This window comes from Bacillus sp. FSL K6-0069, from assembly GCF_038007785.1.
Taxonomy (GTDB): domain Bacteria; phylum Bacillota; class Bacilli; order Bacillales; family Bacillaceae_G; genus Bacillus_A; species Bacillus_A mobilis.
Genome location: NZ_JBBOXN010000001.1, coordinates 1,457,059 through 1,687,744 on the forward strand (window position 1 = coordinate 1,457,059; position 230,686 = coordinate 1,687,744).

The 230,686-nt window shown below is 35.5% G+C and carries 242 protein-coding genes, 3 other RNA genes, 2 pseudogenes and 4 riboswitches (2 of these 251 running past the window's edge); of the genes and pseudogenes, 192 read left to right on the forward strand and 55 right to left on the reverse strand.

Going from position 1 to position 230,686, the window contains the following annotated elements; translation table 11 throughout:
* Positions 1-640, reverse strand: the 5' portion of a protein-coding gene (locus MHB74_RS07570; protein WP_061680306.1) for an inorganic phosphate transporter. The gene continues 359 nt to the left of window position 1, outside the view; the window shows 640 of its 999 coding nt (coding positions 1-640); it begins with the start codon at positions 638-640; its stop codon lies beyond the left edge, outside the window.
* Between the two features lie 11 nt (positions 641-651).
* Positions 652-1,272, reverse strand: coding sequence for a DUF47 domain-containing protein (locus MHB74_RS07575; protein ID WP_061680305.1), 621 nt, complete (start codon positions 1,270-1,272; stop codon positions 652-654).
* A gap of 312 nt (positions 1,273-1,584) precedes the next feature.
* Between MHB74_RS07575 and MHB74_RS07580 the strand changes: the two genes are divergently transcribed.
* Positions 1,585-3,627 (forward strand): transglycosylase domain-containing protein, encoded by a 2,043-nt coding sequence (locus tag MHB74_RS07580; RefSeq protein WP_061680304.1) that lies wholly within the window; start codon positions 1,585-1,587, stop codon positions 3,625-3,627.
* Between the two features lie 95 nt (positions 3,628-3,722).
* Here MHB74_RS07580 and MHB74_RS07585 read toward each other — a convergent pair whose 3' ends face one another.
* From MHB74_RS07585 to MHB74_RS07595, 3 genes are all read right to left on the reverse strand, one after another.
* A complete protein-coding gene (locus MHB74_RS07585; protein WP_061680303.1) occupies positions 3,723-4,151 on the reverse strand; it encodes a hypothetical protein in 429 nt (142 codons plus the stop codon).
* 212 nt (positions 4,152-4,363) lie between these two features.
* Positions 4,364-6,328 (reverse strand): Gly-Xaa-Xaa repeat protein, encoded by a 1,965-nt coding sequence (locus tag MHB74_RS07590; RefSeq protein ID WP_340843964.1) that lies wholly within the window; start codon positions 6,326-6,328, stop codon positions 4,364-4,366.
* A 241-nt stretch (positions 6,329-6,569) separates the two neighbouring features.
* The gene (locus MHB74_RS07595; protein ID WP_061677834.1) at positions 6,570-7,841 is read right to left on the reverse strand and encodes an ATP-binding protein; all 1,272 of its coding nucleotides are present in this window, start codon (positions 7,839-7,841) and stop codon (positions 6,570-6,572) included.
* Positions 7,842-8,001: 160 nt separating this feature from the next.
* Between MHB74_RS07595 and MHB74_RS07600 the strand changes: the two genes are divergently transcribed.
* Complete coding sequence (locus MHB74_RS07600; RefSeq protein WP_061677833.1) at positions 8,002-8,847, forward strand: DUF72 domain-containing protein; 846 nt, start codon at positions 8,002-8,004, stop codon at positions 8,845-8,847.
* A 294-nt stretch (positions 8,848-9,141) separates the two neighbouring features.
* On the opposite strand, the gene MHB74_RS07605 is transcribed toward MHB74_RS07600, so the two are convergent.
* The 4 genes from MHB74_RS07605 to deoD all read right to left on the reverse strand — a co-directional run bounded on the left by MHB74_RS07605 (position 9,142) and on the right by deoD (position 12,775).
* The gene (locus MHB74_RS07605) at positions 9,142-9,336 is read right to left on the reverse strand and encodes a DUF3924 domain-containing protein (RefSeq protein ID WP_001094861.1); all 195 of its coding nucleotides are present in this window, start codon (positions 9,334-9,336) and stop codon (positions 9,142-9,144) included.
* A gap of 125 nt (positions 9,337-9,461) precedes the next feature.
* Positions 9,462-9,992 carry a tyrosine-type recombinase/integrase gene (locus tag MHB74_RS07610; RefSeq protein ID WP_000806236.1) on the reverse strand — a complete coding sequence of 177 codons (531 nt, stop codon included), beginning with the start codon at positions 9,990-9,992 and terminating at the stop codon, positions 9,462-9,464.
* Between the two features lie 107 nt (positions 9,993-10,099).
* Entirely contained in the window at positions 10,100-11,911 is a 1,812-nt protein-coding gene (locus tag MHB74_RS07615; protein ID WP_061677832.1) for a sensor histidine kinase, read from the reverse strand.
* A 156-nt stretch (positions 11,912-12,067) separates the two neighbouring features.
* Positions 12,068-12,775 carry a purine-nucleoside phosphorylase gene (deoD, locus tag MHB74_RS07620; RefSeq protein ID WP_000110707.1) on the reverse strand — a complete coding sequence of 236 codons (708 nt, stop codon included), beginning with the start codon at positions 12,773-12,775 and terminating at the stop codon, positions 12,068-12,070.
* 175 nt (positions 12,776-12,950) lie between these two features.
* Between deoD and MHB74_RS07625 the strand changes: the two genes are divergently transcribed.
* On the forward strand, positions 12,951-13,739 hold the full coding sequence (locus MHB74_RS07625; protein ID WP_061677831.1) for a hypothetical protein: 789 nt from the start codon (positions 12,951-12,953) through the stop codon (positions 13,737-13,739).
* A gap of 4 nt (positions 13,740-13,743) precedes the next feature.
* Here MHB74_RS07625 and mprF read toward each other — a convergent pair whose 3' ends face one another.
* Entirely contained in the window at positions 13,744-16,326 is a 2,583-nt protein-coding gene (gene mprF / locus MHB74_RS07630) for a bifunctional lysylphosphatidylglycerol flippase/synthetase MprF (RefSeq protein ID WP_061677830.1), read from the reverse strand.
* Positions 16,327-16,512: 186 nt separating this feature from the next.
* Here mprF and MHB74_RS07635 point away from each other — a divergent pair, with 186 nt between their 5' ends.
* The 14 genes from MHB74_RS07635 (at position 16,513) to MHB74_RS07700 (ending at position 29,552) form a co-directional block, all read left to right on the forward strand.
* On the forward strand, positions 16,513-16,902 hold the full coding sequence (locus MHB74_RS07635; RefSeq protein ID WP_061677829.1) for a hypothetical protein: 390 nt from the start codon (positions 16,513-16,515) through the stop codon (positions 16,900-16,902).
* 21 nt (positions 16,903-16,923) lie between these two features.
* Positions 16,924-17,415, forward strand: coding sequence for a YpuI family protein (locus tag MHB74_RS07640; protein ID WP_061677828.1), 492 nt, complete (start codon positions 16,924-16,926; stop codon positions 17,413-17,415).
* 105 nt (positions 17,416-17,520) lie between these two features.
* A complete protein-coding gene (locus MHB74_RS07645) occupies positions 17,521-18,435 on the forward strand; it encodes a superoxide dismutase (protein WP_000082672.1) in 915 nt (304 codons plus the stop codon).
* A gap of 111 nt (positions 18,436-18,546) precedes the next feature.
* Positions 18,547-19,671, forward strand: coding sequence for a D-alanyl-D-alanine carboxypeptidase DacB (dacB, locus tag MHB74_RS07650; protein WP_061677827.1), 1,125 nt, complete (start codon positions 18,547-18,549; stop codon positions 19,669-19,671).
* The gene (gene spmA / locus MHB74_RS07655; protein WP_046955232.1) at positions 19,664-20,260 is read left to right on the forward strand and encodes a spore maturation protein SpmA; all 597 of its coding nucleotides are present in this window, start codon (positions 19,664-19,666) and stop codon (positions 20,258-20,260) included. The genes dacB and spmA overlap by 8 nt, the downstream gene beginning before the upstream one ends.
* Entirely contained in the window at positions 20,257-20,787 is a 531-nt protein-coding gene (gene spmB, locus MHB74_RS07660; RefSeq protein WP_000029511.1) for a spore maturation protein SpmB, read from the forward strand. Before spmA ends, spmB begins: the two co-directional genes overlap by 4 nt.
* Before the next feature lie 289 nt (positions 20,788-21,076).
* On the forward strand, positions 21,077-21,805 hold the full coding sequence (gene rluB / locus MHB74_RS07665; RefSeq protein WP_000440552.1) for a 23S rRNA pseudouridine(2605) synthase RluB: 729 nt from the start codon (positions 21,077-21,079) through the stop codon (positions 21,803-21,805).
* A gap of 94 nt (positions 21,806-21,899) precedes the next feature.
* A complete protein-coding gene (gene resA / locus MHB74_RS07670) occupies positions 21,900-22,421 on the forward strand; it encodes a thiol-disulfide oxidoreductase ResA (protein ID WP_000742201.1) in 522 nt (173 codons plus the stop codon).
* Positions 22,422-22,542: 121 nt separating this feature from the next.
* Positions 22,543-24,168: a cytochrome c biogenesis protein ResB gene (gene resB / locus MHB74_RS07675; protein WP_061677826.1), complete on the forward strand. Its 1,626-nt coding sequence runs from the start codon at positions 22,543-22,545 to the stop codon at positions 24,166-24,168.
* Between the two features lie 14 nt (positions 24,169-24,182).
* Positions 24,183-25,340 (forward strand): cytochrome c biogenesis protein ResC, encoded by a 1,158-nt coding sequence (resC, locus tag MHB74_RS07680; protein WP_061677825.1) that lies wholly within the window; start codon positions 24,183-24,185, stop codon positions 25,338-25,340.
* Positions 25,341-25,642: 302 nt separating this feature from the next.
* Positions 25,643-26,359 (forward strand): DNA-binding response regulator ResD, encoded by a 717-nt coding sequence (gene resD, locus MHB74_RS07685; RefSeq protein ID WP_000426862.1) that lies wholly within the window; start codon positions 25,643-25,645, stop codon positions 26,357-26,359.
* Positions 26,359-28,134 (forward strand): sensor histidine kinase ResE, encoded by a 1,776-nt coding sequence (resE, locus tag MHB74_RS07690; protein ID WP_080467683.1) that lies wholly within the window; start codon positions 26,359-26,361, stop codon positions 28,132-28,134. The genes resD and resE overlap by 1 nt, the downstream gene beginning before the upstream one ends.
* 137 nt (positions 28,135-28,271) lie before the next feature.
* On the forward strand, positions 28,272-28,853 hold the full coding sequence (locus MHB74_RS07695; protein WP_061677824.1) for a cob(I)yrinic acid a,c-diamide adenosyltransferase: 582 nt from the start codon (positions 28,272-28,274) through the stop codon (positions 28,851-28,853).
* A gap of 84 nt (positions 28,854-28,937) precedes the next feature.
* Complete coding sequence (locus tag MHB74_RS07700) at positions 28,938-29,552, forward strand: peptidoglycan DD-metalloendopeptidase family protein (RefSeq protein ID WP_061677823.1); 615 nt, start codon at positions 28,938-28,940, stop codon at positions 29,550-29,552.
* Positions 29,553-29,580: 28 nt separating this feature from the next.
* Here MHB74_RS07700 and MHB74_RS07705 read toward each other — a convergent pair whose 3' ends face one another.
* A complete protein-coding gene (locus MHB74_RS07705; protein WP_061677822.1) occupies positions 29,581-30,267 on the reverse strand; it encodes a hypothetical protein in 687 nt (228 codons plus the stop codon).
* A gap of 245 nt (positions 30,268-30,512) precedes the next feature.
* A riboswitch (FMN riboswitch) is annotated at positions 30,513-30,652 on the forward strand.
* Positions 30,653-30,814: 162 nt separating this feature from the next.
* Here MHB74_RS07705 and MHB74_RS07710 point away from each other — a divergent pair.
* The gene (locus MHB74_RS07710; RefSeq protein WP_000810851.1) at positions 30,815-31,393 is read left to right on the forward strand and encodes an ECF transporter S component; all 579 of its coding nucleotides are present in this window, start codon (positions 30,815-30,817) and stop codon (positions 31,391-31,393) included.
* A 123-nt stretch (positions 31,394-31,516) separates the two neighbouring features.
* Here MHB74_RS07710 and MHB74_RS07715 read toward each other — a convergent pair whose 3' ends face one another.
* On the reverse strand, positions 31,517-31,765 hold the full coding sequence (locus MHB74_RS07715) for a ferredoxin (RefSeq protein WP_001151994.1): 249 nt from the start codon (positions 31,763-31,765) through the stop codon (positions 31,517-31,519).
* Between the two features lie 284 nt (positions 31,766-32,049).
* Here MHB74_RS07715 and MHB74_RS07720 point away from each other — a divergent pair, with 284 nt between their 5' ends.
* The 12 genes from MHB74_RS07720 (at position 32,050) to MHB74_RS07775 (ending at position 42,042) form a co-directional block, all read left to right on the forward strand.
* Positions 32,050-33,111 (forward strand): helix-turn-helix domain-containing protein, encoded by a 1,062-nt coding sequence (locus MHB74_RS07720; protein WP_061677821.1) that lies wholly within the window; start codon positions 32,050-32,052, stop codon positions 33,109-33,111.
* Positions 33,101-34,630: a RecQ family ATP-dependent DNA helicase gene (locus tag MHB74_RS07725; protein WP_061677820.1), complete on the forward strand. Its 1,530-nt coding sequence runs from the start codon at positions 33,101-33,103 to the stop codon at positions 34,628-34,630. Before MHB74_RS07720 ends, MHB74_RS07725 begins: the two co-directional genes overlap by 11 nt.
* Positions 34,630-35,193, forward strand: a complete 564-nt coding sequence (locus tag MHB74_RS07730; protein WP_061677819.1) for a CPBP family intramembrane glutamic endopeptidase — start codon at positions 34,630-34,632, stop codon at positions 35,191-35,193. The genes MHB74_RS07725 and MHB74_RS07730 overlap by 1 nt, the downstream gene beginning before the upstream one ends.
* A gap of 22 nt (positions 35,194-35,215) precedes the next feature.
* Positions 35,216-35,695 carry a LysM peptidoglycan-binding domain-containing protein gene (locus tag MHB74_RS07735; protein WP_061677818.1) on the forward strand — a complete coding sequence of 160 codons (480 nt, stop codon included), beginning with the start codon at positions 35,216-35,218 and terminating at the stop codon, positions 35,693-35,695.
* 58 nt (positions 35,696-35,753) lie between these two features.
* Positions 35,754-36,530 (forward strand): metallophosphoesterase, encoded by a 777-nt coding sequence (locus tag MHB74_RS07740; protein ID WP_061677817.1) that lies wholly within the window; start codon positions 35,754-35,756, stop codon positions 36,528-36,530.
* Complete coding sequence (locus MHB74_RS07745) at positions 36,530-37,405, forward strand: MerR family transcriptional regulator (RefSeq protein ID WP_061677816.1); 876 nt, start codon at positions 36,530-36,532, stop codon at positions 37,403-37,405. The genes MHB74_RS07740 and MHB74_RS07745 overlap by 1 nt, the downstream gene beginning before the upstream one ends.
* Before the next feature lie 77 nt (positions 37,406-37,482).
* Positions 37,483-38,091: a genetic competence negative regulator gene (locus MHB74_RS07750; protein ID WP_001235391.1), complete on the forward strand. Its 609-nt coding sequence runs from the start codon at positions 37,483-37,485 to the stop codon at positions 38,089-38,091.
* Between the two features lie 346 nt (positions 38,092-38,437).
* Positions 38,438-39,724 carry an NAD-specific glutamate dehydrogenase gene (gene gudB / locus MHB74_RS07755; protein ID WP_000225171.1) on the forward strand — a complete coding sequence of 429 codons (1,287 nt, stop codon included), beginning with the start codon at positions 38,438-38,440 and terminating at the stop codon, positions 39,722-39,724.
* Between the two features lie 78 nt (positions 39,725-39,802).
* A complete protein-coding gene (locus MHB74_RS07760) occupies positions 39,803-40,012 on the forward strand; it encodes a hypothetical protein (protein ID WP_061677815.1) in 210 nt (69 codons plus the stop codon).
* A 93-nt stretch (positions 40,013-40,105) separates the two neighbouring features.
* Positions 40,106-40,342: a DUF3961 domain-containing protein gene (locus MHB74_RS07765; protein WP_001983018.1), complete on the forward strand. Its 237-nt coding sequence runs from the start codon at positions 40,106-40,108 to the stop codon at positions 40,340-40,342.
* 79 nt (positions 40,343-40,421) lie between these two features.
* Positions 40,422-40,952, forward strand: a complete 531-nt coding sequence (locus MHB74_RS07770) for a peptidoglycan recognition protein family protein (protein WP_001240648.1) — start codon at positions 40,422-40,424, stop codon at positions 40,950-40,952.
* A gap of 109 nt (positions 40,953-41,061) precedes the next feature.
* Entirely contained in the window at positions 41,062-42,042 is a 981-nt protein-coding gene (locus MHB74_RS07775; RefSeq protein WP_061677814.1) for a YpdA family putative bacillithiol disulfide reductase, read from the forward strand.
* Positions 42,043-42,079: 37 nt separating this feature from the next.
* On the opposite strand, the gene ansA is transcribed toward MHB74_RS07775, so the two are convergent.
* Complete coding sequence (ansA, locus tag MHB74_RS07780) at positions 42,080-43,054, reverse strand: asparaginase (RefSeq protein ID WP_081110212.1); 975 nt, start codon at positions 43,052-43,054, stop codon at positions 42,080-42,082.
* Positions 43,055-43,234: 180 nt separating this feature from the next.
* Here ansA and MHB74_RS07785 point away from each other — a divergent pair, with 180 nt between their 5' ends.
* The 4 genes from MHB74_RS07785 to MHB74_RS07800 all read left to right on the forward strand — a co-directional run bounded on the left by MHB74_RS07785 (position 43,235) and on the right by MHB74_RS07800 (position 46,759).
* Positions 43,235-43,408, forward strand: coding sequence for a YpfB family protein (locus MHB74_RS07785; protein WP_081110211.1), 174 nt, complete (start codon positions 43,235-43,237; stop codon positions 43,406-43,408).
* Positions 43,409-43,536: 128 nt separating this feature from the next.
* Positions 43,537-44,214: a (d)CMP kinase gene (gene cmk, locus MHB74_RS07790; RefSeq protein WP_000361261.1), complete on the forward strand. Its 678-nt coding sequence runs from the start codon at positions 43,537-43,539 to the stop codon at positions 44,212-44,214.
* A 334-nt stretch (positions 44,215-44,548) separates the two neighbouring features.
* Positions 44,549-45,697, forward strand: a complete 1,149-nt coding sequence (gene rpsA / locus MHB74_RS07795) for a 30S ribosomal protein S1 (protein ID WP_061677813.1) — start codon at positions 44,549-44,551, stop codon at positions 45,695-45,697.
* A 12-nt stretch (positions 45,698-45,709) separates the two neighbouring features.
* On the forward strand, positions 45,710-46,759 hold the full coding sequence (locus tag MHB74_RS07800) for a type 2 isopentenyl-diphosphate Delta-isomerase (protein WP_061677812.1): 1,050 nt from the start codon (positions 45,710-45,712) through the stop codon (positions 46,757-46,759).
* Positions 46,760-47,082: 323 nt separating this feature from the next.
* Here MHB74_RS07800 and MHB74_RS07805 read toward each other — a convergent pair whose 3' ends face one another.
* Entirely contained in the window at positions 47,083-47,217 is a 135-nt protein-coding gene (locus MHB74_RS07805) for a YpzI family protein (protein WP_000513900.1), read from the reverse strand.
* A 116-nt stretch (positions 47,218-47,333) separates the two neighbouring features.
* Here MHB74_RS07805 and MHB74_RS07810 point away from each other — a divergent pair, with 116 nt between their 5' ends.
* The 29 genes from MHB74_RS07810 (at position 47,334) to MHB74_RS07950 (ending at position 71,948) form a co-directional block, all read left to right on the forward strand.
* Positions 47,334-47,945: a YphA family membrane protein gene (locus MHB74_RS07810; protein WP_061677811.1), complete on the forward strand. Its 612-nt coding sequence runs from the start codon at positions 47,334-47,336 to the stop codon at positions 47,943-47,945.
* Positions 47,938-48,831 carry a YIEGIA family protein gene (locus tag MHB74_RS07815; RefSeq protein WP_061677810.1) on the forward strand — a complete coding sequence of 298 codons (894 nt, stop codon included), beginning with the start codon at positions 47,938-47,940 and terminating at the stop codon, positions 48,829-48,831. Before MHB74_RS07810 ends, MHB74_RS07815 begins: the two co-directional genes overlap by 8 nt.
* Positions 48,828-49,013 (forward strand): capping complex subunit for YIEGIA, encoded by a 186-nt coding sequence (locus MHB74_RS07820; protein WP_061677809.1) that lies wholly within the window; start codon positions 48,828-48,830, stop codon positions 49,011-49,013. Before MHB74_RS07815 ends, MHB74_RS07820 begins: the two co-directional genes overlap by 4 nt.
* A gap of 124 nt (positions 49,014-49,137) precedes the next feature.
* Positions 49,138-50,448 (forward strand): ribosome biogenesis GTPase Der, encoded by a 1,311-nt coding sequence (gene der, locus MHB74_RS07825; protein WP_001125888.1) that lies wholly within the window; start codon positions 49,138-49,140, stop codon positions 50,446-50,448.
* A gap of 18 nt (positions 50,449-50,466) precedes the next feature.
* A complete protein-coding gene (locus tag MHB74_RS07830) occupies positions 50,467-51,489 on the forward strand; it encodes an NAD(P)H-dependent glycerol-3-phosphate dehydrogenase (protein WP_000161774.1) in 1,023 nt (340 codons plus the stop codon).
* 115 nt (positions 51,490-51,604) lie between these two features.
* A complete protein-coding gene (locus MHB74_RS07835; protein ID WP_000369753.1) occupies positions 51,605-51,856 on the forward strand; it encodes a stage VI sporulation protein F in 252 nt (83 codons plus the stop codon).
* Positions 51,857-52,124: 268 nt separating this feature from the next.
* The gene (locus MHB74_RS07840) at positions 52,125-52,328 is read left to right on the forward strand and encodes a DUF2768 domain-containing protein (RefSeq protein WP_061677808.1); all 204 of its coding nucleotides are present in this window, start codon (positions 52,125-52,127) and stop codon (positions 52,326-52,328) included.
* A 64-nt stretch (positions 52,329-52,392) separates the two neighbouring features.
* The gene (locus MHB74_RS07845) at positions 52,393-53,106 is read left to right on the forward strand and encodes a hypothetical protein (protein WP_061677807.1); all 714 of its coding nucleotides are present in this window, start codon (positions 52,393-52,395) and stop codon (positions 53,104-53,106) included.
* A 242-nt stretch (positions 53,107-53,348) separates the two neighbouring features.
* Positions 53,349-54,827 (forward strand): stage IV sporulation protein A, encoded by a 1,479-nt coding sequence (gene spoIVA, locus MHB74_RS07850; protein WP_000416522.1) that lies wholly within the window; start codon positions 53,349-53,351, stop codon positions 54,825-54,827.
* A gap of 299 nt (positions 54,828-55,126) precedes the next feature.
* Positions 55,127-55,399, forward strand: a complete 273-nt coding sequence (locus MHB74_RS07855) for an HU family DNA-binding protein (RefSeq protein ID WP_001043860.1) — start codon at positions 55,127-55,129, stop codon at positions 55,397-55,399.
* Between the two features lie 120 nt (positions 55,400-55,519).
* Positions 55,520-56,089: a GTP cyclohydrolase I FolE gene (gene folE, locus MHB74_RS07860; protein ID WP_001151477.1), complete on the forward strand. Its 570-nt coding sequence runs from the start codon at positions 55,520-55,522 to the stop codon at positions 56,087-56,089.
* Between the two features lie 212 nt (positions 56,090-56,301).
* Positions 56,302-57,051, forward strand: a complete 750-nt coding sequence (locus MHB74_RS07865; RefSeq protein WP_061677806.1) for a heptaprenyl diphosphate synthase component 1 — start codon at positions 56,302-56,304, stop codon at positions 57,049-57,051.
* A 29-nt stretch (positions 57,052-57,080) separates the two neighbouring features.
* Positions 57,081-57,794 (forward strand): 2-heptaprenyl-1,4-naphthoquinone methyltransferase, encoded by a 714-nt coding sequence (gene menG, locus MHB74_RS07870; protein WP_061677805.1) that lies wholly within the window; start codon positions 57,081-57,083, stop codon positions 57,792-57,794.
* Positions 57,795-57,825: 31 nt separating this feature from the next.
* On the forward strand, positions 57,826-58,788 hold the full coding sequence (gene hepT / locus MHB74_RS07875) for a heptaprenyl diphosphate synthase component II (RefSeq protein ID WP_061677804.1): 963 nt from the start codon (positions 57,826-57,828) through the stop codon (positions 58,786-58,788).
* Between the two features lie 124 nt (positions 58,789-58,912).
* Positions 58,913-59,359 (forward strand): nucleoside-diphosphate kinase, encoded by a 447-nt coding sequence (gene ndk, locus MHB74_RS07880; RefSeq protein ID WP_061677803.1) that lies wholly within the window; start codon positions 58,913-58,915, stop codon positions 59,357-59,359.
* A 273-nt stretch (positions 59,360-59,632) separates the two neighbouring features.
* The gene (gene aroC / locus MHB74_RS07885) at positions 59,633-60,805 is read left to right on the forward strand and encodes a chorismate synthase (protein WP_061677802.1); all 1,173 of its coding nucleotides are present in this window, start codon (positions 59,633-59,635) and stop codon (positions 60,803-60,805) included.
* The gene (gene aroB, locus MHB74_RS07890; RefSeq protein ID WP_061677801.1) at positions 60,805-61,890 is read left to right on the forward strand and encodes a 3-dehydroquinate synthase; all 1,086 of its coding nucleotides are present in this window, start codon (positions 60,805-60,807) and stop codon (positions 61,888-61,890) included. Before aroC ends, aroB begins: the two co-directional genes overlap by 1 nt.
* 120 nt (positions 61,891-62,010) lie before the next feature.
* Positions 62,011-63,123, forward strand: coding sequence for a histidinol-phosphate transaminase (hisC, locus tag MHB74_RS07895; RefSeq protein WP_061677800.1), 1,113 nt, complete (start codon positions 62,011-62,013; stop codon positions 63,121-63,123).
* A 352-nt stretch (positions 63,124-63,475) separates the two neighbouring features.
* Positions 63,476-64,738, forward strand: a complete 1,263-nt coding sequence (locus MHB74_RS07900) for a tetratricopeptide repeat protein (protein WP_061677798.1) — start codon at positions 63,476-63,478, stop codon at positions 64,736-64,738.
* Between the two features lie 73 nt (positions 64,739-64,811).
* Positions 64,812-65,348 (forward strand): ReoY family proteolytic degradation factor, encoded by a 537-nt coding sequence (locus tag MHB74_RS07905; RefSeq protein ID WP_001095929.1) that lies wholly within the window; start codon positions 64,812-64,814, stop codon positions 65,346-65,348.
* Positions 65,349-65,502: 154 nt separating this feature from the next.
* Positions 65,503-65,958, forward strand: a complete 456-nt coding sequence (locus MHB74_RS07910) for a YpiF family protein (protein WP_061677797.1) — start codon at positions 65,503-65,505, stop codon at positions 65,956-65,958.
* Between the two features lie 143 nt (positions 65,959-66,101).
* Entirely contained in the window at positions 66,102-66,614 is a 513-nt protein-coding gene (gene qcrA, locus MHB74_RS07915; RefSeq protein ID WP_001290420.1) for a menaquinol-cytochrome c reductase iron-sulfur subunit, read from the forward strand.
* A complete protein-coding gene (qcrB, locus tag MHB74_RS07920) occupies positions 66,615-67,289 on the forward strand; it encodes a menaquinol-cytochrome c reductase cytochrome b subunit (protein ID WP_000932700.1) in 675 nt (224 codons plus the stop codon). It begins immediately after the preceding gene.
* Between the two features lie 43 nt (positions 67,290-67,332).
* Positions 67,333-68,100 carry a menaquinol-cytochrome c reductase cytochrome b/c subunit gene (gene qcrC, locus MHB74_RS07925; protein ID WP_000554603.1) on the forward strand — a complete coding sequence of 256 codons (768 nt, stop codon included), beginning with the start codon at positions 67,333-67,335 and terminating at the stop codon, positions 68,098-68,100.
* 89 nt (positions 68,101-68,189) lie between these two features.
* Positions 68,190-68,813: a DUF1405 domain-containing protein gene (locus tag MHB74_RS07930; RefSeq protein ID WP_179885505.1), complete on the forward strand. Its 624-nt coding sequence runs from the start codon at positions 68,190-68,192 to the stop codon at positions 68,811-68,813.
* A gap of 25 nt (positions 68,814-68,838) precedes the next feature.
* Complete coding sequence (lit, locus tag MHB74_RS07935; RefSeq protein ID WP_061677796.1) at positions 68,839-69,525, forward strand: lipoprotein intramolecular transacylase Lit; 687 nt, start codon at positions 68,839-68,841, stop codon at positions 69,523-69,525.
* 107 nt (positions 69,526-69,632) lie between these two features.
* The gene (ypjB, locus tag MHB74_RS07940; RefSeq protein ID WP_061677795.1) at positions 69,633-70,421 is read left to right on the forward strand and encodes a sporulation protein YpjB; all 789 of its coding nucleotides are present in this window, start codon (positions 69,633-69,635) and stop codon (positions 70,419-70,421) included.
* 101 nt (positions 70,422-70,522) lie between these two features.
* The gene (locus MHB74_RS07945) at positions 70,523-71,206 is read left to right on the forward strand and encodes a zinc metallopeptidase (protein ID WP_073517780.1); all 684 of its coding nucleotides are present in this window, start codon (positions 70,523-70,525) and stop codon (positions 71,204-71,206) included.
* Between the two features lie 100 nt (positions 71,207-71,306).
* Complete coding sequence (locus MHB74_RS07950; RefSeq protein WP_061677794.1) at positions 71,307-71,948, forward strand: uracil-DNA glycosylase; 642 nt, start codon at positions 71,307-71,309, stop codon at positions 71,946-71,948.
* A gap of 28 nt (positions 71,949-71,976) precedes the next feature.
* On the opposite strand, the gene MHB74_RS07955 is transcribed toward MHB74_RS07950, so the two are convergent.
* On the reverse strand, positions 71,977-72,858 hold the full coding sequence (locus MHB74_RS07955; protein WP_061677793.1) for a YitT family protein: 882 nt from the start codon (positions 72,856-72,858) through the stop codon (positions 71,977-71,979).
* 353 nt (positions 72,859-73,211) lie between these two features.
* On the opposite strand from MHB74_RS07955, the gene MHB74_RS07960 reads away from it, so the two are divergent.
* Genes MHB74_RS07960 through MHB74_RS07990 form a run of 7 tightly spaced genes read left to right on the forward strand, consistent with a single transcriptional unit; the run spans position 73,212 to position 78,766 of the window.
* Positions 73,212-73,553: a nucleotide pyrophosphohydrolase gene (locus MHB74_RS07960; protein WP_002108639.1), complete on the forward strand. Its 342-nt coding sequence runs from the start codon at positions 73,212-73,214 to the stop codon at positions 73,551-73,553.
* On the forward strand, positions 73,553-74,353 hold the full coding sequence (dapB, locus tag MHB74_RS07965) for a dihydrodipicolinate reductase (RefSeq protein WP_061677792.1): 801 nt from the start codon (positions 73,553-73,555) through the stop codon (positions 74,351-74,353). The genes MHB74_RS07960 and dapB overlap by 1 nt, the downstream gene beginning before the upstream one ends.
* Positions 74,354-74,367: 14 nt before the next feature.
* Positions 74,368-74,763 carry a methylglyoxal synthase gene (locus MHB74_RS07970; RefSeq protein ID WP_000684763.1) on the forward strand — a complete coding sequence of 132 codons (396 nt, stop codon included), beginning with the start codon at positions 74,368-74,370 and terminating at the stop codon, positions 74,761-74,763.
* A gap of 11 nt (positions 74,764-74,774) precedes the next feature.
* Complete coding sequence (gene bshB1 / locus MHB74_RS07975; protein WP_061677791.1) at positions 74,775-75,479, forward strand: bacillithiol biosynthesis deacetylase BshB1; 705 nt, start codon at positions 74,775-74,777, stop codon at positions 75,477-75,479.
* A complete protein-coding gene (bshA, locus tag MHB74_RS07980) occupies positions 75,476-76,621 on the forward strand; it encodes an N-acetyl-alpha-D-glucosaminyl L-malate synthase BshA (RefSeq protein ID WP_061677790.1) in 1,146 nt (381 codons plus the stop codon). The genes bshB1 and bshA overlap by 4 nt, the downstream gene beginning before the upstream one ends.
* Positions 76,608-77,801, forward strand: coding sequence for a CCA tRNA nucleotidyltransferase (locus MHB74_RS07985; RefSeq protein ID WP_061677789.1), 1,194 nt, complete (start codon positions 76,608-76,610; stop codon positions 77,799-77,801). Before bshA ends, MHB74_RS07985 begins: the two co-directional genes overlap by 14 nt.
* Positions 77,786-78,766 (forward strand): biotin--[acetyl-CoA-carboxylase] ligase, encoded by a 981-nt coding sequence (locus MHB74_RS07990; protein WP_001192030.1) that lies wholly within the window; start codon positions 77,786-77,788, stop codon positions 78,764-78,766. Before MHB74_RS07985 ends, MHB74_RS07990 begins: the two co-directional genes overlap by 16 nt.
* A 179-nt stretch (positions 78,767-78,945) precedes the next feature.
* On the opposite strand, the gene MHB74_RS07995 is transcribed toward MHB74_RS07990, so the two are convergent.
* A complete protein-coding gene (locus tag MHB74_RS07995; protein WP_061679515.1) occupies positions 78,946-79,335 on the reverse strand; it encodes a cupredoxin domain-containing protein in 390 nt (129 codons plus the stop codon).
* Positions 79,336-79,744: 409 nt separating this feature from the next.
* On the opposite strand from MHB74_RS07995, the gene panB reads away from it, so the two are divergent.
* The 10 genes from panB to MHB74_RS08045 all read left to right on the forward strand — a co-directional run bounded on the left by panB (position 79,745) and on the right by MHB74_RS08045 (position 88,910).
* Positions 79,745-80,581, forward strand: coding sequence for a 3-methyl-2-oxobutanoate hydroxymethyltransferase (panB, locus tag MHB74_RS08000; RefSeq protein WP_000853116.1), 837 nt, complete (start codon positions 79,745-79,747; stop codon positions 80,579-80,581).
* Complete coding sequence (panC, locus tag MHB74_RS08005) at positions 80,581-81,429, forward strand: pantoate--beta-alanine ligase (protein WP_061679514.1); 849 nt, start codon at positions 80,581-80,583, stop codon at positions 81,427-81,429. Before panB ends, panC begins: the two co-directional genes overlap by 1 nt.
* A gap of 12 nt (positions 81,430-81,441) precedes the next feature.
* The gene (gene panD, locus MHB74_RS08010; RefSeq protein WP_061679513.1) at positions 81,442-81,825 is read left to right on the forward strand and encodes an aspartate 1-decarboxylase; all 384 of its coding nucleotides are present in this window, start codon (positions 81,442-81,444) and stop codon (positions 81,823-81,825) included.
* Positions 81,826-81,953: 128 nt separating this feature from the next.
* Complete coding sequence (gene dinG, locus MHB74_RS08015) at positions 81,954-84,758, forward strand: ATP-dependent DNA helicase DinG (RefSeq protein WP_061679512.1); 2,805 nt, start codon at positions 81,954-81,956, stop codon at positions 84,756-84,758.
* Positions 84,759-85,008: 250 nt separating this feature from the next.
* Positions 85,009-85,179 carry a YpmA family protein gene (locus MHB74_RS08020; protein WP_061679511.1) on the forward strand — a complete coding sequence of 57 codons (171 nt, stop codon included), beginning with the start codon at positions 85,009-85,011 and terminating at the stop codon, positions 85,177-85,179.
* Positions 85,180-85,186: 7 nt separating this feature from the next.
* Complete coding sequence (locus tag MHB74_RS08025; RefSeq protein ID WP_061679510.1) at positions 85,187-85,690, forward strand: cell wall elongation regulator TseB-like domain-containing protein; 504 nt, start codon at positions 85,187-85,189, stop codon at positions 85,688-85,690.
* A gap of 18 nt (positions 85,691-85,708) precedes the next feature.
* The gene (gene aspB / locus MHB74_RS08030; protein ID WP_000761547.1) at positions 85,709-86,896 is read left to right on the forward strand and encodes an aspartate transaminase AspB; all 1,188 of its coding nucleotides are present in this window, start codon (positions 85,709-85,711) and stop codon (positions 86,894-86,896) included.
* Positions 86,897-87,017: 121 nt separating this feature from the next.
* Positions 87,018-87,725, forward strand: a complete 708-nt coding sequence (gene dnaD, locus MHB74_RS08035) for a DNA replication protein DnaD (RefSeq protein WP_061679509.1) — start codon at positions 87,018-87,020, stop codon at positions 87,723-87,725.
* 15 nt (positions 87,726-87,740) lie between these two features.
* Positions 87,741-88,388: an endonuclease III gene (gene nth, locus MHB74_RS08040; protein WP_000933021.1), complete on the forward strand. Its 648-nt coding sequence runs from the start codon at positions 87,741-87,743 to the stop codon at positions 88,386-88,388.
* Positions 88,389-88,391: 3 nt separating this feature from the next.
* Positions 88,392-88,910 (forward strand): YpoC family protein, encoded by a 519-nt coding sequence (locus MHB74_RS08045; RefSeq protein WP_061679508.1) that lies wholly within the window; start codon positions 88,392-88,394, stop codon positions 88,908-88,910.
* Positions 88,911-88,932: 22 nt separating this feature from the next.
* On the opposite strand, the gene MHB74_RS08050 is transcribed toward MHB74_RS08045, so the two are convergent.
* Complete coding sequence (locus MHB74_RS08050; protein WP_061679507.1) at positions 88,933-91,617, reverse strand: PBP1A family penicillin-binding protein; 2,685 nt, start codon at positions 91,615-91,617, stop codon at positions 88,933-88,935.
* A 66-nt stretch (positions 91,618-91,683) separates the two neighbouring features.
* The gene (gene recU, locus MHB74_RS08055; RefSeq protein WP_061679506.1) at positions 91,684-92,286 is read right to left on the reverse strand and encodes a Holliday junction resolvase RecU; all 603 of its coding nucleotides are present in this window, start codon (positions 92,284-92,286) and stop codon (positions 91,684-91,686) included.
* Positions 92,287-92,389: 103 nt separating this feature from the next.
* Between recU and MHB74_RS08060 the strand changes: the two genes are divergently transcribed.
* Positions 92,390-93,415 carry a DUF2515 domain-containing protein gene (locus tag MHB74_RS08060; protein WP_061679505.1) on the forward strand — a complete coding sequence of 342 codons (1,026 nt, stop codon included), beginning with the start codon at positions 92,390-92,392 and terminating at the stop codon, positions 93,413-93,415.
* Between the two features lie 157 nt (positions 93,416-93,572).
* Here the strand turns inward: MHB74_RS08060 and MHB74_RS08065 are convergent, their stop codons facing one another.
* Positions 93,573-93,749, reverse strand: a complete 177-nt coding sequence (locus MHB74_RS08065) for a phage portal protein (protein ID WP_080467831.1) — start codon at positions 93,747-93,749, stop codon at positions 93,573-93,575.
* An 85-nt stretch (positions 93,750-93,834) separates the two neighbouring features.
* Between MHB74_RS08065 and MHB74_RS08070 the strand changes: the two genes are divergently transcribed.
* Positions 93,835-94,077, forward strand: coding sequence for a hypothetical protein (locus MHB74_RS08070; protein ID WP_001252039.1), 243 nt, complete (start codon positions 93,835-93,837; stop codon positions 94,075-94,077).
* Between the two features lie 15 nt (positions 94,078-94,092).
* Complete coding sequence (locus MHB74_RS08075) at positions 94,093-94,437, forward strand: YppE family protein (protein WP_061679504.1); 345 nt, start codon at positions 94,093-94,095, stop codon at positions 94,435-94,437.
* 24 nt (positions 94,438-94,461) lie between these two features.
* On the opposite strand, the gene MHB74_RS08080 is transcribed toward MHB74_RS08075, so the two are convergent.
* A complete protein-coding gene (locus MHB74_RS08080; RefSeq protein ID WP_000242661.1) occupies positions 94,462-94,653 on the reverse strand; it encodes a YppF family protein in 192 nt (63 codons plus the stop codon).
* 177 nt (positions 94,654-94,830) lie between these two features.
* Here MHB74_RS08080 and MHB74_RS08085 point away from each other — a divergent pair, with 177 nt between their 5' ends.
* The 13 genes from MHB74_RS08085 to pbuX all read left to right on the forward strand — a co-directional run bounded on the left by MHB74_RS08085 (position 94,831) and on the right by pbuX (position 106,376).
* The gene (locus tag MHB74_RS08085; protein ID WP_061679503.1) at positions 94,831-95,334 is read left to right on the forward strand and encodes a YppG family protein; all 504 of its coding nucleotides are present in this window, start codon (positions 94,831-94,833) and stop codon (positions 95,332-95,334) included.
* Positions 95,335-95,489: 155 nt separating this feature from the next.
* Positions 95,490-95,930 carry a CotD family spore coat protein gene (locus MHB74_RS08090; protein WP_061679502.1) on the forward strand — a complete coding sequence of 147 codons (441 nt, stop codon included), beginning with the start codon at positions 95,490-95,492 and terminating at the stop codon, positions 95,928-95,930.
* A 56-nt stretch (positions 95,931-95,986) separates the two neighbouring features.
* Positions 95,987-96,541, forward strand: a complete 555-nt coding sequence (locus tag MHB74_RS08095; RefSeq protein WP_061679501.1) for a DUF1273 domain-containing protein — start codon at positions 95,987-95,989, stop codon at positions 96,539-96,541.
* Between the two features lie 97 nt (positions 96,542-96,638).
* Entirely contained in the window at positions 96,639-96,977 is a 339-nt protein-coding gene (gpsB, locus tag MHB74_RS08100) for a cell division regulator GpsB (protein ID WP_000622425.1), read from the forward strand.
* 87 nt (positions 96,978-97,064) lie between these two features.
* Positions 97,065-97,455, forward strand: an RNA gene (gene rnpB, locus MHB74_RS08105) — RNase P RNA component class B.
* A 180-nt stretch (positions 97,456-97,635) separates the two neighbouring features.
* Positions 97,636-98,775 carry a THUMP domain-containing class I SAM-dependent RNA methyltransferase gene (locus MHB74_RS08110; protein ID WP_000521229.1) on the forward strand — a complete coding sequence of 380 codons (1,140 nt, stop codon included), beginning with the start codon at positions 97,636-97,638 and terminating at the stop codon, positions 98,773-98,775.
* Between the two features lie 61 nt (positions 98,776-98,836).
* Positions 98,837-99,019: a DUF3921 domain-containing protein gene (locus MHB74_RS08115; RefSeq protein ID WP_000376898.1), complete on the forward strand. Its 183-nt coding sequence runs from the start codon at positions 98,837-98,839 to the stop codon at positions 99,017-99,019.
* 138 nt (positions 99,020-99,157) lie between these two features.
* Positions 99,158-101,095 (forward strand): ATP-dependent DNA helicase, encoded by a 1,938-nt coding sequence (locus tag MHB74_RS08120; RefSeq protein ID WP_000493698.1) that lies wholly within the window; start codon positions 99,158-99,160, stop codon positions 101,093-101,095.
* Positions 101,096-101,195: 100 nt separating this feature from the next.
* A complete protein-coding gene (gene ypwA, locus MHB74_RS08125; protein WP_061679500.1) occupies positions 101,196-102,713 on the forward strand; it encodes a carboxypeptidase in 1,518 nt (505 codons plus the stop codon).
* 45 nt (positions 102,714-102,758) lie between these two features.
* A complete protein-coding gene (locus MHB74_RS08130) occupies positions 102,759-103,232 on the forward strand; it encodes a GNAT family N-acetyltransferase (protein ID WP_061679499.1) in 474 nt (157 codons plus the stop codon).
* 154 nt (positions 103,233-103,386) lie between these two features.
* A complete protein-coding gene (locus MHB74_RS08135) occupies positions 103,387-104,133 on the forward strand; it encodes a type I methionyl aminopeptidase (RefSeq protein WP_061679498.1) in 747 nt (248 codons plus the stop codon).
* Positions 104,134-104,249: 116 nt separating this feature from the next.
* Positions 104,250-104,351: riboswitch (purine riboswitch) on the forward strand.
* Positions 104,352-104,456: 105 nt separating this feature from the next.
* Complete coding sequence (locus MHB74_RS08140) at positions 104,457-105,050, forward strand: xanthine phosphoribosyltransferase (RefSeq protein WP_061679497.1); 594 nt, start codon at positions 104,457-104,459, stop codon at positions 105,048-105,050.
* A 3-nt stretch (positions 105,051-105,053) separates the two neighbouring features.
* On the forward strand, positions 105,054-106,376 hold the full coding sequence (gene pbuX / locus MHB74_RS08145; RefSeq protein WP_061679496.1) for a xanthine permease PbuX: 1,323 nt from the start codon (positions 105,054-105,056) through the stop codon (positions 106,374-106,376).
* A gap of 15 nt (positions 106,377-106,391) precedes the next feature.
* On the opposite strand, the gene MHB74_RS08150 is transcribed toward pbuX, so the two are convergent.
* Positions 106,392-107,555, reverse strand: coding sequence for a DUF418 domain-containing protein (locus MHB74_RS08150; protein ID WP_061679495.1), 1,164 nt, complete (start codon positions 107,553-107,555; stop codon positions 106,392-106,394).
* A 550-nt stretch (positions 107,556-108,105) separates the two neighbouring features.
* Here MHB74_RS08150 and MHB74_RS08155 point away from each other — a divergent pair.
* The gene (locus tag MHB74_RS08155) at positions 108,106-111,765 is read left to right on the forward strand and encodes a dynamin family protein (protein ID WP_061679494.1); all 3,660 of its coding nucleotides are present in this window, start codon (positions 108,106-108,108) and stop codon (positions 111,763-111,765) included.
* A 3-nt stretch (positions 111,766-111,768) separates the two neighbouring features.
* Here the strand turns inward: MHB74_RS08155 and MHB74_RS08160 are convergent, their stop codons facing one another.
* Positions 111,769-112,023: a DUF3931 domain-containing protein gene (locus MHB74_RS08160; protein WP_000369740.1), complete on the reverse strand. Its 255-nt coding sequence runs from the start codon at positions 112,021-112,023 to the stop codon at positions 111,769-111,771.
* 72 nt (positions 112,024-112,095) lie between these two features.
* Here MHB74_RS08160 and MHB74_RS08165 point away from each other — a divergent pair, with 72 nt between their 5' ends.
* From MHB74_RS08165 to MHB74_RS08190, 6 genes are all read left to right on the forward strand, one after another.
* On the forward strand, positions 112,096-112,563 hold the full coding sequence (locus tag MHB74_RS08165; RefSeq protein ID WP_061679493.1) for a GNAT family N-acetyltransferase: 468 nt from the start codon (positions 112,096-112,098) through the stop codon (positions 112,561-112,563).
* Positions 112,564-112,584: 21 nt separating this feature from the next.
* Positions 112,585-112,857 carry a YpbS family protein gene (locus MHB74_RS08170; RefSeq protein WP_000451820.1) on the forward strand — a complete coding sequence of 91 codons (273 nt, stop codon included), beginning with the start codon at positions 112,585-112,587 and terminating at the stop codon, positions 112,855-112,857.
* A gap of 2 nt (positions 112,858-112,859) precedes the next feature.
* The gene (locus MHB74_RS08175) at positions 112,860-113,693 is read left to right on the forward strand and encodes a sulfurtransferase (protein WP_061679492.1); all 834 of its coding nucleotides are present in this window, start codon (positions 112,860-112,862) and stop codon (positions 113,691-113,693) included.
* A 116-nt stretch (positions 113,694-113,809) separates the two neighbouring features.
* Positions 113,810-113,992: non-coding RNA, 6S RNA (gene ssrS / locus MHB74_RS08180), on the forward strand.
* Between the two features lie 21 nt (positions 113,993-114,013).
* Positions 114,014-114,197: non-coding RNA, 6S RNA (ssrS, locus tag MHB74_RS08185), on the forward strand.
* A gap of 107 nt (positions 114,198-114,304) precedes the next feature.
* Positions 114,305-115,461 (forward strand): IS3 family transposase gene (locus tag MHB74_RS08190; RefSeq protein ID WP_340843965.1). Its coding sequence is split into 2 segments (ribosomal slippage): positions 114,305-114,557 and positions 114,557-115,461, totalling 1,158 coding nucleotides; the frame shifts between segments, so codons are not numbered across the junction.
* A 76-nt stretch (positions 115,462-115,537) separates the two neighbouring features.
* Here the strand turns inward: MHB74_RS08190 and MHB74_RS08195 are convergent.
* The gene (locus MHB74_RS08195; RefSeq protein ID WP_061676403.1) at positions 115,538-115,987 is read right to left on the reverse strand and encodes a hypothetical protein; all 450 of its coding nucleotides are present in this window, start codon (positions 115,985-115,987) and stop codon (positions 115,538-115,540) included.
* Positions 115,988-116,135: 148 nt separating this feature from the next.
* Positions 116,136-117,266, reverse strand: coding sequence for an RNA-guided endonuclease InsQ/TnpB family protein (locus tag MHB74_RS08200; RefSeq protein ID WP_270421804.1), 1,131 nt, complete (start codon positions 117,264-117,266; stop codon positions 116,136-116,138).
* 719 nt (positions 117,267-117,985) lie between these two features.
* Between MHB74_RS08200 and MHB74_RS08205 the strand changes: the two genes are divergently transcribed.
* From MHB74_RS08205 to MHB74_RS08230, 6 genes are all read left to right on the forward strand, one after another.
* Positions 117,986-118,297 (forward strand): hypothetical protein, encoded by a 312-nt coding sequence (locus MHB74_RS08205; RefSeq protein WP_061680505.1) that lies wholly within the window; start codon positions 117,986-117,988, stop codon positions 118,295-118,297.
* Between the two features lie 3 nt (positions 118,298-118,300).
* Positions 118,301-119,539 (forward strand): glutathionylspermidine synthase family protein, encoded by a 1,239-nt coding sequence (locus tag MHB74_RS08210; protein ID WP_061680506.1) that lies wholly within the window; start codon positions 118,301-118,303, stop codon positions 119,537-119,539.
* A complete protein-coding gene (locus tag MHB74_RS08215; RefSeq protein WP_000606861.1) occupies positions 119,532-119,918 on the forward strand; it encodes a DUF350 domain-containing protein in 387 nt (128 codons plus the stop codon). The genes MHB74_RS08210 and MHB74_RS08215 overlap by 8 nt, the downstream gene beginning before the upstream one ends.
* Positions 119,919-120,045: 127 nt before the next feature.
* Positions 120,046-120,211: riboswitch (M-box (ykoK) riboswitch) on the forward strand.
* Between the two features lie 343 nt (positions 120,212-120,554).
* Positions 120,555-121,280 carry a P-type ATPase gene (locus MHB74_RS08220; protein ID WP_061680507.1) on the forward strand — a complete coding sequence of 242 codons (726 nt, stop codon included), beginning with the start codon at positions 120,555-120,557 and terminating at the stop codon, positions 121,278-121,280.
* 131 nt (positions 121,281-121,411) lie between these two features.
* The gene (locus MHB74_RS08225) at positions 121,412-122,278 is read left to right on the forward strand and encodes a 5'-3' exonuclease (RefSeq protein ID WP_061680508.1); all 867 of its coding nucleotides are present in this window, start codon (positions 121,412-121,414) and stop codon (positions 122,276-122,278) included.
* 189 nt (positions 122,279-122,467) lie between these two features.
* Entirely contained in the window at positions 122,468-122,608 is a 141-nt protein-coding gene (locus tag MHB74_RS08230) for an FbpB family small basic protein (RefSeq protein ID WP_001228045.1), read from the forward strand.
* 72 nt (positions 122,609-122,680) lie between these two features.
* Here MHB74_RS08230 and MHB74_RS08235 read toward each other — a convergent pair whose 3' ends face one another.
* Positions 122,681-137,713 (reverse strand): DUF11 domain-containing protein, encoded by a 15,033-nt coding sequence (locus MHB74_RS08235; RefSeq protein WP_061680509.1) that lies wholly within the window; start codon positions 137,711-137,713, stop codon positions 122,681-122,683.
* 122 nt (positions 137,714-137,835) lie between these two features.
* Between MHB74_RS08235 and MHB74_RS08240 the strand changes: the two genes are divergently transcribed.
* Complete coding sequence (locus tag MHB74_RS08240) at positions 137,836-138,696, forward strand: GNAT family N-acetyltransferase (RefSeq protein ID WP_061680510.1); 861 nt, start codon at positions 137,836-137,838, stop codon at positions 138,694-138,696.
* A gap of 33 nt (positions 138,697-138,729) precedes the next feature.
* Here MHB74_RS08240 and MHB74_RS08245 read toward each other — a convergent pair whose 3' ends face one another.
* Positions 138,730-139,290, reverse strand: a complete 561-nt coding sequence (locus MHB74_RS08245; RefSeq protein ID WP_061680511.1) for a cysteine hydrolase family protein — start codon at positions 139,288-139,290, stop codon at positions 138,730-138,732.
* A gap of 182 nt (positions 139,291-139,472) precedes the next feature.
* Between MHB74_RS08245 and MHB74_RS08250 the strand changes: the two genes are divergently transcribed.
* A complete protein-coding gene (locus MHB74_RS08250) occupies positions 139,473-139,733 on the forward strand; it encodes a DUF6123 family protein (RefSeq protein WP_001195212.1) in 261 nt (86 codons plus the stop codon).
* A 2-nt stretch (positions 139,734-139,735) separates the two neighbouring features.
* Here the strand turns inward: MHB74_RS08250 and MHB74_RS08255 are convergent, their stop codons facing one another.
* The 3 genes from MHB74_RS08255 to MHB74_RS08265 all read right to left on the reverse strand — a co-directional run bounded on the left by MHB74_RS08255 (position 139,736) and on the right by MHB74_RS08265 (position 141,985).
* Positions 139,736-140,641, reverse strand: a complete 906-nt coding sequence (locus MHB74_RS08255; protein WP_061680512.1) for a DMT family transporter — start codon at positions 140,639-140,641, stop codon at positions 139,736-139,738.
* Between the two features lie 13 nt (positions 140,642-140,654).
* Positions 140,655-141,041, reverse strand: a complete 387-nt coding sequence (locus tag MHB74_RS08260; RefSeq protein WP_061680513.1) for a reverse transcriptase-like protein — start codon at positions 141,039-141,041, stop codon at positions 140,655-140,657.
* A gap of 71 nt (positions 141,042-141,112) precedes the next feature.
* A complete protein-coding gene (locus MHB74_RS08265; RefSeq protein WP_061680514.1) occupies positions 141,113-141,985 on the reverse strand; it encodes an aldose 1-epimerase family protein in 873 nt (290 codons plus the stop codon).
* Positions 141,986-142,117: 132 nt separating this feature from the next.
* A riboswitch (PreQ1 riboswitch) is annotated at positions 142,118-142,162 on the forward strand.
* 6 nt (positions 142,163-142,168) lie between these two features.
* On the opposite strand from MHB74_RS08265, the gene MHB74_RS08270 reads away from it, so the two are divergent.
* The 3 genes from MHB74_RS08270 (at position 142,169) to MHB74_RS08280 (ending at position 143,654) form a co-directional block, all read left to right on the forward strand.
* On the forward strand, positions 142,169-142,654 hold the full coding sequence (locus MHB74_RS08270) for a QueT transporter family protein (protein WP_001026467.1): 486 nt from the start codon (positions 142,169-142,171) through the stop codon (positions 142,652-142,654).
* Between the two features lie 151 nt (positions 142,655-142,805).
* Positions 142,806-143,465 (forward strand): ribonuclease H family protein, encoded by a 660-nt coding sequence (locus tag MHB74_RS08275; protein WP_061680515.1) that lies wholly within the window; start codon positions 142,806-142,808, stop codon positions 143,463-143,465.
* 12 nt (positions 143,466-143,477) lie between these two features.
* A complete protein-coding gene (locus MHB74_RS08280; protein WP_000358801.1) occupies positions 143,478-143,654 on the forward strand; it encodes a zinc-finger domain-containing protein in 177 nt (58 codons plus the stop codon).
* Between the two features lie 33 nt (positions 143,655-143,687).
* On the opposite strand, the gene MHB74_RS08285 is transcribed toward MHB74_RS08280, so the two are convergent.
* The gene (locus MHB74_RS08285; RefSeq protein ID WP_000534395.1) at positions 143,688-143,936 is read right to left on the reverse strand and encodes a DUF2564 family protein; all 249 of its coding nucleotides are present in this window, start codon (positions 143,934-143,936) and stop codon (positions 143,688-143,690) included.
* Between the two features lie 119 nt (positions 143,937-144,055).
* A complete protein-coding gene (gene cspB / locus MHB74_RS08290) occupies positions 144,056-144,253 on the reverse strand; it encodes a cold shock-like protein CspB (RefSeq protein ID WP_001161731.1) in 198 nt (65 codons plus the stop codon).
* Positions 144,254-144,520: 267 nt separating this feature from the next.
* On the opposite strand from cspB, the gene MHB74_RS08295 reads away from it, so the two are divergent.
* The 8 genes from MHB74_RS08295 to MHB74_RS08330 all read left to right on the forward strand — a co-directional run bounded on the left by MHB74_RS08295 (position 144,521) and on the right by MHB74_RS08330 (position 151,054).
* Entirely contained in the window at positions 144,521-145,249 is a 729-nt protein-coding gene (locus MHB74_RS08295; protein ID WP_001005945.1) for a YqcI/YcgG family protein, read from the forward strand.
* Positions 145,250-145,387: 138 nt separating this feature from the next.
* Positions 145,388-146,020: a LysE family transporter gene (locus tag MHB74_RS08300; protein ID WP_000466561.1), complete on the forward strand. Its 633-nt coding sequence runs from the start codon at positions 145,388-145,390 to the stop codon at positions 146,018-146,020.
* A gap of 19 nt (positions 146,021-146,039) precedes the next feature.
* Entirely contained in the window at positions 146,040-146,333 is a 294-nt protein-coding gene (locus MHB74_RS08305) for a hypothetical protein (RefSeq protein ID WP_000286363.1), read from the forward strand.
* An 83-nt stretch (positions 146,334-146,416) separates the two neighbouring features.
* Positions 146,417-147,046 carry a sterol desaturase family protein gene (locus MHB74_RS08310; RefSeq protein ID WP_061680516.1) on the forward strand — a complete coding sequence of 210 codons (630 nt, stop codon included), beginning with the start codon at positions 146,417-146,419 and terminating at the stop codon, positions 147,044-147,046.
* Between the two features lie 247 nt (positions 147,047-147,293).
* Positions 147,294-147,635: a DUF485 domain-containing protein gene (locus tag MHB74_RS08315; protein WP_000817376.1), complete on the forward strand. Its 342-nt coding sequence runs from the start codon at positions 147,294-147,296 to the stop codon at positions 147,633-147,635.
* A gap of 2 nt (positions 147,636-147,637) precedes the next feature.
* The gene (locus MHB74_RS08320; RefSeq protein WP_061680517.1) at positions 147,638-149,188 is read left to right on the forward strand and encodes a solute symporter family protein; all 1,551 of its coding nucleotides are present in this window, start codon (positions 147,638-147,640) and stop codon (positions 149,186-149,188) included.
* 180 nt (positions 149,189-149,368) lie between these two features.
* Complete coding sequence (locus tag MHB74_RS08325; protein ID WP_141658109.1) at positions 149,369-150,718, forward strand: aspartate aminotransferase family protein; 1,350 nt, start codon at positions 149,369-149,371, stop codon at positions 150,716-150,718.
* Between the two features lie 57 nt (positions 150,719-150,775).
* A complete protein-coding gene (locus MHB74_RS08330) occupies positions 150,776-151,054 on the forward strand; it encodes a DUF3986 family protein (RefSeq protein ID WP_061680519.1) in 279 nt (92 codons plus the stop codon).
* 63 nt (positions 151,055-151,117) lie between these two features.
* Here the strand turns inward: MHB74_RS08330 and MHB74_RS08335 are convergent, their stop codons facing one another.
* Positions 151,118-152,281 (reverse strand): cation:proton antiporter, encoded by a 1,164-nt coding sequence (locus MHB74_RS08335; RefSeq protein WP_061680520.1) that lies wholly within the window; start codon positions 152,279-152,281, stop codon positions 151,118-151,120.
* 268 nt (positions 152,282-152,549) lie between these two features.
* Here MHB74_RS08335 and MHB74_RS08340 point away from each other — a divergent pair, with 268 nt between their 5' ends.
* Complete coding sequence (locus MHB74_RS08340; RefSeq protein ID WP_061680521.1) at positions 152,550-153,380, forward strand: MerR family transcriptional regulator; 831 nt, start codon at positions 152,550-152,552, stop codon at positions 153,378-153,380.
* Between the two features lie 145 nt (positions 153,381-153,525).
* Positions 153,526-154,881, forward strand: coding sequence for an MATE family efflux transporter (locus tag MHB74_RS08345; protein WP_061680597.1), 1,356 nt, complete (start codon positions 153,526-153,528; stop codon positions 154,879-154,881).
* 37 nt (positions 154,882-154,918) lie between these two features.
* On the opposite strand, the gene MHB74_RS08350 is transcribed toward MHB74_RS08345, so the two are convergent.
* On the reverse strand, positions 154,919-155,584 hold the full coding sequence (locus MHB74_RS08350; RefSeq protein ID WP_061680522.1) for a DUF421 domain-containing protein: 666 nt from the start codon (positions 155,582-155,584) through the stop codon (positions 154,919-154,921).
* Between the two features lie 160 nt (positions 155,585-155,744).
* Here MHB74_RS08350 and MHB74_RS08355 point away from each other — a divergent pair, with 160 nt between their 5' ends.
* The 6 genes from MHB74_RS08355 (at position 155,745) to MHB74_RS08380 (ending at position 159,770) form a co-directional block, all read left to right on the forward strand.
* On the forward strand, positions 155,745-156,323 hold the full coding sequence (locus MHB74_RS08355) for a YdcF family protein (RefSeq protein ID WP_061680523.1): 579 nt from the start codon (positions 155,745-155,747) through the stop codon (positions 156,321-156,323).
* Positions 156,324-156,469: 146 nt separating this feature from the next.
* Positions 156,470-156,787 (forward strand): DUF4870 domain-containing protein, encoded by a 318-nt coding sequence (locus tag MHB74_RS08360; protein ID WP_000678044.1) that lies wholly within the window; start codon positions 156,470-156,472, stop codon positions 156,785-156,787.
* Between the two features lie 231 nt (positions 156,788-157,018).
* Positions 157,019-157,753, forward strand: coding sequence for an oxygen-insensitive NADPH nitroreductase (gene nfsA / locus MHB74_RS08365; protein WP_061680524.1), 735 nt, complete (start codon positions 157,019-157,021; stop codon positions 157,751-157,753).
* An 86-nt stretch (positions 157,754-157,839) separates the two neighbouring features.
* Entirely contained in the window at positions 157,840-158,424 is a 585-nt protein-coding gene (locus MHB74_RS08370) for a type 1 glutamine amidotransferase family protein (RefSeq protein ID WP_061680525.1), read from the forward strand.
* A 187-nt stretch (positions 158,425-158,611) separates the two neighbouring features.
* On the forward strand, positions 158,612-159,157 hold the full coding sequence (locus MHB74_RS08375; RefSeq protein ID WP_061680526.1) for a sigma-70 family RNA polymerase sigma factor: 546 nt from the start codon (positions 158,612-158,614) through the stop codon (positions 159,155-159,157).
* A 1-nt stretch (position 159,158) separates the two neighbouring features.
* Complete coding sequence (locus tag MHB74_RS08380; RefSeq protein ID WP_061680527.1) at positions 159,159-159,770, forward strand: flagellar motor switch protein FliG; 612 nt, start codon at positions 159,159-159,161, stop codon at positions 159,768-159,770.
* A 90-nt stretch (positions 159,771-159,860) separates the two neighbouring features.
* Here the strand turns inward: MHB74_RS08380 and MHB74_RS08385 are convergent, their stop codons facing one another.
* The 6 genes and pseudogenes from MHB74_RS08385 to MHB74_RS08410 form a co-directional block, all read right to left on the reverse strand.
* Entirely contained in the window at positions 159,861-160,586 is a 726-nt protein-coding gene (locus tag MHB74_RS08385; protein ID WP_061680528.1) for a sulfite exporter TauE/SafE family protein, read from the reverse strand.
* Between the two features lie 124 nt (positions 160,587-160,710).
* Entirely contained in the window at positions 160,711-161,931 is a 1,221-nt protein-coding gene (locus MHB74_RS08390) for an MFS transporter (protein WP_061680529.1), read from the reverse strand.
* 19 nt (positions 161,932-161,950) lie between these two features.
* Entirely contained in the window at positions 161,951-162,400 is a 450-nt protein-coding gene (locus MHB74_RS08395; protein WP_000459092.1) for an ArsR/SmtB family transcription factor, read from the reverse strand.
* A 128-nt stretch (positions 162,401-162,528) separates the two neighbouring features.
* A pseudogene (locus tag MHB74_RS08400) lies at positions 162,529-163,743 on the reverse strand (MFS transporter).
* A 7-nt stretch (positions 163,744-163,750) separates the two neighbouring features.
* A complete protein-coding gene (locus MHB74_RS08405; RefSeq protein ID WP_061680530.1) occupies positions 163,751-164,218 on the reverse strand; it encodes a VOC family protein in 468 nt (155 codons plus the stop codon).
* A gap of 166 nt (positions 164,219-164,384) precedes the next feature.
* Positions 164,385-164,504 (reverse strand): YjcZ family sporulation protein, encoded by a 120-nt coding sequence (locus MHB74_RS08410; protein WP_000007804.1) that lies wholly within the window; start codon positions 164,502-164,504, stop codon positions 164,385-164,387.
* A 238-nt stretch (positions 164,505-164,742) separates the two neighbouring features.
* Between MHB74_RS08410 and MHB74_RS08415 the strand changes: the two genes are divergently transcribed.
* Together MHB74_RS08415 and hfq are read left to right on the forward strand one after the other, a co-directional pair.
* The gene (locus MHB74_RS08415) at positions 164,743-164,961 is read left to right on the forward strand and encodes an aspartyl-phosphate phosphatase Spo0E family protein (protein ID WP_061680531.1); all 219 of its coding nucleotides are present in this window, start codon (positions 164,743-164,745) and stop codon (positions 164,959-164,961) included.
* Between the two features lie 49 nt (positions 164,962-165,010).
* The gene (hfq, locus tag MHB74_RS08420) at positions 165,011-165,199 is read left to right on the forward strand and encodes an RNA chaperone Hfq (RefSeq protein ID WP_061680532.1); all 189 of its coding nucleotides are present in this window, start codon (positions 165,011-165,013) and stop codon (positions 165,197-165,199) included.
* 25 nt (positions 165,200-165,224) lie between these two features.
* Here the strand turns inward: hfq and MHB74_RS08425 are convergent, their stop codons facing one another.
* The gene (locus MHB74_RS08425; RefSeq protein ID WP_061680533.1) at positions 165,225-165,827 is read right to left on the reverse strand and encodes an HD domain-containing protein; all 603 of its coding nucleotides are present in this window, start codon (positions 165,825-165,827) and stop codon (positions 165,225-165,227) included.
* 172 nt (positions 165,828-165,999) lie between these two features.
* Here MHB74_RS08425 and MHB74_RS08430 point away from each other — a divergent pair, with 172 nt between their 5' ends.
* From MHB74_RS08430 to MHB74_RS08460, 7 genes are all read left to right on the forward strand, one after another.
* Positions 166,000-166,833 carry a flagellar motor protein MotP gene (locus tag MHB74_RS08430; RefSeq protein WP_000502146.1) on the forward strand — a complete coding sequence of 278 codons (834 nt, stop codon included), beginning with the start codon at positions 166,000-166,002 and terminating at the stop codon, positions 166,831-166,833.
* Between the two features lie 22 nt (positions 166,834-166,855).
* Positions 166,856-167,533 carry an OmpA family protein gene (locus tag MHB74_RS08435; protein WP_061680534.1) on the forward strand — a complete coding sequence of 226 codons (678 nt, stop codon included), beginning with the start codon at positions 166,856-166,858 and terminating at the stop codon, positions 167,531-167,533.
* 150 nt (positions 167,534-167,683) lie between these two features.
* The gene (locus MHB74_RS08440) at positions 167,684-168,052 is read left to right on the forward strand and encodes a response regulator (RefSeq protein WP_061680535.1); all 369 of its coding nucleotides are present in this window, start codon (positions 167,684-167,686) and stop codon (positions 168,050-168,052) included.
* Positions 168,053-168,181: 129 nt separating this feature from the next.
* A complete protein-coding gene (locus MHB74_RS08445; protein WP_061680536.1) occupies positions 168,182-170,182 on the forward strand; it encodes a chemotaxis protein CheA in 2,001 nt (666 codons plus the stop codon).
* 173 nt (positions 170,183-170,355) lie between these two features.
* Entirely contained in the window at positions 170,356-171,996 is a 1,641-nt protein-coding gene (locus tag MHB74_RS08450; protein WP_061680537.1) for a flagellar motor switch protein, read from the forward strand.
* Between the two features lie 16 nt (positions 171,997-172,012).
* Positions 172,013-173,353: a hypothetical protein gene (locus MHB74_RS08455; protein ID WP_061680538.1), complete on the forward strand. Its 1,341-nt coding sequence runs from the start codon at positions 172,013-172,015 to the stop codon at positions 173,351-173,353.
* Positions 173,354-173,380: 27 nt separating this feature from the next.
* Positions 173,381-174,097, forward strand: coding sequence for a hypothetical protein (locus tag MHB74_RS08460; RefSeq protein ID WP_000403983.1), 717 nt, complete (start codon positions 173,381-173,383; stop codon positions 174,095-174,097).
* A gap of 33 nt (positions 174,098-174,130) precedes the next feature.
* On the opposite strand, the gene cheR is transcribed toward MHB74_RS08460, so the two are convergent.
* Positions 174,131-174,913, reverse strand: a complete 783-nt coding sequence (gene cheR / locus MHB74_RS08465; RefSeq protein WP_061680539.1) for a protein-glutamate O-methyltransferase CheR — start codon at positions 174,911-174,913, stop codon at positions 174,131-174,133.
* A 39-nt stretch (positions 174,914-174,952) separates the two neighbouring features.
* Complete coding sequence (locus MHB74_RS08470) at positions 174,953-175,450, reverse strand: hypothetical protein (protein WP_061680540.1); 498 nt, start codon at positions 175,448-175,450, stop codon at positions 174,953-174,955.
* A gap of 143 nt (positions 175,451-175,593) precedes the next feature.
* Here MHB74_RS08470 and MHB74_RS08475 point away from each other — a divergent pair, with 143 nt between their 5' ends.
* From MHB74_RS08475 to MHB74_RS08580, 22 genes are all read left to right on the forward strand, one after another.
* Entirely contained in the window at positions 175,594-176,058 is a 465-nt protein-coding gene (locus tag MHB74_RS08475) for a YaaR family protein (protein ID WP_000946323.1), read from the forward strand.
* 16 nt (positions 176,059-176,074) lie between these two features.
* Complete coding sequence (locus MHB74_RS08480) at positions 176,075-176,527, forward strand: hypothetical protein (RefSeq protein WP_061680541.1); 453 nt, start codon at positions 176,075-176,077, stop codon at positions 176,525-176,527.
* Between the two features lie 17 nt (positions 176,528-176,544).
* Entirely contained in the window at positions 176,545-177,843 is a 1,299-nt protein-coding gene (flgK, locus tag MHB74_RS08485; RefSeq protein ID WP_061680542.1) for a flagellar hook-associated protein FlgK, read from the forward strand.
* Positions 177,844-178,048: 205 nt separating this feature from the next.
* Entirely contained in the window at positions 178,049-178,912 is an 864-nt protein-coding gene (locus MHB74_RS08490; RefSeq protein ID WP_061680543.1) for a flagellar hook-associated protein 3, read from the forward strand.
* Positions 178,913-178,932: 20 nt separating this feature from the next.
* Entirely contained in the window at positions 178,933-180,333 is a 1,401-nt protein-coding gene (locus MHB74_RS08495) for a flagellar hook-associated protein 2 (protein WP_061680544.1), read from the forward strand.
* A gap of 22 nt (positions 180,334-180,355) precedes the next feature.
* A complete protein-coding gene (locus MHB74_RS08500; protein WP_061680545.1) occupies positions 180,356-180,724 on the forward strand; it encodes a flagellar export chaperone FliS in 369 nt (122 codons plus the stop codon).
* Complete coding sequence (locus MHB74_RS08505) at positions 180,714-180,986, forward strand: hypothetical protein (protein ID WP_001058080.1); 273 nt, start codon at positions 180,714-180,716, stop codon at positions 180,984-180,986. Before MHB74_RS08500 ends, MHB74_RS08505 begins: the two co-directional genes overlap by 11 nt.
* A gap of 368 nt (positions 180,987-181,354) precedes the next feature.
* Positions 181,355-181,762 carry a flagellar basal body rod protein FlgB gene (gene flgB, locus MHB74_RS08510; protein ID WP_061680598.1) on the forward strand — a complete coding sequence of 136 codons (408 nt, stop codon included), beginning with the start codon at positions 181,355-181,357 and terminating at the stop codon, positions 181,760-181,762.
* A gap of 20 nt (positions 181,763-181,782) precedes the next feature.
* Positions 181,783-182,196: a flagellar basal body rod protein FlgC gene (flgC, locus tag MHB74_RS08515; RefSeq protein ID WP_000484671.1), complete on the forward strand. Its 414-nt coding sequence runs from the start codon at positions 181,783-181,785 to the stop codon at positions 182,194-182,196.
* Positions 182,197-182,212: 16 nt separating this feature from the next.
* Positions 182,213-182,512: a flagellar hook-basal body complex protein FliE gene (gene fliE, locus MHB74_RS08520; RefSeq protein WP_048551712.1), complete on the forward strand. Its 300-nt coding sequence runs from the start codon at positions 182,213-182,215 to the stop codon at positions 182,510-182,512.
* 22 nt (positions 182,513-182,534) lie between these two features.
* Complete coding sequence (locus MHB74_RS08525) at positions 182,535-184,109, forward strand: flagellar M-ring protein FliF C-terminal domain-containing protein (protein WP_061680546.1); 1,575 nt, start codon at positions 182,535-182,537, stop codon at positions 184,107-184,109.
* A 13-nt stretch (positions 184,110-184,122) separates the two neighbouring features.
* On the forward strand, positions 184,123-185,127 hold the full coding sequence (locus tag MHB74_RS08530; protein ID WP_000883361.1) for a flagellar motor switch protein FliG: 1,005 nt from the start codon (positions 184,123-184,125) through the stop codon (positions 185,125-185,127).
* Positions 185,114-185,800, forward strand: coding sequence for a FliH/SctL family protein (locus tag MHB74_RS08535; RefSeq protein ID WP_061680547.1), 687 nt, complete (start codon positions 185,114-185,116; stop codon positions 185,798-185,800). Before MHB74_RS08530 ends, MHB74_RS08535 begins: the two co-directional genes overlap by 14 nt.
* Entirely contained in the window at positions 185,797-187,101 is a 1,305-nt protein-coding gene (gene fliI, locus MHB74_RS08540) for a flagellar protein export ATPase FliI (protein ID WP_061680548.1), read from the forward strand. Before MHB74_RS08535 ends, fliI begins: the two co-directional genes overlap by 4 nt.
* A gap of 116 nt (positions 187,102-187,217) precedes the next feature.
* Positions 187,218-187,628, forward strand: coding sequence for a hypothetical protein (locus MHB74_RS08545; protein ID WP_061680549.1), 411 nt, complete (start codon positions 187,218-187,220; stop codon positions 187,626-187,628).
* A gap of 10 nt (positions 187,629-187,638) precedes the next feature.
* Positions 187,639-188,754 carry a flagellar hook-length control protein FliK gene (locus MHB74_RS08550; protein ID WP_061680599.1) on the forward strand — a complete coding sequence of 372 codons (1,116 nt, stop codon included), beginning with the start codon at positions 187,639-187,641 and terminating at the stop codon, positions 188,752-188,754.
* Positions 188,755-188,757: 3 nt separating this feature from the next.
* Complete coding sequence (locus tag MHB74_RS08555) at positions 188,758-189,330, forward strand: flagellar hook assembly protein FlgD (RefSeq protein ID WP_001143481.1); 573 nt, start codon at positions 188,758-188,760, stop codon at positions 189,328-189,330.
* Positions 189,331-189,351: 21 nt separating this feature from the next.
* Positions 189,352-190,665 carry a flagellar hook protein FlgE gene (gene flgE, locus MHB74_RS08560; RefSeq protein WP_061680550.1) on the forward strand — a complete coding sequence of 438 codons (1,314 nt, stop codon included), beginning with the start codon at positions 189,352-189,354 and terminating at the stop codon, positions 190,663-190,665.
* Between the two features lie 49 nt (positions 190,666-190,714).
* Entirely contained in the window at positions 190,715-191,050 is a 336-nt protein-coding gene (locus MHB74_RS08565; RefSeq protein ID WP_061680551.1) for a DUF3964 family protein, read from the forward strand.
* A gap of 226 nt (positions 191,051-191,276) precedes the next feature.
* Positions 191,277-191,762, forward strand: coding sequence for a hypothetical protein (locus tag MHB74_RS08570; protein WP_061680552.1), 486 nt, complete (start codon positions 191,277-191,279; stop codon positions 191,760-191,762).
* A 120-nt stretch (positions 191,763-191,882) separates the two neighbouring features.
* A complete protein-coding gene (locus MHB74_RS08575) occupies positions 191,883-192,791 on the forward strand; it encodes a chemotaxis protein (RefSeq protein ID WP_061680553.1) in 909 nt (302 codons plus the stop codon).
* A gap of 610 nt (positions 192,792-193,401) precedes the next feature.
* Positions 193,402-194,349, forward strand: coding sequence for a DNA-binding domain-containing protein (locus tag MHB74_RS08580; protein ID WP_061680554.1), 948 nt, complete (start codon positions 193,402-193,404; stop codon positions 194,347-194,349).
* Between the two features lie 95 nt (positions 194,350-194,444).
* Here MHB74_RS08580 and MHB74_RS08585 read toward each other — a convergent pair whose 3' ends face one another.
* Together MHB74_RS08585 and MHB74_RS08590 are read right to left on the reverse strand one after the other, a co-directional pair.
* A complete protein-coding gene (locus tag MHB74_RS08585; RefSeq protein ID WP_061680555.1) occupies positions 194,445-195,245 on the reverse strand; it encodes a flagellin N-terminal helical domain-containing protein in 801 nt (266 codons plus the stop codon).
* 241 nt (positions 195,246-195,486) lie between these two features.
* Positions 195,487-196,881, reverse strand: a complete 1,395-nt coding sequence (locus MHB74_RS08590; protein WP_061680556.1) for a flagellin N-terminal helical domain-containing protein — start codon at positions 196,879-196,881, stop codon at positions 195,487-195,489.
* A 256-nt stretch (positions 196,882-197,137) separates the two neighbouring features.
* On the opposite strand from MHB74_RS08590, the gene MHB74_RS08595 reads away from it, so the two are divergent.
* The 17 genes from MHB74_RS08595 to MHB74_RS08675 all read left to right on the forward strand — a co-directional run bounded on the left by MHB74_RS08595 (position 197,138) and on the right by MHB74_RS08675 (position 210,777).
* Positions 197,138-197,923, forward strand: a complete 786-nt coding sequence (locus MHB74_RS08595; RefSeq protein ID WP_061680557.1) for a lytic transglycosylase domain-containing protein — start codon at positions 197,138-197,140, stop codon at positions 197,921-197,923.
* 62 nt (positions 197,924-197,985) lie between these two features.
* Complete coding sequence (locus tag MHB74_RS08600) at positions 197,986-198,210, forward strand: flagellar motor switch protein FliN (protein WP_000775712.1); 225 nt, start codon at positions 197,986-197,988, stop codon at positions 198,208-198,210.
* Between the two features lie 14 nt (positions 198,211-198,224).
* Positions 198,225-199,211: a flagellar motor switch protein FliM gene (gene fliM, locus MHB74_RS08605; RefSeq protein ID WP_061680558.1), complete on the forward strand. Its 987-nt coding sequence runs from the start codon at positions 198,225-198,227 to the stop codon at positions 199,209-199,211.
* 10 nt (positions 199,212-199,221) lie between these two features.
* On the forward strand, positions 199,222-199,581 hold the full coding sequence (gene fliN / locus MHB74_RS08610) for a flagellar motor switch protein FliN (protein WP_000680013.1): 360 nt from the start codon (positions 199,222-199,224) through the stop codon (positions 199,579-199,581).
* A 12-nt stretch (positions 199,582-199,593) separates the two neighbouring features.
* Positions 199,594-199,914 carry a hypothetical protein gene (locus tag MHB74_RS08615; RefSeq protein ID WP_000121176.1) on the forward strand — a complete coding sequence of 107 codons (321 nt, stop codon included), beginning with the start codon at positions 199,594-199,596 and terminating at the stop codon, positions 199,912-199,914.
* Positions 199,911-200,669, forward strand: a complete 759-nt coding sequence (locus tag MHB74_RS08620) for a flagellar type III secretion system pore protein FliP (RefSeq protein WP_061680559.1) — start codon at positions 199,911-199,913, stop codon at positions 200,667-200,669. Before MHB74_RS08615 ends, MHB74_RS08620 begins: the two co-directional genes overlap by 4 nt.
* A gap of 33 nt (positions 200,670-200,702) precedes the next feature.
* A complete protein-coding gene (locus MHB74_RS08625) occupies positions 200,703-200,978 on the forward strand; it encodes a flagellar biosynthetic protein FliQ (protein WP_001098082.1) in 276 nt (91 codons plus the stop codon).
* 15 nt (positions 200,979-200,993) lie between these two features.
* A complete protein-coding gene (locus MHB74_RS08630) occupies positions 200,994-201,755 on the forward strand; it encodes a flagellar biosynthetic protein FliR (protein ID WP_001055715.1) in 762 nt (253 codons plus the stop codon).
* Between the two features lie 10 nt (positions 201,756-201,765).
* Positions 201,766-202,812: a flagellar type III secretion system protein FlhB gene (gene flhB, locus MHB74_RS08635; RefSeq protein WP_001040116.1), complete on the forward strand. Its 1,047-nt coding sequence runs from the start codon at positions 201,766-201,768 to the stop codon at positions 202,810-202,812.
* Positions 202,813-202,836: 24 nt separating this feature from the next.
* Positions 202,837-204,903 (forward strand): flagellar biosynthesis protein FlhA, encoded by a 2,067-nt coding sequence (flhA, locus tag MHB74_RS08640; RefSeq protein ID WP_061680560.1) that lies wholly within the window; start codon positions 202,837-202,839, stop codon positions 204,901-204,903.
* A gap of 14 nt (positions 204,904-204,917) precedes the next feature.
* Entirely contained in the window at positions 204,918-206,228 is a 1,311-nt protein-coding gene (gene flhF, locus MHB74_RS08645) for a flagellar biosynthesis protein FlhF (protein ID WP_061680561.1), read from the forward strand.
* Between the two features lie 42 nt (positions 206,229-206,270).
* The gene (locus MHB74_RS08650) at positions 206,271-207,044 is read left to right on the forward strand and encodes a flagellar basal-body rod protein FlgG (RefSeq protein ID WP_081110462.1); all 774 of its coding nucleotides are present in this window, start codon (positions 206,271-206,273) and stop codon (positions 207,042-207,044) included.
* Between the two features lie 167 nt (positions 207,045-207,211).
* Positions 207,212-208,510 (forward strand): NtaA/DmoA family FMN-dependent monooxygenase, encoded by a 1,299-nt coding sequence (locus MHB74_RS08655; RefSeq protein WP_061680562.1) that lies wholly within the window; start codon positions 207,212-207,214, stop codon positions 208,508-208,510.
* Between the two features lie 177 nt (positions 208,511-208,687).
* On the forward strand, positions 208,688-209,524 hold the full coding sequence (locus MHB74_RS08660; RefSeq protein WP_061680563.1) for a TrmB family transcriptional regulator: 837 nt from the start codon (positions 208,688-208,690) through the stop codon (positions 209,522-209,524).
* Complete coding sequence (locus tag MHB74_RS08665; protein ID WP_061680564.1) at positions 209,517-210,242, forward strand: AzlC family ABC transporter permease; 726 nt, start codon at positions 209,517-209,519, stop codon at positions 210,240-210,242. The genes MHB74_RS08660 and MHB74_RS08665 overlap by 8 nt, the downstream gene beginning before the upstream one ends.
* Complete coding sequence (locus MHB74_RS08670) at positions 210,233-210,544, forward strand: AzlD domain-containing protein (RefSeq protein ID WP_000425942.1); 312 nt, start codon at positions 210,233-210,235, stop codon at positions 210,542-210,544. The genes MHB74_RS08665 and MHB74_RS08670 overlap by 10 nt, the downstream gene beginning before the upstream one ends.
* 62 nt (positions 210,545-210,606) lie before the next feature.
* Positions 210,607-210,777, forward strand: coding sequence for a DUF3951 domain-containing protein (locus MHB74_RS08675; protein ID WP_061680565.1), 171 nt, complete (start codon positions 210,607-210,609; stop codon positions 210,775-210,777).
* Between the two features lie 24 nt (positions 210,778-210,801).
* Here MHB74_RS08675 and MHB74_RS08680 read toward each other — a convergent pair whose 3' ends face one another.
* The 6 genes from MHB74_RS08680 to MHB74_RS08705 form a co-directional block, all read right to left on the reverse strand.
* Positions 210,802-211,161 carry a hypothetical protein gene (locus MHB74_RS08680; protein WP_061680566.1) on the reverse strand — a complete coding sequence of 120 codons (360 nt, stop codon included), beginning with the start codon at positions 211,159-211,161 and terminating at the stop codon, positions 210,802-210,804.
* A 14-nt stretch (positions 211,162-211,175) separates the two neighbouring features.
* Positions 211,176-211,766: a dienelactone hydrolase family protein gene (locus MHB74_RS08685; RefSeq protein WP_061680567.1), complete on the reverse strand. Its 591-nt coding sequence runs from the start codon at positions 211,764-211,766 to the stop codon at positions 211,176-211,178.
* 2 nt (positions 211,767-211,768) lie between these two features.
* A complete protein-coding gene (locus MHB74_RS08690) occupies positions 211,769-212,104 on the reverse strand; it encodes an antibiotic biosynthesis monooxygenase family protein (RefSeq protein WP_061680568.1) in 336 nt (111 codons plus the stop codon).
* A gap of 69 nt (positions 212,105-212,173) precedes the next feature.
* The gene (locus MHB74_RS08695) at positions 212,174-214,399 is read right to left on the reverse strand and encodes a glycosyltransferase (protein ID WP_061680569.1); all 2,226 of its coding nucleotides are present in this window, start codon (positions 214,397-214,399) and stop codon (positions 212,174-212,176) included.
* Between the two features lie 214 nt (positions 214,400-214,613).
* Positions 214,614-214,793, reverse strand: a complete 180-nt coding sequence (locus MHB74_RS08700; protein ID WP_016088502.1) for an H-type small acid-soluble spore protein — start codon at positions 214,791-214,793, stop codon at positions 214,614-214,616.
* Positions 214,794-214,859: 66 nt separating this feature from the next.
* Positions 214,860-216,074 carry a helix-turn-helix domain-containing protein gene (locus MHB74_RS08705; RefSeq protein ID WP_061680570.1) on the reverse strand — a complete coding sequence of 405 codons (1,215 nt, stop codon included), beginning with the start codon at positions 216,072-216,074 and terminating at the stop codon, positions 214,860-214,862.
* A 119-nt stretch (positions 216,075-216,193) separates the two neighbouring features.
* Between MHB74_RS08705 and MHB74_RS08710 the strand changes: the two genes are divergently transcribed.
* Together MHB74_RS08710 and MHB74_RS08715 are read left to right on the forward strand one after the other, a co-directional pair.
* Positions 216,194-217,462 carry an MFS transporter gene (locus MHB74_RS08710; protein WP_061680571.1) on the forward strand — a complete coding sequence of 423 codons (1,269 nt, stop codon included), beginning with the start codon at positions 216,194-216,196 and terminating at the stop codon, positions 217,460-217,462.
* 126 nt (positions 217,463-217,588) lie between these two features.
* Complete coding sequence (locus MHB74_RS08715) at positions 217,589-218,113, forward strand: DUF4398 domain-containing protein (RefSeq protein WP_061680572.1); 525 nt, start codon at positions 217,589-217,591, stop codon at positions 218,111-218,113.
* A gap of 40 nt (positions 218,114-218,153) precedes the next feature.
* On the opposite strand, the gene MHB74_RS08720 is transcribed toward MHB74_RS08715, so the two are convergent.
* The gene (locus MHB74_RS08720; RefSeq protein WP_061680573.1) at positions 218,154-219,047 is read right to left on the reverse strand and encodes a LysR family transcriptional regulator; all 894 of its coding nucleotides are present in this window, start codon (positions 219,045-219,047) and stop codon (positions 218,154-218,156) included.
* 162 nt (positions 219,048-219,209) lie between these two features.
* Here MHB74_RS08720 and MHB74_RS08725 point away from each other — a divergent pair, with 162 nt between their 5' ends.
* The 5 genes from MHB74_RS08725 to MHB74_RS08745 are packed head-to-tail and all read left to right on the forward strand — an operon-like array spanning position 219,210 to position 225,001.
* Positions 219,210-220,202 carry an ABC transporter ATP-binding protein gene (locus MHB74_RS08725; RefSeq protein ID WP_061680574.1) on the forward strand — a complete coding sequence of 331 codons (993 nt, stop codon included), beginning with the start codon at positions 219,210-219,212 and terminating at the stop codon, positions 220,200-220,202.
* Positions 220,180-221,205 (forward strand): ABC transporter substrate-binding protein, encoded by a 1,026-nt coding sequence (locus tag MHB74_RS08730; RefSeq protein WP_061680575.1) that lies wholly within the window; start codon positions 220,180-220,182, stop codon positions 221,203-221,205. Before MHB74_RS08725 ends, MHB74_RS08730 begins: the two co-directional genes overlap by 23 nt.
* A 12-nt stretch (positions 221,206-221,217) precedes the next feature.
* Positions 221,218-222,888 carry an ABC transporter permease gene (locus MHB74_RS08735; protein ID WP_061680576.1) on the forward strand — a complete coding sequence of 557 codons (1,671 nt, stop codon included), beginning with the start codon at positions 221,218-221,220 and terminating at the stop codon, positions 222,886-222,888.
* Positions 222,885-224,147 carry an MBL fold metallo-hydrolase gene (locus MHB74_RS08740; protein WP_061680577.1) on the forward strand — a complete coding sequence of 421 codons (1,263 nt, stop codon included), beginning with the start codon at positions 222,885-222,887 and terminating at the stop codon, positions 224,145-224,147. The genes MHB74_RS08735 and MHB74_RS08740 overlap by 4 nt, the downstream gene beginning before the upstream one ends.
* 20 nt (positions 224,148-224,167) lie before the next feature.
* Positions 224,168-225,001, forward strand: a complete 834-nt coding sequence (locus MHB74_RS08745) for a hypothetical protein (RefSeq protein ID WP_061680578.1) — start codon at positions 224,168-224,170, stop codon at positions 224,999-225,001.
* 53 nt (positions 225,002-225,054) lie between these two features.
* Here MHB74_RS08745 and MHB74_RS08750 read toward each other — a convergent pair whose 3' ends face one another.
* Positions 225,055-225,477, reverse strand: coding sequence for a YfmQ family protein (locus tag MHB74_RS08750; protein ID WP_061680579.1), 423 nt, complete (start codon positions 225,475-225,477; stop codon positions 225,055-225,057).
* Positions 225,478-225,518: 41 nt separating this feature from the next.
* On the opposite strand from MHB74_RS08750, the gene MHB74_RS08755 reads away from it, so the two are divergent.
* The 6 genes and pseudogenes from MHB74_RS08755 to MHB74_RS08780 all read left to right on the forward strand — a co-directional run bounded on the left by MHB74_RS08755 (position 225,519) and on the right by MHB74_RS08780 (position 228,219).
* A complete protein-coding gene (locus MHB74_RS08755; RefSeq protein WP_080685354.1) occupies positions 225,519-225,635 on the forward strand; it encodes a multidrug transporter MatE in 117 nt (38 codons plus the stop codon).
* Between the two features lie 65 nt (positions 225,636-225,700).
* Positions 225,701-225,862, forward strand: coding sequence for a hypothetical protein (locus tag MHB74_RS08760; protein ID WP_061680580.1), 162 nt, complete (start codon positions 225,701-225,703; stop codon positions 225,860-225,862).
* A gap of 150 nt (positions 225,863-226,012) precedes the next feature.
* On the forward strand, positions 226,013-226,648 hold the full coding sequence (locus tag MHB74_RS08765; protein WP_061680581.1) for a cupin domain-containing protein: 636 nt from the start codon (positions 226,013-226,015) through the stop codon (positions 226,646-226,648).
* Between the two features lie 111 nt (positions 226,649-226,759).
* Positions 226,760-226,909: pseudogene (locus MHB74_RS08770) on the forward strand (serine hydrolase); the annotation flags it as partial.
* A gap of 121 nt (positions 226,910-227,030) precedes the next feature.
* Positions 227,031-227,600, forward strand: a complete 570-nt coding sequence (locus MHB74_RS08775; protein WP_061680582.1) for a histidine phosphatase family protein — start codon at positions 227,031-227,033, stop codon at positions 227,598-227,600.
* 247 nt (positions 227,601-227,847) lie between these two features.
* The gene (locus MHB74_RS08780; RefSeq protein ID WP_000461767.1) at positions 227,848-228,219 is read left to right on the forward strand and encodes a hypothetical protein; all 372 of its coding nucleotides are present in this window, start codon (positions 227,848-227,850) and stop codon (positions 228,217-228,219) included.
* An 18-nt stretch (positions 228,220-228,237) separates the two neighbouring features.
* On the opposite strand, the gene MHB74_RS08785 is transcribed toward MHB74_RS08780, so the two are convergent.
* From MHB74_RS08785 to MHB74_RS08795, 3 genes are read right to left on the reverse strand one after another with little or no spacing between them, the layout of a single operon-like run.
* Positions 228,238-229,098 carry an alpha/beta hydrolase gene (locus tag MHB74_RS08785; RefSeq protein WP_061680583.1) on the reverse strand — a complete coding sequence of 287 codons (861 nt, stop codon included), beginning with the start codon at positions 229,096-229,098 and terminating at the stop codon, positions 228,238-228,240.
* Between the two features lie 36 nt (positions 229,099-229,134).
* Positions 229,135-229,464, reverse strand: coding sequence for a DUF3147 family protein (locus MHB74_RS08790; protein ID WP_061680584.1), 330 nt, complete (start codon positions 229,462-229,464; stop codon positions 229,135-229,137).
* Positions 229,448-229,858 carry a MarR family winged helix-turn-helix transcriptional regulator gene (locus MHB74_RS08795; protein ID WP_061680585.1) on the reverse strand — a complete coding sequence of 137 codons (411 nt, stop codon included), beginning with the start codon at positions 229,856-229,858 and terminating at the stop codon, positions 229,448-229,450. The genes MHB74_RS08790 and MHB74_RS08795 overlap by 17 nt, the downstream gene beginning before the upstream one ends.
* 125 nt (positions 229,859-229,983) lie before the next feature.
* Here MHB74_RS08795 and MHB74_RS08800 point away from each other — a divergent pair, with 125 nt between their 5' ends.
* A protein-coding gene (locus MHB74_RS08800) for a protein phosphatase 2C domain-containing protein (RefSeq protein ID WP_061680586.1) crosses the window boundary here: on the forward strand, positions 229,984-230,686 show its 5' portion. The gene runs 125 nt beyond the window's last position; the window shows 703 of its 828 coding nt (coding positions 1-703); its start codon is at positions 229,984-229,986; the stop codon falls past the right edge of the window.

Genomic DNA, 230,686 nt, shown 5'->3' on the forward strand with positions numbered 1-230,686 from the left:
TAGAAGTATGATAGCTATTAGCCATAAGAGCCATCGTAATGATTCCCATTGCTTTTTGCGCATCATTTGTACCATGTGTATAAGCTTGTAATGCAGCAGTGAAAATCTGGAATATACGGAAGTTTTTGTTCGTCTTCGTTAAATTAAAGTTTTTAAAGACTACTTTAAATATACTGTATACGATATAACCAATAACAAAAGCGATAATTGGCGAAATGATTAAAGCTTCAAGAATTTTTATGAATCCTTTAAGATTTAATGAGCTAATACCGGCCGCAGCGATAGCTGCACCTGCGATTGAGCCAATGATTGCATGCGAAGAACTACTTGGAATACCGTAGTACCAAGTGATCAAATTCCATGCTATTGCCGCAAGTAAAGCAGCTAAAATTACAAGAGAACCATTTTGCAAGGCAAATGGATCAACGATATCTTTTGTAATCGTTTTTGCTACACCTGTAAATGTCATCGCACCTAAAAAATTCATAATAGCTGCCATAATAATTGCATGTCTAGGCTTTAGAGCTTTCGTTGAAACAGCCGTTGCAATAGCATTTGCTGTATCGTGAAATCCATTAATAAAGTCAAAAGCTAAAGCGCAAATGACTACTAAAACGGTCAGTAACAAGAGTGTATCCATGATCAAACTCCTTACGCGTTCTTCATAATAATTGTTTCTAATACGTTTGCAACGCTTTGGCAGCTATCCGCTACTTCTTCAAGCTCTTCGTAAATCTCTTTGTATTGAATAATTTTAATCGGATCTTTCTCACGAGAGAATAAGTGCTTAATCGCATGACGGCGAATATCATCACATTGTGATTCGTAGTCCTTAATCTTAATCGCGTTCGTACGAATGTCGACTAACTTCTTTTTAGACAGTAGTTCAACAGAATTTGCAATCTCAATCGCACATTGATTAATTGCTTCAACGAATTTAATCATGTATTCATCAGCTTCTGTAATAGAATACATTTCGAATAGACCAGCACTATGATCTAATCCGTCTAATACATCATCCATACTCATTGCAAGTTGTAGGATGTCCTCACGTTCAATTGGAGTAATAAACGCTTTGTTTAGCTCCATAATGATTTCGTGAATAAATGAGTCACCTGTTGACTCATACTCTTTCATGCGCATAGAAAACTCTTTTAAATCGCTAGCATTTTTAATTTTATACTCCACGAAAAACTGCGCGCCTTCTTTTAAATTTTCGGAAACATTCATTAACATTTCAGAAAATTTATCTTTTTTTGATTTAAATACCATTATTAGTTACCCCCACAAAAGTAATATATGTAAAATATATTGGCTAATCAATTCTAACAAAAAACTGTCGTTTTTTAAAACATTTTATCGAAAAGTTTACAAAAACTTAACATAACTCTCATTGTTGTATTAATAATATTAATAATCAATATTGAATATCTTACTTGTAGAATGTCCTTTTCCTGCAAAAAGTATGAATGTGAAAGAAAAGCTTTACACTACAGGAAAGACTACGTTATTATAATAAATTTAAAAGGAGGTATATTCTTCCTTTTGAAAAGAAGAGTGTAAACAAACGAAGGAAGTGAACGAATGAAATTGAAGAACACTCACTTAAAAAAAATGCAGGAGTGGTTCAATAAGAGGAAGAAACTTCGTAATTCATTAATTGTATTAGGAAGTTTACTTGCTACTCTATTTATTGCTATAAATATAATAATTTCCATTCAAGACATATCTGAATTAAAACAAGCTGTTCCGCAACCGACCTTAATTTATGATGCAAATAATGAAGTTGCGACTAAATTAGCTTCCTCTAAAACAGAAGGTGTTAAAAGGAAAGATATTCCTGACATTATGGTTCAGGCAATTGTTGCAGTAGAAGATAAGGAATTTTTTAACCATCACGGTATTTACTATAGTGGAATTATAAGTGCAGTTTTTAAAAATATTACAGCAGGAGAAGTTGTAGCAGGGGGAAGTACGATTACACAACAACTTGCGAAAAACGTATTTCTGACACAAGACCGCACATACTCTCGAAAAATAAAGGAATATTTTTTAACAAAAAAAATAGAGCGTACGTATACGAAAGATGAAATTATTGAAATGTATATGAATCAAATTTATTTTGGTGAAGGAGCTTGGGGGATAAAAAGGGCAGCTAAATCTTATTTTGATAAAGATGTAAAAGATTTAACAGCTTCAGAAGCTGCAACGATTGCTGGATTGATTAAAGCACCGTCTGCCTATTCGCCTTATAAAAACTTTAACAAGTCAATTGAAAGACGTAACGTCGTCTTAAGCTTAATGAAAGAGCAAGGATACATTTCTGACGAACAGCATAATAAAGAAAAAGAGAGCGGTCTTGTGTTAAAACGTGGTGTGGATGATAAATACAAGGGGAAATACTCTCAATATGTAGATTATATTGTTAGAGAAGCGATGGACAAGTACGAATTAACACAAAATGAAATTTTAGCGGGTGGTTATCGTATTTATACAGAGCTTGATCCGAAAAAACAACAGGCTGTGGAAGATGTTGTGAATAATGATAGTTATTTCAAAGATAGTGGCTCAGATCAGCTTATGCAAACGGGTGTAGTTCTTATGAATCCCAAAACAGGTGGTGTACCAGCTTTAGTTGGAGGCAGAGGGCCGTATCAGTTTTTACAGTTTAACCATGCAACCCAATTGAAAAGACAACCGGGCTCAACGCTAAAGCCTTTGGCTGTATATGTACCAGCGTTAGAGCAAGGGTATGAAGTATACGATATATTAAAAGATGAACCATTTAATATTAAAGAATATAAACCACAAAATAGCGATCATACTTTTCACGGTGATGTGACGATGTATGAAGCTGTGGCAAAGTCGTACAATGTTTCCGCTGTTTGGTTATTAGAGCAAATTGGATTGGATAAAGGATTGAAATCTTTAGAGCGTTTTGGTATTCCATTAGTGCCAGAAGATCGTACATATCCGATTGCTTTAGGCGGGATGCATGTTGGGACCTCGCCATTTGTAATGGCTCAAGCGTATAGTACATTTGCAAATGACGGTGTTCAAGTGGAAGCTCATGCGATTAGGGAGATACAAAATGCTGAAGGTGAAACGATTGGAAAGTGGTATAAGAAAGAGACACGGGTGACGAGCGAGAAAATTGCTCAAAAGATGACATATTTATTAAAAGGTGTTGTCGAAAAGGGCACGGGCGAAAAGGCGAAAGTTAATAATGTTGATACGGCAGGTAAGACAGGAACGACTCAAATTGTAAATGGACCAAGCACCGGTGCAAAGGATTCATGGTTTGTTGGATACACACCAGATTTAGTAGGTGCGATTTGGGTAGGGTATGATAAAACAGATAGTGATCATTATGTTCCGGGGGGAAGTCAAATTACGACGACAATGTTCCGGGATATTATGAAAAAAGCGAATACCAATCCAGCTCAAAAAGCATTCCAGTTATCACTCATATCTGAGGCTGATTATAAAAAACAATTGACTACAATAGAAGAGGAAAAACGAAGGAAAGAAGAAGAGAAGAGAAGGAAAGAAGAGGAACAACAAAGAAAAAAAGAGCAACAAGAGTGGATTGATAAAGTGAAAGAATGGATCCCTTCATTTTGGTAAAAGAAAGAGGCGAATAACAAAATTCGCCTCTTTTTCGTATGAAAAACAAAATGAAACTTTAAACGGTTGAAATTCTCCTTTCTCCTTACTAGTTACTATTCGTTAAGTATAATGTTCGTACTGCCAAAGGATTCGGAATCGTATGTGACGGTTATTTTTCCTTTACTAATAGGTTCGTAAGGTAATTCTTCTTCGTAATTACCATTATTTTCATTGTGGATAGAAAGTGTAATTTCATCGATTTTTTTATTTGTATATTGATCTTTAATCGTTTCAGCAATTTGAAGTAATGCTTCGGAACTAGAAGCTTTCGTAATAAGCATTCCTGTTATAACTTTTTTTTCATTATGTGTTGCATTGGAATAAGGGATGTTGCTTTGTTTTGCATACAAAAGTTTGTATGGAACGGTTTTTCTCTCTGCTTTTGATATAGTGGAATATTTTAGAGTTAAAAAAAATCCTACACATAAAATAATGCATACCATAAGAGCAAACCAAATGCGTATTAGTGACATAACTCTCATTTTCATCCCTCTTTCATATCTTTGACTTCACTATTTATCATACAAAATGAGGATTAAGGTAGAGTAAATTTGAGGTAAAGAAACGTAAAGAAGGAGCACTTATCCTCCCAAATAAGTGCTCCTTTTTATTAAAAGAGAGATTTAATAGACAGTCAAAAACCTATTACTTATAAATTTGCTTAGTCATTCCGAAATATTATTGAAAATTGTGGTTAGTAAATTCGGAAGACCGAAAGTATAGCAGTTGTTTCGCCTGTGTTAGGAATAGAAATAGTATTTGCTGTAGGTTGTACAGAAATTGTTGTACCAGCTTGTAAAGTAATGATTGTAGAGAAAGAAACTGCACTACCGATAACGTTAGTTGAAAAATTACGACTAGGTGGTTGGCCGTTAAATGAAAGACCAAAGCCAAATGGTGAAGAACCTGGGAAAGTTGTAGATGCAGAGAAACTAATATCATATACACCAGTTTCTAAAACCGTTAGAGTATCAGAACCATTAAAGGAGATGTTTGTTAATTCAAATGTTTCATTGAATTGTACATTGCTTCCCGGTGAGACTGTTTGTGCAATTGTGTTTCCTAATACAGCTGTAGTTACAGGAACTGGAGTACCCGATGCACCTGTCGCGCCAGTAGCACCAGTAGCACCTTGAGCGCCAGCCGGTCCTTGAGCACCAGTAGCACCTTGAGCACCAGTAGCACCTTGAGGGCCAGCTGGTCCTTGAGCACCAGTAGCACCAGTAGCACCAGTAGCACCTTGAGCGCCAGCCGGTCCTTGAGCACCAGTAGCACCTTGAGCACCCGCTGGCCCTTGAATACCTTGAGGTCCTTGAGCACCAGTAGCGCCAGTAGCACCTTGAGCGCCGGCTGGTCCTTGAGCACCAGTAGCACCTTGAGCGCCGGCTGGCCCTTGAGCACCAGTAGCACCTTGAGCACCCGCCGGTCCTTGAGCACCAGTAGCACCTTGAGCACCCGCTGGTCCTTGAGCACCAGTAGCACCTTGAGCACCAGCTGGTCCTTGAATACCTTGAGGTCCTTGAGCACCAGTAGCACCTTGAGCGCCGGCTGGTCCTTGAGCACCTTGAGGTCCAGTAGCACCTTGAGCACCTGCCGGTCCTTGAATACCTTGAGGTCCTTGAGCACCAGTAGCACCTTGAGCGCCAGCTGGTCCTTGAGCACCGGTAGCACCTTGAGCACCAGCTGGTCCTTGAGCACCAGTAGCACCTTGAGCGCCAGCCGGTCCTTGAGCACCAGTAGCACCTTGAGCGCCAGCCGGTCCTTGAGCACCAGTAGCACCTTGAGCACCCGCTGGTCCTTGAGCACCAGTAGCACCTTGAGCGCCAACTGGTCCTTGAGCACCAGTAGCACCTTGAACGCCGGCTGGTCCTTGAGCACCAGTAGCACCTTGAGCGCCAGCTGGTCCTTGAGCACCAGTAGCACCTTGAGCGCCAGCTGGTCCTTGAGTACCGGTAGCGCCAGTAGCACCTTGAGCACCCGCCGGTCCTTGAATACCTTGAGGTCCTTGAGGTCCAGTAGCGCCCTGAGCACCCGCTGGTCCTTGAGCACCCGCCGGTCCTTGAGGTCCAGTAGCACCTTGAGCACCCGCCGGTCCTTGAGGCCCAGTAGCACCTTGAGCGCCCGCTGGTCCTTGAGGTCCAGTAGCACCTTGAGGCCCGGTAGCTCCCGTAGCACCAGTAGCACCTGTTGCTCCTCCTCCTCCAAGGCAGCCTGATCCGTATTGAACTAAGATAGCTTGGATTTCTGAAATGAGTTTAACTAGTTTGTCGATCGTACAGCAATCTACTTTGAATAATTTAGCAATATACAATAAATAATTAAGCAGGCTTTGTAACTCAACATACAATGCTCCGCATGAAAAAGGTTTTGTCGTTAAAATAGTTAATAGATTAGCGATAATAGAATTTCCAATTTGTTTTTGTGCTGGAGATAAATCTAAGCAATTGAGGAATTTTTGTAGGTTATTTAGGGCAACAATCAAGTTATCGATATTATGTTGCGAAGGGTTTTGAAAGACAGTTTGAATAGCTTGGCCAAGAGCTTGAAGAAGTCTAACGAATTCTGTAAGTTCGGACTTAGAGATGTTAATATAACTACAAGCTCTGACTTCGCAACAATCATTACCATAAAATACTTTTCCTTTATTTTTATTGTTCATCTTTTCATTCCTTTCTTTCATAGAATCAATAGTCGTTACTATATATTAAAATGAAATTTAAACTAAATTCGTGATGGACAAACTACTATTTCTAAAAAAATAAGAAGTTTGCCTACTAAGCGAAAACAATTAAGTTATGGAGAAAGATTTATAGAACTTAAAAAAGATTAGTTCAACATAAAAAAGCATGCCAATTGCTAGGAGTATATAACAATTGGCATGCAGTTTGTGGAGGCGTACCTCATTTGTATTCATTTAATCTTTCAAGGGTCGTTTTAGGTAGAATTGGAATTGAAATAGTGAAAGTTGTACCATCTTCATTACTGGTCATTTTTAATGTACCGTTATGATTTTGAATAATTTTCTTCGTTACTGACAAGCCCAGTCCTGTGCCCGAATCTTTTGTTGAGAAGAATGGATCAAAGATATATTCCTGAATGGCTGGTGAAATACCAATTCCATTATCAGTGAAAGTAATACGAACAAAATTATCTAGGCGATAACTAGTAATTTGGATAGAAAGTTTTTCTTCGCCTTGAGCATCGACAGCATTCTGAAATAGGTTTAAAAAAACTTGCACAAGTTCATGACGATCAATATTGACTAATACATCATCCAATTCGGTAGAAAAATTATAATCAATTGAAATGTTATGTAAAAAGACTTCACTAGCTAGTAACTGTTGAATATATTCACGTAAAAATGTGTTAATAGGAAACGGTTCTCTTGTAAATTCGCGCGTTTTTGAAATAGCTAAAAATTTTGTAATAATACTATTTGCGCGGTCTAATTCAGGAATGAGTAAGTTTTCAAATAATTCTTTATTAGATGGAGAAACACTTTCTTGTAAAAATTGTAAGTAACCCCGTACGGTTGTAAGAGGATTACGTACTTCATGTGCAATCCCAGCTGCAATTCGCCCTGCTAACGAAAATTTCTCTGCATCACGTTCTGTGTTTAAATAATGAAAGACACTAATAATTCTAAATATCTCTCCGTTATAATCACGAATAATTCGGTTATTTAATATGCCGTAGTTTTTGTCTAAAACTTCCTCATTATATAATTCTGTTCCCGTTCTTAATGTTTCAAGAGCTTTAATTTTTTCTTCTGGCAATTTTAATAATTGTTGAATTGGTTTTCCGATTATTTCATTTCGTACTACACCAAAATCATCTGCTGCAGCTTGATTACATAAAGTTATATTTCCTTTACTATCAACAAAGGTGACATGATGTGAAAAAGCATCGAAAATATGAACAAAGTATGTTTCAAGTTGCTCAAATAAAAATAATGAATCGCAGGTAAGCTGAAACTCAGCTTCTTTATTCTCTTTTTGTATGTTTTGTATAGAATGAGTCGTTCTCGTTTTCTTTATTTGTAAACCAATATGTGGATTTTTGTATGTGAAATGATGTGGTAATTGATTCACAAGTTCTTCATAAAAACGTACTTTATTTTCTAATTCTTCTATTCGTTTTTCATGAGATACAATATCATCGTTTGGAAGCATAAATAAATAACCCCTCAATTTAAAAATTCTTCCATCTAGTATATCATATTTTTATACGGATACTCTTAAAGAAGGAGCTACTTAATGAAATTGATTAGTCGAGGTGTTCGGGAATTGAGTAAAATGGATAGAAGGTGAAGTTAAAAAGGGAGGGATATATTTGCTTTTCATTGGAGTGACAGGATGGGGAGATCATGATTCTTTATATATAGATCCCTATGAAAATAGAAATAAATTACGAACATATAGTGAGCATTTTCCTATTGTGGAAGTGGATAGTTCATTTTATGCGATGCAACCTGCGCGAAACTATACAAAATGGGCAACGGAGACACCGAAAGATTTTTCTTTTGTCGTAAAAGCATATCAAGGGATGACGGGACATATGAAAGGTGAAATTCCGTTTTCTACGTTCGACGAGATGTTTGATGTGTATAAACAATCTATTCTTCCTTTAATAGAAGCTAATAAATTAAAAACGATTTTATTTCAATATCCACCATGGTTTGATTGTAAAAAGAAAAATGTAGATTTTCTTCGATATACGAAAGAGAAAATGGAAGGTTTGCCGTGTGCCATAGAATTTCGAAATCAAACATGGTTTTATCCAGAAATGAGAGATAAGACTTTACGGTTTTTGGAACAGGAGAAATGGATTCATACAATTTGTGACGAGCCACAGGCGGGGATAGGTTCGGTACCGCTCGTTTTAGAAGTAACGAATGCAGAGATGGTGTTAATACGTTTTCATGGTCGAAATGTTCATGGCTGGCTGGATAAAGGGGAAAATTGGAGAGCGGTTCGTTGCTTATATCGCTACAACAATAAAGAATTAGAAGAATGGGTAGAAAGACTAGAGCAATTGAAAAAGAAGACAAAGGGCATATATGTACTATTTAACAATAATTCGGGCGGAGATGCAGCCGATAATGCGAAACAGCTTATGAAAATGATGAATATTACATATGGTGAGCCGAAGCCCGAGCAATTAAATTTGTTTGAATGATAATAAACAAGAAAGGCACTGTACAAACAGGGGGAATGTACAGTGCCTTTCTATATGAAAAAGAGGGGTAACAATGTTACTGAGCGTTTGGTTGATTCATCAATTGTTGGCTTCGTAATAAATGATAATGGTTATCATTATCAATGTCAATAGTTTTCGGAAAAATAAATAAAAAACTTTTTATGAGACAGTAATAGTAGGGAGATTCCTAATAAAAAGCTTGGCTGAAGCAAAGAAGTTTTTCGGGGAGAATGCTAGTAAACCCCTGATAAAGTATCAAAAAAAGAACAGCAATTAATGCTGTTCTTTTCCAGTAACGAATTGTTGTAAATCAAAAGGAGTTATCGCTTGGATAAACTCTTTTGAGATAAGTGTTTGAACAAGAGTACTCTCAGAAATGGAAGCACCTGTTTTCTTTTCGTAAGCTTGCTTTAATAAATCAAGTTTTTCAGCCGTTTCTTTCGGTAATTCAATTGTTAATGTGTTCATAATTTCTCCCCCTTATTATTAGAGTACCACTACAATATAGGAGAGACAAGAAAAGAAAAGAGAGTGTGAAACATAAAAAAGGTTACCATTTATAAAATGGTAACCTTTTTTATGTATAAGAGTTATTAAGCAATACCGATATACTTTAAAGTTTTTGACGGAGTACTATGATCAAAGAAGTGTTGTAAAAATGCGATATCAACACCTGATTTGTATGCACAATATCCCCAAGTTTTTCGAAGTGTATGTGAGCTAATCCCTTCTAATCCAACTTCTTTTGCAGCTTTGTTTAAAATGTACCATGCATGTTGTCTCGTAATAGATTTTGTTCCTTTTTGAGACTTTAATAATGGTTCATTACGTTTCCAAGTTTTACGTTCTTTCATGTAGTCTTCGATCGCGTGCTGTAAGTCTTCATTTACAGCAAACCATTTATGTTTCTTTACTTTTTCATTGTAAAATAAAATGGAATGGCGAACATTTTCATTTTCATCGATTACATCACTAACTTTTAATTGTAAGATTTCACTTACTTTTAAGCCAGAATTTACAGCTAATACGAATAATAAGCCATCACGTTTCGAAGATTGTAAAAGTATATTTTTGATAGTTTCTAATTGTTTTTCATTTTGAATAGGTTGTCCTGCTTGTTTCATTTCACGCACTCTCCTCTTTTATGTGTGTAAAGGAAAGGATTAACTTGTTTCTTACTATAAAGGGAGAGTGTGAATTTCATGTGAACTCCTAGTGAAATTAAGACAAATTATTTGACTTCTTTTACTTTTTGTAAATTAAAGTAGAATACAACACTATTCGTCGTGTTATATACACCGTACTCGGCATGGTGGAGGTCTAAAATGTTTTTTACAATAGATAATCCGAGACCAGTACCACCAGTATGACGGCTACGAGATGCATCTAAACGGTAGAAACGATCCCAAATTTTTTCAAGACTGTCTTCTGGGATAGGGTTTCCTGTGTTTTCGATTTCGACTTTTACTGTATCTTCCATTGCTATAACAGAGACTTGTATTTTTTCTCCATCTGGCGTATATCGAATTGCGTTGCTAAGTAAGTTCACAACCACTTGCTCAATACGACTACGATTCGCTTTCACAAAAATAGAGGAATCTACATCTATGCTCACTTGTAAATGTTTTTCTTCCATGCTAAATAATAACTTTGTATAGACTTGTTGAATTAATTCACCGATTGAGAATGTCGTCATATCTAGTTTGTACGTACCTGATTCTAATTTTGCTAATTCTAACATTTCAACAATAAGTCTGTTCATGTTTTCTGTTTCTTCTAAAATAACATCTGTGTAATACGTCGTATCTTTACTAACGCCATCTTTAATTCCTTCCGCGAAACTTCTAATTACACTGAGTGGTGTTTTTAATTCGTGTGATACACCAGAAATGAATTCTTTTCGCGTTTTCTCTAATTGACGTTCCCGTTCAATATCTTGTTGTAATTTTGTATTGGCAACATTTAATCGATCGATTCGGTCTTTTAAGTTTACAGATAGCGTATTAATACTGCCGGAAAGCCCACCAATTTCATCGTCTGCTGTCACAGGTAATTTTTCGCTAAAATCAAAATTGGCCATTTTTTTTGTAACACGATTCATTTTAATTAATGGTTTCACAATGATTTTTGAGTAGTAGAAGGATAACAAAATAATTACGAGAAATACGATGATTAAGGCATAGACATAATAATCCTTTAAAACAAGCATTGCTTCATTAACAGGTTGCAAGGATGCTACCGCAAAAGCGTATTCTTTAATCTTTCCATCTTCCATAATAGGTTGTACAAAGATACTATTCTTTATATTTTCTCCGCTATCTAGTAGAAAATGGCTCAATTGCTGTGGGCTAGTAGTGCCGTCTCTAATAATTTCTGCAAAATATTGAACGGCTTGTAATGTTTCAAGATCATTTGCAAGACGAACATCAGCTTTGGATGGAAGCTGTAACTTAGATACAATACCAGTAAACTCAATTTGAGTTACAGTTTTGGATCGACTTGTAAGTCTATTTTTAGCAGGGTTACCATTAATGGATTGAAAATCTGAGTTGATATATTCGTTTTGCCATCGATTATAGTTTGTCGTCAATTCTATTGGTGTTATGGTGGAATCTTGTACAAAACCGACGACGTTTATCATCCCATCTTTTTTCAATCCTAAGTTTTCGAATTTATTATATTCTTCGGGCGTTAAAAGATTATTGAGTGGAATGGAATATGCTTTGTTATTTTTAGGGTTAATTACATCAATGTAAAAATTATTGTCGCTTTTAATAATGCCGTTCGTATTTAAAAACTGCATTTCGGCATTTGTTTTATCATGAAATTCTTGTTTTAGTTTTCGAATTTCTTCATAAGTTTTACCACTTTTTTCGTAATTATCTACGAACTTCTCGAAAGCAGTTTGAACGGTTTTTACCTTTTTATTAATATAAAATTTCTCTAAAAATAGAGATTGTCCTAGGAAAAAAAGGAGGAATATGATTGTAAATAATGTTGATGTTAATAAAAATAGTTTAAAGACGATACTTCTGTTTTTCACTGCGTCACCTCTTGTGAGAAATACTGTAAATGATTTCTTTATTATAACAAACGTTACAAAAAAGTAGAGGAGAAAATCTGTCTCTTCCGAAAGTAGTTTTTTATAAAAGGTCACATAAAAAGAACTCGACAGACGTATGACGAGTTCTTTAATGTATTATTGTTGAATTGCTGCATCTAAAGCGATTTCAATCATTTCGTTAAATGTAGTTTGACGCTCTTCAGATGTTGTTTCTTCACCAGTGAAGATGTGGTCACTTACTGTTAATACAGATAACGCATTTACACCGTATTTCGCTGCTAATGTGTAAAGAGCAGTTGTTTCCATTTCTACTGCTAGTACACCGTAATCTCCAAGTTTTTTAACCATGTCCATGCTTTCGCGGTAAAATACATCTGCTGTTAAAACGTTACCAACACGAACGTGTAAGCCTTTTTCAGTTCCAGCATCGTAAGCTTTCTTTAAAAGGTCAAAGTTTGCAGCTGGTGCAAAATCAAAACCTGGGAATGTTAAACGGTTCATATTAGAATCCGTACAAGCTGTCATTGCAATAATAACGTCACGTACTTTTACGTCTTTTTGAATCGCACCGCAAGTTCCAACGCGAATTAAATTTTTAACTCCGTAGCTTTGGATTAATTCGTTTACATAAATAGAAATAGAAGGAACACCCATACCTGTACCTTGAACAGATACGCGTTTTCCTTTATAAGTTCCAGTGAAACCTAACATACCACGCACGTTATTATAGCAAGTAACGTCCTCTAGAAATGTTTCAGCGATATATTTTGCACGTAATGGATCACCAGGTAATAGAATAGATTCAGCAATTTCGCCTTGTTTTGCTTCAATATGTACACTCATGAAAAGTCCTCCTTATAATGTATTGATAGAAATCAATATCATTTGCATTATACACTATCAATCCTTTCAATTAAAATCTTTTAATTATTTGTAATATGTGTAAAGCAGGAGGATTTCATAAATCATAATCTAGAATATATATGTAAGAAGTTTTGTATGAACAGAGACAATAAAAATGGTAGGTGATGTTTTGAAAAATCTTGTCATTGGACTTGTTGCTTTGCTTTTTATTGTAGTAGGCGGATTTTACATAAAGAAGTATCAGGAAACTACAGAGACTGTAGGTGATGTTCAGGAAGTAAAATGGGATGTGTCAAATGGAAAAGGAAATGAGAAAGTAGATATTTCGTTTCAATTACTAAATAATAAAAATAACGAAGTTCGTGGTGTGAATGATCAAATTCAGGCAGTTATTGTAGACGGACAATTAAAACATGTACAACAAATGAAACCTACATTTGCAGGGAATGGATCATATAAGGTTTCTTCCAAAATAGTGAAAGATGAAGGATATACAATATTTTTATATGAAGACAAAAATAAGTCTGTGGAATCATTTGCGAAGAAAGATTTTGGGAGAGAAGTAGAGGAGAAAAATAAGAAAAAAGTAAAATTTCCAATCGATAGTGTGCTTACAAAAAAAATAGGGGAGTATGAAGTTTCTTTATTATTTGGTGCCTTGCATCCGAATGAACCAGCGACGTTAACATTTCAATTCCAAGCGAAAAAGGGGGGGGAATTGAAATTACATTCCGAGAGAGGAGAAGTAGAGGCACTCTATATCGTGGACGAAACGAGAGAAAACTTTTTATATGCAATACCTGTTGATACAGATGAGCAATTACAATATCGTATTACATTTCCTGTAGAAGGAACGTATAAAATATGGGGAGATTTCTATATAAATGGTAAGAAATATGAAAAAGAATTTATTGTACAAGTTCAAAAACGAAAAAACAGCTAAATGTTTAGCTGTTTTTTCGTTTTCCTATTAATTTTGTTACAGAGAGCATTGTAATTGGTAAAGAATGATTCTTTCTAAATGCTAAATATTTACCGCTCCATGCTGGTTTATATTTTTCTTTAAAATGACGTAGTCCGCTGAAACTATACGTATAACGAACATTATTAAAGATGGCAGCAGCAACCCGTTCAGACCAGAAAGATTGTGTCGATAAACCGACATTTGAAAGTGGTGCCATACCAATATTAAAGGAATGGTATTCATTTTCTTTGGCCCACTGGAATAGGTGAATGAAAATTGCATCCATAATGCCGCTAGGTGCATCTGGATAATAGCGCATTAAATCAACAGACAATGATCCGTCTTGATATACCGGCATAAAGGTTGTAAATGCGATGATTTTTCCATCCGCATCAGATAATGTAGCGATAGGTGCTCGGCTAATATATTCACGATCAAAGTATCCGAGTGAAAAGCCTTTCTCTTTTTTACCGCCGAGCCATGCCTCTGAAACTTTTTTTAACTCTTCATAAAGTTCATCTGAGAATGGTGGCTGGTGAATAGAGAATGTATAGCCTTCTCTTTCAAAACGGTTGAAAGTCGCGCGCATACCGGCACGTTTTTTTCCTGTTATTGTAAATGTGTTTAAATCAACGACAGCTTCTTCACCAAGCTTAAAGAAGTTATAACCAAAATCATGATATAAACTCATCCATTTACTTTCGATTTGGTAGAATACACAAATGTATCCAAATCGATCAGCCTCAGCTAAAAACTCTTGTAAAACAGTACGATAAGAGGAAGGATCCCCAATTGGATCACCTAGCACAACAAGGCGCTTTCCCGTTATAGAGAAGAGAAGGAGCGCTTTCCCATCACTACTGAAGAAGAATTGTTTATCTCCTAAAAATCCTAAATGACTAAGTACATTTCCATTATGTTCATCTAAGAAGTTTTTCAATCTTTTATCATTCGCTGGTTGCCCGGGAAATTCATTTCGATAACGGTTGGCAATGAGTGAGCCAATCAGTAAAAAAGTAGGAACGAAAAAGGCAGCTGCTAATGCACTTCGTTTCACTTGTGTAATATTACGAACGACAAAATCAGGTTTAAAGGCTTCTTTTGCACCTGCAAATAAAATACCTAAGTTTTTATATAAATATAAAGTTATAAGTAGGAATATAAAAACTTTTACCATATCAGAAAGTGAGACTTCCATTTTCTCGCGTACAAATCTTTTACGAAGCATATATAATACAGCGAGTACAATTAATAAAATAAACGTTTCTTCAATATCAATTCCTTTTAGCGTATTAAAGATTGCTGCTCCGATTAAAGAAATAATCGTCATATAGTAAGAACGTTTTGTTCCATAATATATGCCTCGTGAAAGGATTAGCAGGAGAATACCAAATGTTAGTGATAAACTAAAAGAAAATTGAATAAGAGGTTTTGGAGCTAGAATATGTAAGGCGTGTGCTCTGTTTATACTTGTTGGTAGAATGGTCGATAAAATAACCATTAGTCCAGCAAATACTGTTAAGGCAGCAGATGCCCATGAACCTAATTTTCCTAGAAAATCACGCTGCAAAGTCCATATAACACCAGTTGTTTCTAATGCAGGCGCAATAAAAGGTTTATCTTCAAACTTTTTAATGGCCACGCCTGTCATTTCAAAAGCTGCAAAAATAAGACCAAGGCAGAAAGGTAAAATGTAATAGACGAGGCGATACAATAACATAGCAGGTAGTAATACACCTGTATCAATGCCATACTGTCCGAGTCCAGTTAAAAAGACAAGATCAAATGAACCAAGGCCACCAGGCACAAGACTCACAACGCCAGCTAAAGCAGCAATTACATACACACCTAAGAACTTTTGAAATTCGATATCGATGCCAAATAATATTAATATGACATACATAACAATACCCGCAGATACCCACTCGACTAATGAAACTAATGAGTATAAAACAGTTGGGTTTTTCTCTTCTGCTTCTTCTTGTCCTTCGGTTTGGTTTGTTTTTCTATTTTTAAGTTTAGAAAAGCCGATATATATAGGGACGAAAAGAGCGAAAAAGATAAGAACAGGCCATAGCCACGGTTTTTCATGCAAAATAAAACTTGTGTCTAATATTCCAATAAGACCGAGGAATGAAAGAATGGCTAATCCGTTAATAAAAGCAGTTGTCATCCAGGCGATACTTTTAATAAGTTTGCCATTTTCTTTTATGTATGGACGATAAAGCATTGTGCGTACACCAGCCCCAACGAGACCACCAAATCCAATAAATCCATTTAAAGTATTAGCAATCCATGAGATACGGAAAATCTTTTGGACTGGTATATCAGCTTTTAAATAACGAAGCATAACATAGTCATAAAAGAACATTGTTGATACGGCAAATGCACCAAGTGTAATTGCTAAAAAGACTCCGCCGGTTGGAATGTTTTTAATTGAATTGATTGCTTCTAAAAAAGAAATGCCTGCTAATTCTTTTTTTGCTTGAAAGAATACAATTGTTAATACAACAAATGGGAAGATAAATTTCCCGATTTGTAAGAAACGTTTCCATGAAAACGACATAAATACAACTCTCCTTGTATAAGAAAACTGAGACAATAATATTATTATGACAAACTTCAAGAAAAATAAAAAGGTAAATTCCTGTATAGGGAAGCTATTTTTTGTAAGGGTTATATTTAAAAGAGTATTTCGTTTGTCAGAAAATTAAGTTAAAATAAATTGAAAGAAGGAAGAGAGGGGAAGTAGATGATTATAATAGGTTATGCGGGATATGAGTTAGAGAAAGCAAAACCAAATACATCAGAAGATTTCTTTAATAGATCTGAAGTGACATATATATTAAATAATAAAGAGAGAACTTTTTCCGTTTTATACGTTCGATATTTTGAAGAAGTTTTACAAGAAATTACTCCTTTTGAAGGAAATCCAGTATGTAAAGTAGAAGAACAAGACATATATTTACGGGATATTGTAGCGATATGTTGTTTACTGAAAGAGAATGAGCTTCGCATGCAAAAACGTTTATATTTAAATAATATAGAAGAATTCCAACAATATTTTGATGAGGGAACAGTGGTGAAAGTACAAGAAATATTGGCTGAATTACATAAAAATAAAAGAGTAGAAATAGCGTGAAATGGCAAAGGAGAGGGAAAAATGTCTAATCTGATGGTTGAAAATCAAACAGAACAAGTTTCTATGTTTTTAGAAGATGTTATTACACTGATAACCGATTATGTAAATTATCATACGTTACCTTCTTTATTAGAAGAAACACCAGCAGGGAACGAGCGATATTATAAAGGGTTATTAGCATCAATGAGACGTCTTCTCGTTTTTTGTGAAGAAGGACATGATGCATGTTTTGTTTTGTTAAATAGCCAGCCATTTCGAAAAACAGCAGCTGAAAAAATTTTATATAAAATTTATCATCAAGTAATTGCAGAGTTTTTCTCACCAAAGAGTGATCATTGGTATGAAAATAGTCGGTCTGCCTATACAGGGAAAAACTCCATCGTTTTTCAACAAACGCCACCAGCGTCTGTAGAGCAAGTGATGAAGAGTTTAGAAGGTAAATTTCAATTGATGCGTGAAGAACTAGAATATTATGAGACGGATTACCAAACAAAGATGTTACACAAATATTAATTGCGAAAAAGAAGCTAAGGGGACTTAGCTTCTTTTCCTTTTGTAAAGTTATATAAGGGATTTCCTTTGAATATATTTATGGGGATAGCATTAGGGAGGTGTAACATGAGTCAGCAAGGTGTATTTACAGATTACTTTCATGAAGTAGAAAGCTGGTGTGAAAGTGTTCTTCACGTATTAGATAGCCGTGCAATGGAAGTGTATGATGTCCATATGCTTGCTTATAAAATTCAAACGTTATTAGATCGTATGAAAGAGCATGAGTATGATACAGATGCAGAGTTTATGTATGAGATAAGTGATGATGTAGAACATATTCAGCATCATTTGCAGGAAGTATTCGTGCAAGGAGAAGAGGAATATGAACTATATGAAAGAGGGGATAGTGAACGAGCTGTTCCAATTGGAGGGCATACACTTCCACCATTACCTTATCCGTATAATGCGTTAGAACCTTATATTTCTAGAGAAATTATGATGTTACACCATGATAAACATCATCGCAGTTACGTGGAAGGATTAAATAAGGCAGAGAAGATGATGGAAGAAGCGAGAAAAACGAATCAATTTGATTTAATTAAGCATTGGGAGAGAGAAGCGGCTTTTCATGGATCAGGTCATTACTTACACACGATATTTTGGAATAACATGAAAAAAGATGGTGGCGGAAGTCCAAGAGGGGCTCTTTCACAACAGATTGAGCAAGATTTTGGAAGTTTTTTACGTTTTCAAAAACATTTCACAGAAGCAGCTTCTAAAGTGGAAGGATCAGGATGGGCGATTCTCGTCTGGGTGCCACGATCTGGAAGATTAGAAATTTTGCAGAGTACACTTCATCAATTATTTACACAATGGGATACCATACCGCTCCTCGTACTAGACGTGTGGGAACATGCGTATTATTTACAATACCAAAATCGAAAAGATGAATATATTAAAAACTGGTGGAATGTTGTAAATTGGCCTGATGTCGAAAAAAGATTTGAAAGTGCGAAACAAATTGAATGGACACCGTATTAGACGCAGGTTTTCTGCGTCTTTTTTATTGGGAGGGGCCAGAGATTTCGTTCATATTTTAAAAGGCCAAGCATACACTTGTACAAAAAGTGCCAAAAGGACGTGGGGGGAAATATGAGACGAATTTGTGTAATAATCACGCTTTTTATTATGTACGCAAGCGTTATGCCAATTCCTACATATGCAAAGATGAACAGTAATGTCAGTGCTCGAAATGCTGTATTAATGGAACAACAGTCAGGTCGTGTATTATACGGGAAAGCAGAGCATGAGTCACAAAAAATTGCTAGTATAACAAAAATTATGACAGCGTTGTTAGCTGCTGAATCAGGAAAAATGAAAGAAATGGTACCAGTTAGTAATGAAGCGGTGAGAGTAGAAGGCTCAGCAATTTATTTAAAACCTGGACAGAAAGTGAAGTTAGAGGATTTAGTATACGGACTCATGCTTAGATCTGGTAATGATGCAGCACAAGTAATTGCTGAAAATGTAGGAGGGAGTATAGAAGGGTTCGTATATTTAATGAATGAAAAGGCGAAACAAATTGGAATGAAAGATACTCACTTTTCAAACCCACATGGTTTGGATGGAGATGGATCCCATTATTCGTCGGCCTATGATATGGCACTTTTAACGAAGTATGCAATGGGGAATGAAACCTTTAAGAAGATTTTTGGGACAAAAACGTATAAATCAGATTCGTGGGATTATCCGTGGAAAAACAAACATAAACTCGTGACGTCTTATTATGAATTTGCGACAGGAGGAAAAACAGGTTTTACGAAGAAAGCAGGACGGACACTTGTTACAACAGCATCAAAAGATGGACTAGATCTAATTGTCGTAACTTTGAGCGCTTCTAGCGATTGGGATGATCATATGAATTTATTTGATAAAGGTTTTGAACGTTTCAAGCAAACGAACGTTGTAGGACAAGGAGCTCTTGCTGAAATAACTGAAAAGAAATATGCCAATCATGTTTATACGAAAAATAGTTTTGCGGTGCCATTAACTGAGCAAGAAAGAAAGGATGTCGTATTAAAAGTTGAACTCGATAAAAGTGCAAAACTTAAGGATGGCGTAAAGGTTGGGAAGACAGAAATTTATGTCGGCAATGAGAAAGTTGGAGAACGGAATTTATTTTATAGTAAACGAAAGTTAGTAGCTACAACGGGAATGTACTGGAATAATGTGAAAGAAATTTTTTCTCATATGATAGGTGTTGGGAGCGATGGTTAATCTCGTATGGGTAGCGATGGCAGTCATAGGGATCGTATATGCCATGATAAATGGAACGATGGAAGCAATAAATAAAGCTGTATTTGACGGAGCAAAAGACGCAGTAACAATTTGTATAGGACTCATTAGTGTTTTAGTATTTTGGCTTGGTTTAATGAAAATTGCAGAGGAAGCAGGGTTGTTAAAAAAGTTAGTGACACTTTTTATGCCGATCGTAAAAAGATTATTTCCAGAAATACCGAAAGATCATCCGTCAATGGGATTTATTTTATCGAATATGATGGCAAACTTTTTTGGATTAGGGAATGCAGCGACCCCTCTTGGTATTAAAGCGATGGAACAATTGAAAGAATTAAATGGAGGGAAGGATTCGGCGAGCCGTTCTATGGTAACGTTTCTCGCGTTAAATACATCAGCGATTACTTTAATTCCTACTACTGTCATTTCGATTCGAATGACGTATGAATCAGCGAATCCTACTGAAATTGTAGGGGTAACTTTCATTGCACAAGTACTCTCTATGATCGGAGCAATTTGGATTGACCGCTATTTTTACCGAAGAAGGAGTAGGAAGGGGCGGAAGAAATGAGTATTGTCAATACGATATCATTATGGGTAATCCCTTGTGTAATTGGTTTTATCCTTTTATATGGCACGATAAAGAAAGTGCCAACCTATGAATCGTTCGTTGAGGGAGGAAAAGAAGGAATTCAAATTGCAATCTCCATTTTACCATTTATGGTTGGGATGCTCGTATCTATTTCAATATTTCGAGCTTCAGGTGCATTAGATGCAATGATATCAGTAATGAAGCCGATGTTAGATTTAATTCATGTCCCAGCAGAAATCGTTCCACTAGCACTTATACGCCCTATTTCGGGCTCTGCTGGTTTAAGTATTACGACCGATTTAATTGCCACATATGGGCCAGACTCGTTTATTGGAAGATTGGCTTCTACGATGCAAGGGAGTACAGATACGACTTTTTATATTTTAACAGTATACTTCGGTGCTGTTGGAATTAGAAAAATGGGAGATGCATTAAAAGTAGGACTTTTTGCCGATTTAATCGGAATTATATGTTCAATTGTGTTTGTTTCTTTAATGTTTAAGTAAGGCTATTCATTTTTTATGCTATTTCGCTTATAATACGTATACGACCACTATTAAGGTGTTGCTTAATAGTGGTTTTTTTATGCGGTATTTTTGACAAAATGATGAACTTTTATTGTGAGCAATATGAAGAATATGGACAATAATAAAAGGTAAAAACATGATTTGCCCTTTATATGTTTATTATCATCGCTATGTTGTTTAAGTAAGATGAAGCGAAAAGCCGTCAAGTGTATGCGGTTGCCAAGTCTTTCTAATGTAAGGTAAGATAAATTCGAGGTGAAAAAAAGAAATGGAACGATTACAAAAAGTGATTGCGCAAGCAGGTATTGCATCGAGAAGAAAGGCTGAGGAATTAATTCAGCAAGGAAAAGTGAAAGTTAACGGAAAAATAGTGAAGGAGTTAGGAACGAAAGTCACTCCTCAAGATAAAGTAGAAGTAAATAACATCCCTCTTGAAAAAGAAGAACCTGTTTATTTTTTACTATATAAACCAACTGGCGTAATTTCAAGTGTATCAGATGATAAAGGAAGAAGTGTTGTAACAGACTTTTTCCCTGAAATTAGACAACGTTTATTCCCAATCGGCCGCTTAGATTATGATACGTCTGGCGTATTATTGATGACAAATGATGGGGAATTTGCAAATGTATTAATGCATCCGAGATATAAAGTTGAAAAAACGTATGTTGCAAAAATTAAAGGGCCATTAACAGGTGAGAAAATTCGCATGTTAGAACGAGGTGTTGCATTAGAAGATGGAAAAACAGCACCAGCACAAGTGAAAATTATTTCTTGGGACAAGCGTAAAGAGACTGCGATTGTACAATTAACGATTCATGAAGGACGTAATCGTCAAGTACGCCGCATGTTTGAAGCGTTAGATTGTAAAGTAGTGAAACTAAAGCGTGAACGCTACGCCTTTTTAGAAGTGGGTAGCTTGCGCCCTGGTGATGCTAGAGAATTGTCACCACATGAGGTGAAACAATTACGTGCATTGGCTTCTACAAAGCCACGCTAATCAATAGTGTGAAACTTTCACCAGTGGAATGCTCCGCTGGTGATTTATTAAAAAATACATATATTCATCACTCGTCGAAGAGAGGGGAGACAATATGAAGAAAAATCGCTTATTATTTCGTGTTATTATTCTACTCATTTTATGCGGTGCTGTAGGATTTACACTTTATCAAGGGTATTTCACTAAAGAAGAGAAAATGCAAATCGGAAAAGAAGCACCTAATTTTGTTGTGACAGATTTAGAAGGAAAAAAAATTGAACTAAAAGATTTAAAGGGAAAAGGTGTATTTTTAAACTTTTGGGGCACTTGGTGTAAACCGTGTGAGAAAGAAATGCCTTATATGAACGAATTATATCCAAAGTATAAAGAAAAAGGCGTTGAAATTATTGCGTTAGATGCAGATGAAACGGATATTGCTGTTAAGAATTTTGTGAAACAATACGATCTTAAGTTCCCAGTCGCAATTGATAAAGGTGGAGAAATTATAAAAACGTATGGAGTAATACCGTTACCAACAAGCTTCTTGATTGATAAGGATGGTAAGGTGATTCAAGAGATTAAAGGTGAACAAACGATAGAACAATTGGAAGAGTATTTAAAGAAAATTACTCCGTAATAAAGAAAGCCTTTACATACGAGGCGCTTACCTATAGCGCCTTCGGTTTAAAAATTCTGAGTATTGCGGTAACTCGAGGTTAGAATATACAATAGTACATATAGATACAGGGGCGGTGAGAGTGTTGAAAGAAATTAAGTGTGAATGTGGACATGTTAATCCAATAGGAACTGTTTTTTGTGAGGCTTGTGGGAAACCATTTGAAAGCAATGAAAATATAAAACTATTGGATATGCGCTATGAGGGGAGTGCTCGGAGATCTCTCACGCAAACAAAAACGATAGTCGATAAAATTTGGAGCTTTTTCTCTTCTGTAAAAGTGGGGGTATGGCTCATTGTAATCACTTTAGCTGCATCAGCGATAGGAACTATTTTTCCGCAAGAAATGTACATAACTCCAGGGATTGCACCAGCTGAATATTATAAGCAAGAATACGGATTTTTAGGGCAATTATACTATCAATTAGGATTTAATAATTTATACGGTTCATGGTGGTATATGATTTTAATTGCTTCAATTGGTATTTCACTTGTGATATGCAGTTTAGATCGTGTTATTCCGCTTTATAAAGCCTTAAAGAAGCAAGGGGTGAAAAGACACCCTAGCTTTTTAAAGAGACAAAGATTATACGGCACTGGTACACCGCAAGATGGTGATTTGGAAAAAATCCAAATGAATTTAAAGAAAACGAACTATAACGTGAAAGTGGAAGACGGTAACATTTTAGCTGAAAAAGGACGGTTTTCACGCTGGGGTCCATATGTGAATCATATCGGTCTCATTATATTTTTATTCGGTGCAATGCTCCGTTTTTTACCGAGTATGTACGTAGATGAAGCGCTTTGGTTACGTGATGGTGAAACGAAAGAAATACCTGGAACGGATGGGCAATACTACTTAAAAAACGAGAAGTTTATAAAGGAAGTTTATGATAAAAGTAAGGACAAGGAAGTTTTTGATGAAGCGATTGATCGTGTAGGCGATAAGATGATTGCAAAAAACTTCCAAACGAATGCTGTATTGTATAAAGTGGTCGGCGAAAATATAGCAGGACAAAAACCAAAATTAGAAAAAGTAAAAGAAGCGGAAATTCGAGTAAATGAGCCAATGAAATTTGATCAATTTGCTGTTTATCAAGTGGATTACAAAGAAAGTGAATTTAAAAGTATGTCCTTTAACTTGCAAAACAAAGAAAATAATCAAAAGTGGGGACCGATTAAAGTTGATTTAACGAATCCTACAGAAAAATATGATTTAGGAAACGGTTATTCTTTAGAACTATTAAGCTATTTCCCTGATTTTTATTTTGATGAGAGTGGAAGACCAAATACAAAAACGAAATTACCAAACAACCCTGCATTTGTGTTTAAAATGTTTACGCCTGAAACACCAGATGGTGAAGTGAGTTTTGTTGGTATTCAGCAAAATATAGAACCTGATGGAAATAATAAATATAAAATGTCGTTTGCAGGTGTGGAAATGCAAAATGCAACAGCACTTACTGTAAGGAAAGATTTAACGCTTTGGATTCTCGGTATTGGAGGATTTATATTTATGGTTGGTGTCATTCAAGGGATGTATTGGAATCATCGCCGTATTTGGATACAACGCGTTAATGATGAATGGTGGATTGCAGGACATACGAATAAAAATTGGTTCGGTTTAAAGAAAGATATTGAAAGAGTACTAGAAGGTACAACAATTCCGCAGCCAAGCGATAAAGTAGTGGATAAAAAAATTAGTTAAGGTGGGGAAACGATATGGTGCAAATAAGTAGTAACTTTCTCTTTACCGCATTTATTTTATATTTAATTGCAACTTTATTTTTCGGAGGAGCAATTAAAGAAAAAGGTCATAAATGGGCAAATATAGGAATAACGATTACAATCTTAGGGTTTATTGCACAAACAGTATATTTTGTTACGAGGTGGATTGCATCAGGACATGCACCGGTTAGTAACTTTTTTGAATTCGGTACATTTTTCGGTATGATGCTTGTCGGAGCATTTATTGTCATGTATTTTATGTATCGCGTAAGCATAATCGGACTCTTTGCATTACCAGTTGCACTTTTATTAATTGCCTATGCAAGTATGTTTCCGAGGGAAATATCTCCGCTTATTCCTTCTTTAAAAAGTAATTGGTTACATATTCACGTAACGACTGCAGCAGCAGGACAAGCAATTTTAGCAATTAGTTTTATTACGGGCGTTATGTATTTATTGAAGAATGTAGATCAATCAACGAGAAGTAAACGAACATTTTGGTTAGAAGCGGTCGTGTTCACACTTGTTTGTACAGTTGGATTTATTGGAGTAACAACAGTATTTTCTAGTATGAAATATGAAGCGAAGTTTCAATGGGTTGATAAAAATGAACAACAAGTGGAAATGAAGTACAACCTTCCGGCTTTAGTGGGACCACACGAAGGAAAGTTATTGACAGAAAATAAATTCGAGCCGACAGTTGAAGTTCCAGCGATTGTAAATGCGAAAAAATTAAATACTGTAATTTGGTCTGTGTTAATAGGAACTTTACTTTATATCGTATTAAGACTTGTTTTACGGAAACGAGTCTCAGCGGCGCTTCAGCCGTTAGTGAAAAATACGAATAGTGATTTGTTAGATGAAATTGGATATCGATCTATTGCAATTGGATTCCCAGTTTTCACATTAGGTGCATTAATTTTCGCCATGATTTGGGCTCAAATAGCGTGGACACGTTTTTGGGGCTGGGATCCAAAAGAAGTTTGGGCGCTTATTACTTGGCTCTTTTATGCGGCGGTATTACATTTACGTTTATCAAAAGGGTGGCATGGAGAGAAGTCAGCGTGGTTAGCGGTAATTGGTTTTGCAATCATTATGTTTAACTTTATTGTAGTAAACTTAATTATCGCGGGTTTACATTCATACGCATAGAGAAATAAAATAGGAGAGTGAATGTCACTTTCCTATTTTATTTTTGTCAACTTTTCTTCTTTTTTGAGAAAAACATGACAAAGTAGCGGTTGATTTTGTAAAATGATGTCGAGGACATTATATACTGTTCAAAAAAAATACATAGTTTTGGAAAAAAATTGAACAAACTTTATTATTCTTGTGAAGCATAATATGGAAAGTGAAACATTTAGAAGATTGCTTAAATAAACGAGAATAGCGCAACATACTAGTGTAGAAGGGTAGGTGTAAACCGTTGTAGTAAAAATACGCAACGGGTAGAAATGGAAAATGAATCAAGAATTTTAATTGTAGACGATGAGGATCGTATTCGTCGTTTGTTGAAAATGTATTTAGAAAGAGAACAATACACAATTGAAGAAGCAGACAATGGCGATACAGCTTTAGAAATGGCGTTACAAAATGATTACGATTTGATCCTATTAGATCTTATGATGCCTGGTAAAGATGGTATTGAAGTGTGTAAAGGGGTTCGTGAGAAGAAAGCGACGCCAATTATTATGCTGACAGCAAAGGGTGAAGAGGTAAATCGAGTACAAGGGTTTGAGGTAGGAACTGATGATTATATTGTGAAACCATTTAGCCCACGTGAAGTAGTGCTTCGTGTGAAAGCGGTCTTACGACGTTCTGTACCAACAACATTCTTTACACAAGATACAACGACAAAAGACGTTACTGTGTTCCCTCATTTAACAATTGATAATGATGCACACCGTGTTACAGCAGATGGTAATGAAGTGAACTTAACACCGAAAGAGTATGAATTACTATTATTCTTAGCGAAAGCGCCTGATAAAGTATTTGATCGTGAGCAATTGCTAAAAGAAGTATGGCAATATGAATTCTTCGGAGATTTACGTACAGTTGATACGCATGTAAAGCGTTTACGTGAGAAGTTAAGCAAAAAATCACCAGATGCTGCAAAGATGATTGTTACCGTTTGGGGCGTAGGTTACAAGTTTGAGGTTGTGAACGACTGATGCTTTGGAGAAGTGTAGTAGGGAAGTTATGGATGACCATATTACTTCTCGTTTCGTTTGTGCTTGGATTTGTTGCGATTTTACTTTCACAGTTTTTTAGAACATATTATGTTGATATGAGTGAAGCTAGGCTTCAAAAGGTTGCAACAAGTGTTTCAGAGTTAATTGAAGAAGGCGCCGATGTAAAAACGATTGAGAATATCGCGTACAAATTCTCTGATCCTCTTTCAAGGATTATTATTGTAGAAGATGGTAAAGAAATCTCTTCTTCGCCGAAACAAGAAGGGTTAGTTACTCTTACAATGGATGATTTGAAAGAAGATAAAGAATTAGCGGCTGTTTTTACAGACAAAAAAGAAATTAAGAATAACATTAGAAAAGCCTCTAATAGTAGAAAGAATAAAAACACTGAAAATGATATTATGATTGTCGGAAAACCAGTGCAGTCGAAAAATCAAAGTGCAGTGTTCGTATACGAATCTTTAAAAGTTCCGATACAAGGTATGGAGAGAACGACTGATTTTATATTCTTATCAGCAGGGATTGCGATTATATTAACAACTTTCTTTGCATTCTTCTTATCTACTCGAATTACAGCACCACTCCGAAAAATGCGTGAGGTTGCTTTTGAGGTGGCGCGTGGGAAGTTTGATGCGAAAGCTCCTATGGTATCCCAGGACGAGATTGGTGAGCTTGCAACAGCCTTAAATCAAATGGGAAAACAGTTGAAGTTTAATATGAATGCTCTGCAGCAAGAAAAAGAACAGTTAGCTAGTATTTTAAGTAGTATGGCAGATGGGGTTATTACGTTAAATCAAGAAGGTGAAGTCGTTGTAATCAATCCACCGGCTGAACATTTCTTACAAGTTTGGCAAGAAGAAAAAGAAATAGAGCTAAGTAAAAAGCTACCTTCTGAACTTGTTGAACTATTCCATCTCGTTGTAGAAAGTGAACAACAACAAGTAGTTGAAATTAACTTACAAAAAGGGAACTATGTAGTTCTTATGACGCCGCTTTACAACCAAACGAAAATTCGCGGGGCGGTAGCTGTATTGCGTGATATGACGGAAGAACGTCGTCTTGAGAAAATGCGTCAAGACTTTATTGCGAACGTATCACATGAACTCCGTACACCGATGGTAATGCTTCAAGGATATAGTGAAGCGATTTTAGATGATATTGTGCAAACGAAAGAAGAAATTAATGAGTTTGTTCAAATCATTTATGATGAATCCGTTCGTTTAGGTAAACTTGTAAATGAATTATTAGATTTAGCGCGTATGGAAAGTGGTAATGTAGAGTTACATATAGGTGAGGTTGATATTCATCCTTTCGTTGAAAAAATAGGCCGTAAATTCCAAGGAATTGCAAAGGATAAAGAAGTCGCATTAACGGTTGATTTCCAAAATCCAATTGAGCAATACCCGTTTGATGCAGATCGTATGGAACAAGTATTGACGAATTTAATTGATAACGCAATTCGTCATACGAATGCAGGTGGACATGTAACGCTTGTAATTGATATGAAAAATAATGGTCTTATTTTTGAAGTACAAGATTCGGGTGCTGGCATTCCAGAAGAAGATATTCCATTTTTATTCGATCGTTTCTACAAAGCTGATAAAGCAAGAACACGTGGGAAAAAAGTTGGAACCGGACTCGGGCTTGCGATTGCAAAAAATATTGTACAAGGCCATGATGGCAAAATTGCTGTTTCAAGTGTTGTTGGAGAGGGAACTACATTCTCTGTATATTTACCCAATCGTATAATTTAGATATACGTTTTTAAAGTTGATAATGAATAAAGTTCTACTGTTTTTTATTTTTTTGTAAAATCAATTAAATAAATAATAGTAGAACTTTTTTTCTATCTTAGTCGAATGAAGAATAATAAGAGGGGTGTCGTGAAGCGATGAAATTATACACGAAAACAGGAGATAAAGGGACAACAAGTGTAATAGGCGGCAGAGTGGATAAAGATAATATCAGAGTTGAAGCATATGGCACGATAGATGAGGCGAATTCTCATATTGGATATGCAATGACGAAGCTACAAGGCGGGTCTTTCGGAGAAATTTACAATGAACTTGAAAATATTCAACATGAACTATTTGATTGTGGGGGAGATTTGGCGGTAGTAGAGAGGAAAAATCCTTATAAAGTAACGATTGAAATGGTCGAAAGCTTAGAAAGAAGGATTGATTCGTATATAGAAGAAGCCCCGCCGTTAGAGCGCTTTATTTTACCAGGTGGAAGCGAAGCGGCAGCTGCTATTCATATGGCACGTACAGTTGTAAGGCGAGCAGAACGCTGTATAGTATCCTTGCAAAAAGAAGGGGAAATAAATGAAGTTGTTCTAAAGTATGTAAATAGATTATCTGATTATTTGTTTGCGGTAGCTAGAATAGTAAACGCTCGATTACAAGTAAAAGATGTGGAGTATAATCGCAGTGCAATCGTTTTTCGTGATAAAAAAGAGAAGGAAGTGGAGTGATTCACTTTCTTTTTTTGTATACTTTTTTCTGTAATATACCAAAATAGAGAAGGTATGGTGTTAATTAGAAAACGGAGGATGTATATGAAAGTGTTAAAATATGGTGTCATGTTATTGATAGTACTGTTTTTATCTCAATTACATGTGTACGCAGAGGGAAATCAATGGACATGGCCTGTTGAAGGGCAGATAAGTGATTATTTTGGGACAAGGCACGGAAAACACTACGGTATAGATATAGCGGCACCGATTGGCGCGCCTGTGGCAGCTATTCAAGATGGTAAGGTAACAAAGTCTTATTATTCAAGTAGTTATGGAAACGTTGTATTTATTAAACATGGAGAATATGAGGCCGTGTATGCACATTTAAATAAGAGATATGTAGTTCAAGGGGATTATATTTCAAAAGGAGAAATAATTGGAGAAGTAGGAAATACAGGAGAATCGAGAGGTGCACACTTACATTTAGAAGTTCATCAAGGGAGATGGACGATGGCGAAAAAGAATGCGATGAATCCATTGCTTGTTTTACATGAACAGAGAAATGAAGTCGTTTCCTCATCCTTATATGTCGTCCAAAAAGGGGACACTTTAGTTAGTATTGCACGGAAATTTAGTATGTCAGTTAAGGAAGTTAAAGAAAAAAATGGACTGCAGCAAGATCGGATTTATCCAAATCAACAATTATACGTAAAGTAAAGAAGAGCTAGTTTAACTAGCTCTTCTTTTACCAAAAAATAAAGACACATATAAATCCAGAAATAGCTAAGTAGCTATATAAGTAAAATACTTTTGTTCTTGTTTTTTCGTTTGTCCGAAACAGTACAATTGTTGGTTCAATTAAACCGATTGTCAAACAAAGTAGACCAAGAAGCATACAACCGATTGAAATGGAGTACAGGGCAATTTGTGGTGCTTGAAATGGAATCATCCATTTTAATAAAAATGCAATAAGTGCAGTGTAGCAAATGCTGCCGATGTATTTATTCAACGGTGCATTAGAACGGAACCCTGGAAGTTTTTTTAAGAAAGAGCGGGAAACAACTTCAGTTTGTAAAGATGTATGCTCTTCAATTATTTTTTGAGCTTCTTTTCCTTTTTGGAAAAGGGATAATATCCAGTTTCGCTCCCCTTGAAAAATAAATTGTGAAGTTGTCAAGTAGTGATCAATCTTCACTTTATTCCAACTCTTCCACGGATGACGCTCACACAATTTTAATTTACTCTCTGTTTTTTTATCATACTGATAAATACTGATGCCATCTTCATCGAAAGCAGCATAGTATGTCTCGCTTGAGAATGTGCCTAAATCAATTGGACAGTGGAAAAGTAATTCTTTTTTTAAGTAAAAGTATTCTTTTCTTAAGTTTTTTTTCATTGCTTCTCGAATAGAGTGTCTCTTTTCTTTCTTCATGACATTTCCTCCATAATCCAGAAAATGTTCTTATCTTAACAATTCAACATCTTATCACTTTTAACTATATATGACTAGTGGATTCATAGGAGAAATGCCTAATACTAAAAAATATGGGGTGTATTGTAAAGTATAGTGATTGGTTTCGATTATATAAAATTAATAACTTATTTTTAATAAGTTACACTTTTTTTGTTCACAACACGATCATGTTGTTGTATAATGAAGTGGAAAATAGAATATCGGTCTATCTTCGGGGCAGGGTGAAAATCCCGACCGGCGGTGATGAACTATATGTGATTTTGTTCTAAGCCCGCGAGCCGTTAAGGCAGGATTTGGTGTGATTCCAAAGCCGACAGTATAGTCTGGATGGGAGAAGATGGAGGTTCAAGCGTTCAAAAAAGATATCGATTTGAACGTCTGTTTGATGTGCCTTAAATTCTCCCTTTGTGTAAAACACAAAGGGTTTTTTCGTTCTATGAAAAAGTAGGCATAGCAGAACCTTTCCACTTTCCATGAGAAGATCGATGGAAAAGGAGAGAGAAAGATGAAACAAAAAAACAGTGTAGTGCAGATGGTGAGTGTAGCGATGCTAAGTAGTATTGCATATTTACTGATGATGTTGGATTTCCCGTTTCCAGGGCTTCCGCCATTTTTAAAAATTGATTTTAGTGATGTACCAGCTTTAATTGCTGCGATTATTTTTGGACCAGTTGCAGGGATAATTGTAGAGGCGATAAAGAATATTTTACATTACGGGATTCAAGGGAGTTTAACGGGAGTACCAGTTGGAGAAATTGCCAACTTTATTGCAGGATGTTTATTTATTGGACCGGCAGCTTTCTTATTTAGAAAGTATCGTACTGTTAAGAGTTTAACGACAGGATTAATGCTAGGGACAATTACAATGGCGCTCATCATGAGTGTATTAAATTACATCATTATATTCCCAGCTTACACTTGGTTTTTAAATTCACCAGCTATGTCTAGCGAGGCTATAAGAACAACGGTTGTAACGGCAATCTTACCATTTAATTTGATTAAAGGAATTGTTGTGACAATTGTATTTGTAGCGTTATTCTCACGCCTGAAAGTATGGGTGTTTGCAAAAATGAAAAATGCATAAAATATAAAATAAAACCATTAGTAGTATGGAACTACTAATGGTTTTTTATTAAATAGAATGAAAATAGAAAACAAAAAATATCCCTCATATTAATGAGGGATATTTTTTGAAGTTAATAAAAAACTATTCGAATTTTAAAGAGTCGCCGTCGAATGATTCGTCAGCAACTTTAATTGAGTCAGTTGGACAACCTTCGAATGCATCCATCATATCTTCAATTAATACATCTGGAATTTCAACGATACCTTGGTTATCGTCTAACGTTACAAATGCAATACCTTCATCATCATAATCATAAATGTCTGGTGCAGCAGCGCCGCAAGCACCACATGCGATACAAGTATCTTTATCAACGATTGTATATTTTGCCATCTTTTTTCCCTCCTGATAATATGTATGTGAAAAGCTCGCCATAAAAATTATAACCTTATTGTAAAACGGTTTTTAAAACTTTTCAACATAAAATTATAATGATAATCCTTATCAATTAGAGTGTCAACTAATTTTTGCATTATGTCACAAGATTTTCAAAATACGTAAATGTTATTTCGTTTGGTACAATATACTATATACAAGTACATAGTGCCGATATGATAAGTTTAATCGTGCAATCATATTAAAAAGTAACTAAGTTAGATTGAAAGGTGGAAGCGGTAATGCAACTACAATATACTGTATTGTATTGTTTAAAACAATTGAATGGTGAAAGGACCGTTTCTTCTATTTATTATTTATTAAAAGGAAAACGATCTTCACAAACGTTACAAGATGGAAATATGTTCCGAATTTCTTTTTTGTTTGGAATATATAAATCGTTAAATAGAACAGATTATGATCGTGAAGTTGCAAAGTTGTTGCAAGCAGATTTGATTCAAGAAATACATGAAAATACATATTTGTTAACATCTAAAGGTAAAATGCAGTTACAAACATGGGAGGAAGTGTATGCTTTTCCCGCGCATTTACATGGTTTGCACTATGGAGAATTAGGTGAAACATTTTGGAAAAGAGTATCATTAATTATTCAAACTATATCTAATTTACAACAGAATAATACAAAGTTTATTCCTATTCAACAAGATACAGAAATAACGGTGTGGGTGAAACGCTTTTTAACAGGTATACCGTATAGGAGAAATGAATTGGCTAAAAGATTATGGAAAGAAATACATAATCTTTTAGGAAAAGGTGATGTGGTAGAAGCGACAATTGTAACATATCGATTAACAGGATATGAACGTATCGGTTGTACATTGCAGCAATTAGCGGAAATTACGAAACAAGATATATTTCGGGTGTATTTTTTATTTTGGGGTACAATTCACTTCTTTATACAAGAAGTTCGCGATAAAGAAAATGAATTTCCGCTGTTAGCGGAAATTATATCTTACCCAAATGAGAGAGCTGAATTATTTAGTTTATCAACGAAAAAAACATATAATTTTTGGAGACAAGGACGTTCTTTAGAAGAAATAGCGACAATTAGAAATTTAAAGGTAGCAACGATAGAAGATCATTTTGTTGAAATTGCGTTGCGGGAAAAAGAGTTTTCAATCGAGATGTTTATGGAAAAAGATAAAATAGATAAAGTAACAAAAGTAATTGAAGCATTACAAACACGTAAGTTGCGTGAGTTGAAACAAGCGGTTGGAGAGGGGATTTCTTATTTTGAGGTCCGTCTTGTATTGGCGCGGATGGAGGGTATAAATGAAGCTTGAGGAATATTTATATAGATGGTTTGGATATTCTGAATTTCGACCAGGGCAAAAAGGGGTAATTACAGATTTATTAGAAGGAAAAGATGTTATAGCAATGCTCCCGACTGGAAGAGGGAAGTCTATGTGCTATCAACTTCCAGGGCTAATGCAAGAAGGAACAGTACTGGTTGTATCACCATTATTATCTTTGATGGAGGATCAGGTTACACAATTAAAATATGTTGTGAAAAACCGAGTAATAGCATTTAATAGTTTTCGGACATTACATGAAAAAAGAGAAGCGATGAAAAAATTAGCTTCATATAAATTTATTTTTGTATCACCAGAGATGTTGCAGTCGGAAGTGTTAATAAGAGAATTGAAGAAAGTTCATATTTCATTATTTGTTGTGGATGAGGCTCATTGTATTTCACAATGGGGTTATGATTTTAGACCGGATTATAAAAAACTAAATGTAGTCATTGAGAATATCGGGTCTCCTACGGTGCTAGCATTAACGGCAACAGCGACGAAAGATGTGCTACGAGATATAGCGGAGAGTTTAGATTTGAAGAAAGTGACGCAGCATGTATACTCTATTGATCGTCCAAATATTGCAATGGAAGTACAATTTGTGGAGACGATAGAGGAGAAGAAAGAAGCGCTTTTGGATCAGGTGATGTATTTACAAGGGCCAGGAATTGTATATTGTTCAAGTAGAGCGTGGACAGAACGTTTAACGGAATATTTAAGAGGAAAAGGCGTGACTGGTGTCGCTTTTTATCATGGTGGTATGGAACATGAAGAGCGTATGTTAATTCAACAACAGTTTATGAATGACCAGTTGCAGCTTGTAATATGTACAAGTGCTTTTGGTATGGGAGTAAATAAGTCGAATACGAGCTATATTATTCATTTCCATTATCCGACTAATATAGCTTCCTATTTACAAGAAATCGGAAGAGCTGGAAGAGATGGTGAACCGAGTATAGCTATCTTACTATGTAGTCCGTTAGATCATGATTTGCCAATTTCAATAATTGAAGATGAATTGCCAAGTCAGTCGCAAATACAATTTTTATTTTCTTTACTACAAGAAAGAATGTTTCAAACGAAAGAATTACCAATAGAAGAGGTAGAAGAAATTTGTTATAATGCAGCAAGATTTAATGAACAATATTGGCGTTTCATCCGCTATCATCTTGAGAAACTTGGAATCATACAACAGCGAAAATTAAAATTAAAGAGCTTGTCAGATGAAATTATGAACAGATTAATAGCTGAAGTAGAAATAAGGCTGCGTAATAAATATAGTGAGCTAGAAAACATGAAATCATGGATGCAAGTGAAAGGATGTAGACGTGAATATTTGCTGCAACAGTTCGGTTATAGAAAAGAGAACGAGTTAAAAAATTGCTGTGACTATTGTGGTATTACAAAAACAGATTATAAAAAAAGACAAGCGCAACAATCGGATTTCGACTATAATTGGGAAACAGAGTTACAAAAGCTTTTCGGTCTAGAAAAGATGGGGGAATGATGAACATTCAAAGGCATAATATTGAAGATATGAGTCCGAAAGAAATAAGGCTGAACCTGTATATCACACAGTTCATTATTATCGGTATCGGTTGTTTACTAGCATATATATTATTCCGAGATATAAAATCGGTGTATAGTCTGTGGAAATGGGAACCGGTGTCTATACTTATAATAGGTGGCTTATTAGCGATTGGTATTGTGTTATTAGATTATGTTGCAATGCGAGTATTTCCAGAGTCTTGGTTTGATGATGGTGGTATTAACGATAGAATGTTTCAAGGAATGTCAGTTATGCATCTACTCGTTATTACGTTCATTATCGGTTTTGCAGAAGAATTTCTATTTAGAGGTGTAGTGCAGACTCACTTTGGAATTGTAATAGCGAGTTTAGTATTTGCAGTATTACATATTCGGTATATAAAAAAGCCATTTTTGTTTTGTTTCGTCTGTTTCATTAGTTTTGTCTTTGGTTATGTATTTGAATGGACAGGAAATTTGTTTATAACAATCTTTGCACACTTTCTTGTTGATTTTATAATGGGACTCCAATTAAGAAAATAAATGGAAGGTGGTGGTGAACAACATGAGAAAACGAATTCCTGATTTTGAAGAGGAATTAGAAGTTGAGCGAGTGGAAGAAAAAGAAAGTTTACCGCCGCGTAGTGAAATTCATAGAAATAAAGAGAAAAAAGAAAAGTTTAAAATGAATCATATTTTCGTCCGAGTTTTAACATTTCTATTCATATTACTACCAATTAGTATCTTATGGTATACAGATAAATATATTCAGGTGAAAAGTGATGGTAATAACGCTGGGAAAAGTGCGTTTGAGGTCATTTTCTTTGATTCAGCTAAATCTGAATCCGGGGCACCATCTGAGAAAGTAGTAACGCATACGGTGAAAGAGGGAGAAACTTTAGAAAGTATAGCGAAGCAATATTTTTCAGATGAAACTGGGATCGAAGTGATTAAAAAGTATAATGATTTACAAGAAGATGAAGTGAATATAGGTCAAGAATTAAAAATTCCGATAAAAGATAATTCCGCAAAGCAGGATAGCTAGTAACATACCTACTATATAAATTGAGGATTCTCTTTATGAGGAGGGGAGTAAAAAATATATGATATGGATTATCTTATTAAGTACTCTCATATGTATTGGTATTATATTTCTTCTTGTAATGTATACAGAAGCGATGCGTAATACTGTGTTAGAACATACTTTAATATTTGAAGAATTTCCGGAAAGTTTTCAAGAAGTAAAGGTGTTTTTTATTTCTGATATTCATAGAAGGGTCATTTCAAGTTCGTTAATTGAACAAGTAAAAGGAAAAGTAGACCTTGTAATTATTGGTGGTGATTTAGCGGAAAGAGGCGTCCCTTTATCAAAAATCTCCGCAAATATACAAAAGTTAAGAGAGATAGCTCCTGTATATTTTGTATGGGGAAATAATGATTATGAGATTGAATATCATGAATTAGATGCTTTGTTATTAGAAAATAATGTGAAAGTTTTAGATAATACAAGAGTTGTATTTGAGTCTGAACGAGGAGAAAAAATTTGTTTACTTGGTGTAGATGATGTTGGTTTAAAACGTGATCGTTTAGATTTGGCTTTGGCTGATTGCAAAGAAGATGGTTTTCGCATATTAATTAGCCATAACCCTGATATAATAAATAAAATGTCTGGAGAAGAACAAATTTCACTTGTTTTAAGTGGACATACACATGGGGGACAGATTCGATTATTCCCATCTAAAAAACATTTAAAAGGTGGCGTATATAAGCATTCAAATATGACTCTTTTTGTTAGTAATGGGTATGGAACAACGTTGATTCCACTTCGCTTCCGAGCACCTGCTCAAACACATATTATTACGTTATGCGGAGGGAAATGATGCCAACTCTAAACGGGAAATATAACATAAAAGCTGTTTCGAATATAATTGGAATTCAGCCGAGTACGCTTCGTGCATGGGAGAGACGATATCAAATTGTTGCCCCAAAGCGGAATCATGCGGGACATCGATTATATACAGAAGAGCATATTGAAGTTTTGAAATGGTTAATGGACAAGGTTTCTTCTGGCATGATGATTGGACAAGCAGTTCAATTATTAGAAGGGAATCGTTTGCAGCGTAGTGTTCAAAAAGAAATACATTTCGATAGAGAAGTTGTTTTAGTGGACGACTTACTACAAGCTTTGTTAAAATTTGATGAAATTACAACTTCTGCATTGTTAAACGAGGCTTTTAGTATTTATGCAACAGAAAAAGTTATAGCAAGTATTGTTCTTCAAGTGTCAAATAAATTGTTAACGTTAAAAAATAATAATGAAGTTACATTGATGCAATTTCAATATGTCGCATCATTTTTACAAACTCGACTAGGAATGGTGTATCATAATGCATCATCATTTTCTTCTATACACAAAGTTGTCGTGTTAGAAAATAATATGTTGAAAGGGTTTGTTTTCTCAACGTATTTACGCTTAAAGGGATATGAGGTGATATATATTAGGTCAAGCTTAGCGGAAGATGGTATTTTGTTAGCTGCTGAGCAAATACAACCTACATATGTAGTAGTCTCTTTTGCTGACGGACGAGAACTTAAGAACGTGATGGACGACATGAATTTGTTGCAAGAAAAAAATGAGAACCTTTCGGTTGGGTTTATAGGAGAAATAAGTGCTCAAGATCAGTTGAACATTCAAACACGCCTAATTGGTGATACGAAAGAAGAATGGGATGATTGGTTAAAAATGTTAGAATAGTTGTTCGAAAAGAACCATCTATTTTCTATTTCATATAATAAAAATTATATTCATTGGTTACGTAGGGAGGGTATGAGATGAGGCTGGAACGATTAAATTACAATAAGATAAAAATTTTCTTAACATTTGATGATTTATCTGAACGAGGATTAACGAAAGAAGATTTGTGGAGAAATGCACCGAAAGTACAGCAATTATTTCGTGATATGATGCAGGAAGCAAATAAGGAACTAGGATTTGAAGCGGATGGTCCGATTGCAGTTGAAGTATTTTCTCTACAAGCGCAAGGAATGGTCGTAATTGTAACGAAAGAACATCAAGATGTGGATACAGATGATGAGTTCCGTGACGAGTTTATTGAAATGCAAGTGACTCTAGATGAAAGCGAGCATATACTTTATGAGTTTGCTACACTAGATGATGTAATTAACCTGTCGAATCGTTTATATAACCTTGATGTAACTGGCGGAAAACTATATACGTGGGATGGTCGTTTCTATCTTTGGATGGAAGAAGAGGAGCAAGTTCAATTACTGAAGGCAGATTTTATAGCTATTTTAGCGGAATATGGTAATCCGTCTACAGCAACTATTTATCGTCTAATGGAGTATGGTAAAGAATTAATGGCTTCTCAAGCAATTGAACAAATACACAATTACTTTGTGAAAAAACAAAACCTCAGCTAATATAACAAAGCTAAGGTTTTGTTTTTTATTTGGAAAAATCTAAAATATTGGTCTGAAAATGTCAAAACGATCAATGGTAAAGTGGGAATCATAAATACCGGGGCGTTTTTTGCTTAAAAGTATCTTCTTAAGGTGTTGTATATAAGTAAAATAAAAAATATTTAAATATTTAAGTATTTTACTTTTCTAAAAGTGATAAAAGGACTATAATGATAGTGAAAACGCTTGCAACAGAAAATAGTTTGTATATATTTGTTAGCGTTTTCTATTGCATTCCAAATTTAACGGTGTATACTAGGCAATGAAGGTTTACTAAACAAGTGAAATTACAGGGGGTTTACTTACTATGGTAGCCGAAAAGGGAACTCAAACAAAAACACAACAACAAAGGGAACAACATTTTGAATTATTGAATTCGACACAAATTGTTATTAGTGAAGCATTAGAAAAATTGGGTTATCCAAACGAAGTATATGAATTATTAAAAGAACCAATTCGTATGATGACAGTGAAAATACCAGTTCGTATGGATGACGGGACTGTTAAAATATTTACAGGATATCGTGCACAACATAATGATGCTGTTGGTCCAACGAAAGGTGGAATTCGCTTCCATCCTAATGTAACAGAAAATGAAGTGAAAGCACTTTCAATCTGGATGAGTTTAAAGTGTGGTATTGTTGATTTACCATACGGTGGAGGTAAAGGTGGAATTATTTGTGACCCACGTGAAATGTCATTCCGTGAGTTAGAAAGATTAAGCCGCGGTTATGTACGAGCAATTAGCCAAATCGTAGGACCGACAAAAGACATTCCAGCTCCAGATGTATTCACAAACTCTCAGATTATGGCATGGATGATGGATGAGTATAGCCGTATCGATGAATTTAATTCACCAGGATTTATTACAGGTAAGCCACTTGTATTAGGTGGATCACATGGACGTGAAACAGCAACGGCGAAAGGTGTAACAATTTGTATTCGTGAAGCTGCGAAAAAACGCGACATTGATATTAAAGGTGCACGCGTTGTTGTTCAAGGATTCGGTAACGCTGGAAGCTTCTTAGCTAAATTTATGCATGATGCAGGCGCGAAAGTTATTGCAATCTCGGATGCTTACGGTGCATTGCATGATCCAAACGGATTAGATATTGATTATTTATTGGACCGTCGTGATAGCTTCGGTACAGTAACAAAACTATTTAATAATACAATTTCAAACAAAGAATTGTTAGAGCTTGATTGCGACATTTTAGTTCCGGCTGCAATTGAGAACCAAATTACAGAAGAAAATGCTAACAATATTAAAGCGAAAATCGTTGTTGAAGCTGCAAATGGTCCAACAACATTAGAAGCAACTAAAATTTTAACAGATCGCGGCATTTTACTTGTTCCAGACGTATTAGCAAGTGCTGGTGGTGTAACAGTATCTTACTTTGAGTGGGTACAAAATAACCAAGGTTACTACTGGACTGAAGAAGAAGTAGAACAACGTTTAGAAAAAGTAATGGTAAGATCATTTGATTCTATTTATGAAACAGCACAAGTTCGTAAAGTGAACATGCGCTTAGCGGCGTATATGGTTGGTGTTCGTAAAATGGCTGAAGCAAGTCGCTTCAGAGGTTGGGTATAATATTATATTATGAGAAAACGTGATTCCTTTCGAGGGAATCACGTTTTTTTGTTGAAATATAAGAATGAGGTGGTGTATATGGAAAATGAAATGATGGAACGAGTAGAACAATTAGAAGAAAAAGTTAAGAGGTTAGAGGGAGAACTCGCGAGAACGACGAAAGCCCCAAAAACAAGTATCGTTCGGGTGTTCGGGGAAGGACTGCTGTTTTTAATATTTGGTGCAGTTATAGTAGGACCAATTATCGCTGTTATATTGGTAATTATTAATTGGTTTGTTGAAAAATAAAATAAAAATAAAAAAGAACGCTTGTTCTACACGAACAAATGTGCTATACTTTCCTTAGATAAACAAAACGGAAATGATTTTAAGGAGAGATAAATGATGAAAATGACAGTAGACCAAAGATTTATGATGCCAGCAGATGTTGTAGAACGAGTGGAAGTATTAAGAAACAAACAAAGTAAGCGTGGCACATTATTACAATCAGTAAATAAATTTTTCGGTTTAGATACGAAAGAAGATTGTGTTTGGTTTTACGGTTTTTATGGAGTTGCTGTAAGTATTTTATTATTTATGGTATTCACATCAAATATTTTCGATTTTCTCTTCGCGTAAGAAATATGCGATAAGGACATTGCTACCGAATACATATATAAAGAAGTAAGGTAATCTTCTGAATTGGGAGTTGGTAGTAATGGCGATGTTTCCTATAGAGCGTAACTATATTGGGTATGGAAGTTCACGACCGGGAATTCCTCTTTCTAAAGTAAGATTTATTGTAAGTCATGATACGGGGAACCCTGGTAGCAATGCGATAGGGAATCGGGATTACTTTAATGAAATACAACCGAAAGCTTCGGCACATACATTTATAGATGATAAAACAATATTGGAAATTGTTCCTATAAATGAAGTAGCCTATCATGTTCGATATGGTGTGCCGACAGATAATGACTTATATGGTTATGATGCCAATAAGGCTGCCATTGGAGTGGAACTTTGTTATGGCGGTGATGTTAACTTTTGGGAAGCATATACCCGTTTTACGTGGTATCATGCGTATTTATGTCAAAACTTCGGCTTGAATCCGAAAAAAGATATCGTATCACATAAAACACTTGACCCAGCTAGAAAGATTGATCCTGAAAATGTATTAGGGAAACAAGGTATTAAATTTCAGCAGTTTTTAGCAGATGTCTATCGGATGTACGTTTCGTTTAGATGACAAATATATGAAAAATGAATACAATAAAGATAGGTGCCTACTGCTGTAAGTAGGTTTTTTCTTGTTTTTATAAATAGCGTATTGGTAGAAGACTAGGAGTGAGCTGAGTATGCAGAAAGAAACAGCTATCATAATTGGAGGCGGTCCGTGCGGATTAGCAGCAGCAATTTCGTTGCAAAAGGTAGGGATAAACCCGTTAGTAATTGAAAAAGGAAACATTGTAAATGCGATTTATAATTATCCAACTCATCAAACATTTTTCTCTTCTAGTGAAAAATTAGAAATTGGTGATGTAGCTTTTATTACAGAAAATCGTAAGCCTGTTCGAAATCAAGCGCTTGCGTATTATCGTGAAGTAGTAAAGCGTAAATCTGTACGTGTAAATGCTTTTGAACGAGTGGAGAAAGTTCAAAAGGATGGAGACGTTTTTCAAGTTGAAACGACAAAGCGTGACGGAAGTAAAGAAATATATATAGCGAAATATATTGTTGTAGCAACTGGATATTATGACAATCCAAATTATATGAATGTTCCAGGTGAGGAATTGAAGAAAGTAGCTCACTATTTTAAAGAGGGACATCCTTATTTTGATCGAGATGTAGTAGTTATAGGTGGGAAAAACTCGAGTGTAGATGCGGCGTTAGAACTTGTTAAAGCCGGTGCGCGTGTAACAGTTTTATATCGCGGAAGTGAGTACTCTCCGAGCATTAAGCCTTGGATTTTGCCGGAGTTTGAGGCATTAGTACGAAGCGGCACAATTCAAATGCATTTCGGGGCTCACGTGAAAGAAGTTACTGAACATACATTAACGTTTACAGTTGATGATGAGGCAAATACAATCCAAAATGATTTTGTATTTGCGATGACTGGTTACCATCCTGATCATAGTTTCTTAACGAAGATGGGGGTTCGGATTGATGAGGAAACAGGACGCCCGATTTATACAGAAGATACAATGGAAACGAACGCTGAAAATATTTTCATTGCAGGTGTAATTGCTGCTGGAAATAATGCAAATGAAATATTTATTGAGAACGGTCGATTTCATGGAGATGCGATTGCGCAAACCATTGCAATGAGAGAAATGTAAAAAGAAGCTGTCGAAATAAATTTCGACAGCTTCTTTTTTAATCGTGCATAAACATATTTTGGATTGATTCATGAGAATTTGTATTCTCTAATGCAACTAATAATTTAATGCGTGCTTTTTGAGCATTTAAACCGTATGTGAATACAATACCCATATCTTTTAATTGTTTGCCGCCACCTTCATATGAATATACATCTTGAACGATGCCGTTGAAACAACGAGAAACTAATACGACAGGAATTCCTTTGTTTATTAATCGTTCTAGACTAGGAAGTGTTCTTGGAGGTAAATTACCTTGTCCAAGTGCTTCAATAACAATCCCGTCTACTGGAAGGTTTTCGATTGCTGCTAATAATGTATCGTCCATACCAGCGTATGCTTTTAGAACAACTACGTTTTTAGAAACTTTATTTACTGAATATGTTTCGTGATGTACTAAAGCGTGATGGAATACAACGCCGCGCTTTGTTACCATACCAATTGGTCCATACTGTGGACTCTGGAATGTTGCCACGTTACTTGTATGTGTTTTCGTTACATTTGTAGCGCAATGAATTTCGTCGTTTAATACGACTAGAACACCTTTTTCAGCTGCTTCACTACAGCTAGCGACTTTTACAGCCGATAAGAAGTTATATAGACCATCAGCACCTAATTCATTACTAGAACGCATTGCGCCTGTTACAACGATTGGAATAGTGGCCTGTACTGTTAAATCTAAGAAATAGGCTGTTTCTTCTAATGTATCCGTACCATGCGTAATGACTACGCCATGAATGTTGTCTTGTTTTACTCTTTCATCGATGATGACTTGTAATTGTAACATTTCGCTCGGTGTCATATGAGGAGATGGTAGATGGAACACGTCTTCAACGATTAAATCAACATCGCCTTCTAAATCAGGAATAAATTTTAAAAGAGGATTTTTTTCACCTGGTTGTACGACCCCAGTTTCTTTATCTTCCTCCATTGCAATTGTTCCACCTGTGTGTAAAACTAGGATTCTTTTCAATGCTTATACCCCTTTCAAGTAAAAAAATACATTTAGAACATAACATGTTTTGAGTAAATTCGACAATGGAAATGTATAAAAGTATGCCTCGAAAATGACAATAAAGTTAGCTGCTATATGTACGATGTGTAAAACCACGAAACGGAAAGTGTAAATATAGGATAGGAGGGAGCAATTACGTTGAAAAAGGTGGAGCAAATTATTATTCGTATATTAGTAATACAATTCATTTGTCTTTCGGTTGTGCAATTGTTATTTATACATAAGTCATCAGTGAAATATTTATCTAAAATTGTTTATTATGAAGGTGTCATGGTAAAAGACAAAGTAGAAACCTTACAGGTGAATAGGTAGTTTTCATTTTCTTCTATGAAGGATTATGCTACAATAATTGAGGATTTAATGACGTGAAGCAAATGAGAAGAAGCAGGAGAATGCCTGCTTTTCGTTTTGTTTTATAAGTGAAAAAATGAGGTGTTACAATGGATAAACGAATTTCAATTGCTATAGATGGTCCAGCAGCTGCTGGAAAAAGTACAGTTGCGAAAGTAGTAGCGAAGAAACTTTCTTACGTTTATATTGATACAGGCGCAATGTATCGTGCGATTACATATGCAGCCCTTGAGCAAAAAGTGGACATTGAAAATGAAGAGCAGTTAATGGAAGTTGTAAAAAATGTGAATATTGAGTTTCAACAAGGAGAAAATACACAACTTGTATTTTTAAATGGACAAGATGTTTCTGAAGTAATTCGTACACCTGATGTGACGAATCGAGTATCTATTGTAGCGAAACATCGCCTTGTTCGTGAAGAAATGGTACGTCGTCAACAAGAGTTAGCGGAAAAAGGCGGCGTTGTAATGGATGGCCGTGATATTGGTACACATGTGTTACCAGATGCTGAAGTGAAGATCTTTATGCTTGCTTCTGTTGAAGAAAGAGCAGAAAGAAGACATTTAGAAAATATGAATAAAGGTTTCGATTCTAATTTAGAGCAGTTAAAAGAAGAAATTGCTCAGCGTGATAAATTAGATTCAGAACGCGAAGTTTCTCCTCTAAAAAAAGCTGATGATGCATTGGAATTAGATACAACTTCTTTATCAATTGAAGAAGTTGTCCAAAAAATTATGAGTATTGTTTCAGGAGTGTTTGCGAAATAAAGAAAGGGGATAGCCTCTTTCTTTTTTTGTTTGTATAGAAATGTAAAGGATACGTGAATTGTGAACCTCTTTCCTTGACAAATGATCGGATTTGTAAGAAGTTAGTAAAAGAGGGATAAAACTTTCAGAATATATTCGCTATTATATTTCAAAACATACTTTCTTCAAGATGATTTTGCTGTATACTATTTATATAGGTTTAATATATTTTCTAGTGAAAAGTATGAAAACTGAGTATGTGATGATAAATTCTTAAACATGCAAATGAAAACATTCGTTTTCATTTCGTATATACATAAAAAATGCTTTGTCAATTCTGTAGGGAGGTATTTCCATGGTAGAGAAAATGAATGAAGAAGTTATGGATTCAAAAGAATTACAAGTTGGTGACGTTGTTACAGGTTCTGTAACAAAGGTTGAAGAGAAACAAGTGCTTGTAAATGTTGGATACAAAACAGATGGCGTAATTCCAATTAGTGAATTAGCTAACGTTCATATTGAAAAAGCAAGCGATGTAGTAGAATTAGATCAAACACTAGAATTAAAGGTTATTAAATTAGAAGAGAATGATCTTGTCTTATCTAAACGTGCTGTTGATGCAGAAAAGGCATGGGTAGAATTACAAGAGAAATTTACTTCTGGGCATGTATTTGATGTGACTGTAAAAGATATCGTGAATGGTGGATTAGTTGTGGACCTTGGTGTTCGTGGTTTTATCCCAGCTTCACTTGTAGAAGTACATTATGTAGAAGATTTTACTGACTATAAAGGCAAAACATTAGCCGTGAAAATTGTTGAATTAGACCGCGAAAAAAATCGTGTAATCCTTTCGCATAAAGCAGTGGTAGAATTGGAGCTAGATTCTAAGAAAAAAGAAGCAATCTCTTCATTAAAAGAAGGCGACGTTGTTGAAGGAACGGTACAACGATTAACTGATTTTGGTGCTTTCGTAAATGTTGGTGGTGTGGACGGTTTAGTTCATATTTCACAAATTTCACACGAACGTGTAGAGCAACCTTCTGAAGTATTAGAGCAAGGGCAAAAGGTAAAGGTAAAGGTGTTATCTGTTGATGCTGATACACAACGTATTTCTTTATCAATTAAAGCAGCTCAACCAGGACCTTGGGAAAATGTGGCTGGCGAACTAAAAGCTGGAGATATTTGTGAGGGAGTAGTAAAACGTCTTGTTACATTCGGTGCATTCGTTGAAGTTTTACCTGGCGTTGAAGGTCTTGTGCACGTATCTCAAATTGCAAATCGTCACGTGAAAAATCCAAGTGAAGTATTGGAAATGGGACAAGAAGTAAAAGTGAAAGTGCTTGAAGTCCATGTAGCAGAGAAACGTATTTCTTTAAGTATAAAAGAAGCGCTTGAGGAAAATAATGTAATTGAAGATTACAGTCAGTATGAACCGAATGCTGATTCTGCTACTTTCCAATTAAGTGATATTATTGGTGAACAACTGAAAAAATTAAAGAAATAAAGAGGGGTACAAGTGGTAAGGGCAAAACGTAAATTAGATCATATTGAATACGCTCTTTCTACTGGTCAGTCTCGTACGCATGGCTTTCATGATATTGATTTTGTGCATCAAGGTTTGCCAAATTCAAGTTATGACACAATAACATGTGAAACAAAAATCGGCGAACTTTCACTAAGTTCGCCGATTTTTATCAATGCGATGACTGGTGGTGGAGGAGAGAAAACGTTACATATTAATGAGCAATTAGCATATGTAGCGAAACATCATAATCTTGCTATGGCTGTAGGTTCGCAAATGGCGGCGTTAAAAGATGAAAGTGAGGCTGCTTCTTATAAGATTATTAGAAAAGTAAACCCAAAAGGTATTTTCTTTGCTAATTTAGGTAGTGAGGCAACTATCGAACAGGCAGAGCGTGCCGTTGATATGATTGAAGCGAATGCATTGCAAATTCATTTAAATGTCATACAAGAGTTAACGATGCCAGAAGGAGACCGTGACTTTACTGGTGTACTTCAGCGCATTGAGAAAATTGTTTTAAATAGTAAAGTTCCTGTCATTGTAAAAGAAGTTGGATTTGGGATGAGTAAGGAAACCGTGCAGCAGTTAGCGAGCGTAGGTGTAACGGCAATTGATATTGGCGGACAAGGTGGTACGAATTTTGCTGCTGTTGAAAATGAAAGAAGACAGCGAATGCTTTCTTATTTTAATAACTGGGGCATACAAACAGCAACCTCGATTATTGAAGCAACCTCTACAAATAATAACCTCTCTTTTATTGCATCTGGGGGTATACAAACAGCGCTTGACGTAGCGAAAGCAATCGCATTAGGGGCGAATACAACTGCGTTTGCTGGTTACTTTTTACGTATTTTAATGCAAGATGGTATTGAGAAGTTAGTGGATGAAATTGATCTTTTACATACAGATTTGAAATTTATTATGACAGCTCTTGGTGCGAAGACGATAGAAGAGTTACAGGCTGTACCTCTTGTTGTAAAGGGCGAAACATATCATTGGTTAACGCAGCGTGGTATTGATACGGCGCATTATAGTAGAAGATAAAAAATCAACCGTTTGGTTGATTTTTTTGTTTTCTGTTCTTTTTAGTAATGTAAAGTGAGAGAAAAAAATAATATTCTATAAAAATAAAAAATAAAATTATTATTATGTATATAAACATTGGTTTGTGAAAATTGCGACTGAAATAGAGGCTGGAAAATGTAGATATTGTAAGGCTGAATGATTGAGGGTGGTTTGATTTTGTCAAAGGAAATAGGTGGAGGTAAAAATAAACCTAGAAAGATTTATATATGAAATATTATTTCGATATAAGTAAAATGTAAAAGACGGTTTCGTACAATATCGAAACCGTCTTTTTGTATTCATTAGTGCTGATTTTGTTTTCGAGCTTGCTCTGGTGTATCTAGTCCAGTTGCACCTGGATATTGTAGTGATTGGTCACGATCAGATTCAACGCGGCGTGACTCTCTTAGTTTTCGTTCTTGACGATCTTTACCCATAATGAATAGCACCTCCTTATTAAAAGTGTTGCTGTTATATGAAAAAACTATGCGCGAAGAAAGTGGATTAACTTTCATAAAAAGTTCCCATAATGGAAAACATAGGAGGTGAAATGATGGAAGGAAGTACTTTTTATTTTATTGCTTGGATAGGGTGGGTTGTCGTAACTTTTTTTATGAAAAAGGATTCTATTCGGTGGAAGCTAAGCGCCTGTATATTGATTTTTATTATTTGCTCTCCGTTGCATGTAACGATTGCTTCATTCACGGTATCAGTAAATGCACTTTTGCTTTGTATTGTTGCTTTTATAGGAATCACGCTCTATTCTATTTGGAAAAAATTATATACCTTACTTTCGGCACTTATTATTGCAATGTTATATACAAGTTTTCATTTGTTAGAAGTATATGATCCAATTTGGATTGTGGTGGATAGGCTGTTTTTGTTAAGTAGTGCTCTTGTGTATGCATCGGTTTTATTACACGAAGATCGCATATTACGATTATGTTCTCTTTATGTAGGAATGTTACAGGGAGAATTGTTTGTGACACTTATTTTTCGAAAACTACACTTCCCTTACGATTACGGTAGCTTAGCGTTTTTTGATATCGTCGCCGTTTCTACATTGTTTATGGCAATTTTGTTTTGGATTGCAAAAGCATCAGTATATATGGAACAGTTCAAAGGGAAAACACGTAAAAGAAAGGCGAGGGTAATACATGACTGAATATACACCGGCCATTTTATGTGGCGTAATAGCGGGGACAGTAACGAGAGTGCTAATGCTCCGGACAGATACGCGTCAATATCCGACGAGACTCCACGGGAAAATTATTCACGTTGCGATGGGATTAATTGCAGCGGCTTTAGGAGCAATTGCGATTCCGTCAATTTTGAAAAAAGATTTTTCTGCTATTACGTTTCTTACATTGGCAGCAACACAGTTTCGTGATGTGCGTAATATGGAAAGAAATACACTTCAACAATTAGATGGATATGAGCTCGTACCGCGTGGAAATACATATATTGAAGGGATTGCATTAGTTTTTGAAAGTCGGAACTATTTGGCGATGTTAACGTCGTTTGCAACGACGTTTGCATATATAGGGTTCCGTTCATGGATCGCTGGAGTAATTATGGCTATCATCGCATTTATTATCGCGAAAAAATTAATGTCGGGCAAAAGGTTACATGATCTTGTTGATATCGAGCATGTTCCACTTCGTTTTGAAGGAGCAGGGCTGTATATTGATAATATTTACATTATGAATATTGGATTGCCAGCAAGGCAAGAGGAAATTATGAAATATGGAATGGGCTTTATTTTAAGGCCGAAATCAATTGATGCGATGGTGACAATCTCAAACTTAGGACAACGACAAGCTATTTTACATGATGTTTCTGTCGCTTTAGGGATTTATAGAGATTCTGGCACGCCGGCGCTTGTGCCATTAGCAAAGCGTGATTTAGAAGATGGTAGGGTTGGGATTTTTGTCTTGCCACAAGATCAAGATGCAGAGAAAGCGATAGGTGTCATAGGGAATGTGCCGACGTTAGAAAGTGCTGTTCATATGTCATCGGAAGCCCCGAAAGGAAGGGGAGATAAGGGATGATGTTAGAAAGTGTAATTCTCGCAGTTATTACAACAGCGCCGGAGAAATTTGCTGGTGGTGCCCCTTTGTTTACTTGTGAATCGACAGAGGAACTAGAATTTGTTGCAAATAATTTAGAGGCAATTTTAGATGGTATTGCGCATCGCTTACAAGAGAATGTATATATTATTGTGAAACATTAGCAACGTGTGGTATAATGTGAGGTGTTTTGATACGCTGAGAAATATTCTGGAATGCAAATCCCTTCTTGCACAAAGAAGGGTTTTTTACATAATAAACAGAAGCAAGTTGAAAGGATGAAAGTATATGCCGAAACCAGTAATAGCAATAGTAGGCCGCCCGAACGTAGGAAAATCTACTATTTTCAATAGAATTGTTGGAGAAAGAGTTTCAATCGTAGAAGATATACCAGGTATAACGCGAGACCGTATTTATAGTGCGGGAGAATGGTTAAATCATGAGTTTAACATTATTGACACAGGTGGAATTGATATTGGAGACGAGCCGTTCTTGACACAAATTCGTCAACAAGCGGAAGTAGCGATTGATGAAGCAGATGTTATCATTTTTATGACGAATGGTCGCGATGGTGTAACTGCAGCAGATGAAGAAGTTGCTAAAATTTTATATCGTTCTAAAAAACCAATTGTACTTGCGGTAAATAAGGTTGATAATCCAGAAATGCGTAGTGATATTTATGATTTTTATGCATTAGGATTTGGCGAGCCATTCCCGATTTCAGGTACACACGGTTTAGGACTTGGTGATTTGTTAGATGAAGCTGCAAATCATTTTCCGAAGATTGAAGAAGAAGCGTATGACGATGAAACAATCCGTTTCTCTTTAATTGGACGTCCAAATGTAGGGAAATCATCACTTGTAAATGCACTTCTTGGTCAAGAACGTGTAATTGTAAGTAATATAGCGGGAACGACACGTGATGCTGTTGATACGCCATATAGTAAAGATGGTCAAGATTATGTAATCATCGATACAGCTGGTATGCGTAAAAAAGGGAAAGTATACGAAAGCACAGAAAAGTATAGTGTACTTCGTGCACTTAGAGCGATTGAACGTTCTGACGTTGTTTTAGTCGTTTTAGACGGAGAAGAAGGAATTATTGAACAGGATAAAAAAATTGCTGGATATGCTCATGATTCAGGACGTGCTGTTATTATCGTCGTAAACAAATGGGATGCAGTGAAAAAAGATGAAAAAACAATGAAAGCATTTGAAGAAAACATCCGTGCTCATTTCCAATTTTTAGAGTACGCACCGATTGTGTTCTTATCTGCAAAAACGAAAAAACGTACACAAACATTATTACCAGTTATTAATGAAGTAAATGAAAGCCATAGCATTCGTATTCAAACGAACGTATTAAATGATGTAATTATGGATGCGGTAGCAATGAATCCAACGCCAACTCATAATGGTAGCCGTCTGAAAATCTTCTATGCGACACAGGTTGCGGTAAAACCACCAACATTTGTTATATTTGTAAACGATACAGAGTTAATGCACTTCTCATATGAGCGCTTCTTAAAGAATCGTTTACGTGAAGCGTTCGGCTTTGTAGGAACGCCGATTCACATTATCGCTAGAGCAAGAGACTAATGGAGAGGATGTGATTTTATGACAAAAATCACAGTAGTAGGAGCAGGTAGCTGGGGAACAGCGTTAGCGATGGTATTGGCTGACAATGGACATGATGTACGAATTTGGGGAAATCGATCTGAACTTATGGATGAGATTAATACGAAACATGAGAATAGTCGATACCTTCCAGGAATTACATTGCCAAGCACAATCGTAGCCTACTCTTCTTTAGAAGAAGCATTAGTAGATGTAAATGTAGTACTTCTTGTAGTACCAACGAAAGCGTATAGAGAAGTATTGCAAGATATGAAGAAATATGTAGCGGGTCCGATTACTTGGGTTCATGCAAGTAAAGGAATTGAACCTGGTACGTCAAAACGTATTTCGGAAGTGATCGAGGAAGAAATTCCAGAGAACTTGATTAAAGACGTTGTTGTGCTGTCTGGACCGAGTCATGCTGAAGAAGTCGGTTTACGTCAAGAGACGACGGTTACGTCTGCAGCAAAGCGTATGGAAGCGGCTGAGGAAGTACAAGACTTGTTTATGAATAGCTACTTCCGTGTATACACAAATCCAGATATCGTTGGAGTTGAGCTTGGTGGTGCGTTAAAAAATATTATTGCATTAGCTGCTGGAATAACTGATGGTCTTGGATTAGGTGATAATGCGAAAGCAGCATTAATGACACGTGGTTTAACAGAGATTGCTCGTTTAGGTAGAAAAATGGGCGGAAATCCGTTAACGTTTGCTGGTCTAACTGGAATGGGAGACTTAATCGTAACTTGTACAAGCGTTCATAGCCGAAATTGGCGCGCTGGAAATATGCTTGGAAAAGGGCACTCTTTAGAAGAAGTGTTAGAAAGTATGGGTATGGTTGTAGAAGGTGTGAGAACAACGAAAGCTGCTCACGAATTAGCTGAGAAAATGGAAGTTGAAATGCCGATTACAGCTGCTTTATATGATGTGCTATTCAATGGGAATAATGTGAAAGATGCAGTAGGCTCATTGATGGGGCGTGTTCGAAAACATGAAGTGGAAGCTATACCAGACTTACTTTAAAGAAAAGCGACAGAAGTACATTTGTACTTCTGTCGCTTTTTATTTTTATGGGTCTTTTCACCATTTTTTTAATTTTGCATAGGATGAAGAGTAACTTGAGGAGAGGGTGAAAAGAATGGATAATAACATTTTTAATAACATTGAAAAAGAAGCGAAAGTGAATAAAGAAGATATTTTTAAATTAGCATCATCTGTACAAAACGCGAATTTACGTGATGAGACTGTGCTACGTCAATTGATTCATCAAGTGGCTCTTATGGCAGGACGTGAAGTGCCGAAAGAACAAGAGGATCAAATTGTAAAAGCGATCATTAACAATAATATGCCCGCAGATTTTGGTTCGTTAAGCAAAATGTTTAAAAAATAAAATATATGAGAAACAAAGAGTTTGTAGATTGCATATGATAGCCATGAAAGTATGGGAATAGAGCTGTTTTGGGCATATTTGGTCAACCGAAGCGAGAGATACACTCGCTTCGGTTTTATTTTTATCTAGATTAGTGGAAGATGCGGAAAAGGCTGTTGATTAAAGTTATATATTCGTAATTTGTAGTAAAATATTCTTTTTGTATTTGTTTAAAGATTTTAATTTGTTAAAATAGTATAAAAATAGATTAATAAAAAGGGGTGTGTATATGTCAGAAGGGCTTTTAAAAATGTGGTTTGCTTTAGGAGCAATTGGATTTATGTTTTTTGCAGTAAGTTTTATTTTACTAAGTAGATACAAAATAAAGAATAAAATTTTGAAAGGGATTACAGCGTTAGTAGCGTACACCCTTATGATTGTGTCAGGAATTGTTATTTTTCTTGTTGTATTTAGTGGACCAGTACAGCAGTAAAGGGAATGGTCTCGAAAATGCTACATACGGAGCAAGTTATATTAGTATGAAAAGGTGATTGCTAGTGAAAAAAGTCCATATTATTTTAATATTTTGTTGTATGAGCCTTTTAACGGGGTGTCTGTATCCGAAAGAAAATATGAAGCAAAATGCTGTTCCTTATGAAGATCAACTACAGGTTGTTCAAAAAGCTGTAGCGACATTTAAGGAGCAAAATGATGGGATATTACCAATTAAGACGCGGGATATGAGTACGCCTATTTATCAAAAGTATCCAATCGATTTTCAAAAGATTGCTCCGCGTTACATACAAGAAGCGCCGGGAAATGCGTATGAAAGTGGAGGAGTGTACCAATACGTATTAATAGACGTTGAAACAAACCCGACAGTAAAATTAATTGATGTTAGGATGGCTGAACAAATCCAGGAATTATCATTAAAGCTTAGGATGTATCGGGATGAACATCAATATCCACCTTTTAAAAAGGTAATTTCAGATGGTGTGTATGAATTAGATTTCAAAAAACTAGGATATAAAGATGTGCCGCAAGTGACAAGTCCGTATTCTGGTAAAGGGCTTCCTTTTGTAATCAATGAAAAGGGAGAAATTTATGTTGATTATCGAATCGATTTATATGAAGCGTTGAAAAAAAATGAAGGTCAATTTAAGGAGGGGGAAGATATTCGGAATATACTTTCGAACGATTCTCCATTTGTACCTGCGTATTCTTTACCGTATACGGTAAAGAATGGAGAACCAATTTTTTTAAAATCATAAGTCATGAACCTTTCTTTTAGTGAATAAGTTCTAGAAGAAAGGTTTTTTATGTTACACAACTTGCGATGCAAACAAAAGGTATTTTTTAATAGTCATATGAAATTGGACAAAATTATATGATATATTGTCCGAACTTCTAGAATACCATTATATTATATCAGATATTATAGGCAACGTTAGAGAAGGTATTAGTTGACTATAAACGTGGAATTATTCCCAAAAATATTGAGGGAGGGAATCACTTGGAAAAGGTAGATATTTTTAAAGATATTGCGGAACGCACAGGCGGTGATATTTATTTTGGAGTTGTAGGAGCTGTTCGAACAGGGAAATCAACATTCATTAAAAAATTTATGGAACTTGTAGTTATTCCTAATATTGAGAATGAGTCTGACCGTCAAAGGGCGCAAGATGAACTGCCTCAAAGTGCTGCTGGTCGTACAATTATGACGACGGAACCGAAGTTTGTTCCAAACCAAGCGGTTTCTATCGAAGTAGATGAAGGTCTTGAAGTGAATATTCGATTAGTAGATTGCGTTGGATATACGGTTCCAGGAGCAAAAGGCTATGAAGATGAGAATGGCCCGCGCATGATTAATACTCCTTGGTATGAAGAGCCTATTCCATTCCATGAAGCTGCAGAAATCGGCACACGTAAAGTAATTCAAGAGCATTCCACAATTGGTGTTGTAATTACAACAGATGGAACGATTGGTGAAATTCCAAGAAGAGATTATATAGAGGCAGAAGAACGCGTAGTAAATGAGTTAAAAGAAGTCGGAAAACCTTTCATTATGATCATCAACACTGTACAGCCGTATCATCCAGATACAGAGCAATTGCGCCAAAGTTTATCTGAAGAATATGATATCCCAGTCATTGCGATGAGTGTAGAGAGTTTAAGGGAAACAGATGTGTACAATGTGCTTCGAGAAGCGTTATTTGAGTTCCCGGTTTTAGAAGTGAATGTTAACCTTCCGAGCTGGGTGATGGTGTTAAATGAAGGGCATTGGTTACGCCAAAGCTATCAAGAAGCTGTTCAAGAGACTGTAAAGGATATAAAACGTCTTCGTGATGTGGACCGCGTCGTTTGGCAGTTTAGTCAGTATGAATTTATTGATCGAGCGAGCCTAGCTGGCATTGATATGGGGCAAGGTGTAGCAGAGATTGATTTATATGCACCAGATGAATTATATGATCAAATTTTAAAAGAAGTAGTAGGAGTGGAAATTAGAGGGAAAGATCATTTATTGAAGCTTATGCTCGATTTATCTCATGCGAAAGTAGAATACGATCAAGTAGCGGATGCCCTGCGTATGGTAAAGCAAACAGGATATGGTGTAGCGGCGCCTGCGTTAGCTGACATGAGCTTAGATGAGCCAGAAATTATTCGTCACGGTTCAAGGTTTGGTGTGAAATTAAAAGCTGTAGCGCCATCTATTCATATGATTAAAGTAGATGTGGAGTCAACGTTTGAGCCAATCATTGGTACTGAAAAGCAAAGTGAAGAATTAGTTCGTTATTTAATGCAGGATTTTGAAGATGACCCATTATCAATTTGGAATTCTGATATATTCGGACGTTCGCTTAGCTCTATTGTTCGAGAAGGCATTCAAGCGAAACTATCTTTAATGCCAGAAAATGCGAGATATAAATTAAAAGAAACGCTAGAAAGAATTATTAATGAAGGATCTGGCGGATTAATTGCGATTATATTATAAGAAAAAATCCCTCTCATCGTAGAGGGATTTTTTTGATTTTCACGTATAGAAATAGAAAAATAAACAGTCATTATCTAATATATTGTTGTAAATTGTCAAGTTTCATCAGATTTTCACATTTTAAGAGTAACAATTTCCTTAAAAATATTGAATTATAAAGGAGAATCGTATAATATAGGCGTTGATAATGATTTATCTACATCTTTGTAGTATAGAATTTGCAAAAATTGCCTACAAATGAAAGTAAGACTCATTTTATGATCATTATACAGTCTTATCTTTGGGAGGAGGTGAATGGCATGAACAAGACAGATTTAATCAATGCTGTTGCAGAAGCAAGTTCCCTTTCTAAAAAGGACGCAACAAAAGCAGTAGACGCTGTTTTTGATTCTATCTTAGAAGCTTTAAAACAAGGTGATAAAGTACAACTGATCGGATTCGGTAACTTCGAAGTTCGTGAGCGTGCGGCTCGTAAAGGTCGTAACCCACAAACAGGTGAGGAGATTGAAATCGCTGCAAGTAAAGTACCTGCATTCAAACCTGGTAAAGCGTTAAAAGATGCGGTTAAATAATCCTTACATATTAACAGGGAAGAAGAGTTTCCTTTTTGGGAACTCTTCTTTTTGCTTTTAAAAACATAAATATGCTAGAATGTGTTCGTATCACTTTTAGGTTTTCGGGAGGGCTAGCGGATGGCAAAAGTTAATTTAGAACAAATTGAACATGCAGTACGCCTTATTTTAGAGGCAATCGGAGATGACCCAAATCGTGAGGGAGTGCTTGATACACCAAAGCGTGTTGCAAAAATGTACGCAGAAGTGTTCGCAGGAATGCATGAAGATCCGAAAGAACATTTGCATAAAGTGTTCGGAGAAGATCACGAGGAGCTTGTACTAGTAAAAGATATACCGTTTTATTCGATGTGTGAGCATCATTTAGTTCCATTCTATGGAGTTGCTCACGTTGCATATATTCCGCAAGGCGGAAAAGTGACAGGGTTAAGTAAATTAGCTCGTACTGTAGATACAATTGCACGTCGTCCACAACTGCAAGAACGTATTACATCAACAGTAGCGAACTCTATTATGGAAGTACTAGAGCCGCATGGTGTAATGGTAGTAGTAGAAGCGGAACATATGTGCATGACGATGCGCGGTGTGAAAAAGCCAGGCGCGAAAACAGTAACAACAGCAGTACGTGGTGTGCTAGAAAATGATGCTGCAGCACGCAGTGAAATTTTATCTTTTATTAAATCGAAGTAAAGAAAAGTAGGAAACTGCTTTTCTTTTTTTTTTATGTAAATAAATGATATAGTTTTAGTAAGGCAGAGTGAGAATAGAAAGACTACTAAAAAGAGTGGAAGATGTTATTTCGTTCGGTGGAAGTTTGGAAAGAGTAGCCAAGTTTTGGTTATAGAAAATAGTATGTATGTGTTATAATAAGTTTTATGAATTAGAAAACAAGGGTGATTTTTGTGTGTGACATCTACGGAGGGTATGCGGGTATAAGAGAGAAATTGATGGAGAAATTACGCCATCCTTATTTTATAAACTATATTGAAGAACCATTTATTGATGAAGAAAAAATAGCATTGTTATATGGTGCTTTAAAAAGTGCAAATTTACATATAGAACAAATTGAGCATTATGTAGTAACGATTATGCTTGTGCAAATTGCGCTTGATACACATGAAAGAGTATCAAATAAAGCAGGGGAAGAAGCAAATGAATCGCATAAACGTCGTCAGCTAACAGTACTTGCTGGTGATTACTATAGCGGGTTATATTATTATTTATTGTCTATGAATCGTGATATTGTTTTAATTCGTGCGCTTGCTGAAGGAATTAAAGAAATTAATGAACACAAAATAATGTTATATCAAAAAGCGCATGAAACGATGGATGACATAATGGAAAGTGTAGTTACGATTGAGTCTGCACTCTTGCAAAAAACATGTGATCATTTTCATTTATCGCATTGGAAGCCATTTATAACGTATGTACTAGGGAAAAACCGTCTTCAAAAAGAATGTGAACTGCATGCTGAAAAACAACATTCACCTGTTTTTCAAGCTGTTCAAGGAATTATGAAGGATCAAGCAGAGATAGAAACAGTTATTAATGGATGGATGATGGAACTCAGAAAGAAAGAAAATCAATTTTTGGAAAAACACACAGATATAAGCGAAATAAACTCTGTGTTAAGAGATAAATCGAAGACATAAGCAATTTTACATTGGAAGAAGGTACGAGCATGCAACAATCAAAAGAAGAAAGAGTACATGATGTATTTGAGAAAATCTCTGATAAATACGATGTGATGAATTCTGTAATTAGTTTTCAAAGACATAAAGCGTGGCGTAAAGAGACGATGCGCATTATGGATGTAAAACCAGGTAACAAGGCTCTTGATGTTTGCTGCGGGACAGCGGACTGGACAATTGCGCTAGCTGGAGCAGTAGGTGAACAGGGCAAGGTTGTTGGTTTAGACTTCAGTGAAAATATGTTATCTGTCGGTAAACAAAAGGTAGAGGCGTTACAATTAAAACAAGTAGAACTTCTACACGGGAATGCAATGGAACTTCCGTTTGAAGATAACACATTTGATTATGTAACGATTGGATTTGGTTTGCGTAACGTACCAGATTATTTGCACGTATTAAAGGAAATGACGCGTGTAGTAAAACCAGGTGGAAAAGTAATTTGTTTAGAAACATCTCAACCAACAATGATTGGTTTTCGACAAGGATATATTTTATACTTTAAATATATCATGCCGTTATTTGGAAAGTTATTTGCGAAAAGTTATAAAGAATATTCATGGCTGCAAGAATCTGCTAGTACATTCCCAGGTATGAAAGAGTTGGCTAATATGTTTGAAAAAGCTGGACTTGAACGTGTACAAGTGAAGCCGTTTACTTTTGGGGTAGCAGCGATGCATTTAGGTATAAAACCAGAATCAAAATAGAAAAAAGAAGTTTTAGGTTAAGGTGAACAATATGAAGTTACAACTTATGTACTCTTTTTTACGATCGGATATTAATGTAATAGAAAAAGAATTAAAAAAGACAGTTGCTTCTGAACAGCCATTAGTAGAAGAGGCGGCATTACAACTTATTGAAGCTGGCGGGAAACGAATTCGTCCTGTATTTGTGTTGCTTGCGGGAAAGTTCGGAGATTATAAGTTAGATGCAATTAAGCATGTAGCTGTTGCATTAGAACTTATTCATATGGCTTCTCTTGTTCATGATGATGTTATTGATGCTGCTTTTTTACGACGGGGTAGTGCGACTGTGAATGCAAAATGGGGAGATCGTATTGCAATGTATACAGGGGACTATTTATTCGCTAAGTCTCTTGAATGTATAACAAATATCGAAATTCCAGAGGCCCATCAGGCGCTATCGCATACCATTTTAGAAGTGTGTAAAGGTGAAATAGAACAAATTAAAGATAAATACAATTATGACCAAAATTTAAGAACGTATTTAAGAAGAATAAAGCGAAAAACAGCATTATTAATTGCTGCGAGTTGCCAACTAGGAGCAATTGCTGCTGGCGCTAATCGTGATACGGTAAATCGACTATTTTGGTATGGGTATTTTGTAGGCATGTCGTATCAAATTATTGATGACATTTTAGATTTCGTGTCCACAGAAGAGAAACTGGGCAAACCTGCTGGTGGTGATTTGTTACAAGGGAATATTACGCTACCTGCTCTATACGCAATGGAAGATCCGATACTTCGCAAAAAAATCACATCTGTACATGAAAATACAACAGCGGATGAAATGAAAGAAATTATTGAGGCCGTAAAGAATAGTACGGCTATTGATAAAGCATTTGCATTTAGTGAACGTTATTTACATAAAGCATTAGAAATTATAAAACCACTCCCGCGTGGGCAAGCGAAGTATGCATTACAAAATGTAGCAAAGTATATTGGAAAACGAAAATTTTAGTGTTTTTTCTAAAAAATAAAATAATCTCTCTATTTCAAAACTATTGCACAATTGTGATAAGGGTGTTAATATGTGTGTGGGGATATACAATTACATACATAATTCAGAAGTGGAGAGATTTTTTATGGAAAAAACATTTCTAATGGTAAAACCAGACGGTGTACAACGTGCCTTCATTGGGGAAATCGTAGCTCGTTTTGAGAAAAAAGGCTTTCAATTAGTTGGTGCAAAATTAATGCAAGTAACTTCGGAAATTGCTGGACAACACTATGCTGAGCACACAGAAAAACCTTTCTTTGGTGAATTAGTAGACTTTATTACATCTGGCCCTGTGTTCGCAATGGTGTGGCAAGGTGAAGGTGTAGTAGATACAGCTCGTAACATGATGGGTAAAACAAGACCACATGAAGCAGCTCCTGGAACAATTCGTGGAGATTTCGGTGTAACTGTTGCGAAAAACATTATCCATGGTTCTGATTCGTTAGAAAGTGCAGAGCGCGAGATTGCTATTTTCTTTAAAGAAGAAGAATTAGTTGACTACTCAAAATTAATGAATGAATGGATTTACTAATTATTTTGAAATAATTTGTAAACGCTTTAATCACTGTGATAATAGTAGAAAGTGCAAGGAGAATAGGGGTATTCTTCTTGCACTTTTTTTATTTCAATTAGTTACGAAGTTAGAGCTGTTATGATATATTGATATGTAAAGTAAAAGGCCTATCGGGGAAGAAGCGAATGGCTGATGTATTATATAATTTCTTTCATATTTTTAGAGTAATGAAGGATAAAATTATTGCTTAATATAGCGAGATAAATACATATACGAAAAGAGGAATAACGTATGCGATATATTACAGCTGGTGAATCTCATGGTCCACAACTTACAACGATTATAGAAGGTGTACCAGCAGGTCTACCTTTAGTAGCAGATGATATAAATGAAGAACTAGCTAGAAGGCAAAAGGGTTATGGGCGTGGTAGACGCATGCAAATTGAAACAGATCAAGTGCAAATTGTAAGTGGTGTTAGACATGGAGAGACATTAGGTTCTCCAATTGCACTGGTTGTTGAAAATCGTGATTTTGCACATTGGACAAAAATTATGGGCGCAGAGCCTTTAACGGAACAAGAAGAAAAAGAAATGAAAAGAAAAGTAACAAAGCCAAGACCTGGACATGCTGATTTAAATGGTGCGATTAAATATGGACATAGAGACATGAGAAATGTACTAGAACGTTCTTCAGCACGCGAAACGACAGTACGTGTTGCTGCTGGTGCGGTTGCTAAAAAAGTGTTAGCAGAACTTGGTATTACAGTGGCTGGTCATGTAATTGAAATTGGCGGTGTACAGGCTAAGGAAATTACGTATCGGTCAATTGAAGAATTAAAAAGTATTACAGAAGCATCACCTGTACGTTGCTTAGATGAAGATGCAGGTAACAAAATGATGAAAGCAATTGATGATGCGAAAGCAAATGGTGATTCAATCGGTGGAATCGTTGAAGTAATTGTGGAAGGAATGCCAATTGGGGTTGGTAGCTATGTGCATTATGACCGAAAACTGGATGCAAAATTAGCAGCCGCAATTATGAGCATTAATGCCTTCAAAGGTGTCGAGATTGGAATTGGTTTTGAAGCAGCACATAGACCGGGAAGTGAAGTTCATGATGAAATTCTGTGGAATGAAGAGCATGGATATACACGAAGAACAAATAATGCAGGTGGATTAGAAGGTGGTATGACGACTGGAATGCCAATTGTTGTGCGCGGTGTGATGAAACCGATACCTACACTATATAAACCTCTTCAAAGTGTAGATATTGATACGAAAGAGCCTTTTACAGCGAGTATTGAACGTTCTGACAGTTGCGCTGTTCCAGCAGCTAGTGTCGTTGCAGAAGCGGTTGTAGCTTGGGAATTAGCGACAGCTTTAATAGAACAATTCGGATTAGATCGTATGGACCTTATTCGTGAAAATATTGAGAAACATAATGAATATGCGAGGGGATTTTAATGGAAAACATACATATTCAAACGAAATCAAAAGAATATGATGTACACGTAGGAAAAGAATCGTTGTCACATTTGAAAACAATCGTTCAAAATATGCAGCCATCTGTATCAAATATTATGATCATTTCAGATGAAGCTGTTGCATCTTTCCATTTACAGACAGTTGTAGATGCATTGCAAATAGAGCAAAATGTATTTTCATTCGTTGTACCGAGTGGCGAGAAAGAGAAGTCTTTTGAAAACTTCTATGCGGCTCATACGTCAGCTCTTGAAAATAAATTAGATAGAAATTCTTTAATTATTGCACTTGGAGGCGGGATGATTGGAGATTTGGCTGGCTTTGTTGCTGCGGCGTTTATGCGTGGAATTCGCTTTATTCAAGTTCCAACGACTTTATTAGCTCACGATAGTGCAGTAGGTGGGAAAGTAGCGATCAATCATCCGTTAGGTAAAAATATGATCGGTGCATTCCATCAACCGGAAGCAGTTGTATATCATACGCCGTTTTTACAGTCACTTCCTGAAAAAGAGTGGCGTTCAGGTTATGCAGAAGTGATAAAACATGCTCTTATTGGTGATGTAAAGCTGTATCATTGGTTAAAAGAAGAAGTGCAAACATTAGCGGACCTTCGTGATGAGAAGTTAATCCATATATTAACGAAGGCGATTCCTGTAAAGGCAAATATTGTAGCGCAGGATGAAACAGAAAAAGGTGTACGTGCTCATTTGAACTTTGGACATACGTTAGGCCATGCTCTTGAAAAAGAACTAGGATATGGAAATATTACTCACGGTGACGGAGTAGCGGTTGGTATGTTATTTGCCTTGTTTTTAAGTGAGCAAGTGTACAAGGTTGATCTTTCTTATGAAGAGATGAAGCAGTGGTTCTTGAAGTACGGATATCCAAAAATGCCAAGTGATTTGAATGTAGAGCGCCTTGTTCAATTGATGAAGCAGGATAAGAAAGCGAATGCTGGAGCAATTCATATGGTGCTAATGCAGGAATATGGGGTAGTGAATGTCGTATCTATTCCAGATGAGACTGTTCATATTGCGTTAGAGGCATTTCAAAAGAATATGGCTTAAGAAGTGTGAAGTGCTTGTTTTGAGGTATTCTCGTAATAGTGGCGGTTAAGATAAACGATTACAGTGTGGGATTACAACCGTATTGTAATCGAATTGAATAAAATGACTGGGGGAAGAAAAATGAGAGTGAAAGAGCAATTGTTAACTTTGAGAGCATATGTACCTGGGAAAAACATTGAAGAAGTAAAAAGGGAATATGGATTATCAAAAATTGTGAAATTAGCATCGAACGAAAATCCATTCGGTTGCTCAGCACGCGTAACAGAAGCATTAACTTCTTTAGCGAGTCAATATGCTCTTTATCCAGATGGATATGCATTTGAACTTCGGACAAAAGTAGCAGAGCAGTTAGGTGTCAAAGCAGAACAACTGTTATTTGGTAGTGGATTAGATGAAGTCATTCAAATGATTAGTCGTGCATTACTACACGAAGGAACAAATGTTGTAATGGCGAATCCAACATTCTCGCAATACCATCACCATGCTGTTATTGAAGGAGCAGAAGTTCGTGAAGTACCACTAAAAGATGGCGTTCATGATTTAGATGCGATGTTACAGCAAGTAGATGATAAAACGAAGATTGTATGGATTTGTAACCCGAATAATCCGACAGGTACATATGTAGAGAAACAAAACTTACTTTCATTTCTAGAATCAGTTCCTAAGTCAGCGCTCGTTATTATGGACGAGGCATACTATGAATATGCGGGAGCAGAAGACTATCCGCAAACATTACCACTTCTTGAAAAGTATGAAAATCTGATGGTTTTACGTACGTTCTCAAAAGCATATGGTTTAGCTGCATTCCGTATCGGATATGCGGTTGGTAATGCGAAGTTAATCGGGCAGCTAGAAGTAGCAAGGTTACCATTTAATACATCGACTGTAGCGCAGGCTGTAGCACTCGCTGCATTAGAAGATCAAGCATTTTTACAAGAATGTGTGAAAAAGAACGAAGAAGGATTAAATCAATATTACGCATTTTGTAAGGAATATAATGTATTCTATTATCCATCTCAAACAAATTTCATTTTCTTAAAGCTCGGTATTCCTGGTAATGAGGCTTTCGAACGATTAATGAAGAAAGGCTACATTGTTCGTTCTGGTGCTGCATTTGGTATACATGATGGTATTCGTATTACTGTCGGTTTGAAAGAAGAAAATGATGAAATTATAGAATTATTGACAGAACTTGTAAAAGAGCAAGTAAAGAAAGAAGAAACATACTCTTAAGAGTGTGTGAAGGCTCCTATTATAGGAGTCTTTTTTATTTAAATGACTCGATCCGTGCGTGTTAATAATTAATAAGGGAAGTTATTTGCACGGTAATGAAAGAAAACGGTACAATAGAAAGTAGTAATGCGGTATCGGTGTCATATTCGAATCGTTATCAGTGAAAGTACAAGAAGAAGTATGCTCATCCCCTCACTGATTATTAGCCCGCACCAATCGGGCTTTTACGGGCAGTTGATCACCAAACTAACTTCTTTGCCTTCGCTGAATTTTGAGGTGGGGGTCTTACTGCCCGCAAATAGCGGGGTAAATGAACAGAAAATAATATTTGTTAGAATTAAAGGAGACGTTTATGCAAAATTTTGAACAAGCTGTTTCATATATTGAAAATGGTGAAGCGGAAAAAGGATTACAATTATTAAAAGAACAATTAAAAATTGCGAATGATGAAGAGAAGTATGATATCGCTCGCTATTATCATACACTTGGATTTATGGATGAAGCGTTAGCAATTACAGAAGATTTGCGTTTATTGTACCCGGAAGAAAGTGAATTCACTGTATTTTTAGCAGAATTATATATTGATCTAGACAAAGAGGATGAAGCAATTGAAGTGCTTCATGATATTCCAGAAAATGATGATTTATATGTTCAATCGTTATTACTTGTTGCGGATTTATTCCAAATGCAAGGTTTCGATGATGTAGCAGAACAAAAACTATTAAAGGCGAAAGAAATGATGCCTGACGAGCCTGTTATTACGTTTGGATTAGCAGAGTTATATAGTAGTAAAGGGGAAGAACAAAAGGCAATCACTTATTATGAGGCGCTATTAGCGGAACATAAAGTAATGGGTGGTGTTGTCATTGCACTTCGCCTCGCAGAAACGTTAAGTGCGATTGGAAATTGGGAAGAAGCGATCTCTTACTACGAAGCAGGTTTAGAGGAACAAAAAGATATTCACTCATTATTTGGATATGCCTTCACATTATATCAAGGTGAAGAATACCAGAGAGCTATTGGTGCTTGGCAAGAATTAAAAGAATTAGATCCGGAGTATGCATCGCTTTACATGTATTTAGCGAAAAGCTATGAAAAAGAAGGAATGCTTCAAGAAAGCTATGAAACACTTCAAGAAGGAATTAAAGTAGATGAGCTTTCTGTACCATTTTATGTAGAATTAGCGAACATTGCGGCGAAATTAGGAAAAATAGCGGAAGCAGAGGAAGTGCTTCAAAAAGCGCTTGAGTTAGATCCAGGACATTTAGGTGCAATATTAAAATATGCTTATATCTTAAAAGAACAAGAAAAGTATGAAGAGTTAATTGCAGTTGTAGAGCGTGCGATTGATAGCGGAGAACCAGATACACAACTACTTTGGGATCTTGCGTTTGCAAAAAAACAATTAGAAATGTATTCCGATGCATTAAAACACTATGAAAGTGCATATACTTCTTTTAAGAATCATCCAGACTTCTTGGAAGAGTACGGTTATTTCTTATTGGAAGAAGGTATGCGAAAAGAGGCGAAAGAAGTATTTACTCAGTTAATACAACTAGACCCGACACAAATTCATATTGAAGAATTGTTATATAATTTAGAGGATTTTTCATAAGTTGGAAGGAAACTGAATGCCGCTTCTTGAATCTAAAAAGAAAAGAGAAAGACAGAGGAGGGACTTAATTGCTATGAATACCCCTGTTTCTGTAAACGAGAAGAAGGATTTTGTAAAATGGTTTTTGAATAATTACCAACTGAAACAGCGTGAATGTGTATGGATTTTGAATTATTTAATGAGTCACGACCAATTGATGCATAAAGTCCACTTCGTAGAGCATGCAAAATATTGTCCGCGTGGCTTAGTGATGTCCGCGAATTGTGTAAAAGATACACCGTTTCACTTTTTTAAACAAAATGTCATGACAACGGATGCTGAAAAATCGTTTCATGATATTCGTTTAAATCGAGATGAGGATATTTATATTCAACTCAATTTTAAATCATCATTTCAAAATGCCAATTATGTAGCTGTATTAGAAGAAAACCCGTATTTACCAAAGCATATTGAAGTAAATGAAAAAGATCGTTTACTTGCAGAAAGATTTTTAGAAGAAAGTGTATTTTCTTTTAGAAGAGAACGTCTTTTGAAACAAATTGATGAAGCGCTAGATAAGCAAGATCAGGAAGCGTTTCATAGGTTAACAGCTGAGTTAAAGATGCTATAGAATTCATTTGGATTCATAAAAATTTAAAAATTTCAGACTTTTTAAGAAAAACTACCTTAATATAGGTAGTTTTTCTTTTTTTACCTCTTTTAGTATGGTTTAATATATATAAAGTGAAAGTTCTGTCATTTGTAGGTGAGAGGAGGGAAGAAATTTGAAATGGATTGTAAAAGATGTGGAACAGTTTGAGCAAGCAAGAGAGTATGTAGATACAGGTGTTATACCACTTTTATCAATTTCGGCAGCGAAAGAAATGAAAATGGTAGTAGAACAAGGTGAATTTATCGAATTGTTGAGTATGGAGCTGGAAAGAGAATATAAAGGAAGAGTGCTTTTACTACCTGCATTTACGTATTTAGTAGAAAGTCAAAAAAACGAAAAAGGTCGTTTGCAAGAATGGACAAATCATTTACAAGAGCAAGGTTTTAAACATATTGCTTATGTTACAAGTGATTTTTCATGGAAAGAAGATATGCAAGAGTTGCAGGGAGATTTATTTTGGTTTCCTTCATTAGCGTTAGAACAATTTAGTGATCAAGCGAAAAGAGAAGTTATTCATGCGCATATAAAAAATATAATGGTGATGTTAGAAGAAAAATGGGGAAAGTAATAATAAACAGAAAGTTCTTATTATTATGAGTAGTATGATATTGACCTGTGCATGAGCGTATTATATCATGATAGTGTCCTAGTTTTTATTTTTTATATAATTTATCACGAGGGGACAATTTCTGATAGAGGGGGGAAATTTTCGTGAGCGAGAAAGAACATCGTGTATCAAGAAGACAGTTTTTAAATTACACCCTTACAGGGGTAGGAGGCTTTATGGCAGCGGGTATTTTAATGCCGATGACGCGATTTGCGCTTGATCCGGTGTTAAGAAAAGAAGCGGGAACGGATATGGTTGCTGTTGCACAAGTAAAGGATATTACAACAGAGCCGAAACGTTTCGACTTTAAGGTGAAGCAGGTTGATGGTTGGTACAAGTCCGAAGAGCCAAAATCAGCTTGGGTTCATAAAGATGAAAGCGGAGACATTGTTGCGTTCTCTCCGGTATGTAAACATTTAGGATGTACAGTGAACTGGAATTCGGACAAAGCACATCCGAATCAATTCTTTTGTCCATGCCACGGGGGCCGTTACACAAAAGACGGGATGAACATTAAAGGCACGCCGCCCCTTGCTCCACTTGATGTATACGAGTCTAAAGTGAAAGATGGAACGCTGTATTTAGGAAAAGCGAAGCCAAGAGGGGGTGCAAAGTAGATGCTAAATAAAATTTATGATTGGGTAGATGAAAGGTTAGATATTACACCAATATGGCGTGATATTGCTGATCATGAAGTACCTGAACATGTAAACCCAGCACATCACTTTTCTGCATTCGTTTATTGCTTTGGAGGACTGACCTTTTTCGTTACTGTAATTCAAATTTTATCTGGAATGTTTTTGACGATGTATTATGTGCCTGATATTAAAAATGCTTGGGAATCGGTTTATTATTTACAAAATGAAGTTGCATACGGGCAAATTGTTCGTGGTATGCACCACTGGGGTGCTAGTCTCGTCATTGTAATGATGTTTTTACATACACTTAGAGTTTTCTTCCAGGGTGCGTATAAAAAGCCTCGTGAGCTAAACTGGATTGTTGGTGTTCTTATTTTCTTTGTTATGTTAGGTCTTGGTTTTACCGGATATTTATTACCGTGGGATATGAAAGCATTATTTGCTACGAAAGTAGGGATTCAAATTGCAGAGCAAACGCCGCTCATTGGTCCTTATATTAAAACATTACTCGCTGGTCATTCCGAAATTGTTGGCGCTCAAACATTAACTCGCTTCTTTGCTATTCACGTCTTCTTCTTACCAGCAGCACTTCTAGGTTTAATGGCCTTCCACTTCATCATGATTCGCAAACAAGGTATTTCCGGTCCGCTATAAGAGATTGCTAAATAAAAGGGGAAAGAACTAAAGGAGGGAGATTATGCATCGCGGCAAAGGGATGAAGTTTGTAGGAGATTCTCGGGTACCAGTAGCTCGGAAACCAAATATTCCAAAAGACTATTCTGAATACCCAGGAAAAACAGAAGCATTTTGGCCGAACTTCTTGTTAAAAGAATGGATGGTTGGTGCAGTTTTTTTAATCGGTTATTTATGTTTAACAGTGGCGCATCCGTCACCACTTGAGAGAATGGCGGATCCAACTGATGCCGGATATATACCACTTCCAGATTGGTATTTCTTATTCTTGTATCAGTTATTAAAGTATTCTTATGCTTCTGGTTCATTCACTGTAATTGGAGCGTTTATTATGCCAGGGATTGCGTTTGGCGCATTACTGTTAGCTCCATTTCTAGATCGAGGACCAGAAAGACGCCCGTTAAAGCGTCCTGTAGCAACTGGATTTATGCTTTTAGCAATTGCATCGATTATCTTTTTAACTTGGGAATCTGTAGCACACCACGACTGGGAAGCTGCAAAAAAACAAGGAGCAATTGTAAAAACAGCACCAGTTGATAAAAATGATGACGGCTATAAATTAATGCAAAAAAATACTTGTTTAACGTGTCACGGTGACAATTTACAGGGCGGGGCAGCAGCGCCTGCACTGCAAAACTTAACTTTAAAGCCAGAAGAAATTGCTAAAATTGCGAAAGAGGGAAAAGGTTCAATGCCTAAAGGTGTATTTAAAGGTACAGATGAGGAACTGAAGAAACTTTCGGAATTCGTTGCAAAGTATAATAAAAAATAATAAAAAGCTGACTACAAAAAAATTGTAGTCAGCTTTTTATTTTGATGAAAGAAAGTTTACTATATAATAGAGTAGAGTTTGAGGAAAGAATGACTTTGTTTGAAAGGTGTTGGACATACAGCTTGGTTTACTTGTATGCAATGTTAAGACAACGCTCCGTATTATTATTTTTATTAGTTGTTAACATATTAGGTACAATATACGGATTTATATGGTATGGAAATCAATTAAAAGAAACTTCACCTATATTTTGGCCGTTTGTACCCGATAGCCCGATGGCGAGTCTCTTTTTTGTCTTTGTTTTATTTGCTTTTTTAATAAAGAGAAATTGGGGATTAATAGAGGCGCTAGCGATTGTTACTTTAATAAAATATGGTATATGGGCTGTTGTTGTAAATGCAATTATGATCTATGTAAAAGGTCCTATTGGTGTTATGGGGTATATGTTAATGCTTTCGCATTTTGCGATGGCAGTACAAGGATTGTTATATGCACCGTTTTACCGTATAAAAAAATGGCATTTTGCGGTAGCTGCTATATGGACATTACATAATGATGCAATTGATTATTTATTTTGGCAAATGCCGAGATATGGAATTATGCATTTGTTTGTAGAAGAAATTGGTTATTTTACGTTCTGGCTAAGCATCGCTACACTATGTATTACATATTATTCTTGCTTGCGTGAGAAACGAAAACAGTTTTCTTTATGATAGTTAGAATACGTAGGGGGAGAAAATGAAGAAAAATAAGAGTGGTACAAAAATATGGGATCGATTGGTTACGATAGCTGTTTCATACAGCATAGCATTTTCTATATTTGCACTCGCGACAACGGCGGTTGTATACGGAAAATGGCTGTATTATTTTGAAATTGATTTTTTAAACATTCCAGATTTAGCGGATATGACGAAGGATGATATTAAAAGAAATTATGATGTGCTTATCACCTATTTATCACCGTTTTATGATGGTGCATTGCAGTTGCCAACATTAGATATGTCTACAAATGGCCGTATTCATTTTGTAGATGTTAAAAATATTTTAGTAAAGATTCAATATGTGATGTATGCGACAATTATGATTGCTATAATAGGCGGGATTTATTTACTAAAAAAGAAAAATGAAAAGTTTTTACTGCACGGATCGATTTTAACAATTATCTTTCCGATTGCGCTGATGTTACCGATTGCTATTAATTTTGAAAAAAGTTTTGTGTTATTCCATAAGCTTTTATTCAGTAATGATTATTGGATGTTTGATATTGAAACGGATCCGATTATATTAATGCTACCAGAAGAATTCTTTATGCATGCAGCGTGTGCTATTTTATTATTTATTTTATGTGGCAGCATACTTTGTTATAGCTTGTATAGATATTTCGTAAAAAAGAAAAGGGTTTCAAAGGAAAAATTCTCTGCTTAAAGAGAATTTTTTTGTTTGTAAAACGATAATATATTTTTCGGTTCAGTTCTGTTCTATTCTTGTCCAAATTAACATATTTTGTACTAGTAGTTATAGGGGGGACCGTGATGAAGAGAACATTAATTGGATTGATAGCATTTCTAATTATAATGTTTCCGTTACGTATATATGCTGAAGAGTGGAGTGAACTAACAGGGTTGTTAGACGACTCATTACAATTAGTGAAGCGTAATGAAGATGAAAAAGCAGTACAAGTATTACAACGTTTCTCGGAGCAGTTTGTCATAAAGGGAAATGAAAAGAAGCAAGAAGTAACACCAGATCAAGTTAGAGTTATTTCTTTAGCTTACGACAGGGCGAAACAATCTCTCGCGGAAACAGATTTAAGTAAACAAGTTAAAATTGATAATGTGTTAGCCCTGCAGCTCGCTGTTGATGCGCAAGTGTCGAAATATCAACCACTTTGGATGGAAAGAGAAACAAAAGTAATGGGTGCCTTTTCTCAAATGGAAAAAGCGATGAAAAAAGAAGACACGGGACAGTTTCAACAAACGTTAAACACATTTTTACATGAGTTTAATATTATTTATCCAAGCTTAATGATTGCTTTGCCAGAAAACGAAGTGCAGCGTGTAAATGCCCATTTATCTTATTTGGATGAATTTCGTAACGTTATGTTAAAAACGAAAGGTGGGCAAATGCAATTAGGAATCATTAAAGGGGATTTGCAAAAAATATTTCACACAGTAAAAAAAGATGAAATTGCACCCTCGCTCATTTGGTTTATGACAATTACTGGAGGTCTTATTTTATTCACATTAACTTATGTTGGGTGGAGAAAGTATAAAGGAGAGAGAGAAAAAAGAAAAAGTAATGTACACTCTAAAAATAGATAATACAATAAATAAAGATACGGATTGTAAGGTTTATTCATTGACAATGATGGCAGAAGAAAATAGAATGAGAAGTACTATAATTAAAACTTCAATGGAGGTTCATGATGTTTTATTTAATTTACTTCGCGATCATAATGATCATACCGTTGTATGCACAGTCAAGAGTACGTAGTGCTTATAGCAAGTATTCACAAGTTTATTCAACATCAGGTATGACAGGAGCGGAAGTGGCTCGAAAAATTTTAGATGAAAATGGATTATACAACGTAGCTGTAGAAGAAACACCAGGTCATTTATCAGACCATTATGATCCAACTGCCAAAACAGTTCGATTATCAACAGATAACTATTACGGTCATTCAGTTGCTGGTACAGCAGTTGCAGCACACGAAGTAGGACACGCAATTCAAGATGCAAAAGATTATAACTTTATGCGTATTCGTCATTCGTTAGTGCCTGTGGCGAATTTTGGATCGAATATATCATGGGTATTTATTATGATTGGTATATTTGCGACAATGTCAAAACTATTGTTATTAGGAATTATTTTAATGGCAGCAGGTGTTGTGTTCCAACTCGTTACATTACCAGTTGAGTTTGATGCATCAAAGCGTGCAATGCAACAAATTGAAGCGTTAGGTATCGTATCAACAGATGAATATGGCCAAGCTCGTAAAGTATTAAATGCGGCAGCATTAACATATGTAGCAGCTGCAGCTGTTGCGGTATTTGAATTATTACGTCTCGTATTAATGTATACTGGTATGCAGCGTAGCGACGACTAAAGACTATCATTTGATAGTCTTTTTTTTGTTTTGTGGATTGAATTATATAATGGATTGTAAATAGAAATAATAGAAGTAATGCAGAAAGGCGGTGGGGGAAATGAAATATCCAAGCCATTTAGTAAAACAAGTGAAAGAACGTAGTGCTCTTTATCAGTTAGAAGGCTTTTTAAGTGGACAAGGTCCTGAAAATCCAAAATTTATGTTGCTAGGAGAAGCGCCTGGTGAAACAGAAATTCATAATGGGATTCCATTTAGCGGGAGAGCGGGAAAACAGTTAATGGAGTTTTTAGAACGGATTCACGTTACAAGGGAAGACGTATATATTACGAGCACAGTTCGGAGTAGGCCTTATAAGTGGCGAGAGAAAAAAGAAAGAAATGGTGAAATCATACAGAAAAAGTATAATAGAACGCCAAATCAAGGAGAAATACTTGCCCATGCACCTTTGTTAGATTATGAATTAGAGAACATAAACCCGAAGCTTATCGTTACGCTTGGAAATATCGGCCTTCAACGTTTAACAGGAAAAAATACAAAAATCACAGATGTGCACGGGCAATTATTAAAACAGCCTATTCAAAAATTAAAGGATATGCAAAGTGCAGAGTTTACATGGTCAGAGAAAGAATATCGTATTTTTCCGACTTTTCATCCTGCTTCCATTTTTTATAATCGGAGTTTATTGGAGCTTATTTATGAGGATCTAGAGAAACTTGAAAAATATGTAATAAAAAACTAGAAAAGCTCTCTAGCTTTTCTAGTTGCATTTATGTATGTAAAGGATTTTTATTTTCATCTAATGTAAAACCTTCACCAACTACATCATGTACATCACTTACAGCAACAAAGGCATGAGGATCTACAGAAGTAATAATATTTTTTAATTTCACGATTTCATTTTTAGCAACAACGCAATATAATACGTTCCGTTCCACCTTTGTATACGATCCAACAGCTTTTAAAAAAGTAGCTCCGCGTTCCATATCAGATAAAATTTTGGCAGCAATTTCATCATTTTTATCTGAGATAATAGTTGCTCCTTTTGCCGCATAGGCTCCTTCTTGCATAAAATCAATGACTTTCGCCCCGATAAAAACAGCAACTAACGTATACATGCCTTCGCGGTATGATAAATAGGTAAGAATCGAGACGATAATGACGATAGCATCAAACATAAACATCGTTTTCCCCATACTCCAGCCAACGTATTTATGAGCGAGTCTCGCGATAATATCTACACCGCCGGTAGTGCCGCCGTATTTGAATATTATTCCAAGACCGATACCGATAAATGCTCCGGCGAATAAAGCCGCGAGTGTCATATCATTTTGTAAGTTTAAATGTAAGTTGAGAACGTCGTAACGTTGAAAAATCCATAGAAATAAAGATACGCTAAAGGTGCCGATTAGTGTATAGATAAATGTTGTTCTTCCGAGTAACTTCCAACCGATGAAAAATATAGGGATATTTAAAATTAAGTTTGAGTAAGAAGGATCAAACTTAAATAGAAAATACAATAATAGTGTAATGCCGGTAAATCCACCTTCTGCTAGGTGATTTTCAATATTGATATTCACAATACCGAAAGAAAAAATAGCGGAACCGATTAAAATGAAAATGATATTTCGAATCTTCAAATTTGATGTCATATAGAAATCCCCCTAATTATGTAGATTGCATTGCTCCGCTGATACGGTAAAACATAATGATAAGTAATTTCTAGTTGTTAGTAAAAATAGTGCAGGCTATAAAAAAATGCAAAAGAAGTTTCCCTTTACCCCGTTCCAACGGCTGGTAGGAGATAAAGCTCTGAAGCAGGGTGAACCAGCTGTAGGAACCCGATTAGTTCGGGCTAATCTTTTGCAAAAACCGCAAAAGAAAGTTTCACTTCATTATAGTCTATCCAAAAAAGGGTCGCAAATAGGTGTTTAACAGGGAATAATATTTGTCAAATCGCGATGAATTGGCTAACATGAAAGAGGAAGGATTAGAGGTGAATTGTATGGAAGCGAAAACGATGAAGGATATGCAGAAAGAAGTAGATGCATATATTGGTCAGTTTAAAGAAGGCTATTTCAGTCCACTTGCAATGATGGCTCGTTTAACGGAAGAAATGGGGGAGCTTGCAAGAGAGGTTAATCATTATTATGGTGAGAAACCGAAGAAAACAACTGAAAAAGAACGTAGTATTGAAGAAGAGCTTGGAGATGTATTATTTGTTATGATTTGTATGGCAAATAGTTTAAATATTGATTTAGAAACAGCACATAACATTGTAATGAATAAATTTAATACTCGCGATAAAGATCGCTGGACACGTATTGATGAGGGAGAGAAAGAATAATGAAAGAAATTAAAGTAATTATCGCTGGACCAAGGGGACGTATGGGACATGAAGCAGTCCTTCTTATGGAAAGAACGGAACATTTTAATTTAGTAGCAGCAGTGGATTATAAGCATGGCGGAGAGAAAATCTCTGATTTACCAGGCATGCCAGCGCTAGATGCACCTATTTACGCAGATTTACATACTTGTTTAGAGGAAGTAGAAGCTGATGTGTTATTAGATTTAACAACGCCAGAAGTTGGGAAACAACACGTTACACTTGCAGTTGAGCGTGGACTTCGTTCTGTTATTGGTACAACTGGATTTACAGAAGAAGAACTAAAGCAATTAACAGAGAATGCGAAAGAAAAAGAAGTAGGAACAATTATCGCTCCAAACTTTGCAATTGGTGCAGTTCTTATGATGAAATTCTCACAAATGGCAGCGAAGTATTTCCAAGATGTTGAAGTAATTGAATTGCATCATGATCAAAAGTTAGATGCACCATCTGGTACAGCGGTAAAAACAGTAGAATTAATTCGTCAAAACCGTGAATCAAAGCAGCAAGGTCATCCAAATGAAGTAGAGCAACTAGAAGGAGCTCGTGGTGCAAATGTAGACGGCATTCACATTCATAGTGTACGTTTACCAGGACTTATTGCACATCAAGAAGTAATGTTTGGTGGAAATGGACAAATGTTAACGGTTCGTCATGATTCATTCAATCGTGAATCATTTATGTCGGGTGTAAAACTATCAATTGATACAGTAATGAATCTAGATCATCTTGTGTACGGTTTAGAAAATATTATCGACTAAAGGGGAGACAACGGATGAAAATTGCCTTAATCGCACATGACAAAAAGAAAAATGACATGGTTTCGTTTGCATACGCATATAAACCAATTTTTGAACAACATGAATTATTTGCAACAGGAACGACAGGACTTCGTATTATGGAAGCGACCGGTTTAGTTGTAACAAGATTTCAATCGGGTCCTCTTGGTGGCGATCAAGAAATTGGTGCAATGATTGCAAAAAATGATATGGATATGGTGATTTTTTTCCGGGATCCACTAACTGCTCAGCCGCATGAACCAGATGTAAATGCATTGCTTCGTCTATGTGATGTATATGCTATTCCACTTGCAACGAATATGGCAAGTGCTGAAATGTTAATGCACGCATTAGAGCGAGGAGATTTAGATTACCGCAAGTTAAGAAAATGAGGGGAACAATTATGAGTGGATTACATATATTAGCGTTTGGTGCTCATGCCGATGATGTTGAAATCGGCATGGCTGGTACCATTGCTAAATATACGAAACAAGGGTATGAAGTAGGTATTTGTGATTTAACAGAAGCTGATCTTTCTTCTAATGGAACGATAGAGTTGAGAAAAGAAGAAGCAAAGGCGGCAGCTCGTATAATGGGAGTAAAAACGAGACTGAATTTAGCGATGCCAGACCGTGGTTTGTATATGAAAGAAGAGTATATACGTGAAATTGTAAAGGTGATTCGTACATATAAACCAAAACTAGTTTTTGCACCGTATTATGAAGATCGTCATCCAGATCATGCGAATTGTGCAAAAATTGTGGAAGAAGCTATTTTTTCAGCGGGAATTCGTAAATATATGCCAGAGGTTCCGCCACATCGTGTAGAGTCTTTTTATCATTATATGATTAATGGTTTTCATAAACCGAATTTTTGTATAGATATAAGTGAGTACCTTTCTATAAAAGTGGAAGCATTAGAAGCATATGAAAGTCAGTTTTCAACAGGGAGCGATGGTGTGAAAACGCCGTTAACAGAAGGTTATGTTGAAACTGTGGTTGCTCGTGAGAAAATGTTTGGAAAAGAAGTTGGAGTTTTATATGCCGAGGGATTTATGAGTAAGAAACCGGTTTTATTACATGCTGATTTAATAGGGGGATGTAAATGAAATTAAAAATAGGTATTACATGTTATCCTTCTGTAGGTGGTTCTGGAGTTGTTGGAACAGAATTAGGAAAGCAATTAGCGGAACGCGGGCATGAAATTCATTTTATTACATCGGGTTTACCATTCCGGTTAAACAAAGTGTATCCAAACATTTATTTTCATGAAGTGACGGTAAATCAATACTCTGTATTTCAATATCCACCATACGATTTAGCGTTAGCTAGTAAAATGGCAGAAGTTGCACAACGAGAAAACTTAGACATTTTACATGTGCATTACGCAATACCACATGCAATTTGTGCTTATTTAGCAAAACAAATGATTGGAGAGCGTATTAAAATTGTTACAACCTTGCATGGAACAGATATTACTGTGTTAGGTTCCGACCCTTCGCTAAATAATTTAATTCGTTTTGGTATTGAGCAATCTGATGTTGTGACGGCTGTCTCGCATTCATTAATTAGCGAAACACATGAGCTAGTAAAACCAAATAAAGATATTCAAACGGTGTATAACTTTATAGACGAACGTGTATATTTCAAGCGTGATATGTCTCAATTAAAGAAAGAATACGGTATAAGTGAGAGTGAAAAGATACTCATTCACATTTCAAATTTCCGTAAAGTGAAACGTGTGCAAGATGTTGTTCAGGCATTTGCTAAAATTGTTACAGAAGTAGATGCGAAGTTGCTTCTCGTAGGAGATGGACCAGAATTTTGCACGATTTTACAATTAGTGAAAAATCTACATATTGAAGATCGCGTCTTATTCTTAGGGAAGCAAGATAATGTTGCAGAGCTACTTGCGATGAGTGATTTAATGCTGCTTCTATCAGAGAAGGAAAGTTTTGGTCTTGTTTTATTAGAAGCGATGGCGTGTGGTGTACCTTGTATCGGAACAAGGGTTGGAGGTATTCCAGAAGTCATTCAACATGGTGAAACAGGATATTTATGTGAAGTTGGCAATCCAGCAGGAGTGGCAACTCAAGCCATTCAGCTATTAAAGGATGAAGAACTTCACCGTAATATGGGAGAGCGAGCAAGAGCAAGTGTTTACGAGCAGTTCCGCTCTGAAAAAATCGTCTCACAATATGAAACGATTTACTATGATGTACTAAGGGATGACAAAAATGAAAAGATTTAAAAAAGCTAGTTCTATTATTGAGACTTTAAAGCAACAAGGACATGAGGCCTACTTTGTCGGTGGAAGCGTACGAGATCTTATGATCGATAGGGCGATTGGAGATATTGATATTGCGACATCTGCTTTACCAGAAGAAGTGATGGCTATATTTCCAAGACATGTTCCTGTTGGTCTTGAGCATGGAACTGTAATTGTGGTAGAAAATGGTGAACCTTATGAGGTAACCACTTTTCGAACAGAGAGCGAATATGAAGATTTTCGAAGACCTAGTAGTGTTCAATTTGTTCGTTCATTAGAAGAGGATCTAAAACGTCGTGATTTCACAATGAATGCAATTGCGATGACAGAAGAAGGCGAAATGGTTGATTTATTTGCTGGACAGGAAGCGATTCAAAAGAGAGAAATTGTGACAGTCGGCAATGCTGCGGATCGTTTTCAAGAAGATGCCCTGCGAATGATGCGTGGTATTCGTTTCGTAAGTACGTTAGGTTTTTCTTTAGAAATGAAAACGAAACAAGCAATTGAAACATATGGACATTTACTGGAACATATTGCAATTGAGCGAATTACAGTGGAATTTGAGAAACTGTTAACTGGTACATATTGCGTGAAGGGCTTGCAAGAATTAGTAGAAACGAAGCTATTTTCTCATCTGCCATATTTACAAATGTCAGAAGAGAGATTATTAAAAGCTACGCAGTATAACTGGGATTCTTTTGAAACGGACATTGAGGCATGGGCATTCTTCTTATATTGTATCGGAGAAGAGCATCCATCTGTCTTTTTACGTCAATGGAAGTTTTCGAATAAAAAAATAAAAGATATCGTCGCAGTTTTATTAACAATTCGTACGAGAAAGGAGAAGGATTGGGATACAGTCCTTCTTTATAAAACGGGACTTCATATCGCTGAAATGGCCGAAAGAGTATATGAAGCGATGATTGAAAGCTATGATCATACATCTGTTAAACGAGTACAAACGTTGTTTGAAGCATTGCCAATCAAGAGTCGCCAAGAAATGAATGTGACTGGGAATGATTTATTAAACTGGGCAAATAAAAAGCCCGGTCCATGGGTTGCTGAAATGATTCAAAAAATTGAGGAAGCAATCGTACAAGGAAACGTAGTTAATGAGAAAGAGTGTATAAGGGAGTGGCTGCAAGAATGCAATCTACTATAAGAAAGCAGTTATTGCAAGTTTTTTCGGAAGCGGATGGCGCGTTTGTATCTGGCCAAACGATTAGTGATAAACTTGGTTGTTCAAGAACCGCTGTGTGGAAACATATGGAGGACCTTCGGAATGAGGGATATGAACTTGAGGCTGTGCGTCGATTAGGTTATCGCATTGCGGGTAAGCCAGACAAAGTAACTGCTAATGAAATTCAGTTAGGGTTACAAACGAAACATATTGGTAGAACGGTATATTTTGAAGAATCTGTTGAATCTACACAGCACATTGCAGCAAAACTTGCTTATGAAGGTGCAGAAGAAGGAACCATTGTTGTGGCAGAAGAACAAACATCGGGCAGAGGTCGTTTAAGTAGGAAATGGTATTCACCAAAAGGAACAGGAATTTGGATGAGTATTATTTTACGTCCGTCAATCCCGGTTCATCATGCACCACAACTTACTTTGTTAGCGGCTGTTAGCGTTGCACAAGCAATTGAAAAGTGCACGGGTGTAAACGTAGGAATAAAATGGCCAAATGATATTTTAATTCAAGGTAAAAAGGCTGTAGGTATATTAACAGAAATGCAGGCGGATCCTGATAAAATTAATGCTGTCATTATGGGTATTGGTATTAATGCGAATCAAAAGCAAGAACATTTTGATGAGGAAATTCAGCATATTGCTACTTCTTTAGCGATTGAGTCCGGTAAGCCAATTGTTCGTGCAGAGCTTATGCAACAAATCTTTTTACAACTAGAAAAATTATATGAAGAGTATTTACAAAATGGTTTCTCTGTTATTAAAATTCTTTGGGAAAGTTACGCTGTTAGCATCGGGAAAGAAATTACCGCTCGAACGATGAGAGAGACAATTATAGGGGTAGCAAAAGGAATTACAGAGGATGGTGTATTGCTTCTGGAGGATCATGAAGGTAAAGTACATCACATTCATTCTGCGGATATCGAAATTAAGTAAAAGAAGTTCCTTTTTGGAACTTCTTTTTATCCCGCTTTAATGGGCAGTAAGACCCCCACCTCAAAATTCAGTGAAAGCAAAGAAGTTAGGTGGGGGATCAACTGCCCATTAAAGTCCGATTGGTGAGGGCTGATAATCAGTGGGGGATGAAGAAAACCCCCACTGATTAAAGTTTCACTTTATTTGACTATTACTTTGCCTTCCATTCCTTTTAGAAGATGGTACCGGCATATTAATTCATATGTACCAGTACTTGTAGGTTTCACGGTAATGTTTTTATTTTTTCCGGGCTCAACTACGACGTCAATGCCAAGTTTTTTCACTGTAAAGGTGTGTTCATTCTTACCTTTGTTTTTTAAGAGCAATGTTGTTGACTCTTCAATTGGAATTGTGATGACGTTTGGCTGAAAGTAATCATCGTTTAATTCAACTTCAATTACTTTCGTTGAATCGATAGGTTGTGTTACGACGTTAACTGAGGCAAATGCATGGAAGGAGCTAAAAGTTATCATCCCTACAATTATCACAAGCAGAACGGTGAATCGAAATAACCATTTGTTCATAGACATTCGTAATTCTCCTTTTGTTAAGTATGTTCTTCCATTAACCTGCATCATTAGTTTAAGAGTTATACGGGGCTTAAACAAAGGTTTGCCTTTCTATGATTGAGTTATTTATAAAAAAATTTCACATACCGTAATGAGAACAAAAAATTATTTTTTCAAAAAAATGTAGTAATTCCTTTTTGGATTTTGCTATAATTAGTTCGAATGTGGGCAGTATCAGAGCGAACTGCACCATCATTCGAAGCAATCCGAAAAAATAATAACTTGGATTCTGCCTTGATCCAATAATGGACTGGGACAGAGGGATGAATAATGCCGACTAACACACAACCCTTCTGCCCTTTTATGGCCAGAGGGGTTTTTTATATGATTTCGGCCATCTCCTCTCTCCTGCATAAAGGAGGAGTAGTTTTTGAAAACAAAAACAGATTTTTTGAAGATGAAAGAGCAAGGTGAGCCGATTACGATGCTAACGGCGTATGATTATCCATCTGCTAAATTAGCAGAAGAAGCTGAAGTTGATATGATTCTAGTTGGAGATTCCCTTGGGATGGTGGTGCTCGGATACGATTCAACAGTACCTGTAACAGTAGAGGATATGATTCATCATACGAAAGCTGTACGCCGAGGAGCGAAAGAGACGTTTATTGTAACTGATATGCCATTTATGTCGTATCATGTGTCGCCTCAAGATACGATGGTGAATGCACGCCGTATCGTTCAAGAGAGTGGTGCTCATGCACTGAAGGTAGAAGGTGCAGGGGAAGTAGTATCAACGATTCATTACTTGACGAACGCGGGAATTCCTGTCGTGGCGCACTTAGGCTTAACTCCTCAATCTGTAGGAGTACTAGGTGGGTATAAAGTACAAGGAAAAGATGCTGAAAGTGCAAAAAAATTAATAGAAGATGCGAAGAGATGTGAGGAAGCTGGTGCGATAGCGCTTGTGCTAGAATGTGTGCCAATGCAGTTAGCAGAATTAATTTCGAAGCAACTAACAATTCCAACGATTGGAATTGGAGCAGGGAAAAAAGTAGATGGGCAAGTACTTGTTTATCATGATCTTATCTCATACGGAGTAAATCGTGTTCCGAAATTTGTGAAGCAATATACGTCTGTTCAAGAGGAGATTGTGCGAGGGATTTCACAATACGTTACGGAAGTAAAGACAGGACAATTTCCAGAAGAAAAACATTCATTCACAATGAAAGAGGAAGAATGCTTAGCGTTATACGGAGGAAAACAATAATGAAAATTGTAACTACAGTGCAAGAGATGCAGCAAATTACAAACGAACTTCGTACAAGTGGAAAAAGTATTGGTTTTGTTCCAACGATGGGTTATTTACATGAAGGTCATGCGACTTTATTACGTAAAGCAAGAGCAGAAAATGAAATTGTAGTTTTAAGCGTGTTTGTCAATCCGCTACAGTTTGGACCGAATGAAGATTTAGATCGATACCCTCGTGATATTGATAGAGATGAAAATGTAGCAAAAGAAAACGGTGTAGATTATTTATTTTATCCGAGCGTAGAAGAAATGTATCCAGCAGAACAAACGACAACAGTAGCAGTTGTGAAGCGTACCGATGTATTATGTGGCAAACAAAGACCTGGTCATTTTGCTGGAGTTGCGACTGTGCTAATGAAACTGTTTAATATTACATTGCCAACGCGTGCTTATTTCGGTATGAAAGATGCACAGCAAGTTGCTGTCATTGAAGGATTTGTCGCTGATTTTAATATTCCGGTTACGATCGTACCAGTGGATATTGTAAGGGAAGAAGATGGATTAGCGAAAAGTTCTCGTAACGTGTATTTATCACAAGAAGAGCGTGAAGAGGCTCCTCAATTATACCGCAGTCTATGTATAGCGAAAGAAAAAATTGAAGCAGGCGAACGGAATACAGAAATCATTACAACTCTTGTGAAAGAGTATATTGAGACGTATACGAAAGGTACTGTAGATTATGCTGATTTATATGCTTATCCTTCACTACAAGTAATGGATAAAATTGAAGGACGAATCATTTTAGCAATTGCAGTTAAATTTGAGAATGTACGATTAATTGACAATATAACAGTAACGGTTAAATAAGGGGGAGCAACTATGTTTCGCACAATGATGAGAGCGAAGTTACATCGCGCAACAGTAACAGAAGCAAATTTAAACTATGTAGGTAGTATTACAATTGATGAAGATTTAATGGATGCAGTAAATATTGTAGAAAATGAAAAAGTACAAATTGTAAATAACAATAATGGTGCGCGCCTAGAGACATATGTTATTAAGGGCGAACGTGGTAGCGGTGTTGTTTGTTTAAATGGTGCGGCTGCAAGGCTTGTACAGCCAGGGGATAAAGTTATTATCATTTGCTACGGTTTAGTGGCAGAAGAAAATATTCATAAACAAGCGCCGAAAATTGCAGTATTAGACGATGAGAATCAAATTATTGAAATGTTAGGTGCTGAAAAAGCGGGTACGATATTATAAGTAAGAAGGCTATCTCTATTACAGAGATAGCTTTTTTGTGCATCTTTTCATTAAGATGAGATAAAACGTGGTATAGTAACATTATATAATTTTGTGTTTGATAGGTAAGAAATTGAGGTGTTACATATATGAGTAAGCGTTATGTCGTTGTGGATTTAGAGACGACAGGGAACTCCTGGAAGGATGGGAAGGATAAAATTACCCAAATTGCAGCTGTTGTAGTGGAAGATGGAGAGATATTAGAGATTTTCTCATCTTTTATTAATCCGAAGAGAGAGATTCCGCCATTTATTACAGAACTAACAGGGATTGATGAGAGTATGGTTAAGCAAGCCCCGTTATTTCAAGATGTAGCCCCGATGGTTGTTGAGCTATTACAAGGTGCAGCTTTCGTTGCACATAACGTTCACTTTGATTGGAATTTTTTAACGGAAGAATTAAGGCAGGCTGGATATACAGAAGTACATTGTCCGAAAGTTGATACAGTTGAGTTGGCGCAAATTCTTTTGCCGACGGCTGATAGTTATAAATTACGTGATTTAGCTAAACAACATGAACTAGAGCACGATCAACCGCATCGTGCGGATAGTGATGCTCTTGCAACAGCGGAATTGTTTTTACAATTTTTAAATGAAATTGAAAAGTTACCACTTGTCACCTTGCAATCGCTCTACGAATTGAGTGATGTTTTTCAAAGTGATATAGCGGATGTACTTTCTGAAAATATTTTAAAGAAAATGATGCATGGTAAAAAAGCAGCAGAGGGGTATGAAGTGTATCGAAATATTGCGCTTCGAAAGCGGAATTATTCTTTAAATCTCAGTGAAACATGTTCATCTAAATTTGATGCTTTCTTGCATAAGACAATCGATAAACTTGAATTGAATATGCCAAAGTTTGAAAAAAGAGAAAGCCAACAGATTATGATGAAGGAAATATATACAGCACTAAGAGATTCTAGGTTTTCACTAATTGAGGCAGGAACAGGAACAGGAAAGACTCTTGCATATTTACTTCCAAGTATTTATTTTGCAACGAAAAAAGAAGAGCCTGTCATCATTAGTACCCAGACAGTACAACTGCAACAACAAATATTAGAAAAAGAAATTCCATTATTACAGAAAATAATGCCATTTTCATTTGAAGTAGCTCTTTTGAAAGGAAGAAAGCATTATCTTTGTCTACATAAATTTGAATATGCTTTGCAAGAGGAAGAGAAAAATTATGATATGGCGCTCACAAAGGCAAAAATTTTAGTGTGGTTATTGCAAACAGAAACTGGTGATCGGGATGAGTTAAATATTCCTGAGGGCGGAAAGTTACTTTGGAACCGTATTTGTAGTGATGTACATAGTCCAGGCGGGATGCAAAGCAACTGGTATAGTCGTTGTTTTTATCAACGAGCAAAGAATAAAGCATTATTTGCAGATATCGTTATTACAAATCATGCGTTATTATTTCAAGATTTTTCAAGTGAAGAACCACTTTTTGCTTCATGTGAACATATTATCTTTGATGAAGCTCATCATATTGAGGAAGCGGCGAGTAGAACATTAGGTGAACAGTTCTCCTGTATGTATTTCCAGCTAGTTTTATCTCGTCTTGGTACGCTAGAAACAGATGATGTACTTTCTAAAGTATATAAAATGATGAAAAAATCAGAGCAAGCCTCTCGTTCAACTTTCCGTATGGTGAGTCATAGTTTAAAGGAATTGAAATTTGATGCAGATGAGCTATTCCAAATGTTACGTGCTTTCATCTTTAAGCAAACAAAGCAGGAACAAGGGATAAGCAATATGCCACTCATTTATCGATATAACACGGAAGTAGAGAAAGGTAAGTTATGGGATAGCATTACCGAGTTAACAAATCGTTTTGTATACGATGTAAGAAAATTGTTGACTACACTTGAGAAGCAAGTTGACATATTACAAAGTAAATTAGAATGGGAGATGCATGTTGTTACAGGTGAATTTATGCATTTAATTGAGTTGTTGAGAAAGATGGAACAATCTTTACAATTACTCATTTTAGAAAAAAATTCATACGTGACATGGATGGAGACTGAAACGAAGGGAACAATTCATTCAACAGTTTTATATGCACAGCCTGTTCATATTGGTGAAAGGTTTGCGGATGAATTTTTAACACAGAAAAAGAGTGTTATTTTTACGTCAGCAACGTTAACAGTAAATGATTCATTTGACTATATAAAAGAGGAGCTAGGTTTACATGATTTTGCTCCAAATGCATTACAGGTCCCGTCACCATTCCGTTTTGAAGAACAGATGAAATTAATGGTTTCAACAGATGTGCCGTTTATTAAGCAAGCAAGTAATGAAGAATATATTGGATCTGTGTCGGCCCATATTGCAAAAATAGCGAAAGCTACAAAAGGCAGAATGCTCGTGTTATTCACTTCGTATGAAATGTTGAAAGAAGCGTATACGAATTTGAAAAATGATGAGGAATTAGAAGGTTATTTATTATTAACGCAAAGTGTGAATAATAAGAGCCGAAGTCGTCTCATTCGTAAATTTCAAGAGTTCGACAAATCGATTTTGTTAGGAACAAGTAGCTTTTGGGAAGGGATAGATATACCTGGAGATGCCCTTAGTTGTCTTGTTATTGTCCGGCTTCCCTTTACGCCTCCTCATCAACCGATGATGGAAGCAAAAGGAGAGTGGTTAAAAAATCAAGGAGAAGACGTATTCGCTAAGTTAGCACTCCCGCAAGCGATCTTGCGTTTCAAACAAGGATTTGGTCGTCTGATTAGAACAAGTACAGATACGGGAACGGTATTTGTATTAGATCGTCGTTTGACAAGCGCTTCTTATGGGAAACGTTTTTTACAATCAATCCCAACTGTCCCGCTTTATGAAGGCCCTTTAGAAGAATTGTTAGAACAATTAAAAGAACGGCCAACTGAATAAAATTGGAAGAAAAATACGCCTGAAGTACATTTAAACTTCAGGCGTAAAAAATGTGGGTAGGAGGAATTTTATTTTTCTTACTTCTTGTATACAAAATGTATTGGTTTTCGACTTGAAACCTTTTTTTGCAGTACATGTCCTGCTATAATAGATGGGTGATGAAGCAGGGGTTGTAAAGAATGTACTCTTATTGTAACCGCATTGCGTTCTTCTATAATTAGAAATTTTTGTGTAACGGAGGAGTTTTTTCATGGATAAGAAAATCGAAGTCCTATCAACGACGCGTCTTAAATATTCGTCTGACTTGTATAAAGTCGTTGATAGTTTGAATCGTACGTTAAAAGAGCAGGACCTCATGTTCGGATTAGCATTAGACGAAAAAGACAAAGAAACAGCTGTATTTACGATTTACAGAACGTAGTGATACAATGAAAAAGTGGATCTTTGCAATCGTTATCGTAATCGTTGCTAGCGGAATATATGGGGCGTATGTTTATAATAAAGCAATGGAAAAGAAAATCTCTAAAGAGGAAAAATCTGTAGAAATTGCAAAAGAAAAGGCAAAGCTTACAAAAGTAAAATCTGTTGATTATTATAACGGAAATTCTTCATATACGGTCGTACAAGGTGTAGACGAAAAAGGAGAACAAATTATTGTTTGGGTGCCGAATAAAAAAGGGAATGTCCTTGTGAAGAAAAAGAGTGAAGGTATTCCTGAAAAAGAAGCTTTGCAAAAGTTGGCTGAACAAGCTACAGGAAAAGGCGATGAGCCGAAGCCAAAGCCAAAAGAAATTATAAAAGTAAAATTAGGTGCTCAAAACGATATTCCGTTGTGGGAAATTACATATATTGATCAGGAAGATCGTTATACGTATTATTATTTAGAGTTTCAAAATGGGGATTATGCTGGTCACTACAGCATTGAAAAATAGATGTAGGGGGAACTACAAATGAAATTAGCAAAGCGAGTAGCTGCTTTAACACCATCTGCAACTTTAGAAATTACAGCAAAGGCACAAGCATTAAAAGCAGAAGGTCATGATGTAATTGGATTAGGGGCAGGAGAACCTGACTTTAATACGCCAGAACATATTATGGATGCTGCACATAAAGCAATGTTAGAAGGACATACGAAGTATACACCAACAGGTGGATTACAAGCGTTAAAACAAGAAATTGTGAAAAAGTTTACACGTGATCAAGGAATTGCGTATGATCCATCTGAAATTATTGTATGTAACGGTGCAAAGCATGCATTATATACATTATTCCAAGTATTACTTGATGAAGGAGATGAAGTTATCATCCCAACGCCTTACTGGGTAAGTTATCCTGAACAAGTAAAGCTTGCTGGTGGTAAGCCAGTTTATGTAGAAGGTCTGGAAGATAATGAATACAAAATTACAGCGAAGCAGCTGCGTGAGGCAATTACAGAGAAAACGAAAGCAGTTATTATTAATTCACCGAGCAATCCAACAGGAATGATTTATAGCAAAGAGGAATTACAACAGCTTGGAGAAGTATGTTTAGAGCATGATATCTTAATCGTTTCAGATGAAATTTATGAAAAATTAATTTATGGTGGAGCAGAATATACTTCAGTTGCCCAGCTTTCTAATGCATTAAAAGAACAAACACTTATTATTAATGGTGTATCTAAATCTCATTCTATGACAGGATGGCGTATTGGATATGCAGCAGGAAATAAGCAGCTTATTAAAGCGATGACGAACTTAGCGAGTCATAGTACGTCAAACCCTACTTCAATCGCTCAATACGGCGCAATCGCGGCATATGCAGGCTCACAACAACCTGTAGAAACAATGCGTCAAGCATTTGAAGAGAGATTAAACATTATTTATGATAAATTAATTCAAATCCCTGGCTTTACTTGCATTAAACCACAAGGTGCATTTTACTTATTCCCTAATGTAAAAGAAGCTGTGGCTTTATCAGGATACGAAAATGTTGATGATTGGGCAAAAGCTCTATTAGAAGAGGAAAAAGTGGCTCTTGTACCAGGTACAGGATTTGGTGCGCCAAATAACGTTCGTTTATCATATGCGACATCTCTTGAACAAGTAGAGAAAGCATTAGAACGCATTCATACGTTTATGAAAAGTAAAGTGCAAGCTTAATTGTGTATTTTAGTAATGCAATACAAAAAACCTTCCTACATAATAGGGAGGTTTTTTTGACGAATTGTGGCAAAAAGAAATAGCGAAAGGTGTGTTATACTAGAGAGCGAGGTGTTTGGTGATGAAAAAGAAAATGATGTTACAGTGGTTTGAGCAGGGAAGCATTGCAATTCCAAAATTACTTATGATGCATTATAAAAAATTAGGGTTAAATGAAATGGAATTTATGGTTGTACTTCATGTACACACATTTTTAGAATCGGGCAATTCGTTTCCGACTCCGTCAGAGATTTCAGAACGGATGACGATTACTGAAATGAAATGTATGGAAGTCATTCAGGCATTGATTCAAAAAGGTTTTTTATCACTAGAAGGTGGACAAAAATCAGAAGCGATGATGTGTGAAAGTTATTCTTTACAACCGCTATGGGAAAAAATATTGCATTTCTTAATGAATGAATCAGTAGAGGAAGAACAAAAAGAAATAAAACAACTGCAAGTAAATTTATATACAGTATTTGAAAAAGAATTTGGAAGACCACTTTCTCCGTTTGAATGTGAAACGTTGGGTATGTGGGAGGATCAAGATCAACATCATCCGAATTTAATTCAAGCGGCCCTCAGGGAAGCTGTAATGAGTGGTAAGCTTAATTTCCGATATATTGATCGTATTTTATTTGAGTGGAAAAAGAATGGTATTAAAACAGTAGATCAAGCCCAAAACCAAGGACGAAAATTTAGAGCAAATCAACAACGAACGCAGCAAGCGACAAAACAAGAGACGAAATTTACTGGGAAAGTACCTTTTTATAATTGGTTGGAGCAGTAACGTAGGAGGAAGTATATGTTAAATAAAACGCAAATTCGCTATTGTTTAGATACAATGGCGGATATGTATCCAGAAGCACATTGTGAATTAATTCATGATAATCCCTTTGAATTAGTAATTGCGGTGGCATTATCTGCACAATGTACAGATGCGCTTGTAAATAAAGTGACGAAAAATTTATTTCAAAAATATAAAACACCAGAAGATTATTTAAGTGTTTCCCTAGAAGAGTTACAACAAGATATACGTTCTATTGGGTTGTATAGAAATAAAGCAAAAAACATTCAAAAATTGTGCCGAATGTTGCTGGATGATTATGATGGAAAAGTTCCAGAAGATCGTGACGAGCTGACGAAGTTACCAGGAGTAGGGAGAAAAACAGCAAATGTAGTTGTTTCGGTAGCATATGGCATTCCGGCAATTGCTGTTGATACGCATGTAGAGAGAGTGAGTAAACGGTTAGCGATTTGTAGATGGAAAGATTCGGTGTTAGAAGTAGAAAAGACATTAATGAAGAAAATTCCGATGGATGAATGGAGCGTTACACATCACCGTATGATTTTCTTTGGACGTTATCACTGTAAAGCACAGCGACCACAATGTGAAGAGTGCCCTTTACTAGAAGTATGTCGTGAAGGAAAGAAGCGAATGAAGGGGAAATAAAGGATGGAGCGAGTGATAGAAATACCGAAAGAATTTCGGTGCTTACCATTTTTTAAAGAAGGTATGGATTCGATTACGTATCATACAGAACAATCTTTTGAAGAAATCATACAAAATACTTACTTTATATATGATATGGAAAGACAAGATGAGCCGTGGAGTGAAATTGAAAATAGTGTTCCTGTACTGTTGAACGTATGGAAAAGTAAGCATGAAAACATCGCTACACTATTTCGAAACAGAAATAAGCAAGAAGCTGAAGGTCCAATGATTCTTTTTGCGGCACATTTGTTATCGATTGTATATTGGCTAAATGAGCAACCTGTTCATAGTTTGAATGAACTGGGAGCTTATACGAGTAATTTAGAAGTACAACCAGTTAATTTTATGGAGCGATATTCGTTCATTATAAAGAAACCGAATAATTATCATTCCTATATTCAGTTAGCGCAGTTGTATATTGAAATAGAAAAGCTATACGTAAAGAAAATGATAACAAAAAAGAAGTCCTTTTCTCGTTAAGAGAAAGGACTTCTTTTTTGTATTAAGACTCTGTTGTAACAACATTTCCGTCTGCGTGAGGTGTATCTCCTCCGGTATTTTGTTGTTCTTGTTGCTTGTGTTGTTCTTCTTCAGCTTTTTTTCTAGCAGCCTCTTCTTCAGCTTTCTTTCTAGCAGCTTCTTCCTCGGCTTTCTTTCTAGCGGCTTCTTCTTCAGCGGCCTTTTTCTGAGCTTCTTCTTGTTGTTTACGTTGTTGTTCTTGTTGCTGTTGTTGCTCTTGTTGTTTACGCTGCTCTTCAGCAGCTTTTTTCTGAGCTTCTTCTTGTTTTAGTTTATCTTCATTAGCTTTTTTCTGTGCGTCCTCAGCAGCTTTTTTCTGAGCTTCTTCGTCAGCCTTCTTCTTAGCGTCGTCTTCAGCTTTTTTAGGGTCTGGAGTTCCGCCAGGTGCAGTGAAGGATGCACCAACTGCAGGGCTTGTTCCATTACCTTTTTTCGCTACTACAGAGAAGCTGTAAGTAACGCCTGGTTTAATACCACCAAGAGTAGCTGTCGTACCACTTATTGATAGGCTACCACTTGAACCGTCAGTCGCTTTATAGCTTGCTGCATACGCATCAACTTCTGCTGGTCCAGACCAGTTTAGTGTAACTGTGCTAGCGCCATCGAAAGCGACATTAAGACCACTAGGTGCATCTACTTTAATTTGTTTAACCGCATCTTTCTTAGCACCTTTTACGTACAATTCACCATATAATTCTTGTACAGAAGAAGGGCGTTCGAAACGAGATTTATCTGTAGCGAATTTGCTCATCATTACTTGGAACATTTGTTGTGCAATTCTAGTATAACGATCACTAATGTAGTTTTCTGGGCCATTTTTTTCGTAACCAGTCCATACTGCCATTGTATATTGCGGTGTATATCCAGCGAACCAGCTATCTCTGTTTGCATCAGCTGGAATACCATATTCTTTTATAACGTCTGCATCAAAGTTTTGTGTTCCTGTTTTACCGGCAACATCAACACCTGAAACGTATGCTGTTGGACCAGTACCGCCAGAACCAGGTTTTACTACGTCACGAAGAACGTCAGTCACCATGTAAGCTGTATAGTCTTGCATCGCACGTTGTTCTTTCGGTTTAAAACTTTTCTTTTTCCCATCTGGGAAGATAACTTCTTTTACGAAGTGCGGTTTATTGTAGTTCCCACCGTTACCAAAGGCTGCATATGCCCCCGCTACTTGTAATGGTGAACTATCGTTACTACCAATTGCTGTTGATTCATATGTTTTGCCGTCTTTAAATGTCATACCTAAACCCTCAGCAAACGCTTGTGACTTAGGAAGGCCAACCGCTTGGGCTGTCTTTAAAGCCGGAATATTTAATGATTTTTTCAAAGCTTCACGTAGTGAAACGTCACCTTTATAACTATTTGTTGCATTTCGTATTTTTTTCCCATTGGAATACGTATACTCTGAGTCATTTAATTGATGGTATGTAGACCATTGTAAATTCTCAATTGCTGGACCGTAGTCGAAAATTGGTTTCATTGTTGAACCGACTTGGCGTTTTAAATCAGTGGCCATATTATGACCTTTGAAAGTAGACTTACTTTCTTTACGCCCAGCTCCAATTGCTCGAACTTCTCCAGATTGTGTATCCATAAATACGAATGAACCTTGGAATTGATCGTTCGGATACTTAATAAGATTACCATCCATAATTTTTTCAGCATAATCTTGAGCATCTTGATCAAGTGTTGTATGGATTGTTAAACCATCTGAACCGATATTTACATCCGGATATTCTTTTTCAACTTCTTTTACAACAGCATCTAAAAATGCTTGATACTTCATCTCTGTTACTTCTGAAGATGGTTGAAGACCCTCAGTTACAGAGATTTTCATTGCGTTATTCATTTCATCTTTTGTTATATAACCATGTCGATTCATTAATGATAATACGACGTTACGACGTTGTGTAGCTCGTTCAACGTTATCTGGTTTTGTTGGATCATAAATATTCGGACCTTGGGGTAAACCTGCAAGCATTGCAGCTTCATGTAACTGTAAGTCTTTTAAATCTTTGTCATAATATTTTTTGGCTGCTGTTGCAATACCATACGAACGGTTACCTAAGTTAATCTTATTTAAGTACATTTCTAAAATCTCATGCTTAGAGTATTGTTGCTCTAATTTGTAAGATAGGTACCATTCTTGTACTTTTCTCTTTGCAGTTTTGTCCATCGTTAGAAAATAGTTTTTGACTACTTGTTGTGTAATCGTACTACCACCTTGAGATCCGAATCCTCCAGTGACATTTTCCATAACTGCTTTTGTAGTTCGTTTAAAATCAATTCCATTATGATCATAGAAACGTGAATCCTCAGTTGCAAGGAATGCACTTTCAACTACCTTTGGAATTTGATCATACGTAACGTGGGTTCGTTTTTCAGCACCGTATTCATAGAAAAAATTCCCATTCTTATCAAGAAACTTTGTTGATAAAGGATTGACAAGTTTTGATTTGTCTAATTTTGGAGCGTCCTTCACCATAACAAAGAAAGCGGAAACGCTAGCTACAAGACCAACGATACCAAGAAGTAGACAACCTATAAGGAATTTCTTAAAAAAGGAGCCTTTTTTCTTTGGTTTTTTCTCTTTATTTGTTTCTTGCTTTTGATTTTTTACATGATTTCGTTCTGTACGAGAACGATAATTATCTGACATTATACTTTCTCCTACCTTTCATTCTCTCCCCCAAAAGTCGAAAAAAGAGCCTTAGTGATGACTCTATCACGAAAAATAAACCGTGTCTAGTACACGGATATAATCAATCCGAGGGTGATAACCGCATGATAATAAAGATCCATGCTCTTCTATTTCTTCTTTCGTAATCGATTTTCGTCCACCAGTATTTTGACGATTCCAAAATGCAATAATATGTTTTGCATCTAATAAATAAAGTTCATCAAAAAGTGTAAATTTAATAATAACAAATGCAATCCCATTATGGGCGATTACTTGCTTCATATGTTCAATTTGATGAAGGTGGAAGTTTTGAAGTGGAAAGCTGGTTTTATTTTTTGTTTCTTTCGCTTCAAAATCGATGTACTTCCCTTTATATACACCGTTGTAATCTGTTGTAGAAGGTTGTTTGAAATACGCTTCTTTTACCACTGCAGCACTTCGAGCGGGGTAATCTACTTTTACAATTTGAAGAGGTGTAGGTTTTTTATGTACACATGCAATATTATGGGTTAAGTAATATTCATTTGTTTCATTTAATTCCTCTTCAAGGGACATACCTCTATTACTATAAGTATGTTTTTTAATTGGTGCTTTATGAGGTTGTGAAGCTTGATTGTACCGTTTTCCATTTGGGTAACGAATGGTCATAGTGTGTCCACTCCCAACTTGTTAAGAATTACTTACAAAGGTGATTATAACAAAAAATGAAAAAAGATGTGACCTTTTTGAAGAAAGGTATGATGACTAGTTCATGTTTACATGGAATGATTATGAAAAAATTGAACAATATCGTAAAAATATGGTTTGTACAGAAGAAGAGAAAGCAATCGTTTACAACATTAAGAGGGAAATAGAAATAGCTAATATGGATAACATTTCTCGAACACAGTCCTATCAAGAATATTATGTAAGAAATGATGAAATTAGGTGGGCTTTTTTAGCAAGTATGGTCTCAAGAAATGCGGGATGGAATATGACTGATTTAAAAGGGAGGTATTATGCTACTGTTTTACCTCAAACAGTAAAAAAACATTTGTTTCTGACTTATGAAGAAGCGAATTGGATTATTTTTTTAGATGCATTCCCTCAGCTATTGTTATACGAAGAAAGTAAGAGGAGACAAGTACCGCTATTCCACTTGTTACAATATTTCAACGTATCAATTTTTATGGAAAAAGAATGGATTTATTTTTGGGAGAAAAAAGATAGAAGTAGGCTCATGACAGCGCTTATTATAAATGAGCAAAATAAAATTCAAAAACCAGTTATTGAGAATGCATATTTTAAAAAACATGTATTTCATACTGCATTTTTTAAATTGCAAGAAATGCTTCATATAAGTGCTGTTATTTTTCCAACCGTTGAAGGGGGGATGTATGGGTTTTCAGTGTATCAATTTGAAACGCTACAAAAGCGTATAGAACTAGGGAAGAAATTAGCGGATTTACTGTTTCATCCGAATTATAAAAGTTTATTCCATAGGTTTGCATTGCAAACTATACACACAGGATCAAGAGCAGACTATGAATGTTTTGTAAGAGAAATTAGAAAATCTTGTACGCCAGTCCTTAGAGAGGTTTATCCTGTTGTTGCACATAAGGAAATAAGCATGGGAGATTGGTTTTGTAGAGATACGGAAATAAATGAGTTGTTTTTACTGGAAGAGTATAAGGGGGAAGTTGATATAACAGAATGGTATAAAAGAAAGAGGGAGCAAATCTATGTTGCTTCTATTGTAAATCGTTTTGTTAAAAGGATGGGTGAGTTCGTGATATAATAGAAAAGAAGTCCCGTCTTCATTTATGAAGACGGGACTTCTTAATGTGAAGTAATCCTGCCATGTGTGCGAAAAATTTAATCTCAAAACATAATGAACATAAGAGATTAAGGATGCTTCAGAAATTAGCTTTTTGTAAAAGTGCTAAAGTTTCACTTTATGTAGCAGGGAAGTTTGGACCATCTAACTTTGGATTGCCAGTCTCGGGTTTATTTTGTTTGTTTTGTTTTTTCTTTTTTTCGTTTTTGTTCTTTGCCATTTTCATACACCTCCTTTTTGTATTGTTACCATTTCTATCGATGGCATACAAAATGATTTCTTTGACGAATAACAACTAGTTTTGTCATGTGAGCAGGAGTGGGGAATCATTCGGCGAAATTACATGACAAAGGAAAAGCAAAGAAGGGGGCGTTTTGTATATGGCGATGGTTCAGAAGGAAGATGTAATGAAAACAATGGATCAAATGTTAAGTTCTCTCGATTTGCTGGAAATGAATATAGGGATTAGAATGAATCATGCATTGAAGGATAAGAGTGAAAAAATATGCAATAAGATAGAAATAACAGAAATGCATATTGAACATATGGAAAATAAATTAGTGCATCACGAAGAAAAAGGGAATTGGGTGAAGGCATTTCAAAACGTCGTAGTGAGTGCATAATAAGGTGGGAATAAAATGAAGTATGAAGCATTAATACAATCTTCAGAAAAACTCATGGAGTATAATAATGAAGCGAATGTGAAAAAAAGAGAAATGATTGAGTACGATTTTTATAAGGATATGAAACCATTTGTAGATATGGTAGATGAGGAATTAAAAGTGTGGAAAGAATTAGCTTATAAATGGATTAAGGAAGAAAAACCGAAGTATATACATGTACAGCAAATTGATCAAGTGTACGATAATTTACAGACAAATGTATTGCAATGTTTTGTAAATAAAGGTAAAGGTAAGCGATTCTTTGAAACACATCAAGCCATTTCGTATACTTTGCAAAATATAATTGAGCAATGTAAGTAACAAGAGGGGAAACCCTCTTGTTTTTTATGCTTCTGTCATAGTTGTAGGTTTTGTTGCACCGTTTATTTCTAATTCTTTTATTAATGTTCGGTAATCTGAAATGCATATTTTTCCTTCGAGATACCAATGTCTCGCAAAGTCTAACAATTCATTTACATTCTCTGTGTAATACCCCTTTTTTTGAGAAAACGCTTGTTTTAAATCCCCTAATACCATGTTGATTCCTCCCCCATGAGAATCTTCTTCTTCATTATCATAGCATGGAAGGGTTTTCTTTTTTAATTTTTTAAAAATTTAAACTTCCGACAAAAATAGACAGATACTCCGTCACACAAATTATTTTACAAGTACATATTATATATGTAGAAACTTATGTGAAGGAGGAGAGAATGCATGTTTCAACAATCTAACGTATATCAGCAATCTAATCCATATGCACAGCAAAATATGTACCAATATAATACGGATACATATTTACGGTATAATATGTATCCTTTCGAGCCTCATTATGGAAATCAAAATTATTACCAGCCATTTGAAGTGTCGTTTATGAACCAACCTCAGCAACAGCAGCAACCTTATATGAATCAACAACAGCAGCCTTATATGGATCAACAACAGCAACCTTATATGAATTCGCAATACTATATGCCACCACCATCTCCCTATGGAAATCAGCAAGCGATGTTTTATCCACCAAAACAGCCGTACCCGACGCAGAACAAACAAAAACAACAACAGCAACCGAGTCAGTTTTCTAGTTTTGTTTCCCAATTTAAAACGTCAGATGGGAACTATGATGTAAATAAAATGATGAATACAGCTGGACAAATGATGAATGCGATGAATCAAGTGACAGGTATTGTAAAGCAAGTTGGAGGTTTTTTTGGTAAGTAATTTTGAAGGATTGTCTATAAAAAACATTGTATAGGAAGTGGGGACTAGACAAATTTCCTTATAATAAATGGGTATATATAACAAGCGGCTTAACCTCCTTTCTCATATTGTAAAGTGTAATCAGATTTTTTTTATGAGAGAGGAGAGAAAAAACTATGCATCATTGTCATCCTTGCTTTGGAGGGCATAAGCCTACAGGACCTATTTGTACAACTGCTCCTGTCATTCATCCGACGAAACAATGCGTAACACATTCTTTTTCAACAACGGTGGTGCCACACATTTTCCCGACGCATACAACACATGTACACCATCAACAAATTAAAAACCAAAACTTCTTCCCGCAAACAAACTCGAATGTAAATGTTGTAGACCCAATCGATCCAGGATTCGGCGGCGGATGTGGACCATGTGGTCATGGTCATCATGGCCATCATGGACATCACGTATCTCCATTTGGTCCAGGACCAAATGTATCACCGTTTGGACCAAACGTATCTCCATTCGGGCCAAATGTATCACCATTTTTACCAAACAATGTATCACCAGTAGGTCCGAATATTGGACCAAATGTTGGTGGAATGTTTAAAAAGTAAATGATATGTTAGAACTAGCGAAATGCTAGTTCTTTTTTTGTAATTGGAGTGTTGATATGAAAGTTATTGCTATAACGGGATATAAGCCGTTTGAACTTGGTATATTTAAAAATGATCATCCAGGGGTGGACTGTATAAAAAAAGCATTACACCGAAAATTAACTACTTTTGTAGAGGAAGGTTTGGAATGGGTGATAATAAGTGGACAGCTAGGGGTCGAATTATGGGCTGCTGAAGTTGTTTTTGACATTCAAGTAGAATATCCAGATTTAAAATTAGCGGTATTTACTCCGTTTTTAGAACAGGAAGAAAGCTGGAAGGAAGATAACCGTGAATATTACGAATATATTCTCTCTCAAGCAGACCATATTGATAGTATTACGAAACGGAAGTACGAAAGCCCAGAGCAATTTAAATTAAAAAATCAATTTTTTATTGAAAAAAGTGATGCACTTTTAGCTGTATATGATGAAGAAAAACCAGGGAGTCCTAAATATATTGTAGAAGCAGCAAAGAAAAAAGGAGAAATAGAAAATTATCACAGTTATTTTATTCTTTTTTCCGATTTACAAGATATAATAGAAGAGGAACAGTGGAATAATGCTGAGTAATATGTAATATAGTACTCGTATATATGATTGACAAAAGGCATTGTTTCTGAAAAAATTTAGGTAATGAAAGTTTTGGCAAAAATTTGAGGTGAAGAAAATGATTTCGGATAAAATTAAATTAACGGCGAAAGATATTTTAGAAAAAGAATTTAAAACAGGCATGAGAGGTTATCAACAAGAAGAAGTAGACAAGTTTCTTGATATGATCATTAAAGACTATGAAGCTTTCCACAAGGAGTTTGACCAATTAAAGCAACAAAATGCTCGTTTAAAGCGTGAATTAGAGGAACAAAAACTAGTAGCAACGCAAGTGCCACAACAACCAGTTGTACAAACACCAGTTGCACAACCTGTATATAACAACACGAATACGGACATTTTGAAACGTCTATCTAATTTAGAAAAAGCTGTATTTGGAAGTAAGTTATACGAATAATTTCTAGTGGTAAAAAGGTTAAAGCATTTTACATAGAAAAAAACATTGCAAAATCTTTTTGTTTCCACTATACTAATGGATGTCATAACGTTTGGGTAATCGCTGCAACGCCAACGTTGTAGAGGAAAGTCCATGCTCGCACGGCCTGAGATGGCTGTAGTGTTCGTGCCTAGCCAATTCATAAGCTAGGGTATTCTGGCTGTAAGGCTGGTTTAACGGCAGGGAAAAAACCTAAGTCCTTTCGGATATGGTTTGACTACCTTTAAAGTGCCACAGTGACGAAGTCCTTGAAGAAATGATAGGAGTGGAACGAGGTAAACCCCACGAGCGAGAAACCCAAATAATGGTAGGGGAATCTTTTCCAAGGAAATGAACGATGGGAAAGGACAGGTTGTATAACCTGTAGATAGATGATTGCCACCGGAGTACGAGGCGTGGGCCGTTTGCAGTACAAAGGAACAGAACATGGCTTACAGAACGTTATGAACCAACTATGAAATAACTCAGCTCTCCTTTGTTAGAGGAGGGCTTTTTATTTGTATGAAGTTATAAATTATGAGTTAAAATGGTTAATGAGAAAATTTTTCGTAAAATGTAATGATTAATAGGACTAATTGCTATTAATCATTGTTTGACTATACATAAGAGGTGAATGCAAATGGGAAAAGTTACTTTAATTGCAACAGCGGCAATGGGTATTGAAGCATTAGTTGCCCGAGAAGTTCGTGATCTTGGTTATGAATGCCAAGTGGAAAACAGCAAAGTAACATTTGAAGCAGATGAAAAGGCGATTTGTCGCACGAACTTATGGTTACGTACTGCGGACCGTGTGAAAATTAAAGTTGGCGAATTTAAAGCGACAACATTTGATGAGCTGTTTGAAAAAACGAAAGCATTAAACTGGGGAGATTATATTCCAGAGAACGGAGAGTTTCCAGTAATCGGTAAATCGTTAAAATCTGAGTTGTTCAGTGTTTCGGATTGCCAACGTATCGTTAAAAAAGCTGTCGTTGAAAAATTAAAAACAACATATAAACGTACAACTTGGTTTGAAGAAGATGGTCCGTTATTCCGTATTGAGATTGCAATGCTCAAGGATATTGCAACGTTAACAATTGATGCAAGTGGTGTTGGACTTCATAAACGTGGATACCGTATGGATCAAGGGGAAGCTCCATTAAAAGAAACATTGGCTGCGTCTTTAATTAAGTTAACAAACTGGAAGCCAGATCGTCCTTTCGTGGATCCTTTCTGTGGATCAGGTACAATTCCGATTGAAGCAGCATTAATTGGCCAAAATATTGCACCAGGATTTAACCGTGGCTTCGCATCAGATGAGTGGGGCTGGGTTGGTAAACAAAACTGGCGTGAAGCTCGTCAAGAAGCTGAAGATTTAGCGAATTACAATCAACCACTACAAATCATTGGATCAGATATCGATCATCGTATGATTCGAGTTGCTCAAGATAACGCTGAAGAAGTAGGTTTAGGTGATTTGATCACATTTAAACAAATGCAAGTAAAAGATTTCACGACAAAAGAGGATTATGGATATGTTGTAACGAATCCTCCATACGGAGAACGTTTAAGTGAAAAAGCACTCGTTGAACAATTGTACAAAGAAATGGGACAAGTATTCCGCCCATTAGACACATGGTCAGCGTATGTATTAACAAGTTACGAAGCGTTTGAGAAGTGCTACGGAAAAGATGCATCAAAGAAACGTAAACTGTTTAACGGATTTATCCGTACAGATTACTACCAATACTTCGGAAAACGTCCGCCGCGTAATTCATAGTATAAAACTCCTCCAGCACGCATATACTGGCTATTATGTAGTGCGTAAAGGAGGAAGTGGTATGGATAGTTTCCAATTATCAATGATTCAAAAAGCTATTCACCGTACGTATGACGAGCTCGGAAAAGAAGTGGATAGTCAAGGTGTGATTGTAGATGAAATACAAAAAGCACAAGAAGAATATTTGTCAGCTCTTTCGCATGAAACAGCGATTGATAAACGGTATTTAAAGTCATTAATATAGAAGAAAATTTTCCTTTTTCGAAAGGAAAATTTTTTTTCGTGTATTTCTATGTATGGCAACAGGGGAAAGTGGCTGCACACATATGAGTAGCAGTTGCTATATTTTTTTATAGAAAAACTTTTTGGTTGGAGGCTAAGGATGTTTACTGAGAAGAGATTACCATTTGAAGTAGGGAAACAAGATAATTTTTATGATAAGTTGAATGAGTGGATTGGAGATGTGTTTTACGACATCCTTCCGGAAAAAGGTTTTGAAGAGCGTGATGAACAAATTTTTATGGCGTTTCAATTAGAACGTGCTTTCCAAGAAAAGAAAGTAATGTTCGCAGAAGCGGGCGTAGGAACAGGGAAAACAATTGTATATCTTCTATATGCAATTTGCTATGCGCGTTATACTGGAAAACCAGCTATTATCGCTTGTGCTGATGAAACGTTAATTGAGCAGCTTGTGAAAGAAGAAGGGGACATTGCTAAGTTATCTGAAGCATTAGGACTATCTGTTGATGTTAGACTTGCGAAATCAATGGATAATTATTTATGTTTACGTAAACTTGAAGATGTTATGAGTGGACGAGCTCCAGAAGTAATTGAAGATGTATACTACGAATTACCGCAGTTTGTATTTGATCATGGTACGATGCAAAACTTTACTCACTACGGTGACAGAAAAGAATTTCCTCTTTTAAATGATGAGGAATGGTCAAAAGTAAATTGGGATTACTTCCAAGATTGCTTCACTTGTGATTCTCGCCATCGTTGTGGTCAAACTCTTTCTCGTGAACATTATCGTAAAGCGGCAGATTTAATTATTTGTTCTCAAGATTTCTACATGGATCATATTTGGACGTACGATGCACGTAAACGTGAAGGGCAAATTCCGTTATTACCAGAAAGTAGTTGCGTTGTATTCGATGAAGGACATCTTGTAGAGTATGCAGCTCAAAAAGCTTTAACGTATCGTTTAAAGCAAACGATGATGGAGCAACTTTTAACAAGATTGTTGCAAAACGATATTCGTGAAGAGTTTGCGCATTTAGTAGAAGAAACAATTTGGCAAACAGAGCGATTCTTTGATGTGTTACAAGAAAATAAAAAAGAAATTGCCGGTTCTGATCGTTTAGAAATTACTGTGACAGAAAAAGTAACTGCTGAAGCGAAGCGACTTTATGCGAAAATTGGTGAAGTTGGTGATGCATTAGTATTTGAAAGTGAAATGCATACAGTAAACACGTATGACTTAAATATCGTTGATGAACATTTAGATGTATTAGAACATTCACTTCGCCTGTTCATGCACGAGAAAAATGTAATTACATGGGGTGAAGAAGGTGATGGAGCCTTCACGTTAGTGATTATGCCACGTGCAGTTGAAGAAGTATTACAAGAGAAAGTATTCTCGAAGAAAATCCCGTATATTTTCTCTTCTGCTACATTGTCTAATAACGATTCATTCGCATTTACAGCAAATAGCTTAGGAGTAAAAGATTACTTGTCATTCTCGGTTGCTTCACCGTTTGATTATGAGGAGCAAATGGCAGTAAACTTACTATCCCATACGAAAGAAAATGAATGGGAAAGAAAGTGTCAATATACACTTGAAAATATACAGAAAACAAATGGACGTACACTTGTATTATTCCGTACAACACAAGAACTTGCAGCGTTTAAAGAATATGTAAGTAAAGAACAAATGTCCGTTCCGTTCCTATATGAAGGGGATCAAGAAATTAGTCAGCTCGTTTCTCGTTTCCAAAATGAAGAAGAGACTGTACTTTGCGCCGTTCATTTATGGGAAGGTTTAGATATTCCTGGTTCATCATTATCACATGTTATCATTTGGTCATTACCATTCCCTCCAAACGATCCTGTGTTTGAAGCGAAGCGTAAACATGTAAATGATCCATTCTGGGATGTAGATGTACCGTATATGATTTTACGCCTTCGTCAAGGGATTGGACGTTTAATTCGTACAAGCGACGATAAAGGTGCTATATCAATCTTCTTATCTGATACAGAAGATGAGAAAGTGATAGAAGCGGTGAAAAACGTACTACCAGTAGAAGGTAAAGAATTATAAGGAGAAAGCTTGGCGCTTGCCAAGCTTTTTTTCTATTATAAAAGGAATTTAGATTTCCATGTCGAATTAAGTTTGAGGTAGAAAAGGGAGGTTTTATACGATGACAGTAGCTACATATGAAGTAGAAAAACAATTTTTAACATATGTGAAGAAGATACAAAATTATGGAGAAGCATTAAGCTTAATGTTTTGGGACTTAAGAACAGGTGCGCCTAAAAAAGGTGTAGACCAGCGTTCAGAAGTAATTGGTATGCTTTCATCAGAAGTATTTGTAATGTCGACTTCAGATGAGATGGGGAACTATTTAACAGAACTTGAAGCTTTAATACGTGAAGATAAACTTTCTGAAACGACGAAGAAAATGGTTGAAGAATGTCGTAAAGAATATGATAGAAATAAAAAAATTCCACAAGCGGAATATGAAGCGTATGTGAAATTAGAAGCGAAAGCGGAAAGTGTGTGGGAAGAAGCTCGCGAAAAATCTGATTTTGAAATGTTCCGTCCGTATTTAGAACAAATAGTTGAATTTAAAAAGAAATTCATTACATATTGGGGTTACGAAACATACAAATATAATACATTATTAGATATGTATGAGCCGGGTATTACAGTAGAAGTTTTAGATCATGTATTTGGTCAACTTCGTGAGCGTATCGTTCCGCTCGTAAAAGAAATATCGGAGTCACAAAAGAGATTAAAGACAAGTGCTTTATCAGAACATTTTTCAAAAGAAAAACAAAAGAATTTTACATTAGAGCTATTAAAGCAATTGAATTATGACTTTGAAGCAGGTCGTCTTGATGAAACGGTACATCCATTCGAGATTACATTAAATAGAGGGGATGTTCGTATTACGACACGCTATGACGAAAAAGATTTCCGTATGGCTGTGTTTGGAACAATTCATGAATGTGGTCATGCTGTATATGAACAAAATATTGCAGAGAAATTTGAAGGTACACCGCTATGTAGTGGAACATCTATGGGGATTCATGAGTCACAATCATTATTCTTTGAGAACTTTATCGGTCGTAATAAATCATTCTGGAAGAAAAATTATGATTTATTAAAAGAGTATAGTGATGGCCAATTCAATGATATATCAGTAGACGAGTTTTATGATGCGATTAACGAATCGAAGCCATCATTCATTCGTATAGAAGCAGATGAGCTTACGTATCCGCTTCACGTTATGGTTCGTTATGAACTTGAGAAAGAATTATTTGATGGTACTTTACAAGTGAAGGATTTGCCAGCGGCTTGGAATGATAAGATGGAAGCATATTTAGGCATTCGTCCGGAAAACAATGCGCAAGGTGTATTGCAAGATGTTCACTGGGCTGGTGGTTCATTTGGATACTTCCCATCTTATGCGCTTGGTTATATGTATGCAGCACAGTTTAAGCAAAGAATGTTAAAAGACATTCCGAACTTTGATGCATTATTAGAAGAAGGAAACGTAACGCCAATTCGTGAATGGTTAACAGAAAATATTCACCAATACGGTAAAACGAAAAAGCCACTTGAAATTTTAAAAGATGTGACAGGTGAAGGGTTAAATGCAAACTACTTAGCGGATTATTTAGAAGCGAAGTATAAAGAAATTTATGAGTTATAAAAAAGAGCTGCTTAATTGCAGCTCTTTTTTTAAAGGGGGAGAAGAATGATGTATACATATACAGTAATGACGCAAGAAGAAGCAGAAGAAATTGCATATAACTGGCATTATGAAGGGAAATATTCTTTTTACAATATAGAGGCAGATGAAGAAGATTTAGCTGAGTTTTTACATGATGAGAGTAGAGGAGATCATACATTTTCTGTGAAGGAAAATGGCACTCTCATTGGTTTTTTTACTGTTTGTAACGTGAATGAAGGAACAGTTGATATAGGTCTTGGAATGAAACCTGATATAACTGGGAATGGATTTGGTTTGCAGTTCGTAAATGCTGGACTAGCTTTTAGTAAAGAAAAATACGGATGCAATTATATAACGTTATCAGTAGCGACATTTAATGAGAGAGCGATTACAGTGTATAAAAGAGCAGGATTTGAAGCAGTTGGTACGTTTGTCCAGAAGACGAATGGTAGTTGTTTTGAGTTTTTGAGAATGAGTTATATATGTAAAAATAACTAAAAAACAGAGGGGATCTTCTGTTTTTTTTATTTTGATTTAAAAATATATGATACATATTTTTGTACTTGTTGTAATTGGGAGTTTTGAAATTTTGACAGAGGATGTGTATGATTGAACTTTAGTAGCAAATAGTAGTTTAGCAAGGAGAGGTAGCATGGTTACAATTAAAACGAAAAATGAAATAGATTTGATGCACGAATCAGGGGAATTACTTGCTTCATGTCATAGGGCAATTACGAAAATGATGAGACCAGGTATTACGACAAAAGAAATTGATACGTTTGTTGAAGCATATTTAGAAAAGCATGGTGCAATATCTCAGCAGAAAGGATATAACGGGTATCCATATGCGATATGTGCATCTGTAAACGATGAAATGTGTCATGGATTTCCGGCCGATATTCCTTTAACTGAGGGTGATATTGTAACAATTGACATGGTAGTAAACTTAAATGGTGGTCTTTCAGATTCTGCTTGGACGTATAGAGTTGGAAAAGTTTCTGATGAAGCAGAAAGGTTATTAGTAGTAGCTGAGAATGCTTTGTATAAAGGGATTGACCAGGCAGTAATCGGTAATCATGTAGGAGATATTGGCTATGCAATTGAAAGCTATGTAGCAAATGAAGGTTTTTCTGTTGCAAGAGACTTTACAGGACACGGGATCGGTAAAGAGATTCATGAAGAACCAGCAATTTTTCATTTTGGTAAACAAGGACAAGGACCTGAGCTACAAGAAGGAATGGTAATTACAATTGAGCCCATTGTAAATGTAGGTATGCGCTATTCTAAAGTAGATTTAAATGGATGGACTGCAAGAACGATGGACAGTAAATTATCAGCTCAATATGAGCATACAATTGCGATTACGAAAGATGGTCCAATCATTTTAACGAAGCTTTAATAAGAAATGTAAGAGTTTGCAAAACTCGAACGAAAATATTGTTTTTATAAAATTTGTACGTGTTTTTTTAATAAATGCTTTCCAAAATGTAAAAAGTGCGTTATAATCCATCTATAAAATAAATAGTTAGCTACACTCATATAATCGCGGGGATATGGCCTGCAAGTTTCTACCGAAGTACCGTAAATACTTTGACTATGAGTGAGGACGAATATATTGCTTGTTTAGCATTCTTTTTTGCGAAACTCCAAAAGCGCGTCTCTCACTTGTAACGAGTGGTGGCGGCTTTTGGAGTTTTTTATTGCATAAGAGGGGGAACAAACATGAAAGTATTACAAGAAAAGATTTTGAACGAAGGAAAGGTTTTATCTGGTGACGTATTAAAGGTAGATGCATTTTTAAATCATCAAATTGACCCAGTACTTATGCAAGAGATCGGAAAAGAATTTGCTAAACGTTTTAAAGAAGAGAACATTACAAAAATCGTGACGATTGAATCTTCAGGCATTGCACCAGCAGTTATGGCTGCATTAGAGCTTGGTGTAAAAGTAATCTTTGCAAGAAAACGTAAATCGTTAACGTTACAAGATAATATGTACGTTGCAAACGTATACTCATTTACGAAGCAAGAAACGAATGAAATTTCATTATCTCGAAATCATATCGATGAAACTGATCGCGTTTTAATTATCGATGACTTTTTAGCGAACGGTCAGGCTGCTTTAGGTTTAATGAGTTTAGTAGAGCAAGCAGGAGCAAGTATTGCAGGTATTGGTATTGTTATTGAAAAAGCATTTCAAGATGGAGGAAAGAAGCTGCGTGAACAAGGAGTTCGTGTTGAGTCACTAGCAGAAATTGCATCACTTGATAACGGCACAGTTACATTTGTACAGCATGAAACTGTGGAGGTGAAATAAGCGATGAAGCAACATCCATTTAAAATCGCATCACTTGGTATGCAGCATATGCTTGCTATGTATGCTGGTGCAATTATCGTTCCGCTTATTGTGGGCGGTGGACTTGGTTTAAATCAAAAAGAGTTAACATATTTAGTCTCAATTGATTTATTAATGTGCGGCGTTGCGACAATTTTACAAGCATTATCAAATCGCTTTTTCGGTATTGGACTTCCAGTTGTGCTTGGTTGTACATTTACAGCGGTTGGGCCGATGATTGCAATCGGAAAACAATACGGCGTATCTTCTATTTATGGAGCAATTATTGCTGCCGGGTTATTCGTTGTTATTTTTGCGAAATTATTTGGAAAGCTTGTAAAACTGTTTCCACCTGTTGTAACAGGATCTGTCGTTACCGTAATTGGAGTTACACTTGTTCCAGCGGCAATTAATGATATGGCTGGAGGAGTAGGAAGCAAGGATTTCGGTAGTCTTGAAAATTTAGCATTAGCATTTGGTGTGTTACTATTTATCATCATTATGTATCGTTTCTTTGACGGATTTATCCGTTCGATCTCTATTCTACTAGGTCTATTGTTCGGCACAATCGTTGCAGCATTTATGGGGAAAGTAAGCTTGCAAGCGGTTGGAGAGGCTGATTGGTTCCATGGTATTCAGCCATTTTACTTCGGTACACCAACATTTGAATTGACGCCAATTATTACGATGATCTTAGTTGCTTGTGTAGGGATTGTAGAAGCAACAGGTGTTTACTTTGCATTATCTGATATTTGCAATAAAAAGATCGGTGAAAAAGAATTAACAAAAGGCTATCGCGCAGAAGGATTAGCGATGGTATTAGGTGGTATTTTCAACGCGTTCCCATATACAACATACTCTCAAAATGTAGGACTTGTTCAATTAACTGGAGTAAGAAATCGCGTTATTATTTATACTTGTGGTGGTATGTTAATCGTTCTTGGTTTCATTCCAAAAATCGCAGCTATTACAACAATCATTCCGAAATCAGTACTTGGCGGTGCAATGTTAGCAATGTTCGGTATGGTAATGGCATATGGTATTAAAATGTTAAGTAGTGTTGATTTTGGAAGACAAGAAAATTTATTAATCGTTGCATGCTCTGTCGGAATTGGGCTTGGAGTTACAGTTGTTCCTACATTATTCTCACAACTTCCAGAAAGCATTCGTATTTTAACAGATAACGGAATTGTACTTGGAAGTGCGTCAGCAGTACTTTTAAATATCGTATTTAATATGGTGCCGCAGCGTAAAGCGAAAGTAAAAGAAGAGCCAGTGTCTATACAAAGTGCAGTAAGAGAAGCATAAAAAAGCAAGGTCTCGTTATGAGACCTTGCTTTTCTTTTTAAGTGGCATCATTTTCCCGTAAGTACCAAGACGCCAAATGTACTCAAGTGGGCCGTATTGATAACGTGACAGCCACCAGCGGCTAATAAAGATTTGTAACGTGTAGAAACCGATGCAGAATAGTGGTCCTACCCATAATGGAGCAAGATAATTATTTTTGAACAATAGTCCGAATACAAGTAACGTGACGATTGTATGTGAAATGTAGTTTGTTAACGCCATTCGACCAACGTATTGGAAAGGCCGTAATAATGCTTGCCATTTTTCTTTTTGTAATAAACGCATAAGCGTGACAATGTAGAAGATGAATAATGTTTTTCCACTTATCATCGTAATACCCATAAGTGAAAATGGTGTGTATGGTTGATTGTTCATAAAGAAATAAACCATAATAAACCACATCGGTAATGTTAAAATGAACATAATGATTTGCCATTTTCTAAGCTTTGGATCTAATTCTTTAGCACGGCGGAAAATGTCTTTTTTACCAGCATATAATCCTAGTAAAAATAATCCTAGTGTTTCAGGGAGCATAATAAGGCTGTTACTTATTGCTTCAGAATAGAAAGAATGGAATCTGTCTGTAATTTGTAAGCTCCAATTTTCTAACGGCATAATTGCGGTGGAAAGACCTAGTTCATCTATCGGCACTAATAGCATGAGAAGAGAACCTAATAATGTGAACAATTGCATGAAACTTAATAGTACAATTGACCATATTAAAATGGTACGAGGTTCTCTCTTGTAAAATAAAAATAAGAAAAATCCAGCGATTGCATACGTATGTAAAATGTCTCCGTCCCATAAAAGAACGTAATGTAAGAAACCAAATAATAATAAAATAAGTAAGCGACGAACAAATAAAGTTTTTGGACGATCGGTTTTCGCTTCAGCACGAGTCATAAAAATGTAAAAGCCTAGGCCGAATAAAAACGAAAAGATAGTATAAAACTTCGTTTGAATAAACATATCGTAAAATAGGCGAATGTAGCTGTCTATCCCTTCGTAAATCCCTGAAATATCACGTGAGTCAATCCCGGCGATAACAGGCCAGTTCACAAGAAAAATACCTAATACAGCTATTCCTCTAATAATATCGATGGAGTGTATCCTCTCGCCTTGTGTAATATTTTGTGTCATTATTTTCCTCCTTGTTAAGTAATTCCCTTTTATTATACAAAATGTAAGGTGGAGGGTATAGGGGAGATTTCCATTTTTTTTTACTATTAAGTTATGTAAGATGAGATATAATAAGAGTGCACAACAAGTTTTAACCTTCTTCAAAACAGGCAGTAAAGCTCCTTCTTATAAGGGGCTTTCTTTATGAAAAGTGTTGATAATGATTCTCTTTAATGATAAAATGTATTTAAAAGTGATAATCATTATCAAAAAAAGGTTGGTGCATGAGTATGGTATATGCATTAGTAGCAGGTACAGTCGCTGTATATGCAGTTATTGCAAAATATGTTTTAAATGGAGTAGGAACAGCAAAATGAGTGATATGACATAAAATCCCTTTCATTTGTAAAAAGAATGAAAGGGATTTTTTATTTTTAATGAGAATATGCTGAAAATTTAGTATGATAGTAAAGTGAAACTGTAATCAATGAGAGGATGTATGTCCCGTTGATTATGAGCTCGCAAATAGCGAGGAAAAGTATATACATCTTGGATAAAGGGGAACAAGGGGATGACAAACATAGTACAGACAAACGGTATGAAAAAACTTGTTTGTTTTTATGAAGAGTGGCAAAAACACGGCGATGCAGAGAATAGTTTAAAGTTGTTTGAGGTGATTCAAAAATATAAGCAAGAGCAACTTATGATTGCGTTCTGCGGTCACTTCTCTGCAGGGAAATCAACGATGATGAATCATCTATATAAAGCGCAGTTGTTACCGACAAGTCCAATTCCGACAAGCGCTAACGTTGTCAAAATTGAAAAAGGGATGGATCGTGTTGTTGTAACGGTTAAATCTGGAGAACAGTACGAGTATGACGGTGCATATTCAGCTGAAGAATTAAAACAAATTTGTAAAGACGGTGATGAGGTAATTGGTGTTCACATTTATCGGAATGATGCGCCAATTCCTGAGGGTGTTATGTTAGTTGATACACCAGGGATTGATTCAACAGATGATGCCCACCAACTAGCGACAGAATCAACGCTGCATCTAGCAGACGTAATTTTTTATATGATGGATTATAATCACGTCCAATCGGAAGTGAATTTACAATTTGTTAAAGAATTGAAACAACGTAATAAAACGGTTTATCTCGTTGTAAATCAAATAGATAAACATAAAGAAAATGAATTATCGTTTGAGGATTATAAAGATAGTGTAAAACAATCGTTCTCTAACTGGGATATTGAAGTAGATGGAGTGTATTATACTTCATTACGAATGATGAACCATACACATAATGAAATTGGAAGTTTAGAAACATTAATTACTTCTATTATGAAAGAAAAAGAGCAGTATGTAAGAGATGGAATGGAGCGAGAAACAGAATATTTAATGGGGGAACATTTCTCGTTTATTCTTTCTGAAAATGAAAAAGCTCTTTTGAAATATGAGGAAGAGTTAGCATCACCGCTTTCCATTTTAGAGATAGTGGAAAAGAAAGAAGAGCTAACGGAAATTAAACATCGCGAGGCTAGTAAAGAGTCTCACGTGAGAAACGAATTTATAAAAGGCCTACAAGCTATATTAGATAACGCGTATTTAATGCCATTTGAAATGAGAGAATTAGCAAATGCGTATTTAGAAACGAAATTAACTAAGTTTAAGGTCGGTTTGTTATTTGCGAAAGGAAAGACGGAGCAAGAAAAACAGAGACGTTTAGATGCCTTTTATTCTGCCTTACAAAAGATTGTTGAAACGCAACTTGATTTCCATGTGAAAGAATTTATTGTTACCTTCTTAAAGGAAGAAGGATTGTTTACAGAGGAAATTGGGAAAGACATATATGCTTTAGAAATAGCTTTCGGACCAGAAATGTTAGCTGAAGTCATTAAACAAGGAGCAGGTTTCACAGGTGATTACTTACTTCTTTATACAGCGGATGTAGCGAATGAACTGAAGAAACGTTATTTTATAAAAGCACAGCAAATTTTTGATAAAAGTGCAGTTGTTTTAAAGCAAAAGGTGAAGGAAGAAGTTACTCGTATTGAAGAAGAGATAGAAAAATATACGATGTTGCAAACAGCAAAAGAAACGAAGTTGCAATACAGTAACAATTTGGAGGCATATGAAAGTTATTTGCAAAATGTTTGGCACGAGCGTATTGCTACACCAGAAGGATTGCAAATAGAGGAGATATCGCAAAGTAAAACACAAATTGTTAGTGAGAAATTCACACTACAAGAACAGGAAAGCGTAAACAGTAACGTAATGGCTCGTGAGGAAGAGATAAAAGGAACGGCAGCTTTAAATATTCAGCGTATATTAGAGAAAGTGAAGAAAGCTGAAACGATATTAGAGCCATTGCCAGCGCTGAAACACGTACAGCAAGAGGTAATAGAAAAAAGGCGTCGTGTGGAAACAAAACAATTTACAGTAGCGTTATTCGGAGCTTTTAGTGCTGGGAAATCATCATTTGCTAATGCATTGCTTGGTGAGAAGGTACTTCCTGTGTCACCAAATCCGACGACGGCAACGATCAATCAAATTTTTCCAGTTACAGAGGAAAAACCACACGGAACAGTAATCGTTCAATTTAAATCAAAGCAAGCTCTATTAGAAGATATGAAAGCTGTTTATAAGCTGTTTCATTACGAGATTACTACGTTAGATGAAGCGTTAGCACAAATTGATAAAGTTATGAAATATCCTTCACCAACTGGGAAGCAAAAAACAACATTTAGTTTTTTACGAGCGGTACAAAAAGGGTATGATACGGTTTCTGCTCATTTAGGAGAGCAAGTACAAGTTACGTTAGAAGAGTTTGCTGATTATGTAGCGAATGAAGAAAAATCATGTTTTGTTGAATACATGGAGTTATATTATGATTGTGCTTTAACAAGGCAAGGAGTAGCGCTTGTAGACACACCTGGAGCGGATTCTATTAACGCCCGCCATACGGACGTTGCGTTCCAGTATATTAAAAACGCGGATGCTATTTTATTTGTAACGTATTATAATCATGTGTTCTCTCGTGCTGACCGTGAATTCTTAATCCAGCTTGGTCGTGTAAAGGATACGTTTGCTCTTGATAAAATGTTCTTCTTAATTAATGCGGCCGATTTAGCAGAGTCTGAAGAAGAACTTGAAATGGTAAAAGGGTATATCGCAGACCAGCTACTGCAATACGGTATTAGAAATCCACGTTTATTCGCAATTTCAAGTTTATGTGCGCTTGAAGAGAAACAAGGAAAGAATATTGAAAAAGAAAAGTACGGTATATTACAAAACTCTGGGATTGCGAAGTTCGAGGAATCTTTTACATCCTTTATGATGAGAGATTTAATGCTCGTATCTATTCATGCTTTATATGGTGCATTGCAAGGAGCAGATCAGCTTTTAGTAAATATGATAAATGGTGCAAAGCAAGGGAATGAAGAGAAAGAGAAGCAAACGAAAAAATATGAAGCAGAGCGTGATCAGCTACTTCATATTATTTCATCATATAGTGTGCTTGCTGAAGAGCAGGCGATGCAAAATGAAGTGAAAGAATTGCTGTATTACGTGCAACAGCGTCTATTCCTACGCTATAACGATGTGTTTACTGAATTTATTAATCCAGCATCCCTTCGAACGGATGGAAATGTGAAAGTACAGTTGCAACAGTGCGTTATGGAATTAGTAGCATTTATTCAGCATGATTTATTACAAGAAATGCGTGCGACATCATTACGCCTTGAAAAATGGATAGATGAAGCGATGAAACGTGCAAAGAACGAAATTGTGGTGAACTGTAAAGTAGAAAATGAATCAATTTCTATGAGTGGAACAGTGGATTATGAATATAAAGATATTACACATAAAGAACCGTTCCCATCAGTTGAAATAAAAGATTTCAAAAAAGCATTGGCACATTTTAAAAATGAAAAAAGCTTTTTTGAAAAAAATGATAAAGCTTTCATGCAAGAAGAGGCTAAAGTTGTATTAGAGCCTTTCGTATCAAACTATGTAGCTGATGAAAAAGATTTATTTGTTCATCATTATGAGCAAGAATGGGATATGAAATGGAACTTATTCCAAAAAGTAATGCAACAAGATGTGATGAACTATTATGAAAGTATATTATTTGCATTGGCTGAAACGATTGATGTATCACTATATGAACAAAGTAAAGAACAATTGCAAAAGCAGTTAGTGGAGATTGAAAAAGAAATTTATGTGATTTAATTGTTATGAGAAAAAGATTCGTTCAATTTTCTTTTGCAGTACTGTATCTAAAGATTTGACAAACCCAGCAAATTCATCGGTAGAAATCATATGAGTAAGAACGAGTCGTCTGCCGTCTGGTGTTTCACCGCATAAGACGAATGAAGAAAATTCATATGTTTTGTTTTCTACTACTAATTTTGGATAGGAATACGTGTCGCTTTTCTTCTTCTTTCCATCAATAGAGATGACGTTGCATTTTTTCTCATTGTTGTCCATGGTGAATCCCTCCTTTCTATTACTTATGGTAGACAAGGAGGGATTAGAACAATAGAGAAAGGGGAATTTTTTATGAGTGTAGTAATAGAGTATGTTTCGAAAGAAGCTATACCGAAACCTTTATTATTGCTTGCTGATCCAAGTGAGGGGCAAATTGATGCATATGTACAAAGAGGCTTAACATATGTAGCTAAGCAAGAGGAGCGTGTTATCGGTGTATATGTTCTTTTGGAAACAAGGCCGAAGACGATGGAGATTATGAATATTGCGGTTGTAGAGCATTTGCAAGGAAAAGGTATTGGGAAGAAGCTAATAAGTCATGCCATAGAAACTGCTAAAGGATATGGTATGTCAAAACTTGAAGTTGGTACAGGCAATTCTAGTGTTTCACAAATTGCTTTATATCAAAAATGTGGATTTCGTATTTTTTCTATTGATTTTGATTACTTTTCGAAGCATTATGAAGAAGAGATTATTGAAAATGGGATTGTATGCCGTGATATGATTCGGCTTGCAATGGAATTGAATCAGAACGTATAACTTATTTAGGGGGAAGAGAAGATGGAAGTACATAAAGCAATTACAGCACATTCTCGTAAACAAAATGAAAGTGTAAAAGCATGTTTACAATTAGATGCGCAGCGTGAAGCAGCGATTGAAGCAGCCGTATCTCTTGCGTCAAATGGGAAAGAGTTTTCGGTTGATGTCATTAATGTTGTAACAAAGCAAATTAATGATCTTGCAAAAAATGGTGTTACCTTGCAGCGTAAATATGTTACAGAAGAAATGGTTATGGAGTATGTAAGTCGTTTGCAAGAGAAAGAAGGTCGTTAAAGATGATAGTTACAGTCGAATGGTTACGTGAGCATATAGAAGATGAGAATGTCCGTATAATCGATTGTCGTTTTGATTTAGCGAATCCTAATTGGGGTAGAGAAAAGTATGAGGAAGAACATATTCTTCATGCGTTATATTTTGATTTAAATTTAGATTTATCAAGTCCTGTAACAGAACATGGTGGTCGCCATCCATTGCCGCATATTGAGGCGTTTGCAGACAAGCTTTCGCAAGCTGGTATTGATGAACATACGACAGTAATTGCATATGACAGTCAAGCAGGTGCAAATGCTTCTCGTCTCTGGTGGTTATTAAACTATGTAGGACATGAGAAAGTATATATATTAGATGGCGGATTTCCAGCTTGGAAAGAGAATGGACTACCGATAACAACGGAAATTCCTGTTGCTAAACGGAAAGCATTCAAAGCAAATGTACAAGATCATATGCTTGTAACGATGGAAACGGTGAGAGAGAATATTCATGCAGGTGCAAATGTTACGTTAATTGATTCTAGAGAACCAAAACGTTATGCTGGTGTAGAGGAACTTGTGGATCCAAAAGCGGGACATATTCCAACAGCAGTAAACTATTTTTGGAAGGATGGAATTGTCCAATCAGGACAATTTAAGAATGAAGCTGAGCAACAAGAACGATTCCAAAATCTTTCGAAAGATAAGGAAACAATTGTATATTGTGGTTCTGGCGTTACAGCATGTCCAAACATCCTTGCATTGAAATTAGCTGGATTCCAAAATGTTAAATTGTATGCAGGTAGCTGGAGTGATTGGATTTCTTACCCAGAAAATCAAATTGCAAAAGAAGAAGATTAATCACTTGCATGCAAAAATAATTTGTATTAAAATAAGGTCACAAGCAAGAAATTGCTCGAAAAACTTTGTATTTTACACATTGGAAACAATGTGATAATATAACGACAAGTAAATAATACATCCTGCGGTGTACGTAACTTATTTATGTCTAAAACCGATGTTAGTTATACGGAAGCTCAATATTTAGCGACCATCATCAAGCCTTCCTAGTGGAGGAAGATGTACGGTAACTGTGAGGGCATCCACCTGCGAGTAGCGGGTTTTTGGACATTTACGAGGAGCGGCACGTGCGGGGGCCTTATTTCAACTAACATTATATAAAATTCCTACGGTGTACGTAGCTTATGTATGTCTTAAACCAATAAGTTTAATATGGAAGTTCAATATTTAAATGTAGCTAACATGCCATCTTTTTAAGAAGGAAGTTACAAACATTTGTGAGAGCATCCACCTGTGAGAGCAGGTTTATGGACATCTAGAGAGAACGGCATATGTGGGGCTAAATAAAAACCTTACGTTTTATTGAAGTGAACCCGAATAGTGGTACATGAAAAAAATACCTCCTGAATTCGCATACTAAGTATGCAAATTCAATGGAGGTGTTTTTTCGTATGACGACAAGAGTTTATTACCCAGAAGAAACAAAGTGGAAAGTAATTGAAATGAAGAAAGATGGTTATTCAAATCGTACAATTATGGAGAAACTCGGAATTAAAAATGTTTCCCAAATTAAGACATGGATGAAATGGTATCGTACAGATCAAACGTATCGTTTTCAACAACCTGTAGGAAAACAATATTCTTATGGAAAAGGACCAAAAGAGCTCAGTGAATTAGAACAACTACGTCTAGAAAATAAGCATCTAAAAACAAAATTACTTGTATGGGGAAAGTATCTGGAAATCGAAAGGGGCTGAAACCAGAAACTGTAGTTACTTTATGGAAAAATGTAAAAACAAAAATAACGATAAAAGAATTGTGTAACGTATTAGAATTACCCCGTTCCACATTTTATCGCTGGTTACAACGAACGGAAGATCGGAAAGATGATATAGAAGAGAAAGTAAAGGACGTCTGTTTTAGGCATAAATTTCGGTATGGATATCGAAGAGTGACCGCTACTCTTCAAAAAATGGGACTGTGTGTGAATCATAAAAAAGTATTACGAATCATGAGACAAAATCACATTCTTTCAAAAGTACGTCGAAAGAAAAAGAAATATATCAATGGTACGGAACCAATGGTAGCCCCTCATCGATTGGAGCGTGAATTCGATGCATCCAGACCAAATGAAAAGTGGTTTACAGATGTGACGTATCTCTTATTTGGAGAGCGTACCTTGTATTTATCAACGATCATGGATGCCTTTAATCGTGAAATTATTAGTTGTGTCATCAGCGAATCACAAACACTGACATTAGCGATGAAGACATTGAAACAAGCAATGAGAGGGCGAAGAGTAAAAGATGTCCTTCTTCACTCGGATCAAGGAAGTATTTATACAGCAAAAGAATTTCAAGCGTATGCCAAAGAAAACGGCATTATCACCAGCATGTCCCGGAGAGGAAATTGCCATGATAATGCCGTCATGGAAAGCTTCTTTGGTCATTTGAAAAGTGAAGCTTTCTATTCACAAGAGATAACAAAAGTATCCAACACAACTGTGCGAAAGATTGTGCTAGAATACATTCATTACTACAATTGTGTGCGAATTCAAGAAAAATTAAACCACCTATCCCCTAAAGAATTTAGGGAACAAGTGGTTTAGGTGTTTTGATTGGTGTCCCGTTTTCGGGGTTCACTTCATATACGTAAGGTTTTTTTGTTGCATACATATATTTATGTTATCTCGATTCACCTGTGAAATTTCCATAATAAATATAGCACTTTCTGTCTTCATCAATCTCTCTTGAATCCAAAGTGAACTCCATATGCAAGTCGCCTTGCTGAATATATATAATATCTGAATGAAGAGATGGTAAAATTTCTTCATAGTTCCATACATCTTTACTTTCAATCAAGTTTGAACTCGTATCCTTTAGTTCTCTAATTTCAAAACCGATGTGGAAGTAAGTAGGATCTGAAGGATCGTTAGAAAAGGTTTCTTGTTGAATATATATAACTGCTGTTCCGTCTGGATCTACTGAAGTTGCAGTAACAACATATGTATTTTTATCTTTTATAAAATATTCACAAGTCATGCGTGCGATGATTTCAGAATTAGAAATATTTGCGTAGTTCCATAAAGCTGGATACCCTTTCGTTTCATCATTAAGTCGATATTCTAAGTGCATTTTATCCGATACGATAAACTTAACTAAATCTATACAATTCAATCAAATTTACACGAGTTAGTGCTTCATCGTGTTCTCGCAACCCCGAAGGGACGAGGGGTATAACACTCCACACGAGGCAGTATCGTTACCTCCTATTATCAAGCATTTATTTTACCCATCTTGATAAATTTATCGAAGCATTCAAATCTCTATCGTGATGGCTATTGCATTGAACACAGTTCCATTCACGAACCTTTAAACTCCATTGTCCTTCTGGTTGAACTGAATGGTCGTATTTTACTCCGCAACATGAACAAATCTTGCTTGAGGCGAACCATTTATCAGCTTTTACATACGCAATGCCATACTTCTCGCACTTGTATGATAAACATTGAAAGAAGAAGTTTAATTTTTGAAAGGAAAATGCTTTCGATAGTTTTTTGTTTTTTAACAGGTTTGAGATAGATAAGTCTTCCACAACAATCCTCATTGGTTTGGTTTTCACCAATTTAGCTGTTGCTTGATGGATATGGTTATTTCGGATATTCGTAATTTTCCTAGATAACCGCAGGTGCTCCGTTTTCGCTTTTTCATATCCGGCCGATTGAATTTTCACACCTTTTTTAAATCTCCTAGACATATCTCTTTGTGCTGACTTTTTCCTTTTCAAAAGTTTTTTAACCTTGGCATCTTTGTTTATATTTCGTTCTTTCATACCATTAGAAGCTACAAACAGCTCTTTTAAACCAACATCCACACCAATCGACTCATTCGTTAGTTCTTGTAATTCAAAGTCTTCTTGGAATCCTACACTCATCCACCAGTGACGACCATCAAATGTAACTCTTGGATTGGATGGTTTTTTGTTTCTTGGTAGTTGTTGGCTTGTTTTCACTTCTCCAATAGACTGAATATGAACTACTTTCTTTCCTATAATCAGTCTTTCATAATTGGCATAAAATCCTTGAATTAAATCTTTTTTGGATTTATAAGAAGTGTGATAACCATTTTTGTACTTTTTGAACGAATTTCTTCTCGCCGTATCAAAATCTTTTGAAGCCTGTTTAGGGACTTGTGCATTGATGTCTTTTAACCACCCATATCTCTTTTGCTTCTTGATCTTTGTAAATCGTTTCTGTAAAGCTAACTGTGAAACAGATTTTCCAAATAGCTTATAGTATCTATCGCTCATTCTTTTACAATAGTTATAAGCGAATCTTGCAGCACCAGCATGGTTTCTAAGCACTTGTTCTTGTTCAGGCGTTGGAATCAGTCTGACTTTCTTCGCCAATATCATCAGAATGTAACTCCTTTAATGAAAGATTTGTTCTTCTGAATCGTAGCGTGTTCCACCAGCATTCTCCTAAGACTACCAGGATACAAACCTGTTAATTCCGATACTTGACTAACTCGTGAAAATTTCATTATTATTCTCACCTCATTGAACCAAACATAGCACGTACGTTCGGTAAAATCAATGAAGTTTGATAGATTCAATAAAATTTATCTTGTTCAACTAAGGGCGCAATTCCTTAGCCAGTTCTCTTATGAACTTCTCATGTTTTCACATGAGCGCAGACTATATGTTTATCTACTTAGAGATAGAGGATTTTTCCACCACCATAGGCTTGTGATGTACTCTCGTCAGTTATACGAGATAGTCGTTGAACGTTCATCTTATCCATTTTGACTTAGATGATTCGAGGCGGAAGACCCATTGTTCTAGTGTTTAGGATTTAACCTTGCACGATCTGATTGATTTTTTCTGCTTTCGCGACATTCACGCTCGCTATTTCTAGCCACGTTGTAGTTCAATCAGCTTTAGGGATTGCCCGCCGTTAACCCTCACTACTAGCCAATCACTTGACTAGCAGGGCTTACTGATATATTTAATTAACTTTCATTATAATTGGTTAAATAAATCGTAACAGTTAGTTACCCTCTTCTTCCTTTTTCTTCTACTTTATCATGCCATCCTATATAATAGAAATAGAATTTAACAAGGGGAGTGCGAAGGTGACAAAAACGAAATGGCTAGTAGGTGGTGTCGTAACGTCTTTAATAACTGGCACCTTATTTGGCTGCGCGCAAGATCTTCCCTCAAAACCGAATGATACTAGTTGTTCAGATTGGGATTGGGATGATGAACTTGGGGTATGGCAGTGTGATGATAGTAGTTCAGGTTACCGTGGGCATTATTTCTATGGTGGGAGATACTATCAAAATAAATCCGCTTTTAAAAATTCATCGGCGTTTAAGTCGTATCAATCATCTGCGGAATTTAAAGGTGGAATTGGAAGTGGTTCAAAGGGCGGATTTGGGGGCTAACATATGTCGCAATACATAAGTGAACGAAAAGAGTTTTATTCGAAATATCCGAATTTCTGGTCGGATTTATATGACTGTGAGTATAGTTTGTTTCATGTTTTCTCTATAACAAATGAGACTAGGAAACAATTACACGTAGCAACTGAACGAATGGGAAAAATATTTTTTAAGACTGCTAGACTTTTGCGTAATTTAAGTGACGAACAGCTTCTTGAACTTGGTTTTCCTCCTGCGAGCTTAACGTTCATTAGAATGAAAGGATTATATCCTGAGTCTGTTATTTCACGATTTGATTTCGCTGTAACTGATGATAACCAAATTAAAATGCTTGAGTTTAATAGTGATACGCCAACTTTTATTATGGAATGCTTTCAAATGAATGGAAAAGTTTGCGGAAAACTAGGCTACGATGATCCAAACTTGGATCAAGAACGATTGCTATCTTCTGGTGTTACAAAAGCCGTTATGGAAGCGACAAAGGGAATAGATAACCCGAATGTTGTTTTTACAGCACATCATGAACATAGCGAGGATTGGAATACGACTATGTATTTGAGTCAGTTATGCCATGTTGAAAATAAAGTAGTGCCAATGTCAAAACTTAGAATTACAAAAGATGCTTTAGTGGATAGTGATGGAGTAAAGATTGATGTTTTATATCGTCAAACATATCCGATAGAAGATTTAATTGAGGATCAAGATCCTTATACAGGAGACTTGGTAGGTGTGGAACTGTTGCAACTTGTAAAAGCCGGAAAGCTTTTTATAATAAATCCTTTGTCAGCATTTTTACTTCAGCCCAAATCAATTCAGTGTCTAATTTGGGGATTAGCAGAAGAAGATGCTTTTTATACAAATGAGGAACAACAGTGGATTAAAGAATATATGTTACCTACATATTTAGAACGAGATGTATTTGTAGGAAAAGGTTCTTTCGTTCAAAAACCTTCATTTGGTAGGGAAGGGGACACAATTACCGTTCGAGATAAGGACGAAAATATTATGATGCAAAATGCACACCAAACGTATAAAGCGTCACTGCCGATATTTCAAAAATATATAGAACTTCCAGTCGTATCCTTGGAAACAGAGAAAGGGATGGAGAAACTGTCGTATGTGTTTGGTTCGTTTTTAATTGCTGGAAAAGCGAGTAGTATTGCTATTCGCGCCGGGGAAAAAATTACGGGGAATGAATCGTATTATTTACCGGTAGGGATAAAAAGGAGGAAAGTATATGATTAATTTTTTGTTATATTTAGCGGTAACACTGGGACTTTTATGCATTGGTCTTTTCCTAATGGAAGTGACAACGAAAGTAAAAGAATTTAAGTTAATGGCTCAAGGAAATAAGGCGGTAAGCTATGTACTTGGAGGGCGATTACTTGGGTTAGCTATTGTTTTATATTCGACAGCAGCTAACTCCATCTCACTTCTTGATATGGTTTCGTGGGGAGCAGTTGGTATTTTGGCTCAAATTATTGTTTATTATTTAGCGGAATGGCTTACGCCACGCTTTAATATAAACAAAAGTCTTGAAGAAGATAATCAAGCAGTCGGTCTGTTTCTTATGTTTTTATCGCTTTCCATTGGGATTGTAATTGCAGGTTGTATAACTTATTAAAAACTTTACGTTCAAACGTAAAGTTTTTTATTTTTATATATGTTAGTTTGCCATACCGTTTGAAAAAATTGTAGGCTACTGTTGACATCTATTTTAAATAAGAGTAACATTTTCTATGTAATAAAAAATAAGTCTCTGTTAGGTGAGGCTCCTGTATAGAGAAATGCTACTGCCCAAAAATGTCGAGAGACGCCAATGGGTCAACAGGAATGATCGAATTAAGGTTTTTCTTAACGTAGCTGGTAATGTACCTATGCTATACAGTGCTAAAACTCGGCGAGGGAGAGGTCCGTAGATTTCTAATTGTATTAGGAATCGTTTATTTGTGTATGTCATGACCTTTACTCTTTTCGGAGTAAGGGTCTTTTTGTTACAAATCTATGAGTAATTTCATAGTATAAACTATAAAATTAAACGAGGAGGTGAGGAGCATGTCAAATTCTGACTCGGTTCCGTTACCCATATACTTCAATTCAAAAATATATGATGTAGGCAGGAAACGACTTGTTCCTCCCTCTATATTTATCATAATGTAGCGTTTATATGTATGTTTAAGCGCTAGACACTGTTACGGTAAAGTGGATAAATTGAGAAACAAAGCGTTTCTTCCTATGTTGTACAGGAGGAGACGATAATATGTTATATGCAAACAAAACTGTGGGTAACACGTCATATAAATTAAGTAAAAAATCAATGAAAGAACAAACAATGCTTCAAAAAAATAAAGATTTATTAATTGAAATCGCAACGAGAGATGTAAAATCTGTATTTGCATATTTTAAAACAACAAGAGACGGATTATCTATGAAAGAGGCACAAAAACGTATTCAAGTATACGGCCGAAATGAATTAACTTCAAAAAGAGCGCGTATTGCGGAAGTAATGATGAAGCTAAGTGGAATGATTCCAGGTTTTTCAAAACAACATGTGCGTGATGGATCACAATGTGAGAAAATTACCGTGTCTCGAGTAGAGTGTTCTAGTGTAACAGGGTTAAACGGTGAATTAAAAATGATGAATTTGCCAGTACAAGAGCTTGTTCCTGGTGATATGATTTTTCTTTCAGAAGGTGAAATAGTACCAGCAGATGTACGTATCATTTACGCGAATGATTTATTAGTAAATGAATCTGTGCTAACAGGAAAAGATACAAATATTGAGAAATTTGAAAGCTGCTATCACCTTGAGCGCAAAAGATTTATTCCTTTAAAACGAATGAAAGACTATAATCCACTTGAACTTGAAAACGTATGTTTCAAAGGGACGTATATTGTTGGCGGAAACGCAAAGGCTGTAGTTGTTTCGACTGGGAAAAATACGTATTCAGGAATTCTTCATACTTGTTGTAGTAGAATGTCTTAATGTGTAAATGATGCTAAATATACAAAAACAATGTATAATAGACAAAGTTGAAAAAACGTAGAATGGTAATCTATTTATATAACCTTACGTGATGACGTGGGGTTATTATTTTTTGTAGTAGGAGAGGGATTATGAAAAAAGTATTATTAGTTGATGGTATGGCACTATTATTTCGTGCTTTTTACGCAACAAGTGTCTACGGACAATTTATGAAACGACAAGATGGTACCCCTACAAACGGGATTCATGGTTATATGAAACATTTATTAACAGCTATGCAAGCAATTGAACCGACACATATCGTAACATGCTGGGATATGGGAAGTACGACATTTAGAACAGAATCGTTCTCAAATTATAAAGCGAATCGTGCAGCGCCGCCTGAAGAATTAATTCCGCAATTTGATTTAGTACAAGAAATGACTGCGAAATTGTCTATTCCAGTTATCGGTATGAAAGGGTATGAAGCGGATGATTGTATCGGTACGCTTGCAAAACAATACTGCAATGAAGCAGAAGTATATATTTTAACAGGTGATACGGATTTACTTCAGCTTGTTGATAAGAACGTTACAGTTATGCTCTTGCGCAAAGGTATCGGAAATTACGAATATTATACACCAGAGAAGATCATGGAAGAAAAAGGTGTGGAGCCTTGGCAAATCGTGCATGCGAAAGCATTCATGGGAGATACGAGCGATAATTACCCAGGTGTAAAAGGTATCGGGGAAAAAACAGCGTATAAACTGATTCAAGAGCACGGAACAGTAGCAACTGTACTAGAAAATGTATCATCATTAACGAAAGCACAGCGTACAAAGATTGAAAGTGATTTAGAGAACTTAAATATTTCATTACAATTAGCACAAATTCACTGTGAAGTTCCAATTTCATGTTCACTAGAAGAAGGATTACACACAATGGATGAAGAAAAACTTAGATTTGTTTGTGAAGAAATGAATTGGGGAAGACCTGAAATATTAATCAATATGCTATAAATACTAGGAAGACCGATTACAAGTAAAATGAATCGGTCTTTCTTTTTTTGTATGTTCACAAAGTTGTCAGAAAATAAACGGAATTTTCATATGAAGTTCAAATAGAATTCACAACAATCAATTATTATAAGAACAACCAGATAATTCTTTATCTTTTATATAAACCATCCCCCAAGGAGGAAAATGAAAATGAGAAAAAAAGTGAGAAAATCTTTTAAACAATTATTAATTGAAAATAAACAATCACTATTAAATAATAAAGAAAATATGAAAGAAATTGAAGAAAGAATTGAGAAACGACATGTAGCATACAGAGTTGCTAGTAATTGAGTATGATAATTTTGTATATGAAAAAAGCTTGTAGTTTGGATAGTATCTAAACTACAAGCTTTTTCTTGTTTATTACTTCCACCAAATCCAAGCCCAAAAGTAATTTCTTATATTTCGAGGAGTAATGCGTATAAAACGTTCCCCGTCAAAGAAGCAATTTAAATTTGGAAGTGTTTCATCTGGATTTTCTGAAATATAGGTGACGATATTTTCATTGCTTGTAACGGTTACTGTAATTGGTGGGTCGGTAGGTGAAACTTGAAGTTGTAATGAAATATTCGCCGTGTTTTTAAATTCATTAGTAACAGGTGGGCTTTTCACTTGAACTGTGAATAATACGATAATTGTTTCGTTTGGTTCCAAATTAGCAGCAACTAGGAAACCGATATTTGGATTCGCTAGTGGAGAGCGTTCGCCGTTAATAAAGACAGTACCGTCCATAAATTGTAAACCTGCTGGAATGGTATCTTGTAAAGAAACATTTGAAAGTGAAATGTCAGAAGTATTCGTAATACGCACCGTATAATTAAAATATTGGTTTAAATAAGCTGAGCTGACGGAAGCATCTTTCACTACTGTCGCAGTTACAAATTGAACTGGTATACGAACGATATTTGAATTAACAATAAAAGTAATAATTGGGTCCTGCGGTGTCAATTGGAATGCGGCTGTGACGGAAGCAGAATTAATAATTGTACTGTTTGAAGGAATAGAAGTGACGAGAACTTTAAATGTTATCGTTGCTACTGAATCAGCTGGTAAAGCGCCGATATTCATACCAGTGTCTGGACGGACATTTGGAACCGGAGTGCCGTTAATTGTTACGCTGTTTTCTATAAATGTTGTACCAGTTGGAATGGTATCTAAAATAGAAGTACTTATTGTAGGAATAGGGGAATGGTTCAATACCTCTAATGTGAATGTAATAACATCCCCTATAACGGCGATAGATGTGTCAGTTGTTTTGTTAATACGAACCATAGGATCAACTACTGTTGTTGTAACGACATTTGTTTGCTTTGTAATTGTAATAGGTGGTTCATTCGGGTCAATGGTAACGGTATAGGAAACAGAAGCATCGTTATGAATTGCTAGTTGAAGAGTTGAAGAAGATATTGTTACTTGGAAAGTAATGATAGTAGATGCATTAGGAGCAAGATTTCCTAACGAAATACCTTTTTCAGGATTCGCATTAGGCTGATTGATTCCGTTAATCGTAACGCTACCCGTAACGAAGGTAGTATCTACTGGTGCGGTGTCTATGGCAAGGATATCTTCAATAGTCACATTACCATTATTCGTAATTGTAATTGTATACGTTATAGTTTGACTAGGTAATGCATTCGTAGCATTAACAGACTTTATGGCAAGGACATTATCATTTTGGACAGTTGTTGTGACGGTATTTGTTGTAGTTGTATTCGTAACAGGCACGTTATTTGGGTTGACTATATAGTTAAAGGTAGTAATGGCTTGGTTGGTCAGTTCATTTGGAGTTGGGATAGAAGTCACGGTTACTTGGAATGAAGCGATAGCATTTCCGCCAACAGTTATAGAACCAATTGGTATACCACTTACTGGATTAACTCCCGGAAGAGTTTCTCCGTTTACAACAACGCTATTCTCTACAAACGTAGTACCTTGAGGAATCATATCTTGAATGATTACATCATTTGCTGCAACATTACCAGTTTGATTGAGTGTAATCGTATACGTTAACGTGTCACCGACTGTTGCAAATGCAAGGTCAACAGCTTTATTACTATTTAAATTTGCATGATGAATTGCTGTTACGGCAGCTGATGAAAGAATAGTTTCGGTAATAGGCGGCTGGTTTGGTATCGTGTATTGGTATTCAATTGTACTCGTGTTAGAGATTGGATTTGTTTGCGGAATCGAAGTAACTCGTACTTGGAATAGAATAGTTGCTGTCGTATTAGGTGGAATGTTATCAAGTTGTATCCCGTTAAGTGGATTGTCATTTGGGCGAGCAGTTCCATTTACAATAACACTATTCTCTATAAAGCTCGTATTTGATGGGATGATATCAGTAACAATAATGTTTTCTACTTGTATATTCCCATTGTTTTTGATGGAAATTGTGTAAGGGATAATCGTTTGTAGATCGGCATATTGGATAGGCGTTGTTTTTGTTGCAATTAAATTAGCAGAAATAACTTCAGTGAAGGTAATATTACTAGTCGATATTTGTTCTTCGCCACTAATTGTATAACGAGAAGTTGATTGGTTTTGAATACGACTGCTAGCTGGAAGAGATACCACAGTAACGGAAAACGTGACAGGGATAGAAGCGTTAGGAGCAATCGTTCCTACAAGTATACCGGCACTTGGGTTCGCGTTAAGCTGAGGAATATTGTTTACTAAAACGCTACCTTCTATAAAGGTAGTTCCATCAGGTATATTGTCTGTAAATAAAGTAGCAGTAGCATCTGTGTTTCCTATATTTGTTAAATTTGTTGTATAAGTTAAAGTGTCACCAATCGTTACAGAAGTTAAATCAACAATTTTCAGTGAAACGATATCAGCGTCGTTAATTTGAACGAAAGTAGTATTGGAAGTAGTGGATTTTTGAATTGGTGCAAAGTCAGGATTGAAAATAAAGTCGTAGACGATGTTTGCAGTATTAGGCGTTGGATTTACAGCTGGTAAATTCGTAACGGAAACTTGAAACATTATTGTAGTCGCTTGACCTGACGCAATATTAGGAATGGAAAATCCGATATTTGGATCTGCTGCAGGAAGTACAGTATTGTTAACCGTGACACTTCCTGGAATAAATACTGTTCCATCTTCTATAGTATCTGTAAAAAAGATGGAGTTAGTTGCAGTGGATCCGTTATTTTGAATGAATACTGTATATTCAACGGTTTCATCAATATTTGCTAATACTTTATTAGCGGATTTTGTAGCGATAAGAATAACATCAATAAATTGTATATTTGTAGTATTGGAAGAGGTCGTTTCTGAAATTGGTGGTGCGCTTTGTTCCGGTTGATATTCATAGTGAATGATAGCGATATTATTAATATTATTTTGTGATGGTATAGAAGTTACATTTACTTGGAACGTAACAATAATCGTATTGTTTGGAAGAATGATATCAAGATTGATACCGGTACTTGGATTTTCATTAGGTCTTGGTATGCCATCAACAAGGATGCTATTTGGAACGAATGTTGTGCCAGCGGCAATTGCATCAATTAGGAGAGTATTTGTAATAGGTACTGTACCAGCGTTTGTAACGGCGACTGTATACGTGATGATTTGACCGATGCGTGTAATGGATCTATTGGCGGATTTAATTGCACTAACATTTGCTGTTCGCACTTCAGTATTTACTGCATTTGATAACGATCTACGCTGAATAATAGGAGAACTAGGGTCAATTTGGTATTCATACGAAGTGTCTGAAGTGTTAATGACTGTGTTGCCGGAAGGGATACTTGTAAGTTGTACTTGAAATGAAATAGTGACTGTTTCATCTGGTTGTATCGTGCCGAGAGTTACTCCGTTTTCAGGGTTCGCACCAGGCTGAATTACATTGTTTATTGATAAGCTATCTTCAATGAATATAGTACCCTCTGGAATATTGTCAATGAACACAGTATTGTTAGCTGGAATAGTTCCTATATTTTGTAGTGTATTTGTGTAAGTGATATTTTGCCCGATGGATACGAAAGTAACATTCGCCTGTTTAACAGAAATAATATTTGCATTTTGAAGTGATGTTGTAACGATATTAGAATTTGCAGAGCGATTCACTGGTGGAGCTGTAGGAATACTTACATATTGGTAATTTGCAGATGATTGATTTACAATTTCGGTTTCAGTTGGTGGATTATTTGTTTGTACTTGAAATAGTATCGTTTTGGAACTGTTTGGTGGAATCGTTCCAATTGGTATTCCGTTTTCTGGATTTGTACCAGGCTGAAGTACACCGTTAATTGTGACACTGTCTGGAACGAATGTAGTCCCAGCTGGAATATAATCTGTAAAAGTAATATTTATTGCGTCAACATTTCCAGTATTTTTCACTTCAGAAATATAAAGTATAGTTCCGCCAATATCTACAGTTATCGGATTGGACGTTTTTGTAATTGTTAATTGTGCTTGCACGAAATTTGTAATGACAATATTACTTGTAGATGTTTCAGTAATAGGCGGTTGCCCTGGGTCTGGTTGAATTGTATATGTTGTATTAGACTGATTTGTAATCGATTGCTGTGAGAATGGATCGTTAATAAGAATTTGGAACGAAATAAGGTGAGTAGCGTTTGCTGCTAGGTTAGGCAAAGTAACACCTGCATTCGGATTTGCACCAAGTATAGCTGTTCCGTTAAGTGTAAAACTATTTTCTACGAATGTAGTACCTTCTGGAATCGTATCTGAAAATATGAGATTAGTAGCTGGAATATTTCCGGTATTTTCTAGTGTTATCGTATAGGTCAAAATATCCCCTGTTGTTGCTTGTTGTGCATTGACTGCTTTTAAAGAAAGCACATTCGCGTCCGAAATTTGTGTGAAAGCTGGATTAGAAGTAATGGTTCGAGAGAGGATAGGAGCAGTCGGATCGGCGATAAAAGTATAGTCAATACGGGCTATATTAGAAATTGGATTCACACTTGGAATGGATTGAACGATCACTTGGAATGTGGCAGTGACGATTTCTGAAGGTGCAATGGAATTTAATGAGATCCCTACGCTTGGATTGGCACCTGGAGCTGAAACGCCATTAATGGTTACACTATTCGGAATAAATGCAGTTCCTTCTGGGACTAAATCTGTTAAAGTAACTGTATTTGCAGTTGTATTCCCGTTATTTTGAACGACTACAGTGTAAGTGATAGTACCATTAGTAGACTGTACGAGGGAATCTGTATTTTTAATTACAGATAGCGATGCATCAACGACAGTTGTACTAACAGTATTAGATGAAGAAGTTGCTGTAACTGGAGGTTGACTTGGGTCAACAATATACGTGTAACTTGTAAGTGCTTGATTTATAATCGCTCCTTGCGGTGGAATAGAACTTGCAAGAAATTGGAATGTAATCGTAGCAGAATCACCTGGTGCGATGATACCAACTGGAATACCGAGAGTTGGACTTGCATCTGGAAGTGAAATCCCGTTAAGCGTAACACTATTTGGAACAAATAATGCCCCTTCAGGGACTCCATTAATGAGTAATACAGAATTAGCAGGGAAGTTTCCAGTATTCGTTAATGTTGCTGTATACGTAATGATATCTCCGATAGATACAATTGATCGATTTGCTTCTAAAACAGTTGTAACAGTCGCGTTATTAATTTGTGTGGAAGCACTATTAGAAGTTATAGTACCTGTAACAGGAGGAGAAGTCGGATCAACTATAAATTCGTATTGAATAGATGCAACGTTTGTAATTGGGTTCGAAGGTGGAGTAGATGTAACGATGACTTGGAACGTAACGGTTGAGGAACTACCAGTATTCACAGTTCCGATATTCACTCCGTTATTTGGATTGGCACCTGGGATGGTACTTCCATTTACAGTGAAACTATTTTCAACAAAAGTCGTTCCTACTGGAATTGAATCTGAGAAATTTACATTCGTAGCGTTTGTATTGCCGCTATTTTGAAGTAAAACTGTATAAGTGATCGTGTCTCCGATATTCGCAAAGGCTGTATTAGCAGTTTTTACAGCTGAAAGCGTTGCTGAATTAATAGAAGTAACGAAGACGTTCGTTTCCACATTGCCAGGCTGAGCTTGTAATGCATTTCCTACGTTATATTGGAAGTTTACAAATCCTAAGTTTTGGAGTTCTGTTGTGAATGTTGTTGGATTGCTTACGATTTGTACTTGAAATACAATTGTTACCATTTGATTTGGAGTGATTGTATTTATACCAACGCCATTAATAATAGAAGCGGAAGGTAATGGAGCACCATCAACAATAACTGATCCTGCAACAAACTGTGTCCATGTCGGTAAAGGGTCTGAGAAGATAACATTGTTAGCGGAAATATTTCCCGTATTTGTAATCGTAGTTGTATACGTAATCGTATCACCGATTGTTGCAAAAGCTTTATCACCTATTTTAATCGTGTTTAAAATTGCACTTTCGATTTTTGTGGAAACGGTAGTAGAAGTAATGTTTTTTGAAATAGGAGGATTAGCTGGATTGACAATATGTTGGAAACTAACGCTAGCTTGATTGGTAATTGGATTTATAGGCGGAATTTCATCGGCATTAATATGAAATGCTACGATGACAGATTGGTTTGGCGCGATATCGCCAATTGGAACGCCTGTAATGATATTTGCATTATGGATGCTAGTTCCGTTAATTGTAAAGCTATTCGGTTCAAAGGAAGTTCCATCTGGAATCAGGTCGGTAAAAATAACATTCGTCGCACTAACATTTCCGCTATTTGTTATTGTAACGGTGTAGACAATATCTTGCCCGATATCCACTGTTGCCACATTTGAATTTTTTTGTGCGGTAAGGATAGCGCTATTAATTTGTGTTGTCGTTGTATTAGATTGATTGGAGGTTGTAATAGGTGGCTGGCTAGGATCAACGACATAATGATATGTGGTAGAAGCAGCGTTAGAAATGGGGTCAAGTGTTGGAAGTGTAGCAACTGTTGCTTGGAAAGTAACGATTGCTGTATTACCACCAGGAATGGAACCGATATTTACACCAGTAGATAAATCAGCGATTGGAATGGTTTGCCCGTTAACTGTGAAACTGTTTGGAACGAAAGTGAGATTGCTATTCAGAATATCAATAATGGTTACATCTGTAGCGGTCGTATTCCCGGTATTAGGAAGGTTAAGTGTAAATGTTATTGTATTACCAACATCAGCAAAAGTAAGATCTGCTGTTTTTGTACTAATAATATTTGCGTTGTTTATTTGAAGAAGTGTCGTGTTGGAAGTAGCTGCACTCGATACTGGCGGATTCCCTGGGTCCACAGTAAACGCATAAGTCGTGGATGCTATATTTGGTGCTGGATTACTAGGGGGGATGCTGTTCACTGTAACTTGAAAGACGATACTATATATTTCATTTGGTGGAAGTGCTGCAAGTAATACACCTGTATTTGGATCCGCATTAGGTTGTAAAATGCCATCGACAGTTAATGTGTTAGGAACAAATGTGAGTCCACTTGATAATACATCTGTGAATACAATATTAATTGCATCCGTATTTCCTATATTTGAAATAGAAGTAGTGTAAAAAACAGTTTGCCCGATATCTGCAAAGGATACATTTTCATTTTTCGTCATGGATAATATAGCTTCTTTCATTTGCGTTGAAACAGGATTACTAATTGAAGTTTCTGCATCAGGCGGCGAGACTAATTGATACGATGTTGATGAGAAATTTACAGCGGGGTTTTGTGTTGGTAAAGAGGTAACAGTTACTTGGAACGAAACATTTACTGTATTCCCAGCTGTTATAGGGCCGATATTTACACCGTTCGATGGGTCCGCACCGCTTTGAGGAATGCCATTAATAGAAAATGAGTTTGCAATAAATGTAGTTCCGCTCGGGGCAGTATCTGTGAATATAACATTTTGTGCAGATGAATTTCCGTTGTTTGTTAAAGTAACAGTATAAGTGAGTGTGTCCCCGATATGACTAAATGATTTATCGACTTGTTTTGATGAAAGAATGGTAGCAGTATTAATGGTAGTAAACACTGTATTTGAAGTAGCAGTTCTTGAAACAATTGGTGCATTAGGATCGGCGATGAATGTGTAAGAAGCAGTAGCGGAATTGGCAATAGGATTTTGGGCTGGTGTAGAAGTAGCGGTAACTTGAAATGCTATAGATATTGAGCTGTTAGGAGCAATTGATCCAATCGTTATACCTGTATTAGGAGTAAGGCCAAGGTGTGTGATGCCATTTATTGTGACACTATCGGAAACGAACGTTGTGCCGTCTGGAATAAGGTCAGTGAACGTAATATTTGTTGCATTTGTATTGCCGTTATTCGTTAAAATTGTTGTATAGGTAATGGTATCACCCAGTGTTACAAGTGTTTGATCGACCGATTTTATCATCGTTATCATAGCATCTAGTATAGGGTTTGTAACGATATTCGTTGAAGTAGAAGTAGTAGCAGGAGCTGAGCTTGGATCGACAGTATAAGAGTATAAAATCGTATCATTACCCATAATCGAACTTGAAGGTGGCACTGAAATAACATTTACTTGGAAAGTAACAGTTACTGTTTCACCAGGAGCGATATTTGGTATAGTTACTCCAAGTGCAGGCTGTGCACCAATTTGCTGAAGACCATTGATTGTGACCGAATTTGGTATAAATGTAGTGTTAGCTGGAATAGCGCTTGTGAATGTTATATTCGTTGCTGGTGTATTACCGGTATTTGTAATCGTAGTTGTATACGTAATTGTATCTCCGACAGAAATAATGGATTTATCGGCACTTTTTGTAGTTGTTAATATAGCACTCTTAATTTTTGTTGAAACTGTATTAGATATATTCGTTTGTGATACAGCAGGTTGGCTAGGATCGACCACATGTGCAAACTGTACAGAACTAAAATTCGAAACTGGATTTATGCTTGGAATGTTTGTTACAAGTACATTTATCGTAATAGCAACCGTACTACCAGGGTTTATATTTCCAATCTGAATCCCGTTCCCGGGATTTCCAATTTGCTGCGCACCAGAATCATTTACAAGAGTGCCAGATATAAATGTCGTTCCATCAGGCAAAATATCCGTGAAAATTATATTTTGTGAAGTGACATTTCCAGGGTTACTTAATGTGATTGTATAAGAAATGGTATCGCCAATTGTTGCGAAAGCTTTATCTACAGATTTAACGAGAGCAATTTCCCCAGCATTTATTTGTGTCGAAACAGAATTAGATGACGTACTTCGTGAAACAAGTGGTAAATTAGGTCCTGTCATAAATTGATAATTAATAGAAGCGCCGTTTACAACCGGTGAGTTTGGTCCTCCGGGTCCGATTGTAAAAATAGGATTTGGGATACTAACTACTTGCACACGGAAGGTAACGTTTATAAAATCTCCTGCAATAATATCCCCAATGGGTATCCCATTTGCTGGATTTACTCCAGGTAATAAAACCCCACCTACTCGAACGCTATCCTCTATAAATACCGTATTATTTGGAATCGGATCTGTAAAAATGATATTCGTAGCAGTTGTGTTTCCTATATTCTCTAATAAAACTGTATACGTTAAAAATGAATTTCCAGGAGCGATGTCAGAAAATAGACGATCCACGCTTTTTGTTGCTTGGATGGTTGCTTCGTTAATTTGCACTAAAGTTGGATTACTTGTAGCTGTTTCTGTAACTGGTGGCTGGGTAGGGTCCACAATGATAGAGTATGTTGTGCTAGATTGATTTAACGTTGGATTTGTAGCTGGTATTGAACCAACAATCGCTTGAAAACTAATTGTTGTCGTTCCTCCAACTGGAATTGCGTCTAAAGAAATCCCGTTATCTGGTCTAAATCCAAGTTGTGGGATTGTATTAATTTGGACGCTATCAGGCACGAATGAAAGTTCAGGTGGTAATATATCGATAAAAACAGGTGTGTTTGCGGTAGTATTTCCGCTATTAGTGAGCGTAGTTGTATACGTAATTGTATCTCCAACAGCAGCAAATGCACTGCTCGCAGTTTTTGTTGCGATAACGGAGGCAGTATTTACTTGTGTAAAAGTTTTATTGGATTTAACGGTTCGTGAAACAGGCGGTTCATTTATATCAACAATAAAGCTATATTGAAGCGATGATTTGTTCGGAATTGGATTAGGGTTTGGAAGAGTTGTAATGTTTACTTGAAAGCTGAGTATAAATGATGCATTTGAATTTATGTTACCGATATTGATACCGTTTTGTGGATTTGCATTAGGGATGGTTGTTCCATTTACTGTAAAACTATTTGGAATAAACGTCGTACCATTTGGAATTAAATCTGTAAAAATAACATTGTTTGCGGTAGTGTTGCCGGAATTAATAATGGTAGAAGTGAAAGTAAGTGTATCTCCGATAGTAGAGAATGTTGAATTGACAGTTTTATTTATAGATAGAGTAGCATCAATAATTGGAGTAACCGTCGTATTCGTAATTGTACTACCAACAGCAGGTGATTGGTTTGGATTCACGGTATATTCATAATTTACAAGAGCATTATTTGTTAATGTGCCACTAGGTGGTATCGCTAAAATTTGTGCTTGAAAAGTAATGAATACAGTATCTCCAGGCGAAATATCTGCTAAGTGAATACCAAGTGATGGATCTAATCCCGGTTGTGGAACATTATTAATAGTTACAGAATTTTGAATAAATGAAGCTCCAGCGCCAAGTCCATCTGTTAAAACAGTTGCACTAGCGGGAATATTTCCTGTGTTCGTAACTGCAATTGTATAGGTGACGATATCTCCAATTGCAGCCGTAGGTGTATTTACTGACTTCGTAGCGATAATCGTAGCATTGTTAATTTGAGTTGTTATTACGTTACTTAATGCATTGGCGGATGCTGGAGGTAAGTTAGGGTTTACGACATATTGGTATGTTGTGTTACTTTGGTTCGGTATTGGATTCGTATTCGGGATGGAATTTACTTGCACTTGGAATGAGATAGTTGTATTTGCATTCGGGTTTATTGGATCGATTGCTATTCCATTTGCTGGATTTACATTAGGGAGTGTATTCCCATTTACTGTTACACTATTAGGAATAAACGATGTGCCACTTGGGATTACATCTGTAAATATCACATTTGACGCAAGTGTGTTTCCGTTATTCGTTAAAGTAGTTGTGTACGTAATAATGTCATTTACGTTAGCGAACTGTTTATCTGCAGATTTTGTAGCGGTAATAGAGGCGTTATTAATAGTTGTCTGTACAGTGTTAGATGCCACCATCTGCATGACGGCTGGCTTGGATGGATCGTACGTGTATTGGAATGTAGTGCCTGATTGATTTGTAATCGGATTTACAGCAGGGATAGTTGGTATAAAAACTTGGAATGCAACAGTACGTGATGAATTTGCTCCTATCGTACCAATAAGAATGCCGTTAGCAGGATTTGCATTTGCTATAGGAACACCGTTAATCGTTACAGTGTTAGGAAGGAAGATAGTACCAGCTGGAATGATATCTGTAAACGTTACATTGGAGGCAGGTATATTGCCATTATTACTTAAAACTGTTGCATAAGTTATGACATCACCAACATCAGCGAAATTTGTGCTCGTTAGTTTCGTAGAAACAATATTAGCGGTATTAATTTGTGTCGTTACTATATTACTAGTAGCATTTCTAACAACAGCAGGTAAATTTGGATCTGCGATAAAGCTATATTGAAGTGCAGCACTGTTTTGAACTGGATTTGGTGAAGGTAAACTATTTGTACTAATTTGGAAAACAATTGTTGTAATGCCGCCTGCTGGAATTGTACCGACTTGAAGACCGACACTTGGATCCGCACCTAGCTGTAAAGCGCCGCCTATAAAAGTACTATTTGGTACGAGAGTTGTGCCAGGAGGGGGTATATCGGTAACGACTACATTATTTGCTGGAGTATTTCCAGGGTTAGCTAGGGCAATTGTGTATGTGATCGGTTGCCCAACATCTGCAATAGTTAAATCTACCTGTTTGACAATAACTACATTTGCTAAGTTGATTTGTGTACTTACAGTGTTACTTAAAGAGGTTTCTATAGTTGGTGGGTCGCCCGGATTTAAAATAAAGCTATACTGTGTACTAGATGAATTTATTGTTGGGTTTTGTGTGGGTAAAGAGGTGACAGTTACTTGATAAGAGACGGTAAGTGAGCCGTTAGCAGGAATGGAAGGTAACGGAACACCGACATTTGGATCGGCGGTATTTTGGAGTACACCATTAATAAGGAAAGTGTTTGGGATAAAGGTAGTACCGTCAGGATTCGTATCAACGAAAGTAGGACTATCAGCGGAAACACTTCCTGCATTCGTCAAAGTAACGGTATAAGTTAATATATCTCCTACGGTAGCAAACGCTCGATCCACTGCTTTGTCTGAAATGACATTTGCGTCATTCACTTGAGTAAATGTAGTGGTTGAAGTTGTGTTCTTACTTACAGGGGAAGCATTTGGATCCACAATAAAGTTATAGGCAATAGAAGCGCTATTTGAAATAGGATTTGGATTTGGTATGCTAGTTATTAATACTTGGAATGAAGCTGTGATTGTAGTACCGGCATTAATACTACCAATAGTAATGCTAGTTGGTGTAATGCCTGGCTGAGTAATGCCGTTAACTATGACACTGTTCGGTACAAAGGCAGTACCATTCGCAATTGAATCGGATAGTACTACATTGTTCGCCACAACATTTCCATCGTTTGTAAGAGCAAAGGTATAAGTTAATACATCTCCAACTTCCGCAAATGTTTTATCTACAGACTTAGTAGCATGAAGATTTGCTAGTCTAATTGTTGATGTAACTGAATTAGAATTTGCTGTTTTTGAAGTTGGTGGCAGACTGGGATTTACAGTATATAAATAAGAAGCGAAAGCATTATTAATGATAGGATTTTGGGCGGTAATATTGATGACCGTTATTTGGAAAGAAAGAGTAACAGTGGCACCGCCAGGAATTGTGCCAATAGGTAAAGCAATGAGAGAATCTACATTTTGCAAAACTCCGTTTAGTGTTACAGTACTAGGAGTCAATATCGTTCCATTTGGAAGTGGATCTGTTAGTTGAACGTTAGTTGCAGCTGTATTTCCACTGTTTGTAATAAGAATTGTATAACTAATTGTTTCACCAATTGTAGCAAATTGTTTATTTGTTGATTTTGTTAATGTTAAATTCGCATTGTTAATTTGAGTGGAAACGAGATTAGAAGAAATATTTTTTGTAATTGGTGATTGGCTAGGATTGACGGTATATTGATAAGAAGCACTTGAACCATTAGATACGACATTTGACGCGGGTATTGTGTTTACTACTACTTGAAATGAAACAGTTTTTGTTGAGCCAGTTGGGATCAATCCAATGTTCACACCGTTAGCGGGATTTGCACCCACTTGTGTCGTGCCATCTATTGTTAAACTGTTAAGGACAAAAGTTGTTCCGGTAGGAATGACATCTGTAAAAATAACGTTGTTCGCATTCGTATTACCTGTAGCTGTAAAGGAAACGGTGTAAGTTAATGTATCACCAATATCTGCAAAATTTTTATCTACTGCTTTTGCCATAGTTACAGTAGCGTTATTCACTTGAGTAGATACGATGTTGGTCGTATCAGTCCCACTTACTGCCGGCTGATTTGGCACAGGAATATATTGATAAGTTGTTGTACCACTATTTAATATTGGATTTGTTTGCGGGATAGAAGGAACGAATACTTGGAATGAAACAGTAGTCGTAGAATTAGCAGCAATAGTTCCGACGGATATACCATTAGCGGGATTTGCACCAGCTTGAGTAACGCCGTTAACAGTTACACTTCCTGGAATGAAAGTAGTCCCGCTAGGAATCGGATCTGTATATAAAACGTTCGTTGCGGCGATATTCCCTATATTAGCTAAGGCGATACTATAAGTTAACGTTTCGCCAATATCGGTAAAGATTTTGTTAACTGATTTTGTACCATTAATATCTGCGAGGTTAATTTGTGTTCCTGCAGAGTTGCTTGTTGCAAGACCATTAAAAGTCGATCCACCGGCAATTGGTGTATATTGAAATGTAATATTAGCAGTATTAGAGATAGGATTTTGGCTTGGAAGAGAAACGACAGTTGCTTGGAAAGTTACTGTACGAGAAGCGTTATTATTAATTGTTCCAAGAGATATACCAGCAGCTGGATTTGCATTTGTTTGAGGTACGTTATCTATCGTTACAGTGCCAGGTATAAAGGAGGTACCGTTAGGAAGACTATCTATAAAAATAACGTTATTGGCGGGAAGAAGCCCGGTATTAGGGATAGTAACGGTATAAGTGAGGACGTCTCCAATTGCAGCGACACTTTTATTCACATTTTTCGTTGCTTGTATGTTAGGTGAATTTATATTAATTTGTAATCCGACTGTATTTAACATATATGCATCTCCGTTAGTTGTTAAACGGATTGCGGCGGATACTTGGGAATTTGTTAAATAAGGAGAAATATCAATAGAAGTAATGTCCCAGCCTTGCCTTCCTGCAGAGATATTTGTACTTGTAGAAGCGCTTTGATTTCGTGTTCCAAATGTCCCGGTTGTATCTAAATTTCCGGCGGCATTATTTACTTGAGAACCGAAGAAATTATTTACAGCATTATTTGGCCCAGATAAGGCATTTAATGAACTGAAATTCGGTCCAAATAAAGCTTGATCCCCAGTTAAATCAGCATCTCCTTCAGTAGAACTTAAAAATAATCTCCCGCTTACAGGTCCCCCTGACGGTGTTAAAAAGCCTGAGACAGATACATCTGCACTACCGGTATCGGCGGAAACGCGATTACCTGCTACATAAATGGTTAAGTTTCTTGCGGGTAAGGAACCGTTTTGATAAGCGACAATGAGCGTCCATCCAGAAGAATTGATAGCTCCGTTAGAAGCATCTAAAGGATCAACAAGTCCAGGGACAGAGCCGGTTGTATAAGAGCCAGATCCTCCAGCTTGAACGAGGGATGTTACATCTGCGGAACGCGTATAGAATCCAAATGTGACAGATCCAGAAACGAAGGTTTGATTAGAAGCTGTAACGGTTGAAGGGGTAATTGAGTATGTTGACACAGGTGTTGTAAAAGAAACAGGGTTTCCTAATACACTCGTAATATTTTGATCACGAGATAAGTAGTTTCCACCCCAAACAAGTTCTGCATAAAGAATAGTACTACCAGCAGGGATATTTAAAATAGCGGTAGAACTATTTTGTGTATAGTTTAATGTTGTACCCGCAGGAAAAGTAGTTACTTGTAAAGCGGTATTCGTAGTTGCGAATGCACCAATTGCCCCGATTGTACCAGCACGGTTTAGATTACTAATTTTACTTAAGCCTAAAGTATTTCCTGTAATAGCGAGTGCGCCGTTAGTGGTGGTAGAAAATCGATTCGTAATCGGCATGTTGTCACCTCATTTACAATATAGTCTTGGTCAAAATAGGATATGTGTGTGACAGATAAAGTGAAACATGTACAAGTTGATTTGATAATAATGATTTAAATGTCTAGATAAGGGGATGAAGTATGCTTGAATTGGAAATTAAGGTGGAGCGTCTTAGGGAAGAACAAATAGGCGATATTGTAGCATTATCTTCTTATATTGGGTGGGATTATAACAGAGAAGAAATTGAGACTATTTTTGATTCAGGTATCGTATATGGTGTGTGGAATGAGAGGGAGAAACTAATTGCTAGCGCGGCAATAATATTATATGGGGAGAAATTAGCGTCTATCGGAATGGTCATTGTACATCCGAATTATAAGGGGAGAGGGATTGGAAAGGCGATAACGGATGCATGCATTAAGAGCGTATCGGTTCAAACTCCCATTATGCTTATTGCTACGGATGAAGGAAAGCCTCTATATGAAAAATTAGGATTTAGAGTAGTAAGCTATGTTTCTAAATACATATGTAGCTCGTACAATGTGAATGATTATTGTGTGGGAAATGAAGATTATATGGTGAAGTATGAAGAGTGTGATTTAGAAGAAATAATAAAATTGGATGAGTGTGCGTTTGGAACAAATAGAGAAGAGTTTTTAACGAAAAGAATGATACAAAGTGAACTGTGCATTGTTGTAAAGGACAAGGAACAAAATGTATTAGGTTACGGTTTAAGTATACAAACATCAGAAAATAAAATAATAGGACCAATCGTTGCGAAAAATGATGCGATGGCAATGAGGATTGTACATCATTTAGCAAGAGAGCATAATGGTAAATTAAGAATGGATGTACCAGAAGGAAAGAATGGTTTCATGAAAGAATTAGAGATTACTGGTTTTCAAAAGGTTAATACACCACCAATTATGATGAAAAATAGCGATAAATTATTAAAAAGGAGTAATGAACTGTATAGCGTTGCGGCACAAATTTTTGGATGAAAAAGAATCCTTCTGAATGAAGGATTCTTTTTATTAATCACGATATTGGTCGTGAGTTGGTTGAAAGAGGTCTTCCTCGATATCTCTCACCATAGAAAAATGATCAACGTTATAATGACCGTGTAGAGTTTTATTATGATGACCGATGATTTGCTCTGCAGATAATACGTCGGAATCAGTTGTGGAATGACCGTTTTTAATTAATGTAACGTCAAATCCTTGTACAGTAGCTGTTCTAACAGCGGTGTCGATGCAATGTTCTGTTTTACATCCACCGATAACGATATGGTTAATTTTTTCTTCTTTCAAAAGTTCGAGTAAAGAAGTGCCATAGAATGCGTTTGTTGCTGCTTTATTAATAAGGATTGCAGACTGAGGTACTTTAATTTCATTATGTACTTCAAATCCTTCTCCGCTGCCAGAAGCAACATCGATATCTCTTACGAAAACAATAAGGGCATTTGAATCTATCGCTTTCTGTACGGCTGTATTTAGTGTAGATAATAACTCGGTTTTACGAAAAACTTCATTTTCTTGTTCATTTCCATCCATTAATTCTTGCTGCGCATCGATAATTAATAGTGCTTGTTTCATCGTGTCTCCCCTTTAATATGAAATAAGTTCCCCTATACATATTCATTCAAATTGTAGGGAAATCCTCTATTGTCTATGAAGTAGACGATAGATTTACAAAGTTGTCAAAGAAATTTCATTCTCATAGCGTGTAAAAACATGTATGATAGGAGATGGAGAATTTTTGAGTAGGTGGGAATAACATGCAAACAGTAGAAGATTATCTTTCATTCTTACATACGAAAGGATTTAAACTATCAGAGGAAGCACAAGGATTTATTATGTTTGGACAAGGATATACTGGTGCATCTGATGGAATTGTGAACGCAGCAATAGAAGCGACAATTAAACATCAATTACAGTTTGATGGGAGTTATTTTGTTGCGTTATTAGAACGATTGAAAGAAGAAGAAATTACAGATAAAAAAAGCGCAAAGGCTTTTATGCGGAAGTTACAAGCGTAACTTCATGCAGCCTGCGCTTCTTTTTTTGTTTTGGAAGGTAATTCAACAAAAATCATGCCTAGAAAAATACATAAGCATCCGATAATAGCAGAAATAGAAAGTTGTTCGTTTGCAACGAGAACGCCTGTTAAGGCAGCAAAAACGGGCTCCATTGCGAAAATGATTGCTACTCTCGTTGGAGACGTATGTTTTTGTGCTGATGTTTGAATGAAAAAAGCAATGGATGTCGCGAATAGGGAAGTTAAAAATAGAGCAAATAAAAAGGAAGAATTCGTCCATAGTGCTATTGAAAATAATTTTTCCCAATCTTCAAACAAAAAGGCGCAAATAGAAGAAAACATGCCGACAGCTAATACTTGCGACGTGCTTAATAATAAAGGTGATATTTTCTTAGAGAAGAAGCCGTTAACGAGAATATGAGCAGCGAAAGCGACTGCACAACCGAGAACGAGTATATCTCCAATGTTTAATTGAAAAGAATCACCAGCCGTTAATAAGTATAAACCTGCTGTTGCTACAGCAATACCAAGTACGATAAAAATGGTAGCTTTTTGTTTTAAAAAGATAAAAGACAAAATGGGTACCATAACGATACTAAGCCCTGTTAAGAAACCTGCTTTTGAAGAGGTTGTATACAGTAAGCCAAATGTTTGTAACACATAGCCAACACATAAAAAGAATCCAACGATTAATCCAGCGAGGCTACTCTGTTTTATATCTTGTTTTGTAGTTTTTTTTGCGAAAATCATTTGAACGAATAATAAAATAATTCCAGCGAATAAAAAGCGAATACCATTAAAGGTAAATGGACCAACGAAAGACATAGCATTTTGAACGACAACAAATGTAGCTCCCCAAATAAAAGAGACAAATAATAAAGCAAGAGGAGCAATCCAATCTTTTTTCACACTCATACCCCCGTTAATTTTGTAAGATAGCTTTTCTAGCTAATTCATCAGCTACTTTATTTTGACTACTTGGAATCCACTTAATAAAAAAGAGATCGAAACTTTTTATGTACTGCAGTGCTTCCTCTAATAGCGGTGCAAACACTTTATTTTTTGCGTATTCTTTTTCAACAGCTCGCTCGACAAGTTGCGAATCTGTACGAAAAGAGACAATGTTATAATTATGCTCCGTGCAATATTTTAATGCAGCAAGTAAAGCGTGGTATTCTGCTTCATGATTGGACATTGTCCCAAGGGGCAATGATAATTGTACAGCTGGTTGCACCCCTTTAATAAATACGCCTGCACCAGAAGGACCAGGATTTCCTTTTGATGCACCATCAATATATACTTCAATCAAAATGAGAAACCTCCAAATGATAAGATGATCCCCTACTTATATGTTTCCTTTTAAGTAGGGGATAGAGTAACTTAGCCGATTGTAATACTATAACGACATGTAAATGTTTCATTCGCTTGTAAAGATTGAATTCCTTTTTTTTCCTTGAAATCTTTTGCTGGAGTTACTTCATCGGCAATTCCGTACCAAGGTTCAATACATAAGAAAGGTGCATTCTCGCCTGGTGTCCATACGCCGACAAATGGGAATCCGTCAAATTCTACTTTTACAAATTTATTATGTTTATGAGAACGGATAGAGATTTCATCCGTATTCATATTTTCAAAAATAAGTGCATCATTTTTGAATAAATCGTATGTAAGTGGTAATTCATGCGTATTTTCAGCGATTAATTGCTTTTTACTTGAAAGGTAAGGTCCTTCTAATACGCTTGTTTCTAAGCGTTCAGAACCATTAAATGATAAATGATAATCTGTAAATGATTCGCCCTCTAATAAGGGGAAGTTGAAACCAGGATGTGCTCCGATTGAGAAGAACATCTCTTTTGAAGTAGGGTTATTTACTTCATATGTTACATGAACGATTTGTCCGTCCAGCTCATAAGAAACGAGTAATTCGAATTCGTATGGGTATTTTTTTAATGTTTCTTCATTACTAGTTACAATATAAGTGATTTTCGTTTCACTTTGTTCTTTTACAGAGAATGTAAGATCACGAGCAAAGCCGTGTTGTGTTAAAGAATATGGTTTACCATCTACATAGTATGTATTATCTACTAATCGGCCGACAATTGGGAATAAAATTGGTGCGCGGCGCCCCCAATAAGTAGAATCGCCTTGCCATAAATATTCAGTGTTATCTTCTTTTAAGCGAACGCTTTGTAATTCTGCACCTTTGTCAGAAATGGAAACGATCACTTTTTCATTTTGAATTGTTGCTGTCATGAAGTGAAACCTCCTAAAACTTTCATATGTTTTATTATACGTTGTCTAAAAGAAAAAAGGTAGTTAATGATAGGAATCTATTGACGAAAGGGAGTGTATTGCGTAGAATATAATCTTGTTGCTTAAAAAACGAATAACGTGGTTCGAAACCATCCCACGTAAAAAAACTAAGGAGATTTTGTCATGAATATTAGAACATTAGTCGGTAATGGTATTTTAGCGGCATTATATATTGCTGTTTCTATGCTTATTCAGCCATTTGGCTTTACGAATGTACAGTTTCGTATTTCAGAGATGTTTAATCATCTTGTTGTATTTAATAAGAAAGCAATTTACGGAATTGTATTAGGTGTATTTTTAACAAATCTCTTTTTCTCACCAATGATCGCTTACGATTTAGTATTTGGAGTAGGGCAATCTATTCTTGCATTAGTTGCAACGATTATTTCTATGCGATTTATTAAAGGTGTTTGGGCTCGTATGATCTTTAATACAGTTATTTTTACAATTACAATGTTTATGATTGCAATTGAGCTTCATCTTGCATTTGATTTACCATTTATGTTGACTTGGTTAACGTGTGCCATCGGTGAATTTGTTGTCATGGCAATTGGTATGCCTGTAATGTACTGGATTAATAAACGAGTACAATTTGAAAGATTTATGTAATAGATGAAAGAGCTATTCCTAAAGGGATAGCTCTTTTTATGTGTAATCACATTGAATATAATACTGTGACTCTTGATAAAATATAATAAAATAAAGTGAGGCTTTCGTTAGCTGGTTACATAAAAGAAGTCTTATATAAGGGGAATCTAGTATGAAATATAAAATTCATTGGTTGTATAAAACGAAGCACGGTTTGCAGACGGAATTAACGACAGATTATATGAACATAGAAAATGTACTGCAATTTGCAGAGGATTTCGAGAAAACAGGAAGAGTGAAAGAACTATCATTTTATGATGAAATGGATGCAGAATGGTCATTAAAGGAAATGAAAAAGCTGAGTAAACAAGTGGAGGAAGAGCTACAAGAAATACTCGTTTATTTTGATGGTGGTTATGATGTACAGACGAAAGAAGCTGGGGGAGGTATATGTGTATACTATAAAAAAGGGAATAAACAATACCGAATTCGCCGTAATGCATATATTGAAGGTGTATATGATAATAATGAAGCGGAATATGCATCATTACTATATGGCATGAATATACTCGAGGAATTAGGAATTAAGTATGAAGCAGTTACGCTTCGTGGTGATTCTCAAGTTGTACTGCAGCAATTGGCTGGAGAATGGCCTTGTTATGATGAGCATTTAAATCATTACTTAGATCAAATTGAACAAAAAGCGAAGCAAATGAAGTTAAAGCTTGTATGTGAACCGATATCTAGAAAACAAAATAAAGAAGCGCATCAATTAGCTACGCAAGCATTAGAAGGAACCGTCATTGATAGTCATAAAGAAATAACCGAATAGAGAGGTGCAAAGGTGGATAAAAAGCAACTCATTACAGAGGTAAATGACTTATTAGAAACGTATTGTGAAGGGTGTTTTCTGCGAGAACATAATCGAAAGACAAATAGTAAGTATTATGCTCATTCCTTTTGTATTAGGCAATGTACAGTTGGAGAAACATTGAAAAAGTATGGAGAACAGTTGTCATGAAAAAACATCCAGAGAAAGTTCTCTGGATGTTTTTTAGTGTCTAGCTTCGTTTAGTTGATGCTCGCATTTGCTTAATTTTTTTTCTTCATTCATTAAGAATGGCTCATCTAAATCTGTTGCCACAGATTTCATAATTTCAAGCTGAGAGCGAGCGGCTTCTACAGCGGTAGTAGCATGCTCTAATGTATCTGGATCCATTGAAATTGTCGCTGATCCTACCATTTTTTGTGCTGTTTCTACACGGAATTTCACTTCTTCAAAATCATTTACTTCTGATCCCATTATTACTTCCTCCTTTGTATATTGCGCATTTCACATAGTTTTTGCTCTGTAAAACGGAAATATACAAAGGAATAACAAAGGAGGTTACCAAATAAGGTAACCTCCTGTTATATGTTGGATTAAAGTTTTACTACGTTAGCAGCTTGAGGTCCGCGGTTTCCTTCAGTGATATCGAAAGATACTTCTTGGCCTTCTTCTAAAGCTTTGTAGCCGTCACCTTGAATAGCAGAGAAATGTACGAATACATCGTCAGCGCCTTCCATTTCGATAAATCCAAAACCTTTTTCGTTGTTAAACCATTTTACTTTTCCTTGCATGTTACAATTCCTCCTAAAAACATTTGCTTTTTTTCATTTAGTGAAATTCATTTGAAAGATAATATAAACTAAAAATGCTATAATCTTGAATATTCTGCTAAATGATTAATTTAAATATACACGAATTGGTAGAATTTAGTCAAGTAAGCGATTTTATTTTTTTGTATTTTTAAATAATTTTTCAGCCAGATTTTTAAATAGGTATAGGACAGGCCGAGTATGTAATATTCTTAATTGAATGCTATACATAATGAGGTGAAAGAAAGAATGAATGAGTCGTATTTATTAGATAATGAAGGAATGAGAACGAGAACTGACATACCAAATTGGGTTACAAAAGAATTTCAAAATTTTTCGAGTGTCGTGCTAGAACCAACTTTTCCGTGCTATTTCGGCTTAACAGCTTTGAAAAAGAATGAACTTCGCTATTCATTTCTCTCTCATAATGATTGGAGTCATTTGCCACATACAATGTTATCTTTTTTAGAGTTAATGAAAGAGCGACCAATTGTAAGAAGAGGGTTTTTTCTTTTTGTGGAACCGGAATGTGAGGAACAATCACTGGAATATTACCGTGATTACTTTTGGAAAGTACTACAATATTTACATGAAAACGATGATCAGACATGGCCGAAGCAAATTCCTGAAGACCCAGACCATTACTTATGGGAATTTTCATTTGGTGGTGAACCGATATTCGCATTTGGAAATGCGCCAGCTTATAAACAAAGAAAAACTAGGCATTTAGGAAATTCTCTCGTTATTGGGTTTCAACCACGCACCATCTTTGATGGATTAGAAGGAGATCGTCCTAAAGGAGCATATTCAAGACAAACGGTCCGAGATCGAGTTGAAAAGTGGGATCAGCTGCCGAAGCATCCTAACATTAGTCATTATGGTGATCCAGATCATCGGGAATGGAAACAATACTTCATAGGAGACGATGTAGAGCCGATAAAAGGAAAATGTCCTTTTCTTCATAAGTTAGAAAAGTAAGAGCCATCATCCGGATGGCTCTTTTGCATATTTTGGATAAAAAAGGGTATTTTAGTAGTAAATATTTTGATGAAAGCTAGTCTATTTTTAATCATTACATCATTACTTAATAGTAAAGGAAGTAGAAAGGATAGAGCGATGTTTGGAGCGATTATACAACAAATTGTATTAGGTATTTCATTAGCTGCACCGGTAGGTCCGATTAATATTGAAATGTTAAAACGAGGAATTGAACGAGGTTTTTGGCATGCGTGGGTTGTTGGAATTGGTGGAATGACTGCAGATATTTTGTTTATGCTTCTCATTTATTTCGGTTTGTCTTCTGTGTTTATGTATACATATGTACAAGCTTTTATGTATTGCACAGGGTTTTTCTTATTATTTTATTTAGGATTTCAAAGTGTAAAACAAGGAATTTCCCACACGAATATGGAATATAAAAAGGAAGAGGTAGGTGGCCTTAAACAATCGTTTATGGCAGGTTTTTTAATTGCGATATCCAACCCATTAAATCTTGTTTTTTGGTTTGGTATATACGGAAGTACACTTAGCTCATTGCTTACGAAAGTAACGAAACAAGAAGCCTTTTTGTATAGTCTTTGTATTATCGTTGGCATTATTTTATGGAATTTAAATATCGCTTTTTCTGTCCATTTTGGCAGGACGTTATTAAAGCAAAAAGCACTTGGCTATATAACAGCCGGAGCAGGTATTATTTTAGTAGGATATTCTATCCATTTTGCATACAAAGCTTTACAGTTGTTCACATAAGATTGAAGGGGAGATTTTTATGTATCGAACCACTATTGACGGAAAAGAAATTATTATTACGCTAGCACCAAAAATCCGAAAAGAAATTACTGATAGGAATCCACTATATGAAGCGGTATTTCATAATGCAGCAAGATTACTACAAACAAAGCAACCGACGTTTGCAGTGAATCATGAAATATTTGGGCTCATTATTGGAGAGGTTCAAAGAGGAGAAGTAACAGTGTTTGCGGTGGAACATATTATTCCAAAGCAAAATATATTTGGATCGAACAATTTTTTCTCGACAATAGAGCAGCAGGCAAATTTGTAAAGTGAATAGAATAAGAATAGAAAATAAAAGAAATAGTCGTAACGATATGTTGCGGCTGTTTTTTTGGAAAAGGGGGAAGGAAAATGAAGAGAGTGGGGAAAGAGTTCTTTTTACAACATGATATCGTTATTATGTATAGTATTTTATTTATTTTCATCATTATTTTAAAAATGCAATTATTCACATGGATCGGTATGTTAGCGTGTTTGTTTGGGATTGTTTTTTATACGCTTAACGAATATATGACACATCGATTTTTATTTCACTTAAAGCCACCAAAAAACGTATTTTTATTAAAAATGTTAAGAAGATTACATTATGATCATCACGTATATCCAGATGATTTAAAACTATTATTCTTGCCTGTATGGTTTAGTATACCTAGCTTTACTATATATTTACTTATATCATACGCTATAACAAAAAGTGTTACTATTACACTTTCATTTGGAATCGGAATGATTATCATGCTTCTCGTTTATGAATGGAAACATTATATTGCACATAAGCCAATTCGTCCGTTCACAAAGTTTGGGCGCTGGCTTAAAAAACAGCACATATTACACCATTATAAAAATGAAAAGTTTTGGTTTGGTGTTTCAAATCCAGTATTCGATTTCATATTTGGAACGCTTAAAGATGGAAAAGACGTTGAATTAAGCGAAACAGCTCGTAATTTAGAAAAAGAGAAAAAGACAGAAGTAGTGCGATAAGCACTACTTTTTTATTTTGTTTTAATGATCATCAAATTTTGCCTAGTATGAGATTGCAATACGGAAATTTTATGCTGAAAAAGTATATTAAAAACTTAGGGGAAAATGCCGAAAAATGTCTATCGAAAAATCTTTGCAGGAATGTATGGATTGTCTAAAATGAAAATAAGTTTCTGAATATTTATAAAATTTAGTCTTTAGGTATGCAAGGGGGAATTGTATTTCTAGTAAGGGAGGGGATTGGATAATGAAACGAGATGATACGTCAGCACGTAAGTTACAAAATGAGGTGAATTATACAGAGGTTGTTCAGTCAGAAGAATTTCAATTGTTATTAAATACGAAAAAGAAGTTTATCGTTCCGATGAGTATTTTCTTTTTAAGCTTTTTTATTGCATTACCTATTTTAACATCGTATTCAAAGGTGCTCAATACACCAGCATTTGGGGATGTTACGTGGGCATGGGTGTTTGCGTTTGCGCAATTTATCATGACGTGGTCATTATGTATGATTTATAGCAAAAAAGCAGAATCCTTTGATAAAATCTCGCAAAACATTCTACAAGATATGCAAAAAGGGAGGGGCTGACTTTGAATGTAACCGCATTTGCACTATTTTTAATCATCGTTCTTGGTACACTCGTCATAACTTATTTTGCATCGAAGAAAACGAAAAATGCGAGTGAGTTTTATACAGCTGGAGGAGGATTAACTGGCTGGCAAAATGGTCTGGCCATTGCGGGAGATTATATGTCTGCTGCGTCTTTTCTTGGTATAGCCGGAGCGATCGCATTAACTGGGTTTGATGGGTTCTTTTATAGTATCGGTTTCTTAGTTGCTTACTTAGTTGTATTATACTTAGTTGCAGAGCCACTTCGAAATTTAGGGAAATACACGCTAGCAGATATGATTGCGGCGCGTTTTGATGCGAAAAAAGTTCGCGGAGTTGCAGCGCTTAATACGATGACGATTTCAATTTTTTATATGATTGCACAATTAGTTGGGGCTGGTGCACTTATTAAATTATTATTAGGGATCGAATATACGACATCCGTTTTAATCGTTGGTACATTAATGACAGTGTACGTTATATTTGGCGGAATGACTGCGACGAGCTGGGTACAAATTGTTAAGGCTGTATTACTTATGGCGGGTACATTTATTATTTCTGTTATCGTTTTCTCAAAATTTAATTTTAGTGTGACTGAAATGTTTGCTCAAATGAAAACAGCTACACCATTAAAAGATTCATTTTTAAACCCAGGAGTAAAGTATAAAGATGGTCTTGATACACTTTCTTTAAATTTAGGACTAGTCCTTGGTACTGCCGGATTACCACATATTCTTGTTCGCTTTTTTACAGTACGTGATGCAAAAACAGCACGTCAATCTGTTGTATACGCTACGTGGTTAATTGGAGCATTTTATATTATGACAATTTTCTTAGGGTTTGGGGCAGCGGCATTTGTAGGGAATGAGGCGATTATTAAAGCGAATCCTGCTGGTAATATGGCAGCACCTTTATTAGCGAAAGCGTTAGGTGGAGATTTCTTATTTGCTTTCGTATCAGCCATTGCCTTTGCAACGATTTTGGCTGTAGTGGCAGGCCTTGTATTAACAGCCGCATCAGCATTTGCACATGATTTTTATAATGAAATTATTCGTAAAGGGAAATCAACGGAAAAAGAGCAAGTTTCAATGGCCCGCTATGCGTCTATTGGAGTAGCGATATTATCCATTATACTAGCGTTATTTGCTCAAACATTGAATGTAGCATTTTTAGTTTCATTAGCATTTGCAGTTGCAGCGAGTGCAAATCTACCAGTTATATTATTCACAATATATTGGAAACGCTTTAATACGACAGGTGCTATCTCGGGTATGATTGTTGGTCTAGTATCAGCAATTGTTCTTGTAGCGTTAAGTCCAAATGTTTGGAACCCTGTAGCTGGGAAAGCTATATTTGTTGGGGAAGCGATTTTCCCATATACGACACCTGGAATTATTTCCATTCCGCTTGGATTCCTTGCAGCATATTTAGGAACCGTGTTATCTAGTAAGAAAGAAGATGCAGCGAAATTTGATGAGATTCTTGTGAAATCTAATACTGGTCATGGTATTAGTGATGCATCTTCCCATTAAAAAGAGAAGGGCTTTTCGATATATAAGAAAAGCTCTTTTTTTCTTGTAAATATTACTGTAGTGTAAGTAGGATTTTGTCTTAATTTTGTGGAATGAAAATAAGCAGGGAGAAAATTAAATCATCATGGCACCAGCGCAGCTTTTGTGAAAAATAAGTTGTTATGGAAGGTGGAAGAAATGATGAAAACGAAACAGACTGATGAATTGTTAGCAAAAGATGAGCAATATGTTTGGCACGGAATGCGTCCCTTTAGTCCAAGTAGTACAATGGTAGGGGCAAAAGCAGAAGGGTGCTGGGTTGAAGATATACAAGGGAAAAGATATTTAGATGGTATGAGTGGCCTTTGGTGTGTGAATAGTGGATATGGCAGAAAAGAGCTCGCAGAGGCGGCTTATAAACAATTACAAACATTATCATACTTTCCGATGTCACAATCACATGAACCGGCTATAAAGCTTGCTGAAAAATTAAATGAGTGGCTTGGAGGAGAGTATGTTATTTTCTTCTCTAATAGTGGTTCGGAAGCGAACGAAACAGCTTTTAAAATAGCAAGGCAATACTATGCGCAAAAAGGTGAGCCGCATCGTTATAAATTTATGTCACGTTACCGCGGGTATCATGGAAATACAATGGCTACGATGGCAGCGACGGGACAAGCGCAGCGTAGATATCAATATGAGCCATTTGCTTCAGGATTTTTACATGTAACACCGCCAGATTGTTATCGTATGCCTGGAATAGAAGCAGAGGACATTTATGATGTAGAATGTGTAAAAGAAGTAGATCGTGTTATGACATGGGAATTAAGTGAAACGATTGCAGCTTTTATTATGGAACCAATTATTACGGGCGGAGGCATTTTAATGCCACCACAAGACTATATGAAAGCCGTTCATGAGACGTGTCAAAAACACGGTGCCTTGCTCATTAGCGATGAAGTAATTTGCGGTTTCGGACGTACAGGGAAGGCGTTTGGATTTATGAATTATGATGTGAAGCCAGATATTATTACGATGGCAAAAGGGATTACGAGCGCATATTTACCATTATCAGCGACAGCTGTGAAAAAAGAAATATATGAAGCATTTAAAGGGAAGGGAGAATATGAATTCTTCCGTCATATTAATACATTTGGTGGAAATCCTGCAGCTTGTGCATTAGCACTTAAAAACTTAGAGATTATGGAAAATGAAAATTTAATTGAGCGTTCTGCACAAATGGGCTCGCTTTTATTAGAGCAATTAAAAGAAGAAATTGGAGAACATCCACTTGTTGGGAATATTAGAGGGAAAGGTCTACTAGTTGGAATCGAACTAGTAAATGATAAAGAGACGAAAGAGCCCATTGATAACGACAAAATTGCAAGTGTTGTAAATGCTTGTAAAGAAAAAGGGTTAATTATAGGGCGAAACGGTATGACAACAGCAGGATATAATAACGTCTTAACATTAGCACCACCGCTTGTTATTTCGAGTGAAGAAATCGCTTTTGTTGTTGGAACGTTGAAGACAGCGATGGAACGTATTTAATGAATGAAGCGAGCTTGTAGATTACAGCTCGCTTTTGTTTAGTAGGAGGGACTTTTTATGGAGAAGCATGATCTGAGTCAACATTATCACATCGGATATTATGAAGATGGATATGATTTAGAAGTGACGGCGTACAAAAGAATAAATGAACCAGTTTGGGATGCTTATATTCCGCATTATGAGGTAGACGATTTTTATAAGAAAGTGGAGAAAATGAAACTGGGTGAATATACGGATGATTACGGCATTATGGTGTATTCATTTAGTGATGATATTGACGATGAAGAAGCACGAATTATGTTTGAAAAATGGTTAAAAAAGAACGAGATTGTTTAAAGATAAAATGAAAAGGAGATTGCTATCTTATAAGATAGCAATCTCCTTTTTATTGTAGAAAGCTTATTTACTTGCTTTCATTGCTTTATCTTTTGCACCAAAAGTGTATTTTAACATTGGTGGTGTAATCATTGTAGTTAAAATAACGACAATAACGATAGCTGTAAAGTAATCTTGTGCTAGTAGACCTGAAGAAAGTCCTGTTCCAGCGATGATAAGTGCAACTTCACCACGAGAAACCATTCCAGAACCGATAATGGCAGAAGACTTAGCGTCAAATCCAGTCATTCGTGCACCCAATCCACAACCAATTAGTTTCGTTAATACAGCGATTACTGTTAATGCTAGGATGAACCAAATTTGATTGCCAATACCGTCAAATGTAATATTCATACCGATACTAACGAAGAACACTGGAACGAACATAGCGTAAGCGATTGGTTCTACTTTCTTTTCTACTTCATGTTTGTAGTTCGTTTGAGAAATAGCGATACCAGCTGCGAAAGCACCGATAATACCAGCAATTCCTAATAATTCGCCGAAATATGCGAATGAGAAACAGATGATAAGAGCCGCGCTCACGATAGACTCAGATACGCGTAGTGGTGATAACCAGCGCATAATCGCAGGAACACCTTTCCATCCGATTAAAATAATAGAAGCGAAGAATACAACTTTCTTCAAGATAATCATTGTTAAGTTAACATCATCTGTACCTAAGAAGCTCATTGCAAATGCTAATAGAATAACGACAAGAATGTCATCAAATACAGCTGCGCCTAGCATAGTTGTACTTTCACGTGTTTTCATCTTTCCTAAATCGCGAAGTGTTTGTACGGAAATACTAACACTTGTCGCACATAGAAGTAATCCTAAAAATACAGCATTTCCTTGTTCCATTCCGATAACAAGACCAGAAACGTAACCACCTATGAATGGAAGAAGGATACCTCCAAGTGCAACTGCTAAAGAAGAATTACGATTTGCATTTAATTCCTCTAAGTCTGTTTCAAGTCCTGCCATAAACATTAAAAGAATAACACCGACATTACTTAATTGTGTTAGAAGCTCTGAATTTTCAATCCAACCTAATATAGCTGGACCGATAACGATACCGACAATTAATTTACCTAGTACAGAAGGTTGACCTAATCTAACACTAAGATCACCAGCGAGCTTTGTACTTAATAAAATAAGTGCAATTTGAAAGAAAAATTCGAAATCCATCGGATCCTCTCCTTATCATTTTTATTTTTATCATACGATTTCTCGGAATTTGCCTAATGAAAATATGTAAAACCCATTAAACAAAGGGTCTGATTACAAGTTCTTTTGAACTCGTAATTTGAACCTGTAATTAATATATAATAAAATGTATGAAAAATCAATGAAAAAATAGCAGATTTTCATGATAGGATTCGATTTAGGTATGGAGAGAATCATTATATAATAAGAAGAAATAAGGATACATTTTTTATGAATTGGAGAAGGGAATATGTTATTAAATAAACGTTTTACAATTGGAGAAATGGCAAAAATGCATAATATAGCAGAATCTACATTACGTTATTATGATGAAAAAGGTATTTTTCATCCGTCTACTGTAGATCCGCAAACGAATTATCGTTATTACACAATCGATCAATTTTCACTATTAGATACGATTAAGTTTTTACGCCAATTAAATATTCCATTAAAGGAAATTAAGAAATATATTGATGAAAGAAATCCAGCATACGCACTCAATTTACTGGAGAAACAACAAGAAATGATGTTGAAAAAACAAAGAGAAATTGAGTATGCTTTGGCGAAAATGGAGCATAGAATTCATTTAATTAAGGAAGCAACAAAAGCAAAAGCTGAACAAATGGTAATTAAAGAGATCCCGCAGCGGAAAATTACAGCCATTGCTGTTGCTCCGAATACGACGGATGATATGTTTGAGTACTACATCCATTCGTTGCAAAAAAATATGAGGCAAATGGATGATAGCTTATTTTCTGGAGATATCGGTGTAACAGTTGCGAAAAAAGGATTAATGCAAAATGAGTTTCAAGCATATAGTAGTGTTTTTATTCTTTTAGATTACATGCCTTTTCAAGTACATAGCTCAGATGAAATTAAAGAAGGTATGTTTGCCTGTGTATATCATCACGGCCCATATGAAGAAACGGATGAAACATATAAGAAATTAATGAAATATATTGATCAAGAAGGATACGAAGTAAGTGGAGATGCGATTGAGATTGCATTAATTGATTGGTCTGTAACAGAAAATCCAGAGGAGCAAGTAACTGAAATTCAAATTCCTATCATGAAAAAATAAAGCAATAGGTTATAGGACTCGTATCATTACAAATTGGCATCAACCAGAATAATTAAGTTACCTATTTTTTAATTCTCTATTGACCTTCAAGTAACTTTAAGGTTTAAACTGTGAAAAGAGCATTGAAAAAAGGAGCATTTATATGATGGAAACAACAGAGAAGTTAAGAGAAAAACCGATAAAAAGTTTATTTATTTCATATTTAATACCGGCCGTTCTTGGAATGGTATTAATGTCAGTTAATATTGTGATTGATGCGGTTATGATTAGTAGAGGAGTTGGTGCAAACGGTTTAGCAGGAGTAAACGTGGCTATTCCAGCCTTTTCAATTTTCTTCTCTATTTCATTATGGATTGGAATGGGTGGGGCAACTTTATACTCCATTGCACTAGGTGAAAATAAAGTAGAAAGAGCAAGGTCTATTTTTACGCAATCCATGACGGTAGCAGTAATGATCGTAGGTGTGTTAGCAGCGATTTGCTTATGGAGAATAGAAGATATAGCATACTTATTCGGTGCAAACGAAGTGATTTTACCGTATGCGTTAGACTATTTACACGTATTATTAACGTTTGGAATGATATACGTGTTAGAAAATATTTTAAGTACATTTATACGAAATGATGGAAATCCTAATTTAGCGATGGCAGGTCTAGTTGTAACGGCTGTATTAAATATAGTGTTTGACTATATCTTTATTTTTATCTTTGGATGGGGCGTAACAGGTGCTGCTTCAGCGACTATTCTTTCGGCAGCGGTCGGTTTCCTTGTATTATTAACGCACTTCTTTAGAAAAAGTAGTATTTTAAAGTGGACGAAATTCCATTTTGAATGGGATACAGTTAAACAAATTATGATAATCGGTTTCCCGAGCTTTACAGCAGAAAGTACAGTAGCGATTGTAACGATTGGTTTTAATATCGCATTCGTTCAATATGCTGGAGAAGTAGGAGTCGCTTCTTATGCGATGGTAAATAGTATTCATGCGATGACATTACTATTATTCTTCGGTGTTGGAGCAGCATTACAACCAATCGCTAGTTTCCATTATGGCGCAAATTTATCAGAGAGATTGCGCGAAGGATTAAAGTTCGCTGTAAAAATTGCGGTAGTACTCGGTGGTATTGCAATAATTGTCGGATTATTCTTCGGGAAATATATTATTGGTCTATTTGATGTCCAATCTCCAGAGTTGTTGGAGTTAACATTAACGGGTATTAGCTTGTTCTTTATCCAATATGTATTTTTAGGCTATAACATTGTGTATGGAGAGTACTTCCAATCCGTGCGACAAACGAGAAAATCAGTGCTGATTATAATGAGCCGAGGGTTACTATTTATTATTCCATTATTATGGATTATGCCAAAATTATTTGGGATAAATGGAATTTGGCTCGTTATGCCAGTAGCTGAAGTATTGACAGCGATTATCGTATTTACGATGAATCGTATGAAGCATCCTGTTCCATTAAATATGGCGGGAGAGAAAGAAGCGATATAATGAAGAAAGTCCCCTTGAGCAAGTAAGGGGACTTTTTTTATGCTTTTAAACTAATCGCAAAAGATCCATCTGTTTCTTGAACAGACGCGAAAGCAACGCTTTTAATATTAGTGATGCCCTTTTCTTTTAATTCTTTATATAACCATTCTTCGTCCTTATGAATTAACTTTAAGTTATCGTATTGAATTTGCGAATCAACGATAAGGGCAATTGGTAATCCGGCATACGTAACATCTATGTTCAAATCTTTTGGAGTTAATGGTACAAGCTCACGCTTTGGTAAAATACTAATGGCTCCGTTTGCTTCTAAAATAGCGTATTCAATTTCGTGAACACTTGGATATCCTGCGACACGAAGGTTAGAAAGTAGTTCAGCAATTGGATATCTACTTTTTTGTAAGTTCTCAAAAATAATGTCACCATGTTTAATTAAAATAATAGGATGTCCGAGAATGAAACGATTTAGTTTGTTTAGCAAACTTAATTTTGTAAGAAGTAAATGCAAACATGTAATAACGACCATACCGAGAAAAGCTTGCAAAGCACCAGAGACTGGTATGGCCTGAAAAGCTAAATAAGATAAAAAGATAATAGCACCAAAATCATGAGGCGTTAGTTGTGCTAAAGCTGATTTCCCGAGCATTTTAAGTGATAGTAAAAATAAGATGAAAAAGAACGATACGTTACATAAAAAGAGAAGCAATAGGGACACTCCTTCGTGCAAAGTTGTACTTACTTTTCCCGAAAGGAATATAAATATTACTTTCCAGAGGATAAATTAGGGTGAACTGGAATTTGTCTGTATACAAACAAATAAATGGATATTATCATGAAAGAAGCAAAGAACTTAGGAGAATATGGATATGAAAAAGAAGAAAATAATTAAGTATATGATAGGAATTATAATGGTTTGCGCCGTTTATGCGGGATTTTTACAATATAACATTTATAAGCATGGACAAATGAATGCTACCTACGATGCGGATTATATAATTGTATTGGGCTCGAAAGTAAACGGAACGAAACCATCGTACTCATTGCAATATCGTATTGATAAAGCAGCTGAATATTTACAATCACATGAGAAAACAATTGCTATTGTGTCTGGAGGGAAAGGAAAAGGGGAAGATATTTCAGAAGCATTAGCAATGAAAAATGGATTAATGAAACTAAAAATTGCAGAAGATCGCATAATAATGGAAGATAAATCAACGAGTACAGATGAGAATATTAAATTCTCAAAACGGTTAATTCCGGACAATATGAAAAAAGGAATGATCGTAACAAACGATTTTCATATGTTCAGAGCGAAAAAAATAGCAGCAAAACAAGGGTTACAATTAGAAGGTCTTCCGGCTGAAACACCGAAGCGAATTGTCATCCCATCGAATATACGAGAGTATTTAGCCATTACGCAATATTGGTTTATGAATCGAATATAGAGAAAGTAATCCCATTTGGAAATCTAGGCGGGATTATTTTTGATGAAAATCTTACAAAAATGTCATGTTTGTGAAAGGTAAAGCGATAGTTTCTACAATGGATTCCTGACATAATGAAGATAACAAAAACAATAGAGGTGAATCGGATGAAAGGAAATAATATATTATCTTCACTATGTTACTTTAGTATCTTTTTTGCACCATTTTTACTGCCAATTATCGTGTACTTCGTTGCGGAGGATGAAGTGAAATACCACGCGAAAAAAGCATTTTGGTCTCATATTTTCCCGTATGCGATTTTATTTGGTGGCTTAGCAGTATCCGGCATATATGGCTTAAGCTTCAATCAATCTGATGGTGCTGGAATTGGCATGATGATCACATATGCGGTGTTCATTCTTGTAGGGATTTATTACTTCATTTGGAATATCGTAAAAGGTATTAAAGTTTTGAAAACAGCGTAATAAGATAAGAAATAATTTAGTGTGAGTGTGTCGTTATTTGTCGGTAAGTCGATATATTCGGGAAATCGTCGATATATTTGAAAAATCGCCGATATAATTTCATTTACCGTATTGATAGACGTTTTAAAAAGAGCAATTCAAAAAGAATTGCTCTTTTTGTGCTTATAAGTTGTGAATATTGAAAAAGATATGTTAATTTTTCATTATGAAGAGAAAAAAGGAGTGTTTTTCATGAATGAGATTATACATAAAATGGAGCAACACGTTTCAGTTCGTAAATATAAAGAAGAATCAATCCCGAAAGATGTAGTAGAAAGAATGGTACAAGCTGCGCAGCATGCCGCTTCCTCACATTTTGTACAGGCGTATTCTGTTATATATGTAACAAATCAAGATCTAAAGGCTAAACTAGCAGAGTTATCCGGAAATCGTCACGTGAAAGACTGCGCAGCATTCTTTGTTTGTTGTGCAGATTTAAAACGACTTGAAATAGCGTGTGAACAGCATAGTACAGAGATAAAGCATGAAGGAGTGGAAGACTTTATCGTTGCAACGGTAGATGCTTCGCTTTTCGCGCAAAACTTAGCGTTAGCAGCAGAATCGTTAGGGTACGGCATTTGTTATATTGGTGGTATTCGTAATAATCCGAGAGAAGTAAGTGAATTGCTTCATTTACCAGATAAAGTATATCCTGTATTCGGAATGACAGTTGGTGTACCAGATGAAGAACATGGAGTGAAACCACGTTTACCAGTAGCAGCAATCCTTCATGAAAATGGATATGATGAAAAGAAATATGATGAATTATTAAACGAATACGATGAAACGATGAGTTCGTATTACAAAGAAAGATCATCAAACAATAAAAATGTAACGTGGACAGAATCAATGAGTTCGTTTATGTCTAAAGAGAAAAGAATGCATATGAAAGACTTTTTAAGTGAAAAAGGATTTAATAAGAAATGAGTAAAAAGGCAGACCTACATGCAGGTCTGCCTTTTTTGGAGGAGAAATAGGATTTTCTTCGAATAAGTATAGGGGGAGGAGATAATATGAAAAAAGCATTAATCTTTTTATTTGATGGATTTGCAGAATTTGAAGTGAATATAGCGAGTTTATTTTTAATAAGTAAGGAATTCGAAATAATAACAGCAACAATAGACGGCAAAACAGTTACAGGAGAAGGTGGTTTTTTGTGTCAACCACATGTCTCTATCGAGCATATTGAAGTAGCGGACTATGAAGTGCTTATCGTACCAGGGGGACATATTTTTGACCATTTAGAAAATGAAAAGTTGTTATCTATCGTGAACGAATTACATAAGCAAAATAAATGGATAGCGGGTATTTGTGCAGGGACATCTTTACTACATGCAGCAGGAGTACTTAATAAGAAGAAATTCTCAACATCATTAACACCAGATGAAAAACAATTAGCGCATTTACATGAATGGGAATATAAACAAAATAAAGATGTAACCGTTGATGGGAAAATCATAACAGCGGTAGGATCTGCGTACGTGGAATTTGCTGCTGAAATAATGAAGCAGCTCAATTTATTTAATGAAGCTGAAGCGAAGGAGAACTTGCAGTACTTTAAAAATGTAACAGAGCTGTGTGATGAAACGTTAGTATAAGTGAATAGTTTGATTGTTAATACCTAAGTTCGGAATGTAGATAATCCTTTCTGAACTTAGGTATTTTATTTGTTATCATTATACATAGAAATAAAAATTAAGAATTTTTTATAAAAGTGATAGAAAATGAGAATGAAATAACAATAGTAAGTAAAGGCAGCTGCTAAAGGGGAATTGAGGAAGGAAGATGCTTATGATTTTCAATTCTGAAGAGGATTTAATTATAGCTATGAAAAAACATGATCAAGATGCTTTGAAAGAAGTGATTGATCAGTATGGAAAATTAATTTTGTACATTATTCATAAATCATTAAGTACTCCTATTGAAAAACAATTTGTGGATGATTGTTATAACGATGTATTTACTGTCATTTGGTTTAATATCGACCAATTTGATATAGAAAAGGGAAACTTAAAATCTTGGATGATTGGTATTACTAAATTAAAGGCATTGGAATATAAAAAGAAAGTATATAAAGAGAATAAAATCGCTAAAGACGTAGAAATAGATACAGGTATTCATGATAGGTATGAAATAGAAAAAGAAGAAGAGATTATGGAAATCGTCCAAGATTTAAATAAGAAAGATCGATATATCTTTTTAAAGAGGTATATTGATGGATATTCCATTGACGATATTGCGAAAGAATTAAAAGTAACGGCGGATTATATATACAATAGAATTTCTCGTGGGAAGAAAAAGTTTCAAAAATTGTGGAAAGGGAGTGTGTAATATGGATAAAAGATTATTGTCTATGTTAAATGAGCTCCAATATTCAGAGGAAGAAATTACACGTTTAGAGAAAGAAGCGAATGAGTCTATAAATATAGATAAGTATTATGTGAAAAACGGGGAATTATTGAAGAAATTAACGATGCAAATATTGGAAGAATCAGTTCGGAAAGAGTTACAAGAAGGAGAAGAAATCGAATGTGAAATATTAGTGGATGAGGGGAGCCTTGTAAATTCTAAAGTTATACCGAATATATTCACTGCAGGTGCTACTTTTTATTATTACATTGTTTTAACAAATACAAGATTACGAATTATATCGTTAGATTGCTACTTTAAAAAAATAAATGAGTACAATGTGCTAATAAGCTCAATTCAAGCGGTTTCGCGACATAAAAAAATGAAGAATGTATATGGAATTAATATAAATAATAATTTTATACAATTAGGAAGTAAAGAGTATAATCAAGAATTAACAATTTTAATTGAAAAACTAAAACAATGTGGAGTGAAAGAAGAGAGATGTAAAGAATTTGAAAAACGTTGGATGATTTTTTTCAATGTCTTTGTAATAGCAATGGGTGGTCTTTTAGTTTTAAAATATTTAATGTGAAAATAAAGAGCGGCATAATAGCCGCTTTTTATCGTTTAAGTCTATATGTTTTTGTACAATCTAAAGCATCTTTTATCTTGAAGAGCTTACTTATAACAAATGTAAACTCTCAATAAGAAGATACATACCCGTACAACTTAAAAGGATATACGTAAATATTTTGAAAATCCGTTGATTAAGCCATTTGAAAATAATTTGACCTATATACAAACCTAGAAATACGATTGGAATAGCATAAAAACTTGATTCCCAAATTGTTTTATTTGTACCAGTAAAGAGTATTTGAGTTAGTAGACTAATGAAATATATAAATAGATAAAAGGCTAATGTAGTTGCTCGTAACTTCTCCTTTTTCGTATCCGTTCCTGTAAAGTAAAGTAACAGGGGTGGTCCTGGCATACCGATACTTGTCGTTAAAAGACCAGATAATCCGCCAACTATAAAATCTCTAGATTTTGTTGATTTAATCTTAAAGTTGCATATTAGCATCAACGTTAATAGTAAGAGCAGGATGCTAATTGCTAATTTAAATGTGTTGATGTTAATAGAAGTGAAAATTAAAATACCAAAAGGAACACCAACTATACTTCCGAAAATTAATCTTTTCAGTAGAATAAAATCAATGTCTGTTCTTATTTTCCAAATGAGTGATATGGAAATAATTAATGATAAAATAATATTTATTTGTATAGCTTCTTGTGGTAGAAATAGCATGAGTAAGAAAGGTGTTGCCATAATAGAAAAGCCAAAACCTGTACTTGTTTGTAAAATAGAAGCTACTAATATAATACATATGAAAGTGAATATAATCTCCAAAATAACCCTCCTACATAATCAAATCCAATACATATTTTAGCATAAAGTGAAACTTAAATCAGTGGGGCTTACTGTCCTTTAAAACGGGAAAAAAGCGGCTAAATAGCCGCTTTTTATGATGCATTTAATATTCTAATGATGACCCTGTAGCCTTAAAATATTTTTCTCGTGAAGGCGTCATTACCCGGATTGCTAATAAACAGGAAAGGAGAAGAATGAGTAACGAGCTAATGATTACAGTAATTTGAACGGAAAGAAATTGTGCGGATGCCCCAATTGCTAAAATGAAAAAGATTTGGATGAAATTTTTTATAGAATCAAATACGCTATCAATGCGTCCTATCATATGAACTGGGATGTTATTTTGATAAAATGTGATAAAGCCAGTACCAGCAAATGATGAAGAAATGCCCAGTAAAATGAAACCGCCTGCCGCGACTATAAATGAATTTGAAAAGGCGAAAATTACATAACCTATTGCTGTGAATATCATACCGAATCCGATGCAAGATTGAATCGGTAATCGTTTAGCAAAGAGAGAAACAAGAAATGAACCGAAAATATATGCAGCACCAGTTATACTAACAAGCAAGCTATATTCCATGTCGGATAAAAACAGTACTTGTTTTGTGAATACAACTTCTTGTGAATCGAGCGCCATAGAAACAAGCATAGTAGCTTGAAATAAAACGAATATGAGAATGATGTAAGTTTCCGTTCGAGCAAATGAAAAAACTTGTTTCCAATCACTTCGTAATGTTTGTACGAAAGTATTTGCAACTTCCTCGTTTTGCTTTGTTTGTAATGTAATGTTTGGCAAGAAATAAATGAGAATAGTAGAAAGTAGAAAGGAAAGTGAGTTGCAGTAAATTACAAAGGATGCTGAGTACGTGGTGAGAAGTATTCCAGCAAGGGCTGGACCGATAATAAAAGCCCCACTTGTACAAAAGTTATTCCAAGCGTTGAATTGAGCACGTTCTTCAGCTTGTATGAGCATTGTTCTATAAGAAAATGAAGCTGGATCGAAAAATGATGTGGCAATACGAGTCAAAAAGATAAAAATATAAATGGCCCAAATAGAATCAAATAGTGGAATACAGCCAATGAGAGCTGCTCGAATTACATCTGTGATGAGCATAATGGATCGTTTGTTTAATCGATCCACTATACTGCCAGACCATATTTTTGTAAAAACGGTTGCGATTGGACCTACAATCCATAATCCTGCTATAGCAGCAGGGGAGTTTGTGCTATTTAACACCATTACGTTTAGGGCGATGAGATACATAAAATCACCTAAACGAGAAATTCCTGTTCCCGACAATAATAATAATTTATTTTTCATGAGCAGCTGGACCTTTCTTTCATTGTTTTTTTATCCTGCAGGAAATAGCGTATTCCTCTTCGGAGTTTGATTGACGAGCGGTTTTGTTTTCCCAGCGTAATAAAACTTGTGTAACTTCCCACGTAAGCTGTTGTAATTCCTCTGGAGTTAAAAATAAATGAGATACAATATGACTACCTGTATTCGTTCCTTCTGTGCCGCTTTCTTCAATATAGAAATGAGCAGATTTTGCCTTGTAATATTTTTCAATAATTCCCCGTTTTTCTTTCGTTTCTACTAATTCAAGTAACCCTCCATCATATAAAATTTGAACGTGATAATGTACGCTACCAGCAGATTTATTTAGTTTAGTAGCTACTTGTTTTGCAGTGAGTGCTTCGTCTTTTAACAGGTGAAGAATTTGAATGCGGGTTGCATTAGAAATGAGCTTCTGCTGCTCAGCTGAAATAGTAAGTCTATCGTCAAACATTATGGCATCTCCTTTCTTATAATCTAAATTTATTGTACATTCTAAAAAATTAGAACGTAAGGGAAATAAATCGCCTTTTTCCTTTGTATTTCGACATAAATAAAAATAGCATGTACATAAACATGCTATTAAATGATAGTGGATTCTTCACTCAGTTTCCCGCGGTAATACAAGAACAGCCATATAAAACTAACAAAAATACAGCATATAGCTAACAAGGTACCGATAACTTGCGGAGAAAGAACTTCTAGAAGCGCTCCTGTAAAAAACATAGATAACTGAATAAGAGATCCATAAATGGAATAATGGAATGAAAAAACTTTACCCATCATATTTTCCTTCGTGTAAGTTTGAAGTAATGTCGTATCAAGTGGAACGATGATTCCTCCTGCTATGCGCATACAGAGCAATGTAATAATACCGACAATAAGTTGATTGGATAAAATGAATCCGAGAAAGAAAACTCCTTGTAGGAAGTAGGCCCAACCAAATGCTTTTTTCATTCTTTCTTTATTATGAGATATATAAAGATTAACGAGGAGGCTTCCCATCATAAGCCCAGCCCCTTGAACCGCATATAAAATTCCAATGTTGGTGTGAAAAATTTTTTCGGCATAGATCGTTAGAAGTAGCTGATAAGCACCTCCAATCATGCCCCATGAAATGCCAACAAGAATTAAGGTTAAAATAATTTTTGTTTGCAATATGTATGTATACCCATCTTTTATATCAGTAAAAAATGCTTTTTCCTTATTACAAGTATCATGAGAAGGGACGCTCATATTATAAATAAAATAGGCTGAAATAAAGTATGACAGGCTATTTACTAAAAAAGCGAACTCAATATGTAAAGATTGTGCAAGGATTCCGCCCAAAGAAGCCCCCATAATAGACATAAAACCATTCATTGTACTAGAGAGAGAGTTAGCAGTTACGAAATGATCTTGGTGTACGATATTTTTTAAGGTTGCTTGTTTAGCCGGCTCAAATAAACAAGAAAGTACAGCTAAACATATATTAGAAATGAAAATAATCTCAATTTTATATAGTGCAAATAAGTAAGTGAGGACGATCATGCCTCGTAAAATATCGGTAAAAATCAGAATCTTCTTTTTAGAAAAACGATCTACAACTCCGCCTATGAAAGGACTAAGTAGAAGTTGAGGTAAACCTTTACTTATAAAGGTGAGTGCGATCATAAACGGAGATTTCGTTATGCTATAGACGAATGTTACTAAAGCTACAGTATGAAACCAATCTCCAAGTACACTTTACGTTTGACCGTAAAATAGTTTTTTGAAGTTATTATTTGTTTTTAGAAGTGTAGAATAAGAAACTGACATAACAAGATTAATCTTTATGTAATGATGATGCTTGAACTTGTTTTTTCCACTCACATACATACACTTTCTCCGCTGTAGGAAGTCCAACAGGTAATTGTGCAATCAATTCTAGACTATTTCCGTCAGGATCGTTAAAATATACCGCGGCATGCGCTAATTCTGGAAAAACAATCGGTTCAATTGGTTCCATTCCGAAATCTTTTCGTGCTGAAATGCCTTTTTGATTTAGCCAATGAATCGCATTTTCTAAATCATGTAAGCTTACTTGAAAGGCGATGTGTCGTAAAGAGGGATGATAATTAACTTTGTATTCTGTGCCTTCCCAAAGGCCGAGCCAACTTTCATTTTCTTTAATCCAAAAGAAAGCAATATCATCTCCTCTTTTATATAATTTCAGTCCAAGTGATTCATAAAAAGGTATGGATATCTCTAGGTTGCGGACAGGTAAATGTGCTTCGTAAAGACCTTTAATCATTGTAATCCTCCTTAGTAAAGTATTTCTTAATTTCATAGTAAACGTTTTTTTAGTAGTTGAAATCGCAAAAAAGAGGGATATTCATTCATACGAAAGTATGAAAAAACAGCTCAAATATGAGCTGTTTTCGTATAGTTTTTTGTTCAATTGTTAAGGATAGGATATATTAGTATCCGAATCCGCCGCCACCCCAACAGCTACATCCGATGATGATTAGAAGGATGAATAGTACGATAAGCAAAGCAAATCCACCGCCGAAACCAGCGCAACTTCCACCAAAGCTCATATGTTTTCCTCCTTTTGAGTAAGTTAATCTATATAATTCATGGACTACTATATACAGTATGTTTTTTTATGGAAAAGGAGCCAGTCTCTTTTGTAATTAGACAAACGCCTGTATGGTCATTTTGATTGTATGTTTGGCTAGGGATATGTGAAGAAATCGTTACATATTTTGCGATTTGTTCATGGAAAAATATAAAAATTGTAAAAAAAACCATTTTTATATTTTTTTATGAGAGGATTTGTACTATAATTTTACAAGTAATATTATGGGAAAAGGGAGTTTTAGTAAAGAGATGGAGATGGGAAAATTATACAATAAAATAGAAAACAAAAAGAAAGAGCTAATTCAACTTGTTGCTAGACATGGATTGGAACATGATAAAGTTTTGTTATTTAGCCGAGATTTAGATATACTTATTAATAAGTTTATGAATGTAAAAGATAAATTACATAAATAATTTGTAGTTTTTTATATTAAGATATTTCGCGAAAAGGAGAGAACAGTATTTGGAACATTTACAAGAAGAGTTATATAAGCAAATAAAAGCAGAAAAAGGTATTGTTACGATATTTTTAAAGAGTGGCGTTAGAATAGTAGGAGAAGTTGTTGCGATAGATAAATTTACTATTTTAATGTTAGTTGATGGAAAACAACAACTGATTTATAAGCAGGCTGTATCAACGATAATGAAATAAGACACTCAAATTGAGTGTCTTTTCATTATCGTTTGCAAGCTTCCACGTCAATGCCGGCAGCGAGTAGTTTCTTTTCTCCATCTTGTTCAATCATTTTTTGTAATTTAGATAGGAAAGAATCAAAGTTTGTATGCTTTGCTACTTGGAATGTCATTTTATGCTCAATTGGTAGCCACGTATCAATATCAGCTTCGTTATGTTGAATTTTCACCTCAAGCTTATCAAGTGCGTTAGCTACTTTTGCTTCGTACGTTTCTTTCGCTTCAAACTCCATCCATAAATCATATAATTCCTGACCGAGAGAACCTTCTAATGTTCGTTTAATATTTAAAATGGCTTCTTGCTCATTTTTTTGTTTTTGTAATTGTAATTCATGACTATTCATTGTATCAAAAGCAGGAATATCACCAGCTTCAGCTTCGACTAGGTCGTGAATAATAACCATTTTAAGTAATTTTTCAATGCTTACTTTTTGATCTAAATAAGGCTCAACTAAAATGGCCATTAGAGACATGCGCCACGTATGTTCAGCAACGCTTTCTTGACGTCCGTTAGAAAGCCAGCTATGTCGCATTTCATATTTTAGTTTTTCTGCTAGTGCAATGACTTGTAAAATGTTATGTTCCATCGTGATCCTCCTCATATTTCCATACTATAATTCTAATATGGAAATGAAATGTGTCAATTCTATGAGTATATTGCGATAAATAGATGATGAGCGTATAATACTTAGTATATGTGAAAACGCATTATTAAAATAAAAAAATGTTTTATAAAAATGAAAAGGGAAGGGCCGGAATATGGGAGACGAAAATCAAGTGTTTGCTAGACCAGAAAGAAAAAAAAGGAAGTTTGATATTTCTAGCCCAGTGGGCATAATAGTAGGTTTTGCTATTGTAATAGCGGCAATTATGATTGGCGGCGGCGGAGTAAAAGCTTTTAAAAACTTCTTAGATGTTTCATCTATTTTAATTGTCATAGGGGGAACAACTGCGACAATTGTTGTGGCATATCGATTTGGAGAAATAAAAAAATATACGAAAAGTATTTTTACTGTTTTACATAGAAAAGAAGAAGATTTAGAACAGTTAACGGATTTGTTTGTCGATTTTTCGAAAAAGTCTAAAAAACACGGTTTGCTTTCTTTAGAAGTTGATGGAGAGCAAGTAGACAATCCTTTTATTCAAAAAGGAATTCGATTAATGTTAAGTGGTTACGATGAAGATGAATTAAAAGAAGTGTTAATGAAAGATGTTGAAACGGAAGTGTATGAGTTAAGAAAAGGGGCAGCATTACTAGATAAAATTGGCGATTTCGCTCCAGCTTGGGGCATGATAGGGACTTTAATCGGTCTTATCATTATGCTTCAAAACTTGCAAGACACATCGCAAATTGGTACAGGGATGGCAGTTGCGATGTTAACGACATTGTATGGGTCAGTACTTGCGAATATGATTGCAATCCCTCTTGCTGAAAAAGTGTATCGTGGTATTGAAGATTTATATACAGAGAAGAAGTTTGTTATTGAAGCGATTTCAGAATTATATCGCGGTCAAATTCCTTCTAAATTAAAGTTGAAACTCGATACATATGTATACGAAACAAAGATAAAAAAGGTAAAACGAGCAGCCTAATATTTCAAGGAGTGGTATGGTTATGATGCAACGACCGCAAAAGGGATCGCCTCGTTGGATGACGACTTTTACAGATTTAACGATGTTATTATTAACTTTCTTTGTATTACTAGTTGCTACATCAAAGCAGGATGCAGTAAAATTGTCACAGATGCTTGAAAAGTTTAGTGACGTGGAGCAAGTAGATGCAAAAGTAATGGAAAATACAATACCAGATATTTCACATGAAAAAAATGATGAAAAAATGGTCTCTAAAAAGAGAATGGACGAATTATATAAAAAGTTAAAAGCATATGTAGATAATAACGGTATTAGTCAAGTGAATGTATATCGAGAGGATACGGGAGTAAGCGTCGTTATAGTAGATAATTTAATATTTGATACGGGTGACGCGAACGTTAAACCAGAAGCGAAAGAGATAATAAGTCAATTAGTTGGGTTTTTCCAATCAGTACCAAATCCGATTGTTGTTGAAGGGCATACAGATAGTAGACCTATTCATAATGACAAATTCCCTTCTAACTGGGAGCTGTCTTCAGCAAGAGCAGCAAATATGATTCATCACTTAATTGAAGTGTATAATGTGGAGGATAAAAGGTTAGCTGCGGTAGGATATGCAGACACAAAGCCAGTTGTACCAAATGATTCACCGCAAAATTGGGAGAAAAACCGTCGCGTTGTCATTTACATAAAAGAATAGTATATTATCATTTTAATAATAAAATAATGAAAATACGAAAATTCTTTTAAAAAAATATTAAATTTTATCATTTTATTTTGTATAATGAGTGAGAATGATAAGGTGAAATATTAAGATATATTTATACATAGAAGGAGAGAATTAAAAAGAATGGCACATAAAATTTTAGTTGTAGACGATGCGATGTTCATGCGAACGATGATTAAAAACTTATTAAAAAGTAATTCTGAATTTGAAGTAATCGGAGAAGCGGAAAATGGAGTAGAAGCAATTCAGAAGTTTAAAGAACTTCAACCGGATATTGTAACATTAGATATTACTATGCCAGAAATGGACGGACTTGAAGCATTAAAAGAAATTATTAAAATTGATTCAAGTGCAAAAGTTGTTATTTGTTCTGCAATGGGACAACAAGGTATGGTATTAGATGCAATTAAGGGTGGGGCAAAAGACTTTATTGTAAAGCCATTCCAAGCAGATCGCGTAATCGAAGCTTTAACAAAAGTAGCAAACAGCTAATATAGAAGGGGCGCCACAAGGAATCTAAACATTGATAGCGGATATGCGTGTGGCCCCCTTTTTTCTTGCTTTAAAACACTAAATTGTTATACATGAATGAAATGTTTGTTAGACAGGTAGGGGATTAAAATGCAAACAGATCTATTAAATATATTTTTTGAAGAATCAGAAGAACATTTACAATCGCTAAATGAAAATGTGCTAACTTTAGAACAAAATCCCACTGATATGGATGTTGTGGGAGAAATATTCCGCTCAGCCCATACATTTAAAGGTATGTCAGCGAGTATGGAATTTACGGAAATGGCGGATTTAACGCATAAGATGGAAAACGTTTTAGATGAAATTCGTCATGGGAATATAGTTGTAAATGCAGAGATTATTGATGTGATTTTTGAGTGCATTGATAATTTGGAGAAGATGGTTGCAGATGTGCAACAAGGCGGAATGGGCAATATTGATGTAATTACAACTAAGCAGAAATTAGAAGCATTATTGAATGGCAATGTAGAAACTCCTGCGGAATATATTGAGCAAGAACCTATAAATAATGATGCAGTTTCACATGAAGTGCATATAACTGTTGAGCAACAAGCTATTTTAAAAGCAGTACGTGCAATTATGTGTATTGAAGCACTGCAAAATGTAGGTAATGTACAAAAAACAGTTCCAAGTATTGAGGAAATTGAAGCAGATGCTTTCGGGTTTGAGTTCACAGTATTTATGGATACTGATCAAAGTGAAGAAGAATTAAAACAAGTAGTGCTTCATGTTTCTGAAATTGAGAAAGTAGAAGTGAAGCAAGGACATACATTAAAAGAAGTAGTCTCAAAAGAATTGGGTACACAAGAAGCTGTGCAGGAAGATTTACAAGCGGCTACGCATGTGGAACCAACTAAAGAAGAATCGAAGCAATCAGCTAATGCTACACCAGCTAAAAGCGCTGCAAAAACGAAAAATGGTAAAGTGGAAAATCGTTCCATACGTGTTCAATTAGAAAAAATTGAAAGATTAATGAACATGTTTGAAGAAAGTGTAATTGAGCGTGGCCGTATAGATGAATTGGCACAAGCAATTCAAAACAAGGAATTAATTGAGCATTTAAATCGATTAGGCGATATTTCAAAAGATATTCAAAATGTACTACTAAACATGCGTATGGTACCAATTGAAACGGTATTCAATCGTTTCCCGCGTATGGTACGTATGTTAGCGAAAGATTTAGGGAAGAAAATCGATTTACAAATTACAGGTGAAGACACCGAAGTTGATAAAATTGTTATTGATGAAATCGGTGACCCACTCGTTCATTTAATTCGTAATGCAATTGATCACGGTGTTGAAACAGTTGAACAACGTCGTGATGCAGGTAAAAATGAGACAGGTACGATTAAATTAGAAGCGTTTCATAGTGGAAATCATGTCGTTATTCAAATTACGGATGATGGAAATGGTATTCATAAAGGGAAAGTATTAGAAAAAGCGATTAAAAATGGTGTTGTAACAGAATCTGAGGCAAATAAATTAACGGACCGTGAAGTATTTGATTTAATCTTCCAACCAGGATTTAGTACAGCTGAAGTTGTATCAGACCTTTCTGGGCGTGGCGTTGGATTAGATGTAGTGAAACATACGATTCATAGTTTAGGTGGACATTTAATTATTGATTCTGAAGAAGGAAAAGGTAGTACATTTAGAATTGAACTGCCATTAACGTTGTCCATTATTCAATCTATGCTTGTTCAAACGAATGATAAACGTTATGCTTTCCCTCTTGGTAATATTGTTGAAGCAATTCGGATTAAGAGAGAAGACATCCAATCCTTACAAGGAAAAGATGTGTTAAATTACCGTAATCAAATTATTGAAGTGAAGCATTTAAGTACTGTATTTGGTGAGAAAACAGTAGATGAGGCGTTTGCGTCATATGATGGCCAAATGGTTCCTGTGTTAATTGTTCGTAATACACATCGCAGCTATGGACTTATTGTAAACACAATTATCGGTCAAAGAGAAATAGTCCTAAAGTCATTAGGTGACTTCTTTGCAGAGAGTTCTAACTATTTCTCTGGTGCGACGATTCTCGGTGATGGACGAGTGGTCCTCATTTTAAACCCAGAAGGTTTATAATAGGAATGAAGGAAAGCTCCCCACTTGTATACAATTGGGGAGCTTTTTGGTTAATCGTTACTAATCTAAAAATGGGAATAAATACATATTAACGTTTTATATAATAAGTTTGTTAAAATAAAATGAGAGTTTATATCATTTGATAGAAAAACAGAAATGAGGAGGCAGAGAAAATGCCTGAGCAACACACAAAAGGGGATACGAGCACAATTGTGCTAGAAAAAGAAAATGAGCATTTAACGCCTCAAGAATGCGATATTCTTGGCGAAATTGCAAATATATCATTTGGTTCAGCTTCGACTGTATTATCAACAATCTTAAATAGGCAAGTAAGCATTACTGCTCCTCGTATAGAATTGGTAGATTTATATGATTCAAGCGACGTCGAAGTTCCACACGTTGTATTAAACATTCATTTTACAAAAGGGTTAGATATGGAAAACCTTCTTGTTCTTAAGCAAGATGTTGCATTATCCATTGCTGATTTAATGATGATGGGAACAGGTGAAGTGGAAGACGGAAAAGAACTTGGTGAATTAGAGCTAAGTGCTGTACAAGAAGCGATGAATCAAATGATGGGGTTCGCAGCTACATCTATGTCTGAATTCTTCCAAGATACAGTAGATATGTCTCCGCCGACAATTAAAGTTGTAAAGTTATCAGAAGAAATGGAGAAAATCTCTGAAATCGATGGGAATCATACGATTGTTAAAGTATCGTTTGATTTAAAGATAGATAATCTTGTAAATTCTAAACTTGTGCAAATTGTTTCAGTTGAACATGCGAAACGAATGGTAAATAAATTAATGCAATTATCTGGTGACGTAGAAAAGCAAGACGAACCAGCAGAAGTAGTGGAAACTGAGATTGTAGAAGAAGTTGAAAAAGAGCATTTAACACAAGAAGAGAAGGATGTCCTTGGTGAAATTGCAAATATTTCAATTGGTTCCGCTTCAACAGTATTGTCAACACTATTAAATCAGCCAGTTACAATTAGCACGCCGAATGTAGAATCAATCAATGTTCGTCATTATGACGGAGTACCAGTCCCATTTGTTATTTTAAATGTTGATTTTGTTGAAGGACTAAAGAATGAGAATGTATTCGTATTTACGAAAGACGTCGCTTTAACAATGGTAGATTTAATGATGATGGGAACAGGAGAAGTTGATCCAGAGAAAGAACTTAGTGAATTAGAATTGAGCGGTATTAAAGAGATCATGAACCAAATGATGGGGCATGCTGCGACGGCGATGTCAGAAATGTTTCAAGAAAAAATGGACATGACACCGCCAAATGTTAAATTCGTAACGTTAAAAGAAGAAATGGAATATTTGGGAGAGTCAATGAAAGTGGACGAACTCGTCCAAATTACGTTCAACCTTGAAATTGGCGACCTGCTTCAATCGAAAATGTATCAAATTTTACCGATTTCAGAAGCGAAAGAAATGGTAAGAAGACTTCTATATCCAATGATGGAAGAGGAAGAAGAGATTGTTACGGAAGAAATTGAAGAAGAAAAAATTGTAGAACCTGTTGTGCAACCTATTGAATTTAAAGAAGTAAAACAAATTGAACCAGTTTACATGGACACATCCATCTTACAAAATGTAGAAATGAACGTGAAATTTGTATTTGGAAGTACAGTGAAAACCATTCAAGATATATTAAGTTTACAAGAAAATGAAGCCGTTGTATTAGATGAAGATATTGATGAACCAATTCGAATCTATGTAAATGATGTATTAGTAGCGTATGGTGAACTTGTAAATATAGATGGATTTTTCGGAGTAAAAGTGACGAAATCACTATAAGGCGTTGAAATAGTAGATGAAAAGCGTAAAGGTCTTTCTAATTTGCTGGCTAAGCATACATGTATGCTTGCTCTTCCCGCTGCAAAGTCAGGCGGAAGAGCAAAATGTGCCAGAACAAAAATTAAATGAAGTGAATGTGCAAGAAGAAAACAAAGAAGTTCAAGAGCAGCCAGAGCAAGAAGAAATGAAGCAAGATAATGAGAAACAACAAGAAGTAACAAATGAACAAGAAATCGAAAAAAAGATAGAGACGGATCAAGGGGTTATTACAGTAAATAAGCCGGAATTAAAAGTTGGCGAAGAAGTGCGGGTTATTGTAGAGCCGAAAGAGCAAAGTGTTCAAAGTATAAAAGGTATTTTGCGCTTGCCAAAAAACGGCGATCAGTATGAACAAGAAAGAATACTATCGTTTAAGTATGAAGAGGAAACGAAGCGATGGATTGCTAAATACAAGGTCGAGATTTTTGATTTGCAAGGTGATTGGAATCTTCAGCTCGTTCAAAGTTACAAAGAAAGTGAGAAAGAAGAGCTTGTAGAAAATGAAGTGAAAGTCCCGCTCATTCATATAAATAATGAAATGCCAACGCTAGATAAAGAGTTACCGAAGTTACATAAAGTTACGATTGATGAGACAAAGGGAAACGTAATTGAACGGAAACAAGGCGATTCTATACGTATACGAGTGAAGGCAACAGACGTAGAATCAGCCGTGAAAGAAGTTCGTGTTACATTAAAAGGAAAAGAAAATAAAGAGATTACCTTTTTATTAGATTACAATAAGCGCGATATGGATTGGCAAAAAGTATTTGAAATAACGGATGCGTTGCCAATCGGGACATACGAAATAGTTGTAGAGATAGTGGATGCGGCCGGCAATAAACTGGTTGAGGCAAGTGAGTATATCGTTTCTGTTTTGGAGCAAAAAACAGAAGAGGATAAAAAGGTAGAAGAACGAGAGAAAGAAGAGAAATTAGAAGATAAGAAAGAAACTGAGAAGCAGGAAGACTCAAAAGTAGAAATCCCGCTTCTGGAAGAAAAACCGCCAGTTGTTCAAATTCCAAAAAAAGAAGAGAAAGTAAACAATCTTATAAAAGAACCATTGAAAGAGAAAGAAAAAATTACTTATGTTATAAAAGAGCCTTTCACAGACAACAAGGAAGTAAATAAAACGAAGGCAAAAAAAGATAAAGATAATAACAATCAAGTCATTTCGAAAAAGAAAGAAAAAAAAGAAAAGCCAGAAGATAAGAAAGAAGCTAAAAGTGAACAGGGAATACAAGCTTCTAATGTATTTGCCATCATGTCAGGTTTATTCGTATTGTTTTTAGTTTTAAAAAGTAATAAAGAATGGGGCTAATAATTTCATAGTAGTGGAGGCGCTTAGATGGAGATTAAACGTACGACAATTGAAAATAAGACGCTACAACCATTAAAACAGCCTGCAGCTATTTCGGAACATGAAATCCAGAAAGAACGAAAGCATAGTAATCTAGTGTTTACTGGACAGTCTAAGATTATTTCGAAAAATAATGAAATAGGGATTTTACTTGCGAGTTTAGGTGATGGAAAGGTTATGAAGGAAATGCTTTCTAAAGAGATGGATACAGTGTTACAACTCTTTAAAAAGTTGCATACGTTATCTGGAGAAGGGAAGCAAACAGAAAAAGTATTTGAACAAGTAATGAGAAGTTTACAAGGGCTTGTTAAGCAGGCGCATATAAAAGAACTTCCTTTGTTAGATGGAACGTATGATTTCGCAGAAGTACAACTATCATTTGGTAGAAAGGTACATATTCCGTTATTAGATGTAAGTGCACTCATTTCTAGAGTGGAAAGTGATTCTTCAGAAGGAAATATAAATTTAATGGTAACGGTTATTACTGCTTACATAACGAAATTGTCTAACGAAACTATTTTAATTAGTGTTACAGATCGCACTGCTAAAGAGCGGGATGTGAGTGTATGGAGAGCGCTCGCAGAAATGAATATGACACAATTATCGCAGGCCCTGAAACAAACGATGCAAGAACATAAATGGTCTATGACATTTCTTTTTCTCTTTGTATGGATTGTTGCTATTATTTTAATTCGAGTTATATAAAAAGGTCGTCACTTTACATTGTGACGACCTCTTTTATATTTTTTCGTAGAAGAATGTATCAAATCTCTGAAGATTATAACGTTCAGGTGTTAAAATTTGTTCGGTACTACCAACAAATAGTACGCCGCCTTTTCGTAAAGCACGACTAAACTTTTCGTAAAGTTTTACTCTTGCTTCTTCAGTAAAATATATCATTACGTTGCGACAAATGATTAAATCGTAATTTGTATCGAACGACTGCATTAACAGGTCATGTTGTTTGAACGTAACGTTTTGCTTAATGTTTTGATGTAATGAATATATATCATTCTCTTTTGTGAAATGACGTTCTTTCAAATCGGTAGGTAATTCTTTTAAAGAACGTTCTGTATATTGACCGCGTTTTGCAGTTTCTAAAATGTGAAAATCAAGATCTGTTGCTTGTATTTCAAAACGAAATGGAGCTAGATGCTTCGATAAAATTAAAGAGAGTGTATATGGTTCTTCACCGGCAGCGCAAGCGGCACTCCATACTTTTAATTTTCCGTTATTTTGTTCAAGTAATTTTGGTAGTGCTTTCGTCTCTAGCGTTTGCCAACGTTCTTTATTTCTGAAAAATTCTGAAACGTTAATTGTAATATAATCAATAAAACTTAAAAATAAATTTTGATCGGTACGTAAATTACTTAAAAAATTAGTGTAGTTCTCAAAACCTTTTCTCGAAATAAAAGCATCGATTCTACGACGCATTCTATCTTGTTTATATGAAGCGATATCCATATTAAATTGTTGTTTAAAACTCGCGATAAAATGATCATAATCTTGTTCAATTATCATATTTATAATAGGCACAATAACGATATTGTGCCTCCCCCTTTACATCATACGGATTTTTTGTTCAAAGTTTTTCTTCATCTGTTTTTCATGTAAACCAGGTAAATCATAAATAACAGCATCAATTCCTGCATCTTTTGCAACGTCAACGGGAATGACAGATGTATGCTTGTCCCCATTATAAAAACAGAGAACTAAATCGGTATCTTCAATTATTTGTTTTACAAAAAACATATAATCCGATCGGTAAATGGAGTCGGAAGGATGATCAAAAGCGACATACTCGGCTCCGTGTCTTTTTAAGTAATCAACGACCTCTTGAAATTCATCTGTTAATGATTGTAACGGCTGTAGCGTGTAAAGGCATAAATTTTGAGCGAGTCTTTCGTTTTCGATGAAAAAACGAAGAATCTCATTTTCGATAGATTTATAACATAATATGTAAATTTTATGTTTGTGAGCATAGTCAGTTAAAAATTTTTTTATTTCTTCTTGATCTAATGCTGTTAATTGATTTGAACCACAAAGAAAAATATTCATAGATTTGTGCCACCTCATGCTAAATTGTAACATATCTTTTATAAAAAATAACTGCAAAATATTAGTGTTCAGAGTATAATTATAAATAACTGGATTTTACGATTAAGTTTAGGAAGAAATAAAAAAATAAATAGGTGATATATATGCTGCGTTCGATCTCGCATAATCCAATTTTATCGCATATACCGCCTGCTACTCAAATGCCGAAAGAAGCAAATGTCAGGACAGGACTTGCATTTTCGGATAATTTGCATGCAGATCCGAAAAAAGATAAATTGCTAGAACAAATGGAAGCATTTGTCGATAACATTGGAGAAATTAAAGAGAAAATTGAAATGGAATTAACGCTTGATAATGTAATGGAATACAAAAATACAGTAAAATCATTTTTGAATTTTTACGTAGATAATGTATTGCAATATAAAGATGTCATGTCTCGTCATCCGCGTTACGGATATTCACAGAAAATGACGATTGTGAAACAAGCGGAAATGGGATTAAATGAGCTAGAAGATGTTATGAATTTAATTAATACGAAAACGGGACATTTAGAAATGTTAAATCAAATTGGAGAAATCCACGGTTTAATTGTAAATTTAGTCTTGTAAAAGGGAAGGAAACTATATGTACATACAATTATATGAAAAGCTCGTTATTATTCAAAAAGCATATGAAAACATTCAAGCGCTTGGAGAACAAATATATGAGAATTTAAAACATAAAAATGTAAATGCAGTTCAAAAGTTACAAGTAGAGCAATTGCAGTACATTGATGGTTTAAAAAAGTTATCAAGTTCATTTGAAGAAATGGTTGTTCAGTTTTGTAAAGAACAGGGCGTAGAATCATTTCGCGTAAGTGCGTTATTTTCGTATTTTTCTCATGAAGAAATTGAAAAAATGGAAAAATTACAAAAAAATGTAACGGAATTAGAAGAGAATGTAAAAATGATTCTTTTGAAAAATCAATATTACTTAAACGTACTATTAAAAACTACAGAAAGTATTGTGGATTCCGTTTCTGAATATAATTTAGAGCGAAACAATAATTCACAAATCTTTATGAACGAACTATTGTAAAGGGGAAGTGAAACATTATGAGACTATCTGATTATAATACGCCGTTATCGGGTTTGTTAGCGGCACAAATGGGATTACAAACGACGAAACAAAATTTATCAAACATTCATACGCCTGGTTATGTGCGTCAAATGGTGAATTACGGATCGGCTGGAGCAAGTCATGGCTATTCACCGGAACAAAAAATAGGTTACGGTGTACAAACGCTAGGTGTTGACCGGATTACAGATGAAGTGAAGACGAAACAGTTTAACGATCAATTATCTCAACTCTCTTACTACAACTACATGAATTCGACTTTATCACGTGTAGAGTCTATGGCTGGAACGACAGGAAAGAATTCATTATCTAGTTTAATGGATGGCTTCTTCAATGCCTTTCGTGAAGTTGCAAAAAATCCAGAACAACCAAATTACTACGATACATTAATTTCTGAAACTGGGAAGTTTACAAGTCAAGTAAATCGCCTGGCGAAAAGCTTAGATACAGCAGAAGCACAAACGACAGAAGATATTGGAGCGCATGTAAATGAATTTAATCGTCTTGCTGCTAGTTTAGCGGAAGCGAATAAAAAAATTGGACAAGCAGGTACACAAGTACCAAATCAGCTTTTAGATGAACGTGATCGTATCATTACAGAAATGTCTAAGTATGCAAATATAGAAGTGTCTTATGAATCTATGAATCCTAATATCGCGAGTGTTAGAATGAATGGTGTTTTAACAGTAAATGGACAAGATACATATCCACTTCAATTAAATAAAGAAAAAGAGCCAATGACTGCTGAAATTTACGGTTCGGAAATTCCTTTAACTAGTGGAGCAATTCAATCAGCGATTGATACGAAAGCGAAGATTGCTAGTTATAAGAAAAACCTTGAAGAATTAATGGGTTCTGTAAAGAATGAAGTGAACACAGTAATGGGGAAAGAGTTCTTCGTTGGAGATCAAGCGAAAGATATGAAATTAAACCCGGAATTTGCAAAAGATGTTTCGAAAATGAAAATATCAGCTGAAACAGCAAATAAACTAGCAGCAATTACAGATGGAAATTATAAAGAAGGTCTTTCTTATAAACAAGCATTAGACCAATTCGTAGTTGGTATTGCATCTGATAAAAGTGCAGTGAATGCATATCAAAAAATTCATGGGGATTTATTAGAGGGGATTCAGCAAGAAAAGATGGGTGTTGAAGGCGTTAATATGGAAGAGGAAATGGTTAATTTAATGGCCTTCCAAAAATATTTCGTTGCAAACTCTAAAGCAATTTCTACGATGAATGAAGTGTTTGATAGTCTATTTTCGATTATTAGATAATGAGGGATAAAAACGAAGGTCTTTTCTTTTATGTTTGAAGAGAGGGCCAGCAGAGGATAGAAGCGGTCAGTGCCTAATAGAGGACCTATCGGTGTGAGACCAGAGATACGGTGCGGTAGAGGAATAAGTTAGGTAAGCGGAGAGCCGGAAATAATTCTGGTTTCTTCTTTAAATTAATTTGAAATAGATAAAGGAGGAGATAGAAATGAGAGTATCTACATTTCAAAATGCAAGCTGGGCAAAGAATCAGTTAATGGATTTGAATGTGCAACAACAATACCATCGAAATCAAGTAACTTCAGGGAAGAAAAACCTTCTTATGAGTGAAGATCCACTTGCAGCAAGTAAGTCATTTGCGATTCAACATTCGTTGGCGAATATTGAACAAATGCAAAAAGATTTAGCGGATTCGAAAAATGTATTAACACAAACTGAAAATACTTTACAAGGTGTTTTTAAATCTTTAACGAGAGCAGATCAATTAACAGTTCAGGCGTTAAATGGAACGAATAGTGAAAAAGAATTGAAAGCCATCGGTGCAGAGATTGATCAAATTTTAAAACAAGTTGTATATTTAGCGAATACGAAAGAGCAAGGTCGTTATATTTTCGGTGGTGATAGTACAGAGAAACAACCATTTACAGAAGATGGTACGTATCAAGGTGGACAAAATGATGTGAACTGGCAACTAAATGACGGTTATGAATTAAAAGCATTTCGTAACGGCGAAGCATTACTATCCCCTGTTATAAAAACGTTAAAACAAATAAGTGAAGCGATGCAAAACGGTGACCAAAAAGCATTACAGCCGTTATTAGGAGAAAATAAGAAGAACTTAGATGGCATCATTAATCGCACAACTGAAGTTGGTTCGACAATGAACACAATGGAGACGTTTAAAACAATTTTAAGCGAGCAAAACTTAGCGCTTCAAGAAAACCGTAAAGAAATTGAAGATGTTGACTTAGCGGTAGCAATTTCTGATTTAGCTTATATAAACGCAACGTATGAAGCTACGTTAAAAGCTGTTAGTACGATGAGTAAAACGAGTATTTTAGACTACATGTAATCTATAAGGAGTGAGAAATTATGGCAGGAACATTAACTGGTATCGGTGGTAGACAACAAATATGGAACCTCGGAAATAATATGATCGATACATCTAACTTTGTAGAATTAGAAATGCAAGCGTTAGAAATGCGAAAGACGCCTTATGCTAATGAAAAGAACCAACTTTCACAAGATAAACTATTATATACAAGTTTAAAATCAGAATTTAGCTCTTTCACACAAACTTTTAAAAACTTAGCGGCTTTTAAAGGGAATGAGAAAAAGGTAACAACATCACAAGACGGTTATATTAATGTAAAAGCTGATGGTGGTGCGATTGCCGGCACTTTCAATATGACAATTACACAGCTTGCACAGCGTCATCAAATAGCTTCAAATGAAATTAAAGATATAAATGCAAAGCTTCCTAAAGATGAAACATTAAAACTAGGTGATAAAGAACTAAAAGTAACAACTGATATGACATATAAAGATTTAATTAACAAAATTAATGATGGAGATTATGGTGTATCAGCTTATACACTTGGAAATAAAATTTTCATGACCTCGAAAAAAGAAGGGGCAACGAATGAAATTAAATTAGAGAAGACACCACCTAATGTACTTACAGATTTGTTTTATTCGAAAGTGGAAGGAACAGATCCACTTGCCACGGAAATGAAATTAAATACTATTAACGAAGCGTTGGATGCAAAATATACTATTAATGGTATTGATGGTACAAGTCCGAGCAATACCATTGAAGCCCTTCCCGGTGTGAAAATTGAATTATTGAAAGTAACTGAGCCGAAAGTAGAAGGAACACCAGATGCAGGTACAACAACAGAACCAAAAGCAAAAGGCATAGATCTAAAATTCACAGTAAGTGACTCGAACGTAACAGACGCATCAAATATTATTAAAAAGATGGTTGCAGATTATAATAAAGCTGTTGCTACAGTAGATATCTTTGCTGGTAAAGGTGGGGCCTTCCAAGGACAAGCTATTATGCAAAGTGTGCGTCAAGCTATGAATAATGTTGTAACATTTTCACAAGATGGCAATTACTTATTCTCATTTGGTATTCAATTAAAGCAAGATGGAACGATGGAAGTTAATGACGAAGCATTAACGAAAGCGTTAAAAGAAAAACCGGATGCAGCGAAGCAATTTTTCTTTAGTTCTAACGGTTTAGGAAAAATGATGGAAGAGCCACTTGATAAGTTATTTGGTGATAAAGGTGTAGTTGGAGAACGAGTAAAAAACATTGATTCACGTGTAAGTGATTTAGATAAAAAGATTAAAGATATTGAAACGCAAAACTTGCAAAAACAAGATGAAATTGTGAAGAAGTATCAAAAGCTAGAGAGTACATTAGCGGCGCTTGATAGCCAATTAAAAACAATTAAAGCAATGACAAAACAAAAAAGTGATGATTAATGAAAGTTGAGGAAGTGATCGTATGCAAGCATGGCAACGTTATATGCAAAATGATATTATGACGAGTAATCCGATTAAAAATACAATTTTTATTTATGAAAGATGTATTGTAGAGTTTCGTAATTTAGAAGAACTTTTAAATGATTTTAAACTACAAGAAGGAGATGCACTTCTTGAAAAGTTAGAACGTATTTTTGAAGAATTAAAACTTCAATTAAATCCTGAAATTACGAAAGATTTATATGATAGTTTATATGGCTTATACGATTGGATTAGCATTCAAATTCAAACAATGAAAGTAACACGTGAAGCAAAAGACATGGATGCGATTGTGAAAGTGTTACAAGATTTAATAGACGGTTACCGCGGAGCACTGGAAAATGAACAATGATATTTATCGGACGTTTGTCGGCTGTTTTAATGAAATCGGTGAATTGCAAGTGTCAGATGGAGAGTTTGCTGAGAAGAGTGAGATGTTAAATCGCTGGATGATGACATTGGATGAAGAAACGCGTGCACAAGTTGCAGCAGAAGTAAGCCCATTCATTATTAAGGCGGCGCAGCATATTCGAGATAAGCAAAAGATTTTAGAAGAAATGATTATGACAAATGATGGGCGCATGAAAGCTAATTCATTTTACGGTAAATTTTAGTGATAGAGTTTAGAAACGGATTCCCCTTTTAAGAGGGGATCCATTCCTTTGTTTAAATAAAGATTTCCGCTGATTGAGGTTTCATTTTATGACTGTAATGAAAAAAAGTAGTAATCTAAATAATGTGAAAATGGACTTTAGTGTGTAGATCATATATTGAAATGTTTCATAGATTATTGCGTGTATACAGTTTTTTTGTATTCTTTTTTATATTTTTGTATTTTTCTAAAGACAACAATGAAAAAATGGAATAAAATATGTAAGGGTACATGATTGTTAATATTTTAATAAATACATATAAGAAAATAAATAATGAAGTGAAACTTCCATCAGTGGATCATGAAGTTAAAAAAGAAAGGGTGTGGAATATGCCGGATTTAGTGAGTGATGTAGGCCATTATATGAATTATTTAGTGACGAAACGAAATACGGTTTCTAGTAATATTGCAAATGCGAATACACCTGGTTATAAAGCACAAGATGTAGCATTTGCTGAGCAAATGAATAAAAGTAGTGAATTATATAAAAACAATGTTGCAGACTTAAAGAGCAATCCAGATTTATATCAAACGAATGAAATGCACTTACCGACAGTGAATACGAAAAATACATATGCAAAGATTCAAACAAAATCAATGCAAACGAATAAAGATGGAAATAGTGTGGATGTAACGACAGAAATGCTAGATTTAATGAAAGCAAATCAGTTATACGGTATTTCAATAAACGCGATTAATACACAATATGCAATTAACCAAGCGGCACGCGGACGTTAAAAGTAGAAGGAGAGACAACGATGTTTCAGGCAATTAATGCAAGTGGCTCAGGTCTAACGACAGCGAGAAAGTGGATGGAAGTTACTTCTAACAATATTGTAAATGCGAATACAACGGCTGCTCCGGGGGCAGATTTATATGAGCGTCGTAGTGTAGTGTTAGAATCAAACAATAGTTTTGCAAATATGTTAGATGGGGCTCCTACTAACGGGGTGAAAATCAAAAGTATTGAAGCAGACAAAACTGAAAACTTAGTGTATGATCCAACACATCCGCATGCAAATGAAGAAGGATATGTACGTTATCCAAATATTGATGTGACTGCTGAAATGACGAATGTAATGGTTGCCCAAAAAATGTACGAAGCAAATACAAGTGTATTAAATGCGAATAAAAAAATGCTTGATAAAGATTTAGAAATTGGCCGAGGATAAGGGGGAATATAGTAATATGAAAATCCAACCAATGTTAAATACGCAACCATTTGGAGCAATTCAGTCAATTGGTGCACCGAAAAATTCTCAAACATCAGTAGTTGAAGGGAAAAAGTTTATCGATTTATTGGAAGATATGAATCAAACACAAAACAATGCACAAACAGCAGTATATGATTTACTAACTAAAGGGGTAGGAGAAACGCATGACGTTTTAATTCAGCAGAAGAAGGCTGAGTCTCAAATGAAAACGGCTGCTCTCGTACGTGATAATCTTATTGAAAATTATAAGTCACTAATTAATATGCAAATTTAGGAAAGTGGACGGGTGTGTTTAAATGGAAAAGATAAAAAATGTTATCCAATCATTAAAAACGTGGCATAAGTTAGTAATCGGTGCTGCGCTTTTAGCGATTGTAACAGGAGCACTTTTATACTTCACCTTGCCAGATAAATATGTTGTTGTATATCAAAATTTAAATGATGCAGATAAGCAAGAGATTACAGCAGAATTATCAAAGTTAGGTGTCGATTATCAGTTAGCGGCCGATGGATCGATTCGTGTGCAAAAAAATGATGCTCCATGGGTTCGAAAAGAAATGAATGGGATGGGCTTACCGTTTAATTCTAAAAGCGGTGAGGAAATTTTATTAGAAAGCTCGCTCGGTTCAAGTGAGCAAGATAAAAAAATGAAGCAAATTGTCGGTACGAAAAAGCAATTGGAACAAGATATTGTAAGAAACTTTGCGACAGTTGAAACGGCGAATGTTCAAATTACATTACCTGAAAAAGAGACAATTTTTGATGAGGAAAAAGCAAAAGGGACAGCAGCGATTACGGTTGGTGTGAAGCGTGGCCAATTATTAACGGCAGATCAAGTTGCGGGTATACAGCAAATGATTAGTGCAGCGGTTCCTGGCGTGAAAGCAGAAGAAGTAAGTGTGATTGATAGTAAAAAAGGTGTCATCTCAAAAGGAGCAGATGAAGCACATTCTACTAGTTCCTCTTCTTATGAAAAAGAAGTAGAGATGCAACAACAAATTGAAGGTAAATTAAAGCAAGATATTGATGCAACATTAATGACGATGTTTAAACCGAATGAATATAAAGTGAATACGAAAGTGTCTGTAAACTATGATGAAGTTACACGCCAGTCAGAAAAATATGGTGATAAAGGTGTACTTCGTAGTAAACAAGAGCAAGAAGAAAGCTCTACTGCACAAGAAGGAGCAGAGACGAAACAAGGCGCTGGTATTACAGCAAACGGCGAAGTACCAAACTACGGTACGAACAATAATCAAAATGGTAAAATCGTCTATGATAATAAAAATGGTAACAAAATTGAAAACTATGAAATAGATAAAACAGTTGAAACAATTAAGAAACACCCAGAATTAACGAAAACAAATGTTGTAGTATGGGTAGACAACGATACGTTAGTAAAACGAAAAATAGATATGACTACTTTCAAAGAAGCAATTGGCACAGCTGCTGGGCTTCAAGCTGATCCGAATGGAAACTTTACAAACGGTCAAGTTAACGTTGTAACTGTTCAGTTTGATCAGCCGAAAGAAGAGAAGAAGAAAGAACCAGAAGAAAGCGGTATAAACTGGTGGTTATTCGGTGGAATTCCAGCTGGTTTATTAGCGATTGGTGGTCTAGTATGGTTCTTATTAGCAAGACGTAAGAGAAAGAAAGAAGAAGAGGAATATGAAGAATACTTAGCAGAAGAGGAAATTGCTGCAAGTAATGAAAGTATCATGGAAATTCCTGAAGAAAAAATAGTACCAGAGCCAAAACCAGAACCAGAAGAACCGAAAGAACCAACGTTAGATGAACAAGTGCATGATGCTACGAAAGAACATGTAGAAGGAACTGCAAAAGTAATTAAAAAATGGTTAAATGGACAGTAAGGGAGGAACAACGATGTTAGATGAAATCTCCTCCAAAGAAAAAGCTGCCATCCTTATTCGTACATTAGAAGAAGGGGTGGCAGCAAAAGTCATTGAATATATGACAGCTGAGGAAAAAGAAGTATTACTTCGTGAAATCGCGAAGTTTCGTGTATATAAACCGGAAACGTTAGAAAATGTACTAGGGGAATTCTTGTATGAATTAAATGTAAAAGAATTGAACCTAGTGACTCCAGATAAAGAATATATTCGTCGCATATTTAAAAACATGCCAGAAGACGAACTAGAAAAATTATTAGAAGATCTTTGGTATAACAAAGATAATCCGTTTGAATTCTTAAATTCACTTACAGATTTAGAACCGCTTCTTACTGTACTTAATGATGAGTCACCACAAACAATTGCAATTATCGCTTCTTATATTAAACCGCAGCTTGCTTCTCAATTAATTGAGAGATTACCAGATCATAAGCGAGTAGAAACGGTAATGGGGATTGCGAAGCTAGAGCAAGTTGATGGTGAATTAATAAATCAAATTGGGGATTTATTAAAATCAAAATTAAATAATATGGCATTTAATGCAATTAATAAAACGGATGGCTTGAAAACAATAGTAAACATTTTAAATAATGTTTCACGAGGTGTTGAAAAAACAGTCTTTCAAAAGTTGGATGAAATGGATTATGAGTTATCTGAGAAAATTAAAGAAAACATGTTTGTATTTGAAGACTTACTCGGACTTGAAGATCTTGCACTTCGTCGTGTATTAGAAGAAATTACAGATAACGGTGTTATTGCGAAAGCACTTAAAATTGCAAAAGAAGAAATTAAAGAGAAATTATTTACATGTATGTCTTCAAACCGTAAAGAGATGATTCTAGAAGAATTAGATGGCTTAGGACCGCTTAAGATGACGGATGCTGAAAAGGCACAGCAAACGATTACAGGCACAGTGAAAAAGCTAGAGAAGGAAGGAAGAATTATCGTTCAAAGAGGTGAAGATGATGTCCTTATTTAAAAACAGAATTCCGAAGAATTCTGTTTCTTTTTCTGAAGAAACGTATGAATTACAATTTCCAAAACCAATAGTAGCTCACGTAGAAGAAGAAATCCAAGTAGATCATGAAGAACTTCTTGCGCAGCAACAATCGTTACATATGGAAATGACTCAGCTAAGGCAAGAACAACAAATGTTAGAACGAGAGCGTCAGCAGTTATTACATGATCAAGAACAATTCCAAATGCATGTTCAGCAGCAAATGAAAGAGATAGAATCGGCACATATGCAGTTTCAAAAAGAACAACAAGAAACAGCATATGAATGGACAGAGTTATTATGGAATCAATCTTTTCATCTAGCAGAAAAAATCGTGAATCAAGCAGTAGATTCGCGATTGCTTGATGTGTTACCCATTTTAACTGGTATCGTTCAAACGTTGCCTACTTCGTTTGAAAAATTAATCATTACCGTACATCCAGAAACATTTGAACGTATTCAAGAAGAGAAGGAAAATACGAAAGAATATTGGTTACTACAATTAGTAGAATGGAAATATGATTTCTCCTTACAGTTCGGTGAATTTGTTCTGGAAGAAGAGAAAGAGTTCTTTGAATTTAAATTTGCACCTATATTTGCGAAACTTCGCCAGAAATGGGAAGAGGGGAAGTTATTTGAGGAGCAAAATGTATGAATAACAAGCTCATGAACGAACATAGTAAATGGAATACGTTTATTGAAACCCCGTTTTATACGAAAGTCGGTAAAGTTCATAGTGTACAAGAACAGTTTTTTGTAGCGAAAGGGCCAAAGGCGAAAATTGGAGATGTTTGTTTCGTTGGGGAACATAATGTTTTATGTGAAGTAATTGCAATTGAAAAAGAAAACAATATGTTACTCCCGTTTGAACAGACAGAAAAAGTATGTTACGGAGATGCCGTTACATTAATTGCAGAAGATGTTGTTATACCTCGTGGTAATCATTTACTCGGAAAAGTGTTAAGTGCAAATGGCGGAGTGTTAAATGAGGATGCAGAGAATATTCCATTACAAAAAATAAAACTAGATGCCCCGCCTATTCATGCATTTGAACGTGAAGAAATTACAGATGTATTTGAAACGGGAATCAAATCAATTGATTCCATGCTAACAATTGGCATCGGTCAAAAGATTGGTATTTTTGCTGGTTCTGGTGTTGGTAAATCTACTTTACTCGGAATGATTGCGAAAAACGCAAAAGCTGACATAAATGTTATTAGTTTAGTAGGAGAACGTGGCCGAGAAGTAAAAGACTTTATTCGAAAAGAATTAGGTGAAGAAGGAATGCGAAAAAGCGTCGTTGTTGTAGCGACGTCAGATGAAAGTCACCTAATGCAACTTCGTGCAGCTAAGCTTGCAACGTCTATTGCTGAATATTTCCGTGATCAAGGTAATAACGTACTACTTATGATGGACTCTGTTACTCGTTTTGCTGATGCGCGTAGAAGTGTTGATATTGCTGTTAAAGAGTTGCCGATAGGTGGTAAAACACTCTTAATGGAAAGTTATATGAAGAAGTTGTTAGAGCGCTCTGGGAAAACACAAAAGGGATCTATAACAGGTATTTATACCGTACTCGTTGATGGAGACGATTTAAACGGCCCTGTACCAGATTTAGCGCGTGGTATTTTAGATGGACATATTGTATTAAAACGTGAACTTGCAACACTTAGTCATTATCCTGCAATTTCAGTATTAGATTCAGTAAGTAGGATTATGGAAGAAATCGTGTCATCTAACCATTGGCAACTTGCAAATGAAATGAGAAAAATCTTATCTGTTTATAAAGAAAATGAATTGTATTTTAAATTAGGGACGATTCAAGAAAATGCAGAAAATGCTTATATTTTTGAATGTAAAAATAAAGTAGAAGGTATAAATACGTTTTTAAAACAAGGTCGATCTGATAGTTTCCAATTTGATGATATTGTTGAAGCGATGCACTATATAGTATAAGACCTCTGCCTAAGAGGTCTTATTTTTTTGTTTTTTAATATTTCACAGATTTTTTTGGAAAAAAACTATATAATAGAAAAAGAGAACGTTATAATAGGAAGGGGCTATGAAAACAGGTGGATAAGCAGCAGTACGACACGATAAAATTGCAAATAAATCAAGAAAAAGAACAGATTTTGAAAGAAGTGTATGAATTAACAGCCGAAAAAAGAAAAATAGAACAAAAAAAAGAATATGATTTATATGTTGTAAAATCGCGTAGTAAAGTCGTACAAACTGGGCAGCGTATAATGGCTGGCATGCTTTCGTCAAATACGTTTTCACCTGAAAGAATAGAAGAATGGAATCGGAAAATTAAAAAAACGGAAGATTTTATTCGGAAAAATGAAAGCCTTTTAGAACAGGTAAAAGAAAAAGAACGTGTCATTGATGCGATGTATCAAGAAGGTTGTAGAAAGCTTGCTAAAGTACGAGAAAAGCAGGAAGAAAAAATGCTTCTTGATTTGAAAATGTGTATGAATGGATGAGGTGAATATAGTGATACAGTCTGTATTACCGGTGCAACAAAGTTTACCTCCGCAAAAAGAAAAAGGGCTAGAAGTACAATCAAAAAGTGAAGATTCTTCATTCGATCGTACGATGAGAATGGAAAATAAAAAGCAGCCGAAAACGGAGAAAATGAAACGAGAAGAAGCACCAAAAGAAGAAAAAAAAGAATATATTCTTTCTAAACAATCAGTAACGAAAGAAGAGCCAATTGTAAAGAAAGAAGAAAAAAAAGAGACAGAACAGTTGTTATTAGCTGTATCTGAGCAAATGGTTGCAATTGAGCAATTACGTGTGCAACCAGAATTGTTATATCAATACATACAAAAAATACAAGAGCTGTATAAAGAATATGGAAATATAAAACTTAACGAATTACCCGCAGCAGAATTACAACAATTACAAGAACTTCTTTCAAATATGAATATCAAAAATGCTATATGTTTAGAAGATACAATGCAAATGGCATTAGACAAAATAAAGATGCCGGAGCAAACGATGCAAGTATTGAAAGTTGTAGAAACAGAAACTTGTAATATCGCAAAAAAACAAGAAGATTCCAAAGACTTAGATGTAGATCTTCCAAAAGCTGAGGGCGATGATGTAAAGATAGAGTTGCCGGAAGGTGATGTGTTAAAGGATTCTAGTTCAACGGGTGCGGAGTTACTAAATAAAGCAACGGGTACGGATCAAATAGGAAAATCAAATAGTGGCGCTGAGAAAGTTACATTACCTGACTTAGGAAAGAAAATGGAAGCACAAGTAGAAGCGTTGCAAAAATTTGTAGTGAAACAAGAGCGTGTTTTATTTCAGTTGAATCCAGAAAAACTTGGTACATTAACGGTGTTTATGAAAAAACATGGAGATCAAATTGATGTTCACGTAGAAATGGAAAAACATGATGCGAAAAAACGTGTTGAAATCATTTTTGATGAATTGAAACTGAAGTTAAAAGAAAAAGAAATCAATATTCAAATTAGCTATTCAGATAAAGATGAAAATCGAAAAGAACAGCGAGAACAAGAGCAAAGACAAAAACAAAAATTAGCAAGTACGAAACATGAAAAACAACATGCAAAAGAATTTGCGGGATTATTGGAGGAATAAAGTGTGCCAACAGTTGGATTAAATACAACGAGTACAAATCATATTCCGTTACAAGCAGGAGCACAAACAAAAAACGCATCTGTTACTGGTGCACAGTCGACAGCTCAACAAGCAAACGGAGTATCAGCAAGTACTCAAAAAACACCCGGTATTATGGATAAAGACGATTTCCTGAAACTTTTCTTAGCAAGCTTTCAACATCAAGACCCGTTTAATGCGATGGATATGAACCAAATGATGAACCAAACAGCACAGCTATCGCTTATGGAGCAAGTACAGAATATGACGAAAGCGGTAGATAAACTGCAATCAACGATGTATTCGACAGCTCTTGATGGAGGGATGAAGTTTTTAGGAAAGTACGTTAGAGGTGTAAGCAATAATGGAAAGCAAGTGACTGGTCAAGTAGAAACAGTTCGACTTGCTGAAAATAACGATGTGCAACTTATTGTGGATAATCAAGTTGTCTCACTTCGTTTCATAGAGAGGGTTTCTGATAAACCAATAACAGAAACTAATCCGGAAGATGAGAAGAAAGATGATATAGAAAAAAATGAAGAGGTTAAGCCAGATTAATAAAAGGAGTGTACAAAGGTTATGATTAAAGCGTTATATACAAGTATTACAGGGATGAATGCAGCACAAAATGCATTAAGTGTTACTTCAAATAATATTGCAAATGCACAAACAGTTGGATATAAAAAGCAAAAGGCTATTTTTGATGATTTGCTATATAATAATACGGTTGGTTCACGTGGTGATGGTGCTTATGCTGGCACGAATCCAAAGAGTATTGGTAACGGTGTAAAGTTCAGTGGGACATCTACAGATTTTAGTGATGGTTCTATTACTTTAACTAGTGATAAGATGGAGACAGCAATAGAAGGAAACGGTTTGTTTTTAGTTGGTGATCGTAACGGTGGAAATGTAGAGTATACGAGAAAAGGGTCTTTTGGTGTATCGAAAGATAGCTATGTTACAAATACAGGTGGACAGTATGTACTAGGTTATGGTGTAAAAACAGGAACACAAGAAGTAGATTTTTCTTCACGACCAAGCCCAATTCATATTCCAATGGGATCAGCTGTTGGTGGGATTCAAACAGATAAAGCGACAATAGGTGGAAACCTTCCTAGAAACCAAAATGCATTATCTCACGAATTCACAGTTTTTGATGCGGAAGGGAACTCGTTAACATTACGTGTAAATATTAAACAAAAGACTACAAAAGAGACTGTAGATGGTAAAGAAGTTGAAAAGCCAGTGCCAGGCGAATATACATATTCAGTTTCTGTAAGAAATGATTCTAAAAACGAAAAAGAATTTAAGCCTATTGAAGGCATGCCGGACAACAAACCCCTTATATTTGATACATTAGGAAATTTAAAGCAAACAGATGAACCTGTACAAAAGGATCCAGTAACTGGTGAAATTACTAAAGGTGGATCTGTTCAAATTCCTTTTGGTGGTGGTCTAACACTTGATTTAAGCGGATTAACAAATTATCCGACAGGGAAAACTATTTCTACAACAGAAGTAACGGGGCGTCCAGCTGCAATTGCAAATGACTATTCTATTTCTGACGGTGGTTTCGTTATGATGAAATATTCGGATGGTAGTATGAAAGTTGTAGGACAACTAGCTGTAGCTACATTCCCGAATTCAGGTGGATTAATGAAAACAGGGAATGGAAATTACGTTGCAACACCATCAGCCGGTATTCCAGGGGTAGGTGTTGCTGGTGAGAATGGTGCAGGTAATGTACGAGGGTCAGCAAAAGAAAGTTCAAACGTAGATTTATCTGTAGAATTCGTTGACTTAATGCTTTATCAACGCGGATTCCAAGGGAATGCGAAAGTAATTAAAGTGTCAGATGAAGTATTAAATGAAGTTGTAAACTTAATTCGATAATATATTATAAAGTAAAATTGTAATGTAGTAGAAAGGGTTTTCTATTCGTATGACAAGACAAGAGCGAATTTTACAATTGCCTTTTTTCGAAAATAAACGTGAACTTGCTGAGCAAGTGTTAAAAATGGAACGAGAAGAGCATATATATTTACCTGATCAATTTGAAATTAAGCAAGTACCTCCATATTCATTTGGCGAAAAGCAATCAATTATTGGCCGTATTCATGAGTTTTATTTCGTAAGTGTTGGTAGCGAAGGAGAATGGAAGTATCAACTGTTTAAGGACGAGATGAAGTGCCGTGAGTTTTTTATTACACTATCAGGGATAACGGATCAGCAGATTGCATTTTGGTTCAATAACATCGAGTTATTGAAAAGCTCTTAAAAAGCTTTTAAAAGCCCTTTTTTAGGTTTTGAGAGAGGACCTGGCGGTTAGTGCTTATGTGGGTGCTCGACCGTTGTTTAAGACCAGAGATATGGAGAGTTACTAGGTTAGTTTAAGAAGATTTAAGCGAAGTGTAGTATGAATAATACGTGTGGTCTTAGCGTGTTAGATGGACTAATAAGTTTATTTGTGACGATAGATTTCTATAAAAGGAGAGGTGAGGAGGATGGCGCAAAATAAGTATCGCGTTACATTCATTTCGCCGAGTGAGGTTGAGCAGCGGACTGTTATGGCGGCGAGTAGTTTGCCGGATTTAATTCGTAAAGTAGAGAGTATTATTGCAGATCCGAACGGTTACTTTGTAAATGATAAAAAAAATAATTGCTATTTTAAAGTGATTAAAGAAAATGTTACGTTTATTCAATATGAGTTACTATTTTCTGATAAAGAAATTCATATTGAAAAATTAAAACATATAGCACCATCTATATTGAAACAATTATTTAAAAAAATAAATGATCCAGAATTATATGCGCTTGCGCTACTTGATGTTGATAAAGCGACGAAAGAATATGTACTAGAAGAAATGGATTCGGAGCTAAGAATACGAGTAGAAACGGAGCTTTCGAAAAAGTGGGAAGCAATGCCGACAGAAATTGTAGGAGCACAAGAAGTGTTATTAGAGGCACTTGCTTTGTTTATACAAGATTAAGCGTCTTTTAAAATAAATCGTTCGACTATCTATATTTTTTATATAGGTAGTTGACTTTTTCGGTTTAATAAAGCTTAATAATTAGATATACGGAATTAATGGAAGGGGAGCGACACCTTTATGTCACAAGCACAAAGTATTTTATTAGAAAGCGGAACAAATGAATTAGAGATTGTTACATATACTGTTGGTGAAAACCTATTTAGTATTAATGTAATGAAAGTACGTGAAATCATTAATCCATTCCCTGTTACAACTGTGCCAGAATCTCATCATGCAGTTGAAGGTGTTGTTCAAGTACGTGGTGAAATTTTACCTGTTATTAATTTAGCAACGGCTCTTAATTTAAAATCGACAAAGCCGCTTGATCAAACGAAATTTATTATTTCAGAATTAAATCAAATGAAAGTTATTTTCCGTGTTGATGAAGTGCATCGTATTCAACGTATTTCGTGGGAACAAATTGATGAACCAGCTTCATTGTCTATGGGACTAGAAGAAACGACATCTGGTATTGTAAAACTAGATGGAAAAATCATCTTACTATTAGATTACGAGAAAATTGTATGTGAAATTAGCGGAACTGGTTATGATAATAAATCCCTTTCAAAATTAGAACAAAAAACAGATCGAGCTGAAAAAGTTATTTATATTGCGGAAGATTCAGCGATGCTTCGTCAAATATTAGAAGAAACATTATCATCAGCTGGATATACGAAAATGAACTTCTTCAGCAATGGTGCAGAAGCATTGGCGCAAATTGAAAAGCTAGCGAAAGAGCAAGGAGAAAAAATGTTTGAACATATTCATTTGCTCATTACGGATATTGAAATGCCGAAAATGGATGGACACCATTTAACGAAAGTAATTAAAGATGGTGAAATAATGAATCGTTTACCAGTCGTTATTTTCTCTTCACTAATTACGAATGAATTATTCCATAAAGGCGAAGCTGTGGGGGCGAATGCTCAAGTAAGTAAGCCAGATATTCAAGAGTTAATTGGCTTAGTTGATAAGTTAGTATTATAAAAGAGTTTGGAAAAGGGTTTTTTTAGCTAGAATAGAAGCTCTAACCATGCGTGGTGGCGGTCAGTGCCTAATAGAGCCCTATGCTATGTGAGACCAGAGATATGGAGTGGTTTTAGGTAAGTAGAAGAAGTGAGGATTTGCAGACACTATTTACAACTCTATTCTTCTAGTGGAGAGAAGGGAACTAGCCATGTGTAGTATTGGTTAGTTCCTTTTTAATATTCTATATTCTGTATAGGCGGAAAGATGGAACGTTTTTGTAGTGTTTGTAGTTGTAAGTATGAAAAATCTTCATTTGAAGATTTTTGGTTTGAAAATATAAAAATGTATCTTTGGATTATTTTAGTAATATTTTGAGGTAACGTAAACTTTTTCGGTGAAAATATATTCTAAATACCATATAATATAATTAAATGTGGTTAATATGCAATTATACATATTAATTAAAAAACCTTTTTTATTTCTATACTTTCTATATATTTTTGTATGTTTATTATTTGACAGACAATTTTGAAATGTTATAATATGGATATGTAAAAATTGCTATTTTCTGAGAAGACATGGGAGTCAGATGAGAATTGTGAAAGGATGAGGGGGAGTGACACAGATTATGTATCACCACACAGCAATCAATGTATTAAGTCTTTTACAAAACATGTCAAATAATAAAATGAACGATGTGCAATTAGAAGAGGAATTTAAAAAAATAGAAAAACAATTCCAAGTAAAATATGAAGAACTAGTTGATTTACATAATAGAATGGTATTATTTCAAATAGATATAGAAAAAAATGGTGGGATGCGGGCGTATGAAAAATCAACAATTACATGGCTAAAGTCTGAGCTAGAGTTATTGTATGAAGTGTATCAATTTTCCCAACGTCACGGTTTAAACATTATTAATATTTCAAAATACGTTAGTAAAAAAGAACTGAATCTTTTTCCAAAAACAGCAAGTCAATTACAAAATACGTATTACAAATTAAAAAAATGTGAAATACCATTTGAAAATGTTGAAAAACAAAAACCAGGACGAAAGCGAAAATATACGCCTGTAAAAGAACCAATTGTTGAGATGAAAATAGAAAACAAGAAAGAATTAAGAAAAGAAGTTGAAAATACAGAGAGTGAAAAAAGTCTTGTAACAGTTATATCTGGTATTGTTGATAATTTTGAAACGATTAGCCAGTATAGTGAAAGAAAAGAGCATGAACTACATCAGTTCATGGAAGGGATTTATAAGCTTTCTAGCATGGCTGCAGAGCGTTCAAAAGATGAAAAGAACGCACGTGGTCTTGAAGGCGAATTACATGTATTACAGGCTGAAAATGAAAGGCTAAAACGAGAAAAGGAAGAGCTTGTTCATGATATAAAAGAAATGACGCATCATTTAATTCATTTCATTACGAGCTCTGATATTAATCAAATTCGCACATTACCTTTCTTCGTAAAAGAATGTAAACAAGATTTGCATAAATTAGGGTTATATAACGCACAAGACGGTAAAATGAAAATTATGGTTGATCGTAGTGGGCAGGTTATGACTGTAACGCAGTAATAACATTTGGGTACAAAATAAAAGGGAGATACATAGTTTATATGTATTTCCCTTTTGTTTTGTATGGAATCGTTTCAAAGAAGGAAGATGAATTTTTAAGATTGTAGTAACTTGGAAACCATTTGCGGAATTTGATTTGCTTGTGAAACCATACTAAGGGCAACTTCCGTTAACAATTTAAACTTTAAAAAATCGCTCATTTCCTGCGCCATATCCGCATCTTCAATTCGAGATGCAGCATTTGTTAAGGCCATACTTTGGCTATTTAAATTTTCAATATTAAACTGTAAACGATTCATCATAGCCCCAAGATCAGCACGATGAAGTGATACATTTTGTAAAGCCTCTTCAATTTTACGAATCGCAGTTCTTGCTTCTTGTTCTGTTGAAATCTTGATGTCATGTTGTGTAGGGGAAGGAGGAATATGTTTCGTTACATTTACCGTATGACCAATATCATCTAATGTAACAGGACGGTGTTGTCCATCAAACACGGATAAATCATTAAACTCAGTCGTCTCGCCAATATAGCCAATTTGCTCTGTTAAAGATTGAAACTCTTTATTTAACGAATCACGGTTTTTATTTGAATTTGTATCGTTCGCAGACTGAACAGCTAAATCACGCATACGCTGTAAAATATTCGTCACAGTTTGAAGAGCAGCTTCCGCTGTACGTAGCATCGATATTGCATCCTCATTATTTCGAATGGCCACGCGCATACCACTCGCTCTCGCATGCATACGAGTCACAATCGCAATATTAGCTGGATTATCAGAAGCATGGTTTAACTTCTTACCAGTAGCCAAATGCTCCATCGCAACATGCATACGCTTCTCATTCTCGTACAACGACTGCCTAGCATTCATACTTAAAATATTCGTACCAATACGCATAATAGACACTCCTTATCTTATAGATTTATATATGGACTTAAAGCCAATAAACAGCTATGAAAAGAAAAAGAGACTTATGCTTATCTTCTAGTTGTGTTTTAACATGAGAGGGGATAAAGATAGGCACTGACCGCTTCTACGCCACGCGGATGCTCTCTTCCATCAAAAAAAAGGAAGGTTTTATAAAAAATAAACCTCTCCGCAAGCAGAGAGGTTTATTCATGAAACTAACTCAAATGGCTTATTGTAATAATTTAGAAACCATTTGTGGAGTTTGGTTAGCTTGAGAAAGCATGCTGATTCCAGCTTCGTTCAAGATTTTGAACTTAGTCATTTCAGACATTTCTTTCGCCATGTCAGCGTCTTCAATTTGAGAAGCAGAAGATGCCATAGCAGCTGATTGACTCTTTAAGTTGTTAACGTTGAAATCAAGGCGGTTTAATGTAGCACCAAGATTCGCACGATCATCAGCAATTTGTTTCAGTGCAGCATCGATAGCTTTTACAGCAGATAATGGACTTGCAGCAGCTGTTGCCTCATCTGCATTTCCAGCAACTTTAATGTCAGGTAGAATTTCGTTGAATTTTGTTGCAATAGCTTGAGCTGTAGTATCTTCGTTAGCACCGCCCGCTACTGCATTATTGTAAGCCGTGAATTTTCCTTCCATGTCAGTACGTTGGGCTGATGTTAAATAACTTTTTATTTTATCATAAGATTCTTTAGCATTTTTTACAAGATCTGTGTGGTTAGAGCTAGTTGCACCTTGAGTATCTTGAAGTGCAGTTTTGAAATTGTTTAAGTCTTTCTCAGAAATTTTAGTAACACCAATATTGTCGTCTACTTCACCGAAAGCAGCTTTAATTGCTTCAGCTTTAGCAACTTTTTCGCTGTCTTTAGCATTATCGAAATCTTTGAAAGCTTGCTGCATTTTTTGTTGATCAGCATGATTTAATGTACCTTGGATTTTCTCATATGCACCTTTTGCATCGTTCACTCTATCTGCAGCATTAGCAGAAGTTAATTCAGTCCCACTAGTAAGTCCGCTATTAAGTTTATTCATTGTAGCTGTTACATTATCCAGCGTTTCTTGAGAAGTTTTACTAATCCCAATATTTAATTTATCAATTCCTAGTGAATTAGTAGAAACACTGCTTAATTTAATGCTAATTTGTTTTGTGGAATCACTAGAGTCAAGAGTTTGGATATTAATAGAACCATTAGAACCATCTAATAAGTTTTTGTCATTGAATTGTGTATTACCTGAAATATAATCAATTTGTTTTTGTAATTCACCAAATTCTTTTTGTAGTGCAGCTTGGTTGTCTGTAGTATTCGTGCCGTTCGCAGATTGGTTGGCGATGTCACGCATACGAAGTAAGATGTTAGATACTGAGTTCATTGCTGAGTCAGCTGTACGAATTAATGACATACCGTCTTGTGTGTTGTTAGCTGCAACACCTAATCCGCTTTCACGTGCACGCATACGAGTTGCGATTGCAAGACCTGCTGCATCATCAGAAGCGTTGTTGATACGTTTACCGCTTGATAAACGGTCCATAGCGTTACTCATTTTAGCTTGGTTTTGGCGCATGTACTCTTGAGTACGCATGCTATTAATGTTTGTATTAATTCTCATGTTAAGAACCCCCATTTTTTTATATTGACTTTTCTGCAAATTGAAAAACGGTAATATGCGAAAAAATCAATTTCGAGATTTATTGTAATCCTTGCTACAATGGGTGTCAACTAAAAATTCGAATTAATAAATATAAAAAAATAACAGTTTAACAATTTAGTCGTTTTTTTATTACAATATTATTAAAAGGATTATTGCAAACTTTAAAAAAAAACTCTAATATTAGATTATCTTTGTTTACCGAAAAGGTGATATTATGATAGTTGGAAATATAGTAAAAGAAGTGCTTGCATATAAGAAAGGACAAATTCAGCAAAAGCTAAGTAGTCCACAAGCGTTCGTTAGTAGTCGCTTTCAAGAGAAGTTGCAGAGTGAACCTGCGAAGGAGACGAAGGCTACTGCACAGCCGACAAATGTAGAGGACATGAGTCAGCCAGTACAATCTACGAAAATAGAAACGGTCGTAAATAAACCGGAACAATCTATTAATAAAGTAGAGGAAGCGAGTAAGCCTGAAGAAAAGGCTGAAACGAAGAACGTAGATGAAGTGCAAGTTGCACAAAAAGAGTTTGAACGACGTTTCCCAGAAACGAAAAATGAGGCTGCTGATACGTGGGGATTAACGAAGAAGTATAATATTCAAAAAATACGTTCTTCCAATGAGGGGAAGTATGAGGATATTATTGATCGCACTAGCCGTACATATGGAATTCCGAAAACGTTAATTCAAAAAATGATTGAAGTAGAGTCTAATTTTAATCCGAAAACGGTGTCACATGCAGGTGCGATGGGTCTTATGCAGCTTATGCCAGCGAATGTGAAAGAGATGGGTATAAAAAATCCATTTTCACCAGCTGAAAGTATTGAGGGCGGTGTGAAAGAGTTAAGCGGTTATTTAAAGAAAAATAACGGCGACTTAGTATTGGCACTTGCGTCTTATAATGCTGGCCCTGGTAATGTGAGAAAGTACGGAGGCGTACCACCATTTAAAGAAACGCAAGGATATATTAAAAAAATATTAAATATCGACGTTTCAAAATAAGAAATTTCATATATAGAGAGAACATGAAATTTTCGTGAACATGATATGGGAGTTGGCTAGATTTGAAATTACAAGATGATATTCCGTTAACAATTTATTTTGAAATCGGAAATACGAAAAAGAAAATTGAAGATTTGCTTCATATTACGAAAGGTACATTGTATCGTCTTGAAAATTCAACGAAAAATACGGTGCGTCTTATGCTTGAGAATGAAGAGATTGGAACCGGAAAGATTTTGACGAAAAACGGGAAGATGTACGTTGAAATCGTTGAATTGAAAAGGTAGGGAAGGGGATTGTCATGAGTGGCGAAAAATTAAGCCAAGAGCAAATTGATGCCCTGCTGAAGGCGGTAAATGAAGGCGAGGAAATGCCAGCTTTCGCACAAGAAGCAGGGAAGCAAGAGAAATTTCAAGAGTATGATTTTAATAGACCGGAGAAGTTCGGTGTTGAGCATTTACGTAGCTTGCAAGCAATTGCTTCTACATTTGGTAAACAGACGTCACAGACGTTGTCAGCGCGTATGCGTATTCCAATTGAGCTTGAGCCTTCAACGGTTGAGCAAGTTCCGTTTACGAGTGAGTATGTGGAGAAAATGCCGAAAGATTACTATTTATATTGCGTTATTGATCTTGGCCTCCCGGAGCTTGGAGAAATTGTTATTGAAATTGATTTAGCGTTCGTTATTTATATTCATGAATGTTGGCTTGGTGGAGATAGTAAGCGTAACTTTACGATGCGCAGACCACTTACCGCATTTGAGTTTTTAACACTGGATAATATTTTTATGCTCCTTTGTAAAAATTTAGAGCAATCATTTGAAAGCGTTGTTGCGATTGAACCAAAATTTGTAACGACGGAGACAGATCCGAATGCATTAAAGATTACGACAGCGAGTGATATCATTTCATTACTGAACGTAAATATGAAAACAGATTTTTGGAATACGACGGTGCGTATCGGTATTCCGTTCTTATCTGTTGAAGAAATTATGGATAAGTTAACATCTGAAAATATTGTGGAACATTCTTCGGATAAACGTAAAAAGTATATGTCTGAAGTGGAAGCGAAAGTAAATCAAGTGTATAAACCTGTTCACGTTGCAATTGGCGAGCAAAAGATGACAATGGGTGAGATTGAACAAATTGAAGAAGGCGATATTATTCCGCTTCATACGAAAGTTTCGGATGAATTACTTGGTTATGTAGATGGAAAGCATAAATTTAATTGTTTTATTGGAAAAGATGGAACGCGTAAGGCGCTTTTATTTAAAAGTTTTGTAGAGTAGGAGGATCTATATGAAGCATGAAGTATCTCCTGTGTCATTAATGGGATTAGAAGATTTTGCAGGGAAGCGAAATGAAGCAAGTAAAGCACATATTGATACTGTTTCAGATATTTCGATTGAACTTGGTGTAAAGCTTGGAAAATCATCTATTACGCTCGGTGATGTGAAGCAATTAAAAGTTGGCGATGTTCTTGAAGTGGAGAAAAACTTAGGACATAAAGTAGATGTGTATTTAAGTAATATGAAAGTCGGCATCGGTGAAGCGATCGTAATGGACGAAAAGTTCGGTATTATCATTTCTGAAATTGAAGCCGATAAGAAGCAAGCTGCGCTTATGAAAGCGCAAAGTCAAATGCAAGATAAAGAGTAGAGGAGGAGTCATATGTCGTATATGACGACCTTATTTCAAGTCGTTTTACTGTTTGGTGCGCTCGGCTACGGTGCATATTATATGACGAAAAAGACGCGCAAGCAGCAGTTTTTTAAACAAGGTGAAAATGGCCATATTCAAGTAAAAGACGGCGTATATTTAAATCATCAAACGAGCGCATTTTTATTTGAAGTGGATGGCAAGCAAGTGTTCACTGTTATTAGTAATAACGGTGTGCAGTCTGTGCAATTAACAGGAACAGGAAATCAGTTTCAACAAGCGCTAGAAGACGCGGTGAAGAGTGAAACGAAAAAAGTAGAGGATCCATCATGAGAATAAAGAAACAGTTATCAGTATTAGCCGTTATTTTCGTATTTTCTATCGTTTTTTCAATTGTTTTTGTAAATCCAGCGTATGCGGCCCCGAACGGTTTTATTAATTTCGAAAATGGAAAAGAGTTTACGAGTAATTCAAGTGTACAGCTATTTGCGCTCGTTACCCTTTTATCATTATCTTCTTCTATCGTTCTATTATTTACACATTTTACTTATTTTATGATCGTTCTTGGGATTACACGTCAAGGACTTGGGGTAATGAATTTACCACCGAACCAAGTACTCGTTGGACTTGCATTATTTTTATCACTCTTTACGATGCAGCCTGTACTTGGGCAGCTAAAGAGCGATGTGTGGGATCCGATGACGAAAGAGAAAATAACAGTAAGTCAAGCTGCAGAGACGACAGCTCCAATTATGAAAGAGTATATGTCAAAGCATACGTATAAGCATGATTTAAAAATGATGCTGAAAGTGCGCGGAGAAGAGTTGCCGAAAGATTTGAAAGATCTTTCTTTATTTACGCTCGTACCATCCTTTACGTTAACGCAAATCCAAAAAGGGTTGTTGACGGGGATGTTCATTTATTTAGCGTTTGTATTTATAGATTTGATTATTAGTACACTTTTAATGTACCTCGGGATGATGATGGTACCGCCGATGATTTTAAGTTTACCTTTCAAAATACTCGTTTTCGTATATTTAGGTGGATATACAAAAATCGTCGACATTATGTTTAAAACGGTCGCCTGAAGCATTTGATGCTATGTGATAGGAGTCATATAAATGAATACGTCACCAATTATAGATATTTTTCAAACCTTTTTTTATAAAGGGGTTATGATTTTAATGCCGGTTGCCGGCGTAAGTATGATTGTCGTTATTATTATCGCTGTCATTATGGCGATGATGCAAATTCAAGAGCAAACGCTGACGTTTTTACCGAAAATGGCGAGTATCGTACTCGTTATTATCATTTTAGGTCCGTGGATGTTTCAAGAGTTAACGATGCTTATTTTAGATTTATTTGATAAAATCCCATCGCTATTGCGTTCGTACTAAGATAGGTGAACTGAAATGAATATGGAATTATGGGCGGCGACGTTTTTTGCGTTTTGCCGCATTACTTCATTTTTATATTTTTTACCGTTTTTCTCAGGTCGATCGATTCCAGCGATGGCGAAGGTTACAGTAGGACTTGCTCTTTCGATCACAGTTGCCGATCAAGTTGATGTCTCTCACATAAAGACAACTTGGGACGTTGCAGCTTATGCAGGAACGCAAATTGTAATCGGATTATCGCTTTCAAAAATTGTAGAAATGCTCTGGAATATTCCAAAAATGGCGGGGCATATTTTAGACTTTGATATCGGTTTATCACAGGCGAGTTTGTTTGATGTAAATGCAGGCTCACAGTCTACTTTACTATCAACCATTTTTGATATATTTTTTCTCATTATTTTTATTTCACTTGGTGGCATTAATTATTTCGTTGCCACGATTTTAAAGTCGTTTCAATATACAGAGGCGATTTCAAAATTGCTGACGACTAGTTTTCTAGATAGTCTACTCGCAACGTTATTATTTGCGATTACATCAGCGGTTGAAATTGCTCTTCCGCTTATGGGAAGTTTATTTATCATTAACTTTGTTCTTATTTTAATCGCAAAAAATGCTCCGCAATTAAATATTTTTATGAATGCATTCGTCATTAAAATTACGTGTGGTATTTTGTTTATTGCGATGAGTGTACCGATGCTCGGTTATGTGTTTAAAAATATGACGGATGTATTGCTTGAGGAATATACGAAACTATTTAACTTTTTCTTAACGAAGTAGGGGGACGCGCATGGCAAAGGATAATAAAACAGAAAAGGCCACCCCGCAGAAGCGTAAGAAATCGCGTGAAGAAGGGAATATTGCCCGGAGTAAAGATTTAAATAATTTATTTTCCATACTTGTATTAGCAGTTGTCGTTTACTTTTTTGGAGATTGGCTCGGTTATGAGATTGCGAATTCTGTAGCGGTGCTGTTTGATCAAATTGGGAAAAATACAGATTCGACCGAGTATTTTTATTTAATGGGTATTTTATTACTAAAAGTATCAGCTCCAATCTTAATACTCGTATACGCTTTTCATTTATTCAATTATATGATTCAAGTCGGTTTCTTATTTTCTTCTAAAGTCATTAAGCCGAAAGCGTCACGTATTAACCCCAAAAACTATTTTACGAGATTGTTTAGTCGTAAAAGTTTAGTAGATATTTTGAAATCACTATTTTATATGGGGTTAATTGGTTACGTTGCTTACGTTCTCTTTAAAAAGAATTTAGAGAAAATCGTTAGTATGATTGGATTTAACTGGACTGCGTCACTTACTGAAATTATTAGGCAAATTAAATTTATCTTTTTAGCTATTTTAATTATATTAATCGTTCTTTCTATTATTGATTTTATTTATCAAAAATGGGAGTATGAGCAAGATATTAAGATGAAAAAAGAAGAAGTAAAACAAGAGCATAAAGATAATGAAGGGGACCCGCAAGTAAAGGGGAAACGAAAAAACTTTATGCATGCGATCTTGCAAGGGACAATCGCGAAGAAAATGGATGGCGCAACGTTTATTGTAAACAACCCGACTCATATTTCGGTCGTACTTCGGTACAATAAACAAGTTGATGCGGCGCCAATTGTCGTTGCAAAAGGGGAAGATGAGCTCGCATTATATATACGAACGCTTGCCCGCGAACAAGAAATACCAATGGTGGAAAACCGTCCGCTTGCTCGTTCTTTATATTATCAAGTCGAGGAAGATGAGACGATTCCAGAAGATTTATACGTAGCTGTAATTGAAGTTATGCGCTATTTAATTCAAACGAATGAACTTGAAGTATAATAGCGCGGTTGGAGGAGATCTCTTGTGTTTAAGATAGATTCTGCAAGAACCTATTTTTCTATCTTTTTAGCAGCGTCATTCGTAGTGGCGCTCTTAATTCCACTTCCACCATTTATACTTGATATCGTTATCGTTTTTCTACTAAGTATGTCAGTGCTTATTTATATGCGAGCAACAAGTATTAACGAGTGGGATGAATTAAAGTCATTTCCGACGATGTTGTTATTAATCGGGATTTTCCGCGTATCGATTAACGTATCGACGACGCGAGCGATTTTGACAGACGGAAATGCTGGGCATGTTATTGAAGAGTTCGGCCAGTTCGTAATTGGCGGGAACTTATTAATTGGTATCGTTATTTTCATAGTATTAATCATATTCCAGTTTATCGTTGCAAACGGTGCGTCTCGTACAGCTGAAGTTGCAGCTCGTTTTACACTTGATTCTTTACCCGGGAAACAAATGTCAATCGATGCAGATTTAAACCAGCGTATTATTACTGAAAAAGATGCACAGGCAAAACGAAAAAAGTTAAATATGGAAACAGAGTTTTACGGAGCGATGGATGGTGCCGGGAAGTTCATTAAAGGGGACGTTATTTTCGGGATTGTCATTTTATTCGTAAACATTATTTTCGGTTTAATTGTCGGCATGATGCAGCAGGGCATGAGTTTTGCTGAAGCAGCTATTCACTATACACAGTTAACTGTCGGTGACGGAATTGTAAACCAAATTGGTTCGTTAATGCTTGCGATTTCAACAGGTATTATCGTAACGCGTGTATTTGACGGTTCACCGGATACAGTAACTGAAGGAATCTTTAAAGAGTTATTAGCACATGAAGTCGTTGTGTATGCGCTTGGTGGTTTATTTATAGCAATGGGTATTTTTACTCCGCTACCATTTCTACCATTCGCACTCGTTGGTGGCACAATTATCTTCTTAGGAATTCGTAATAAAAACCGAATAAAGAAAGAAAAAGAAGACGAGCTTCAAAAAGAATTAGAAATGATTCAAGGCGAAGATGAGCAACTGCAACAAGTGGAAGATTCATTCGGCGTATTTACAGATAAATATCCAATTATTGTAGAGCTAGGTTTAGATTTAGCAGCACTTGTAAAGCAGAAGATTAACGGGGAAACCGCTCGTGATAAAGTTGTTCTTATGAGGAAGTCGATTATTACCGACCTTGGTATTAACGTTCCTGGTATTAACTTTAAAGATAATACGAGTTTTAGACCACGTGGACGTTACATTATTCGTATTAAAGGTGCGAAGGCAGCTGAAGGAGTTTTAAAATCAGGTTACTTATTAGCACTGAAAACACCGAATGTAATGGCCGATTTAGATGCAGAACCAGCGAAAGATCCAATTTTCGGTGAAGATGGATATTGGATTTTAGAGCATATGGTACAAGATGCACAAATGAAAGGCTATCAAGTATTAGAGCCACTTAGCATATTAATTACGCATTTAGATGTTGTCGTTAGACGTAATCTTCATGAGTTAATTCAGCGTCAACATGTAAAAGACTTAATTAACTCACTTGAGAATGATAATGGTGTTTTATTAGAAGAGATTAAGAAGAAAGAAATTGACTTATCACTCGTTCAAAATGTTATTAAACAACTTTTAAAAGAAGGCATTTCTATTCGTGATTTGCCAACCATTATTGAAGGTATTATTGACGGAAAAGAAATTTATCAAAACCACGTTGACGGTGTAACGTCATTCGTCCGTGAATGTATTTCAAAAGTTATTTGTGAAAATGCGAAAAATCCTGACGGTAAAATTTACGCGGCGCTCTTCTCAGATTCAATCGAGCTAGATGCGGATGTTGTGAACAATTCTTACCAAGGTTATTTATTAAATTGGGATTTAGATTTAGAAACGCGAGTCGTTGAGCAAGTACAACGCGTATTTAAACAAGCCCGATTAATGGGAAGAGAACCAGTATTATTAACGCGTAGAAAAGATTTCAGGTTTGCGATTGTAAGACTTCTTGAGCGTTATCAAGTAGAAGCGCAAGTACTTTGTATTAGCGAATTAGCACCAGAAATTGTTGTAGATCAAATTGCCTATATTGAATAGTAGGGGGTGAAGTAATGGAAAGTACAGAAAAGAAAGAAGCGTTAATGCGAATAAAAGCAGCTTCGAAAAATGAATTGTATCGAAAGTTATTTGACCAATATGGTACAGATTATTATTACGTTGTCGATGAAAGTGTAAAGCGAAATATCCCGTTTTTTTGGAAAAAGAATTATGAAATGTTAGTTGCTTTTCCAGAGGATAAACAGGAAGAAGTGAATGAAGGTACAGCTCAATTTCATGAACAATTAATGGATGTTGTGAATGATCCTTCAGAACAAATTGTGAAGGCGAACGGAATTCAATCGGTACTGCACAATTTAGAAAACGTGACGACTCCTATGTCGTACGCGGCGATGCAAACAGGAAATAGTGAAGAATGGGCAAGAAAGAAAGAAAAACTATTAAAGCTGTTTGAAAAAGGTATCGTCGTTGTGAAACAGACGGAAGAAACGAAAGTAACGAAAAAGCAAAAAGCTGTGAAAAAAGTTGTTCCGGTCAAAAAAGAAGAAGTGGTTGTAAAAAAAGAAAACCAAGAATCTGTACCGTTTATTATTCAAAAGGTAATTCGTATGCTAGAACAAAACGATGTAGAACAATACTTCATTCATGCATATGCTGAAAAGTTAAAAGTGAAGTTTGAGAATGCAACGATGATTACAGAAGAAGAAGTGATCGAATATATATTGGAAGATATGAGATCTCATTTCAACACGGAAAACGTTTTTGAAAAAGAAGTACAAACAATAGCATTAATTGGTCCAACTGGTGTTGGAAAAACGACGACACTTGCGAAAATGGCGTGGCAGTTTCACGGTAAGAAAAAAACGGTTGGTTTCATTACGACAGACCATTCTCGCATTGGGACAGTGCAGCAGCTGCAAGATTACGTAAAGACAATTGGATTTGAAGTAATCGCTGTACGTGATGAAGCTGCAATGACAAGAGCGCTTACGTATTTTAAAGAAGAAGCGCGCGTCGATTATATTTTAATTGATACAGCCGGAAAAAATTATCGTGCGTCAGAAACAGTAGAAGAAATGATTGAAACGATGGGACAAGTAGAGCCAGATTATATTTGCTTAACGTTATCAGCTTCGATGAAAAGTAAAGATATGATTGAAATCATTACGAATTTTAAAGATATTCATATTGATGGTATCGTATTTACGAAATTTGATGAAACAGCAAGTAGTGGTGAATTGTTGAAAATTCCAGCAGTATCATCGGCTCCAATTGTATTAATGACAGACGGACAAGACGTGAAGCAACATATACATATCGCTACAGCTGAACATTTAGCGAAACAAATGTTGCAAACATCATAGAAAAGAGGTGAAGGATAAGGCAACCGCCTTATTCAAACGAGTATGAACGGTCTTTATATAGGTTCTATGGGGATGATGAATTACATGCAGCGTATTAATGTACATTCGAATAACGTTGCAAATGCTCAAACGACAGGATTTAAAGCAGAAAATATGACTTCTAAAGTATTTGATGTACAAGACACATATCGCCGCGGAGACGGGGCTGTGACAAATATCGGTTCGGTCGATTACGCTGTAGTACCAGCTGCAACGCATGTGAACTTAGTACAAGGAAATATACAAATGACAAATAGTGATACAGATTTCTTTTTAGATGATGGAACTGCTGGCACAGCTTCGTTTTTCGTTACATCTAAAAATAATGAAACGTTTTTAACGAGAGACGGTAGTTTTACATTAAATAGTGATCGTTATTTACAAACAACTTCAGGAGCTTTCGTAATGGGAGAGAATAATGAACGTATTCGTATTCCAGAAGGAGCAAAGGTAGCAGTACAAGCAGACGGTACATTATATGATGCAGTAACACAAAATAATATTGCCCGCTTGCAAACAAAAACAGTAGGTGCAGAAGCGAATAATCGTCTCGTACAAAGAGAGAACAAAAGTTTTACACTAGCAGAAGGGAACATTGCTGATTTACCGAACGGAACAGGGACAGTAAAAAATCATATGCTAGAAAATTCAAATGTAGATATGACGAAAGAGATGGCTGATCTTATGACGGATCAAAAAATGATTTCAGCATCACAACGCGTTATGACTTCATTTGATAAAATTTATGAAAAAGAAGCGAATGAAATATTGAGATAAAAGACTTCCACTATGGGAAGTCTTTTTTTATTATTGCTTTTATTGCAGTTACATCATAAAATGACAATGATTATCAATATCATTTTATCTATTTTCATAAGAATGGAGTTTCATAATGACAGCAACATTGTTTAACTAGGTAAATTAAAAACAAGGGGATGGTGTGTATGTCTACAAAAAAACAACTTTGCATTGGATTATGTTTAATTTCTAGAAAGAAAGAGCAAGAAAGTGAGTTTAATTCGGGAATTGAAGAGCAAGTAGAGTTAGCGAAACAGGCAGAAAAATCGAAGTTAGATTTTGTTTTTAAAGCGGATTATTTAGTGGCGCACCCGGATTTAATTGCTCGTAATAAAGGGAATGTCATTTTAGATCCGACTTTACTGTTTACTGCTATTGCGTATGCAACAGAAAAAATTGGAGTCGTTACGACTGCTTCAACGTCGTTTTATCCACCATATATATTAGCGAGGCAATTACAATCTTTACACTGGATTAGTAACGGCCGAGTAGGGTGGAATATCGTCACATCCATTGACGGCGCTGAAAACTTTGGTGAGGAAGGAATGCTGTCGTCTGAGGAACGATACGCGAAAGCGGCAGAATGTACAGCGTTAGTAAGAAAGCTTTGGGGAAGTCACCCTAATGAAGTATTGAAAGTAGATAACCCTGATGTGATTAGAGAGATGGTAAAGCCTATTGAGCATAAAGGTGAATACTTTAAGGTGAAAGGTCCACTTAATATTCCGCAGCATATTGCAGGAGAAATGCCATTATTCCAAGCTGGCGCTTCAGAGTCAGGGCGGAATTTTGCTGCTTCTGTTGCGGATGCAATTTTTGCTGCAACGCCGGATGTAGAGTCAGGAATGGAATTGCGTCAAGATTTAAGAAGAAGAGCAGAACAGCATGGCCGTAACCAAGATGATATACGCGTATTACCTGGATTATATTTCTTTATCGGTGATACATATGAAGAAGCGTTAGAAATGCATAGGCAAGCACATCAACATCTCACAAAAGAGAAGAGATACTCGTTACTCGAAATGGTTCTCGGATTAGACGCGAGAGAAATTCCGCTAGAAAGTAAGATTACGGAAGAGATGTTGCCAAGTCGTGATCAAACTGTTCGCAGTAAAACACACGCTGAATTATTACGGAACTACATTATTAAAAATGAACCAACTATGGAACAAATACTAGAACGACCAGAAGTTGTTGGCTCGGCTCATTGGGTTGCGGTTGGTACAGCGCAAGACGTTGCGAAACAAATTATGGATAGGTTTGAGGCAGGAGCGTTAGATGGATTTATTGCTATCCCAGGAGGACCTCCAAAGTCACTAGATTTATTCTTTAGTGAAGTCATTCCTTTATTCGTGAAGGCCGGTGTATTTAGGGAAGAATATACAGGTTCTACTTTACGGGAGCATTTAGGGGGAAAGTTATCAAAACCTTTGCAGTTAAAATAACAGAAAGATTACGTATAAAAAGCCTTTCATAAGAAGGCTTTTTATTTTTCGTTAAAATTTCAGAATTATCAATTGACTTTGCAGGTCTGTTTTTTTATATTAGTAGGTATACTAATAACTACTAATATATATGTATTGTTTTGAGATGAGAGTTATATAGAATGTGAGGGATTGTTGATGGATGAAATTATAAAGGAATTACAAAAGTTAGGTTTTTCCCAGTATGAATGTAAAGCGTATATTGGACTACTAAAACATTCCCCAGTAACAGGGTATGAAGTGAGTAAGCAAACAGGGGTACCTCGTTCGATGATTTATGAAGTACTCGGTAAATTGATGGATAAAGGAGCAGTGCATATCGTTCCTACTGAACCAGTAAAATATGTACCAGTACCAGCTACGGAGTTAATGAATCGAATGCGAAAAGATTTTGAAAAGTCCTTTGAATTTTTAGACCAGAAATTAAATGGTTTAGAACAAGAGCGACAAATAGATGTAATTTCGCATATTCGTTCAAATGATCGTGTTGTAAAAGAAATATGCAATATAATTAATAGAGCGAAGGAAGAGTTATGGATTTCTGTATGGGAAGATCAAGTGCATGAAATTGAACCATATATTCATCAAAAGGAAGAGGAAGGTGTACATATATTTTCAATCTTATTTGGTGCTCCCCATACAAAAATAGGCGCGACGTTTCACCATAATTATATGACGCCACACGTTGTCGAAAAGAGAATGGGTGGTCATTTAACTGTTATTGCTCGTGATGGAGAGGAAGTATTAATTGCGAACTTCTCAAATGATAGCACTTCATGGGCCGTTACAACATATGACCCAGCACTAGTTCTCGTTGCTACAGAGTATGTGCGGCACGATATTATGATTGAAGAAATCACGAAGGAATTCGGAGCGGATAAGTTAGATACGTTATGGCGTGAAAATATAGATTTAGTTCATGTCGTAACAGGAAAACGAACGATGAAGGGAATGGAGGATGATACGGATGAGTAAAGCTCAGGCACATGTAGCTTTGCAGAGCGATGATACATTTCAGCAAGGAGTAAAAGATTGTTTACCGACTGTATTTGGTTATTTGAGCATCGGTATAGCAGCTGGTGTAATTGCAAAAACAGCAGGTTTCTCCATCATTGAAATTGCGTTTATGTCCACTTTAATTTATGCAGGTTCTGCCCAATTTATATTAGCTGGTATGTATGCAGCCGGTGCTCCTGCTTCAGCAATCATTTTTACCGTCTTTTTTGTTAATTTACGCCACCTTTTAATGAGTGCTGCGCTCGCGCCGTACTTTACGAAACTGCCACTATTAAAAAACGTAATGATCGGTTCTCAAATTACAGATGAAACGTTCGGGGTTGCAGTGCAGCATGCAGCGCAAAAAGGATATGTAGGTGACAGGTGGATGATGGGGTTAAATGTCACAGCATATTTAAATTGGATTCTTGCTACTATTATTGGCGGGCTGTTTGGTGAGTGGATACCTGATCCGCATACGTACGGGATGGATTATGCATTACCAGCAATGTTTATCGGATTATTCGTCCTTCAGCTCATAAGTAGTAAACTGAAACTAGCAATTCATCTTACTGTTGCAATTGTAGCGATTATGATTGCATACGTTTCACACTTATTTATGCCAGATAGTATAGCGGTTATTATCGCAACATTACTAGCGGCGACGATTGGAGTTGTGATTGAAAAATGGAAATGAGATTGGACGTACTATTACTTTTACTAGCAGCTGGAGCTGTCACACTCGTGCCACGTATTTTACCTCTACTCGTATTTAGTAAACTACAAATTCCAGACTGGGGTTTAAAATGGTTAAATTACATACCAATTGCGATATTAGCAGCACTTTTAGCACAAGTATTATTTATGCATGAGACGATGCAGTGGGATTATCTTATCGCAGCAATTCCAACATTTCTTGTAGCGATATATACTCGTAGTTTATTAGGTACAGTATTAACGGGAGTGATTGTGATTATTTTGTTACGTTTCTTTTTCTAAAAAGGATTACGCTCATATAATAGCGAAAGGTGTAATAACATGAACGATATAGGGGTGGTGTTATGATACTTTTAACGATAGGAGCAATTTTGTTAACGTTGTTTATTTTCTTTATTATCGGCTTCATTACGTTTATGATGTTTGTTGATAAGGCGACACCTCAAATATATTACACACCTTGTGAATCAGTGACAGTGAAGAATAAAGGTAAACATAGAAGGAAGAAAAGTTGATTGTTGGCTTTTCTTCCTTTTCTATTACATCCCCGAAAGAACTAACAACAATAACCCAAATAGAAAACTAATAAAAGAAAGAAAACCGATACATATGGAGAACACACGATTGTTTCTCCATTCGCGCCAGAAAACGATAAATCCTAAAATACAAAGAAAAAACCAGATGGGCAGGAATATGAATTCGCTAACTTTCTCAGGAAGTAACGTATAAAAAGTTGTTACATATAAGATCCAATTTGTAAAAAATAAAATACAAACGATAATAGATTGTAAGTGGGGGCGCTTGAAAAACTCCCCTTTTTTTACGGTTATAAAAATGATAGTTAGCGCTGCGAAAAAGGCAATGAATATGAAAAGAAATAAGAGTAATGTAAGTGTCATTTACATCTCCTTTATCAGATTGTTTTTGCAAGAAATGAATCTATAATATTGTATGCCTGTTTAGTAGAGTTCTCGCTATATTTTTCAGTGTACGGATTTAGAAATCCATGTTCACCGTGTAGTTGTTGTATTTCTAGTAAAGGATTGTTTTGTTGCTGCAATGTTTGAATGAAAGAGGATACTGAAAAGCTAGTTTCTTTTTCAGGGAAAATAAGTAAGGTAGCACATGTTGGTTTCATCTGAATATAGTCACGTATACGGGAACCGTAACATCCAATAATAAAATCTATTTTCGGATTGTTACTGCATAGCCATGAGATGGTAGCGCCAACACTAAAGCCGATAAGTCCTATATGTGTGTAATTACTAGAGAGACTAGTAATGAATTCTTCAATTTTCTTTTTACCATCCTCAAACCCAATATGATTCATAAAAAAATGATATGCTTTTTCTTCATCACTATAATGAAACGCATGTTGCGATTGTAGAAGATTAGGACAGAATACATCTATATGAGATGAAGTGAAGTGTTGGGTAACGTGATGCATATGGTCATTCACACCATATATTTCATGAACAGCAACGAGAGCACATTTTTTCTTCATCGTTACAATGTACCTCTATGAAACTTAAACTCTTTCTCAACACGGCATATACGCAGATGGAAATTTTCATACCATTGCTCACGACCTCTTTTTTTCGCTTCTTTATGTAAGGCGTTTTGTTTCCAATTTTCAATTGCTTCAAGTGATTCCCAATAAGAAATGGTGATTCCGAGTCCTGCATGATCACGTGCACTTTCTACACCTAAAAATCCAGGTTGCTGTTTTGCAAGCTCCTCCATTTTGTTCGCAACGCTACTATAATCTGTCGTATCAGTTGATAAATGAGAAGTGAATATAACTGCATAATAATGACTCGTTTTTTGTGGAGCATGTTTCATATGATTTCCCCCTTTTATACATATTTTAGCATATAAAAAAGAAAAGAAGCACGAGGCTTCTTTTCTTTCTTACGCTGTAAATTTTAACCCAGCATATATTTTACGACCCTTTTTTTGAATCCAACATACTTGAGCCTTTTTCTTTTGAATATTACGCTCATTCATTGTTACTTGGATAACTTGATCAATGGCGAGTGGGGTGTTCGTTTGTACTTGGCACCCTCCGGTACTATAGTCGATAATGGTCGCTTCAATTGGCATCCCGTTCATATGCAATGTTCCAGGAGCCATAAGTTCTTCACGTATATGTTGCCTGCGAAATTGCCTTGGTGATTTCTTTGTGTTTTTTACGAAAGATGCAATTGCAAGGATAAGATACGCTTTATCGTACACCTTTTCAACACGGTCATTAACCGGCTTACTAAATAGATGAAGAACGAGTTTACAATATTGTTCATGAGATACATCATCAAATGATACACCAACTTGCACGGAATTTGCTTGTCTCCGAATCCATTTTTTTGTACTATGAATCTTTTCTACTTCTCCAAAAGATAATGTATAGGAAGATAGGCTTGATAAAGTTTCAAATGGAATGGATGAATCAATTTCAAAACGTGCACCAGTTTCACTAATATCAAGAACGCGGCAAGAAATGGTCATATCTTCTGCATATAAAGCACCTGATAAATTAACAAAAAATCGTTCAGAGTTTCGGAAACGCGGTCTTTCAAACGCTACAAATAATGAAGTGACAATAGCTACCCCATTGTATAGTACCCAGAAAATATTAATATATAAACTTTCTCTTTCAATATGATATTGTTCAGGGTATAAGAGCATAAGTGTAGCTCTTATAAGTGCAATTACTGTTAAAATGAGTAATACGAGGTGAGGGACACTTGCAATCCATAAAAAATGTCTCGTATTATTTTGGACGCCTTTTCTCGTTACATGAAATTGAAACTTTTTCCGTAAGAACGTCTCTGATAAAATAGCAAATCCCATATAAGGAGCCATTGCAACTTCATATACATGACTCCACGTAGTTGTTCGTTTTTTATTAGAAACAGCTTTGAAAATAAGCTGTGACGTTAAAAAGGCGGGAGCCCAAAACATAAATAATTGCATAAAGTTAATTTCTAAACTATAAATATCAAATACTAAAAATAATAGTGGAGCTAGTAAAAATACCATTTTATAAATGCCGAAAAACCAATAATGGATTCCATCTGCATATAAAATTCGTTGCATAATAGACAATCCTTTTAAAGTGAAAGGATTCCATTTTTTCACGACTTGAATATTCCCTCGGCACCAGCGATCCCTTTGTTTTAATAAATCGCTAAAAGTTTCTGGGGATAATCCAACTGCTAATGTTTCATTGACAAATACAGTTTCCCATTTGTTCGCTTGTAGGAGCATACCAGTTGCCATGTCCTCAGTAATAACACCAGTAGCAAATCCTCCAATTTCTTCTAGCGCAGTACGGCGAAATAGAGCATTACTACCAACATACATCGTAGCGTTAAAACGATCTTTTCCTTCCTCTAATTGACGCATAAAGAAATCTTGTTCATTGGCGATATTATCTTCAAAAAATAAATTATATTGGAATGGATCAGCATTATAAAACACTTGTGGCGCTTGAACAAATACAACATTATTTTTAGAAAAATAACCAATCGTTCGCTCTAAAAAGTTAGCTCTTGGTACCATATCAGCATCCATTGTAACGATAATATCACCTGTCGAATGGGTCATGGCATGATTTAAGTTTCCTGCTTTTGCATGTTTGTTTTCAGTACGAGTAATATAGTGAACAGAAAATTCACTAGCAAGAGTTTTAACACTTTCCCGCCTGCCATCATCACAAATGTAAATATTGAGTAACTCTTTCGGATAAGTAATCATTGTACAACCTGCGACCGTTCGTTTTAATAAATCGAGTGGTTCATTGTAAGTTGCGATAAAAATGTCGACAGTAGGCAATTTTTTGAAAGCAGATAATGGTACTTCTTTCCTTTTATAAGGCTTCCAAGAAATAACGCTAAAAACGATAGATTGTAAATACCCAGCCCACTCTGTAAGTAACAATATAATACCGGCAATAATACTTATAAGATTAATAGTTGGTAACGAATAAAAAGTTCGCCAAATAAGATAAACGGCATTACTAACGAGAAATAGAATAATGAGCAGTTTCTTTGACCATAAATATTTGTGGGCGAGAGCGTATGTAATAATGATTATGAAAAAAATAATACCTAAACCTTCGTATATAGAAAGGTTCATAAAATTCCTCCTTCATGCATAAAGTGGGAAATGAAAAATTTATAAGTATTCGATATTTATCTATAAAGATTTAACCATTTCCGAATTATACAATATCACAAAATATAGAATAAGAGTATAAAATTTACATCTTCTTATTATAAGATGGAGAAATGATAGTGGCATCTGTGTTTCATAAGAAAAATGCCACTTCAAAAAAATGAAGTGGCATTTTTTATATTTCCTCTAAGCTATTAACTGGAACAGTTAATTCGCGTCCTGGATTTTTTACTTCATATATGCGGGCGGTTTCGTTGTTTTCATCGACGTGTTGAATGGTAACAGGCATGCCTTGAAAACTGACATTCGCTTGTTCTGATGACACAGAAAGCTCTTTTGCACGTTGAATATTCATTTATATTCCTCCCATCATTATTATCTTTGCTAAAAAGGAGGAATAATATACCATTTCGAGACATTCTTAAAGTTTTTGTATTATTTGTAATGTTTCTTTAATAAATGCAGAGAAAATAGAATCCGGATACGATTGTATCATTTCATTTGCTTCTGTTGCTTCTTCAAGAGCTCTTTTTTTATCATTCAGTTTGACGTAACAAAGTGCGCGATATGCACCTGCTGTTGTAAGCCACGATTGATCAAGCGGATGGTTCATATAATCTGGTATAATAGCACGTTGCAATGCTTGTAAAGCTTCTTCGTAACGTTTTAATCCGTATAAAGCTTTTCCATTTTCAAGATAATACAATCCGTCGTCTTGAAAAATTGGCTGATCTTTTAGTTTTTCTCGAAATTGTTCTACATGTTTTAATGCGATTGTATATTCATTAGTAATCGTGTTGTAGTAGTAAGCTTTTAAAATATCGATCATCGCAATGGATAGAGTGTCTTCTGTAAAAATGGCAAATTGCTCAGATTTTTTTATGTAATATAAATATTGTTCTTTATCAACTGTAATGACTTTTTGGTAAGATAAAATCCGGTAAAATACATCTGTTTTATAATACACTTGATGTTTTTTTGAAAATGCGAGTGTCTCTAATATCGTTTCTTCACATTTTTTGTAATCGCCACATGCTAGTAATATGATGGCTTCATATAAACATAAATCAATATGTATAATAAGATCCATTTCTAAATGTTTCTCTTCATAATCATTTCTAATATTAGATATAAGTTGTAAACATTCTGCATACTTTTTACGTGTGAATATTGCAAAAGATAATTTTAATTTTGTTTCCGTACTGTCGCGGTATAACTTATATTTTTCAAAAATAGAAACAGCTTTTTCTACGTAAGATTCAATGTTGTAATCTTTTATAATTACTGCGGCAGTTACGAATTGTTTGTATATACGAGCCGTATTTAAAGTAGAAGGGAGCTCTTTTTGAACGATAGGTAGTAGGGTCTTATACACTTCATCACATTTATTTTCCTTTATGAGTTGCTCCATTTTTGTAATGAGTTCTGCAATTTCTCCATCATCTTCTTCTAGTAAAAAACTTGTTTCACATCCTAGTTTTTCAGCGATATATTGTAATGTTTTCATGGAAGGTGTAGCTTTTCCATTTTCAATTTGACTAAGCATACTTTTTGTAAGTTCCGAACCTGCCAGCTCTGTTTGTGTAAGTTTTTTTTCTTTACGTAGCGCTTTAATTTTTTCGCCGAGGGTTGCCATATTATTGCTCCTTTATCATTGGAAAAGTTAAATTGTATTTAACTTTTTGTTGTAAAAATTGGAAAGTCGATTATATAATAAGTTTAACACAATTTAACTTTTAAGGGGAGAGAGTCATTATGGGAGATGTAAGTATAGGACAACATGATACAAGAATGAAGATTGCAACGAGAAATATTATTTTAATGATGATTGGAAAGATGACGTCTTTATTAGGGGCAGGAATTTATACATTTGCGATGGGGTTATACGTTTTAAAGACAACTGGTTCAGGAATGGGTTTTGCAATTACGCTCGTTTGCGGATCACTTCCAAGGATGATTTGCGGTCCGATTGCGGGTGCTGTAGCTGACCGTGTGAATCGAAAATGGCTTGTCATTGGCACTGATTTATTAAGTAGCTTAACGATGCTTATTATGTTTATTCTTGCTACTATATTTGGACCATCACTTCTTTTTATTTATGTTTCAGCAGCATTATTATCAATTTGTGCCAGTTTTTATTCTGTTGCATTAACTTCGTCTATTCCGAGTTTAGTAGATGAAGGGCGTATTCAAAAAGCGAGTGCTTTAAATCAAACAGCAGCTTCTTTATCAAATATATTAGGGCCGATTATTGGCGGAGTTGTATTTGGTTTCTTTTCCATTAAGTCGTTCTTTTTGTTAAATAGTATTACGTTCTTTTTAGCCGTTATTTTGCAATTATTTATTGTATTTGATTTGTACAAAAAAGAAGTGGCTGAGAGTAAAGAGCGTTTCTTGACGAGTATAAAAGAAGGATTTTCATATGTAAAACGACAGCATGAAATATATGGTTTAATGAAAATAGCGCTGTGGGTAAACTTTTTTGCATGTGGGTTAACCGTAGCACTTCCATATATTATCGTCCATACATTGCATCTATCTTCAAAGCAACTCGGTACTGTAGAGGGAATGTTAGCAGTCGGGATGCTAATGGGTGCGATTGCTTTATCAGTGCGTAAAGAAGTGAAGAATCCGTTTCGTTCTATTTATACTGGACTGTTTTTATTTGCGGGTTTAAGTTTATGTACAGTCTTCCCATTATTAGTTACCATTCCAAAAGTGGCAAGTTTTATTTACTATATTGCTTTTATGATGTTAACGGGTATTTCAATTATGATTGTAAATATTCCGATGCAAGTACATATGCAAAAAACGACAGATCCGAGCTATTTAGGGCGTGTGTTTGGCCTACTTGAAACAATTGCTACTGCAATCGCACCACTCGGTATGATTGTGTATGGATTATTATTAGATATGTTGCCTACTAGCATTGTTATGATGACATTAGGCGGAGGTTTATTGTTAGTTGTATTAGTTGGGGTAAAACAACATATGGCAAAAAAACAAGTGGACGTGTCGGTTTAAAAATAAGAAAATAATAAAAATTTGACTTATCATTATAAAAATGACTAAATTAGTATTTTAGTTTTTGAAACTCCTTTTCATGTGTGTTACAGTATAGTGAGCAGACAAAGAAAAGGAGAAAACATCATGAAAAAATTAAGTTTTGTTATGCTTTTTCTGTTAGTTGTAATGGCTGGATGCAGTAATTATGACACGTATATTGAAACTGGTATGCAATCATTGAAAAATGAAAAATATAGTGATGCGATTATGTGGTTTGAAAAAGCGGAAAAAGAGAAAACAGGAAATGAAGCGAAGGCATATAAAGAAGTCGCGCAGTTATTGGATCGCGGTGCGACAGCATTAAAAGATGGTAAGTATTTAGAAACGAAAGATATTGCAAATGAAGTGCTACAAAAGAAAAAAGACGATGCACTTGAAAAAGCTGTAACATCAAATGCAGAGGATATGCTTCAAAAAGCAAAAGATGTGGAAAAGAAAGTAAATAAAAGAGTGGCAAAAAGGAGAAAAGTAGAAGAAGAAGGAATCGATAAACTCATTAAAGCTGTAGACAGTATAGATGATGTAAAAGAAAAAGAGAAGAAAGTTTCAGAAGCATTAGATAAGGCTGAAGAGGCACAAGCAAAAATTGAAGAAAAGAAAAATAAATAGAGTAATAGTGTAAAAGGCTGTCGTGTATAACGACAGCCTTTTAATTTTTTGCTGCATAAGAAGTGATGCTATGTAGTAAAAAAGAAATAATTTTAGAATTCCACCTGTCCTCATGATGAATCGTATAAATGTTACGTTGAAATTCAAATCCAGGGATGGGTATGTAGCATAGTTCATTTCGGTGTACTTCTTGTTCAATAGCAAGTTTAGAAATAAAAGCAACTCCATTACCATATTTTAAAATTTGTTTCATCGTTTCTAATGAATCTAATTCAATTTCAGATTGGAACGTAATGTTATGTTCTAACATCCATTGCGTAAGTAAATCTCTCGTTGTAGATGGGTTACGATGCAATAGTATACGTTCTTTTTCGATATCTTGTAATGATACATTTTCTTTTTTTGAAAAATGATGTTCTTTTGAGAAAGCAAGAACAAGTGTATCAGGTATTATTTTTGTTTCTTTTAAAAGTGATTCATCAAACGGTGCCGCAGAAATTACCCCGAGATCAATTTCATGATTTTGTAGCATCGTTCGAATTTCAGGAGCTGTTTTTACCATAATTGTTATTTTTATATTTGGGAATTCGCATTGAAATTGGTGAATAATTTCTGGTAAAAGATAAGTTGCTGGTACATAACTAGCACCAATTGTTATAGCACCTTTATGAAAATCTTTAAACTCTTGTGTGACCCGCCTAGCTTCTTTCATAAGTGCATCTATTTTACAAGCATAATGATGCAATGCCTCACCAGCCTCTGTTAAGAAATATCTTCCAGAACGTAATTCAAATAAAGGCACACCGAGTTCTTCTTCTAAGCTTTTTATATGGAATGTAATAGTAGGTTGTTTAACACCAAGTTTTTCTGCAACTATCGTAAGTTTTTTATATTTCTTAATAAGCACTACAATTTCTAACTTTAAAAGATTCATTATGAGTTGCCGCCTTTTTTATTTTAACTATAGAAAAAATCTATAGAAATAAATAGTTTATTAGAGGTTTTTTAATTTAATCTTTACAGTACATTAACATTCAGTATAAATCTCCCAGATAGAATGAAAGCAGGTTAAGAGTGAGGGGAGAGAGGTGAAACGATGGATATTAAAATTCATGGATTAGAAAAGACGTTTGGAAAAACGCAGGCGTTAAAACCGTTACAAATTGTTATGAAACAAGGTGAATTCACCACACTGTTAGGACCTTCGGGATGCGGGAAAACGACTTTACTTAGAATGATTGCAGGACTGGAAGAGCCAGATAAAGGTGAAATATATTTTGGAGATAAGTGCATGTATTCTGGTGCGAAAAAAATCAAAACATCTCCTCATGAACGTAATATCGGTATGGTATTTCAAGATTTTGCTTTATGGCCGCATATGACAGTATTTGAAAATGTTGCATTTGGTTTAAGGGCTACAAAGCAAACGAATCAATTACGGGAAAAAGTAGAAGATGCAATAAAGCGAGTTCGCCTGCAAGGGATGGAGAAAAGGTATCCGCATGAACTCTCTGGTGGACAGCAGCAACGTGTCGCATTTGCTAGAGCGATTGTAACGAGACCGCATTTTATTTTATTTGATGAACCGTTGAGTGCACTCGATGCAATTTTGCGAGAAGAAATGCGATTAGAGCTTATGGGTATCGTTCATTCGATCGGATTAACGGCATTGTATGTCACCCACGATCAAACAGAAGCGATGTCAATGTCAGACCAAATTATTGTCATGAAACAAGGAGAAGTATTACAAAAAGGAACACCAGAAGACATTTATGTGAAACCGTCTCATGAATTTGTTGCAAAATTTGTTGGTAAAGCAAATTGGCTTGTAGAGGGGAAACAAATGGTTCGTCCAGAACATGTAAGCTGGACGAAAAATGAAGTGAGTGAAATGTATACAGGTGAAATTCAGCACGTTACATATGTAGGAGAACGGTATGAAATGAAAGTAAACATGGGGGCACTTGGAATATGGACAGCTTATCACAATAGTAAATTAAGCATCGGTAAACCAGTATCGTTATATGTGCCAAAAAAATGTATTCATCATATAGGGGGAGAATCGTATGAAGAAATTCAGTTCGCTTAAGTCTTTATTTGTATGTACTTTATTATTTTCGGCTGTAGTAACAGGGTGTAGTTCAAAGACAGGCAATGCAGATGCAAAGAGTAAAGCTACGAATGAAAAGAAAATTGTTGTATATAGTGCAGGACCAAAAGGATTAGCAGAAAAGATTCAAAAGGACTTTGAAAAGAAAACAGGTATAAAAGTAGAAATGTTTCAAGGAACAACAGGTAAGATTTTAGCGAGAATGGAAGCTGAAAAGAAAAATCCAGTCGTTGATGTAGTCGTACTTGCATCATTACCAGCGATGGAAGGATTAAAAAAGGATGGGCAAACGTTAGCTTATAAAGAAGCGAAACAAGCTGATAAGCTTCGTTCTGAATGGTCGGACGATAAAGGACATTATTTCGGATATAGTGCTTCAGCGTTAGGAATTGTGTATAACACAAAAAATGTGAAGACAGTGCCTGAAGATTGGAGTGATATAACGAAAGCGGAATGGAAAGGAAAAGTGAATCTTCCAGATCCAGCACTTTCAGGTTCAGCTTTAGACTTTGTAACAGGATATGTGAAAAAGAATGGAAAAGATGGATGGAATTTATTTGAACAGCTTAAGAAAAATGAAGTTACAGTAGCGGGGGCAAATCAAGAAGCGTTAGATCCAGTAGTAACAGGTGCGAAAGACATGGTCATTGCTGGTGTTGATTATATGACGTACAGTGCAAAAGCAAAAGGTGAACCGGTTGATATTGTTTATCCAAAAAGCGGAACAGTTATTAGCCCACGAGCAGCAGGGATTATGAAGGATAGTAAAAATGTAGAAGGTGCAAAAGAGTTTATTGATTATTTATTATCAGATGATGTGCAAAAACAAGTTGCTAAAGCGTATTTATTGCCAGGTAGAACAGATATAAAAGCTGAAAATAGACCGAATGTAGAAGAAATTCCGGTACTAAATATTGATTGGAAAATAGTTGAGAAAGAACAAGATGAAATAGGAAAACAATTTAAGAAAGTATTTCAATAAGATGGTGATTACATGGTAAATCGATTCATGTCAGTAAGACAAGTTGGAATGACGGTAGCGTTGTTACTTGTGGCGATGTTAATCGTCATTCCACTTTTCCTCATTTTATTTTCTAGTGTATATGAAAATAGTAGTTGGAATTTTTTAAAGCCTTTTGAAGTGATGCAGAGTGGTGGATTAGCTGGGACTTTTCTAAACTCGATGCTTTTAGGTGTACTCGTAGTAATAGGAGCGACCATATTTGCATTTCCACTAGCGTTTATTATGAGTAAAACAGATGTTGGAAAGTATAGTAAATTGGATATTATTTTTATGATTCCATTTATGACTCCGCCGTATATTGGATCGATGGGCTGGATTTTGTTCATGCAGCCGAACGGCTATTTCGAGCAGTTTTTTCCGATGCTAAAGACGATTTCATCTTCGTTTTTTAGTTTAGGAGGTATGGTTTTAATAATGAGTCTGCATTTATTCCCATTCCTTTACTTCATGTTGAAGAATACTTTACTTCAAATCGGAAGTAGTAAAGAAGAAGCGGCAGCAGTTCATGGTGGAAGCTTTTTCTATCGTTTACGAAAAATCATATTGCCGTTATTAGTATCAAGTTATGTAATGGGTGCTTTACTTATTTTCGTAAAGACGATTGCTGAATTTGGAACACCGGCTACATTCGGACGTAGAATAGGATTTCATGTGTTAACATCAGAGATTCATAAATTTATTTCAAGTTGGCCAATTGATTTTAGTAGCGCAACAGCATTATCTTCTTTATTACTTAGTGCATGTATGCTCATTTGGTATATGCAAAATGTATTGAATCGAAAGTACTCATATGCAATGGTTAGTGGAAAAGGTGTGAAATCTAAAAGGTATACATTGTCTATATTTACACGGGTTGTAGCATGGGTTTATGTAATTGGTTTATTAATCGTATCAATTGGAATCCCGTATTTTTCTATACTGATTGCTTCATTATCAAAATTAAGAGGCGGCGGCTTGCATGTAAACAACTTTACAACGAGCCATTATGAAGCATTGTTTACAATTGGATCTCCAGGATTAGAGGCTTTATGGAACAGTTTTCTATTTTCACTTATAACAGCAATTACTGCTGCTACTATTGGAGTCTTTTTGGCGCTTATGATTCGAAAGGGGAAAAAGTCCTCTGAAAAATGGCTTGATATGTGCGGTATGTTACCAAATATGGTACCAGGAATCGTGATGGTTGTAGGGCTTATTTTGTTCTGGAATTCACCCTATATGCCCCTGTCGATTTACAATACACCAGTCATGGTTATCGTAACGTACGTCGTTCTTTTTTTACCTTATACGGTGCAGTATGTAAAAGCATCGCTTGGACAAATTGATGATTCTCTAGTACAGGCTGGAAGTATTTTTTCTGGAAATTATATTTACATTTTTAGAAAGATAATATTACCCCTTATTATCCCGGGCATTCTTGCTGGATGGGCGATGACATTTACAATCTCGATAAGAGAATTAGTAGCATCACTTCTCGTACTACCTCCATCAGTAGAAACGTCAGCAACATTTATTTTCGCTCAATTTGAACAAGGAGAAGTATCTATTGGAATGGCGATGGCTGTCGTTTCAGTTGGACTTACAACAGTATGTTTATTACTTCTGCAACATATGGAGCAAAAGCGAAAAGGGGTAGCATGATGAAGATAGAAGTATGGGGAGGAGCGGGAGAATACGGTCGTTCCTGCTACTTCGTAAAAAAGAAAGATACGAAAATAGTATTTGACTGTGGTATTAATCGGTCATATGAGGATAGTTATCCAAAAATAGAGAGGGAAGTTGTACCATTTTTAGATGCGGTATTTTTATCACATATTCACGAAGATCATACGATGGGATTACCTTTATTAGCAAAGTATGGATATAAGAATAAAATTTGGACGACTCGTTATACGATGGAGCAACTTCCCGCTTATTATGAAAAATGGAGAAACTACAATTTAGCGCAAGGATGGAATGTACCTTATAACGACCAAAATGTTAAAGATTTAAATTATGTTTGTATTGATGAGATTAGTAATCCGAATGAATGGATACAGATTACTCCTGCATTACGGTTTCAGTGGGGATATAGTGGGCATGTATTAGGGGCTGTTTGGTTTTTAGTGGATATGAGTCATACATATGTATTTTATTCTGGCGATTATTCAGCAGAGTCTAACATATTGCGAGCTAATTTACCTGAGAAATTACGCGGGGGGATAAAAGTCGCAATCGTAGATGCCGCTTATCATACTGACGATGTTTCGCAACATGAACGAGTAAACGAACTGTGTGCAGAAATTGAGCGAGTTGTTCAAAATAAAGGAATAGCGTTACTACCGTTGCCACCGCTTGGTAGGGCACAAGATATTGTATTGTATTTATATGAAAAATATAAAGAACTGCCCATTATAGTAGATCGAGAAATTTTGGATGGTTTTGAAGAGATGTTCGTATACAAAGATTGGCTCAAAAATAATGAAGAACTTGAAGGGCTTATGGAGAATTTAAAAAGAAACATAATCGTTATGGATCATGGCAGCCGTACGCAAAATAGTTATGGAATAGTTGTCATGAGTGATGCGAATATGCAAACGAAGCGAGCGCAGTTATATTATGAACAACTTCGGCATGAAGAACGAAATTCCATTATCTTTACTGGGCATATTGCTAAAGGGAGTTTTGCAGAAAAAGTTTTGAAAGAACGCGTAGGTAAAGGGTGTAGGGTGAAGCGAGTTCCTTATAAAGTTCATCAAAGTATAAGTGACGTTAAGGCAATGTTAAATACACTATTACCAAAACATACGGTGTTAGTACATGCTTTGAAAGAGGATACGGATCGATTACAGAAACAGCTTAGCACGGCGGGGTATGAAAATGTGTATTCACTTACTATGGAACGTATAGAAGTTATTTAAAACGAAAAGGAGATAGGTATATGAAAAAAGTATTTGTATTCGTGAGTATTTTCTTTTGTTGTTTCCTTTATAACGTTAAGGAAGGCTTTGCCGCCAGTCCGATGAAACCTAGTTTTGAAGTGAAATTATTATTAAAACCAGAACAAGTATTAGGTTATAACAAAGAAATAAATCAAGAGGTACTAGAATATTTCCAGGCTGTTACAAATTATGAAAGAATACGAGTGCAATTTTTAGATACGGCAAATAAAGATTTAAGTAAGGAAGGTTGGTTTGCGAGAATTCGAAAGAAAGAATTTAGTAAAGATTTTGAACTAACATATAAAAAAAGATATCCTATTCAAAATGGTGTAATTCAAGATGCACTAGAAGTAGCTAAAAACGATGGATTTGATAGTAAAACTGATAGTTATGAGGCAGAAGTAGATTGGGGATTTGAGAAGAAAACGTTAAGTATTTCAAATAAAAAAAGTTACAGCGCTAAAGGATATGGAGTACTTGATTTACCAAACGAACGAGCCGCTCAAAACATGTTAATAGAAAAGTTACCAGGGAAAATGAACAAATGGCTGTATACGAATTGGGGAGAAGAACTGCTCAAGAACTCTCGTATTTACGGTCCTGTATTAATGAAACGGTATACAGGGGAGTTTGAAAATATAAAAACGAATATTGAAGTTTGGCCACTAAGTAATACAGGGACAATAGAAGATGATTTTGTAATAGAAGTGTCGTTTAAAACAAATGAGGAAAGTATTGCAACAAAACAAAGAGAATTATTAATGAAGAGTGTAGATCAAAAAGGATGGTTGTTACCGAAAGATAGTTTGAAGACAGAGCTTATTTTTCAGTAAATAATAAAAAAGGAATCCATATGCTATGGATTCCTTTTTCCTATATACGAGTATTAAGCTAAGTCAGCTGACACGAACATAGCATTATTTTGAAGGTTTTTAGAGCGTAAACTATAAGCAACTACCTTCTTTTTATATTGCTTTACAACATCAACATGTTCTTCATGACTATAAATGTAAAAGACAAAATCTTTTTTACCACGTTTTGCATTGATAATTAAAGGTGTGCCCTCATTGTATGGTGGTGCATAATAGCGATCCAAAAATAATCCTTCGTTAAAATCATGAATAATTTTGGATTTCTGTTCGCCTTCTAAGTTATTTCCATTGATTGTAACAGTCGCATTCTCTTCTTCAAGTTGTGGATGTGTTTCGTACTTGCTAATGATGGATTCAATAACAGAGTTAGGAAGACTAGAAACGATAATTTTAAATGCCCCAAATACAACTAACATAACAATAAACCAAGTCGTCATAGTATATCATCCCCTTTATTCTATTAAATAATATAACTCATATGGTAATAGTACATATGGTGAAGTTTTGTATAATTTGTGAAAAATATGCCATTTTCATGAACAAAATGTTAGAAAAATCAATTTTGTTACAAAAAGTTGAAATCGAAGTATTTTAAAAGAAAAAGGTTTATAATAAAAACATAACTAATAACAACATTACTAATTATAAGGAAGTGTAACTATGAGTACTGTAACAATCGTATATGGTATTATTCTTTCTACAATTATTGGTTTATTTATTGTCGGGGTATCACGTTATATTCATAAATGGAAAGAAGGCGTTGCGAAATTAAATCACATTGAAGAAGAACTTAGTGATTTAATGTTACATCATGGTAAGTAAAAAGTTTATTTTTTAACTAAACAATGTGAAGAATATCACAAAACATGCTCTCCTTATGAAGGCATGTTTTTTTGTTAGGCACATTCATACATTTTTTCCATACGATACAGTGTGAAAGTAGAAATGTTCGGAGTGGAAAAGAGGGATAAAATGAGTAGTTCAGGTTATGTTCCAGATAATAAAAACTTAAAGAAAAGCTCAGGAACTCCAAACCTTTTCTTTGATTCGAGAAAAAATATCTTTTTTAAAAGGGATGAGAAAAACGTTGCATATGAAGTTACGTCAACGCAGTTACCAGCGATGATAGGTGGAGCATTTGTTGATTTATTTATGACGAAAGGGCATATGCGAGAACCGCATTGGCATCCGAATGCGTGGGAGTTGGATGTTGTAGTATCAGGAGAAGCAGTTACATCCATTTTAAATCCCGAAACGAATCAATTACAAAATTATCATGTAAAAGCGGGGCAAACTGTCTTTATTCCAATGGGATGGTGGCATTGGATCACAGCGGTAACAGAAGAAGTACAATTACATTTGTTCTTCAATAATGATCAGTTTGAAACAGCAGAAGGATCAGACATACTTAGATTAACACCACCAGAAGTATTTCAAGCTGCATACGGTGTAAGTGCAGAAAAATTAGGAAAGGACCTTTCGCCAATTAAGGAGTCAGTTGTAATTGGTCCTCCTAACTCCAATCGACTAAAAGGTGTTAAAGAAAGTGACGACTCAAATATAGTCGTTACGTTAAATGGACAAATAACATCATGTGAAATAGAGTAACTCTTTCTTTTACAACATATTTGTTAGATAGGCTTGGAATAGAAAGAGTAAATGATAGTTTAACAGAGTTAGAGCTTACTAGTCATGACAAGTCATGACAAGTTCACATCGTATACTACAGATAAAAAAGGCAATAAGGTAGAAGCTGTCATTATGTTTAACGATATAGAAGATCAAGTTGCATACCAAAAGCTGAGAAATAATATAGATTATTTTATTCAAGATGCTATAAAAGATGAAGAGTTTAGAAAGAAATTATAATGAAATAATTTTATTATGTAAACAAGGGCGCTTTTTAGAAAGTGTCCTTTTCTTATTATGATACAGGATTTCTTATTTGCTTCATTGAATATAGATTGAAAATAAGAAAGGAAGTTGAAAAATGACGACAATATATTTCGTTCGCCATGCCCACTCTACATATACAAAAGAAGAACGGGGACGACCGTTATCTGAAAAAGGGCATTGTGATGCCGAGAATGTAACACGCTTGTTAAAAGATAAACATATTGATGTTGTGATTTCTAGCCCGTACAAAAGGGCAATCCAAACTGTACAAGGAATTGCGAATACATATCATGTATCGATACAAATAGAAGAAGATTTGCGTGAAAGATTATTAAGTACAGAGCCGGTACAGGATTTTAATGATGCTATGGAGAAAGTGTGGGGAGATTGGAATTATGCATACGAAGGCGGAGAATCAAATGATGTAGCACAAAGACGCGTTGTAACATGTATGCAAAGTATATTAAAAAAATATAAAGGTAAGAATATTGTAATAGGTACTCATGGGAATATTATGGTATTACTAATGAATTATTTTGACTCGAAATATGATTTTCAGTTTTGGAAAACCCTTCATATGCCTGACATGTATAAATTAACTTTTGATAATAATTGTTTCAGTTCTGCTGAAAGAATACAGTCTACAGATTATCAGATAAAGTGAAACTTTAATCAGTGGGGGTTTTGTTCATCCCCCACTGATTATTAGCCTTCACCAATCGGGCTTTTACGGGCAGTTGATCCCCATCTAACTTCTTTGCTTTCGCTGAATTTTGAGGTGGGGGTCTTACTGCCCGTTAATGCGGGGTAAATAATTTGTAAAAGTTTATCAAAAAAAGAGGAAAGAGAGAAGTTATTGTAGAAGTATGACTTTGTAACATAAAAATTATGTGTTAAAGGAGGCTGTTTACATGTTTGAGAAAGAGAAAGAAGGGCTTATTGAAGTTCACAACGTATATGAAATTGCACCAGCAGATGGAACAATTATTGGTATGGCAACGGAAGAAGAAATGGAAATTGCTGCTGAACTTGAGCTGCAGTACTATGCCCATTCTCGTTTGCTAGAAGCAAATATTCAGTTAGACGGTTCCTCCTACAAAGAGTTACTTCAGGAGTTCCAGGAGTACGAAAGAAAATCAATGAGCTTTTGGCGAGCAATACATAAGCGTTTAGCTGTGCCATGGGCATGGGTATTACGTATTGACGTTGCGAATGGCCCTATTTATGTAAGTAATGGGAATTCGTATTACGAAGAAATCGATGATGAAGAAGATTATGAATAGATAAGTAAGGAAGCAGCGTTAGTTGCTTCCTTTTTTTATTTTTAGAGATTGAATTACCTCAATAATAATATCTTGCCGATCATTTTGGATTCCGTGACCAGCATGTTCGGCAAGTATATATTGGCTATGTATTGAGAGCTGTAATTGTTCATGAATTAGTTCTTGCCACATTGCTTCTAGTTGTATCGCTTCCTCTTTTGGCATGCCGCCTTCAGTCAACTGAGTAATAGAATATTGAGGGTCTCTACCGATAACGATTAAAGGTGTTTCTAATGTTTTATGTAGCTTTTTTATTGAGCGAGCACAATTTTTCCACTCACATAGTTCAGAAGCTGTCGCTTTATATAATAGAGGCGAGGTAGAAAATTCAATGTATTGTCTTGGTTGATTAACGAGTATAGATTTTAGTTCATTATAAAGCATGTCTACATTCATTTTGGAGTACGTATTATATTTTTGCAGCCACATATCATCCGAGTCAGTCTGATCAGAAATTGGTAAATGAAGTTCATCTAGTCGGTGTAAGTTCATGGAAGTAGAATCCACTAAAATAAGTGCCTCCAGCTTATCTTCATGTAGCATCGCAAAATGTTGTGCGCATAAGCCGCCATAGGAATGACCGATTAGAATGATTGGCTCGTGAATATCCAGTTTTTGTAGTAACATATAAAGTTCGTTTGTTACTTGTAATGTAGTACGGGAATGATTTCCTAGTTCACTTTTTCCGTAACCAGGGCGATGGTAGGAAACGACTGTAAAATGTTGTGAAAGTTTTTCTATAATAGGAAGCCAATCGTAAAATGAGCAAGTCATCCCGGTTTGAATGACTACCGTTTGTTTACTACTTCCTTTTATATATACTTCTATAGTTTGCCCCAATACCTCTACAAGTTTATAAATAATAAACCCTCCTAACTAAGCTTGAAATAATTTTTGACAAGCAAAAACAATACACCAAACCCCTATACCCATTAGGACAGATGTACTAAGTGAAAATGAGTTTTTTAAACCAATATAGACGATAAATAATAGTAGTGCGGATGCGGGAAATCCATATAATACGCCTATAGCAAATTGACTTAATTCTTGTTTGTTCCCGCCTTCAAAAGAAATCCAAAATAGACTTAGTAAACTAACGAGTGGAAGGGCAGCAATAAAGCCGCCTATCGCACTGTAATGTTTAGCGACTTCAGTAATAACGCCGATAATAAGTGCCGAGACGATTACTTTAACGAGGAAATGCATATTTTGCCTCCTTCGCTAATAACGAAAAGGCTTTTTCGATTAATTGTTGTTCTTCTTTTGATAACTGAGATTCTAATATTTTTATCTTTTCTTTATCTAGTAAAGTATGCTTTTCTAATACTTCAATGCCTTCTATCGTTAATGTAAGGTTTACAACTCTTTCATCTTGTTTGTTTCTTTCTTTTATAATAAATCCTTTTTGAATAAGGCGCTTTACGTGTTCAGATGCTGTGTTATGAGAGAGACTAAGCTCAGTAGCGACTTTTCCAATTGTTATATCTTTCTCGCGAGAAACGATTTGTAAAATACGAATAGCTTGGTGAGAAAGGTTGTCTTCATATTCGTATCGTAAGTGATAATAAATACTCTCCCAATGTTGATTGATGTCTTTCATAATGATAAAGCCCCCTGTTTTTTATATCGTATAATAAGATATATTCGTTAGTATAGAAATAAAACCCTTTTATTTGGATAAAAAATGTTGAAAAAGTTTATTTTTATTGAAATATAAGGTAATCTATGTGTAAAGGTATACATTTAGCAAGAGAGAGGATGATAGCTGTGAATACATTCAAATGGATGAGTCATGAACAGATGTATGTAGATGAAATACATGTTGAAAAATGTGGTCCTCTTTCAGTCGGCGTATATGGGGGAAATCAAGAAAGTGATGCATATGAACGAGGAGATGCGGTACTTGCTTGGTGGGATCCTGAATTACAATTTGAATTTGTTATGATTTTTGATACACACCATAAAACAAAAAATATTGATTATATAATAGAAGCAATTTCAGAAAGAAAAGAGAAACTAAAAGAGTTATTTTCCTACCCGATACATTTAGCTTTTCATCATACACATATGTACTTATTAGCGTTATTTACAGATGAATTGTTTATTGAAAAATGTGATCAAGATGATGAGGAACTTGCATGCTTAATTTGTTTACGAAAAGGCGAATTTTTATATTGGCTATCAGTTGGTGATTGTTTCGCATATTTATTTCATTCTGAGAAAACGAAGAATGATAAAGGGCGATTAAATAAACGAAAGAATTACGAATATATCGGTAGGAAAAATATTTTTGCGGCAAATACACCTTGCTTTACGTCAGGTGTAAGAGGATTAGAAAAAGGAATGAATCATATTGTAATGGCAACGGACGGTATTTTAGAATGTGATAAACAAAGGTTTGATGATGATCAATCATTAGTAGAAATAT

What these genes read in the sequence shown, in the direction of transcription:
- MHB74_RS07575 (WP_061680305.1), bottom strand. Translation starts at nt 1,272, where the DNA reads ATGGTATTTAAATCAAAAAAAGATAAATTTTCTGAAATGTTAATGAAT.
- MHB74_RS07580 (WP_061680304.1), top strand. Translation starts at nt 1,585, where the DNA reads ATGAAATTGAAGAACACTCACTTAAAAAAAATGCAGGAGTGGTTCAAT.
- MHB74_RS07585 (WP_061680303.1), bottom strand. Translation starts at nt 4,151, where the DNA reads ATGAGAGTTATGTCACTAATACGCATTTGGTTTGCTCTTATGGTATGC.
- MHB74_RS07590 (WP_340843964.1), bottom strand. Translation starts at nt 6,328, where the DNA reads ATGAACAATAAAAATAAAGGAAAAGTATTTTATGGTAATGATTGTTGC.
- MHB74_RS07595 (WP_061677834.1), bottom strand. Translation starts at nt 7,841, where the DNA reads ATGCTTCCAAACGATGATATTGTATCTCATGAAAAACGAATAGAAGAA.
- MHB74_RS07605 (WP_001094861.1), bottom strand. Translation starts at nt 9,336, where the DNA reads ATGAACACATTAACAATTGAATTACCGAAAGAAACGGCTGAAAAACTT.
- MHB74_RS07610 (WP_000806236.1), bottom strand. Translation starts at nt 9,992, where the DNA reads ATGAAACAAGCAGGACAACCTATTCAAAATGAAAAACAATTAGAAACT.
- deoD (WP_000110707.1), bottom strand. Translation starts at nt 12,775, where the DNA reads ATGAGTGTACATATTGAAGCAAAACAAGGCGAAATTGCTGAATCTATT.
- MHB74_RS07625 (WP_061677831.1), top strand. Translation starts at nt 12,951, where the DNA reads ATGGTAGGTGATGTTTTGAAAAATCTTGTCATTGGACTTGTTGCTTTG.
- mprF (WP_061677830.1), bottom strand. Translation starts at nt 16,326, where the DNA reads ATGTCGTTTTCATGGAAACGTTTCTTACAAATCGGGAAATTTATCTTC.
- MHB74_RS07635 (WP_061677829.1), top strand. Translation starts at nt 16,513, where the DNA reads ATGATTATAATAGGTTATGCGGGATATGAGTTAGAGAAAGCAAAACCA.
- MHB74_RS07640 (WP_061677828.1), top strand. Translation starts at nt 16,924, where the DNA reads ATGTCTAATCTGATGGTTGAAAATCAAACAGAACAAGTTTCTATGTTT.
- MHB74_RS07645 (WP_000082672.1), top strand. Translation starts at nt 17,521, where the DNA reads ATGAGTCAGCAAGGTGTATTTACAGATTACTTTCATGAAGTAGAAAGC.
- dacB (WP_061677827.1), top strand. Translation starts at nt 18,547, where the DNA reads ATGAGACGAATTTGTGTAATAATCACGCTTTTTATTATGTACGCAAGC.
- spmA (WP_046955232.1), top strand. Translation starts at nt 19,664, where the DNA reads ATGGTTAATCTCGTATGGGTAGCGATGGCAGTCATAGGGATCGTATAT.
- spmB (WP_000029511.1), top strand. Translation starts at nt 20,257, where the DNA reads ATGAGTATTGTCAATACGATATCATTATGGGTAATCCCTTGTGTAATT.
- rluB (WP_000440552.1), top strand. Translation starts at nt 21,077, where the DNA reads ATGGAACGATTACAAAAAGTGATTGCGCAAGCAGGTATTGCATCGAGA.
- resA (WP_000742201.1), top strand. Translation starts at nt 21,900, where the DNA reads ATGAAGAAAAATCGCTTATTATTTCGTGTTATTATTCTACTCATTTTA.
- resC (WP_061677825.1), top strand. Translation starts at nt 24,183, where the DNA reads ATGGTGCAAATAAGTAGTAACTTTCTCTTTACCGCATTTATTTTATAT.
- resD (WP_000426862.1), top strand. Translation starts at nt 25,643, where the DNA reads ATGGAAAATGAATCAAGAATTTTAATTGTAGACGATGAGGATCGTATT.
- resE (WP_080467683.1), top strand. Translation starts at nt 26,359, where the DNA reads ATGCTTTGGAGAAGTGTAGTAGGGAAGTTATGGATGACCATATTACTT.
- MHB74_RS07695 (WP_061677824.1), top strand. Translation starts at nt 28,272, where the DNA reads ATGAAATTATACACGAAAACAGGAGATAAAGGGACAACAAGTGTAATA.
- MHB74_RS07700 (WP_061677823.1), top strand. Translation starts at nt 28,938, where the DNA reads ATGAAAGTGTTAAAATATGGTGTCATGTTATTGATAGTACTGTTTTTA.
- MHB74_RS07705 (WP_061677822.1), bottom strand. Translation starts at nt 30,267, where the DNA reads ATGAAGAAAGAAAAGAGACACTCTATTCGAGAAGCAATGAAAAAAAAC.
- MHB74_RS07710 (WP_000810851.1), top strand. Translation starts at nt 30,815, where the DNA reads ATGAAACAAAAAAACAGTGTAGTGCAGATGGTGAGTGTAGCGATGCTA.
- MHB74_RS07715 (WP_001151994.1), bottom strand. Translation starts at nt 31,765, where the DNA reads ATGGCAAAATATACAATCGTTGATAAAGATACTTGTATCGCATGTGGT.
- MHB74_RS07720 (WP_061677821.1), top strand. Translation starts at nt 32,050, where the DNA reads ATGCAACTACAATATACTGTATTGTATTGTTTAAAACAATTGAATGGT.
- MHB74_RS07725 (WP_061677820.1), top strand. Translation starts at nt 33,101, where the DNA reads ATGAAGCTTGAGGAATATTTATATAGATGGTTTGGATATTCTGAATTT.
- MHB74_RS07730 (WP_061677819.1), top strand. Translation starts at nt 34,630, where the DNA reads ATGAACATTCAAAGGCATAATATTGAAGATATGAGTCCGAAAGAAATA.
- MHB74_RS07735 (WP_061677818.1), top strand. Translation starts at nt 35,216, where the DNA reads ATGAGAAAACGAATTCCTGATTTTGAAGAGGAATTAGAAGTTGAGCGA.
- MHB74_RS07740 (WP_061677817.1), top strand. Translation starts at nt 35,754, where the DNA reads ATGATATGGATTATCTTATTAAGTACTCTCATATGTATTGGTATTATA.
- MHB74_RS07745 (WP_061677816.1), top strand. Translation starts at nt 36,530, where the DNA reads ATGCCAACTCTAAACGGGAAATATAACATAAAAGCTGTTTCGAATATA.
- MHB74_RS07750 (WP_001235391.1), top strand. Translation starts at nt 37,483, where the DNA reads ATGAGGCTGGAACGATTAAATTACAATAAGATAAAAATTTTCTTAACA.
- gudB (WP_000225171.1), top strand. Translation starts at nt 38,438, where the DNA reads ATGGTAGCCGAAAAGGGAACTCAAACAAAAACACAACAACAAAGGGAA.
- MHB74_RS07760 (WP_061677815.1), top strand. Translation starts at nt 39,803, where the DNA reads ATGGAAAATGAAATGATGGAACGAGTAGAACAATTAGAAGAAAAAGTT.
- MHB74_RS07765 (WP_001983018.1), top strand. Translation starts at nt 40,106, where the DNA reads ATGATGAAAATGACAGTAGACCAAAGATTTATGATGCCAGCAGATGTT.
- MHB74_RS07770 (WP_001240648.1), top strand. Translation starts at nt 40,422, where the DNA reads ATGGCGATGTTTCCTATAGAGCGTAACTATATTGGGTATGGAAGTTCA.
- MHB74_RS07775 (WP_061677814.1), top strand. Translation starts at nt 41,062, where the DNA reads ATGCAGAAAGAAACAGCTATCATAATTGGAGGCGGTCCGTGCGGATTA.
- cmk (WP_000361261.1), top strand. Translation starts at nt 43,537, where the DNA reads ATGGATAAACGAATTTCAATTGCTATAGATGGTCCAGCAGCTGCTGGA.
- rpsA (WP_061677813.1), top strand. Translation starts at nt 44,549, where the DNA reads ATGGTAGAGAAAATGAATGAAGAAGTTATGGATTCAAAAGAATTACAA.
- MHB74_RS07805 (WP_000513900.1), bottom strand. Translation starts at nt 47,217, where the DNA reads ATGGGTAAAGATCGTCAAGAACGAAAACTAAGAGAGTCACGCCGCGTT.
- MHB74_RS07810 (WP_061677811.1), top strand. Translation starts at nt 47,334, where the DNA reads ATGGAAGGAAGTACTTTTTATTTTATTGCTTGGATAGGGTGGGTTGTC.
- MHB74_RS07815 (WP_061677810.1), top strand. Translation starts at nt 47,938, where the DNA reads ATGACTGAATATACACCGGCCATTTTATGTGGCGTAATAGCGGGGACA.
- MHB74_RS07820 (WP_061677809.1), top strand. Translation starts at nt 48,828, where the DNA reads ATGATGTTAGAAAGTGTAATTCTCGCAGTTATTACAACAGCGCCGGAG.
- der (WP_001125888.1), top strand. Translation starts at nt 49,138, where the DNA reads ATGCCGAAACCAGTAATAGCAATAGTAGGCCGCCCGAACGTAGGAAAA.
- MHB74_RS07830 (WP_000161774.1), top strand. Translation starts at nt 50,467, where the DNA reads ATGACAAAAATCACAGTAGTAGGAGCAGGTAGCTGGGGAACAGCGTTA.
- MHB74_RS07835 (WP_000369753.1), top strand. Translation starts at nt 51,605, where the DNA reads ATGGATAATAACATTTTTAATAACATTGAAAAAGAAGCGAAAGTGAAT.
- MHB74_RS07840 (WP_061677808.1), top strand. Translation starts at nt 52,125, where the DNA reads ATGTCAGAAGGGCTTTTAAAAATGTGGTTTGCTTTAGGAGCAATTGGA.
- MHB74_RS07855 (WP_001043860.1), top strand. Translation starts at nt 55,127, where the DNA reads ATGAACAAGACAGATTTAATCAATGCTGTTGCAGAAGCAAGTTCCCTT.
- folE (WP_001151477.1), top strand. Translation starts at nt 55,520, where the DNA reads ATGGCAAAAGTTAATTTAGAACAAATTGAACATGCAGTACGCCTTATT.
- menG (WP_061677805.1), top strand. Translation starts at nt 57,081, where the DNA reads ATGCAACAATCAAAAGAAGAAAGAGTACATGATGTATTTGAGAAAATC.
- hepT (WP_061677804.1), top strand. Translation starts at nt 57,826, where the DNA reads ATGAAGTTACAACTTATGTACTCTTTTTTACGATCGGATATTAATGTA.
- ndk (WP_061677803.1), top strand. Translation starts at nt 58,913, where the DNA reads ATGGAAAAAACATTTCTAATGGTAAAACCAGACGGTGTACAACGTGCC.
- aroC (WP_061677802.1), top strand. Translation starts at nt 59,633, where the DNA reads ATGCGATATATTACAGCTGGTGAATCTCATGGTCCACAACTTACAACG.
- aroB (WP_061677801.1), top strand. Translation starts at nt 60,805, where the DNA reads ATGGAAAACATACATATTCAAACGAAATCAAAAGAATATGATGTACAC.
- hisC (WP_061677800.1), top strand. Translation starts at nt 62,011, where the DNA reads ATGAGAGTGAAAGAGCAATTGTTAACTTTGAGAGCATATGTACCTGGG.
- MHB74_RS07900 (WP_061677798.1), top strand. Translation starts at nt 63,476, where the DNA reads ATGCAAAATTTTGAACAAGCTGTTTCATATATTGAAAATGGTGAAGCG.
- MHB74_RS07905 (WP_001095929.1), top strand. Translation starts at nt 64,812, where the DNA reads ATGAATACCCCTGTTTCTGTAAACGAGAAGAAGGATTTTGTAAAATGG.
- qcrB (WP_000932700.1), top strand. Translation starts at nt 66,615, where the DNA reads ATGCTAAATAAAATTTATGATTGGGTAGATGAAAGGTTAGATATTACA.
- qcrC (WP_000554603.1), top strand. Translation starts at nt 67,333, where the DNA reads ATGCATCGCGGCAAAGGGATGAAGTTTGTAGGAGATTCTCGGGTACCA.
- MHB74_RS07930 (WP_179885505.1), top strand. Translation starts at nt 68,190, where the DNA reads ATGACTTTGTTTGAAAGGTGTTGGACATACAGCTTGGTTTACTTGTAT.
- lit (WP_061677796.1), top strand. Translation starts at nt 68,839, where the DNA reads ATGAAGAAAAATAAGAGTGGTACAAAAATATGGGATCGATTGGTTACG.
- ypjB (WP_061677795.1), top strand. Translation starts at nt 69,633, where the DNA reads ATGAAGAGAACATTAATTGGATTGATAGCATTTCTAATTATAATGTTT.
- MHB74_RS07945 (WP_073517780.1), top strand. Translation starts at nt 70,523, where the DNA reads ATGATGTTTTATTTAATTTACTTCGCGATCATAATGATCATACCGTTG.
- MHB74_RS07950 (WP_061677794.1), top strand. Translation starts at nt 71,307, where the DNA reads ATGAAATATCCAAGCCATTTAGTAAAACAAGTGAAAGAACGTAGTGCT.
- MHB74_RS07955 (WP_061677793.1), bottom strand. Translation starts at nt 72,858, where the DNA reads ATGACATCAAATTTGAAGATTCGAAATATCATTTTCATTTTAATCGGT.
- MHB74_RS07960 (WP_002108639.1), top strand. Translation starts at nt 73,212, where the DNA reads ATGGAAGCGAAAACGATGAAGGATATGCAGAAAGAAGTAGATGCATAT.
- dapB (WP_061677792.1), top strand. Translation starts at nt 73,553, where the DNA reads ATGAAAGAAATTAAAGTAATTATCGCTGGACCAAGGGGACGTATGGGA.
- MHB74_RS07970 (WP_000684763.1), top strand. Translation starts at nt 74,368, where the DNA reads ATGAAAATTGCCTTAATCGCACATGACAAAAAGAAAAATGACATGGTT.
- bshB1 (WP_061677791.1), top strand. Translation starts at nt 74,775, where the DNA reads ATGAGTGGATTACATATATTAGCGTTTGGTGCTCATGCCGATGATGTT.
- bshA (WP_061677790.1), top strand. Translation starts at nt 75,476, where the DNA reads ATGAAATTAAAAATAGGTATTACATGTTATCCTTCTGTAGGTGGTTCT.
- MHB74_RS07985 (WP_061677789.1), top strand. Translation starts at nt 76,608, where the DNA reads ATGAAAAGATTTAAAAAAGCTAGTTCTATTATTGAGACTTTAAAGCAA.
- MHB74_RS07990 (WP_001192030.1), top strand. Translation starts at nt 77,786, where the DNA reads ATGCAATCTACTATAAGAAAGCAGTTATTGCAAGTTTTTTCGGAAGCG.
- MHB74_RS07995 (WP_061679515.1), bottom strand. Translation starts at nt 79,335, where the DNA reads ATGTCTATGAACAAATGGTTATTTCGATTCACCGTTCTGCTTGTGATA.
- panC (WP_061679514.1), top strand. Translation starts at nt 80,581, where the DNA reads ATGAAAATTGTAACTACAGTGCAAGAGATGCAGCAAATTACAAACGAA.
- panD (WP_061679513.1), top strand. Translation starts at nt 81,442, where the DNA reads ATGTTTCGCACAATGATGAGAGCGAAGTTACATCGCGCAACAGTAACA.
- dinG (WP_061679512.1), top strand. Translation starts at nt 81,954, where the DNA reads ATGAGTAAGCGTTATGTCGTTGTGGATTTAGAGACGACAGGGAACTCC.
- MHB74_RS08020 (WP_061679511.1), top strand. Translation starts at nt 85,009, where the DNA reads ATGGATAAGAAAATCGAAGTCCTATCAACGACGCGTCTTAAATATTCG.
- MHB74_RS08025 (WP_061679510.1), top strand. Translation starts at nt 85,187, where the DNA reads ATGAAAAAGTGGATCTTTGCAATCGTTATCGTAATCGTTGCTAGCGGA.
- aspB (WP_000761547.1), top strand. Translation starts at nt 85,709, where the DNA reads ATGAAATTAGCAAAGCGAGTAGCTGCTTTAACACCATCTGCAACTTTA.
- dnaD (WP_061679509.1), top strand. Translation starts at nt 87,018, where the DNA reads ATGAAAAAGAAAATGATGTTACAGTGGTTTGAGCAGGGAAGCATTGCA.
- nth (WP_000933021.1), top strand. Translation starts at nt 87,741, where the DNA reads ATGTTAAATAAAACGCAAATTCGCTATTGTTTAGATACAATGGCGGAT.
- MHB74_RS08045 (WP_061679508.1), top strand. Translation starts at nt 88,392, where the DNA reads ATGGAGCGAGTGATAGAAATACCGAAAGAATTTCGGTGCTTACCATTT.
- MHB74_RS08050 (WP_061679507.1), bottom strand. Translation starts at nt 91,617, where the DNA reads ATGTCAGATAATTATCGTTCTCGTACAGAACGAAATCATGTAAAAAAT.
- recU (WP_061679506.1), bottom strand. Translation starts at nt 92,286, where the DNA reads ATGACCATTCGTTACCCAAATGGAAAACGGTACAATCAAGCTTCACAA.
- MHB74_RS08060 (WP_061679505.1), top strand. Translation starts at nt 92,390, where the DNA reads ATGTTTACATGGAATGATTATGAAAAAATTGAACAATATCGTAAAAAT.
- MHB74_RS08070 (WP_001252039.1), top strand. Translation starts at nt 93,835, where the DNA reads ATGGCGATGGTTCAGAAGGAAGATGTAATGAAAACAATGGATCAAATG.
- MHB74_RS08075 (WP_061679504.1), top strand. Translation starts at nt 94,093, where the DNA reads ATGAAGTATGAAGCATTAATACAATCTTCAGAAAAACTCATGGAGTAT.
- MHB74_RS08080 (WP_000242661.1), bottom strand. Translation starts at nt 94,653, where the DNA reads ATGGTATTAGGGGATTTAAAACAAGCGTTTTCTCAAAAAAAGGGGTAT.
- MHB74_RS08085 (WP_061679503.1), top strand. Translation starts at nt 94,831, where the DNA reads ATGTTTCAACAATCTAACGTATATCAGCAATCTAATCCATATGCACAG.
- MHB74_RS08090 (WP_061679502.1), top strand. Translation starts at nt 95,490, where the DNA reads ATGCATCATTGTCATCCTTGCTTTGGAGGGCATAAGCCTACAGGACCT.
- MHB74_RS08095 (WP_061679501.1), top strand. Translation starts at nt 95,987, where the DNA reads ATGAAAGTTATTGCTATAACGGGATATAAGCCGTTTGAACTTGGTATA.
- gpsB (WP_000622425.1), top strand. Translation starts at nt 96,639, where the DNA reads ATGATTTCGGATAAAATTAAATTAACGGCGAAAGATATTTTAGAAAAA.
- MHB74_RS08110 (WP_000521229.1), top strand. Translation starts at nt 97,636, where the DNA reads ATGGGAAAAGTTACTTTAATTGCAACAGCGGCAATGGGTATTGAAGCA.
- MHB74_RS08115 (WP_000376898.1), top strand. Translation starts at nt 98,837, where the DNA reads ATGGATAGTTTCCAATTATCAATGATTCAAAAAGCTATTCACCGTACG.
- MHB74_RS08120 (WP_000493698.1), top strand. Translation starts at nt 99,158, where the DNA reads ATGTTTACTGAGAAGAGATTACCATTTGAAGTAGGGAAACAAGATAAT.
- ypwA (WP_061679500.1), top strand. Translation starts at nt 101,196, where the DNA reads ATGACAGTAGCTACATATGAAGTAGAAAAACAATTTTTAACATATGTG.
- MHB74_RS08130 (WP_061679499.1), top strand. Translation starts at nt 102,759, where the DNA reads ATGATGTATACATATACAGTAATGACGCAAGAAGAAGCAGAAGAAATT.
- MHB74_RS08135 (WP_061679498.1), top strand. Translation starts at nt 103,387, where the DNA reads ATGGTTACAATTAAAACGAAAAATGAAATAGATTTGATGCACGAATCA.
- MHB74_RS08140 (WP_061679497.1), top strand. Translation starts at nt 104,457, where the DNA reads ATGAAAGTATTACAAGAAAAGATTTTGAACGAAGGAAAGGTTTTATCT.
- pbuX (WP_061679496.1), top strand. Translation starts at nt 105,054, where the DNA reads ATGAAGCAACATCCATTTAAAATCGCATCACTTGGTATGCAGCATATG.
- MHB74_RS08150 (WP_061679495.1), bottom strand. Translation starts at nt 107,555, where the DNA reads ATGACACAAAATATTACACAAGGCGAGAGGATACACTCCATCGATATT.
- MHB74_RS08155 (WP_061679494.1), top strand. Translation starts at nt 108,106, where the DNA reads ATGACAAACATAGTACAGACAAACGGTATGAAAAAACTTGTTTGTTTT.
- MHB74_RS08160 (WP_000369740.1), bottom strand. Translation starts at nt 112,023, where the DNA reads ATGGACAACAATGAGAAAAAATGCAACGTCATCTCTATTGATGGAAAG.
- MHB74_RS08165 (WP_061679493.1), top strand. Translation starts at nt 112,096, where the DNA reads ATGAGTGTAGTAATAGAGTATGTTTCGAAAGAAGCTATACCGAAACCT.
- MHB74_RS08170 (WP_000451820.1), top strand. Translation starts at nt 112,585, where the DNA reads ATGGAAGTACATAAAGCAATTACAGCACATTCTCGTAAACAAAATGAA.
- MHB74_RS08175 (WP_061679492.1), top strand. Translation starts at nt 112,860, where the DNA reads ATGATAGTTACAGTCGAATGGTTACGTGAGCATATAGAAGATGAGAAT.
- MHB74_RS08195 (WP_061676403.1), bottom strand. Translation starts at nt 115,987, where the DNA reads ATGCACTTAGAATATCGACTTAATGATGAAACGAAAGGGTATCCAGCT.
- MHB74_RS08200 (WP_270421804.1), bottom strand. Translation starts at nt 117,266, where the DNA reads ATGATATTGGCGAAGAAAGTCAGACTGATTCCAACGCCTGAACAAGAA.
- MHB74_RS08210 (WP_061680506.1), top strand. Translation starts at nt 118,301, where the DNA reads ATGTCGCAATACATAAGTGAACGAAAAGAGTTTTATTCGAAATATCCG.
- MHB74_RS08215 (WP_000606861.1), top strand. Translation starts at nt 119,532, where the DNA reads ATGATTAATTTTTTGTTATATTTAGCGGTAACACTGGGACTTTTATGC.
- MHB74_RS08220 (WP_061680507.1), top strand. Translation starts at nt 120,555, where the DNA reads ATGTTATATGCAAACAAAACTGTGGGTAACACGTCATATAAATTAAGT.
- MHB74_RS08225 (WP_061680508.1), top strand. Translation starts at nt 121,412, where the DNA reads ATGAAAAAAGTATTATTAGTTGATGGTATGGCACTATTATTTCGTGCT.
- MHB74_RS08230 (WP_001228045.1), top strand. Translation starts at nt 122,468, where the DNA reads ATGAGAAAAAAAGTGAGAAAATCTTTTAAACAATTATTAATTGAAAAT.
- MHB74_RS08235 (WP_061680509.1), bottom strand. Translation starts at nt 137,713, where the DNA reads ATGCCGATTACGAATCGATTTTCTACCACCACTAACGGCGCACTCGCT.
- MHB74_RS08240 (WP_061680510.1), top strand. Translation starts at nt 137,836, where the DNA reads ATGCTTGAATTGGAAATTAAGGTGGAGCGTCTTAGGGAAGAACAAATA.
- MHB74_RS08245 (WP_061680511.1), bottom strand. Translation starts at nt 139,290, where the DNA reads ATGAAACAAGCACTATTAATTATCGATGCGCAGCAAGAATTAATGGAT.
- MHB74_RS08250 (WP_001195212.1), top strand. Translation starts at nt 139,473, where the DNA reads ATGCAAACAGTAGAAGATTATCTTTCATTCTTACATACGAAAGGATTT.
- MHB74_RS08265 (WP_061680514.1), bottom strand. Translation starts at nt 141,985, where the DNA reads ATGACAGCAACAATTCAAAATGAAAAAGTGATCGTTTCCATTTCTGAC.
- MHB74_RS08270 (WP_001026467.1), top strand. Translation starts at nt 142,169, where the DNA reads ATGAATATTAGAACATTAGTCGGTAATGGTATTTTAGCGGCATTATAT.
- MHB74_RS08275 (WP_061680515.1), top strand. Translation starts at nt 142,806, where the DNA reads ATGAAATATAAAATTCATTGGTTGTATAAAACGAAGCACGGTTTGCAG.
- MHB74_RS08285 (WP_000534395.1), bottom strand. Translation starts at nt 143,936, where the DNA reads ATGGGATCAGAAGTAAATGATTTTGAAGAAGTGAAATTCCGTGTAGAA.
- cspB (WP_001161731.1), bottom strand. Translation starts at nt 144,253, where the DNA reads ATGCAAGGAAAAGTAAAATGGTTTAACAACGAAAAAGGTTTTGGATTT.
- MHB74_RS08295 (WP_001005945.1), top strand. Translation starts at nt 144,521, where the DNA reads ATGAATGAGTCGTATTTATTAGATAATGAAGGAATGAGAACGAGAACT.
- MHB74_RS08300 (WP_000466561.1), top strand. Translation starts at nt 145,388, where the DNA reads ATGTTTGGAGCGATTATACAACAAATTGTATTAGGTATTTCATTAGCT.
- MHB74_RS08305 (WP_000286363.1), top strand. Translation starts at nt 146,040, where the DNA reads ATGTATCGAACCACTATTGACGGAAAAGAAATTATTATTACGCTAGCA.
- MHB74_RS08310 (WP_061680516.1), top strand. Translation starts at nt 146,417, where the DNA reads ATGAAGAGAGTGGGGAAAGAGTTCTTTTTACAACATGATATCGTTATT.
- MHB74_RS08315 (WP_000817376.1), top strand. Translation starts at nt 147,294, where the DNA reads ATGAAACGAGATGATACGTCAGCACGTAAGTTACAAAATGAGGTGAAT.
- MHB74_RS08325 (WP_141658109.1), top strand. Translation starts at nt 149,369, where the DNA reads ATGAAAACGAAACAGACTGATGAATTGTTAGCAAAAGATGAGCAATAT.
- MHB74_RS08330 (WP_061680519.1), top strand. Translation starts at nt 150,776, where the DNA reads ATGGAGAAGCATGATCTGAGTCAACATTATCACATCGGATATTATGAA.
- MHB74_RS08335 (WP_061680520.1), bottom strand. Translation starts at nt 152,281, where the DNA reads ATGGATTTCGAATTTTTCTTTCAAATTGCACTTATTTTATTAAGTACA.
- MHB74_RS08340 (WP_061680521.1), top strand. Translation starts at nt 152,550, where the DNA reads ATGTTATTAAATAAACGTTTTACAATTGGAGAAATGGCAAAAATGCAT.
- MHB74_RS08345 (WP_061680597.1), top strand. Translation starts at nt 153,526, where the DNA reads ATGGAAACAACAGAGAAGTTAAGAGAAAAACCGATAAAAAGTTTATTT.
- MHB74_RS08355 (WP_061680523.1), top strand. Translation starts at nt 155,745, where the DNA reads ATGAAAAAGAAGAAAATAATTAAGTATATGATAGGAATTATAATGGTT.
- MHB74_RS08360 (WP_000678044.1), top strand. Translation starts at nt 156,470, where the DNA reads ATGAAAGGAAATAATATATTATCTTCACTATGTTACTTTAGTATCTTT.
- nfsA (WP_061680524.1), top strand. Translation starts at nt 157,019, where the DNA reads ATGAATGAGATTATACATAAAATGGAGCAACACGTTTCAGTTCGTAAA.
- MHB74_RS08370 (WP_061680525.1), top strand. Translation starts at nt 157,840, where the DNA reads ATGAAAAAAGCATTAATCTTTTTATTTGATGGATTTGCAGAATTTGAA.
- MHB74_RS08375 (WP_061680526.1), top strand. Translation starts at nt 158,612, where the DNA reads ATGCTTATGATTTTCAATTCTGAAGAGGATTTAATTATAGCTATGAAA.
- MHB74_RS08380 (WP_061680527.1), top strand. Translation starts at nt 159,159, where the DNA reads ATGGATAAAAGATTATTGTCTATGTTAAATGAGCTCCAATATTCAGAG.
- MHB74_RS08390 (WP_061680529.1), bottom strand. Translation starts at nt 161,931, where the DNA reads ATGAAAAATAAATTATTATTATTGTCGGGAACAGGAATTTCTCGTTTA.
- MHB74_RS08395 (WP_000459092.1), bottom strand. Translation starts at nt 162,400, where the DNA reads ATGTTTGACGATAGACTTACTATTTCAGCTGAGCAGCAGAAGCTCATT.
- MHB74_RS08405 (WP_061680530.1), bottom strand. Translation starts at nt 164,218, where the DNA reads ATGATTAAAGGTCTTTACGAAGCACATTTACCTGTCCGCAACCTAGAG.
- MHB74_RS08410 (WP_000007804.1), bottom strand. Translation starts at nt 164,504, where the DNA reads ATGAGCTTTGGTGGAAGTTGCGCTGGTTTCGGCGGTGGATTTGCTTTG.
- MHB74_RS08425 (WP_061680533.1), bottom strand. Translation starts at nt 165,827, where the DNA reads ATGGAACATAACATTTTACAAGTCATTGCACTAGCAGAAAAACTAAAA.
- MHB74_RS08430 (WP_000502146.1), top strand. Translation starts at nt 166,000, where the DNA reads ATGGGAGACGAAAATCAAGTGTTTGCTAGACCAGAAAGAAAAAAAAGG.
- MHB74_RS08435 (WP_061680534.1), top strand. Translation starts at nt 166,856, where the DNA reads ATGATGCAACGACCGCAAAAGGGATCGCCTCGTTGGATGACGACTTTT.
- MHB74_RS08440 (WP_061680535.1), top strand. Translation starts at nt 167,684, where the DNA reads ATGGCACATAAAATTTTAGTTGTAGACGATGCGATGTTCATGCGAACG.
- MHB74_RS08445 (WP_061680536.1), top strand. Translation starts at nt 168,182, where the DNA reads ATGCAAACAGATCTATTAAATATATTTTTTGAAGAATCAGAAGAACAT.
- MHB74_RS08450 (WP_061680537.1), top strand. Translation starts at nt 170,356, where the DNA reads ATGCCTGAGCAACACACAAAAGGGGATACGAGCACAATTGTGCTAGAA.
- MHB74_RS08455 (WP_061680538.1), top strand. Translation starts at nt 172,013, where the DNA reads ATGAAAAGCGTAAAGGTCTTTCTAATTTGCTGGCTAAGCATACATGTA.
- MHB74_RS08460 (WP_000403983.1), top strand. Translation starts at nt 173,381, where the DNA reads ATGGAGATTAAACGTACGACAATTGAAAATAAGACGCTACAACCATTA.
- cheR (WP_061680539.1), bottom strand. Translation starts at nt 174,913, where the DNA reads ATGATAATTGAACAAGATTATGATCATTTTATCGCGAGTTTTAAACAA.
- MHB74_RS08470 (WP_061680540.1), bottom strand. Translation starts at nt 175,450, where the DNA reads ATGAATATTTTTCTTTGTGGTTCAAATCAATTAACAGCATTAGATCAA.
- MHB74_RS08475 (WP_000946323.1), top strand. Translation starts at nt 175,594, where the DNA reads ATGCTGCGTTCGATCTCGCATAATCCAATTTTATCGCATATACCGCCT.
- MHB74_RS08480 (WP_061680541.1), top strand. Translation starts at nt 176,075, where the DNA reads ATGTACATACAATTATATGAAAAGCTCGTTATTATTCAAAAAGCATAT.
- flgK (WP_061680542.1), top strand. Translation starts at nt 176,545, where the DNA reads ATGAGACTATCTGATTATAATACGCCGTTATCGGGTTTGTTAGCGGCA.
- MHB74_RS08490 (WP_061680543.1), top strand. Translation starts at nt 178,049, where the DNA reads ATGAGAGTATCTACATTTCAAAATGCAAGCTGGGCAAAGAATCAGTTA.
- MHB74_RS08495 (WP_061680544.1), top strand. Translation starts at nt 178,933, where the DNA reads ATGGCAGGAACATTAACTGGTATCGGTGGTAGACAACAAATATGGAAC.
- MHB74_RS08500 (WP_061680545.1), top strand. Translation starts at nt 180,356, where the DNA reads ATGCAAGCATGGCAACGTTATATGCAAAATGATATTATGACGAGTAAT.
- MHB74_RS08505 (WP_001058080.1), top strand. Translation starts at nt 180,714, where the DNA reads ATGAACAATGATATTTATCGGACGTTTGTCGGCTGTTTTAATGAAATC.
- flgB (WP_061680598.1), top strand. Translation starts at nt 181,355, where the DNA reads ATGCCGGATTTAGTGAGTGATGTAGGCCATTATATGAATTATTTAGTG.
- flgC (WP_000484671.1), top strand. Translation starts at nt 181,783, where the DNA reads ATGTTTCAGGCAATTAATGCAAGTGGCTCAGGTCTAACGACAGCGAGA.
- fliE (WP_048551712.1), top strand. Translation starts at nt 182,213, where the DNA reads ATGAAAATCCAACCAATGTTAAATACGCAACCATTTGGAGCAATTCAG.
- MHB74_RS08525 (WP_061680546.1), top strand. Translation starts at nt 182,535, where the DNA reads ATGGAAAAGATAAAAAATGTTATCCAATCATTAAAAACGTGGCATAAG.
- MHB74_RS08530 (WP_000883361.1), top strand. Translation starts at nt 184,123, where the DNA reads ATGTTAGATGAAATCTCCTCCAAAGAAAAAGCTGCCATCCTTATTCGT.
- MHB74_RS08535 (WP_061680547.1), top strand. Translation starts at nt 185,114, where the DNA reads ATGTCCTTATTTAAAAACAGAATTCCGAAGAATTCTGTTTCTTTTTCT.
- fliI (WP_061680548.1), top strand. Translation starts at nt 185,797, where the DNA reads ATGAATAACAAGCTCATGAACGAACATAGTAAATGGAATACGTTTATT.
- flgE (WP_061680550.1), top strand. Translation starts at nt 189,352, where the DNA reads ATGATTAAAGCGTTATATACAAGTATTACAGGGATGAATGCAGCACAA.
- MHB74_RS08565 (WP_061680551.1), top strand. Translation starts at nt 190,715, where the DNA reads ATGACAAGACAAGAGCGAATTTTACAATTGCCTTTTTTCGAAAATAAA.
- MHB74_RS08570 (WP_061680552.1), top strand. Translation starts at nt 191,277, where the DNA reads ATGGCGCAAAATAAGTATCGCGTTACATTCATTTCGCCGAGTGAGGTT.
- MHB74_RS08575 (WP_061680553.1), top strand. Translation starts at nt 191,883, where the DNA reads ATGTCACAAGCACAAAGTATTTTATTAGAAAGCGGAACAAATGAATTA.
- MHB74_RS08580 (WP_061680554.1), top strand. Translation starts at nt 193,402, where the DNA reads ATGTATCACCACACAGCAATCAATGTATTAAGTCTTTTACAAAACATG.
- MHB74_RS08585 (WP_061680555.1), bottom strand. Translation starts at nt 195,245, where the DNA reads ATGCGTATTGGTACGAATATTTTAAGTATGAATGCTAGGCAGTCGTTG.
- MHB74_RS08590 (WP_061680556.1), bottom strand. Translation starts at nt 196,881, where the DNA reads ATGAGAATTAATACAAACATTAATAGCATGCGTACTCAAGAGTACATG.
- MHB74_RS08595 (WP_061680557.1), top strand. Translation starts at nt 197,138, where the DNA reads ATGATAGTTGGAAATATAGTAAAAGAAGTGCTTGCATATAAGAAAGGA.
- fliM (WP_061680558.1), top strand. Translation starts at nt 198,225, where the DNA reads ATGAGTGGCGAAAAATTAAGCCAAGAGCAAATTGATGCCCTGCTGAAG.
- fliN (WP_000680013.1), top strand. Translation starts at nt 199,222, where the DNA reads ATGAAGCATGAAGTATCTCCTGTGTCATTAATGGGATTAGAAGATTTT.
- MHB74_RS08615 (WP_000121176.1), top strand. Translation starts at nt 199,594, where the DNA reads ATGTCGTATATGACGACCTTATTTCAAGTCGTTTTACTGTTTGGTGCG.
- MHB74_RS08620 (WP_061680559.1), top strand. Translation starts at nt 199,911, where the DNA reads ATGAGAATAAAGAAACAGTTATCAGTATTAGCCGTTATTTTCGTATTT.
- MHB74_RS08625 (WP_001098082.1), top strand. Translation starts at nt 200,703, where the DNA reads ATGAATACGTCACCAATTATAGATATTTTTCAAACCTTTTTTTATAAA.
- MHB74_RS08630 (WP_001055715.1), top strand. Translation starts at nt 200,994, where the DNA reads ATGAATATGGAATTATGGGCGGCGACGTTTTTTGCGTTTTGCCGCATT.
- flhB (WP_001040116.1), top strand. Translation starts at nt 201,766, where the DNA reads ATGGCAAAGGATAATAAAACAGAAAAGGCCACCCCGCAGAAGCGTAAG.
- flhF (WP_061680561.1), top strand. Translation starts at nt 204,918, where the DNA reads ATGGAAAGTACAGAAAAGAAAGAAGCGTTAATGCGAATAAAAGCAGCT.
- MHB74_RS08650 (WP_081110462.1), top strand. Translation starts at nt 206,271, where the DNA reads ATGAACGGTCTTTATATAGGTTCTATGGGGATGATGAATTACATGCAG.
- MHB74_RS08655 (WP_061680562.1), top strand. Translation starts at nt 207,212, where the DNA reads ATGTCTACAAAAAAACAACTTTGCATTGGATTATGTTTAATTTCTAGA.
- MHB74_RS08660 (WP_061680563.1), top strand. Translation starts at nt 208,688, where the DNA reads ATGGATGAAATTATAAAGGAATTACAAAAGTTAGGTTTTTCCCAGTAT.
- MHB74_RS08665 (WP_061680564.1), top strand. Translation starts at nt 209,517, where the DNA reads ATGAGTAAAGCTCAGGCACATGTAGCTTTGCAGAGCGATGATACATTT.
- MHB74_RS08670 (WP_000425942.1), top strand. Translation starts at nt 210,233, where the DNA reads ATGGAAATGAGATTGGACGTACTATTACTTTTACTAGCAGCTGGAGCT.
- MHB74_RS08675 (WP_061680565.1), top strand. Translation starts at nt 210,607, where the DNA reads ATGATACTTTTAACGATAGGAGCAATTTTGTTAACGTTGTTTATTTTC.
- MHB74_RS08680 (WP_061680566.1), bottom strand. Translation starts at nt 211,161, where the DNA reads ATGACACTTACATTACTCTTATTTCTTTTCATATTCATTGCCTTTTTC.
- MHB74_RS08685 (WP_061680567.1), bottom strand. Translation starts at nt 211,766, where the DNA reads ATGAAGAAAAAATGTGCTCTCGTTGCTGTTCATGAAATATATGGTGTG.
- MHB74_RS08690 (WP_061680568.1), bottom strand. Translation starts at nt 212,104, where the DNA reads ATGAAACATGCTCCACAAAAAACGAGTCATTATTATGCAGTTATATTC.
- MHB74_RS08695 (WP_061680569.1), bottom strand. Translation starts at nt 214,399, where the DNA reads ATGAACCTTTCTATATACGAAGGTTTAGGTATTATTTTTTTCATAATC.
- MHB74_RS08700 (WP_016088502.1), bottom strand. Translation starts at nt 214,793, where the DNA reads ATGAATATTCAACGTGCAAAAGAGCTTTCTGTGTCATCAGAACAAGCG.
- MHB74_RS08705 (WP_061680570.1), bottom strand. Translation starts at nt 216,074, where the DNA reads ATGGCAACCCTCGGCGAAAAAATTAAAGCGCTACGTAAAGAAAAAAAA.
- MHB74_RS08710 (WP_061680571.1), top strand. Translation starts at nt 216,194, where the DNA reads ATGGGAGATGTAAGTATAGGACAACATGATACAAGAATGAAGATTGCA.
- MHB74_RS08715 (WP_061680572.1), top strand. Translation starts at nt 217,589, where the DNA reads ATGAAAAAATTAAGTTTTGTTATGCTTTTTCTGTTAGTTGTAATGGCT.
- MHB74_RS08720 (WP_061680573.1), bottom strand. Translation starts at nt 219,047, where the DNA reads ATGAATCTTTTAAAGTTAGAAATTGTAGTGCTTATTAAGAAATATAAA.
- MHB74_RS08725 (WP_061680574.1), top strand. Translation starts at nt 219,210, where the DNA reads ATGGATATTAAAATTCATGGATTAGAAAAGACGTTTGGAAAAACGCAG.
- MHB74_RS08730 (WP_061680575.1), top strand. Translation starts at nt 220,180, where the DNA reads ATGAAGAAATTCAGTTCGCTTAAGTCTTTATTTGTATGTACTTTATTA.
- MHB74_RS08735 (WP_061680576.1), top strand. Translation starts at nt 221,218, where the DNA reads ATGGTAAATCGATTCATGTCAGTAAGACAAGTTGGAATGACGGTAGCG.
- MHB74_RS08740 (WP_061680577.1), top strand. Translation starts at nt 222,885, where the DNA reads ATGATGAAGATAGAAGTATGGGGAGGAGCGGGAGAATACGGTCGTTCC.
- MHB74_RS08745 (WP_061680578.1), top strand. Translation starts at nt 224,168, where the DNA reads ATGAAAAAAGTATTTGTATTCGTGAGTATTTTCTTTTGTTGTTTCCTT.
- MHB74_RS08750 (WP_061680579.1), bottom strand. Translation starts at nt 225,477, where the DNA reads ATGACGACTTGGTTTATTGTTATGTTAGTTGTATTTGGGGCATTTAAA.
- MHB74_RS08755 (WP_080685354.1), top strand. Translation starts at nt 225,519, where the DNA reads ATGGTAATAGTACATATGGTGAAGTTTTGTATAATTTGTGAAAAATAT.
- MHB74_RS08760 (WP_061680580.1), top strand. Translation starts at nt 225,701, where the DNA reads ATGAGTACTGTAACAATCGTATATGGTATTATTCTTTCTACAATTATT.
- MHB74_RS08765 (WP_061680581.1), top strand. Translation starts at nt 226,013, where the DNA reads ATGAGTAGTTCAGGTTATGTTCCAGATAATAAAAACTTAAAGAAAAGC.
- MHB74_RS08775 (WP_061680582.1), top strand. Translation starts at nt 227,031, where the DNA reads ATGACGACAATATATTTCGTTCGCCATGCCCACTCTACATATACAAAA.
- MHB74_RS08780 (WP_000461767.1), top strand. Translation starts at nt 227,848, where the DNA reads ATGTTTGAGAAAGAGAAAGAAGGGCTTATTGAAGTTCACAACGTATAT.
- MHB74_RS08790 (WP_061680584.1), bottom strand. Translation starts at nt 229,464, where the DNA reads ATGCATTTCCTCGTTAAAGTAATCGTCTCGGCACTTATTATCGGCGTT.
- MHB74_RS08795 (WP_061680585.1), bottom strand. Translation starts at nt 229,858, where the DNA reads ATGAAAGACATCAATCAACATTGGGAGAGTATTTATTATCACTTACGA.